Source organism: Streptomyces cyaneus (assembly GCF_004028635.1).
Classification (GTDB): domain Bacteria; phylum Actinomycetota; class Actinomycetes; order Streptomycetales; family Streptomycetaceae; genus Streptomyces; species Streptomyces cyaneus.
The window spans coordinates 862,586-1,093,271 of record NZ_RQJW01000003.1 but is presented as its reverse complement, the minus strand read 5'-3'; the positions used below and the strand labels follow the sequence as shown (position 1 = coordinate 1,093,271).

Annotated in this window: 187 protein-coding genes (1 of these 187 only partly in view); 113 read left to right on the top strand and 74 right to left on the bottom strand. The window is 71.3% G+C overall.

The genetic code is table 11. From position 1 onward, the window contains the following. Nucleotides 1-150 precede the first annotated feature (150 nt). Nucleotides 151-354 (top strand): cold-shock protein, encoded by a 204-nt coding sequence (locus EHO50_RS13735; protein ID WP_062705208.1) that lies wholly within the window; start codon nt 151-153, stop codon nt 352-354. 171 nt (nt 355-525) lie between these two features. Beyond that, nucleotides 526-1,971, top strand: coding sequence for a DEAD/DEAH box helicase (locus EHO50_RS13730; protein ID WP_128430230.1), 1,446 nt, complete (start codon nt 526-528; stop codon nt 1,969-1,971). Between the two features lie 143 nt (nt 1,972-2,114). On the opposite strand, the gene EHO50_RS13725 is transcribed toward EHO50_RS13730, so the two are convergent. Further along, nucleotides 2,115-2,330: a DUF4177 domain-containing protein gene (locus EHO50_RS13725; protein WP_128430227.1), complete on the bottom strand. Its 216-nt coding sequence runs from the start codon at nt 2,328-2,330 to the stop codon at nt 2,115-2,117. Between the two features lie 250 nt (nt 2,331-2,580). Continuing rightward, a complete protein-coding gene (locus tag EHO50_RS43985) occupies nt 2,581-3,129 on the bottom strand; it encodes a hypothetical protein (protein WP_246101139.1) in 549 nt (182 codons plus the stop codon). A 356-nt stretch (nt 3,130-3,485) separates the two neighbouring features. Here EHO50_RS43985 and EHO50_RS13710 point away from each other — a divergent pair, with 356 nt between their 5' ends. Further along, entirely contained in the window at nt 3,486-4,748 is a 1,263-nt protein-coding gene (locus EHO50_RS13710) for a PP2C family protein-serine/threonine phosphatase (protein ID WP_128430224.1), read from the top strand. Between the two features lie 83 nt (nt 4,749-4,831). Here EHO50_RS13710 and EHO50_RS13705 read toward each other — a convergent pair whose 3' ends face one another. Further along, nucleotides 4,832-5,014, bottom strand: a complete 183-nt coding sequence (locus EHO50_RS13705) for a hypothetical protein (RefSeq protein WP_128430221.1) — start codon at nt 5,012-5,014, stop codon at nt 4,832-4,834. Between the two features lie 141 nt (nt 5,015-5,155). Here EHO50_RS13705 and EHO50_RS13700 point away from each other — a divergent pair, with 141 nt between their 5' ends. Beyond that, nucleotides 5,156-5,560, top strand: a complete 405-nt coding sequence (locus EHO50_RS13700; protein ID WP_128430219.1) for a hypothetical protein — start codon at nt 5,156-5,158, stop codon at nt 5,558-5,560. Here the strand turns inward: EHO50_RS13700 and EHO50_RS13695 are convergent. Then, nucleotides 5,547-6,005: a bifunctional DNA primase/polymerase gene (locus tag EHO50_RS13695; protein ID WP_246101138.1), complete on the bottom strand. Its 459-nt coding sequence runs from the start codon at nt 6,003-6,005 to the stop codon at nt 5,547-5,549. The genes EHO50_RS13700 and EHO50_RS13695 overlap by 14 nt on opposite strands. A 261-nt stretch (nt 6,006-6,266) precedes the next feature. Here EHO50_RS13695 and EHO50_RS13690 point away from each other — a divergent pair, with 261 nt between their 5' ends. The 15 genes from EHO50_RS13690 to EHO50_RS13620 all read left to right on the top strand — a co-directional run bounded on the left by EHO50_RS13690 (nt 6,267) and on the right by EHO50_RS13620 (nt 21,859). After that, nucleotides 6,267-6,866: a DUF998 domain-containing protein gene (locus EHO50_RS13690; protein WP_128430214.1), complete on the top strand. Its 600-nt coding sequence runs from the start codon at nt 6,267-6,269 to the stop codon at nt 6,864-6,866. A 55-nt stretch (nt 6,867-6,921) separates the two neighbouring features. Next, complete coding sequence (locus tag EHO50_RS13685; protein WP_128430211.1) at nt 6,922-7,677, top strand: DUF1775 domain-containing protein; 756 nt, start codon at nt 6,922-6,924, stop codon at nt 7,675-7,677. A gap of 102 nt (nt 7,678-7,779) precedes the next feature. Beyond that, nucleotides 7,780-8,001, top strand: a complete 222-nt coding sequence (locus EHO50_RS13680) for a hypothetical protein (RefSeq protein WP_128430208.1) — start codon at nt 7,780-7,782, stop codon at nt 7,999-8,001. Continuing rightward, the gene (locus EHO50_RS13675; protein ID WP_246101137.1) at nt 8,001-10,517 is read left to right on the top strand and encodes a heavy metal translocating P-type ATPase; all 2,517 of its coding nucleotides are present in this window, start codon (nt 8,001-8,003) and stop codon (nt 10,515-10,517) included. Before EHO50_RS13680 ends, EHO50_RS13675 begins: the two co-directional genes overlap by 1 nt. Further along, on the top strand, nt 10,514-11,056 hold the full coding sequence (locus EHO50_RS13670; protein ID WP_128430206.1) for a copper chaperone PCu(A)C: 543 nt from the start codon (nt 10,514-10,516) through the stop codon (nt 11,054-11,056). Before EHO50_RS13675 ends, EHO50_RS13670 begins: the two co-directional genes overlap by 4 nt. A 157-nt stretch (nt 11,057-11,213) precedes the next feature. After that, entirely contained in the window at nt 11,214-11,909 is a 696-nt protein-coding gene (locus EHO50_RS13665) for a hypothetical protein (protein ID WP_128430204.1), read from the top strand. A gap of 204 nt (nt 11,910-12,113) precedes the next feature. Then, a complete protein-coding gene (locus EHO50_RS13660) occupies nt 12,114-12,824 on the top strand; it encodes a sigma-70 family RNA polymerase sigma factor (RefSeq protein WP_181449611.1) in 711 nt (236 codons plus the stop codon). Between the two features lie 113 nt (nt 12,825-12,937). Further along, nucleotides 12,938-14,008, top strand: coding sequence for an ABC transporter substrate-binding protein (locus tag EHO50_RS13655; RefSeq protein ID WP_128430202.1), 1,071 nt, complete (start codon nt 12,938-12,940; stop codon nt 14,006-14,008). Between the two features lie 2 nt (nt 14,009-14,010). Beyond that, nucleotides 14,011-15,102, top strand: coding sequence for a FecCD family ABC transporter permease (locus tag EHO50_RS13650; RefSeq protein WP_425472169.1), 1,092 nt, complete (start codon nt 14,011-14,013; stop codon nt 15,100-15,102). Further along, entirely contained in the window at nt 15,099-15,971 is an 873-nt protein-coding gene (locus EHO50_RS13645; RefSeq protein ID WP_128430199.1) for an ABC transporter ATP-binding protein, read from the top strand. The genes EHO50_RS13650 and EHO50_RS13645 overlap by 4 nt, the downstream gene beginning before the upstream one ends. Nucleotides 15,972-15,999: 28 nt before the next feature. Beyond that, nucleotides 16,000-16,215, top strand: a complete 216-nt coding sequence (locus EHO50_RS13640; RefSeq protein ID WP_128430697.1) for a hypothetical protein — start codon at nt 16,000-16,002, stop codon at nt 16,213-16,215. A 131-nt stretch (nt 16,216-16,346) separates the two neighbouring features. Continuing rightward, a complete protein-coding gene (locus tag EHO50_RS13635) occupies nt 16,347-17,708 on the top strand; it encodes an MFS transporter (protein ID WP_246101136.1) in 1,362 nt (453 codons plus the stop codon). 13 nt (nt 17,709-17,721) lie between these two features. Continuing rightward, nucleotides 17,722-19,548, top strand: a complete 1,827-nt coding sequence (gene asnB / locus EHO50_RS13630; protein ID WP_128430197.1) for an asparagine synthase (glutamine-hydrolyzing) — start codon at nt 17,722-17,724, stop codon at nt 19,546-19,548. A gap of 12 nt (nt 19,549-19,560) precedes the next feature. Continuing rightward, on the top strand, nt 19,561-20,832 hold the full coding sequence (locus tag EHO50_RS13625) for a cytochrome P450 family protein (RefSeq protein ID WP_128430195.1): 1,272 nt from the start codon (nt 19,561-19,563) through the stop codon (nt 20,830-20,832). Between the two features lie 97 nt (nt 20,833-20,929). After that, nucleotides 20,930-21,859 (top strand): L-tyrosine/L-tryptophan isonitrile synthase family protein, encoded by a 930-nt coding sequence (locus EHO50_RS13620; protein ID WP_128430193.1) that lies wholly within the window; start codon nt 20,930-20,932, stop codon nt 21,857-21,859. 12 nt (nt 21,860-21,871) lie between these two features. Here EHO50_RS13620 and EHO50_RS13615 read toward each other — a convergent pair whose 3' ends face one another. The 3 genes from EHO50_RS13615 to EHO50_RS13605 are packed head-to-tail and all read right to left on the bottom strand — an operon-like array spanning nt 21,872 to nt 24,692. Beyond that, on the bottom strand, nt 21,872-22,870 hold the full coding sequence (locus EHO50_RS13615) for an ABC transporter substrate-binding protein (protein WP_128430191.1): 999 nt from the start codon (nt 22,868-22,870) through the stop codon (nt 21,872-21,874). An 8-nt stretch (nt 22,871-22,878) separates the two neighbouring features. Further along, entirely contained in the window at nt 22,879-23,643 is a 765-nt protein-coding gene (locus EHO50_RS13610) for an ABC transporter ATP-binding protein (protein ID WP_128430188.1), read from the bottom strand. A 2-nt stretch (nt 23,644-23,645) separates the two neighbouring features. Continuing rightward, on the bottom strand, nt 23,646-24,692 hold the full coding sequence (locus tag EHO50_RS13605; protein WP_128430695.1) for a FecCD family ABC transporter permease: 1,047 nt from the start codon (nt 24,690-24,692) through the stop codon (nt 23,646-23,648). 393 nt (nt 24,693-25,085) lie between these two features. Here EHO50_RS13605 and EHO50_RS13600 point away from each other — a divergent pair, with 393 nt between their 5' ends. From EHO50_RS13600 to EHO50_RS13580, 5 genes are all read left to right on the top strand, one after another. Continuing rightward, a complete protein-coding gene (locus EHO50_RS13600) occupies nt 25,086-25,811 on the top strand; it encodes an ankyrin repeat domain-containing protein (protein WP_128430186.1) in 726 nt (241 codons plus the stop codon). 184 nt (nt 25,812-25,995) lie between these two features. Beyond that, nucleotides 25,996-27,432, top strand: coding sequence for a cytochrome P450 (locus tag EHO50_RS13595; protein WP_128430184.1), 1,437 nt, complete (start codon nt 25,996-25,998; stop codon nt 27,430-27,432). 227 nt (nt 27,433-27,659) lie between these two features. Beyond that, nucleotides 27,660-29,138 carry an MFS transporter gene (locus EHO50_RS13590; RefSeq protein ID WP_128430694.1) on the top strand — a complete coding sequence of 493 codons (1,479 nt, stop codon included), beginning with the start codon at nt 27,660-27,662 and terminating at the stop codon, nt 29,136-29,138. A gap of 53 nt (nt 29,139-29,191) precedes the next feature. Then, nucleotides 29,192-30,385 (top strand): esterase-like activity of phytase family protein, encoded by a 1,194-nt coding sequence (locus tag EHO50_RS13585; protein WP_246101134.1) that lies wholly within the window; start codon nt 29,192-29,194, stop codon nt 30,383-30,385. A 55-nt stretch (nt 30,386-30,440) separates the two neighbouring features. Then, nucleotides 30,441-30,866, top strand: coding sequence for a hypothetical protein (locus EHO50_RS13580; protein WP_128430182.1), 426 nt, complete (start codon nt 30,441-30,443; stop codon nt 30,864-30,866). 18 nt (nt 30,867-30,884) lie between these two features. Here EHO50_RS13580 and EHO50_RS13575 read toward each other — a convergent pair whose 3' ends face one another. Then, complete coding sequence (locus EHO50_RS13575) at nt 30,885-32,879, bottom strand: GDSL-type esterase/lipase family protein (RefSeq protein WP_128430180.1); 1,995 nt, start codon at nt 32,877-32,879, stop codon at nt 30,885-30,887. A 227-nt stretch (nt 32,880-33,106) separates the two neighbouring features. On the opposite strand from EHO50_RS13575, the gene tgmA reads away from it, so the two are divergent. Beyond that, nucleotides 33,107-33,298: a putative ATP-grasp-modified RiPP gene (tgmA, locus tag EHO50_RS13570; protein WP_062705175.1), complete on the top strand. Its 192-nt coding sequence runs from the start codon at nt 33,107-33,109 to the stop codon at nt 33,296-33,298. A 14-nt stretch (nt 33,299-33,312) separates the two neighbouring features. Next, entirely contained in the window at nt 33,313-34,269 is a 957-nt protein-coding gene (tgmB, locus tag EHO50_RS13565; protein ID WP_128430178.1) for an ATP-grasp ribosomal peptide maturase, read from the top strand. Between the two features lies 1 nt (nt 34,270). On the opposite strand, the gene EHO50_RS45615 is transcribed toward tgmB, so the two are convergent. Then, the gene (locus tag EHO50_RS45615; RefSeq protein WP_128430175.1) at nt 34,271-36,352 is read right to left on the bottom strand and encodes a 2-oxo acid dehydrogenase subunit E2; all 2,082 of its coding nucleotides are present in this window, start codon (nt 36,350-36,352) and stop codon (nt 34,271-34,273) included. A gap of 1 nt (nt 36,353) precedes the next feature. After that, nucleotides 36,354-37,451 (bottom strand): pyruvate dehydrogenase (acetyl-transferring) E1 component subunit alpha, encoded by a 1,098-nt coding sequence (gene pdhA, locus EHO50_RS13555; RefSeq protein WP_128430173.1) that lies wholly within the window; start codon nt 37,449-37,451, stop codon nt 36,354-36,356. Between the two features lie 267 nt (nt 37,452-37,718). Between pdhA and EHO50_RS13550 the strand changes: the two genes are divergently transcribed. The 6 genes from EHO50_RS13550 to EHO50_RS13525 are packed head-to-tail and all read left to right on the top strand — an operon-like array spanning nt 37,719 to nt 59,731. After that, a complete protein-coding gene (locus tag EHO50_RS13550; protein ID WP_128430170.1) occupies nt 37,719-39,020 on the top strand; it encodes a cysteate synthase in 1,302 nt (433 codons plus the stop codon). After that, entirely contained in the window at nt 39,017-46,657 is a 7,641-nt protein-coding gene (locus EHO50_RS13545) for a non-ribosomal peptide synthetase (RefSeq protein WP_128430168.1), read from the top strand. Before EHO50_RS13550 ends, EHO50_RS13545 begins: the two co-directional genes overlap by 4 nt. Nucleotides 46,658-46,663: 6 nt before the next feature. Continuing rightward, nucleotides 46,664-54,325, top strand: a complete 7,662-nt coding sequence (locus EHO50_RS13540; RefSeq protein WP_128430166.1) for a non-ribosomal peptide synthetase — start codon at nt 46,664-46,666, stop codon at nt 54,323-54,325. Between the two features lie 20 nt (nt 54,326-54,345). Then, nucleotides 54,346-58,266 carry a non-ribosomal peptide synthetase gene (locus EHO50_RS13535; RefSeq protein WP_128430164.1) on the top strand — a complete coding sequence of 1,307 codons (3,921 nt, stop codon included), beginning with the start codon at nt 54,346-54,348 and terminating at the stop codon, nt 58,264-58,266. Then, a complete protein-coding gene (locus tag EHO50_RS13530; protein WP_128430162.1) occupies nt 58,263-58,475 on the top strand; it encodes an MbtH family protein in 213 nt (70 codons plus the stop codon). Before EHO50_RS13535 ends, EHO50_RS13530 begins: the two co-directional genes overlap by 4 nt. A 29-nt stretch (nt 58,476-58,504) precedes the next feature. After that, nucleotides 58,505-59,731 (top strand): cytochrome P450, encoded by a 1,227-nt coding sequence (locus EHO50_RS13525; protein ID WP_128430159.1) that lies wholly within the window; start codon nt 58,505-58,507, stop codon nt 59,729-59,731. A gap of 39 nt (nt 59,732-59,770) precedes the next feature. Here EHO50_RS13525 and EHO50_RS13520 read toward each other — a convergent pair whose 3' ends face one another. From EHO50_RS13520 to EHO50_RS13505, 4 genes are read right to left on the bottom strand one after another with little or no spacing between them, the layout of a single operon-like run. Further along, entirely contained in the window at nt 59,771-60,637 is an 867-nt protein-coding gene (locus tag EHO50_RS13520) for a sugar phosphate isomerase/epimerase family protein (protein WP_128430157.1), read from the bottom strand. Then, the gene (locus EHO50_RS13515) at nt 60,634-61,650 is read right to left on the bottom strand and encodes a Gfo/Idh/MocA family protein (RefSeq protein ID WP_128430154.1); all 1,017 of its coding nucleotides are present in this window, start codon (nt 61,648-61,650) and stop codon (nt 60,634-60,636) included. The genes EHO50_RS13520 and EHO50_RS13515 overlap by 4 nt, the downstream gene beginning before the upstream one ends. Nucleotides 61,651-61,676: 26 nt before the next feature. Further along, complete coding sequence (locus EHO50_RS13510) at nt 61,677-63,101, bottom strand: sugar porter family MFS transporter (RefSeq protein ID WP_128430151.1); 1,425 nt, start codon at nt 63,099-63,101, stop codon at nt 61,677-61,679. Between the two features lie 11 nt (nt 63,102-63,112). Next, a complete protein-coding gene (locus tag EHO50_RS13505; RefSeq protein WP_128430149.1) occupies nt 63,113-64,072 on the bottom strand; it encodes a TIM barrel protein in 960 nt (319 codons plus the stop codon). A gap of 211 nt (nt 64,073-64,283) precedes the next feature. Between EHO50_RS13505 and EHO50_RS13500 the strand changes: the two genes are divergently transcribed. Continuing rightward, nucleotides 64,284-65,288, top strand: coding sequence for a LacI family DNA-binding transcriptional regulator (locus tag EHO50_RS13500; RefSeq protein WP_128430147.1), 1,005 nt, complete (start codon nt 64,284-64,286; stop codon nt 65,286-65,288). A 67-nt stretch (nt 65,289-65,355) separates the two neighbouring features. Here the strand turns inward: EHO50_RS13500 and EHO50_RS13495 are convergent, their stop codons facing one another. The 4 genes from EHO50_RS13495 to EHO50_RS13480 form a co-directional block, all read right to left on the bottom strand. Next, nucleotides 65,356-66,360 (bottom strand): sugar ABC transporter substrate-binding protein, encoded by a 1,005-nt coding sequence (locus tag EHO50_RS13495; protein ID WP_128430144.1) that lies wholly within the window; start codon nt 66,358-66,360, stop codon nt 65,356-65,358. A gap of 283 nt (nt 66,361-66,643) precedes the next feature. Next, a complete protein-coding gene (locus EHO50_RS13490) occupies nt 66,644-68,080 on the bottom strand; it encodes a C40 family peptidase (protein ID WP_246101132.1) in 1,437 nt (478 codons plus the stop codon). A gap of 407 nt (nt 68,081-68,487) precedes the next feature. Then, nucleotides 68,488-69,540, bottom strand: a complete 1,053-nt coding sequence (locus EHO50_RS13485) for an NAD-dependent epimerase/dehydratase family protein (protein ID WP_128430142.1) — start codon at nt 69,538-69,540, stop codon at nt 68,488-68,490. Nucleotides 69,541-69,622: 82 nt separating this feature from the next. Continuing rightward, on the bottom strand, nt 69,623-70,216 hold the full coding sequence (locus EHO50_RS13480; RefSeq protein ID WP_128430140.1) for a TetR/AcrR family transcriptional regulator: 594 nt from the start codon (nt 70,214-70,216) through the stop codon (nt 69,623-69,625). A gap of 127 nt (nt 70,217-70,343) precedes the next feature. On the opposite strand from EHO50_RS13480, the gene EHO50_RS13475 reads away from it, so the two are divergent. Together EHO50_RS13475 and EHO50_RS13470 are read left to right on the top strand one after the other, a co-directional pair. Beyond that, complete coding sequence (locus EHO50_RS13475) at nt 70,344-71,063, top strand: NADPH-dependent F420 reductase (protein WP_128430137.1); 720 nt, start codon at nt 70,344-70,346, stop codon at nt 71,061-71,063. Then, nucleotides 71,041-71,826: a dienelactone hydrolase family protein gene (locus EHO50_RS13470; protein WP_128430135.1), complete on the top strand. Its 786-nt coding sequence runs from the start codon at nt 71,041-71,043 to the stop codon at nt 71,824-71,826. Before EHO50_RS13475 ends, EHO50_RS13470 begins: the two co-directional genes overlap by 23 nt. Before the next feature lie 11 nt (nt 71,827-71,837). On the opposite strand, the gene EHO50_RS13465 is transcribed toward EHO50_RS13470, so the two are convergent. Genes EHO50_RS13465 through EHO50_RS13445 form a run of 5 tightly spaced genes read right to left on the bottom strand, consistent with a single transcriptional unit; the run spans nt 71,838 to nt 77,242 of the window. After that, nucleotides 71,838-73,097: a glucarate dehydratase family protein gene (locus tag EHO50_RS13465; RefSeq protein ID WP_128430133.1), complete on the bottom strand. Its 1,260-nt coding sequence runs from the start codon at nt 73,095-73,097 to the stop codon at nt 71,838-71,840. Then, nucleotides 73,094-74,002, bottom strand: coding sequence for a 5-dehydro-4-deoxyglucarate dehydratase (locus EHO50_RS13460; protein ID WP_128430132.1), 909 nt, complete (start codon nt 74,000-74,002; stop codon nt 73,094-73,096). Before EHO50_RS13460 ends, EHO50_RS13465 begins: the two co-directional genes overlap by 4 nt. A 26-nt stretch (nt 74,003-74,028) precedes the next feature. Continuing rightward, nucleotides 74,029-74,973, bottom strand: coding sequence for a carbohydrate ABC transporter permease (locus EHO50_RS13455; RefSeq protein WP_128430131.1), 945 nt, complete (start codon nt 74,971-74,973; stop codon nt 74,029-74,031). Continuing rightward, nucleotides 74,970-75,911, bottom strand: coding sequence for a carbohydrate ABC transporter permease (locus EHO50_RS13450; protein ID WP_128430130.1), 942 nt, complete (start codon nt 75,909-75,911; stop codon nt 74,970-74,972). The genes EHO50_RS13455 and EHO50_RS13450 overlap by 4 nt, the downstream gene beginning before the upstream one ends. Next, nucleotides 75,908-77,242 carry an ABC transporter substrate-binding protein gene (locus EHO50_RS13445; RefSeq protein ID WP_128430129.1) on the bottom strand — a complete coding sequence of 445 codons (1,335 nt, stop codon included), beginning with the start codon at nt 77,240-77,242 and terminating at the stop codon, nt 75,908-75,910. The genes EHO50_RS13450 and EHO50_RS13445 overlap by 4 nt, the downstream gene beginning before the upstream one ends. Before the next feature lie 639 nt (nt 77,243-77,881). On the opposite strand from EHO50_RS13445, the gene EHO50_RS13440 reads away from it, so the two are divergent. The 25 genes from EHO50_RS13440 (at nt 77,882) to paaE (ending at nt 112,044) form a co-directional block, all read left to right on the top strand. Continuing rightward, nucleotides 77,882-79,747, top strand: a complete 1,866-nt coding sequence (locus tag EHO50_RS13440; protein WP_128430128.1) for a phage tail sheath subtilisin-like domain-containing protein — start codon at nt 77,882-77,884, stop codon at nt 79,745-79,747. 33 nt (nt 79,748-79,780) lie between these two features. Continuing rightward, complete coding sequence (locus EHO50_RS13435; protein WP_004003113.1) at nt 79,781-80,305, top strand: phage tail protein; 525 nt, start codon at nt 79,781-79,783, stop codon at nt 80,303-80,305. Between the two features lie 50 nt (nt 80,306-80,355). Next, a complete protein-coding gene (locus EHO50_RS13430) occupies nt 80,356-81,114 on the top strand; it encodes a T4 family baseplate hub assembly chaperone (RefSeq protein WP_128430127.1) in 759 nt (252 codons plus the stop codon). Beyond that, on the top strand, nt 81,107-81,856 hold the full coding sequence (locus EHO50_RS13425; protein WP_128430126.1) for a hypothetical protein: 750 nt from the start codon (nt 81,107-81,109) through the stop codon (nt 81,854-81,856). The genes EHO50_RS13430 and EHO50_RS13425 overlap by 8 nt, the downstream gene beginning before the upstream one ends. A gap of 33 nt (nt 81,857-81,889) precedes the next feature. Further along, nucleotides 81,890-82,834, top strand: a complete 945-nt coding sequence (locus tag EHO50_RS13420) for a Pvc16 family protein (protein WP_128430125.1) — start codon at nt 81,890-81,892, stop codon at nt 82,832-82,834. 33 nt (nt 82,835-82,867) lie between these two features. Continuing rightward, nucleotides 82,868-84,868 (top strand): ATP-binding protein, encoded by a 2,001-nt coding sequence (locus EHO50_RS13415; RefSeq protein ID WP_128430124.1) that lies wholly within the window; start codon nt 82,868-82,870, stop codon nt 84,866-84,868. Continuing rightward, entirely contained in the window at nt 84,859-85,182 is a 324-nt protein-coding gene (locus EHO50_RS13410) for a DUF4424 domain-containing protein (RefSeq protein ID WP_246101131.1), read from the top strand. The genes EHO50_RS13415 and EHO50_RS13410 overlap by 10 nt, the downstream gene beginning before the upstream one ends. Then, nucleotides 85,179-92,141, top strand: a complete 6,963-nt coding sequence (locus tag EHO50_RS13405) for an eCIS core domain-containing protein (protein WP_246101130.1) — start codon at nt 85,179-85,181, stop codon at nt 92,139-92,141. The genes EHO50_RS13410 and EHO50_RS13405 overlap by 4 nt, the downstream gene beginning before the upstream one ends. A 13-nt stretch (nt 92,142-92,154) precedes the next feature. Further along, on the top strand, nt 92,155-92,721 hold the full coding sequence (locus EHO50_RS13400) for a HEAT repeat domain-containing protein (RefSeq protein ID WP_128430123.1): 567 nt from the start codon (nt 92,155-92,157) through the stop codon (nt 92,719-92,721). A gap of 34 nt (nt 92,722-92,755) precedes the next feature. Beyond that, nucleotides 92,756-93,442, top strand: a complete 687-nt coding sequence (locus EHO50_RS13395) for a hypothetical protein (protein ID WP_128430122.1) — start codon at nt 92,756-92,758, stop codon at nt 93,440-93,442. A 10-nt stretch (nt 93,443-93,452) separates the two neighbouring features. Then, nucleotides 93,453-93,839, top strand: a complete 387-nt coding sequence (locus tag EHO50_RS13390) for a LysM peptidoglycan-binding domain-containing protein (protein ID WP_128430121.1) — start codon at nt 93,453-93,455, stop codon at nt 93,837-93,839. Beyond that, on the top strand, nt 93,832-94,971 hold the full coding sequence (locus EHO50_RS13385; RefSeq protein ID WP_128430120.1) for a hypothetical protein: 1,140 nt from the start codon (nt 93,832-93,834) through the stop codon (nt 94,969-94,971). The genes EHO50_RS13390 and EHO50_RS13385 overlap by 8 nt, the downstream gene beginning before the upstream one ends. Before the next feature lie 44 nt (nt 94,972-95,015). Next, nucleotides 95,016-95,552: a phage baseplate assembly protein V gene (locus EHO50_RS13380; RefSeq protein WP_128430119.1), complete on the top strand. Its 537-nt coding sequence runs from the start codon at nt 95,016-95,018 to the stop codon at nt 95,550-95,552. A gap of 23 nt (nt 95,553-95,575) precedes the next feature. Then, entirely contained in the window at nt 95,576-95,911 is a 336-nt protein-coding gene (locus EHO50_RS13375) for a hypothetical protein (protein ID WP_128430118.1), read from the top strand. Further along, the gene (locus EHO50_RS13370) at nt 95,908-96,303 is read left to right on the top strand and encodes a GPW/gp25 family protein (RefSeq protein ID WP_128430117.1); all 396 of its coding nucleotides are present in this window, start codon (nt 95,908-95,910) and stop codon (nt 96,301-96,303) included. The genes EHO50_RS13375 and EHO50_RS13370 overlap by 4 nt, the downstream gene beginning before the upstream one ends. Further along, a complete protein-coding gene (locus tag EHO50_RS13365; protein WP_128430116.1) occupies nt 96,300-99,419 on the top strand; it encodes a putative baseplate assembly protein in 3,120 nt (1,039 codons plus the stop codon). The genes EHO50_RS13370 and EHO50_RS13365 overlap by 4 nt, the downstream gene beginning before the upstream one ends. Beyond that, a complete protein-coding gene (locus tag EHO50_RS13360; RefSeq protein ID WP_128430115.1) occupies nt 99,416-103,237 on the top strand; it encodes a putative baseplate assembly protein in 3,822 nt (1,273 codons plus the stop codon). Before EHO50_RS13365 ends, EHO50_RS13360 begins: the two co-directional genes overlap by 4 nt. Next, the gene (locus EHO50_RS13355; protein WP_128430114.1) at nt 103,237-105,432 is read left to right on the top strand and encodes a hypothetical protein; all 2,196 of its coding nucleotides are present in this window, start codon (nt 103,237-103,239) and stop codon (nt 105,430-105,432) included. Before EHO50_RS13360 ends, EHO50_RS13355 begins: the two co-directional genes overlap by 1 nt. A 57-nt stretch (nt 105,433-105,489) precedes the next feature. Further along, nucleotides 105,490-107,043: a DUF6519 domain-containing protein gene (locus EHO50_RS13350; protein WP_128430113.1), complete on the top strand. Its 1,554-nt coding sequence runs from the start codon at nt 105,490-105,492 to the stop codon at nt 107,041-107,043. Further along, nucleotides 107,043-107,942: a peptidoglycan-binding protein gene (locus EHO50_RS13345; RefSeq protein WP_128430112.1), complete on the top strand. Its 900-nt coding sequence runs from the start codon at nt 107,043-107,045 to the stop codon at nt 107,940-107,942. Before EHO50_RS13350 ends, EHO50_RS13345 begins: the two co-directional genes overlap by 1 nt. Nucleotides 107,943-108,055: 113 nt before the next feature. Beyond that, the gene (paaA, locus tag EHO50_RS13340) at nt 108,056-109,042 is read left to right on the top strand and encodes a 1,2-phenylacetyl-CoA epoxidase subunit PaaA (protein ID WP_128430111.1); all 987 of its coding nucleotides are present in this window, start codon (nt 108,056-108,058) and stop codon (nt 109,040-109,042) included. A 20-nt stretch (nt 109,043-109,062) separates the two neighbouring features. Further along, on the top strand, nt 109,063-109,356 hold the full coding sequence (gene paaB, locus EHO50_RS13335) for a 1,2-phenylacetyl-CoA epoxidase subunit PaaB (protein WP_164904847.1): 294 nt from the start codon (nt 109,063-109,065) through the stop codon (nt 109,354-109,356). Nucleotides 109,357-109,366: 10 nt separating this feature from the next. Beyond that, a complete protein-coding gene (gene paaC / locus EHO50_RS13330; RefSeq protein ID WP_128430109.1) occupies nt 109,367-110,194 on the top strand; it encodes a 1,2-phenylacetyl-CoA epoxidase subunit PaaC in 828 nt (275 codons plus the stop codon). Further along, complete coding sequence (gene paaD, locus EHO50_RS13325; RefSeq protein WP_128430108.1) at nt 110,188-110,700, top strand: 1,2-phenylacetyl-CoA epoxidase subunit PaaD; 513 nt, start codon at nt 110,188-110,190, stop codon at nt 110,698-110,700. The genes paaC and paaD overlap by 7 nt, the downstream gene beginning before the upstream one ends. After that, complete coding sequence (gene paaE, locus EHO50_RS13320) at nt 110,701-112,044, top strand: 1,2-phenylacetyl-CoA epoxidase subunit PaaE (RefSeq protein WP_246101128.1); 1,344 nt, start codon at nt 110,701-110,703, stop codon at nt 112,042-112,044. It abuts the gene before it with no gap. A 122-nt stretch (nt 112,045-112,166) separates the two neighbouring features. Here paaE and EHO50_RS13315 read toward each other — a convergent pair whose 3' ends face one another. Beyond that, nucleotides 112,167-114,332, bottom strand: a complete 2,166-nt coding sequence (locus EHO50_RS13315; protein ID WP_128430107.1) for a TerD family protein — start codon at nt 114,330-114,332, stop codon at nt 112,167-112,169. A 167-nt stretch (nt 114,333-114,499) separates the two neighbouring features. Here EHO50_RS13315 and EHO50_RS13310 point away from each other — a divergent pair, with 167 nt between their 5' ends. Beyond that, complete coding sequence (locus EHO50_RS13310; RefSeq protein ID WP_128430106.1) at nt 114,500-115,453, top strand: Dyp-type peroxidase; 954 nt, start codon at nt 114,500-114,502, stop codon at nt 115,451-115,453. An 89-nt stretch (nt 115,454-115,542) separates the two neighbouring features. Here the strand turns inward: EHO50_RS13310 and EHO50_RS13305 are convergent, their stop codons facing one another. After that, a complete protein-coding gene (locus tag EHO50_RS13305) occupies nt 115,543-115,935 on the bottom strand; it encodes a DUF5997 family protein (RefSeq protein WP_128430105.1) in 393 nt (130 codons plus the stop codon). 58 nt (nt 115,936-115,993) lie between these two features. On the opposite strand from EHO50_RS13305, the gene EHO50_RS13300 reads away from it, so the two are divergent. Then, entirely contained in the window at nt 115,994-116,800 is an 807-nt protein-coding gene (locus EHO50_RS13300) for a LysR family substrate-binding domain-containing protein (RefSeq protein WP_128430104.1), read from the top strand. A gap of 26 nt (nt 116,801-116,826) precedes the next feature. Here EHO50_RS13300 and EHO50_RS13295 read toward each other — a convergent pair whose 3' ends face one another. The 6 genes from EHO50_RS13295 to EHO50_RS13270 all read right to left on the bottom strand — a co-directional run bounded on the left by EHO50_RS13295 (nt 116,827) and on the right by EHO50_RS13270 (nt 124,336). After that, on the bottom strand, nt 116,827-117,279 hold the full coding sequence (locus EHO50_RS13295; protein ID WP_128430103.1) for an SRPBCC family protein: 453 nt from the start codon (nt 117,277-117,279) through the stop codon (nt 116,827-116,829). 93 nt (nt 117,280-117,372) lie between these two features. Then, nucleotides 117,373-120,195 (bottom strand): beta-L-arabinofuranosidase domain-containing protein, encoded by a 2,823-nt coding sequence (locus tag EHO50_RS13290; RefSeq protein ID WP_128430102.1) that lies wholly within the window; start codon nt 120,193-120,195, stop codon nt 117,373-117,375. 120 nt (nt 120,196-120,315) lie between these two features. Next, nucleotides 120,316-121,233, bottom strand: a complete 918-nt coding sequence (locus EHO50_RS13285; RefSeq protein WP_425472165.1) for a hypothetical protein — start codon at nt 121,231-121,233, stop codon at nt 120,316-120,318. 181 nt (nt 121,234-121,414) lie between these two features. Next, nucleotides 121,415-122,875, bottom strand: coding sequence for a S8 family serine peptidase (locus EHO50_RS13280; RefSeq protein WP_128430100.1), 1,461 nt, complete (start codon nt 122,873-122,875; stop codon nt 121,415-121,417). Between the two features lie 263 nt (nt 122,876-123,138). Beyond that, entirely contained in the window at nt 123,139-123,837 is a 699-nt protein-coding gene (locus EHO50_RS13275) for an HAD family hydrolase (RefSeq protein ID WP_128430099.1), read from the bottom strand. 19 nt (nt 123,838-123,856) lie between these two features. Beyond that, entirely contained in the window at nt 123,857-124,336 is a 480-nt protein-coding gene (locus EHO50_RS13270) for an Lrp/AsnC family transcriptional regulator (RefSeq protein WP_128430098.1), read from the bottom strand. Between the two features lie 194 nt (nt 124,337-124,530). On the opposite strand from EHO50_RS13270, the gene EHO50_RS13265 reads away from it, so the two are divergent. Both EHO50_RS13265 and EHO50_RS13260 read left to right on the top strand, forming a co-directional pair. Continuing rightward, a complete protein-coding gene (locus tag EHO50_RS13265) occupies nt 124,531-126,030 on the top strand; it encodes an FUSC family protein (RefSeq protein ID WP_128430097.1) in 1,500 nt (499 codons plus the stop codon). 274 nt (nt 126,031-126,304) lie between these two features. Then, nucleotides 126,305-127,366: a lactonase family protein gene (locus tag EHO50_RS13260; RefSeq protein ID WP_128430096.1), complete on the top strand. Its 1,062-nt coding sequence runs from the start codon at nt 126,305-126,307 to the stop codon at nt 127,364-127,366. Between the two features lie 141 nt (nt 127,367-127,507). On the opposite strand, the gene EHO50_RS13255 is transcribed toward EHO50_RS13260, so the two are convergent. The 4 genes from EHO50_RS13255 to EHO50_RS13240 form a co-directional block, all read right to left on the bottom strand. Further along, complete coding sequence (locus EHO50_RS13255; protein ID WP_128430095.1) at nt 127,508-128,431, bottom strand: sirohydrochlorin chelatase; 924 nt, start codon at nt 128,429-128,431, stop codon at nt 127,508-127,510. Between the two features lie 120 nt (nt 128,432-128,551). After that, on the bottom strand, nt 128,552-129,529 hold the full coding sequence (locus tag EHO50_RS13250) for an N-acetylglucosamine kinase (RefSeq protein ID WP_128430094.1): 978 nt from the start codon (nt 129,527-129,529) through the stop codon (nt 128,552-128,554). Continuing rightward, nucleotides 129,526-130,203 carry a uracil-DNA glycosylase gene (locus EHO50_RS13245; protein ID WP_128430093.1) on the bottom strand — a complete coding sequence of 226 codons (678 nt, stop codon included), beginning with the start codon at nt 130,201-130,203 and terminating at the stop codon, nt 129,526-129,528. Before EHO50_RS13245 ends, EHO50_RS13250 begins: the two co-directional genes overlap by 4 nt. A gap of 82 nt (nt 130,204-130,285) precedes the next feature. Continuing rightward, on the bottom strand, nt 130,286-131,371 hold the full coding sequence (locus tag EHO50_RS13240) for a WD40/YVTN/BNR-like repeat-containing protein (RefSeq protein WP_164904831.1): 1,086 nt from the start codon (nt 131,369-131,371) through the stop codon (nt 130,286-130,288). 276 nt (nt 131,372-131,647) lie between these two features. Between EHO50_RS13240 and EHO50_RS13235 the strand changes: the two genes are divergently transcribed. After that, nucleotides 131,648-132,235: an Rv1733c family protein gene (locus EHO50_RS13235; RefSeq protein WP_128430091.1), complete on the top strand. Its 588-nt coding sequence runs from the start codon at nt 131,648-131,650 to the stop codon at nt 132,233-132,235. A gap of 1,287 nt (nt 132,236-133,522) precedes the next feature. Here EHO50_RS13235 and EHO50_RS13225 read toward each other — a convergent pair. Continuing rightward, entirely contained in the window at nt 133,523-135,217 is a 1,695-nt protein-coding gene (locus EHO50_RS13225) for an acyl-CoA dehydrogenase family protein (RefSeq protein ID WP_128430089.1), read from the bottom strand. Nucleotides 135,218-135,297: 80 nt separating this feature from the next. Here EHO50_RS13225 and EHO50_RS13220 point away from each other — a divergent pair, with 80 nt between their 5' ends. Continuing rightward, nucleotides 135,298-136,062 (top strand): PaaX family transcriptional regulator C-terminal domain-containing protein, encoded by a 765-nt coding sequence (locus EHO50_RS13220; RefSeq protein WP_128430088.1) that lies wholly within the window; start codon nt 135,298-135,300, stop codon nt 136,060-136,062. Between the two features lie 190 nt (nt 136,063-136,252). Here EHO50_RS13220 and EHO50_RS13215 read toward each other — a convergent pair whose 3' ends face one another. Both EHO50_RS13215 and EHO50_RS13210 read right to left on the bottom strand, forming a co-directional pair. Then, a complete protein-coding gene (locus EHO50_RS13215) occupies nt 136,253-137,035 on the bottom strand; it encodes a pectate lyase (protein ID WP_128430087.1) in 783 nt (260 codons plus the stop codon). 32 nt (nt 137,036-137,067) lie between these two features. Then, entirely contained in the window at nt 137,068-138,048 is a 981-nt protein-coding gene (locus tag EHO50_RS13210; protein WP_128430086.1) for a pectate lyase family protein, read from the bottom strand. A 334-nt stretch (nt 138,049-138,382) separates the two neighbouring features. Between EHO50_RS13210 and EHO50_RS13205 the strand changes: the two genes are divergently transcribed. From EHO50_RS13205 to EHO50_RS13195, 3 genes are all read left to right on the top strand, one after another. Next, nucleotides 138,383-139,465 (top strand): glycoside hydrolase family 62 protein, encoded by a 1,083-nt coding sequence (locus tag EHO50_RS13205; RefSeq protein WP_128430085.1) that lies wholly within the window; start codon nt 138,383-138,385, stop codon nt 139,463-139,465. Nucleotides 139,466-139,497: 32 nt separating this feature from the next. Then, complete coding sequence (locus EHO50_RS13200; RefSeq protein ID WP_128430084.1) at nt 139,498-140,823, top strand: extracellular catalytic domain type 1 short-chain-length polyhydroxyalkanoate depolymerase; 1,326 nt, start codon at nt 139,498-139,500, stop codon at nt 140,821-140,823. Between the two features lie 196 nt (nt 140,824-141,019). Further along, nucleotides 141,020-145,387: a cation-translocating P-type ATPase gene (locus tag EHO50_RS13195; protein ID WP_128430083.1), complete on the top strand. Its 4,368-nt coding sequence runs from the start codon at nt 141,020-141,022 to the stop codon at nt 145,385-145,387. 131 nt (nt 145,388-145,518) lie between these two features. On the opposite strand, the gene EHO50_RS13190 is transcribed toward EHO50_RS13195, so the two are convergent. Then, the gene (locus EHO50_RS13190) at nt 145,519-146,598 is read right to left on the bottom strand and encodes an NADH:flavin oxidoreductase/NADH oxidase (RefSeq protein ID WP_128430082.1); all 1,080 of its coding nucleotides are present in this window, start codon (nt 146,596-146,598) and stop codon (nt 145,519-145,521) included. A gap of 127 nt (nt 146,599-146,725) precedes the next feature. Here EHO50_RS13190 and EHO50_RS13185 point away from each other — a divergent pair, with 127 nt between their 5' ends. After that, on the top strand, nt 146,726-147,079 hold the full coding sequence (locus EHO50_RS13185) for an ArsR/SmtB family transcription factor (protein ID WP_128430081.1): 354 nt from the start codon (nt 146,726-146,728) through the stop codon (nt 147,077-147,079). Here the strand turns inward: EHO50_RS13185 and EHO50_RS13180 are convergent. Beyond that, nucleotides 146,999-148,387: a nucleobase:cation symporter-2 family protein gene (locus EHO50_RS13180; RefSeq protein ID WP_128430080.1), complete on the bottom strand. Its 1,389-nt coding sequence runs from the start codon at nt 148,385-148,387 to the stop codon at nt 146,999-147,001. The genes EHO50_RS13185 and EHO50_RS13180 overlap by 81 nt on opposite strands. Before the next feature lie 106 nt (nt 148,388-148,493). Continuing rightward, nucleotides 148,494-149,837, bottom strand: coding sequence for an FAD-dependent oxidoreductase (locus tag EHO50_RS13175; RefSeq protein WP_128430079.1), 1,344 nt, complete (start codon nt 149,835-149,837; stop codon nt 148,494-148,496). A gap of 218 nt (nt 149,838-150,055) precedes the next feature. Here EHO50_RS13175 and EHO50_RS13170 point away from each other — a divergent pair, with 218 nt between their 5' ends. Then, on the top strand, nt 150,056-150,517 hold the full coding sequence (locus EHO50_RS13170; RefSeq protein WP_128430078.1) for a DUF6214 family protein: 462 nt from the start codon (nt 150,056-150,058) through the stop codon (nt 150,515-150,517). A gap of 37 nt (nt 150,518-150,554) precedes the next feature. Here EHO50_RS13170 and EHO50_RS13165 read toward each other — a convergent pair whose 3' ends face one another. Continuing rightward, complete coding sequence (locus EHO50_RS13165) at nt 150,555-151,247, bottom strand: DUF305 domain-containing protein (RefSeq protein ID WP_128430077.1); 693 nt, start codon at nt 151,245-151,247, stop codon at nt 150,555-150,557. 64 nt (nt 151,248-151,311) lie between these two features. Here EHO50_RS13165 and EHO50_RS13160 point away from each other — a divergent pair, with 64 nt between their 5' ends. Next, entirely contained in the window at nt 151,312-152,814 is a 1,503-nt protein-coding gene (locus tag EHO50_RS13160; RefSeq protein WP_128430076.1) for an LVIVD repeat-containing protein, read from the top strand. Here the strand turns inward: EHO50_RS13160 and EHO50_RS13155 are convergent. The 4 genes from EHO50_RS13155 to EHO50_RS13140 all read right to left on the bottom strand — a co-directional run bounded on the left by EHO50_RS13155 (nt 152,802) and on the right by EHO50_RS13140 (nt 155,891). Further along, entirely contained in the window at nt 152,802-153,488 is a 687-nt protein-coding gene (locus tag EHO50_RS13155) for a TetR/AcrR family transcriptional regulator (protein WP_128430075.1), read from the bottom strand. The two genes, EHO50_RS13160 and EHO50_RS13155, sit on opposite strands and share 13 nt — an antisense overlap. Before the next feature lie 207 nt (nt 153,489-153,695). Beyond that, complete coding sequence (locus tag EHO50_RS13150) at nt 153,696-154,427, bottom strand: HAD family hydrolase (RefSeq protein ID WP_128430074.1); 732 nt, start codon at nt 154,425-154,427, stop codon at nt 153,696-153,698. A 67-nt stretch (nt 154,428-154,494) separates the two neighbouring features. Continuing rightward, nucleotides 154,495-155,166 carry a phosphatase PAP2 family protein gene (locus EHO50_RS13145; RefSeq protein ID WP_128430073.1) on the bottom strand — a complete coding sequence of 224 codons (672 nt, stop codon included), beginning with the start codon at nt 155,164-155,166 and terminating at the stop codon, nt 154,495-154,497. 185 nt (nt 155,167-155,351) lie between these two features. Further along, nucleotides 155,352-155,891 (bottom strand): DUF5134 domain-containing protein, encoded by a 540-nt coding sequence (locus EHO50_RS13140; RefSeq protein ID WP_128430072.1) that lies wholly within the window; start codon nt 155,889-155,891, stop codon nt 155,352-155,354. A gap of 156 nt (nt 155,892-156,047) precedes the next feature. Here EHO50_RS13140 and EHO50_RS13135 point away from each other — a divergent pair, with 156 nt between their 5' ends. Together EHO50_RS13135 and EHO50_RS13130 are read left to right on the top strand one after the other, a co-directional pair. Then, nucleotides 156,048-157,514, top strand: a complete 1,467-nt coding sequence (locus EHO50_RS13135) for an FUSC family protein (RefSeq protein ID WP_246101126.1) — start codon at nt 156,048-156,050, stop codon at nt 157,512-157,514. Beyond that, nucleotides 157,511-158,047: a MarR family winged helix-turn-helix transcriptional regulator gene (locus EHO50_RS13130; protein ID WP_128430070.1), complete on the top strand. Its 537-nt coding sequence runs from the start codon at nt 157,511-157,513 to the stop codon at nt 158,045-158,047. The genes EHO50_RS13135 and EHO50_RS13130 overlap by 4 nt, the downstream gene beginning before the upstream one ends. Nucleotides 158,048-158,062: 15 nt before the next feature. On the opposite strand, the gene EHO50_RS13125 is transcribed toward EHO50_RS13130, so the two are convergent. Next, complete coding sequence (locus tag EHO50_RS13125; protein WP_128430069.1) at nt 158,063-158,827, bottom strand: VOC family protein; 765 nt, start codon at nt 158,825-158,827, stop codon at nt 158,063-158,065. Nucleotides 158,828-158,993: 166 nt separating this feature from the next. Here EHO50_RS13125 and EHO50_RS13120 point away from each other — a divergent pair, with 166 nt between their 5' ends. Next, nucleotides 158,994-159,908, top strand: a complete 915-nt coding sequence (locus EHO50_RS13120; protein WP_128430068.1) for a GNAT family N-acetyltransferase — start codon at nt 158,994-158,996, stop codon at nt 159,906-159,908. 1 nt (nt 159,909) lies between these two features. Here the strand turns inward: EHO50_RS13120 and EHO50_RS13115 are convergent, their stop codons facing one another. Beyond that, nucleotides 159,910-160,302: a VOC family protein gene (locus tag EHO50_RS13115; protein WP_128430067.1), complete on the bottom strand. Its 393-nt coding sequence runs from the start codon at nt 160,300-160,302 to the stop codon at nt 159,910-159,912. A 70-nt stretch (nt 160,303-160,372) separates the two neighbouring features. Between EHO50_RS13115 and EHO50_RS13110 the strand changes: the two genes are divergently transcribed. Beyond that, a complete protein-coding gene (locus EHO50_RS13110) occupies nt 160,373-160,924 on the top strand; it encodes a GNAT family N-acetyltransferase (protein WP_128430689.1) in 552 nt (183 codons plus the stop codon). A gap of 15 nt (nt 160,925-160,939) precedes the next feature. On the opposite strand, the gene EHO50_RS13105 is transcribed toward EHO50_RS13110, so the two are convergent. Further along, nucleotides 160,940-161,623 carry a glycerophosphodiester phosphodiesterase gene (locus EHO50_RS13105; protein ID WP_128430066.1) on the bottom strand — a complete coding sequence of 228 codons (684 nt, stop codon included), beginning with the start codon at nt 161,621-161,623 and terminating at the stop codon, nt 160,940-160,942. A gap of 401 nt (nt 161,624-162,024) precedes the next feature. Between EHO50_RS13105 and EHO50_RS13100 the strand changes: the two genes are divergently transcribed. Genes EHO50_RS13100 through EHO50_RS13090 form a run of 3 tightly spaced genes read left to right on the top strand, consistent with a single transcriptional unit; the run spans nt 162,025 to nt 165,289 of the window. Then, nucleotides 162,025-163,422 (top strand): DUF6421 family protein, encoded by a 1,398-nt coding sequence (locus EHO50_RS13100; protein WP_128430065.1) that lies wholly within the window; start codon nt 162,025-162,027, stop codon nt 163,420-163,422. Nucleotides 163,423-163,472: 50 nt separating this feature from the next. Beyond that, on the top strand, nt 163,473-164,222 hold the full coding sequence (locus tag EHO50_RS13095; RefSeq protein ID WP_128430064.1) for an SDR family oxidoreductase: 750 nt from the start codon (nt 163,473-163,475) through the stop codon (nt 164,220-164,222). Continuing rightward, nucleotides 164,219-165,289 carry a threonine aldolase family protein gene (locus EHO50_RS13090; protein ID WP_128430063.1) on the top strand — a complete coding sequence of 357 codons (1,071 nt, stop codon included), beginning with the start codon at nt 164,219-164,221 and terminating at the stop codon, nt 165,287-165,289. The genes EHO50_RS13095 and EHO50_RS13090 overlap by 4 nt, the downstream gene beginning before the upstream one ends. A 31-nt stretch (nt 165,290-165,320) precedes the next feature. Here EHO50_RS13090 and EHO50_RS13085 read toward each other — a convergent pair whose 3' ends face one another. Continuing rightward, nucleotides 165,321-166,685: a hypothetical protein gene (locus EHO50_RS13085; protein ID WP_128430062.1), complete on the bottom strand. Its 1,365-nt coding sequence runs from the start codon at nt 166,683-166,685 to the stop codon at nt 165,321-165,323. 198 nt (nt 166,686-166,883) lie between these two features. Between EHO50_RS13085 and EHO50_RS13080 the strand changes: the two genes are divergently transcribed. Then, nucleotides 166,884-167,492, top strand: coding sequence for a transglutaminase-like domain-containing protein (locus EHO50_RS13080; protein ID WP_128430061.1), 609 nt, complete (start codon nt 166,884-166,886; stop codon nt 167,490-167,492). A gap of 143 nt (nt 167,493-167,635) precedes the next feature. Here the strand turns inward: EHO50_RS13080 and EHO50_RS13075 are convergent, their stop codons facing one another. Together EHO50_RS13075 and EHO50_RS13070 are read right to left on the bottom strand one after the other, a co-directional pair. Beyond that, on the bottom strand, nt 167,636-168,376 hold the full coding sequence (locus EHO50_RS13075) for a lysophospholipid acyltransferase family protein (RefSeq protein WP_128430060.1): 741 nt from the start codon (nt 168,374-168,376) through the stop codon (nt 167,636-167,638). Nucleotides 168,377-168,565: 189 nt separating this feature from the next. Then, nucleotides 168,566-168,982 (bottom strand): DUF4395 domain-containing protein, encoded by a 417-nt coding sequence (locus EHO50_RS13070; RefSeq protein WP_128430059.1) that lies wholly within the window; start codon nt 168,980-168,982, stop codon nt 168,566-168,568. A gap of 76 nt (nt 168,983-169,058) precedes the next feature. On the opposite strand from EHO50_RS13070, the gene EHO50_RS13065 reads away from it, so the two are divergent. The 4 genes from EHO50_RS13065 (at nt 169,059) to EHO50_RS13050 (ending at nt 172,258) form a co-directional block, all read left to right on the top strand. Further along, nucleotides 169,059-169,472, top strand: a complete 414-nt coding sequence (locus tag EHO50_RS13065; protein ID WP_128430058.1) for a thioredoxin family protein — start codon at nt 169,059-169,061, stop codon at nt 169,470-169,472. Nucleotides 169,473-169,681: 209 nt separating this feature from the next. Then, complete coding sequence (locus tag EHO50_RS13060; protein ID WP_128430057.1) at nt 169,682-170,191, top strand: flavin reductase family protein; 510 nt, start codon at nt 169,682-169,684, stop codon at nt 170,189-170,191. A gap of 242 nt (nt 170,192-170,433) precedes the next feature. After that, nucleotides 170,434-171,222 carry an electron transfer flavoprotein subunit beta/FixA family protein gene (locus EHO50_RS13055; protein WP_128430056.1) on the top strand — a complete coding sequence of 263 codons (789 nt, stop codon included), beginning with the start codon at nt 170,434-170,436 and terminating at the stop codon, nt 171,220-171,222. 73 nt (nt 171,223-171,295) lie between these two features. Next, complete coding sequence (locus EHO50_RS13050) at nt 171,296-172,258, top strand: electron transfer flavoprotein subunit alpha/FixB family protein (protein WP_128430055.1); 963 nt, start codon at nt 171,296-171,298, stop codon at nt 172,256-172,258. A 71-nt stretch (nt 172,259-172,329) separates the two neighbouring features. On the opposite strand, the gene EHO50_RS13045 is transcribed toward EHO50_RS13050, so the two are convergent. Further along, the gene (locus EHO50_RS13045) at nt 172,330-173,238 is read right to left on the bottom strand and encodes an endonuclease/exonuclease/phosphatase family protein (RefSeq protein ID WP_128430054.1); all 909 of its coding nucleotides are present in this window, start codon (nt 173,236-173,238) and stop codon (nt 172,330-172,332) included. 207 nt (nt 173,239-173,445) lie between these two features. Between EHO50_RS13045 and EHO50_RS13040 the strand changes: the two genes are divergently transcribed. Together EHO50_RS13040 and EHO50_RS13035 are read left to right on the top strand one after the other, a co-directional pair. Further along, nucleotides 173,446-174,750 carry a DUF6986 family protein gene (locus EHO50_RS13040; protein ID WP_128430053.1) on the top strand — a complete coding sequence of 435 codons (1,305 nt, stop codon included), beginning with the start codon at nt 173,446-173,448 and terminating at the stop codon, nt 174,748-174,750. 104 nt (nt 174,751-174,854) lie between these two features. Continuing rightward, complete coding sequence (locus EHO50_RS13035) at nt 174,855-176,963, top strand: serine/threonine-protein kinase (protein ID WP_128430052.1); 2,109 nt, start codon at nt 174,855-174,857, stop codon at nt 176,961-176,963. Here EHO50_RS13035 and EHO50_RS13030 read toward each other — a convergent pair. Beyond that, nucleotides 176,909-177,703: a hypothetical protein gene (locus EHO50_RS13030; RefSeq protein WP_128430051.1), complete on the bottom strand. Its 795-nt coding sequence runs from the start codon at nt 177,701-177,703 to the stop codon at nt 176,909-176,911. The two genes, EHO50_RS13035 and EHO50_RS13030, sit on opposite strands and share 55 nt — an antisense overlap. Nucleotides 177,704-177,710: 7 nt before the next feature. Beyond that, nucleotides 177,711-178,817 (bottom strand): LacI family DNA-binding transcriptional regulator, encoded by a 1,107-nt coding sequence (locus EHO50_RS13025; RefSeq protein WP_181449610.1) that lies wholly within the window; start codon nt 178,815-178,817, stop codon nt 177,711-177,713. Between the two features lie 169 nt (nt 178,818-178,986). On the opposite strand from EHO50_RS13025, the gene EHO50_RS13020 reads away from it, so the two are divergent. Next, nucleotides 178,987-179,940: an ROK family protein gene (locus EHO50_RS13020; RefSeq protein ID WP_128430050.1), complete on the top strand. Its 954-nt coding sequence runs from the start codon at nt 178,987-178,989 to the stop codon at nt 179,938-179,940. 313 nt (nt 179,941-180,253) lie between these two features. On the opposite strand, the gene EHO50_RS13015 is transcribed toward EHO50_RS13020, so the two are convergent. Beyond that, the gene (locus EHO50_RS13015) at nt 180,254-182,293 is read right to left on the bottom strand and encodes an NPCBM/NEW2 domain-containing protein (protein WP_181449609.1); all 2,040 of its coding nucleotides are present in this window, start codon (nt 182,291-182,293) and stop codon (nt 180,254-180,256) included. A 179-nt stretch (nt 182,294-182,472) separates the two neighbouring features. On the opposite strand from EHO50_RS13015, the gene EHO50_RS13010 reads away from it, so the two are divergent. The 3 genes from EHO50_RS13010 to EHO50_RS13000 all read left to right on the top strand — a co-directional run bounded on the left by EHO50_RS13010 (nt 182,473) and on the right by EHO50_RS13000 (nt 185,019). Next, nucleotides 182,473-183,480 (top strand): TIGR01777 family oxidoreductase, encoded by a 1,008-nt coding sequence (locus EHO50_RS13010; protein WP_128430049.1) that lies wholly within the window; start codon nt 182,473-182,475, stop codon nt 183,478-183,480. Between the two features lie 31 nt (nt 183,481-183,511). Beyond that, nucleotides 183,512-183,832, top strand: a complete 321-nt coding sequence (locus tag EHO50_RS13005; protein ID WP_128430048.1) for a hypothetical protein — start codon at nt 183,512-183,514, stop codon at nt 183,830-183,832. Nucleotides 183,833-183,978: 146 nt separating this feature from the next. Further along, nucleotides 183,979-185,019: an NUDIX hydrolase gene (locus EHO50_RS13000; protein WP_128430047.1), complete on the top strand. Its 1,041-nt coding sequence runs from the start codon at nt 183,979-183,981 to the stop codon at nt 185,017-185,019. On the opposite strand, the gene EHO50_RS12995 is transcribed toward EHO50_RS13000, so the two are convergent. After that, nucleotides 184,989-186,047: a serine/threonine-protein kinase gene (locus EHO50_RS12995; protein ID WP_128430046.1), complete on the bottom strand. Its 1,059-nt coding sequence runs from the start codon at nt 186,045-186,047 to the stop codon at nt 184,989-184,991. The two genes, EHO50_RS13000 and EHO50_RS12995, sit on opposite strands and share 31 nt — an antisense overlap. 25 nt (nt 186,048-186,072) lie before the next feature. Further along, a complete protein-coding gene (locus tag EHO50_RS12990) occupies nt 186,073-187,428 on the bottom strand; it encodes a dipeptidase (RefSeq protein WP_128430045.1) in 1,356 nt (451 codons plus the stop codon). 133 nt (nt 187,429-187,561) lie between these two features. Here EHO50_RS12990 and EHO50_RS12985 point away from each other — a divergent pair, with 133 nt between their 5' ends. Then, on the top strand, nt 187,562-188,800 hold the full coding sequence (locus tag EHO50_RS12985) for a geranylgeranyl reductase family protein (RefSeq protein WP_128430044.1): 1,239 nt from the start codon (nt 187,562-187,564) through the stop codon (nt 188,798-188,800). A gap of 12 nt (nt 188,801-188,812) precedes the next feature. Here the strand turns inward: EHO50_RS12985 and EHO50_RS12980 are convergent, their stop codons facing one another. Next, the gene (locus tag EHO50_RS12980; RefSeq protein WP_128430043.1) at nt 188,813-189,262 is read right to left on the bottom strand and encodes a nitroreductase family deazaflavin-dependent oxidoreductase; all 450 of its coding nucleotides are present in this window, start codon (nt 189,260-189,262) and stop codon (nt 188,813-188,815) included. 129 nt (nt 189,263-189,391) lie between these two features. Between EHO50_RS12980 and EHO50_RS12975 the strand changes: the two genes are divergently transcribed. The 3 genes from EHO50_RS12975 (at nt 189,392) to EHO50_RS12965 (ending at nt 192,175) form a co-directional block, all read left to right on the top strand. Further along, nucleotides 189,392-190,141, top strand: a complete 750-nt coding sequence (locus EHO50_RS12975) for a TetR/AcrR family transcriptional regulator (protein ID WP_128430042.1) — start codon at nt 189,392-189,394, stop codon at nt 190,139-190,141. Between the two features lie 124 nt (nt 190,142-190,265). Continuing rightward, nucleotides 190,266-191,513: a sensor histidine kinase gene (locus tag EHO50_RS12970; protein ID WP_128430041.1), complete on the top strand. Its 1,248-nt coding sequence runs from the start codon at nt 190,266-190,268 to the stop codon at nt 191,511-191,513. After that, complete coding sequence (locus EHO50_RS12965; protein ID WP_128430040.1) at nt 191,510-192,175, top strand: response regulator transcription factor; 666 nt, start codon at nt 191,510-191,512, stop codon at nt 192,173-192,175. The genes EHO50_RS12970 and EHO50_RS12965 overlap by 4 nt, the downstream gene beginning before the upstream one ends. On the opposite strand, the gene EHO50_RS12960 is transcribed toward EHO50_RS12965, so the two are convergent. Then, nucleotides 192,136-192,438 carry a DUF6332 family protein gene (locus EHO50_RS12960; protein ID WP_128430039.1) on the bottom strand — a complete coding sequence of 101 codons (303 nt, stop codon included), beginning with the start codon at nt 192,436-192,438 and terminating at the stop codon, nt 192,136-192,138. The two genes, EHO50_RS12965 and EHO50_RS12960, sit on opposite strands and share 40 nt — an antisense overlap. Before the next feature lie 73 nt (nt 192,439-192,511). Beyond that, complete coding sequence (locus tag EHO50_RS12955) at nt 192,512-193,993, bottom strand: MFS transporter (protein WP_128430038.1); 1,482 nt, start codon at nt 193,991-193,993, stop codon at nt 192,512-192,514. 85 nt (nt 193,994-194,078) lie between these two features. Here EHO50_RS12955 and EHO50_RS12950 point away from each other — a divergent pair, with 85 nt between their 5' ends. Continuing rightward, nucleotides 194,079-194,498 (top strand): MarR family winged helix-turn-helix transcriptional regulator, encoded by a 420-nt coding sequence (locus tag EHO50_RS12950; protein ID WP_128430037.1) that lies wholly within the window; start codon nt 194,079-194,081, stop codon nt 194,496-194,498. A gap of 18 nt (nt 194,499-194,516) precedes the next feature. Here the strand turns inward: EHO50_RS12950 and EHO50_RS12945 are convergent, their stop codons facing one another. Beyond that, on the bottom strand, nt 194,517-195,257 hold the full coding sequence (locus tag EHO50_RS12945; protein WP_128430036.1) for a maleylpyruvate isomerase family mycothiol-dependent enzyme: 741 nt from the start codon (nt 195,255-195,257) through the stop codon (nt 194,517-194,519). A gap of 181 nt (nt 195,258-195,438) precedes the next feature. Between EHO50_RS12945 and EHO50_RS12940 the strand changes: the two genes are divergently transcribed. Next, nucleotides 195,439-196,002 carry a DM13 domain-containing protein gene (locus EHO50_RS12940; protein WP_128430035.1) on the top strand — a complete coding sequence of 188 codons (564 nt, stop codon included), beginning with the start codon at nt 195,439-195,441 and terminating at the stop codon, nt 196,000-196,002. 7 nt (nt 196,003-196,009) lie between these two features. On the opposite strand, the gene EHO50_RS12935 is transcribed toward EHO50_RS12940, so the two are convergent. The 5 genes from EHO50_RS12935 to EHO50_RS12915 all read right to left on the bottom strand — a co-directional run bounded on the left by EHO50_RS12935 (nt 196,010) and on the right by EHO50_RS12915 (nt 201,058). Beyond that, the gene (locus tag EHO50_RS12935; protein WP_128430034.1) at nt 196,010-196,399 is read right to left on the bottom strand and encodes a VOC family protein; all 390 of its coding nucleotides are present in this window, start codon (nt 196,397-196,399) and stop codon (nt 196,010-196,012) included. Between the two features lie 119 nt (nt 196,400-196,518). Beyond that, on the bottom strand, nt 196,519-197,733 hold the full coding sequence (locus EHO50_RS12930; RefSeq protein ID WP_164904829.1) for an MFS transporter: 1,215 nt from the start codon (nt 197,731-197,733) through the stop codon (nt 196,519-196,521). Between the two features lie 120 nt (nt 197,734-197,853). After that, the gene (locus EHO50_RS12925; RefSeq protein ID WP_128430033.1) at nt 197,854-199,113 is read right to left on the bottom strand and encodes a sugar ABC transporter permease; all 1,260 of its coding nucleotides are present in this window, start codon (nt 199,111-199,113) and stop codon (nt 197,854-197,856) included. A 5-nt stretch (nt 199,114-199,118) separates the two neighbouring features. Beyond that, nucleotides 199,119-199,892 carry an ATP-binding cassette domain-containing protein gene (locus tag EHO50_RS12920; protein ID WP_128430032.1) on the bottom strand — a complete coding sequence of 258 codons (774 nt, stop codon included), beginning with the start codon at nt 199,890-199,892 and terminating at the stop codon, nt 199,119-199,121. A gap of 62 nt (nt 199,893-199,954) precedes the next feature. Then, nucleotides 199,955-201,058 carry a substrate-binding domain-containing protein gene (locus EHO50_RS12915; RefSeq protein ID WP_128430031.1) on the bottom strand — a complete coding sequence of 368 codons (1,104 nt, stop codon included), beginning with the start codon at nt 201,056-201,058 and terminating at the stop codon, nt 199,955-199,957. A 320-nt stretch (nt 201,059-201,378) separates the two neighbouring features. Between EHO50_RS12915 and EHO50_RS12910 the strand changes: the two genes are divergently transcribed. The 3 genes from EHO50_RS12910 (at nt 201,379) to EHO50_RS12900 (ending at nt 206,573) form a co-directional block, all read left to right on the top strand. Continuing rightward, nucleotides 201,379-203,913 (top strand): SpoIIE family protein phosphatase, encoded by a 2,535-nt coding sequence (locus EHO50_RS12910; RefSeq protein WP_128430030.1) that lies wholly within the window; start codon nt 201,379-201,381, stop codon nt 203,911-203,913. Further along, nucleotides 203,910-205,001: a sugar ABC transporter substrate-binding protein gene (locus tag EHO50_RS12905; RefSeq protein WP_128430029.1), complete on the top strand. Its 1,092-nt coding sequence runs from the start codon at nt 203,910-203,912 to the stop codon at nt 204,999-205,001. Before EHO50_RS12910 ends, EHO50_RS12905 begins: the two co-directional genes overlap by 4 nt. 93 nt (nt 205,002-205,094) lie before the next feature. Next, nucleotides 205,095-206,573: a glutamate-cysteine ligase family protein gene (locus EHO50_RS12900; RefSeq protein ID WP_128430028.1), complete on the top strand. Its 1,479-nt coding sequence runs from the start codon at nt 205,095-205,097 to the stop codon at nt 206,571-206,573. A 40-nt stretch (nt 206,574-206,613) separates the two neighbouring features. On the opposite strand, the gene EHO50_RS12895 is transcribed toward EHO50_RS12900, so the two are convergent. The 3 genes from EHO50_RS12895 to EHO50_RS12885 all read right to left on the bottom strand — a co-directional run bounded on the left by EHO50_RS12895 (nt 206,614) and on the right by EHO50_RS12885 (nt 209,347). After that, on the bottom strand, nt 206,614-207,726 hold the full coding sequence (locus EHO50_RS12895; protein ID WP_128430027.1) for a Gfo/Idh/MocA family protein: 1,113 nt from the start codon (nt 207,724-207,726) through the stop codon (nt 206,614-206,616). Beyond that, entirely contained in the window at nt 207,696-208,406 is a 711-nt protein-coding gene (locus tag EHO50_RS12890) for a ThuA domain-containing protein (RefSeq protein WP_128430026.1), read from the bottom strand. Before EHO50_RS12890 ends, EHO50_RS12895 begins: the two co-directional genes overlap by 31 nt. Before the next feature lie 89 nt (nt 208,407-208,495). Further along, nucleotides 208,496-209,347 carry a class I SAM-dependent methyltransferase gene (locus EHO50_RS12885; protein ID WP_128430025.1) on the bottom strand — a complete coding sequence of 284 codons (852 nt, stop codon included), beginning with the start codon at nt 209,345-209,347 and terminating at the stop codon, nt 208,496-208,498. A gap of 74 nt (nt 209,348-209,421) precedes the next feature. Between EHO50_RS12885 and EHO50_RS12880 the strand changes: the two genes are divergently transcribed. Beyond that, entirely contained in the window at nt 209,422-209,853 is a 432-nt protein-coding gene (locus EHO50_RS12880) for a helix-turn-helix domain-containing protein (protein WP_128430024.1), read from the top strand. Nucleotides 209,854-209,940: 87 nt separating this feature from the next. Here the strand turns inward: EHO50_RS12880 and EHO50_RS12875 are convergent, their stop codons facing one another. Together EHO50_RS12875 and EHO50_RS12870 are read right to left on the bottom strand one after the other, a co-directional pair. Further along, nucleotides 209,941-210,543: a response regulator transcription factor gene (locus EHO50_RS12875; RefSeq protein WP_128430023.1), complete on the bottom strand. Its 603-nt coding sequence runs from the start codon at nt 210,541-210,543 to the stop codon at nt 209,941-209,943. Beyond that, the gene (locus EHO50_RS12870) at nt 210,540-211,778 is read right to left on the bottom strand and encodes a sensor histidine kinase (protein ID WP_128430022.1); all 1,239 of its coding nucleotides are present in this window, start codon (nt 211,776-211,778) and stop codon (nt 210,540-210,542) included. Before EHO50_RS12870 ends, EHO50_RS12875 begins: the two co-directional genes overlap by 4 nt. Nucleotides 211,779-211,934: 156 nt before the next feature. Between EHO50_RS12870 and EHO50_RS12865 the strand changes: the two genes are divergently transcribed. The 4 genes from EHO50_RS12865 (at nt 211,935) to lpdA (ending at nt 218,454) form a co-directional block, all read left to right on the top strand. Then, complete coding sequence (locus EHO50_RS12865) at nt 211,935-212,525, top strand: hypothetical protein (protein ID WP_128430021.1); 591 nt, start codon at nt 211,935-211,937, stop codon at nt 212,523-212,525. Between the two features lie 119 nt (nt 212,526-212,644). After that, the gene (locus tag EHO50_RS12860) at nt 212,645-215,869 is read left to right on the top strand and encodes an amidohydrolase family protein (protein ID WP_128430020.1); all 3,225 of its coding nucleotides are present in this window, start codon (nt 212,645-212,647) and stop codon (nt 215,867-215,869) included. A 129-nt stretch (nt 215,870-215,998) separates the two neighbouring features. Continuing rightward, nucleotides 215,999-216,886: an SCO2400 family protein gene (locus EHO50_RS43980; protein WP_425472164.1), complete on the top strand. Its 888-nt coding sequence runs from the start codon at nt 215,999-216,001 to the stop codon at nt 216,884-216,886. A gap of 155 nt (nt 216,887-217,041) precedes the next feature. Beyond that, nucleotides 217,042-218,454: a dihydrolipoyl dehydrogenase gene (gene lpdA, locus EHO50_RS12850; RefSeq protein WP_128430019.1), complete on the top strand. Its 1,413-nt coding sequence runs from the start codon at nt 217,042-217,044 to the stop codon at nt 218,452-218,454. 4 nt (nt 218,455-218,458) lie between these two features. Here lpdA and EHO50_RS12845 read toward each other — a convergent pair whose 3' ends face one another. After that, nucleotides 218,459-219,160: a CPBP family intramembrane glutamic endopeptidase gene (locus EHO50_RS12845; RefSeq protein WP_128430018.1), complete on the bottom strand. Its 702-nt coding sequence runs from the start codon at nt 219,158-219,160 to the stop codon at nt 218,459-218,461. 165 nt (nt 219,161-219,325) lie between these two features. On the opposite strand from EHO50_RS12845, the gene EHO50_RS12840 reads away from it, so the two are divergent. From EHO50_RS12840 to EHO50_RS12830, 3 genes are all read left to right on the top strand, one after another. Further along, the gene (locus EHO50_RS12840; protein WP_128430017.1) at nt 219,326-220,102 is read left to right on the top strand and encodes a class I SAM-dependent methyltransferase; all 777 of its coding nucleotides are present in this window, start codon (nt 219,326-219,328) and stop codon (nt 220,100-220,102) included. A 154-nt stretch (nt 220,103-220,256) separates the two neighbouring features. Next, nucleotides 220,257-222,320: a galactose-binding domain-containing protein gene (locus EHO50_RS12835; RefSeq protein WP_128430016.1), complete on the top strand. Its 2,064-nt coding sequence runs from the start codon at nt 220,257-220,259 to the stop codon at nt 222,318-222,320. A 19-nt stretch (nt 222,321-222,339) separates the two neighbouring features. Next, nucleotides 222,340-222,936: a TetR/AcrR family transcriptional regulator gene (locus EHO50_RS12830; RefSeq protein ID WP_128430015.1), complete on the top strand. Its 597-nt coding sequence runs from the start codon at nt 222,340-222,342 to the stop codon at nt 222,934-222,936. Between the two features lie 8 nt (nt 222,937-222,944). Here the strand turns inward: EHO50_RS12830 and EHO50_RS12825 are convergent, their stop codons facing one another. Next, nucleotides 222,945-224,057 (bottom strand): acyltransferase family protein, encoded by a 1,113-nt coding sequence (locus EHO50_RS12825; protein ID WP_128430014.1) that lies wholly within the window; start codon nt 224,055-224,057, stop codon nt 222,945-222,947. Between the two features lie 225 nt (nt 224,058-224,282). Here EHO50_RS12825 and EHO50_RS12820 point away from each other — a divergent pair, with 225 nt between their 5' ends. The 6 genes from EHO50_RS12820 to EHO50_RS12795 form a co-directional block, all read left to right on the top strand. Continuing rightward, a complete protein-coding gene (locus EHO50_RS12820) occupies nt 224,283-225,137 on the top strand; it encodes a hypothetical protein (RefSeq protein ID WP_128430013.1) in 855 nt (284 codons plus the stop codon). A 116-nt stretch (nt 225,138-225,253) separates the two neighbouring features. Beyond that, the gene (locus tag EHO50_RS12815) at nt 225,254-225,970 is read left to right on the top strand and encodes a class F sortase (RefSeq protein WP_128430012.1); all 717 of its coding nucleotides are present in this window, start codon (nt 225,254-225,256) and stop codon (nt 225,968-225,970) included. A gap of 98 nt (nt 225,971-226,068) precedes the next feature. Then, complete coding sequence (gene htpG, locus EHO50_RS12810; protein WP_128430011.1) at nt 226,069-227,979, top strand: molecular chaperone HtpG; 1,911 nt, start codon at nt 226,069-226,071, stop codon at nt 227,977-227,979. A gap of 99 nt (nt 227,980-228,078) precedes the next feature. Continuing rightward, entirely contained in the window at nt 228,079-228,489 is a 411-nt protein-coding gene (locus tag EHO50_RS12805; RefSeq protein WP_128430010.1) for a VOC family protein, read from the top strand. Nucleotides 228,490-228,776: 287 nt separating this feature from the next. After that, entirely contained in the window at nt 228,777-230,309 is a 1,533-nt protein-coding gene (locus tag EHO50_RS12800; protein ID WP_128430009.1) for an alanine racemase, read from the top strand. Then, nucleotides 230,306-230,686, top strand: the 5' portion of a protein-coding gene (locus EHO50_RS12795) for a pyridoxal-phosphate dependent enzyme (RefSeq protein ID WP_128430008.1). It continues 981 nt past the right edge of the window; 381 of the gene's 1,362 nt are visible here — the first part of the coding sequence; it begins with the start codon at nt 230,306-230,308; its stop codon lies off the right edge, out of view. The genes EHO50_RS12800 and EHO50_RS12795 overlap by 4 nt, the downstream gene beginning before the upstream one ends.

The following is a 230,686-nucleotide window of genomic DNA, read 5'->3' as shown; positions in this document are numbered from 1 at the left end:
TGTGGTTCCCGAAACTTCAAATGTCTTGGCGGCTGTATGGCGTCGGACATTTCTGTAATCTCCGGTGCTTATCCGGACGGGGCGCATTGTGGCAACGCAGGGGTTCGCACGGCGCGGGTCCCCCGGGTACTGCCCCCAAGGAGATGTGACATGGCTACTGGCACCGTCAAGTGGTTCAACGCGGAAAAGGGCTTCGGCTTCATCGAGCAGGACGGCGGCGGCCCGGACGTCTTCGCCCACTACTCGAACATCGCCGCCCAGGGCTTCCGTGAGCTGCAGGAAGGTCAGAAGGTGAACTTTGACGTCACACAGGGCCAGAAGGGCCCGCAGGCGGAGAACATCACTCCCGCCTGACGTCGAAGGTATGAGGTAGCTGAGGCCACGCCTTGCGGTGGGCCTCAGCTTACTGTTTTTTTGTATTCCGCTGGAATTCTTTTGGATTCGCATTCGGCTCGTTCTTGCAATTTACCCGGCTCACTCCTGTCGGGAATTCCTCGATGCGCGCCCTGTTGAGGAAGGTCCCCCTTGAGCCGTTCAGCCAGCACGAACGACCGTTTCCGTCCACGAGGTCAGAGCCGCCCCGGCGCCCAGGGAGAGTTCGCGCCGCCGGTCACCGTCACCCCGGCCCTCCCCGCCGCTGCGACCTTCGACGAACTGGACATGCCCGTCGAGTTGCTGAAGATGCTCACCAGTCGCGGCCTGAACGAGCCGTTCCCGATCCAGGCCGCCACGTTGCCGAACTCCCTCGCAGGGCGCGACGTACTGGGCCGCGGGCGCACCGGGTCGGGCAAGACACTCGCTTTCGGCCTGCCGCTCCTCGTGCGCACGGCCGGGCAGCGTGCCGAGTCGCGCAAGCCGCTGGCCCTGATCCTCGTCCCCACGCGCGAGCTGGCCCAGCAGGTCACCGATGCCCTCGCCCCGTACGCCGCGTTGCTGAAGCTGCGGCTGGCCACTGTGGTCGGCGGCATGTCGATCGGCAGGCAGGCCGGCGCGCTGCGTGCCGGGGCCGATGTGGTCGTCGCGACTCCTGGTCGCCTCGCGGATCTCATCGAGCGCAAGGACTGCCGCCTGGACCGAGTGAACATCACCGTCCTGGACGAGGCCGACCAGATGGCGGACATGGGCTTCATGCCGCAGGTCACCGAACTGCTGGACCAGGTACGTCCCGACGGCCAGCGCATGCTGTTCTCGGCCACGCTGGACCACAACATCGACCTCCTGGTCCGTCGTTACCTCCATGACCCGGTGGTTCACTCGGTCGACCCGTCGGCGGGCGCGGTCACCACGATGGAGCATCACGTGCTGCACGTGCACGGCGCCGACAAGTACGCCACCGCCACCGAAATCGCTGCTCGCGACGGGCGCGTGATCATGTTCTTGGACACCAAGCATGCTGTCGACCAGTTCACCAAGCACCTGCTGAGCAGCGGCGTAAAGGCCGCGGCGCTGCACGGCGGCAAGTCGCAGCCCCAGCGCACCCGCACCCTGGCACAGTTCAAGACCGGTGATGTCACGACGCTGGTGGCCACCAACGTCGCGGCCCGGGGTATTCACATCGACGACCTCGAGCTCGTCGTCAACGTCGATCCGCCCAGCGACCACAAGGACTACCTGCACCGCGGCGGCCGTACCGCCCGCGCCGGCGAGTCCGGCAGTGTCGTCACGCTGGTCCTCCCCAATCAGCGCCGGGACATGGCCCGTCTCATGTCCGACGCGGGCATCAGGCCGCAGATCACGCAGGTCCGCTCCGGCGAGGCCGAGCTGAGCCGCATCACCGGCGCCCAGGCTCCCTCGGGTGTCCCCGTCGGCGGCAGCGGGCCGGTCGCGGAGCGCCCGAAGCGTGGCGGTGCCCCCTTCCGCGGCCTGGGCACTCGTCCGGGGAGGGCTGGCGGCGGCGAGTCTCGCCGGTCTGCCGAGGCCCGCCAGATCGCCGAAGCCCGCAAGGCCGCCCGGGTCCGGCGTGGTTCATAAGTCGAAGCAGAGATGCCGCTCGAAGACGTCGAACGGCACCTAGACCCTCCCGGGCGGCGGGAACCGCAGCGGCGGTACGCCCACGCCTCCGGTGCCGATGGCGAACTCCAGTGCCTGGCCGTGCCGTCCAGGACCCGCGGCCGTCAGCGGCGCGGACGCTCGAAAGTGAGAAGCAGGCCCTCGACCGCACCGGGCCCTATGCGGCCCTTGACATCGGCGGACGTGATCGCCTTGAGGGCCCAGCCGTCCTCGGCGTGCTTGTTCAGAACCTTCTCCAGCTTGTCGCTGTCCAGTGCATCTCCGATCAGTGACTCGCGAAAGGTGACGACCTTGTATTCGAGTGCGTAGGGGTTGCTCATGGCTGGGGCCTTCCCGTGGATGGACTGGCTGAGGGAACCGGGACAGCCAATCACCGTTCGGTGTTGCCGCACATGGCGGGGTGGGAGTCAGGCGGGCAAGGTGGGCGCCCAGACAGAAGTGCGGCCCGTGCGCGAAGGCCGACTGCAGGCGGGAGTTGCCCCGTCGCGGGTCGAAACGGTCGGGGTCCTGGAAGACCTCGGGGGCGTGGTCAGCCTCAGACCGGGCCGGCCACGGTCGCACGTAGTCCCCTCATGCGCCCTGGCGGACCAACAGCGGGCCGTTGTCCTGCCCTTCGTCCGGTTCCGTCAGGCCGAGCGGGGTGGGCGCGGGGCGGCCCGGGTGGCCCTGGAGGCGGGACAGTTCGCTCGCGCAGCGCTGCAGGGCGACTTCCAGGACCTCGGGCATGGTCAGCCTGCCGGTGCCGTCCGGTGGGACGAGCCAGCGCAGGGCGCCCCAGCGGCAGTGCGGGGCGGGAGCGGCGATCCACGTGCCCGCGCCCAGGAGACGCACACCGGTACCGATCCATACCGTCTGCGGCTCCGGGGGCAGCAGGAAGCCGACGTGACGGCGTCGGGTGTCCAACAGGCACGGACCCGAGTCGAGCAGCGGCAGCTCCTCCAAGAGGTCGGCGACGCGCAGCCCTAGTTCTTCCGGCACGATCAGCACATCCCAGAACCGTCCGGCCGCCAGGAGCGTGACCCCGGTACTGCCGTTCTGCCACTCCTGCTTGCAGGCGCCGGGATCCTCCGACGCCGCGGCCAGCCATTCCATTGACTTCGTCCACTCCGTGAGTGCCAACAAAAGCCTCCTCAGTGGTGCGCCGATGCCCGAGACGGCCGTGACCGGGCGATGCCTTAGTGCACCGGGTGACCGGTGCCGCGGCCATACGCCCGGAGCCCAATTCCCCGTATGGGGCGAGCGCCCGCGCGCCAAACAGGCAGATGGCAGGGTGCGCGCCCCCACGACAGCGGAACGCGCCGGAGCTGACCGGGGCGCCAGGCCTGCCCGACTCCGCCCTGTCACCACCCGCACGCTGTCTGTGCTCGCGTTCTGCCGGGCGGGGACGAGATTGGGTGCGTGCCAGGGGGTGGGTATTCTGTGCGTTACCCGTGAGTGGTTTTCACCCTTTTGTGGTGTTTGGCGTGGTGCGTTGGATGCAGCCGTTCCATAGGCCGGCGACGGTGGAGCCCGTCGCGCCGGGCGGCGTACCCGAGAAGGACCCCGGCGTCCCGTCCCGGCTGACCGCGCTGCGGGAGGCGGCGGCCCGGATCGGCACCACGCTGGACGAGGGCACCACCTGCGCCGAGCTGACCCGGGAGGCCGCCGGGCAGGTGGGCGGTACGGCAGCGGTGCTGCGGGACAGGGGGAGGGGCAGGCGCAGGGGTGGAGCCGGGGCGGAGTACGAGGCCGTCCACGGCGACCCCACGGTGCTGCCCGACGCCCGGTGGGCCCTGGCCGCGGCACAGGAAACGGCCGGTACGGGGGAGGACGGGGGGTCGCACCCGGCGCCCGGCGACGCCCGACCGGCGCTCTGCGTCCCACTGGCCACCAGCGGGGACCGTTACGGCGTGCTGGTCTGCGCCCGCGACCCAGCACCGTTCACCCGCGAGGAGGCCGAGCTTCTCGCCCTCCTCGCCGAGCGCGCCGCCTCCCACATCCGGCACGCCCGGGAGCACGGCCGGGTCAGGGGCATCATCGGCAAGCTCCAGCGGGCGCTGCTCGCCGAACCCGGCCGCCCGCACCCGAACCTCGATGTCGCCATCCGCTACATGCCCGTCGGCCAGAGCACCCTGGTCGGCGGCGACTGGTGCGAGACCGTCCGCCTGCACTTCGGCCGGACGCTGCTCGTCGTCGGCGACGTCATGGGGCATGGCCTGGAGGCCGCCGTGGACATGACCGCCTACCGCTCCGCCCTGCGCTACATCGCCGCCGCCGACCTTCCGCCGCACCGGGTGCTGCGCCAGCTCGACGACATCGCCTCCGCGGAGCCGGAGCGCCGCCCGGCCACCTGCCTGATCGCACGCCTCGACCCCAACCGGGGGCAGGTGACCCTGGCCAGCGCCGGCCATCTGCCCCCGGCCGTGATCGACGGAGAGGGACACACCTCACTGCTGCCGGTGCCGGTCGGCCCGCCCCTGGGCACCGGCCTCGGCGGCTACGAGCCCGCCACCTACCGGCTCGACCCGACCCAGACGCTGCTGCTGTTCACCGACGGGCTCGTAGAGCACCGCGGCGAGGACATCGACCAGTCCCTGGACCGGCTGGCCGACGTCGCCTTCGCGTCCGCCTCGGGCGTCGACGACGTCATCGACAAGGTGCTCGCCCGCCTCGACGCCCGGCACGCCGAGGACGACGTCGCCGTACTCGCCGCCCAGTTGCACCAGCGCACCCCGCGCACCGATGACGCGCGGCCCTGACCTGCCCTGTGCCTCGCCGGTTCGTCACCGTGCCTCACGACCAGCCGTCATCTCTCCTCACCAGTCGTCGTACTCACTTCTCCTCACCAGTCGTCGTACTGGGCCCCTGAGACATACGGGTCATGCCGTCGTCCCGGTGACTGGGACGGCTCTGCCGTCGGCGGCTGGCTCGCCTCGCGCAACGCGGCGCACCACGGGCAGTCGGGGGTTTCGTCGGCGTCGTTGCGGATGCCGAAGAGGGAGGGAACGCGGTGTCGTCGGTCCATGGAAGCGGCTCCTGTCTCGATCGAGGGCGGACCATGTGTGTCGAGCGGACCATGGCTCCATCCGGGGGAGGGGCCTCACTCGACTGGGTGGCAGCAGGGGCGGCGGGCGTACCACCGGCGCACGCTTGGCGTTTGCCCGGCATGGACAGCACTGAGACGGCGCGGCGTGTCCTCGGAAGCGATGACGCACCCATGTCGTACGTCGTACCGGCCACCGGTGTTCCGGGCCGGTCGTCGATCTACGCGGCGCTGGTCGCCGAGTGGCGCGCCAACGGCCGCGCGATTCCGGGGCGTCGCGACACATGGTGGGACTCCGTTGCCGCCGCGGATGGTCAAGGACAGGCCGTCACCTCCTGGGCGGTCGGCCGGTGGACCGGACCGGCCCGGGCCGTCGACGCCGAACCGCCAGGTGAGCGGCGCGTCGAGGCGACCGAGCGCGTACCGGCCGTTGTCGTCCCCCGGGGTCTTCCCGGGCCGGCGGTCGTGTGGGAGTGGGACGGGAGCAGCGGACGCGTCAGTGTCACCGCTCCGCTTACGGCCGACTGACGCGCGCCAGTACGGCCAGCGTGCCGCCGGCCTCGCGCAGCGCCAGTTCCACGACGGCCGGGTCGTACAGGGCGCCGGTGCCGTCGGGTGGCAGCAGCCACTCCAGTCGCCATCCGGAGGACCGGTACGGCGGCGGTGCGGCAACCCATGATCCCCTGCCGGCATGCCGTACGCCGGGCCCGACCCACTCGGTGGCCGGATCGGGCGGGAGGAAGAATCCCACCCTGCGCGCCCCGCAGTTCACGAGTACGGGGCCGGACGCCCGCAACTGCGCGCGTCTCAGAAGGTCCAGGGCGCTCAAGCCGAGGTGCTCGGGGACGGTCAGCACGTCCCAGAGCCGTCCGGCCTCCAGCAGGACCGCGTCCGCGCCGTCGTCCCACTGCTGTTTGCACGCCCGAGGATCCGCGGCAGCCGCGGCCAGCCACTCGACGGCATGCTTCCCCATGATGCGCTGCATCTCGTACCCCCAGCACTCTCTGCCCTGCCGGCCCGTCAGGGCCCTTCATGCTGGTGGATATTTCTATGGGCCGGAAGGGGTGGCGCGGCCTGGCGTTTACGGTCGATCTGTTCGACGATCGCCCGACCGTTCGCCGCGTACCAGCACCGCACCTCGTGCGACCTGAGCCGGTGCCCCTTGTACTCACGGCGGTCCGAAGGCGCGGCGTGTGCACGGCCGGTGACTGAAGGGACGTTTTACGGTGGCTCGATGCCACCTGTCCCAAGATGGACCTTGCTTTCGTCGGGATGTGCGCCAGTCGTGCTGATCGGAGGATGGGCGATCGCGGCGCTGCTCGAAGGGCCCGCCTACGACCCTGTCACACAGACGATCAGCGTCCTCGCGGCCTACGGCGCCGCAGGATTCTGGGTGATGACCGGGGCGCTGGCCGTCCTTGGCGTCTGCCACCTCCTCACCGCCTGGGGGCTGCGTCCGGCCGCGATTGCCGGACGTGTGGCTCTGGGCGCCGGGGGTGTGGCGTCGCTCGCGGTGGCTCTGCTCCCGCCGCCGAGCAGCGGGGGATCGCTGCGGCACGGCTCGGCTGTCGCGGTCGGCTTCGCCCTGCTGGCGGTGTGGCCGGTGCTGGCCGCCGACCGCCGTGGCGCAGCACCGTGGGGACTCAGGCCCGTACCCTCCCTCACGGCGACCGCCCTGATGGTCGTCAGCGCGGCCTGGTTCATGATCGAAATGCATCAGGACGGTGCCGACGGTGTCGCCGAACGACTTGTGACGGCCCTTCAGTCCTTGTGGCCCTTCGTGGTCGTCGCCTCCTGTCTGCGCCACCCTCGGCCCGAGGGTCCCTCGCTTTGAGGCGACCCCTGCGCTTGAATGCAGCGACCACATCACCGGTACGAGGGAGTCACACGTGCCCCGCCCCACCCTGACCCGCAGCCTGCGCCGCACCGGCGCCCTCACCGTGGCCGCGTTCGCGGTCACCGTAGCCGTCGCGGGACCGGGCGCGGCGCACACCGAGGTCGAGGCGGACGGCGCCCGGGCGCTGGACCAGAACGTCGCGCTGACCTTCACCGCGGAGTCGGAGTCCGGATCGGCCGGGATCAGCAAGCTGGAGGTGATCCTGCCCGAGGGCATCACCCCGGCGGACATCTCCTACAAGGAAGGTCCCAAGGGCTGGAAGCTCGCCCCCACCAGTCGCGGTTACACCGTGTCCGGGCCGAAGCTCGCGGTCGGGGAGGACGCCGAGTACGTCGTCGCCGTACGGCAGTTGCCCGACGCCAAGACGCTGGTCTTCAAGACCCTGCAGACCTACAGCGACGGCAGCGTGGACCGCTGGATCGAACTGGAGGAGGGGAACGCCGGCGACGACCACGGCCACGGCCATCCCGCGCCGCAACTGGAGCTGAAGGCCGCCGCCCCCGGCGCGAAGGCCGTGAGCCCCACGCCCACCGAGGAGCCGACGACCGCATCGCCGTCGACCGGCGCCGCCACGGGCGAGCCGACGACCGACGCACCCTCGACCCCCTCGACGCAGGCCGCGGCGGACGACACGGAAGGCGACGACGGCATGCCGGTGGCCGTGCCGCTCGGCATCGGCGCCGCCGTCGTGGTCGTACTCGGCGCCGGGGCGTGGTGGTTCAGGAGGCGTGGCGGCGGGGCTTCCTGAGGCGAGCCGTCACCGGGGGGGGGCTTCCTGACACGGGCAGCCGGGAACTCCCTCTCCTCCGCGCCCGACTCCTGTAGCGGTACGTGCGTCAGGAGGCCGTCGATGAAACAACGCCAACTTGTGCCGCCCGCCCTCTGCGGGTTTCTGCTGCTGCTCGCCCTGATCTTCACGGCGTCGTACGCCGTCGGCGCGGTCGCCGGACCCGTCGCGCCCGGCATGCACCGCTCCGGAACGAGCGGCGACGGTGGCGGCACGGACATGGGTGGCACAGGGGACATGGGGGATATGGGGGACATGGACATGCGGCACGGGAGCGGCGGCTGATGGCCATCGAACCGGCACCCCCGATGACGACCACGGACCTGACTGTCGGCGGGATGACCTGCGCGGCCTGTGTGCGACGGGTGGAGAAGAAGCTCGCGAAGCTGGACGGCGTGACCGCGACGGTCAACCTGGCCACCGGACGCGCCCGGGTGAGCCACCCGCCCGACGTCCACCCCGAGGAACTCGTGGCGACCGTCGAACAGGCCGGTTACACGGCCGCGTTGCCCGAGCCGCCGAGGAAGCGTGAGCGCAGGGGCGAGCAGGAGCAGGAGCACGAGTCCGACGACGTCCGTCAGGAGCGGGACCGGCTGCTGGTCACCGCGCTCCTCGCGGTGCCGGTGCTCGTGCTGTCGATGGTGCCCGCCTGGCAGTTCCGCAACTGGCAGTGGCTGTGCTTCGTGCTGGCCGCGCCGGTCGCCGTGTGGAGTGCGTGGCCGTTCCATGTGCGGGCGCTGCGCGGGCTGCGCCACTCGACGGCGACCATGGACACGCTGGTCTCACTGGGCGTGGTGGCGTCCTTCTCCTGGTCGGCGTACGCCCTGTTCCTCGGCGGTGCGGGAGTGCCCGGGATGCGGATGCCGTTCACTCTGCTGACCTCCGCCGCGGACGCCCGCGGCGGAGCCGCTGATGGATTCAGCGCGCACCTGTACCTCGAAGCGGCCGTCGGTGTCCCGCTGTTCGTGCTGGCCGGCCGGTTCTTCGAGGCGCGAGCGCGCCACGGCACCGGGGCGGCACTGCGCTCGCTCGCCCGGCTCGCCGCCAAGGAAGTGTCGGTACGCGGGGACGACGGCACCGAACACGTCCTCTCCATCGAGGAGTTGACGGTCGGGCAGATCTTCGTCGTACGGCCCGGAGAGCGGGTCGCCACCGATGGTGAGGTGGTGGAGGGCAACTCCGCCGTGGACCTGTCGCTCGTCACCGGGGAGAGCGAGCCCGTCGAGGCCGGGCCCGGGTCGGCGGTGGTGGGCGGTGCCGTCAACGCGGGCGGGCTGCTGCTCGTACGGGCCACGGCGGTGGGCGCGGACACGCAACTCGCCCGCATCGCACGGCTGGTGACGGATGCCCAGGCCGGGAAGGCGCGGGCGCAGCGGCTGGCCGACGCCGTGGCCGGGGTGTTCGTGCCCGTGGTGCTGGCGCTGGCCGTCACCGTGCTCGGGTTCTGGCTCGGGGCCGGGGCCGATCTACAGGCGGCGATCACCGCGTGCGTGGCCGTCCTGGTCGTGGCGTGTCCCTGCGCACTGGGCCTGGCGACCCCGACCGCGTTGATGGCCGCCACCGGACGCGGGGCCCAACTGGGCGTCCTGGTCCGGGGCCCGCAGGCCCTGGAGGGGCTCCAGCACATCGACACCGTCGTCCTCGACAAGACCGGCACCCTCACGTCCGGGCACATGAGCGTCACCCGCGTCACGGCCGTGCCCGGCGGGCTCGGCAAGGAAGCCGTACTGCGGCTGGCCGGGGCGGTCGAGCAGGGCTCGGAACACCCGCTGGGCCGAGCGATCGCCGCGCACGCCCGCCGGACGCTGCCCGAACAGGCGGCATTGCCGGAGCAGGCGGCATTGCCCGAGGTGCGCGACTTCTGCGCGGAGGCGGGCCGGGGTGTGTACGGCCGGGTCGAGGGCCGATTGGTCGAAGTCCTCGCCCCCGACGACGAGTTGCCCGCGGCATTGGCAGACGCGCTCCCGGCGGCGGAGGCGGCGGCGCACACTCCGGTCGTCGTCCGCGTCGACGGGACGACGGAGGCGCTGATCGAGATCGGGGACGTCGTACGCCCCGGCAGCTACCGTGCCGTGGACCGGCTGCGACGCCTCGGCGTGCACCCGGTGCTCGCCACCGGTGACCGCGAGGCACCGGCCCGCGCGGTCGCCTCCGCGCTCGGCATCGACGAGGTGCACGCACGCTGCACACCCGACGACAAGGCCGACCTCGTACGGGAGTTGAGGGCACAGGGCCGCCGGGTCGCGGTCGTCGGCGACGGCGTCAACGACGCGGCGGCGCTGGCCGGAGCCGACCTCGGCATCGCCATGGGCACGGGCACGGACGTCGCCATCGGGGCCGCCGATGTGACCCTGGTGCGCGGCGACATCGAGGCCCTGGGGGACGCGGTACGGCTCGCCCGGCGAACCCTGGGCACGATCCGCGTCAACCTGCTGTGGGCCTTCGGCTACAACGTCGTGACCGTGCCGCTCGCCATGGTCGGCCTGCTCAATCCGATGGTCGCCGCGGTGGCCATGTCGGCGAGCTCACTGCTCGTGGTGGGCAACAGCCTGCGACTGCGGGCTTGGCAGCCGGCTTCGGCTCCGGCCCCGGCCCTGGCTCGGGAACGTGTGCGGGGCGCATATGGGGGCCGGGGACGTGTGCCCGTGGCACATGAGGGCCTGGGCCATGTGCGCGTGGCACATGGAGGCCAGGGCCATGTGCGCGGCACACATGAGGGCCAGAGCCATGTGCGTGGCACACATGAGGGTCAAGGCCGTGTGCGAGGCACACATGAAGGCCGGGGAGGTCGTACCCGATGACCATACCCACGGCCGAGCGAACGGCCGATCCCCGAGCCTCGCGCCCGACCCGCCGCCGCATCGCCGACGGCCTGCTCGCCGCGCTCGCCCCGATCACCGCGTGCGGTGTCGCTCTGGGTGGCCTGACCACCTGGGTGGGCTCAGGCAACGCGGGCAGCCCCGCCCGGATCGCGGTCACCGACGGGCGGGTCTTCCTGCCGTACGGCGATGTCCGGGACACTGCCGCGTTCTTCCGGATCACCAATTCCGGGGGCACGGACGACCGGCTGCTGAAGGTGACGTCGTCGACCGGCCGAGGCGACGCGACGCTCAGCCGCCACCGCATGACCAGCGGCCGGATGGCGTACGCGGAGACGGTCGACTCGGCTCGCGTACCGGCCGGCGGGATTCTCGCCATGTCGCCGTACGGCCTGGATGTGACGCTGCGCGCTCAGCCGGGGTGGCAGACGGGCACGTATGTGCCGTTCACGCTCCACTTCGAGTACGGCGGGCGGATCGAGGTGCAGGCGGTGGTGGTCCGTCCCGGCCAGGGCGAGTGAGGGCAGCCCCACACCTCCACTTGTCGGCCGGCACGCGCGCCCGGTTCCCTCTTGCTGATGTGCCCTGTATCACTCTTATGGGCTTGAGTGCGGGATGGGGGTGTTGTGCGTACCCACCCGTGACGAGTGGGCCCATGATGCGAAGATGAGGGCCGTCATGACTGCTGGGTGGGGTGTGCGCACGATACGGGCCGCGGTGTTCGCGTCCGTCTGTGTGCTGCTCGCTGCCCTCGGCCACGTACTGATGTCGGGCGCGACCGTCCCCTGGTGGACGCTGGCGGCCGGTGCGGTCCTCACGGGCGGCGCGGGCTGGTGCCTGGCAGGGCGGGAGCGCGGACTGCCGCTGGTCGTGTCCGTCGTGGTCGTCGCCCAGGGTGGGCTGCACGCGGCCTTCGAGTTCGCACAGTCCTCCACCATTACCGGGCGCGACATGGGCTCCACCGCCATGGACGCGGGCTCCATGGATCCCATGTCCATGGATTCGGTGGGCTCTATGTCCATGGGGCACATGGGTATGAGCCACATGGACGTGGGCCACATGGGCATGGGAACCATGGGGATGGGTCACGACATGGCCGGCACGTCCTCGTTCGGCATGTTCGCCGCTCACACCCTCGCCGCGCTGCTGTGCGGCCTGTGGCTGGGCCACGGCGAGCGCGCCGCGTTCCGCATTCTGCGGGCCGTCGCCGGATGGCTGGCCGCCCCGCTGCGGCTGTCGCTCGCCCTGCCCGTACCACCGCACCGCCCGCGCCTCAGGCCGCGTCGCGGCCGTTCCGACCGGGCGCCGCGGCTGCTTCCGCTCGTTCACACGATCACTTCTCGGGGGCCTCCGGCGGGGATCGCTGTCGTCTGAGACAGCTGGTTCCCCGAGGCCGTACGGACACGGACGTCGACTCGTCGACGGCCGCACAGGTGTCTCGTCGTAGACACGGACCGTGCCTCGGGCCCCGGCCGTACCTGCCGTACGGCCGATCCCTTGCCTCCCCCGGACACGCACGCGGCGACGCCGTAGTGCCCGCCGCCGTGCCGGAGTCCGGGCTACCCGAGAAGGACTCAGGTGATCACTCCTGCCCTGCCTTCCTCACGCGCGACCCGCGTGAGTTGCACGAAGGCGGACCACACATCCAAAACGGCCTCCTGCGACGAGTCCACGACCGCGTGGGCGCTGGCCGCCCGCGGTGGTGACCCGGATGCAACCGACCGTTTTGTCCGCTCCCTGCACCGCGACGTCGTGCGGTACGTGGCGCACCTCTCCGCCGATCCGCAGGCCGCCGACGATCTGGCGCAGGACACGTTCCTGCGGGCGCTCGGCAGCCTGCACCGGTTCGAGGGCCGTTCTTCGGCGCGCGCGTGGCTGCTGTCCATCGCGCGCCGCGCGGTGATCGACAGTCACCGGTACGCCGCCGCCCGGCCCCGGCTGAGCGACTCCGACGACTGGACGCTGATGGCGGAACGCGCTCAGCCGACCGGTCTGCCCGGCTTCGACGACGGCATCGCGCTGCTCGACCTGCTGGACGCGCTGCCCGACGAGCGCCGCGAGGCGTTCGTCCTGACCCAGCTGGTGGGCCTGCCCTACGCGGAGGCGGCCGAGATGAGCGACTGCCCGGTCGGGACGGTCCGCTCGCGCGTCGCCCGCGCCCGGGCGACCCTCGTCGAGCTGCTGACCGAGGCGGAGGCCGACATCGTGGTCGTAGCCGATGCGGTGGCCGATGCAGTGGCCGTGGCTGAACCGGCGGCTATGACTGAACCGGCGGCTGTGGCCGCCTGACCGGGAGCGCCGGTGTCGGTTCCCCTGCCGGGAACTGACACCGGCCTCGCCCCGACTACTGGAACGGGCGGCGGAGATCCGCCCGTGCATCCAGTGGATCGTGGGGAGTTTTGATGCGTTCTCGTGTGTGGCGGGGTACGACGGCAGCCGTACTCGGAGGCCTGCTGGCGGCGGGCTGCGGCAGCGGGGACAGTGGGGACAGCGGGGAGGCGAGCGGCGCCGCCGGCAAGGGCGTTGCGGGCTACCCGGTCACCGTCACCGACTGCATGGGCGCCAAGACCACCTTCACCGACGCCCCGAAGCGCATCGTCACCAGCAACGCCTCCAGCCTGGAACTGCTGCTCCGCCTCGGTGCCGGGGACAAGGTGATCGGCACCGGCTTCCCACCCGGCAAGGGCACGCTGCCGGGCGAACTCGACGCACAGGCACAGCAGGTCAAGGTGCTCGGCGCGACCGTGATCCCCAAGGAGAAGCTCCTCGGCTCCGGTGCCGACCTCTACATCGACACCTTCGCCTCGATGAACATGGGCGGCGGGATGGGCGACGCGCCGACTGAGGAGGAGTTCAAGGCGGCCGGCATCAAGCACACCTACCTCAAGTCCACGGCCTGCGCCGCCACGAGCGAGAGCCCGGTCACCGACCTGTCCGCCGTCGAGGACGACATCACCTCCCTCGGCGCCGTCACGGGCACGAGTGCGAAGGCGAAGGAACTCGTCGACGGCATGAAGGAGACGGTGGGCGCCGTCCGGAAGGCGGTGGGCGGCACGCCGGAGAACGAGCGGCCCACGTACTTCTTCTTCGACTACGACGCCGGCACCAAGCAGCCCATGGCCGTCTGCAACCGGCAGGTCGCCAACGCGGTCATCACCCTCGCCGGGGCCCGCAACGTCTTCGCCGACTGCGACGGTGACTACAAGCAGGTCGGCTGGGAGGACGTGATCGCGAAGAACCCGGACTGGATCCAGCTCGGCGTGCGCAACCGGGGCAACGAGACCGCGAACAAGAAGGCGTTCGACGAGGCGCGGGACTGGCTGGAGTCGAACTCCGCCACCAAGGGACTGAAGGCCGTCAAGGAGGGCCGCTTCCTGCGTATCGGTTCCGAGCAGACCACCATCGCCGGCGTCACCAACGCCGACACCGTCGAGGAGATCGCGAAGACCCTCTACCCGGGCAAGGTCGGCTGACCGTGATCGACACTCTGGTGCGCCGAAAGGGCACGGAGGAGCGGCATCCGGAGGAGCCCGCGCGGACGCGCTCCGTGCCCGCCGGGCCGCTCGCGTCGGCACTCGCCCTGGCCCTGCTCGTCGCCCTCACCGCGGCCGTGTCCTGGGGCTCGACGTCCATCCCGGCCGGCGAGGTGTGGAACGTGGTCTGGCGCCGCCTCTGCGGCGAGCCACCGCGCCCCGGCACCAACGACCTGATCGTCTGGCAACTCCGCGTCCCCCGCGCCCTGTTGGCGGCCCTCGTCGGGGCGGGCCTGGGCCTCGTCGGTACGGCGATGCAGGCACTGGTGCGCAACCCGCTGGCCGACCCGTACTTCCTGGGCATCTCCAACGGCGCCTCCCTCGGGGCGGTCGCCGCGATCGTGCTGGGCCTCGGTACGGGCGGCGCGCTCGGGCTCGGACTGTCCGGGGCGGCCTTCGTGGGCGCCCTGGCCACCTTCGCGCTGGTGTGGACAGTGGCCCGGCGCCGTGGGGGATTCGCGCCGCTGCGGCTGGTGCTGGCCGGGGTGGCGATCGGGCAGTTCCTGTCCGGGTTCACCAGCTACCTCGTGCTCCAGGCCGGCGACGAGCAGCAGACCCACAGCGTGCTGTTCTGGCTCATGGGCAGCCTGAGCGGCGCGAGTTGGCCGCTGCTCGCCGCTCCCGCCGTCGCCGTGCCCGTCACCTTGCTGTGGCTCCAGGCGCGGGCCCGGGCGCTGAACGCCCTGATCATGGGCGACGAGACAGCCGCCGGGCTCGGCGTCGACGCCATCCGCCTGCGTCGGGAACTGTTCACGCTCACCAGCCTGCTGACCGGCGTCCTCGTCGCCGTCTCCGGTGCGATCGCCTTCGTCGCGCTCATGGTGCCGCACGCCTGCCGCCTGGTCGTGGGCGGCGACCACCGCCGCCTCCTGCCCGTCTCGGCACTGTTCGGGGCGCTGCTGCTGGTCGTGGTCGACATCGTGTGTCGTACGGCCATGGAGACGCAGGAGCTGCCGGTCGGCGTCGTCACCTCACTGATCGGTGCTCCGGCACTGCTGTATCTGCTGGACCGGCGCTTGGGGAGCGGAAGTTGAGGATCGGCATCGAGGACCTGCACGTCGCCTACGCCGGCCGTACGGTCGTCGCGGGCGCCCATCTCGTCGCGGCCGAAGGCGAGATCACCGGCCTCGTCGGCCCGAACGGCAGCGGCAAGTCCACGCTCCTGCGCACCGTCTACCGGCATCTGAAGCCGGCCTCCGGTCGGGTCCTGCTGTCCGGTACCGACCTGCGCCGGTTGAGCCCCGCCGAGGCGGCCCGGCATGTCGCGGCCCTCCCGCAGGAGCGGGGCGGCGACTTCGAGCTGACCGTCCGAGAGGTCGTCGCCATGGGCCGTACGCCCTACAAGCGGGCCTTCGCCGGGGAGGACGCCACCGACCGGGACCTCGTCGCCCGCGCCCTCGCGGACGTCGGCATGGAGCGGCACACAGGGCGCCGGTTCACCGAACTGTCCGGGGGCGAACGCCAACGCGTCCTGCTGGCCCGCGCCTTCGCCCAGCAGCCGGACGTCCTGGTCCTGGACGAGCCCACCAACCACCTCGACATCCGCCACCAGGTCGAACTGCTCGCCCTGCTCCGGGCACAGCGCCGTACGACCCTGGTGTCGCTGCACGACCTCAACGCCGCCGCCTCCGTCTGCGACCGGCTGCACGTCCTGCACGACGGCCAAGTGGTCGCCTCCGGCCCGCCACGCGACGTCCTGCAACCCGCCCTGCTGGCCGAGGTGTTCGGCGTACGGGCGACGGTGGTGGACCATCCGCTGACCGGCGATCCACTGATCGCCTTCGATCACCGAGCACCGGCGGATGCCCCGGACGTGCGGCCGGTGGAGCCGGCCGGTGCGGGTATCCCTATGTCGGCCCTGAGCGGTGGCTCGGGGGCTGGTCCCGGGCGGTCACGCCGGTGAGCGCCCACGAACCGAGAGGTTGTGAACCATGAGCGACATCGAAGGCCTGGCCCCGGTGGCGACTTTCTGCGGCAACTGCGACTGCGGCTGTCCGCAACTGTTCGTCGACCCCGCCGCCCCGGCCGAGCGCCGGGTGATCCTCACGGACGACTTCGGGCAGCGGGTGCAGATGAGCGCCGACCAGTTCTCGTCGCTGGTCGCGGACGCCAAGTCCGGCAAGTTGGACGGCATCTCCACGGCCTGACGCCGTACCGGGGCGCCGACTCCAGATCGATCAAATTTTCGACCACGCCCGGGAACTCAGCCCCCGGTGGCCCCGACCTCTGGAACGAGGCTGCTGTCCGGCGGCCGACCGTGAGGGGGAGGGGCGCGAGAGTGAGGGACCGCTGGGTTCTCGTGGCGGTGGCGGGTGCGCTGTCGTTCGTGGCGATGCTCGACATGAACATCGTGAACGTGGCACTGGCCGACATCGCCGAGGGCCTGCACGTCTCGGCCGCTACCGCGCAGTGGGCGGTGCTGGGGTACCAACTCCCGGTCGTCGCCCTGCTGTTGCCCATCGGGCGGTGGCTGGACGGCGCGGGGACGCGGTACGCGCTCCTGGCGGCGACCGCAGGCTTCGCGCTGTGCAGCGCTCTGGTCGCACTCTCTCCCTGGGCGGCCTGGCTGATCGCGGCCCGCGTAGGGCAGGGTGCGTGCGCGGCAGTGCTGTTCGTGCTGATGCCGGTGCTGGCGATCCGTGCCGTACGACCCGAAGCGCGCGGCCGGGCGATGAGCGTGCCCGCGACGCTCGGCCCGCTGGGCGCGGTGACCGGCCCGGCGGTGGGCGGGCTGCTGCTGGACCAGCTGGGCTGGCGCTGGGTCTTCCTGGTCAAGATCCCGTTCTGTCTGGCGGCGCTGGCCGTCGCCTGGAAAGCGATGCCCAGGGACGGTGCGTTGCGCGTCCCCGACCGGCGGTCACTGGCCGACGCGCTGTCGGTGGCCGGGGGCTTGGCCGTGCTGCTGCTCGCCCTGACTCTGGGATCCGAGCAGCCGCCCTGGTTCCTGCTCGCGGCCGCCGCCGTTCCGCCGTTGTGGTGGTGGCTGCGCGGGCCGGGTGGCCGTCCGGTGGCCGGGGTCCTGCGTGCGGCGGGACTGTTCCGGGCGCACGGCGCGGTGCTGGCGTCGGCGGCCGGTTTCGCCGCCATGCACTATGTCGTCGCCCTCCACCTCCAGCAGGACGAGGGCGTCAGTGCCACCGCGACCGGGTTGACCGTGCTCGCCTTCCCGCTCGGCATGGGGCTGGCCGGGCCGCTCGGCGGGCGGCTCGCCGACCGGTACGGCTTCCGGCGGGTCGCGGTCACCGGTGCCGCCCTCACCGCAGCCGGCCTGCTCCTGCTGGTCCCGCTGGGCGACGGCTGGTCCCCGTCCGACGTGGCCTGGCGGCTGGCGCTGGCCGGCATCGGCATGGGCCTCAACGGCGGCCCGACCCAGGCCCTGGTGATGGGCGCCGCCCCACCGGAGCGGACCGCGACCGTCGGTTCGACGGTGCAGGTGGCCCGCAGTCTCGGCTTCACCCTGGGCCCCGCTCTGGCCACCGCCGCCTGGGCCCTGGCCGGGTCCGGGCACGGCGCACGGGCCGGGCTGGCCCTCGCCGCAGCGGCGGCCGCCTGTCCGGCCGTACCCCTGCTCGCCCTGCCCGGCCGACGGACCGCCGTGGCCACGGTGCCTGAGCGGACCACCGACACCGTCTCGACCTGATCCAGGAGTTCCCATGTGCGGAATCACCGGCTGGGTGTCCTTCCATCGCGACGCCCGCACCCAGGCCCCGGTCATCGAGGCCATGACCGCCACCCTCGCCCCTCGTGGCCCCGACGCGGGCGGCGTGTGGCTAGGTGAGCGCGCCGCGATCGGCCACCGTCGCCTGGCCGTCATCGACGTCGCGGGCGGCGTCCAGCCGATGACCGACCGACCCGACACGCCGACACTGGTCCTCAGTTACAGCGGCGAGGTCTACAACCACCACGAGCTGCGCGCCGAACTAGTGGGCCGCGGACATGTGTTCCGCACACGTAGCGACACCGAGGTCGTGTTGCGCGCCTACATTGAGTGGGGCGAGGCAGCGGCCGACCACCTGGACGGGATGTTCGCGTTCGCCGTCTGGGACGAGCGCGCCCAGCGGCTGCTCCTCGTCCGCGACCGGCTCGGCGTCAAACCGCTGTTCTGGGCGGCCGTCGACGGAGGCCTGGCCTTCGCCTCCGAGCCCAAGGCGCTCTTCGCGCACCCCGAGATACGGCCCCGGGTGGACGCGGACGGGCTCCGGGAGGCGTACGGCCTGCTGTTCAACACCGGGCCGACGGTGTGGTCCGGAGTGCGGGAGGTCGAGCCGGGCGGCCTGCTCGTCCTGGACCGGGACGGCATCCGCGAGCGCCGCTACTGGCAGTTGGAGGCCGGTGCGCACGAGGACGACCTGGACGCCACCGTGGACCGCATCGGCACCTTGGTCGGTACGGCCGCCCGCAGTCGGCTGGAGGCCGATGTCCCGCTGTGCAGCCTGCTGTCCGGCGGCATCGACTCCACCGTCCTGACCGCCCTGCTCGCCGACGAACTCCGCCTGCGCGAAGGCCCGGACGCCCGGATCCGCTCGTACGCCGTCGACTACAGCGACCAGGCCGAGCGGTTCACCGGCGACATCCTGCGCACCGGCCACGACACCCCGTACGCCACCGAGGCCGGCGCCTTCATCGGCACCGACCACAGCACGGTCGTACTGGATCCGCGTGCGCTGCTGGACCCCGAGCACCGCAAGGCCGTCGTCGTGGCCCGGGACTCGCCGATCGGGGTCGGCGACATGGACACCTCGCTGTACCTGCTGTTCGGCGAGATACGGCGGCACTCCACGGTCGCCCTGTCCGGCGAGGCCGCCGACGAGGTCTTCGGCGGCTACCCGTGGTTCCACAACCCCAAGGCTCTGGCCGCCGGCACCTTCCCCTGGCTGCTGGTCACCGGCGACGAGGCCGCGATGCCGCTCAACCCCGAACTCGACCTGTGCATCGGCGAGTTCCGCGACGACACCTACCGCAGCGCGCTTGCCGCCGTACCCCACCTCGACGGCGAAACGTCCGCCGAGCACCGGCAGCGGGAGATGCAGCACCTGTCCCTGACCCGATGGCTGCGCCAACTCCTGCACCGCAAAGACCGGTTGAGCATGGCGCAGGGCCTGGAGGTTCGCGTCCCGTACTGCGACCACCGGCTGGTCCAGTACGCCTTCGATGCGCCCTGGGCGCTGAAGAGCTTCGACGGCCGGGAGAAGAGCCTGCTGCGCGCGGTCGGAACGGGGCTGGCCCCCGAATCGGTGCTGCACCGCCCCAAGAACCACTACCCGGCCACCCACCACCCCGACTACAACCGCGGCCTGCAGGACATGGCCCGAGACGCCCTGTCCTTCGAACAGGTCCGGGCACTGGCCGACGAGACCCGTATCAAGCCCTGTCTCGACGCCCCGCCCGAGCACCTGGAGTGGGGCCACCGACTCCGCCTCGAACGCGTCGTCGACCTCGCCCTGTGGCTGGACCACCACCGGCCGGAACTCGCCCTCTGAGGAGCACCACCCATGACCATCCAGGACCAGGAACCCCTCCCGGCCGTGGACCCGCAGCAGCCGCTCCCCGACCCGGTCCCGCTGATGGGCTGCCCGTACAAGAGCAACCCCTACCCCCTCTACGAGCAGATGCGCGAGGCCGGACCGGTCCACCGTGTCCTCTTCCCCAGCGGCGTTCAGGCCTGGCTGGTGACCGGTTACGAGGCCGCCCACGCCGCCCTGAACGACGATCGCCTCGGCAAGAACCACGACCGGGGCAACGACCGCTGGCGGGCCCGCGCCTCGATCATGCCCGAGCCGCAGCACTCCCAGCTCCAGGCCCATCTCCTCCACCAGGACCCGCCGGTCCACACCCACATGCGGCGCTTCGTGACGGACGCCTTCACGCCGCGCCGCGTCGAGCAACTCAGGGCCCGGTTCCAGGAGTTGGCCGACGCGCTCGTCGATGCCCTTCCGGAGACCGGGCCCGCCGACCTGGTCGCCGGGTTTGCCGCCCGGTTTCCCTTCCAGGTCCTGGCTGAAGTCATCGGCCTGCCAGGGGAGTTGGCCGCCCGCTTCGACCGCGACTGGGGCAAGGTCGTCCAACCGGTCGGGCCGACGGATCCGGGGCGGCCGTTGTACGAGGCGCGGCTACAGGGTCTGCAGAACTACATCGCCGAGGTCGTCGCCCACAAGCGGGAGCACGGGGACGACGACCTGCTCAGCTGCCTCGTCGTCGCCCGCGACCGGGGCGAACTGTCCCAGGAGCAGCTGGACTCCATGATCTTCCAGCTGCTCGTCGCGGGCCAGGAACCGGTCACGAACCAGCTCACCACAGCCCTGATCGCCCTGTTCCGCCACCCCGCTCAGCTCGCCCGACTGCGCGACGACCCCGGCCTCCTGCCCCGCGCGGTCGAGGAACTCCTGCGCCACGACAGCGCCTTCGAGCTGACCACCTGGCGCTTCTTCGCCGAGGACAGCGACCTGCACGGCACCGAGGTCCCGGCCGGCGACTCGGTGATCGTCTCCCTATGTGCGGCCAACCGGGACCCACGTCGCTTCGAGGACCCCGACAGACTCGATCTGGACCGCTCGCCCAACCCCCACCTCGCCTTCGGCCACGGCATCCACTTCTGCCCCGGCGCCGCCCTCGCCCGCGCCGAACTCCAGATCGCCCTCGGCACTCTGCTCGCGCGCCTCCCCGGCCTGCACCTGGCCATCAGGGACGAGGACATCGAGTGGATCCCGGCCGTCCTGGGCCGCGGCACGAACCACCTGCCCGTCGGCTACGACCGACGGCTCTAGGCCGGCCGCCGACCGAGCCCTCGGCCCCCGTCTCGCCCCCACCGACAGCGCCTGCCCCGCCAAGGCGCCATGCCCGCACGCCCCCTGGAGGAACGACATGCTGCTGACCACCGCACCGGACACGCTCCCCAAGACCACCGGCGTGGAGATCCTCGACCTGCTCCTGCCGCACCACCGCACGACCGACCAGGCCCGCGCCTCGGCGGAGGCGTTCCCGCATCAACTGCACCGGATCACGGACTTCGTCCGCAAGGGCGCCCCCATCGTCTTCACCCTGCCCGGATTCCCCTGCAAGTCCCCCAACCCGGCCAAGACCCTGGGCCACCTCCCCGACATGGGCGAACGCCTCTCCCTCACCTTCCTCGACGCACTCTGCGCGCAGATCGAGCGGATCCACTCGCCCGGCGCCCGCGTCGTCATCTGCTCGGACGGCCATGTCTTCGGCGACCTGATCGGCGTCCCCGACCACGACGTCGACGCCTACTCCGACGAACTGCGCGCGCTCATAAGGCAGTCGGACCTACGCCACCTCTCCGTCTTCGACCTGCGCGACGTCCTCGGCGACCTCCCCCAGGACGCCAAACGCGCCCACGTCCACGACCGCTACGCCCCCACCCTGGAGGCCCTGCGCACCGAGGTCCGCACCGACGCCGCCACCCTCGCGCTGTACCGGGGCATCACCCGCTTCCTCGTCGAGGACGCCGCCGACTTCACCGGCACCCGCTCGGCCCTCCAACGCGAGTGCCGCAGGCGGGCGTACGGCGTGATCCAGCGCAGCCGCGCCTGGGGCGATCTGATCGCCGACCACCACCCGCACGCCGTACGTTTGTCGATCCACCCCCAGCCGGTCGGCGCCGCCAAGTTCGGCATCCGCCTTCTCGACGCCCCCGACGCCTGGACCACGCCCTGGCACTCCGCCGCCCTGCGCGAGCCCGACGGCAGTTGGAGCCTCATGCCCCGCGCCAGGGCGCAACGCCTCGGCCGCCTGGTCCATCGCGACGGCAGACCGAGCCACTTCGAGCGGTGACGTCCCCCGCGATCACCGCTCCTCGGTCACCGTCCGCAGATAGGTGCCGAGTCGGGCGACGGCCGACGGGTTGCGGGGGCTCTCGACCAGGTCGACGTAGTCGAGGACGAAGATCCGCTTGTGCTTGACGGCGGAGACGTTGCGCAGGGGCGCATAGGAGAGGAGGAACTTCTTCTTCTGCTCGGCGCTCACGTCCCCGTAGTCGCAGATCACGATGACGTCGGGGTCGCGCTGTACGACGCTCTCCCAGCCCACGGTGGTCCAGGAGTCCTGCACGTCGTGCATGACGTTGGTCCCGCCCGCCTCGCTGATGATCTGCTCGGGGGCGGCGTAGCGGCCGGAGGTGAAGGGCTGGTCCTGCCCGCTGTCGTACAGGAACACCTTCGGCCGGTCGGCCGCCTCGGGGGCCTGTGCCCGTACCTCCGCGACCTGCTTCTTGAAGTCGGCGATCAGCGCGGCGGCCCGCTTCTCGACGCCGAACAGCTTCCCGAGGTTGGTGAGGTCGGCGTACAGGGCGTCCAGGGGCGGCATGATGCCGCGCGAGGTCTCGGTGCGGCCGTTGTGGCAGGACTCGGTGAGGACGTACGAGGGGATGCCGAGCTTTTTCAGGGCGTCGGGGGTGAAGCCGCTGTCCTCGCGGAAGCCGTAGTTCCAGCCGGCGAAGACGAGGTCGGCGCGGGCGTCGAGGACGTTTTCCTTGGTGAGTTGGTCCTTGGACAGCCACTTCACCCTGTCGTAGCCGTCCTTCCACGGCACGCCGGTCAGATCGCCCTTGTCGTCGGGCATGGCGAACCCGGCCATACGGTCCTCCAGGCCGAGGGCGAACATCAGCTCGGTGATGCCGACGTCGTTGGTGACCACGCGCTCGGGGACCTTGTCGAAGGTGACCTTGCGGCCGCAGTTGGTGAGGGTGACGGCGGCGGACTTCGCGTCCGTGGCCGGCTCGACACTCGCACCGCAACCGGTGGCGGTGACGGCGACGCAGAGGGCGGCGACGAGCAACTTGCGCATGGGGGTCCTTACTTCGCGGGCAGCAGGTCGAACAGGAGCTGGGTCGCGCCGGTCTCCGGATGCCGCACGGGATGCGCACGGACGCCGAAGACGTCGGCGAGCAGGGCTGGTTGCAGGACGTCGTGCGGCGGCCCCGAGGCGACGACCCGGCCCTCGGCGATGACGTACAGGACGTCGCAGTGCGCGGCGGCCAGGTTGAGGTCGTGCAGGGCGGCCAGCACGGTCAGGCCGCTGCCCCGCACCAGGGACAGCACGTCCAACTGGTGGGCGATGTCGAGGTGGTTGGTGGGTTCGTCCAGGACGAGGACCCGCGGTTGCTGGGCGAGTGCGCGGGCGATGAGAACGCGCTGCTTCTCGCCGCCGGACAGGGCGAGGAACCCGCGGTCGGCGAGGTGGGCGACGCCGGTGCGGTCCATGGCCGCGGTGCAGATCTCCCGGTCGGACGCGGCCGTGCGGTCCCGGTGCGGCAGCCGCCCCATGGCCACGACCTCCGCGACCGTGAAGTCGAACTCGGCCGACGACTCCTGCGGCAGCGCGGCCAGCACCCGCGCCGTGGCCTGCGGCGCCATGGCGTGCACGTCGTCCCCGTCGAGCCGCACCACGCCCCCGGACGGACGCAGCGCCCGGTACACGCACCGCAGCAGCGTCGACTTGCCGCTGCCGTTCGGGCCGACGAGCCCCACGAACGCCCCACTGCCCACAGTGAGTTGAATGTCGTCCACCAGCCGCGCCCCGGCGACCTCGACCGTGACGCCCTCGATGTCCAGCCGCATGCTCACCGACCTCCGAACGCATAGCCGCCGCGCCGCATCAGCAGCAGGAACGCCGGAACCCCGACGACAGCGGTGATCACCCCGACGGGCAGTTCGGCGGGCGCGAGGAGGAGCCGGGAGAGCAGGTCCGCCCACACCAGCAGCACCGCCCCGGCGAGCGGCGCCACGGCCAGCACTCGCCGGTGATCGGCGCCGACCAGCATCCGTACGACATGCGGCACCATCAGCCCGACGAACCCGATGGCCCCGCTGACCGCGACCACCGTCCCGGTCACGGCGGCCGTGACGACGAACAACTCCCTGCGCAACCGCGCCGGTTGGACGCCGAGCGCGGCGGACGTCTCGTCCCCCATCGCGAGGGCGTTCAGCGCCTCGGCCCGCCACCGCAGCCACACCCACCCGGCGGCCACGGTCACCGCGGCGAGCGGCACTTGGGCCCAGGTCCCCCCGCCCAGACTCCCCAGCAGCCACATCATCGCCGACCGGGCCGCCTCACCCCGGGCCGCGCCGAACACCATGACGGTGGTGACGGCCTCGAAGCCGTACGCCAGTGCCGTCCCGGTCAGGATCAGCCGCAGCGGGGTGAGCCCGTGCGCAGACCGCGCCACGGCATACACGAGCGCCGTCGCCGCGAGCGCCGACCCGAAGGCGGACAGGGACAGCGCCCAGACCCCCAGCCCCGCGAACGCCCCCAGCAGGATCACGGCGTTGGCGCCCACCGCGGCGCCCGAGGAGATGCCGAGCACGAACGGATCGGCGAGCGCGTTGCGCACCATCGCCTGCACGGCCACCCCGACCGCCGCGAGCCCGGCCCCGACCACGGCACCGAGCACGACGCGCGGCAGCCGGATCTCCCAGACGATGGCGTACGCGGCGACGTCCCGAGCGTCGATCGTCCCGCCGGTCACCCCGGCCCAGAGCAGCCGGAGGACATCTCCCCACCCGATCCCGGCGGCTCCGAGCCCGACGCCGCACACGAGTGAGACGAGCAGCAGGATCCCCAACCCGAGGACGAGCGACGGCACGGGTACGCGTGACGCGCCGGGCAGTCGGGATGTACCGGATTTCGGTGTCGGTCTCGATATCCGGGTCGGACTTCGGTGCACGGGCGGGCGGTCCTTCGCCTGGGGCCGCCTGTGAACATCGATCAGGGAGACAGCCCGTACGACCGTGCCGGCCGCGCGGTCCCCTCTCGCAGTCCTCGGCGAGCAGTCAACGGGTCGCACCCACCACGGGCGATCGGGCTCGCACGACGGACCACATGGTCCCCGCGCACACCGTTGCGGGTCAGCGCCGGACTCTCACCGGACTTCCCCCGCGGGAGGCCCGGGGAGCGTAACAGAAGGGACTTCGGGGGCGGCGGGACAGGGGCGCCGCGTCCTGGGGGGAGGGGGCGTTGTCAGTGGGCCGTGTTATCCAGGTGGGGACCTGGGAGGTGCCCGATGCTCATCGATACGACCGCTCCGCTGGCCCGTGCCGTCGTCGAGGCGATCCGGACCGGCGACGTGGGCGCGTTGCAGGATCTGCTCATCGCATATCCGGGGCTGGCAACGGCCCGGGTGGGCAACATGAAGACCACGCGGACTCTGCTGCATCTCGCCACCGACTGGCCCGGCCACTTGCCCAACGGCCCCCGGACGGTGACCGTGCTGGTCGCCGCCGGCGCGGACGTGAACGCCCGGTTCACCGGCGCGCACCGCGAGACCCCGCTGCACTGGGCGGCCAGCAACGACGACGTGCCCCTCCTGGACGCCCTGCTCGACCTGGGCGCGGACATCGAGGCAGACGGTGCGGTCATCGGCAACGGCACGCCGCTGGCGGACGCGGTGGCCTTCGGGCAGTGGCAGAGCGCGCGGCGGCTGCTGGAGCGCGGTGCTCGCACCACCCTGTGGCAGGCCGCCGCCCTCGGCGAGGCCGACCGGGTCGCCGCCTGCTGCACGTCCGAGTCCGACCCGCCCACCGAGGAGGACATCACCGCCGCGCTGTGGTGCGCCTGCCACGGCGGGCAACGCCAAACGGCCGGTTACCTGCTGCGACGGGGCGGTGACGTGAACTGGGTCGGCTACGACCGGCTGACCCCGCTCGATGCCGCCCACCGCTCGGGCCACCCCACGCTGGTCGCGTGGCTGCGTGAGCAGGGAGCCAAGTCCGCCGAGCAGTTGGCCTGACGTCGGGTGGGGCGGCGGACGGCCTCGGCCGACGTGCGGTGTGGCCGACGGAGGGGGGACCCCCGACTGACAGCCGCCGAACCCCTCGTTCACCGCAAGTGCCCCCTGGGGTAGGGTCACCGGCGTTGTCGGCTACTGACTGGTAGTACGCCGGTGCGGGGAGTGTCGGAGGGGCGGCAGACAGATGGAATCCCAGTGGGGTGAGAGCGGTTCCGTGGACGCGGACGGCACCCGGTTGGAGGAGATGGTTCCCGAACCGCTGCTGACCCGCGACTACGAGACGCGTCCCTCGCTCGTGTACGAGCGGCTGAGGCAGGAACACGGGCCCGTCGCACCGGTCGACCTGCTGGGTGTGCCCGCCTGGCTGGTCCTCGGCTACCGGGAGGCGCTGCAAGTCCTCCAGGACGACGACGGCTGGCCCAAGGGGCTGGAGAACTGGCGGGCCCGCTCGGCGGGCGAAGTACCCGCCGACTGGCCGCTCGGGCCGTCCCTGGAGGTCAACCACGTACTGATCCAGGGCGGTCCCGGATACGGGACGCTGCGGACGGCGTGGGACGCGGCGCTCAAACCGTTCCAGGATCCCGGCCACCCCCAGGCGAAGCGGCTGAAGGCGGCCGTCACCGCCTACGCCGACGAACTGATCACCTTGGTGGGGCAGGGCGGCGGCACTGGCGTGGCGGACCTGTCCGCGCAGTTCTCCCGGCCGCTGCCGCTGATGGTGGCCAGTCATCTGCTCGGCTTCCCCGGTTCCCAGGGCGACGACGCGCTGATGGACATGTGGCGGGTCCTGGACGCGGGCCCGGACGCGGAGCCCGCCCTGGAGCGGCTGCTGGCGACGCTGGCGGAACTGGCGGCCGTGAAGCTGAAGGAGCCGGGGGACGACTTCCCCTCCTACCTGCTGGCCGCGCACCCCGATCTCTCGCTGGACGAGCTGGCCCGTGAGCTGTTCATGCTGCTCGGCATGACCTCCGACCACGTCGGCATCCTCATGTCCAACACCGTCGTCGAGGTCATCTCCGGTGACAGCGGTGTGCGCGCCAGCCTGTCCGCCGGGATGATCAGGGAGACCATGAACCGGGTGGTCATGCGCAAGCCGCCGCTGGTGAACTTCGTACCGCGCTTCGCCGCCGAGGACACCGAGCTCGGCAACTACACGATCCGCGCGGGCGACCCGGTGTGGGTGTCCTCCGCCGCCGCGCACGCCGACCCGCTCTTCGCCGACCACGTGGCATCGAGCAGCACCATCAGCACCCGGGCCCATCTGTCCTGGGGCGCGGGCCGCCGCCAGTGCCCGGCACGCGAGCTCGCGTCCACGGTCGCGGCGGTCGGCGTGGGCCGGCTCTTCGAGCGGTTCTCCCATCTGGACCTCGCGCTCCCGGCCGACCAACTGCCGTGGCGCTCCTCGCCGTTCATGCGCGGCCTGCGCTCACTGCCCGTACGGTACGAACTCGCCTCCGTGCCCGAGCGCCCCTCGGCGTCCGCGCGGACGTCGGGACCGGAGCTGGGATCAGCGCCGGAGTCGGAGCCGGAGACGGCGGAGCCGGTGCTGCCGGACCAGTCCGCCCGGCAGCGCTCGTCGCTGTGGCGCTATCTCACGGGCCTGATCCGCGCCGGTCGCTGATCCGAGCCAGCCGCTGACCTGGGGCCCGACAGGGCCCCACCAGGGGCGCCATGGCCGACTCCGTGATCGACTGGAGGCCCGTCCCGCAGCGGCGTACGGTCGAATGGTGGCGGGAACCAGCCACCGAATCTCCGCCACGGCGTGATGCCATGAGCAACCCCGAGCCGACACCCGAAGCACGGACCACCCCGCAGGAGACGGAGCGGGGCGACGGCCGTGGCAGCGGTATGGCGCTGCTGGTCATCGCGTCCTGTCAGCTGATGGTGGTGCTCGACATCACCATCGTGAACATCGCCCTGCCGGACATCCAGCGCTCGCTCGACTTCTCCACGACGAGCCTGTCCTGGGTGATCAACGCCTACACGCTCACCTTCGGCGGACTGCTGCTGCTCGGCGGCAGGATGGGCGACATCCTCGGCAGACGGCGCGTCTTCATCTTCGGTGTGCTGCTCTTCGTACTCGCCTCGTTGCTCGGCGGCATGTCCCAGAACGAGTGGCAACTCCTCGCCGCGCGTGCCCTCCAGGGTGTCGGCGGCGCCATCGCCTCCCCGACCTCGCTCGCCCTGATCAGTACGACCTTCCGCGAAGGGCCCGAACGCAACAGGGCGTTCGGCGTCTTCGCCGCGGTCTCGGCGGGCGGCGGCGCGATCGGGCTGCTGGCGGGCGGAATCCTGGTCGAGTGGCTGAACTGGCGCTGGGTGCTGTTCGTCAACGTGCCCATCGGGCTGCTCATCGCGCTCGCCACCCCGCGCTGGATCCGGGAGTCCGAACGCCATCCCGGGCACTTCGATCTGGCGGGCGCGCTGGCCTCCACCATCGGCATGGTGCTGCTGGTGTACGGGTTCATCCGGGCCGCGCAGGACGGCTGGCGAGATCCGCTCACCCTGGCCGCGTTCGGGGCGGCCGTCGTCATACTGCTGGGGTTCATCCTGATCGAACGGCGCTCCCGGCAGCCGATCACGCCCCTGCACATGTTCGCGGACCGCAACCGGGCGGGCACCTACGGCATGATGCTGAGCCTCGCCGCCGCGATCTTCGGCATGTTCTTCTTCCTCACCCTCTTCGTCCAGAACGTGCTGGACTTCAGCCCGCTCCAGGCCGGACTGGCCTTCCTCCCGGTGAGCGCCGTCATCGCGGTGGGCGCCGGGCTCGCCTCCCAACTCCTGCCGAAGTACGGACCCAAGCCCTTCATGGTGACCGGCGCGATCCTGGCCGCCGCCGGCCTCGCCTGGCTGACCCTGACCGACGTCCACTCCACCTACGCCGGCAGCATCCTCGGCCCGATCCTCGTCTTCAGCCTCGGTATGGGCATGGAGTTCGTGTCCCTGACCCTGATGGCGCTGTCCAACGTGGCCACGCGGGAGACGGGAGCCGCCTCAGGACTGCTCAATGCCACGCAGCAGGTCGGCGGTTCCCTCGGGCTGTCCATCCTGGTCACGGTGTTCGGTACGGCCAGCAACAACGAGGCCGACAAACAGATCCCCGCATTCATGTCCCAGGCGACGCCCGTGGAGCGGCTGCGCTTCGAGCGCACGGGGCAGCTCCCGGCGCCCTATGCCGACGAGATCCTCACCGCGGGAGTCTCGGCCGCCTTCATCACGGCCGCGATCTTCACCGCGATCGCCGCGGTGATCGCCCTCCTCGTCATCCAGGTCCGCCCCTCCGACCTGGAACGGCTTCAGGGCGGAGGAATGCCGACGCCCTGAGATGACGCCTGTCGTTGGCGCGTCCGTCACCCGCCGCTCCTACTGTGCGCGCCATGAGAAGAATTTCGATCATGGTCAGCGCGGCGGTGCTGACCGTCTCACTCGCGTCCCCCGCGGTGGCCGACCGGGGCGCACAGGACTTCGGCCGGGCCACGCTGACCGGCTTCGCCTCGCTGCAGGCCGAGACGTTCGTGCCGGACAGCGAGCCGTCCGGCTCGGCCATCGGGGCGGGCCCCTTCAACGGGATCGCGGCGCCCTTCGCCCACCAGCCCGTGCAGGGTTTCAGCGGTGTCGTGAACCGGCGCGACGGCACCTTCGACGTGCTGTCGGACAACGGCTACGGCACCAAGGCCAACAGCGCCGACTTCCTGCTCCGCGTCCACCGCGTCAAGCCGGACACGCGGACCGGCAAGGTCACCGTGCTGGGCGGATTCAACCTGAGCGACCCCGACCGCCATGTGCCCTTCCCGCTCACCCGGGCCGACCGTGTGCTCACCGGCGCCGACTTCGACGTCGAGTCCATCGTGCGGATGCCGGACGGGACGTACTGGCTGGGTGACGAGTTCGGCCCCTGGCTGCTGCACTTCTCCGCGCACGGCCGCCTCCTCGAGGCCCCCATCGCGCTCGACGGGGTGAAGGCGCCGGAGAACCCGTACCTGAACGGCGCCCAGCCGAACATCGCCGGCAGCAAGGGCTTCGAGGGCCTCGTCCGCTCCGTGGACGGCCGCCACCTCTACCCGCTCCTCGAAGGCACGGTGAACGGCGACACCCCCGGCGATCTGCGGTTCAGCGAGTTCGACCTGCGCAAGCGCACCTACACCGGGAAGCGCTTCGTCTACCGTCTGGAGTCGACCTCGAACGCCATCGGCGACGCCACCGCCGTCGACCGGCACCGCTTCCTCGTCATCGAGCGCGACGGGGGACAGGGCGACACCGCCAAGTTCAAGCGGATCTACCTGGCCGACACCCGTGACCGCGACGGCGACGGACTGATGGACAAGACCCTGGTCGCCGACCTGCTGGACATCGCCGACCCCAAGGGGCTCGGAGGCTCCGGGGAGACCTTCCGCTTCCCGTTCCAGACCATCGAGGACGTGAACCTCGTCGACGACCGGACCCTGGCCGTCCTGAACGACAACAACTTCCCGTTCTCCTCCGGCCGTATGCCGGGCAAGGCGGACAACAACGAGTTCATCACCATCCGGCTCACCGCCGCGCTCCACGCGGACAAGCGGACGTTGCGCTGACAGCCGGAAGCATTGCCCGGGTCACACCGAGAACGACAGGTCCTATGATCGGCGCGTGGACGCAGCCGACCGGGACGCCCAGCGCCTGCCCATCGCCCTGTGGAGTGCCGCCGGGCGGCTCAGGGCCATGGCGTACGAACTGTTCCTGGAGCACCAACCGGCCATCAGCTGGAGGGAGTCCGCCCTGTTCGGCGCGACGCCCGGCATGCAGGTCCTCGGTGTGACCCTAGATCTCCCGGACGGCCGCGCCATGTCGTGCGGCCTGACCGTCCGCATGTCACCCGAGGCCTTCTCCGTCGAGGCGGACATCGCGGTGGATGCCCCGGAGGACGAGGAGAACGGCGGGTACCGCTATCCCTTCGAGATCCCGGAGACGTTCGTCGGCTCCCTCGACGAGTGCCTCCGGGTGATCGAAAGCCAGGTGGATCAACTGACCGAGGCGGCACCGCGCTTGCTCCGCGAGCTGCGCTCGGGCGCCTGACAGGGAAGACCGGCGCGGTCAGCCGCCGATTCGCGCCGCGATGATCGGTGCCAGACGGTCGGCGATGACGCGGTGGCCCTGGTCGTTCGGGTGGACGGAGTCCGTCAGATCGCCGGAGCCCAGCCAGCCCGTCGTGTCGACGAAGGAGACCCTGCTGTCGCCGCCGTCGACGGCCGCCTTGACGGCCGCTTCGGTCTGCGGGACGTAGCGGCCGCGGAAGGTCTCCAGCGCGAAGATCCAGGCCCGTGGGTAGGCGGCGCGGACCTTGCGCAGCAGACTGCCGTACGCCGACTGGAACTGCGTCGAGCTGACGCCATGGCCCACGTCGTTGGTGCCGAGGTTGATGACGACGGCGTCCGCCTGGTAGCGGGTGAAGTCCCAGTCGGGCGTGGGGGAGTTGGGATTGAGCCTGGTGAACTGCTGCTCCAGGCCGACGCATCCGTCCGCCGTGGCGACCAGACAGGCGCCGCCCTGGGCGATCTGGGTGTGCTCCACCCCGAGCCGTTCGCCGATCAGCCAGCCGTACGCGGTACGGGCGTTCTGCGAGGTGGTGGTGCCCACCGTGATCGAGTCGCCGACGAACTCGATCACCTGGGCCGGAGCCGACGGCGCGAAAGTGGTCGCCCCACTGTCGAGGACCAGCCCCTGGAACACGGCGTCGCCGCGGTACGACCCGGCGACCACCTGGTAGTTGACCTGGAGGGTGTGGTTGCCGGAGGCCAGCGCCGTCGGCGTCAGGTCCACGGTGCCCTTGACGTCGTCGTAGAACTTCACCGGCCCGTTGTCGATGCGCGCCCAGAAGTCGATGGTGTTGCGCTGCTTGAGCTTGACCGTCCGGCCGGTGAACCCGACCCGGTAGTACGCGCCGGCCCAGTACGGGGTGTAGAGGGTGCTGGAACTCCGGGTGTCCCAACGGCCGACGAACTTGATGTTGGGGTCGCCGGGCTGGCCGGGAGCGGCCGCCCGGGTGGACACACCGGTGGCACTGCCCAGCCGGGCGGCGATGACGGGCCCAAGGCGCGCTGCGAACCTGGTGTGCCCCGCCTCGTTGGGATGGCCGTTGCCGTCCTCGTAGTCGGTGCCGTCGGTGAGCCAGCCCGTGGTGTCGACGTAGTGCACCTTGGCGTCACCGGAGCCGTTGCGGGCGCTCACGGCGGCCCTGGTCTCCGTCACATAGCGCTTCTTGAGGGTCTGCACGGCGAAGAGGTGCGCAGCGGGGTACTTCGCGCGCAGGTCGCTCAGGAACTTGGTGTACGCCGCCTGGAAGGCGGAGCCGGACACGCCGTGGCCGATGTCGTTGGTGCCCAGGTTGACGACGACCGCGCTCGCCCCGTACCGGGAGAAGTCCCAGTTCTGCTCGCCGGTGCTGCCGGTCCTGAAGTACTGGCTGCTCAGGCCCGTACAACCGGACTGGGCGACCAGGCAGTAGCCCGCGCGGGCGATCCGGGTGTGCCGCATCCCCAGCCGCTCGCCGGTCTTCCAGGCGTACGAGTCGAGCGCCAGCCGGTCGGTGAGGGCGCCGGCGGTGATGGAGTCCCCGACGAACTCGACCAGCCCTGACGGCATGGCCGGAGCGACCGTGTGCGCGCCGGGGTCCAGCACCAGGCCCTGGAAGACGGTGTCGCCGGAGCGGTAGGAGATCCGCAGGGTGTGGGTGCCGGAGGACAGGGGTTGGGGAGTGAGGTTCACCGTCCCGCGCACGGCCGCGTGGAAGACGTCGGGTCCGCCGTCGACGCTCGCGTAGAAGTTGACCGCGTCCCGCGCCCTGACCTTCACCGTGGTGCCGGTGAAAGCCGTCTGGAGGTACGCGCCGGACCAGTGGGGCACGGCGGCGGTGCCCGAACTCGTGTCCCAGCGGCCCACGTAGACGATGTTGGGGTCGGACACCGAGCCGTCGCCCGCCGCCGCCCGCGCCGGAGAGCCGCCCGCCCAGGACAGCGACAGAAGGCAGGCGACGAGTGCCGCGGTGAGGAGGGCCGAAAGGATGCGTCTGGGGTGAGGGGGTGTCTGCACGGGGATCCCTTTCACGTGGGGGTTGGGAGCGCTCCCATGAAGAACTGTGTTTCGAGAGAAGCAATGAAACGGTTCAGCGTCAAGGACCCCTGTGATGACTCAGGAAATCCTGTGAAGGGTGTGACGACCTTCACTCCTATGTGGCGGAAAGTGATGAATTCCTTACGGATGTAGTGCGTAAGTGACGGTAAATCATGCGCACTGCATCGTGCATCGGAGGTACCACCATGCGACCGTTCACCCTCAACTACGCCTTTCCCAGGGGGCTTCCGAACGCGGTGACGCCCTATCACTTCGACCCGGCCCGCCAACTGAACGTGCTGCCCGACGGTCGCCCCGCCGTCAGTGACCCGGACCTCCTGCTCGCGGTCGGCACGACGACGTCGACCGCCGGATCCGCGACCCACTTCGACGACTGACGATCCGCGCGCGAATGACCGTACTGATCCTGACGTCCGAAGAGGACGTGACCGCCGACATGGTGGTGGCCAGGCTGCACGGGACGGGGACGCCCGTGCTGCGACTGGACCCCGCCGACCTGCCGGGCAAGGCCGTGCTGTCCGCCGACTACGCCCACGGCGACTTCGACGGGCACCTGTCCGTCAACGGACATGTGCTCAGCATGGGAGGCCTGCGCTCGGTCTGGGTGCGCAGGCCCGGCGAACCGGCCGCGCATGCGGCCGACCCCTCACCGTGGCTGACCGCCGAGACCCGACAGGCGCTGTACGGGATGCTCCACTCCGCCGCCGCACGGTGGATGAACCATCCGCGCAACGCCGACCAGGCCCGGCTGAAACCCTGGCAGTTGAGGGTCGCCCACCTCAGCGGCTTCGCCGTACCGCCGACGGTCTTCACCACGTCACCCCGGCTGGCGCGGGAGTTCGCCGAGGAGTACCGGGACGTGGTGGTGAAGTCCGCCTCGGGGCCGCCGCCCGGAGATCCCGGACTGGCCCTGCCCACCGCCCTCGTCGGCCGTGACACGGACTTCGCCGCGGTCGCGGCCGGGCCCGCGCTGCTGCAGCGGTACGTGCCCAAGCGGGCCGACATCCGGCTTACCTGCGTCGGCACCCGGCTGTTCGCCGCGCGCAAGACCGCCGAACCCGGCCAGGTCGACGGACGCTACGGCGACACCGGGCACGCCTGGGAGCCGGTCCCGGTTCCCGAACGCATCGGCAAGTCGGTGCACGAGTACGTCACCCTCGCCGGACTGGCGTACGCCGCCTTCGACTTCGCCGAGGACGAGGACGGCATCTGGTGGTTCCTGGAGTGCAACCAGGGCGGCCAGTTCGGCTTCGTCGAACTGGAGACCGGGCAGCCGATCTCGGAGGAGGTCGCCCTGTGGCTGGCGCAGCGCAGGGCGGACCGGCGCCCTCCTGAGAGCCGCCGGTGAGTCAGCCGCCGTCAGCCGCCGGGCCGGTGATGAGGCGGTCGGTGACGACGCGGTCGGTGACATGGCGCAGGAATGCGGCCGCGGTGCCCCCGTCGCACACCCGGTGGTCGAAGGTGAGCGAGATGGTGACGACCTTGCGCACCTCCACGCCGCCGTCCACCGCCCAGGGGCGGTCCGTGATGCGGCCGACGCCGAGCATCGCGGACTGGGGGTGGTTGAGGATCGGTGTGGCGCCGTCGACTGCGAGGGGGCCGTAGTTGTTCAGGGTGAAGGTGCCGCCGGTCCGGTGTTCCAGGGGGAGGGCGTCCTCGCGGGCGAGGCCGGTCAGGCGGCGCAGTTCGGCCGCGAGGTCGTCCAGGGTGAGCCGGTGCGCGTTCCGGACCACGGGGACGACCAGGCCGTGGGTGGTCTGCGCGGCGAAGCCGAGGTGCACGTCGGGAAGGCGGACGATCTCCCCGCGGCCGGTGTCGACACGGGCGTTGAGGTCGGGGAAGGCGGCGAGCCCGGCCAGACACGCCTGCGCGAGCAGCGGCAGCAGGCCTGTGCTGTGGGTGGCCCGGGCGGCGAGGAGGTTCGTGGCGTCGGCGTCCGCCCAGATGGTGACGGCGGGCGTGTCGCGGTGACTGCGGAGGTATTTGTCGGCAGTGGCGTCGAGCTGCGTGCGGGTGTCCGTGCCCGACGGGCGGATCGGCGTGTCCGCGGTGCCCGTGGCCGTGGCCCTGGCGGGGGTCCTGGCCGTGGCGGTGGATGCCGGTGCGGACCACCGCGCCCCGTTCGTCCCGTAGCCGGTGAGGACGGCCCCTGAACCGGGTTCCTCCGACGCGGGGTGAGTCACCGTCAGCAACGGATCCCCCACCCGCACCACCTCGCCCGCCCCGCAGTGCAGGGCCGTCACCGTCCCCGCGTACGGACTCGGCAGCGTCACCACCGACTTGGCCGTCTCCACCTCGGCCACGACCTGGTCCTGCCGGACCGCGTCGCCCACCGCGACCATCCACTCCAGCATTTCGGCGTCCGCCAACCCCTCGCCCAGATCGGGCAGATGGAAGGTCCGGCCGGTCGAGTCGGAGGTAGTGAGCGCGACTTGACGGGGCCGTTGCTCGATACCGCCCGGCAGCAGTCGGCGCAGCGCCTCCAACACCCGCCCAGCGCCCGGCAGATGAGCGTCCTCCAGCAGCGGGGGCGGATACGGTATGTCGAAGCCGGTGACCCGCAGCACCGGCGCGACCAGCGCGTCGAAGCACCGCTCCTGCACCCGGGCCGCGATCTCGGCGCCGACCCCGGCGAAGCCCTGTGCCTCGTGCACGACGAGACAGCGGCCGGTGCGGCGTACCGACGCGGTGAGCGTACGGTCGTCCAGCGGGACGAGGGTGCGCAGGTCCAGCACCTCCACGTCGAGGCCCTCGGCCTCGGCCGCCCGGGCCGCCTCCAGGGCGACGGCGACAGAGGGGCCGTACGCGACCAGCGTCGCGTCGCTCCCAGGCCGGCGTATCGCGGCGGTGCCGAACGGCTCGGTGCGGGACGGGAGTCGGAGCGTCTCCTTGGTCCAGTAGTGGCGCTTGGGCTCCAGGAAGATCACCGGGTCCGGGTCGTCGATCGCCTCCCGCAGCAGGGAGTAGGCGTCGGCGGCCGTCGCCGGCGTCACCACCTTCAGACCGGCCGTGTGCGCGTAGTACGCCTCACTGGAGTCGCTGTGGTGCTCCACACCGCCGATGCCGCCGCCGTACGGGATCCGGACGACCAGCGGCAGGGGAAGCGCACCTCGGGTGCGGTTGCGCATCTTGGCCATGTGGGAGGCGATCTGCTCGAACGCGGGGTAGGCGAACGCGTCGAACTGCATCTCCACCACCGGTCGGAACCCGGCCATCGCCATGCCGACCGCGAGGCCCGTGATGCCGGCCTCGCTGACGGGGGTGTCGAAGCAGCGCCGGTCGCCGAACTCCTCGGTGAGCCCGTCGGTGACCCGGAAGACACCGCCGAGGCGGCCGACGTCCTCGCCGAAGACCACGACGCGCTCGTCGGCGCCGAGCGCGTCCCGCAGGGCGGCGTTGAGCGCCTGCGCCATCGCCACGGTCGTCGTCATGTCAGCGTCCCTCCAACTCGGCACGCAGCGCGGCGCGTTGTTCGGTCAGGTGCGGGGGTGGCGAGGCAAAGACGTGGTCGAACAGGGCCAGGGGGGTGAGGTCGGGGTCCTCGGCGAACCGTGCGCGCAGGTCGGCGGCGTACGCCTCCGCCTCGGCGGTCGCGGACTCGGCGGCCTCGGGGGTCAGCACGCCGCGCTCGCGCAGGGCGGACTCCAGGCGGGTGATCGGGTCGCGCCGGCGCCAGTGCTCGGCCTCCTCGGCCGGGCGGTAGCGGGAGGGGTCGTCGGCGCTGGTGTGCGGGCCCAGGCGGTAGGTGTGCGCCTCGACCAGCCACGGTCCGCCGCCCGCCCGCGCGTCCTCGATCGCCGTAGTCAGCACGGCGAGGACGGCCGCGGCGTCGTTGCCGTCCACCTGTTCCGCGCGGACGCCGTAGCCGACGCCCTTGTAGGCCAGGCCCGGTGCCGCGCACTGGGCGGACAGCGGGACGGAGATGGCGTACCGGTTGTTCTGCACGAGGAAGACCACCGGCGCGCGCAGCACGCCCGCCAGATTGAGCGCCTCGTGGAAGTCGCCCTCGCTGGTGGCGCCGTCGCCGACGAGCGCCAGGGCGACCGTGTCGGCGCCCTTGAGGCGCTCGGCGTGGGCCAGTCCGGTGGCGTGCGCGGCGTGGGTGGCGAGCGGGGTGCACTGCGGTGCGGTGCGGTGGCGCAGTGGGTCGTAGCCGCAGTGGGCGTCGCCGCGCAGCAGCGTCAGCGCCTCGACCGGGTCGATCCCTCGGCTGACAAGTGCGACGCAGTCCCGGTAGGTGGGGAACAGCCAGTCCGCGGCGCGCAGCGCGAGCGCGGCACCGACCTGACAGGCCTCCTGGCCGAGGCTCGACGGGTGCACCGCGAGCCTGCCCTGCCGGGCGAGCGCGGTCGCCTGCTCGTCGAAGCGGCGCCCGAGGACCATCTTTCGATACGCCGTCAGCAGCGACTCGGGCGACGGCTCCCCGTACGTGCCGTTCGCCGCCCTGTCATGCGGCGACAGAAGGGAAACCGGAACCTGGGACGGGAGCCAGGGGGAGAGCTCTACCCCTTTCCCCGCAGTCGTATGCATCGGCGTATGACCCATGTTTCCGCCACCCTTTCCTCACGACTTGCGGCGCCTCGGATGATCTCCACGGCATGTGCTTTCCCGACTGTCCGGCAGATAAGGGCAGATGAAGCGGAACTGAACAGTCCGACGTTCCGGGTAAGAAATGAGTAAGCGCTTCCCATCCGTCAACCCGGCGTTGTGAAAAGGTAATTCGCCCGTCGCCCGCCCTTCCTGAAGAGCACGGTCAAATTGATCAGCGAAATGCGGAACTGCGGAAGGCGAGCGAAGATGTCCGGAGTACGTCCGGGAACACGTCACTACACACTCGTCTGTTCCTCGTGCGGAACCCGTTACGCGGACGACGGTCTCCTCCTCGACTGCCCCCGTGGCCACGAACCGGCATTTCTGCGCACCGAGTACGACGGAACCGGAACCCGCGTCGGTGAAGGCACCGGGCTGTTCCGGTACGCCCCGCTGCTGCCGGTGGCGCGTTCCTTCCCCGACGTGCCCGGCCCGGTCGTCCTCCCCGCCGAACGGCTCGGCCGCCGGATCGGCCTCGACCGGCTGTGGGTCGCCTTCAACGGCCACTGGCCCGAACGCGGGGCACAGCTGCCCACCTGCACGTTCAAGGACCTCGAGGCGTACACCGTGCTCGGCAGGCTGCCCGCCGACCCGCCGGTCCTGGTGATCCCGTCGGCGGGCAACACCGCCGCCGCCTTCGCCTGGGCCGCCGGCCGGCACCGGGTGCCCTGTCTGCTCGTCGTGCCCGCCCCCGCCCTGGAGCGGATGCGGTTCCCCGCCCCGCTCGACCCCTGTGTCCGGCTCGTCGTCCTCGAGGGCACCGCCACCTACAGCGACGCCATCGCCTGCGCCGACCTTCTCGCCCAACTCCCGGGCCATCACGCGGAGGGCGGCGCGCGCAACGTCGGCCGCCGGGACGGCCTCGGGACCGTCATACCGGCCGCCGCCGAGGAGCTGGGGCGGCTGCCGGAGACGTACGTACAGGCCGTCGGCAGCGGTACCGGGGCCATCGGCGCGCACGAGACGGCACGTCGCCTCCGCACGGGCGACGAGGCACTGCCCCGCCTGCTGATGTGCCAGAACACGCCCTTCACGCCGCTGTACGACGCCTGGCGGGAGACCGGCCCCGCCCCGGCCCACCGCGAACACGAGCCGCTCGCCCGCGAACTGACCAACCGCCGCCCGCCGTTCACCGTCCGCGGCGGAGTCCGGGACGTGCTCGGCGAGAGCGGCGGCGCCGTGCGATGTACCGACAACGAGTCCGCGCTCGCCGCCATGGCGCTCTTCGAGGAGGTCGAGGGCATCGACATCGAGCCGGGCGCCGGAGTCGCCCTCGCCGCGCTGGCCGACGCGGTGCGGGCCGGGCAGGTCCGCCGCGACGAACTCGTGCTCCTCAACATCACCGGCGGCGGCCGCGCCCGCCAGGCCCACGACCTCACGCTGATCCCCGCCGAGCCCTGGCTGCGCGTCCCCTGGCCGGGCCGCGACACGGGTCCCCTGTACGTCGCCGAGCAGGTGCAACGGCTGCTGACCGGCGCCGGATCCGTCGTCGTGGCGGAGGGCCGATGACCGACGCACTGGACCTGGACCTGTCCGCCGCCCAGCGCTCGATGTGGTTCGGTCAGCGGCTCGATCCGGCCGGCCCCGCCTGCAACGTGGGCGAGTACACCGAGATCCACGGGCCCGTCGACCCACAGCACTTCCGGGCCGTGATACGCCAGGTCGTGGACGCCACCGAGACGCTGCGGGTGCGGTTCGCCGCCGCCGACGACACCGTGCGCCAGACCGTCGAGGCCGACCCCGACTGGGACCTGCCCGTCCTCGACCTCACGGACGAGCCCGACGCCCGCTCCGCCGCCGAGGCATGGATGGCCGCCGACTTCGCCACACCGTTCGACCTCGACCGGGCCCCGCTCTTCCGGTACGCGCTGCTGAAGCTCGCGGACGCCCACTGGATCTGGTACCAGCGCTACCACCACATCGCCGTCGACGGCTACAGCTGCTCCCTCATCGCGAGCCGGGTCGCCGACGCCTACACCGCCCGCATCGCCGGCACCCCGCACACCTCACTGTCCGCGCCGCTCGCCCCACTGGTCGCCGCCGACGAGGCATACCGGTCCGGCGAACGGCACACGGCCGACCAGGTGTACTGGACCCGCGCCCTCGCCGACCGCCCCGACCCCGTCGGCCTGTCCACGCACCCGCCCCAGGTCGCCTCCCGCTTCCTGCGCCGCACCGGTCATCTCCCCGCGGCAGCAGGGGACTTGGTCCACGCGGCCGCCGAGCGCGCCGGGACCCGCTGGTCGCGTGTCGTCCTCGCCGCGACGGCCGCCTATCTGCACCGGCTCACCGGAGCCCGGGACATCGTGCTGGGTCTCGCCGTCACCGCCCGCGAGAGCGAGACGGAACTCGCCACGCCGGGCATGGCGTCGAACGTGCTCCCGCTGCGCCTGTCCGTACGGCCCGACACGGCCGCGTTCCACCTCGTACGCCAGACCGCGACCGCCACCCGCGAACTGTTGGCCCACCAGCGCCTGCGGGGCGAGGACCTGCGCCGGGAGTTGGACTGGCCGCAGGACGGGCGGCGGTTCTTCGGGCCCGTCGTCAACATCATGGCGTTCGGGCCGGAGTTGCGTTTCGCCGGGCACCCGACCACCCGGCACAACCTCTCCACCGGTCCGGTCGAGGACCTCGCCGTCAACGTGTACGACCGCGCGGACGGCCACGGCATCCGCGTCGACCTCGACGCGAGCCCCGCGCACTACTCGGAGGCCGAACTCGCCGCGCATCACCGGCGGTTCGCGCACTTCCTGGAGCAGTTCGCGGCGGCCGTGCTCGGCCCCGGCACCCCGGTCGGCCGGGTCGGGACGGCCCTTGCCGGGGAACACTCACGGCTCGTCGGCGCCGATGCGCGCCCGGGCGGCCAGACCGTGCCCGCACTGTTCGCGGCTCAGGTCACCGCCGACCTGACCGGTACGGCGCTCGTCCACGGCGAACAAGCCGTCAGCTACCGGGAGTTGGACGCCCGCGCCAACCGGCTCGCCCATCGGCTGATCGGCCTCGGCGTCCGCTCCGAGGACCGCGTGGCGGTCCTGATGCGCCGCTCCGACCACCTCGTCGTCGCGCTGCTGGCCGTCCTCAAGGCGGGCGGCGCGTACGTCGGCCTCGACCCACGTGCCCCGCGGGCCCGCACCCGGCGGATCCTGGCCGAGACACGGGCGGCGGTCCTGCTGACCGACGCCGAGCCCACCGATGAGGCCTACGGCGGCCCGCTCGTCGTCACGGCCACCGACCCCACGCTCGTCTCTGAAACGGACACCGACCCCGGCATACAGGTGCACCCCGCCCAACTGGCCTACGTCAGCTACACATCCGGCTCCACCGGCACCCCGAAGGGCGTCGCCGTCACCCACCGCGACCTCACCGCCCTGGCCACCGACTCGGCGTTCGACGAGGGCGCGCACGCGCGCGTGCTGGTCCACTCGCCGACTGCCTTCGACGCCTCCACCTACGAGATGTGGGTGCCGCTGCTGAACGGCGGCACCGCCGTGGTCGCCGACCCGGACGAGGACGTGGACGCGGCAGCCGTGGCACGCCTGACGGAGCGACACGGGCTCACCGCGCTGTGGCTCACCGCCGGGCTCTTCCGGCTGGTTGCCGAGGAGGACCCCGGCTGCTTCGCGGGCCTGCGCCAGGTGTGGACCGGCGGCGAGGCCGTCCCCGTCGCCGCCGTGCGCCGGGTCCGGACCGCCTGCCCGGGCCTGACCGTCACCGACGGCTACGGCCCGACCGAGACGACCACCTTCGCCACGTACCGCCCCTGCCCGCCCGGCGCCGACGTGCCGGACCCGCTGCCCATCGGCCGCCCGCTGGACGGCATGCGCGCCCACGTGCTCGACGGCGCCCTCCAGCCGGTCCCGACGGGCACGGTGGGGGACCTGTACGTCGCCGGCCCCGGTGTGGCCCGCGGCTACCTGAACCGCCCGGACGCGACCGCCGAGCGTTTCGTCGCCGATCCCTTCGGCCCGCCCGGCGCCCGCATGTACCGCACCGGTGACCGCGTCCGCGTGACGCCGGACGGCGAACTCGAGTTCCACGGCCGGGCCGACGGCCAGATCAAGCTGCGCGGCTTCCGTATCGAGCCCGGCGAGATCGAGGCGGCCCTCGCCGGCCGGGCCGGGGTCGCCCAGGCGGTCGCCGTCGTCCGCGAGGACCGACCCGGCGACCGTCGCCTGGTGGCCTACGCCGTCTCCGCCGTGGGCGCGTCACCGGCACCGGACGACCTGCGCGACCATCTCGCGGCCCATCTGCCCGACTACATGGTGCCGTCGGCCGTCGTGGTCCTGGACCACCTGCCGCTCACGGCCAACGGCAAGCTCGACCGGGCCGCGCTGCCGTCGCCGCCGAGCGGGACGGCACCCGCGCCCCTCACCGCCCGGACTCCGTACGAAGAGGTCCTGTGCGGCCTGTTCGCCGATGTCCTGGGCCTGAACGAGGTGGGTCCCGGTGACGGCTTCTTCGCCCTCGGCGGCCACTCGCTGCTCGCGCTGCGGCTCCTGGGCCGTATCCGCGGCGCGCTCGGCACCGAGCTGACCCTGCGCGACGTGTTCCGGGCACCCACGCCGGCCGGGCTCGCCCAGCTGCTCGGCACGGGGACGGCCGTACGACCGCGCCCCGCTCGCAGGCCGACGGCGCAGGCAGCACAGACCGCACAGGCGGCGCAGGGTGAGCCCCCGGTGTCGTCGGCCCAGCGCCGGCTGTGGTTCCTGCATCGACTGGAAGGGCCCGGCGCCGCCTACAACATCCCGCTCGCCGTACGGCTGACCGGCGGGACGCTCGACGCGGAGGCGCTACGCGCCGCACTGGCCGACCTCGTCAGCCGGCACGAGATCCTGCGCACCGTGTACCCGGACGCGGACGGGATTCCCTGCCAGCGGGTACTGGACGCCGTACGGCCCGACCTGCGGATCGACACCGTCGGCGACGAGGCCGAACTCGCGCGGAAGCTGGGTGAGTTGGCGTCCGTCGGCTTCAGGATCGACGAGGAAATCCCGCTCCGTGCCCATCTGATCGGCCTCGGGCCCGATGACAGTGTGCTTCTGCTCGTCCTGCACCACATCGCCGCCGACGGCTGGTCGTTGCACCCGCTCGTCCGGGACCTGGCGACCGCGTACCGGGCCCGGCTGGCGGGGAGTGCGCTGGACTGGGCGCCGCTGCCCCTCCAGTACGCCGACTACGGCGCCTGGCAGCAGGACGTCCTCGGTCACGACCAGGACCGTCAACTCGCCCAGTGGCGTGAGGTGCTCGACGGACTCCCCGCGGAACTCCCGCTCCCCGCCGACCGCCCGCGCCCGGCCCACGCCACCCACCGGGGCGGTGACATCCAGGTCCGGCTCGACGCCGATCTGCACCGGAGGCTGCGTTCGCTGGCCACCGAGACCGGCACGACCGTGTTCATGGCCGTGCAGGCAGGGCTCGCCGCCCTGCTCACCCGCCTTGGCGCGGGCACCGACATCCCGATCGGCACCCCGGTCGCGGGACGGGCCGACGAGGTGCTCGACGACCTGGTCGGCTGCTTCCTCAACAACCTGGTGCTGCGCACCGACACCTCCGGCGACCCGACCTTCCGGGACCTGCTGGACCGGGTCAGGGAGATCGATCTGGCGGCCTACGCCCACCAGGATCTGCCGTTCGAGCGCCTGGTCGAGGCCCTCAACCCGCCGCGCTCGCCGGCCCGGCACCCGCTCTTCCAGGTGATGCTCGCCTTCCGGCCCACCGCCGACCCGAGCCTCGACCTCCCCGGACTCCAGGCCCGGACGCTGCCCGTCGAGACCGGTGCGACGAAGATCGACCTGACCTTCAACCTGGGTGAGCAGCGCGCCGCGGACGGCTCGCCCGACGGCATCGAGGGTGTGCTCCAGTACAGCGCCGACCTCTTCGACCGCTGTACGGCCGAGGAGCTGGCCGCCCGGCTGGTACGGCTGCTGCGGGCTGCCGCAGACGATCCAGGCCGGGCGATCGGGGCGCTCGACATCCTCGCGGACGGCGAACGGCACCGCCTGGTCGTGGAGTTCAACGACACGGCACGGGAGGTTCCGGACACCACCTTCCCCCGGATGTTCGAGGCGCGGGCGGCGCGCTCGCCGGACGCCGTGGCGGTCGAAGACGCCTCGATCAGACTGACGTATCGTCAACTCGACGAGGGCGCTGACCGGTTGGCGCGGGTGCTGACGTCGTACGGTGCCGGGCCGGGCCGTGTCGTCGCCTTCTCGCTGCCCCGTTCGGTCGACCTCGCGGTCGCCGTGCTGGCCGTGCTCAAGGCGGGCGCCGCCTATCTGCCGCTGGACCCCGAGCATCCGGCCGAGCGCACCGCCCACCTGCTCTCCGACGCGGCCCCGGTGTGCCTGATCACCCGCGACCGGCATCCCGTTGCCTGTCCCGTCGTGTCCCCGGACACCGCACCGGAGGACCCCGACGCGCCGCTCGCCGAGGCCCGGCCCGCCGATCCCGCCTACCTGATCTACACCTCCGGCACCACGGGCCGTCCCAAGGGCGTCGTCGTCGAGCACCGCAACCTCACCACCTACGTGGCCCGTTGCGTGGAGGCGTACCCGAGCCTGCGGGGCACCTCGCTGCTGCACGCCACCATGTCCTTCGACGCCACGGTGACCACCCTGCACGGGGCGCTCGCCGCCGGTGGGCGCGTGCACATCGCCGCGTTCCACGAGGCGGGCGCCGCCCCGCTGCGCAGCGGCTACACCTTCCTCAAGGCCACCCCCAGCCACCTCCCGCTGCTGCCCGCGCTCCCGCACGACCTGTCCCCCGACAAGGAGTTCATGCTCGGCGGCGAGGCACTCGTGGGCGAGGCCCTGCGCCAGTGGCGCCGCGCGCACCCGCACGTACGGCTGATCAACCACTACGGCCCGACCGAACTCACCGTCGGCTGCACCGACCACCGCATCGAACCCGGCGACGACCTCCCGACGGGGCCCGTGCCCATCGGCCGGCCCATGTGGAACACCCGCGCCTATGTGCTGGACACACGCCTGAACCCCGTACCGGTCGGCGTCGAGGGCGAGTTGTATGTGGCCGGCGACCATGTGGCCCGCGGCTACTGGAACCGTCCGGGCCTGACCGCCGAGCGGTTCGTCGCCGACCCCTTCGGCCCGGCCGGTGAGCGCATGTACCGCACCGGTGACCTCGCCGTTCGCCGTGCCGACGGCACCCTGGAGCTGCGCGGGCGGGCCGACGGCCAGCTCAAGATCCGGGGACTGCGGATCGAGCCCGGTGAGATCGAGGGTGTGCTGACCGCCCATCCGGTCGTCGCGCGGGCCGCGGTGGTCGTGCGGGAGGACGGGGGCGGTGTCCGGCGTCTCGTCGGGTACGTCGTCGGCGCCGGTGAGGCCGACCTTGTGGCCGTGAGCGCCCACTGCGCCCGGCAGTTGCCCGCCCACATGGTGCCCGAGGCCCTCGTGCCGCTGGACGCCCTGCCGATGACGGGCAACGGCAAGCTGGACCGTGCGGCCCTGCCCGAGCCGGCTCGGGTGTCGGCAGGTGCGGGCCGGGCGCCCCGCACCTCCGAGGAGCGGGTCCTCCAGGAGCTCTTCGCCGAGGTCCTCGGCGTGGCTGACGTGAGCGTCGACGACGGCTTCTTCGACCTCGGCGGCGACAGCATCACCTCGATCCATCTGGTGAGCCGAGCGATCGCCGCGGGCGTGCGGCTGACCCCACGCGATGTGTTCGAGCAGCGGACCGTGGCCGCGCTCGCCGCGCTTGCGGCGGCCCGCCCGGCTCCCAACACACCGTCCCGGGACCAGGAACCGGCGGTCGGCGAGCTACCCCTCACCCCAGCCCTGCACCGGCTGCGCGAACGCGGCGGCCCCATCGGCTCGTTCAGCCAGTCCGTCCTGCTCGTCACGCCGGCCGACGCCGACGAGAAGCGTCTGACGCGCGCGCTCCAGGCCCTCGTGGACCGTCACGACGTCCTGCGGATGCGGCTGAGTACCGACGACTGGACGGCCGAGATCCTGCCGCCGGGAAGCGTCGACGCGGGCGGGCTGCTGGAGCGAGTGGCTGTGTCCGACGTGGCTACCGCGACCGAGCGACGGGGGTGGCCACCTCAACTCGCCCCGGAAAATGGCAGGTTGCTGAGGGCGGCGTGGTTCGACGCCGGACCGGATCGTCCCGGGCGTCTCCTGCTGACGGCCCATCACCTCGCAGTGGACGGCGTCTCCTGGAACCTCCTGTGCACCGACCTGGCCGCCGCCTGGCGCGAGACGGAGCTGTCCGCTGCGGGCACCTCATTCCGGCACTGGGCCCTGCTGCTGGAGCGGGAGGCGCTGGAGCGGGCCGACGAACTCGACGTATGGCAGTGGATGCTGGAGCAGCCCGCCCCCCTCTTCGGCGCCCGGCGCCCCGACCCGGAACGGGACGTGACCGGCGCGATGCGCCACCTCACCCGCGAACTCCCGGCCGAGGTCACCGACGAACTGCTCACCGCCGTCCCGGCCGCCTTCCACGCCGGTCCCGAGGACGTGCTGCTCGCCGCCCTGGCCACCGCCTTCGCGCGCCGCTTCGGCCACCGGGCCCTCCTGATCGACATCGAGCGGCACGGCCGCGAGGAGATCGCCGAGGGAGTCGACCTGTCGCGCACGGTCGGCTGGTTCACCAGCGTCGCGCCCGCCCGGCTCGACCTCACCGGCATCGACCTCGGCGACCGTGCGCACGTGCTGAAGAGCGTCAAGGAACAGCTGCGGTCCGTACCCGACCACGGCATCGGCCACGGCCTGCTCCGGTATCTCAACCCCGAGACCGGACCCGCCCTCGCCGCCCTCCCGGTCCCGGAGGTCGGCTTCAACTACCTGGGCCGTACGGCCCGTTCGGCGGACGGCGACTTCTCGCCCGCGCCGGAGCCGCTGCGGAACCTTGGCGCGGCCCATGACGCCGCCATGCCCGTCGCGCACGGTCTGGAGATCACCGCGGTGAGCACCGCCGACGGCCGGCTCGACACCACCTGGTCCTGGGCCCCCGGCATCTGGTCCGAGGGCGACGTCCATGCCCTCGCCGACCTGTGGTGCGAGGAGCTGACCGCCCAGGCCGCAGGCACCCCGGGAGGCGGACACACGCCGTCCGACCTGCCCCTGGTGTCCCTGTCCCAAGCAGAGATCGACGAACTCGAAGCCGAGTTCGGAAGCGAGTGGAGGTAACCGACGGTGACTCGGTCCGGAATTGCCGACATCCTGCCCCTGTCGCCGTTGCAGGAAGGCCTGCTCTTCCACGCCCTGTACGACGACGAACACGCCCCCGACGTCTACGCCGCCCAGCAGATCCTGGAGCTGACGGGCTCGGTCGACCCGGCCGCCGTACGCGCCGCCGGGCAGGCCCTGCTCGACCGGCACCCCAACCTGCGCGCCTGCTTCCGGCGCCGGCAGACCGGGGCGCCCGTGCAGATCGTGCCCACGGACGTCGAACTGCCGTGGACCGAGGCGGACTTGTCGGCTCTCGGCGAGGAGGAGCGGGACAAGGAGTGGGAGCGGCTGCTCGACGAGGAGCGCACCCGCCGCTTCGACCTCGCGAAGCCGCCGCTGATCAGGTACCTGCTGGTGCGCCGGGCCGCGGACCGGTACTGCCTCGTCATCACCAACCATCACATCCTGCTCGACGGGTGGTCGAAGCAGTTGCTGGTGCGTGAGTTCAGCGCCCTGTACGTGGGCGAGCACCCGACGTCCCTGCCTCCGGCGCCCGCCTACCGTGACTACCTTGCCTGGCTGGCCCGGCAGGACCGGGACGCGGCGGAGACGGCCTGGCGTGACGCGCTGGACGGTGTGGCCGAGCCGACTCTCCTCAGTCCTGCCCCGAACGCTGTGCACGCCGTGAACGGCCCGAACGCCGCGAACACGGCGAACCCCACGACCGTCCTCCCGGCCGAACTCGTCGTCGAACTCCCCGAAGAGCTGACCCGGGCCGCCGAGACCACCGCCCGCTCCCTCGGCATCACCCTCAACACCCTCGTCCAGGGCGCCTGGGGCGTACTGCTGGGCCGCCTCACCGGCCGCACCGACGTCGTCTTCGGCCAGACCGTGTCCGTCCGCCCGCCCGAGCTGCGGAACATCGCCTCGATGGTCGGCTTCTGCATCAACACCGTCGCCACCCGGGTGAGCTGGGACGACAACGCAGCCGTCGCCGACCTCCTCACCGGCCTCCAGCACCGGCAGACGGGCCTGCTCGCCCACCAGCACCTGGGCCTCGCCGACATCCGGCGGGCAACCGGCACCGGCGGCGACCTCTTCGACACCCTGCTCGCCTTCGAGAACCATCCCGGCTCCGCGGGCCCCGGCGCCTCCCGGGTCACCGAGCTCCCCGGCCGCGACGCCACGCACTACCCGCTGACCCTCGCCGTCCTGCCCGCCCACCGCCTGGCACTGCGGCTGTCGTACCGCCCCGACCTGTACGACGGGACCGGCGCCCGCGCCCTCCTCGACCGGTTCGCCCTCGTCCTCGAAGCCCTGGCCACGGCCCCGTCGCGACGCCTCGGCGAGGTGGAGATCCTGCTGCCGGGGGAGCGGGAGCGCCTGCTCGGCGAGGCTCCGGCCCAGGGCGTGGGGGAGGCCACCCTGCCGGAGCTGTTCGCTCGCCAGGCCGCCCGCACCCCCGACGCGACCGCCGTGGTGCATGACGGCACCCGCCTCACCTATGCCGAACTCGACGCCCGCGCGGAGCGGCTGGCCCGGGTGCTCGCGGCACACGGCGCGGGCCCGGAACGACTGGTCGCCCTCGCGCTGCCCCGCTCCGCCGAGCTGGTGGTGGCCGTACTGGCGGTACTCAGGACCGGCGCCGCCTACCTGCCGATGGACCCGGAGTATCCCGCGGACCGGCTCGCCTTCATGCTGGCGGACTCGAACCCGGTCCTGCTCCTGACGACCGGAGAGAAGGCCGCGGACCTGCCTGCCTCGGAGGTCCCGGTGCTGACGCTCGACGGGCCGCTCCCCGAAGCACCTGCGGCTTCACCGAAGGTGACGGCCGATCACCTTGCCTACGTCATCTACACCTCCGGCTCCACGGGCCGGCCCAAGGGCGTCGCCGTACCGCACCGGAACGTGATCCGGCTCTTCGAGTCGATCCCGCACTGGTTCGACTTCGGCCCCGACGACGTGTGGACCCTGTTCCACTCCTACGCCTTCGACTTCTCGGTCTGGGAGCTGTGGGGAGCGCTGCTGCACGGCGGCACGCTCGTGATCGTGCCGTTCGAGGTGAGCCGCGAACCGGAGGCGTTCCTGCGTCTGCTCGCCCGCGAACGGGTCACGGTACTGAACCAGACCCCGTCGGCGTTCGGAGAACTGCTGCGCGTCGGCGTCCCCGACGACCTGCCGCTGCGGTACGTCGTCTTCGGCGGCGAGGCACTCGACCCCGCGCTGGTGGCCGACTGGTACACGCGCCACCCGCAGGACACGCCCGCCCTGGTCAACATGTACGGAATCACAGAAACCACCGTCCACGTCACCGGACTCCCACTGAGCCAGGGCCGGTTGAGCGGTATCGGCCGGACCATCCCCGACCTGCGCGCCTACGTACTGGACGCCGGCCTGCGGCTCGTTCCTCCGGGTGTGACCGGTGAGCTCTACGTGGCCGGCGCGGGTCTCGCGCGCGGTTATCTGGGCCGGCCGGGGCTGACGGCCGGGCGGTTCGTGGCGGACCCGTTCGGGGAGCCGGGCCAACGCATGTACCGTACGGGCGACTTGGCGCGCTGGTCGGCCGACGGTGAGCTGGAGTACGCGGGCCGCGCCGACGACCAGGTCAAGATCCGCGGCTTCCGTATCGAGCTGGGCGAGGTCGAGGCAGCGTTGGCCGACCACCCCGAGGTGGCGCAGGCGGCCGCGCTCGTCCGGGACGGACGCCTCGTCGCGTACGCCGTGTCCGCCGACACCGCACCCGACCCGGCGGCACTGCGCCGGCACGCGGCCCGGACACTGCCGGACCACATGGTGCCCTCGGCCGTCGTCGTCCTGGACCGGCTGCCGCTGACCGCCAACGGCAAGCTGGACCGTGCCGCCCTGCCCGCCCCCGCCGCGGCACCGGGCGCCGGGCGCGCCCCACGCACCCCGCACGAGGAGATCCTCTGCGGCCTGTTCGGCGACGTCCTCGGCCTCGACGCCCACCAAGTCGGCCCCGACGACGGCTTCTTCACGCTGGGCGGCGACTCCCTGCTCGCCATGCGGCTCGCCGACCGGATCAGGGCGGCGCTCGGCACGGCACTGCCCGTACGGGCAGTCTTCGAGACACCGACGCCCGCCGGACTCGCGGCCCGCGCGAGCGAGATCGAGGACGAGCGCCGCCCCGAGCTCGCCCCCCGGGACCGTCGTACGGAGCCGCTCCCGCTGTCGTACGCCCAGCAGCGCCTGTGGTTCATGAGCCGCCTCGACGGCGGCCACACCACCTACACCGTGCCGTGGGCGCTGCGGCTGACCGGCCCGCTCGATCACGAGGCGCTGGAGGCCGCCCTCGGCGACGTCGTGGCCCGCCACGAACCGCTGCGCACGCTCTACCCGGATGTCCAGGGCACCCCGCACCAGCGGATCCTGCCCCCGGACGAGGCACGGCCGTCCCTGCCGGTCGCCCCGGCCACGGAGGCCGAACTGCCCGCCCTGCTCACCGAGGCGGCCGGACACCGCTTCGACCTCGCGACGGACCTCCCGCTGCACGCGACCCTGTACCGCCTCGCGCCCCACACCCACGTCCTGCTGCTCCTCGCCCATCACATCGCGGTGGACGGCTGGTCCATGGCACCGCTGATGCGCGACCTGGAGACGGCGTACGAGGCACGGTCGGCAGGGCGCGCACCGCAATGGCCGCAACTGCCCGTCACCTACGCCGACTTCGCCTGCTGGCAGCGCGAGCTGCTCGGACCAGAGGATGCGACGGGCAGTCTGATGTCACGTCAGACGCGCTACTGGAAGGAGGCGTTGAGCGGCGCCCCCGAGGAGCTGACTCTCCCCGCCGACCGCCCCAGGCCCGCCGAACCCAGTGGCCGAGGGGACCGGGTCGCCCTCGCCCTCGACGGCGATCTGCACGCCGGGCTGGCCGACCTCGCCGCCTCCTCGCGCGTCACGCTGTTCATGGTGCTCCAGGCGGGGCTGGCCGCGCTGCTGACCCGGCTCGGTTCCGGCACCGACATCCCCATCGGCACGCCCGTCGCGGGGCGGACCGACGGCAGGCTCGACGACCTCGTCGGCTTCTTCGTCAACACCCTCACCCTGCGCACCGACACCTCGGGCAACCCCACCTTTCGCGAACTCCTCGACCGCACCAGGGACTTCGACCTGGCCGCCTACGCCCACCAGGACGTGCCGTTCGACCTCCTCGTGGACGCCATCAGCCCCGAGCGGTCCCTCGCCCGCCACCCCCTCTTCCAGGTCATGCTGGCCTTCACCGGCCACACCACCGAGCCCGCCCTCTCCCTGCCCGGCCTGCGCGTCACCCGCGAGCCCGTCGAGACCGGCGCCGCCCGCTTCGACCTGTCCCTGTACCTCACCGAGCACCGCCGTGCCGACGGCTCGACCGCGGGCATCGACGGCGTCGCCGAGTACAGCACCGACCTGTTCGACCCCGACACGGCTCAGCACCTCGTCCGCCGGCTCGTGCGCCTGCTGGCCGCCGTCGCCGACGACCCAGACCGGCGCATCGGTGACCTCGACCTTCTCGACGACACCGAACTCCGGCGGATCGCCCAGTGGAACACCACGTCGGACGAGGTGCGACCGACGTCCCTCGCCGAGCTCTTCCGGGACCAGGCACGGCGAACTCCGCACGCCCCGGCGCTCAACGACCTGTCGTACGCCGAACTCAACGCCCGCGCCGAGGGGTTGGCGCGGGTCCTGGCCGGACGCGGGGTCGGTCCCGGCGACGTCGTCGCCGTACTGATGCCGCGCTCCGTGGACCGGATCGTCGCGATCCTCGCGGTGGCCCTGACCGGGGCGGCCTTCCTGCCGGTGGACCCGGGTCTACCGCGTGAGCGGATCGACTTCATGCTCGGAGACGCCCGACCGGCCCATGTCCTGCGGGACCTGGCGCCGACCGGCGTACCCGGCGACCTCCCGACGGCCCACGACCCGCAGCAAGCCGCCTACGTCATCTACACCTCGGGCTCGACCGGCGTGCCGAAGGGCGTCGTCGTCGAGAACCGAGGGCTGGCGGCACTGGCACAGACCCAGATCGAGCGCTTCGGCCTCGACCGGCGCTCCAGGGTGCTCCAGTTCTCCGCGCCCGGGTTCGACGCGTCGGTGATGGAACTGCTCATGGCGTTCGCCGCGGGCGGGACGCTGGTGGTCCCGACCGAGACCGGACCCCTCGTCGGCGAGCTGCTGGGGCGGACGCTGACGGACGAGTCCATCACTCACGCCCTCATCCCGCCCGCAGCGCTCGCGACACTCCCCACCAGGGACCTCCCCGAGCTGCGCACCCTGGTCGTCGGTGCCGAAGCGTGCCCGGGGGAGCTGGTCGCCCGCTGGGCGCCGGGCCGCCGCATGGCCAACGCCTACGGTCCGACCGAGTCGACGGTGTGCGCGACGATCAGCGTGCCGCTCTCCGGGGACCAGGCGCCACCCATCGGACGCTCGGTCACCGGGACGCGAGCCCATGTGCTGGACGCCTGGCTGCGGCCGGTCCCGCCCGGTGTGGTGGGCGAGTTGTACCTCGCCGGTGCCGGTGTGGCGCGCTGCTATCTGGGGCGGCCCGGTCTGACGGCCGGGCGGTTCGTGGCGGACCCGTTCGGGGAGCCGGGCCAACGGATGTACCGTACGGGCGACTTGGCGCGCTGGACGGCCGACGGTGAGCTGGAGTACGCGGGCCGGGCCGACGACCAGGTCAAGATCCGCGGCTTCCGCGTCGAGCCCGGAGAGATCGAGGCGGCGCTCGCGTCCCACCCGGAGGTGGCGCAGGCGGTCGTCGTCGTGCGCGACGAGCGGCTGGTGGCGTACGTCGTACCGGGCGCCCCGGGCTCCCCCGACCCGGCAGAGCTGCGCGGGCACGCCGAGCGGTCGCTGCCCGACTACATGGTGCCGTCGGTCGTCGTCGTCCTCGACGTCCTGCCGCTGACCCCCAACGGCAAGCTCGACCGCAAGGCCCTGCCCGCCCCCACCGCCACCGGGACGCCCACGGAGCGGGAGCCCGCGACGCCCGCCGAGCAGATCCTCGCCGACCTCTTCCGCGATCTGCTCAAGCTGTCGGGCGTTCCGCTCGACCAGGGCTTCTTCGCCCTCGGCGGGGACAGCATCTCCTCGATCCGGCTGGTGAGCCGGGCGGCCGAGGCCGGCGTCGTGATCACTCCCCGGGACGTGTTCGAGCACCAGACCGTCAGTGGCCTCGCCGCGGTGGCCCGCGGCCCGGTGGGTGCGGGCCGCACCCAGGACGACGGAGTCGGCGCGCTGCCGCTCACCCCCGTGATGCGGTGGCTGCTGGAGCGCGGCGGGCCGATCGACCGGCTCAGCCAGTCCGTCCTCCTGACCGTCCCGGCGGGCGCCCGACTGCCGCGCCTGACCGAGGCGCTGCAGGTCCTGATCGACCACCACGACATGCTCCGGGCCCGGCTCACCCCGTCCGGCGAACTCGACGTCGGTCCGGTCGGCCGGGTGCGCGCCGCAGCCCTGCTCGACCGGAGGGACGCCGGTGAGGATCTCCCTGCGGTGGTGATCGAGGAGTTCGAGCGGGCCGTCGGGCTGCTCGACCCGGCCGCCGGGGCGATGGTCCGGGCGGTGTGGTTCGACGCCGGGCCGGAACGCCCCGGACGGCTGCTCCTCGTCGTCCACCATCTGGCCGTGGACGGGGTGTCCTGGCGGATCCTCGTGCCCGACCTGGAGTCCGCCTGGTCGGCGCTCACCGAGGGGCGCGCTGCGAAGCTCCCGCCGGTCGGCACGTCGTTCCGCCGCTGGTCCGGGCTCCTCGGTGAGGAGGCGCGCAGGCCCGCCCGGGTCGCCGAGGCCGCCCTGTGGCGCCGTATGCTCGCCGCCCCGCGCACCGCACTGGGCGCCCGCCCGCTCGACCCCGCCCGGGACACCGCCGCGACCACGCGCTCGCTGCGCCGCACCCTGCCCCCCGAGGCCACCGGCCCGCTCCTGACCAGCGTCCCGTCCGCCTTCGGCACCGGTACACAGGACGTCCTGCTCACCGGCCTCGCCCTGGCCGTCGCGGACCGGCAGGGCACCGAGCACGTCCTCGTCGACGTCGAGGGACACGGCCGCGAGGAACTGGCGCCCGGCCTGGACCTGTCCCGCACGGTCGGCTGGTTCACCTCCCTCTACCCGGTCCACCTCGACCTGACCGGACTCGACCTCACCGACGCGCTGACCGCCGGCCCCGCCGCCGAGGTCGCTGCCCGGCGCGTGGGCGAGCGCCTGCGCGAACTGCCCGACCGCGGCGCCGGCTTCGGCCTCCTGCGCCACCTCAACCCCGAGACGGCGCCCGGCCTGGCCGAGCACCCCGCCCCCGAGATCGGCTTCAACTACCTGGGCCGGTTCACCGCACCCGACAGCACGGGCGAGTGGACCTTCGCGCCCGAGTCCTCCGCCCTCGGCAGCGGTGTCGACCCCGGTCTCGGCGCCGCGCACGTGCTCGACCTCAACGCCGTCGTCCAGGACTCCGACGACGGGCCCCGGCTGGTGGCCGACTGGTCGTGGGTGGACGGGGTGGTGACCGAGACGGAGGTACGGGACCTGGCCGACGCCTGGTTCGTGGCGCTGAGCGCCCTCACCGAGCGGGCATCGGGGGCCGCGGCCCTCCCGGAGACCGCGCCTGCCGAGGACGACCTCTCCGCGGAGGCCCTCTCCGCGGACGTCCTCTCCCAGGACGAACTCGACGAACTCGCCGCGGGCCTCGACGGCTGACCCGACCCGAAAGAGAGCACATGACCACGCAGCCCGCCGCACAGATCGACGTACTGCCCCTGACCCCGCTCCAGGAAGGCCTGCTCTTCCACGCCCTGTACGAGCACGAGCGGGCCGCCCGGGACGTCTATCTGGTCCAGCTGGTCTTCGAACTCGACGGCGCCGTGGACCCCGACCGGCTGCGCGCCGCAGCCCAGGCGCTGCTGGACCGGCATCCCACGCTCAGGGCGGCGTTCCGGCGTCGGCGCGGCGGGCAGCCGGTGCAGGTAGTGCCGCGCAGGGCCACGCTGCCGTGGACCGAGGCCGAACTGACCGGCCCCGGCATCGACACCGAGCAGGAGTGGGCCCACCTGCTGGACGAGGACCTGGCCCGCGGCTTCGACCCGGCCACGCCCCCGCTGCTCCGCTGCACCTTGGCCCGCACCGGCGAGCGACGGTACCGGCTGCTCATCACCCACCACCACATCCTGCTCGACGGCTGGTCGGTCTCCGTCCTGCTGCGCGAACTCCTCGCCCTGTACGAGGCCGACGGCGCCCCCGCCGCCCTGCCGCCCGCCCCGCCCTACCGCACCTTCCTGGACTGGCTGGGCCGCCGGGACCGTACGGCTGCCGAGGCCGCCTGGCGGCAGGCGCTGGCCGGAGTGACGCAGCCGACCCGGCTCGCCCCGCACGCCCCGGACGGCCGCGGTTCCGGCGACCTGGCGCAGGCCCGCACGGAGCTCGCACCGGAGACCGGCACCGCCCTCGCCGCACTGGCCGCCCGCCTCGGCGTCACCGTGAACACCCTGGTCCAGAGCGCCTGGGCGATCCTGCTGAGCCGCACGACAGGCCACGACGACATCGTCTTCGGCGCCACCGTCTCCGGCCGCCCCGCCGAACTGCCGGGCGTCGAGTCGATGGTCGGCCTGTTCATCAACACCATCCCCACTCGCATCCGACTGCGCCCCGACGAGCCGCTCAGCGCCCTGCTGCGGCGGGTCCAGGAGGCATACGTCCGCCTGCTCGACCACCAGCACCTGGGCCTCGCCGACATCCAGCGGGCAGCCCGGGTGCCCGAACTCTTCGACACGCTGGTCGTGTTCGAGAACTACCCGATGGACCGGCGCGAGGCAGACGACGACCGCATGCGGGTCGTGGGCACGGGCGGGCGCGACGCGACCCACTATCCGGTGACCCTGGTGGCAGTACCGGGGCCCCGGCCGCGCTTCCGCCTCGCCTACCGACCCGACCTCTTCGACGCCGACTGGGCCGAGGCCACCCTCGACCGTCTCGTACGGCTCCTTGAGACCATGGCGGCCGACCCGGAACTCCCGCTGGGCCGCGTCGCACTCGCCCGGCACCAGGAGGACCCGCGTCCGGAACCGGCCCCGGCGACCCGCACCCTCACCGACCTGTGGGCGGCCCAGGTCGCGGCCACCCCGGACGCGGAAGCCGTGCTGGATGGCGGCGTCCGGCTGACGTACCGCGAACTCGACGACCGGGCCGCGCAGTTGGCCCGGCGGCTGCTGGCCCTGGGCGCCGGGCCCGAGCGGGTCGTCGGCATCGCGCTGCCCCGGACGGCGGAGCTGGTCGTCGCCGTTCTCGGCGTGCTGAAGTCCGGCGCCGCCTATCTGCCGCTCGACCCGGCGTACCCGCGCGAGCGCCTCGCGTACATGGTCGAGGACGCCCGGCCGGTCGTCGTGCTCGCCACGGACGAGACGGCCAAGGTGCTGCCCGGGGAAACGCCGGTCTTCACGGGCGATGTGATGGCACGTCAGGAGGACATGTCAGCAACGCCCTCGTACCCCGACAGCATCGCGTGCGTCATCTACACCTCCGGCTCCACCGGCCGACCCAAAGGCGTCGCGGAGACCCACGGCAGCATCGTCGAGTTCGTCGAGTGGACGCACACCGCGCTCGGCCCCGAGCGGCTGGCCAAGGTGGTCTTCTCCACCTCGCTCAACTTCGACGTGTCGGTGTTCGAGATCTTCTCCCCGCTGCTGTGCGGAGGCCGTATCGAGATCGTCGAGAACCTGCTGGCACTCACGACGTCGGGCGGCCGGGACGCGACCCTGGTCAGCGGGGTGCCCTCGGTGACGGCTACCGTCGTCGCCGACCGACCCGAGATCTCCCCTCGGGTCATCGCGCTGGGCGGGGAGCCCATTCCCGAACAGCTCCTCACCGACCTTCAAGCCGCCTTCCCCGAGGCCGTGATCGTCAACTTCTACGGGCCCACCGAAGCCACCATCTACGCGACCGCCTGGCAGTCCGACGTCGACCCCCACCCCAAGGAGGGCTCGCCGCCCCTGGGCGGCCCCCTCGCACGCAATCGCATCCGCCTCCTCGACCAGGCCCTGCAGCCTGTGCCCGACGGGGTGACGGGCGAGGTGTACATCGCGGGCGGCGGACCGGCCCGCGGCTACCTCGGCCGACCCGGGCTGACCGGGCAGCGCTTCGTCGCGGACCCGTACGGCGGGCCGGGGGAGCGCATGTACCGGACCGGCGATCTCGCGGTGCGCGACCGCGACGGACAGCTGCGCTTCCTGGGCCGGGCCGACCACCAGGTGAAGATCCGCGGCTTCCGCGTCGAACTCGGCGAGATCGAGGCCGTGTTGGCCACTCATCCGTCCGTGACCAAGGCGGCGGCCACCGTACGTGAGGACGCACGGGGCGAGCAGCAGCTGATCGCCTATGCCGTACCGGCCGCGCAAGGAGCCGCCGAAGCCGACGTACTGCGCGCGCACCTGGCCCGCACTCTGCCCGCCCACATGGTCCCCTCGGCGATCGTCGCCCTCGACGCCCTGCCGCTCACCGCCAGCGGCAAACTGGACCGCACGGCCCTGCCCGCCCCCGGCGCCCCGACCCCGACCCGCAGTGCTCCGCGCACCGAGCCGGAGGAGAAGCTACGCGCGCTCGTCGCCGAAGTCCTCGGACTCGACCCTGCCCGCATCGGCGTCCACGACAGCTTCTTCGACCTCGGCGGACACTCCCTCCTGGTCCCCAGGCTGACCACCCGGATCCGGACCGAACTCGCCGCCGAACTCCCCGTGCTCGCGGTCTTCGAGACACCGACCGTGGCCGCGCTCGCCCGCCGGACGACCGGTGGCACGGACCCGGACATGGGCACGGACACCGGTACGGCAGCCCTCGCCACCGTCCTCCCGCTGCGCACCCGCGGCGACCGCGAGCCGCTCTTCTGCCTCCCGCCGGCCTCCGGTCTGGCCTGGGGCTTCGCCGGGCTGACCCGGCATCTGGACGCCGACCGCCCGCTGTACGGACTGCAGTCCTGTGGACTGGAGCCGGGGGAGAAGCGGCAGGACAGCCTCGCCGAGACGGTCGCCGAACACACGGCGCGCATCCGCGAGATCCAGCCCGAGGGCCCGTACCACCTCCTCGGCTACTCCATGGGCGGCCTAGTCGCCCACGCCGTCGCCACGACGCTCCAGGCGGCCGGGGAACGGGTGGCGCTGCTGGTGATGCTGGACTCCTTCCCGGGTGCATGGACGAGTCAGGGCCCCCGCCCCACCGACCGCCCGGCGGTGCTGCGCAGCCTGCTCGCCATCCTGGGGCGGGAACTGCCGCCGCGGGATGTGGAACTGACAGACAGTGGGTTCGCCGAGCTCGTGCGCCGCGTCCCCGACCTCCCCGGCAGCCTCGACGACGCCGAACTCGCGGCCCTGGTCGAGGTGACGGCGAACAACCGGCGACTGCTGGAGGAGTTCGCCCCCCTGCTGTACGACGGCGACCTGCTGTTCTTCAGCGCCGCCCAGGATCCCGACGCGCACCCGGAACGCCATACGTCCTGGCAGCCGTACGTGCGAGGCCGCGTCGACAACCACGACATCCCCTGCGCCCACGGCGAGATGACCCGACCCGGACCACTGGACCGGATCGGACCCTTGCTCGCCCGGCGACTGAGCACAGCCCCACCCCACCCCACCCACAGGAGGAACTCCGCATGACCACCAACCCCTTCGACGACGACGCCCTCGAGCACTACGTCCTGGTGAACGACGAGGGCCAGCACTCACTGTGGCCCGCCTTCGCCGAGGTGCCGGCCGGCTGGACCGTCGTCCACGGTGGCGCCGGCCGCCAGTCGTGCCTGGACTACGTTGAGGAGCACTGGACCGACATGCGTCCGAAGAGCCTCATCCGGGCCATGGGCGCATAGGGAACAGCGGAAACACGGGAGGAAACGCGATGACCACGCGGCGGACGATCGCACCGGAAGAGTTCGACACGCTGAACCTGGCCGATCCGCGGCTGCACGCCGAGAGCGACCTGTCCGCCGTGTGGCGCCACTTGAGGGAACACCGGCCGGTCCACTGGAACCCGGCCACCGACACGGCCCCCGGCTTCTGGGTGGTGACCCGGCACGCCGATGTCACCTCCGTGTACCGGGACAGCGCACGCTTCACCTCCGAGGGCGGCAACGTCCTGGAGACCCTGCTCGCCGGCGGTGACTCCGCGGCCGGCCGGATGCTTGCCATCACCGACGGGGCCAAGCACGCCGGGCTGCGCCGCGTCCTGATGTCCGCGTTCTCGCCGCGGGCCTTGGAACCGATCGTCGAGAGCGTGCGGCGGACGGTGACCCGGCTGCTGCGGGACGCGCTGGAGAGGGGCACCTGCGACTTCGCCGCCGATGTGGCGGCCGACATACCCCTCGGCGCCATCTGCGACCTGCTCGGCGTACCCGACCGCGACCGGGCCTACGTGCTGAGCCTGACGTCCTCCGCGCTGGGCTCGCACGAGGCGGACAGCACGGCCGCCGATGCCTGGATCGCCAAGAACGAGATCCTGCTCTACTTCGCCAACCTGGCCCGCGACCGGCGTGACAGCGGCCACGCGGACGTCATCGCCCTGCTCGCGGGCAGCGAGGTGAACGGGCTGCCGCTGGACGACGACGAGATCATGCTCAACTGCTACAGCCTGATCCTCGGCGGCGACGAGACGGCCCGCCTTTCCATGGTGGGCGCCGCCCTCGCCCTGCTGGAGCACCCCGACCAGTGGCAGGCCCTCAAGCGGGGCGACGCCGGGATCGACACCGCCGTCGAGGAGATCCTGCGCTGGACGACCCCCGCCCTGCACTCGGGACGCACCGCCACGACCGACACCGAGATCGGCGGCCAAGCCGTCAGGGCGGGGGAGATCGTCACCGTCTGGAACGCCTCCGCCAACCACGACGAGAGGATCTTCGACGCTCCCGGCGAACTGCGCCTGGACCGCACGCCCAACAAGCACGTCACCTTCGCCTACGGGCCTCACTTCTGCCTCGGCGCCTACCTGGCCCGGGCCGAGATCGGGGCCGTACTGACAGGGCTGCGTGACCTGGTGGCGGAGATGGAGCAGACGGGCCCGGCGAAGCCCGTCTACTCCAACTTCCTCAGCGGCCTGAGCGCACTGCCACTCGCCCTGAAGGCCGCCTGAACGTACGTACGCGGCAGGCTACTTGCTACTTGTTACTCGCTACGCGGCCAGCTCCTTGCGGATGCGGTCCAACATGAATGCCGAGGACTCCCTGGCCCGTTCCTCCCAGGCGAAGACGCAGGCCGTTGCGACGCCGTCGAAGTTCAGCTCGCGCAGGGTGCCGAAGAAGGCGTCCCAGTCGACCTCGCCCTGCCCGATGTCCAGGTGCTGGTGGATACGGGCCGGGGTGCCGGGCGGGTTGAGGATGTAGCGCAGGCCGGAGGAGCCCTTGTGGTTGAAGGAGTCCGCGATGTGCACGTGCTGGAGCTTGTCGCCGGCGTAGCGCATCATCGCCGCGATGTCCGCCTTCGGGTCCGCGCCCGACAGGTGGAAGGAGTGCGGCGCGCAGTAGAGGTAGTTCACCCACGGCTTGTTGATCGCACGGACCAGGTCGACCGCGGGGGTGTTCTCCTCGCAGAAGTCGTCCGGGTGCGCCTCCAGGTTCAGAGCGATGCCTTCGCGCTCGAACACCGGGAGCAATTCCTCCAGCGAGCGCCAGAAGGCCGCCTCGCTCTCGGCGGCACGCTCGGGGCGGCCGTTGAACTCCGAGTTCATCAGCGGACATTCGAGGTCGGCGGCGATCTCGATCATCCGCTTCCAGTAGCGGACGGCTGACTGCCGCTCGGTCTCGTCCGGTGAGGACCACTTGTACAGCGGCAGTACCGAAGACAGCTGAACGCCGTGCGTGCGCAGCGAGTTCTTCAGCTCCGCGATCCGCTCGTCGTCGGCGCGCGGGTGCAGGAAGAACGGCATGAAGTCGTCGCGGGGCGACAACTCGATGTATTCGTAGCCGAGTTCGGCGACCGTGCGCACCATCTCGTCGATGGGGAGCGCGCGGAACATGTACGGGTCGAGGGCGATCTTCACGCGGCACCTCCGTAGAGCGCGGGGCGGGGCTTGAGGTCGGTGGCGACGACGCGGCCCGACTCCAGGGCCTCGACGGTCGCGCTGGTGATGACGGTGGCGGCATAGCCGTCCCACGCCGAGGGACCGGTGGGTTCGCTGCCGGCGGCGACGCCCGCGATCCACTCGCGGAACTCGGTGTCGAAAGCGTCCGCGAAGCGGCCCACCCAGTCCGTGGGCACCTCCGTGCTGTGCCGCCCCGCGCTGCGCAGGCCGACCGAGGCCGGGTCGGGCAGCCGGACCAGCCCCTCCTCGCCGACCGCCTCGCACTGGATGTCGTAGCCGTACTGGCAGTTGACGAAGACCTCCAGGTCGATACGCACGCCCTTGGCGGTCTCGAAGAGCATGATCTGCGGATCCTTGAGATGGGCGAACCGCTTGCTCGTGGCGCGCGGGGTGACCACCTGGGTGGAGACGATCTCGTCGTCGAGCAGCCAGCGCAGCACGTCCACCTCGTGCACCGCCGTGTCCAGGGCGGCCATGGAGGACGTGTAGGACTCCGGGACGGTCGGGTTGCGGTGGGCGCAGTGCACGATCAGCGGCTCACCGATGCGACCGGAGTCGATGACCTGCTTCATCTTCCGGTAGCCGGCGTCGTAGCGGCGCATGAAGCCGACCTGGACCAGGCGGCGGCCGTGCGCCATTTCGGCCTCGACGATCCTCAGACAGTCCTCGGCCGTCGTGGCGAGCGGCTTCTCGCAGAAGACGGGCTTGCCGGCGGCGACGGCGTTCAGCACGTGTTCGGCGTGGGTGGGGCCCCAGGAGGTCACGAGGACGGCATCGACGTCGTCCGCCGCGATCAGCTCGGCACCGTTCGCGACCGCTCGGGCGCCGACCCTGCTCGCCGCCTCCTCGGCACGCGCGGCGTCGATGTCGGTGACCGCGGTGACCTCGGCTCCGGTCACGACCTCGGTGAGGCGCCGTATGTGTTCCTGGCCGATCCAGCCGACGCCTATGACACCTACACGCACAGTCATGGGACTTCCTTTCGAGAACGTGCGGTTCAGGAGAAGCGGGCCTTGAGCTCCGCCTCGAGGGTTTCCAGCGAGCGGCCCTTCGTCTCAGGGACGTAGCGCCTCACGAAAGCGAGCGAGAAGACACCCGCCACCACGAACAGGAAGAAGGTGTTGGAGATCCCGATGCCGGAGACCAGCGACGGGAAGACCAGCCCGATCACGAAGTTGGTCAGCCACAGCACCACGGCCGCGACACCCATGCCGAAGCCGCGCATCCGCATCGGGAAGATCTCCGACAGCATCAGCCAGGTCACCGGCGAGATCGCGCCCTGCTGGAAGGCGAGGAAGGTGACGGTCATGGCGAGCACGGCGTAAGCCCGGCCGTCACCGGACGGCAGCACCAGGGAGAAGACGCCGATCAGCAACAGGGCGACGGTGGTGCCGAGTTGGCCGACCATCAGCATCGGGCGGCGGTTGACGCGGCCGAGCAGCCAGATGCCGACGAAGGTGGCCAGCACCGAGATCACGCCGTTGGCGATGTTCGCCGTGAGCGCGCTGTCCGAGGCGAAGCCGGCGTCGGTGAGGATCTGGGTGCCGTAGTACATGATCGTGTTGACGCCGGTGATCTGCTGCACGATGGCGATGCCGAAGCCGATGAACATGAGCTTGCGTATCCACGGGGTGGACTTCATGTCCTGCCAGCCGCCGAGCTTCTCCTGCTCCTCCTTGACGGCGAGCGCGGACACCTCCGCGAGTTCGGCCTCGGCGCGTTGCCGGGACCTGACCTGCTTGAGCACGTCCAGGGCCTCGGTGAAGCGGGTCTGGGAGGCCAGCCAGCGCGGGCTCTCCGGCATGACGAGCATGCCGAACCAGAGCACGACCGCCGGAACGGTGGCGATCACCAGCATCCAGCGCCACACCCCGCCGGACTCCCCGCCCACCTGCGCGATGATCGCGTTGGAGGTGAACGCCAGCAACTGGCCGCTGACGATCATGAGTTCGTTACGGGTGACCAGCGCGCCGCGCCGCTCGGCGGGGGAGACCTCCGCGAGATAGACCGGCACGGTCACCGAGGCGCCACCGACCGCGAGGCCGAGCACGAACCGGGCGACGACCATGACCGCGGTCGTCGGCGCCAGCGTGCAGCCGAGCGCGCCGACGAAGAAGAGCACCGCGAGGGTGAGGATCGTACGGCGCCGTCCGCGCGCGTCCGACAGCCGGCCGCCGACCACCGCGCCCAGCGCGGCACCGAGGAGGAGCGAGCTGGTGACCATGCCCTCGGTGACCGCGGTCAGGCCCAGATCGTCGGTCATGTAGGGCAGGGCGCCGTTGATGACGCCGGTGTCGTAGCCGAAGAGCAGTCCGCCGAAGGTGGCGATGACGGTGATGAGCCGCAGCCTGCGGGAGACCGCCGGCGGGGCGTCGTCCGTGACGGGGGCGGGGGTCTGTGCCGCGTCTTCCTTGACGTCCATGGGCCGTCTCCTCACCGGTCGAGAGTCGTGAACGTCGGGCGCCGGGTACCCGTCAGGCCGCAGCCCGCCAGGTGCTCACGGGTACTCACGGCGATCGGGAGCGGTACGTCCGGTGCGCAGGGGTACAGGTCCTGCTCGACGATCACGAACAACTCGGCGTCCAGCTGGGCGAGCTCGGCCACCACATCGGCCGGCTTGGGCACGCCGGCCGGGGGCGAGACGCACACGCCGCGCTTGACGGCCTCGCCGAACGACAGGTCCTCCGCGGCGACCTGGGCGAGGATCCGCGGGTCCATCTGCTTGATGTGCACGTACCCGACGCGCTCGCCGAAGCGCCGGATCAGATCGATGTTGTCGCCGCCGCCGTAGGCGACGTGCCCGGTGTCCAGGCACAGGTTGGTGTAGCGGGAGTCGGACTCGTTGAGGAGGCGCTCGATCTCCGGCTGGGTCTGGATGTGGCTGTCGGCGTGCGGGTGCACGACGAGGCGTACGTCGTACTCGTCGAGGAGCAGTTTGCCGAGCCGGTCGGCGGCCTTGCCGAAGCCCGCCCACTGCTCGGCGGTCAGCTCCGGCGACTCGGTGAACGCGCCGGTCTTCTCGTCCCGGTACATGGGCGGGATGAGGACGAGGTGACGGGCGCCCGCGGCGGCGGTCAGCTCCGCGACCTGGCGGACATGGGCGAGCATCCCGTCCCATGCCTCGGGCCGGTGCAGAGCGCCGAAGGCGGTGCCACCGGAGACCTTGAGATCGCGCACGGCGAGTTCCTCGGCGAGGACGGCAGGGTCGGTGGGGAGGTAGCCGTACGGCCCGAGCTCCAGCCACCGGTAACCCGCCCGGGCCAGCTCGTCGAGGAAGCGGGTGTACGGGACCTGCTGGTCGTCCTCGGGGAACCAGACACCCCAGGAGTCGGGGGCCGAGCCCAGGCACAGGTTGCCCGCGGTGGTGCGGAGCGAGGTTGGCGCCGTTGCCATGACATGTCCTTCGGGGAGGGGACGGGCGTCAGGGGACGTATCCACAGATCATCTGTCGCGCTCTACTAGCGCGCTCTAGTGCGAGTACGATGACCCTGGTCCAAATGTCATGTCAATAGCTTGTTGCCAGGAGATTTCGGGACCCGGCTAAGGTGATCCGCGTCGAAGGGTGGGTTCACAGGTGGATGCATCGGGCAGGCAACGGCCCACGATGGCGGACGTCGCCGGGAAGGCGGGCGTGTCCCGAGCGCTCGTCTCGATCATCTTCCGCAACCAGCCGGGTGCGAGCCAGGAGACCCGTGAGCGGGTCCTGCGGGTCGCCGACGAGATCGGCTACCGACCCGACAGCGCGGCGCGACTGCTCGCGCGTGGCCGCAGCCGCACGCTCGGCGTGATGTTCATCGTGCACCAGATCTTCCACACGGACCTCATCGAGGGCATCTACCCGGAGGCCGAACGGCTCGGCTACGACGTGCTGCTCTCCGGAACCACCCCGGGCCGCGGCGAGGCCAAGGCGATCGAGGCTCTGCTCAGCCACCGGTGCGAGGGGCTGATCCTGCTCGCCCCCGACGCCGAGCCGGCCTACCTCGACGAACTCGGGCACCGTGCGGCGACCGTCTCGGTGGCCCGTCGCGCCCCAGGTGCCCGCGTGGACTTCGTGCACAGCGCCGAGGGCAAGGGCGTGCGTCAGGCCATGGACCATCTCGTGGAACTGGGCCACCGCCGCATCGTGCACATCGACGGCGGGCGCGGCCCCGGCTCGGCCGAGCGGCGGCGCGCGTACCGGGCCGCGATGCGCAGGCACAGGCTGGAGGCCGAGCAGCGGGTCATCCCCGGCGCGCACACCGAGGAGTCGGGCATCGAGACAGGTCGCCTGCTGCTGGCCGAGCGCGACCGGGGGCTGCCCCTGCCGACGGCGGTCCTCGCGGGCAACGACCGCTGTGCGATGGGCCTGTTGATGACCCTGACCCGGGCGGGAGTCGAGGTCCCGCGCGACATGTCCGTGGTCGGCTACGACGACAGTCATCTCTCCCACCTGATGCCGATCGGCCTCACCACCGTCCGCCAGGACGCGGTCCTCATGGCCGAGAACGCGGTCCGCTTCGCGGTGGACCGGCTGGAGAACCCGGAACTGGAGCCCCGCGAGGCCGTCCTGGACCCCAAGCTCGTCATCCGGGGCACAAGCGGGCCGGCCCCGCAGGAACCGGCCCGATGACGAACAGCGGCGAGGTCGGCCGCGCCCCGTCGCGGCCACGGCCGACCCCGCCTGTCCAGGTGCGCGCCTAGCGCGTGCCCTTGGCCGCGAACTCCGCGACCGCGTCGACGTTGTCCTTGGTGATGAACGCGGGCCCGGTCAGCACCGGAGCGGTGCCGCCGCCGCTGAAGTTTCCGTTGGTCTTGTACAGCCACAGCGAGTCGACCGCCAAGTAGCCCTGAAGGTAGGGCTGTTGGTCGACGGCGAACTCGACCTTGCCGTCCTGGACGGCCGTGACCAGCTCCTTGTTGAGGTCGAAGGTAGCGACCTTGGCCTTGCCGCCCGTGTCGGCCACCGACTGCACCGCGGTCAGCGCGAACGGCGCTCCTAGGGTGACCACCTGGTCGATGGAGGAGTCCTGCTGGAGCTTGGCGGTGATCGTCGACTTCACGGACGGCATGTCGGTGCCGTTGACGTAGAGGATGTCCGTCTTGCCCTTGAACCCCTTCTTCAGACCGGCACAGCGGGCCTCCAGTGCGACATGGCCCTGCTCCTGGATGACGCAGAGGGCGTGCTTGGCGCCCGTGTCGTTGAGCCGCTCACCGAAGGCCTCACCGGCGATGTTCTCGTCCTGCCCGAAGTACTCGAGCATGCCGAGGTCCTTCCAGTTGTCCAGGCCGGAGTTGAAGCCGACGACCGGGATGCCGGCCGACGTGGCCTTGGCCACCACCGCCTTCATGGCGCTCGGCTTGGCCGCGGTGAGGGCGATGCCGTCGACCTTCTGGTCGATGGCGTTCTGCACCAGGTTGGCCTGGTTGCCCGCGCTGGGGTCGCTGGAGTAGACGAGCTTGACGTTGTCCTTCGCGGCGGCGGCTTCGGCCCCCTTGCGGATCAGGTCCCAGAAGGTGTCACCGGGGGCCGCGTGGGTGATCATGGCCACGGTCATCCGGGGCGTGGTGGCCTTGCCCGCCGAAGCGTCCCCGGAGCCCTCCTCGGACGCCTTCCCGCCGGAGCTGCTGGAGCAACCCGCGGCGAAGAGGCCGGCGGCCAGAGCGGCAGCGGTCAGTGTCGCGGCTCGATGGTGTCTGCGCATGTCCCATGCACCTCGCTGTGCTGGTCGGGGCGGGTTCTCAGGTGGGGGGAGGTTCACGGGTACCGCCCGTTGGATACCGACTGGAGCGCTTCACTAGCGCGCTCTAGTGGCAGGTACTATGCGGCTGCTCGCAGGTGATGTCAATGGGTTTGTCAGGACGTATCGACAAAGCCGAGGTGCAAGGGGGCATCAAGACGGGTGCGTCAAAAACGGGTGCGCCAAAACGGGTGCGCCAAAAACCCCGCCTCGCGGGAGACGGGGTCGTTGGCGGCGAACGGACGGCTCAGGCAGGTCGTATCGCGCTGTGGATCGCCGACTCCCCCGCGTAGTGGATCGACTCCTCGCGGATGGCTGCCCCGGGCCCAGGGGCGTGGATCATCATGCCGTTTCCGGAGTAGATACCGACGTGACCGATGTGGAAGAGGACCAGGTCGCCGGGTTCGAGGTAGGGGAGGGCGATTCCCTGGCCGGCGGTCGCCTGCTCCTGTGCAGTGCGGGGGAGTGTGATGCCGGCGGCCTTCCAGGCGGCCTGGGTGAGGCCGGGACCGTCGTAGGCGCCCGGGCCCGTCGTGCCCCAGACGCAGGGCTTGCCCAACTGGGCGCGGGCGAAGTCCAGGGCCCGCACGGCTCGCGTGTCCTGCGGCGCCGTCGAGGTGAGGGCGGTGCCCAGGTCGAGGGCCTGGCCGGTGGCGCCGGCCGCGGGGGTGTCGAGGCCCGTGAAGGTGTGGACGCTCGCGAGGGCGTCGACGGCGGGGCCCGTCGTGGTGGGCCGGGCCGCCGTGCCGGGCGGGACCGTGGTGAGGTCGGCTGCGGATTGCGCTTGCAGTGCCTGCCACTGCGCCTCGGCCGAGGGCTGGACCTCGGTCGGCGGAGCACTCCACGTGTCCGCGGTGGGCAGGGTCCCGATCGCCGCGAGCGGCGTGCTCTGCCGCGCGGTGTACGGGGACAGCAACTCCCGTGCCTTGGTGAGCTTGCGCTGGTTCTGCTCCTTGGCGGCCCGAAGGGAGGCCCGCTGCTGCGGATCGGCCTCCGGTTCGAGCGCCGCTACGGTCGCCGGTTCGAGTGCCGGTGCGGTGGTCGGGGCGGGCAGGGCGAGGGCCGACTGGGTGCTCCAGTCGGTCCGCGTGGTCTCCTGCGGTGCCTCCGAGGCAGCCGGCAGGGCGGCGATCGGGCCTGCGGTCAGCTCCGCCACGGGAGCCGCCCCCGTGGCCGGGCCGGACGTCAGCTCGGCGACCGGCGCGGCGGGCAACTCCAGCGCGGTGCGGCCGGACGCCTCCCGTCCACGGTCGGCGAGACCTTCCCCCGCACGCTCGGCCGGGCGGGCGCGCCGCGTCTCAGCTGGGCGCTCCGGCATTCTGGCGGCGGGCAGCGCTGCCGGAACAGTCGGGCCCAGCTTCGAGCGGGCCATGTCGAACCACTGCCGGGCGACGTCGTCGAGAGCGGGGTCGCTGCGCCTGCCCTCGTCGCCCGGGGCCGCGGCGGCCGCAGCGCGTCCGGCGTCCGTCGGCCGGTCGGCACGCTTGCGTGGTCCCGTCGTCGCGGCGCGGGTGGCGTTGAAGGTTCCCGTGTCGGACTCGGCCCGGTCGTAGAGGGAGTTGACCCGTCGGCTGACCTCCTCGCGGCTCGGTGTCTCGTCCCCGAGGGAGGGGGCGGCGTTGGCTGTCTGGGCGAGCAGTGCCACCGAGGTGAGGGCCGCCGACGCGAGTGCGGAATTGCGCATGCCGGGGAGGCTCAAAGCCCCCGGACGTGCGGTGCGTTCCGGCGCCATGGGCGACGTACTCCTTCCGTAATCCGCCTACCGAGTTAGCGGTGGGGGTCCCCCCAGGCCGTTCATGCTCTGGGGGAGGGTTCGGGCGGACGGTTCCGGAAGGTGTGCCCTACGGCCCTGGCCCCGAAGGGCAGTTGGGCCGATTCACCCCGATTTTCGGTTGGGTCCCCGGCTCCGGTGAACCCCTACGGGCGTACCGGACTCGGCGGAGGCCGCGCGTCCCGGCGGGGTTCGCCGGAGGTCGTCGTGCGGCCTGAGGCGTAACCTAGCCAACTTGTGTGCCTCGCGTGAAGGTTGACATGTGAAATGTCCGATACGTTTTTGTGACCTTCGACGCTTCGGGGGCGGGGACACCGGTTTCACTTCGCGCTGCGCTGACTCCGCCACGCCTCGTAGTGGTCCAGGACCGTCTGCTCGATCGGGCGGTAGGTGACGCCCAGTTCGTTCACGCTCCGGCTGTTGTCCACCCGGAAGCGGATGCCGAGGTGCTTGCGGATGTAGTCCTGGGTCAGCCCGAAGGCCGGGCCCAGGACGCGTACCGGCCAGTGCGGGAGCGCGGTGCGCGGGAGGCGGAGGTCGCGTGGGTACCGGGTCCGGATGATGCGGGACATCTCGTGGAAGGACGTCATGGTTCGGGCGGCGACGATGTAACGGCCCTTCGCGTCCGGGTTCTCCGCGGCCGCGATGTGCGCGTCGGCCACCTCGCGCACATCCGCCGTGGTGAAGCTGAAGTCCGGCGCGCCGTAGAAGAAGTAACCCTTGAAGAGCTCTTCCAGCAGAAACAGGCTGCCGGACTCCGAGGCGGGGGTGAGGGAAGGGCCCAGGATCAGCCCGGGGTTGATCGACACCATCCGCCAGCGGCCCTGGGCGGCCTCCGCGTCCCAGGCCGCGCGTTCCGCGACCGTCTTGGCGTAGTGGTACGGGTTGCTCTCGACCGTGCTGGTGGTGTTGAAGTACCGCTCCGACAGCACCGTGTCGTCCATGGCCAGGACGTCCGTGTAGTCCCCGAAGATCGCGCCCACGGTGGAGGTGAGTACGAGCTTCTCGACCGTGGGCGTCCGCTCGATGGCCGCCAGCACGTTGCGCGTGCCGAGCAGGGCCGGGTCGACCATGTCCCGGCGGCCGTCCTTGATCTTCTCCGGCATGCGGAACGGCGACGCCACATGGAACACCACCCGGCAGCCGGTCATCGCCTCGTCGAAGGAGCCCTCCTTCAGCAAGTCCGCCTCGAACAAGGACAGTTGGCCGGGGTGTGCCTCCTGCATCTCCCGCAGGGGCCGTGCCTTCGCCGTGTCGGCCGTGCTGCGCACGGTGGCATGGACCCGGTACCCGCGCTCCAGAAGCCGCTTGACCAGATGGCTTCCGACGAACCCGCTGCCGCCGGTCACCAACACGCCTGTCGAGCCGTCCATGCCCACGCCCTCACCCCTCCTGTCGTGCGGTCGGGGGTCACCTTATGGGGCGTCGAACGCCCTTGGGCGTCCTTCGGTGCCGCTACCGGTGTTCCAGTGCCGCGAAGGCCTCGTCCAGGAGCTCCACGAGGTCGAGGGCGCCCTCGGAGGCGGTCCAGTGGTCCAGCGCGACGTTCAGGCAGTCCAGGGCGGCGGCGGCCCGTACGGTCTGGGCGAGTGTCGCCGGCTCCGTGGAACCGGCGCGTTCCGCGAGGGCCCGGGCCAGAGCGGGGCGCCAGCCGTGCTGCTTCTCCAGTTGCCGCGCGCAGAGGGCGGGGGTCTCCCGCACGAGCCGGGTCGTCGCGAGGGCACGCGCCGGATCCTCGCGGTAGCGCTCGATGACGGTGTCCAGCGCGCGCCGCAGCGCCGTCCAGTCGTCCTCGTCGGCGGGCCGGGCCCGAAGGGCGTCCGCGGCCTGGTCGCCGTGGGCGTCGAAGGCGCCGAGGACGGCGTCCTCCTTGGTGCCGAAGTAACGCAGGAACGTACTGCGGGACACTCCGGCCGCCGCGGCCAGGTCGTCGAGGGTGACCTTCTCGAAGCCCTCGCGCCGGAACAACTCGAAGGCCACCTGGGCCAGTTCGGCCCGTACGGCGGCCCGGGCGATGTCTCTCGTATGTGTACGTGCTGCTGCGCTCACCTCGTGACCCTATCCGGTCGCCCACCCTCACTTGCAGTTCCGGCACTCGATCACTAACGTGACACTGAGTTTCACATACGAAACTCCACTTCACCGGCTCTTTTGCAGTGACGGAGGCACGTACACCGTGACCAAGATCCTCGGACTCATCGGCAGCGGCATGATCGGCAGCGCGGTGGCCCGCCTCGCCGTCGCCGCCGGACTCGACGTCGTCCTGAGCAACTCGCGCGGCCCCGAGACCCTCGCCGACCTCGTCGCCGAACTCGGCGAGCACGGACGGGCAGCCACGCCCGAGGAGGCCGCGCAGGCCGGCGATCTCGTGGTGGCGACCGTCCCGCTGAAGGCCTACGACCTCCTCCCGGTCGCCGCCCTTGCCGGAAAGACCGTGATCGACACGATGAACTACTACCCGGACCGCGACGGCCGGGTCGCCGCGCTGGACTCGGGTGAGCTGACCTCCAGCGCCCTGGTCCAGCGGCAGCTGCCCGGCTCACGCGTGGTGAAGGCGTTCAACAACATCGACTTCCGACGGCTGGCGACCTCCGCCCGGCCCTCCGGCGCCCCCGACCGGAGTGCCCTGCCCATCGCGGGCGACGACCCCGGGGCCAAGGCCGAGGTGGCCCGGCTGCTGGACACCCTCGGCTACGACGCCGTGGACATAGGGACGCTCGCCGACAGCCGGCGCAGCGAGCCCGGCACGCCGGTCTACGTGCAGCCGTACATGGCGGCGCGGCCCGAGGGGCTGAGCCAGGAGCAGGCGCAGCGCTGGTTCTTCGAGACGCCGGGTGTCCCGGTCTCCGCGGACCGCGTCAAGGAACTGATCGATGCCACGACCATCGAGAACTGAGGCCACCGTGCAGGGAACACTCGTCGCCGTCCCCACCCCGGACGGAATTACCGACGCCTACCTGGCGCATCCGGACGGCAAGTCCCCGTACCCCGCCGTCCTGATGTACATGGACGCCTTCGGCCTCCGCCCGCATCTGAAGAAGATGGCGGACCGGCTCGCCTCCGCCGGGTACACCGTCCTGGTCCCCAATGTCTTCTACCGCCACGGCCCGGCGCCCGTCGTGGAGTTGCCCGAGTTCATCAACCCGGCCGAGCGACCGGAGATCATCCAGAGCCTGCGCCCGGCCGCGCAAACCCTCACCCCCGAGGCTGCCGTGCGGGACGCCGGGGTCTACCTCGACTGGCTCGCTGACTCTCCGCTCACGGTCGACGGCCCCGTGGGCGTCACCGGTTACTGCATGGGCGCCGCCCTGGCCCTGCGCACCGCCGGGACCCATCCGGACCGAGTGGCGGCCGCGGCCTGCTTCCACGGGGCGTACCTCGCGACGGATGCCCCGGACAGCCCGCACCTGCTCGCCGACCGCATCACCGCCGAGCTCTACTTCGGCCACGCCGACCGGGACTCGACCAACCCGGCCGAGCAGATCGACCGCCTCGACAAGGCCCTCACCGCGGCCGGCGTCCGCCATCGCGGCGAGGTCTACCCCGGCGCCCACCACGGCTTCACCCAGGCGGACACCGCGATGTACGACGCCGAGGCGACGGAACGGCACTGGGCGGCCCTGCTGGATCTGCTGGGCCGCACCCTGCCGTCGCCGTAAGCCTCCGGCCGTCACCAGCGCGGCAGCCGCGGTTCGTAGTCCGGGTGGATCCGACGCATGTACCCGGTGTCGTCGCGGGAGCGCACCCCCGAGTCGATGTACAGCCGGTGCAGCCGCTCCAGGGCATCTTGGTCGAGCTGCACGCCGAGGCCCGGGCCGGTGGGGACCTCGACCGCCCCGTCGCGCAGCCGAAGCGCACCGGGGACGATCACGTCGTCGGCCGAGTTCCACGGGCAGTGCGTGTCGCAGGAGTGGTCGAGGTGGGGGATGGCCGCACCCACGTGGGTCATGGCGGCGAGGCTGATGCCCAGGTGTGAGTTGGAATGCATGGACAGGGCGATGCCGAACGCCTCGCCGACCGCGGCCAGTTCACGGGTGCGGCGCAGTCCGCCCCAGTAGTGGTGGTCGGTGAGGAGCACCTGGATCGCGTTCTGCTCGATCGCGGGCTTCAGGTGCTCCCAGGCGATCACGCACATGTTGGTGGCGAGGGGGAGCGGCGAGTCCTTCGCCACCTCCGCCATGCCGGGGATCGTCGCGGTCGGGTCCTCCAGGTACTCCAGTACGCCGTCCAGCTCGCGGGCGACGTACCGCGAAGTCTCCACCGTCCAGGCGGTGTTGGGGTCAAGGCGCAACGGTTGCCCGGGGAAGGCCTCCGCCAGCGCCCTGATCGCGGCGATCTCCTCGTCGGGCGGGAAGACACCGCCCTTGAGCTTGAACGAGCGGAAACCGTACCGCTGTTGCATCAGCCGGGCCTGCTCGACGATCCCGGCCGGGTCGAGCGCCTCGCCCCAGTCGTCGCCGATCGCCGGGCGGCCGTCGAGGGCGGGGTGTTCGGCCCACTTGTAGAAGAGGTACGCGGCGAAGGGCACCGAGTCGCGGACCTTCCCGCCGAGCAGATCGCTCACCGGACGGCCGAGCAGCTTGCCCTGCGCGTCGAGGCAGGCCACCTCCACCGCCGAGGTGGTCCAGCCGCGTTCGTGGGAGCTGGGCACCGTGGGCAGCAGGTCGGCGTCGATCGCGGCCGCGACGGCGGTCGTGTCGAAGACGTCCATGCCGACGACTACCTTCGCGGCCGCCTGAAGTCGCTCCAGGCGGGCGGTGCCGCCCGGCGACTCGCCGAGGCCGACCGTGCCGTCCTCCAGGACGAGTTGGAGGATGACACGCAGGGCGAGCGGCTCGTGGACGCCGCCCGAGTTGAGCAGGGGCGGGTCGCGAAAGGCGATCGGGGTGACGATCAGCTCGCGGATCCGGGTGCCGACGGTGGGGCTCATGCGCGGACCGCCTCCAGGCCGTGGTCGATGAGTTTCGCCAGCCGGGCGACATGCTCCGGCGCGAGGTCGAGCAGCGGCGCACGTACGCCGCCGACGTCCAGGCCGCGCAGCGTCACCCCGGCCTTGACCAGCGCCACGGCGTATCCGGGAACTTCGTCGCGGAGTTCGACGAGGGGGCCGTAGAACTCGTCGAGGAGCGTGCCGACCGTCGCCTCGTCGCCTTCGGCCAGTGCCCGGTGGAAGGCCAGCGCGATCTCCGGGGCGAAGGCGAACACGGCCGAGGAGTAGAGGTCGACGCCGATGCCGCGATAGGCGGGCGCGGTCATCTCGGCGGTGGGCAGGCCGTTGAAGAACTGGAAGTCCTCGGCGCCCGGTACGGCGCGCACGGCCCGGACGATGCGGTGCATCCGCTCGATGTCGCCGAGGCCGTCCTTGAGGCCGACGACCTTGGGCAGGGCGGCGATCTCGGCCGCCGTGGTCTCGGTGAGGCGGGCGGTGCCGCGTTGGTAGAAGATCACCGGCAGGTCGGTCGTGGCGGTGACCTCCTCGACGTACCGCACCAGACCCCGTTGCGGCGCCGTCACCAGGTACGGCGGCAGCAGCAGGATGCCGTCGGCGCCGGCGCGCTCGACGCGGACGGCATGGTCGCGGGCGATCGGGGGCGGGCCGCCCGCCGCGGCCAGGACGGGGACGCGTCCGGCGGTCGTCTCGACGGCGACCCGCGTGGCCCGTTCGATCTCGTCGGGCGTCAGCGCGTGGAACTCGCCGGTGCCGCAGGCGACGAACACGCCGCCCGCGCCGGCCGCGACACCGCTGTCGATGTGCTGGGCGAGCCGTTCCTCGTCCAGTGACCCGTCCGCGGCGAACGGCGTCACCGGGAAGAACAGCACTCCTTGGAACTTCATGTCTCCCTCAAACGTGGGGGGTTGGTTCAGCCCTTGGTGGCCCCGGCGGCGATGCCGGTGACCAGCGAGCGCTGGAGGAGCAGATAGACGATCAGACTGGGGATCAGGGCGATGACCGCACCGGCCAGCACCACCCCGGAGCCGACCTCGGGGTCGGTGCGCAGGATGGACAGGGCGACGGTGACCGTGTAATCGGTGGGGTCCTTGGCGGCGATCAGGGGCAGCAGGTACTGGTCCCAGATCATGATGAACCCGAGCACACCGGCCACGCCGAGCGCGGGCTTGCACAGCGGCAGGATGACCTGCCCCAGCATCCTCAGCTCACCGACGCCGTCGAGGCGGGCGGCCTCCTCGATCTCGGTGGGGATGTCCCGCATGAACTCGGTCAGCATCATCACCGAGAAGCCCCAGGCGCCCAGCGGCAGGATGACGCCCCAGACCGTGCCCTTGAGGTCCAGGTGGACCACCGGCACGTCACCGAGGACCAGCGACAGCGGGATCGCGATGACCTCCTCGGGGAGCATCATCGTCAGCATGAACAGGGTCAGGATCAGCGCCTGGCCGCGGAACCGGTGCCGGGCCAGCGCGTACGCGGCGAGCGTGCAGACCACGAGCTGGAGCAGCAGACCGCCGCCCGCGATGACGAGCGAGTTGGTGAAGTAGTCCCAGATGCCGCGCTCGCCGGCCACCTTGAAGTTCAGCAGTGTGCTGTCGTGCGGCAGGAACGACAGCGAGGAGCCGCTGGCGTCCGTGGTGAAGGCACCCGAGAGGATCGTCAGGAACGGCGCCGCGAAGATACCGATGGCCATCGCGCAGAGCAGGATCCGGAAGGTCCAGGCCAGGCCCGGCCGGTCACTCCAGCCGAGGGCGGTGTCGAAGCGGGCCGGCGTGGTCCGCCCGGCCCGGGTGCTCCGCCCGGCCCGGGTGCCGGGTGCCGCCGGCCGGACGGGTTCGATGACGGGGGCGCTCATCGCACGTCTCCCCTCTTGCGGAAGTAGTTGACCGTGACGGTGAGCAGCAGCGTCACGCAGAGCAGCACGACCGAGGCAGCGGAGGCGCCGCCGATGTCGTTGCGGGTGAAGCCCAGGGTGTAGGCGCGGGTCATCCAGACCTCGGTGGACCCGGCCGGGCCGCCGCCGGTGAGGACGTAGACCTCGGTGAACACCCGAAGTCCGCGGATCGCGGCGAGAGTCAACACGATGCCCAGGGCGGGGCGGATCGCGGGCAGGGTCACATACCGCAGCCGCTGCCACAGCGAGACGCCGTCCATCGCCGCCGCCTCGTACAGCGTGCGGTCCACGCCCGCCAGACCGGCGAGGATGATCACCATGTTGTACGGGGCCCAGATCCAGATGCCCATGGCCATCGTCGAGTACAGCGCGATGCCGGGGTTGTCGAGGAACTGCACCGGCCCGAATCCGAGCAGGTGCAGGCCGCTGTTGAGGAGGCCGTCGGAGGTCGGGTAGTACATCAGCCGCCACAGCTCACCGACGACCGCGGTCGCGGTGACCGCGGGCAGGAAGACGGCGGTCCGGATGATCTTCAGCGAGCGGGCCTGGCCTTCCAGGAGCAGGGCGAGGACGAAGCCGAGCAGGATGGCGCCGAGCGACTGGCCGAGGCCAAGGATCAGGGTGTGCCCGATGGCGTCCTGGAAGCGGTGGTCGGTCAGGACCCGGGTGTAGTTGTCGAGGCCGATCCACTGGTCGCCGAGGAAGGGCCGTACGTCGAAGAAGCTCAGCCAGATGCCCTTGGCCATCGGCCAGAACTTGAAGACGAGAGCGAGCAGCAGCCCCGGCGCCAGGAAGAGCCAGGGGACGACGGCCTTCTTGCTGAAGACGTTGAAGGCGCTGAAGACGCTGAAGACGCCGGAGGCCCTGCGCGCCGCGGGGGTGGTCACGGGAGCGGTCATTTCAACAGGTCCTGGTCCTTGAGGTCACCGGCGAGGGTCTCGTTCAGCTCCCCCAGCTGGGAGCGGACGTCGCCGCCGCAGTAGGTGAAGATCGAGTTGAGCGCGTCGGCGGTGTCCTGCTTGATCGGCGCGAAGTCCGGCGCGTTCGGGAACTGCTGGGAGGCGTCCTCGTACGCCTTCTGTACGACGCTCCAGCGGGCGTCGCCACGGACCTTCGCCGCGTCCAGCGTGGAGTTCACGGGGATGCGCACGACGGGCTGGTGGCCGTCGACGCTGGTCATGGCGATCTTCTGGCCCTCGGGCGAGATCAGGAACGCGGCCAGCGCCTGCTCCTGCTTCGTCTTCCCGGTCTTGGCGCCGAAGTAGACGTTCTCGCCGTCGGCCAGCACATCGCCGCCGGCCGGGCCCGCGGGCGCCGGGGTCACTTCGTACTTGTCCTTGCCGAGGGTCTGGTCGAAGGTGACGATGTTGTAGGGGCCGGTCATGTACATCCCGGCGTTGCCGTCCTGGAAGTTGGTGGCCGTCGAGGTGATGGCGGTCAGGGCGCCGGGCTGGGTGACACCGTTGTCACCGCAGAAGAGGTTGTTCTTCATCCAGGTCACGGTGTTCACGGCCGCCGCCGAATCCATGGCGGGCCGGTAGGTGCCCCTGCCGTCCGGCTCGATGATCTCCGCGCCGCCCTGCCACAGGAAGCTCGCGCCCCACCAGGCGGCATAGCCGTTCTGGGCGCTGCCCGGCGCGACCATGCCGTAGGTGTCGGCCTTGCCGTCGCCGTCCGGGTCCTCGGTGGCGAAGGCCTTGGCGACGGAGAGCATCTCCTGCCAGGTCGTGGGCGCCTTCAGGCCCAGCTTCTTCAGCCAGTCCGTGCGGATCATCAAGGTCTGGGCCTGACGGGAGTACGGGATGCCGTAGTGCTTGCCGTCGATGCCCACGGTGGAGGACCAGGACTTGTCGGTGATCTGGTGGCCGCCCGCCATCGTCGCGGGGTCGATGGGCTCGAGCAGGCCCTGGCTCTGGTAACTGCCCATCAGCGCCGTGTCGTTGATCATGACGTCCGGGAGGTCCTTGGTGGACGCCCGGCTCTGGAGCTGCTGGTCGAAGTTGATGACCGGCTGGTAGTCGATCTTGATCCCGGTCTTCTTGGTGAACGCGGCGAACACGCGGTCGTAGGTGGCGGCGGCGTCCGGGTTGCTCCGGGTCCACACCTCCAGCGTGTTCGGGTCGTCGCTGCCCGCGCTGCCGGAACCGGAGCCACATGCGGCCGTTCCGAATGCGAGAGTCGCGGCGACGAGCAGGGCGGCCGGGCGGCGACTTCGTCGGCGATCCCGCATGGGCACACTCCGTGGTTGTTCCATGGAATTCACATACGTGAACTCTCTTCATGCATCTAAATGATCGGCCAAGTTACGAATCGTTTCGGCCGTATGTCAAGACATGGCGGTGAGATTTCACCGGCCCTATGCGGGTAGACGTCGGTGCGGCGGGTTCGCGTCACCCCCGGAAAACCAGCCATGGCACGTTGTGCGCAACTCGCGGAGGTCGCACGAACGTACGACCAGTCGAACGGTGCGAGAAAGGGCTTTCCGTCGAGGGGTCGGGCTTGCCGGGTGCTTCGCCTCGGCACCCCCTGTGTAGGAAATGTGAACCAGCTGGCCGGGGCGCGCAGGTGCGATGTGCGGATGCAGGGAAGGCGCCTTCACCAAACCCCCTGCCTGGCTGGCCTGAAGCCGCCTTGCTCGGTCAACTTCGAACACACCAAGGTGGGTTGAGCACTTGAGCATCAGGAGTCACAAGCGCGCTGCTTGAGCCGTGCGGTCGATCGCCCACGGTGATGACGGGGGAAACTGGTGCGGTGCACGTGTTGACGTCGCCCTTGTGGGTGGCGTTTTCGTGCGCCGGGTCGGGAATGCCTCCCTCTGCCATCTCTTGGTGCCTTTGTCCGGTACCCGAGACAGGGAGTAGGAGGGGGAATGCCGATGAGCGCTCTCAGCGCCGCCAAGCCGACGTATCCCGGCGTCTACGTCGAAGAACTTCCCAGCAGCACCCGCACGATCTCGACCTTGACCACGTCCGTGACGGCCTTTGTGGGCCACACCCGACGGGGTCCGCTCAACGAGCCGGTACGCGTCACCAGCTTCACGGAGTTCGAGCGCCGCTTCGGCGGCCTGAGCGCGCAGAGCGCCGTCGGCTACGCGGTCCACCAGTTCTTCGGCAACGGCGGCACCGTCGCGGTGATCGTCCGTGTCGCCAAGGCCGGCAGCGGCAAGGCCGCCTGCGTCACCCTCAAGTCCACCGAGGGCCACAGCGAGGGCCCGGTCCTCGAGGTGCACGCCAAGGAGCCCGGCGTCTGGGGCAACGGCCTGCGGGTCGCCGTCGACCACGACACGCCGTGCCCCGACGAGACGTTCAACCTGCGCGTCTACGACGCCAAGGGCGACGCCCGGGAGAGCTTCACGGGCCTGTCCATGGACCCGGCGAACGGCCGCTACGCGCAGACCGTGATCAACGCGGGCTCGAAACTGATCCGCGTCGAAGTCGTCGGCGAGGGCCGCCCCGACCCGTCCGGCACCGTCTCCAAGCCCTTCGGCGACGAACTGCCGAACCTGGAAGTCGACCTGACCGTCAAGATCGGCGAGGTCGAGCGCGAGTTCAAGCTCTACGACCCCGACTGCGACGGCGAAGCCCCGTGCTCCGTGGCCGAGTTGGCGCTGCTCCTGGAGCGCAAGCTGCGCGCCCTGCCCGACGCGCCCGGCAAGCACGCCTTCGCGGGCGCCGAGGTCACCGCCTTCGGCCGCCGTATCCAGGTCGTCGCCGGCTCCACCGACCCCGAGGACGTCGTCCGCTTCCTCGGCGAGTGCGCCAACGACCTGGGCCTGGAAGCCTCCGTCAACCCGCCCGTCTTCCCGCTGGAGGGCGGCGAGGACGGCGCGGCACCCGGCCCGCGCGACCTCATCGGCTCCGAGGGCGACAAGACCGGCATCCAGGCGCTGCGCGGCGTCGCCGACGTCAACCTGCTGGCGCTGCCCGAGCTCGCGGCGTACGAGAAGACCGAGGACGCGCTCACCGTTATCTCCGCCGCCCAGCGGCTGTGTGCCGAGCGCCGGATCTTCCTGCTGGTCGACGCGCCGAGCACCTGGGTCAGCGTCGACTCCGCACGCGCCGGGCTCGCCGCCTTCGACGCCGTACGCGGAAACCACGCCGGCCTGTACTTCCCGCACCTCCAGCTCACCGACCCGCTCACGGGCCGGCTGCGCTCCTTCCCGCCGTCCGGCGCGGTCGCCGGCGTCATCGCCCGCACCGACTCCGAGCGCGGCGTGTGGAAGGCACCGGCCGGCACCGAGGCACGGCTCGCGGGCGTGCACTCGCTCACCGTCAACCTCACCGACCGTGAGACGGGCCTGCTCAACCCGCTGGGCGTCAACTGCCTGCGCACCTTCCCGGTCACCGGCCCGGTCGTCTGGGGTGCGCGCACGCTGGAGGGCTCGGACGCGCTCGACAGCGAGTGGAAGTACGTCCCCGTACGGCGGCTCGCGCTGCACGTCGAGGAGAGCCTCCAGCGCGGCCTGCAGTGGGTGGTGTTCGAGCCCAACGACGAGAACCTGTGGCAGCAGATCCGGCTCGCCGCCTCCTCGTACCTGCACACGCTCTTCCGCCAGGGCGCCTTCAAGGGCGGTACCCCGCGCGAGGCGTACTTCGTCAAGTGCGACAGCGACACGACGACCGCCGAGGACATCGAGAACGGCATCGTCAACGTCCTCGTCGGCATCGCACCGGTGCGGCCGGCGGAGTTCGTGATCGTCAAAATCCAGCAGACGTCCGGGCAGTTCGCGCTCTGAGCGCCGGGAATCGTGGAGAACTGAAGGAATCCGATGGCTGAGTTCACGGTCAACGCGCATCGCTTCGACCCCTACAAGAACTTCAAGTTCCTGGTCCTGTGGGACGGTCGCACGGTCGCCGGCATCAGCAAGATCAGTCCGCTCAAGCGGACCACCGAGGTCGTCAAGCACCGCCACGGTGGCGACCCGTCGTCCCCGCGCAAGTCGCCGGGCCGCTCCGAGTTCGAGGGCATCACCCTGGAGCGCGGGGTCACCCACGACCCCGAGTTCGACCGCTGGGCCAACAAGGTCTGGCAGGTCGGCGCGGGCCTCGGCTCCGAGGTGTCCCTCGCCGACTTCCGCAAGGACATAGTCATCCAGGTCCTCAACGAGGCCGGCCAGGTCGCCGTCTCGCACAAGCTGTACCGGACCTGGCCCAGCGAGTACCAGGTCCTCGGCGAGCTGGACGCCAACGCCAACGCGGTGGCCATCCAGTCGCTGAAGCTCGAGTGCGAGGGCTGGGAGCGGGACTACGAGGTGCCCGAGCCGGAGGAGCCCTCCTTCCTCAACCCCGCCTGATACGGCGGTAGTCGGGGGGAGCTCGGGACTCGTGGGAAGCGGGGGAGGAGATGGCGATCACCGGGGCGGCTGAACTGCTGGCCACCTGGGAAGCGGGCCTCGCCGAGGCACCGAACGGGCGCGCCCTGCTGCTGCACCGCACGGCCCGCCCGGACGTCGACGCCGCGCGCCTGCCGGTACTGCCGGTGGGCGAGCGCGAGGCCGACCTGTTCGCACTGCGCCGGGCCCTGTTCGGGGAGCGGATGCAGGTGCGACTGGCGTGCTCGGCGTGCCGGGAGGACATGGAGTTCGACCTGGACGCCGGGGAGTTCGCTCGGTCGTTGGGCGGGCGGGGCGGTTCGGGGGACGGGGGCGACTCGTCCGCCGGGACTGTCGTGCGGGTGCGGCAGGACGGCTGGGACGTCGAGTTCCGGCTGCCCGGTGTCGCCGACCTGACGGCGGCGGCCCGGGCGGCCGACCCGCGCGCGGCCCTGCTCGCACGGTGCCTGGTCTCGGCGGTGCGCGACGGGGCGGCCGTGGGCGCCGGTGACCTGCCGGTCCCGGTCCAGCGCCGGATCGCCGAGGCCGTCGAGGCCGCCGACCCCGGGGCCGACGTGACGCTCAACGTCGCCTGCCCCGAGTGCGGCGAGGCCACCCGGGCCGAACTCGACATCGCCTCCTACCTGTGGACCGAACTGGACGCCTGGGCACGGGACCTGCTGCTCGACGTCCATCTGCTCGCCACCTCCTACGGCTGGAGCGAGCCGGAGATCCTGGCGCTCAGCCCGCTGCGGCGCCGTTACTACCTGGAGCTGTGTGCGGATGTCTGACGCCGAAGGGGCGCCCGTGCCCGACTTCCTCGACCGGCTGATCGCCCGGCACACTCCGGTCGCCGCCGCCGGTGCGCGCACGGATGTGGTGCGGGTACGGCCCCGGCTGCCGGGCCCGTTCGAGCGGGTGGAGGCGGTCCGCAGCACCGCGCCCGAGCCGGACGACGGCTCCGACCTGCTGTGGCCCGCCACCACGCCGTCCGCCGTACACCCGGAGCAGGCACCGCGTCCGGCGGCGGCCGCGCCCCGGACGCACACGGAACGGGAGCGGACCGTCGTACACACCGAACGCGCCCCCGCCGACCCGGCGCCGCGGCCCGCCACGAGGGCCCTGCCCGAGGCGCCGCTGCTGCGCCCCGTCGCGCCCGTCGCCGCGCAGCCGCGCCCCACACCCGACGCCGCGCACCGGGGGGCGGGCCGTGGGCGCACGGAGCGGGGCGCACCCCAGAGCACGGCGTCCGTGCCCATCCCCCCGGGCACGGACGCCGTTTCCCCCACTGCCGTCTCGGCTGCGCTGCGGCCCAGCGCCGCGGACACCGCGGCGGCACGGGACGCCGTACGACAGGCGGCGGCGCGCCGGCCCTCGCGGGCACCCGAGCAGGTGGTGCAGGTGCAGATCGGGCGGCTGGAGGTGACGGCCGGACCGTCGCCGTCCGGCGGCACCCGGCAGCGGACGCCCTCGACGGGGCGGCCGGCGACGACCTTGAGCCTGGCCGAGTACCTGACGCAGGGGCGGGAGTGACATGACGGACCGAGGAACCGAGGAACCGACTTCATGAGCAACGCACTCGCCATCGCCCATGTCACCCAGGCCCTCGCCCTGCTGCTCGAGTCCAACCTGGGCCCGGAGTTCGACGAGGCCGTGAAGGTGGAGCCGCGCAAGCCGCCGGCGGATCCGCCGGACCAGCCCACCATCAACGTGTTCCTCTACCAGGTCACGCCCAACACCTCGATGCGAGGCAACGACCTGCCGACCCGTGCCTCCGACGGCACGCTGATCAAGCGGCCGGCCGCCGCGCTGGATCTGCACTATCTGATCAGCGCGTACGGGGACGAGACGGAGCTGGTCGGGCAGCGGCTGATCGGCTCCGTGGTGCGCACCCTGCACGAGATACCGATCCTGCCGAAGGACGTCATCGAACAGGCCGGTGAACGCCCCTACTTGGTGGGCAGCGATCTCGCGGAAGCCGTCCAGCGGGTGCGGTTCACACCGACGGTGATGGACATCGACGAGACGTCGAAGCTGTGGGGGATGCTCTACCAGACGCCGTACTCGCTGTCGGTGGTCTACCAGGCGACCCTCATCTTCATCGACGGCCGCGAGACACCGGTACCGGCGAAGCCCGTCGAGCGGCCCGAGGTACGGGTGCTGCCGTTCGGGGCTCCGGGAGCTCCGGTGCCGCCGGTGATCGGTGACGGCGCGTCAAGCAGCAGGTCGGGTGGTGACGTCGAGTCGGCCGGCAGGTCCGGAGGTGACGTCGAGGTCGCCAACAGGGCCGAGAAGGCCGAGACACCTGAGAAGCCTGCCGCCCGGACACCCGTGAAGGCCCCCTCCAAGGCGCCGGTGAAGGCGCCTGCCAAGGCGGCGGCGAAATCGCCTGCGAAAGCGCCTGCCAAGGCTCCGCCGCGAGGCCGCAAGGCGGCACAGCCGAGCAAGTCGACGGGCGGTGCCGCGCGCGGCACGGAGACGGACAGCACGGCCGAAGGCGCCGAGAACTGAGACGGCATGGGAACGACGGGGGCAGGTGAGGACATGGGGACGAACGAGCGGGACACGCCGGGTACTTCGGCGACGGCGGACGGACACGACGCCGGCATGACGCTGACCGCGGAGATGCGACGTGTCCTGTCCCGCATCGACGCCCACGCGGCAGGCGCCGGGCGGGCCGACGCCGAGCCCGGCGCGGCGAACGCCACCGGCTCCGCGAGCCCGGCCCCCCTGGCCGCCCCGGGCAGCGCCCCCCTCGACGCCCTCCTCACCTGCTTCGGCCTCACCCCCTTCGAACGCGACCTGATCCTCCTCACCGCCGCCGACGAGCTGGACCCCACGACGGCGGCCCGCTGCGCCGCGGCCAGCGGTGATCCGCAGCGCGCGTACCCGACCTTCTCGCTCGCGCTGGCCGCCCTCGCCGAACCGCACTGGAGCGCGCTCACCCCCGTCGCGCCGCTGCGCCGCTGGCGGATCGTCGAACTGGACGACGAGTCCCGGTTGACGACCTCCCGACTGCGCCTGGACGAGCGCATCCTGCACTTCCTGTTGGGCTCGCCCTACCTGGACGCCCGCCTCCACGGTCGTCTGCGCCGCACCCCGGTGCCCGAGCAGCTGACACCGTCGTACGACGTGGCCGCGAGCCGTGTCGCCGAGGGCTGGACGACGGGGGTGGGCCCGGACGCGCCGCCCCTCGTCGAGGTGACCGGCGGTGACCTGCGCAGCCGCGCCGACATCGCCGCCGCGGCGGCCGCGAGGTCCGGGCTGGGGCTGTACGCGATGGGCGCCGAGGACGTACCGACCGACCCCGCCGAACGCGACCGGCTCGCCCGGCTCTGGCAGCGCGAGGCGATCCTGCTGCCTGCCGCGCTGCTCGTCGAGGTCGGGGACCTGGACCGCGACCAGCGGGCGGCGACCGAGGCCTTCCTGGCCGGGGCCGCCGTACCGGTCGTCGTGTCGAGCGAGGACCCGCTGCGGTCGGACCGCCCGCACGGCGCACGCGTGGCGGTCCCGCGCCTCGACGACGAGGAGCAGGTCGACCTGTGGGCGCAGGCCTTCCAGCCCGTCGCCGACCTCGACGAGGGCGAACTCCGTTCCCTGGTCGCCCAGTTCCAACTGCCTCCGCACGTCGTACGGTCCGCCGCCGCGACCGTACGCCGCCGCCTGCCGTACGAGGACCAACTCGACGCCGCCGAACTCGCCTGGCGCGCGGGCCTGGAAGAGGCCCGGATCGGCATGGACGAGCTGGGACGCCGTATCGAACCACAGGCCGGCTGGGACGACCTCGTCCTGCACGAGCGCCAGACCGGCGTGCTGCGCGAGATCGTCGCGCATGTGCGGCAGCGGGCGACCGTCCACCAGGAGTGGGGATTCGCCGGCACCCTGCGCCGCGGCCTGGGCGTCACCGCGATGTTCGCCGGCGGCTCCGGCACCGGCAAGACGCTCGCCGCCGAGGTGATGGCGAAGGAACTCGGCCTCGACCTGTTCATCGTCGACCTCTCCCAGGTCGTCAGCAAGTACATCGGCGAGACCGAGAAGAACCTCCGCCGGGTCTTCGACGCGGCCGAACGCGGCGGCGCCCTGCTGCTGTTCGACGAGGCCGACGCCCTGTTCGGCAAGCGCAGCGAGGTCAAGGACAGCCACGACCGGTACGCCAACCTCGAGGTCAGCTATCTGCTGATGAGGATGGAGGCCTACCGGGGCCTCGCCATCCTCACCACCAACATGAAGAAGGCCCTCGACACCGCCTTCATGCGCCGCATCCGCTTCGTCGTCGACTTCCCGTTCCCGGCCGAGCACGAACGCGCCGAGATCTGGCGCCGGGTGCTGCCGTCGCGGGCGCCCGTCAAGGACATCGACCCGGCCCTCCTCGCCCAACTCACCGTCGCGGGCGGCTCGATCCGCAACATCGCGCTGTCCGGTGCCTTCCTCGCGGCCGAGGAGGGCGACCGGCTGCAGATGCGGCACATGCTGGCGGCGGCCCGCACGGAGTATCTGAAGCTGGAGCGTTCCCTGACGCCGACGGAGGTCCGCGGATGGGTCTGAACAGGGAGCCGGCGGCCCGGACGGTCGCGAGCGGCGCGTCCGAGCAGCCCCGCGAGATCCGGGTGGAGATCGGCGAACTCTCCCTCCAGGGTTTCCGGGTCGACCCCGAGCGGGTCTCCGCCGCGTTCGAACAGGAACTGAGCCGTCTGGTCCGCGCGCACGGCGTCCCGCTGGCCGCCGACGGCGCCCTGACCCTCGATGCGCTCAAGGGCCTCCCGCCGCTGCCCGCCGGCCTGTCCGCTCGCCGCCTCGGCCAGGAACTGGCCCGAGTCGTGCACGAGGGGCTCAGCGGCCACGGGGAGGTGACCCGGTGAGCAACTCCCAGTCCCAGGACGCCCGTTCGGAGCAGTCGGCCGAACAGCGCCGCCGCAAGCGCAAGGAACGCGCCGCCCAGTCCCGCACACCGGAACCCAAAGACATCGTCAGCGGCGCCGGCCAGCCCCTCGATCCCGGCGTACGACGGGAGCTGGAGGAACAGCTCGGCCACGACCTCAGCCGCGTCCGTCTGCACACCGACCGCGACGCCGGGCAGCTGACCGAGCTGCTCGGCGCGGACGCGGTCGCCGTCGGCCAGGACATCTTCTTCCGCGAGGGCGCCTTCAAGCCCGGCACCGACGAGGGCCGCCGCCTGCTCGCCCACGAGCTCCTGCACACCGTCCAGAACCCGCACGGCCTCGGCACCCTGCGCGCCGGGCGTGAGCTGGGCGCGGTGAGTCTGCCTCAGCAGGCGATCGAGCGGGAGGCGGAGGCGGGGGCGCAGGATGTCGTACGTCCTTCGGCCACCGGGCTGGAGGAGTCCACGGCTGACGTGGCGGAGGACCAGGCCACACCCGGTTGGCTGCGCTATGCCACCGTCGATGCCGATCGCAATCGCGCCGAGGCCATCGACCCCGCCACCCTCGTCGACCGCCTCGCGAACTCCGTCGTACGCTCCCTGCGCGGCGACCCCGAGGACCTGTCCCAGCGCACCCGCAAGCAACTCGCCCGGCTGCCCGAGGAGTTGCTCGACGGCGTCCTCGTCCGCCTGGAGAGCCGACTGCTCGGCTCGGAGCAGGACCGGGTCCTCGACCTCGTCGACGAGATCGAGGCCTACGACGACTACGCCGAGGACGGCCTCGAACGGGACGCGCACGACGCCCCCGAGGTCGAGCCGGACACGGCGCAGGAGGTGCGGACCGAGCGCGAGAACGCGCTGCGGGCGGTCGAGGAGCGGCGGGTCGAGGAGGAGCGGCCGGGTCTCGCGCCCGGGCCGGAGAAGGAACAGGCCGTCGAGGAGGGCGCGGCCGGGAGTACTCCGCAGAACGGCGGCACGCAGGAGCACGGGACCACTCCGCAGGGCGGGGGTGCACCTGGTGGGGCGGGGCAGGAGGCGCCGGGGGCTCAGGGAACCGGATCGGGCGGGGGCTCGGCGTCCGGTGGGGCCGCCTCGCGGGAGGAGCAGGCCTCGTCCGCCTCGTCGGGTTCCGGTGGCGGAAAGCAGCAGGGGGAGGACAAGTCCGCCGGCTCGGCGTCGGGCTCGGGCTCCGCGGAGTCGGGCGGCAAGGAGAAGTCCGGGGGCGCGGCCGGCAAGGAGAAGGACAAGGGCGGCCAGGAGCAGACCGAACGGCAGGACGCGGCCGCCGCGAGCAAGGAGGAGTCCGCGGCGCAGAACCGGCCGGGCGCGGCCGAGGCCGCCGTGGCCGGACGACAGCTGAAGCAGCAGGACAAGCGGGGGCAGCAGAAGCCGACCGGTTCGCCGACGGCGGCGGGCAAGGACACGCAGCTGCCCGGCAAGTCCAGCACGTTGGACGGCAAGCGCAACCAGGACCTCGTCGGCGAGGAGGAGACCGACGAGGATCCGTTCGGCTCAGGCAGTGAGTCGGAGGTCGAGGTCGGGGGCGAGGAGCCCAGCGCCTGGGACGTCAAGCTGCAGCCGGAGGACTTCGTACCGCAGCAGGACCTCGACGTGTCCGCCGTACCGACCGCGGACCAGCAGGACCGGTCCTCGTCCGCCGGCGCGCAGACGGCCCCGTCCTTTCCAGCCCCGCCGCCCACGAAGGCCGAACAGATCCAGGCCGAACGGGAGGCGGAGGACGCCGAGGACGACACGGCCGAGCCCGAGGAGGAGCCGGCCGACTCCGCCATGGAGCCGGAGTCGTCGGCCCCGGAGACCGAGGGCGGGCCCGACAGCGGTCTCGGGGCGGGAGGCCTGGCGCTGGAGCAAGCCGCCGCCGCGCGGCCCGCACCGGGCACCCGGGACCCCAAGAGCGGCGACGACCCCAAGGCCGGGCCGGTCGCCGCGCAGACCACGGTGCAGGAGGCGCCGGGCAAGCAGGAGGGGAAGTCCGAGGGCGGCAGTGCGGCCAAGGAGTCGGCCGACAAGGAGGAGAAGGGCACGGCCGCGGCGGGCGACAAGGGTGGCGCCGCGCCGGAGAAGGAGTCACCGCAGGCAAAGGGCGGCCAGTCGGCGCAGGGTGACGCCGGGGCGAAGGAAGCGGCCGGTGGTGGCGGCGCCGGTGGTGGCTCGGCCGAGGCCGGCGCTCAGGGCGAGCAGAGTGCGGGGGCCGGTGCCGGGCAGGACGCGTCCGCCGTCGGAAACGCGGCCACGGCGCCTGGGACGTCCGGCGGCGCGGGTGGCGGCGGCACGGCGAACTCGTCCGGGGCGTCCGGGACTTCCGGGGCATCCGGTGCCGACACGGCGAGTGCGGCGCCGGCGCAGGAGAGCCGTACGGAAGCGCCTACGAAGTCGGAGACGTCATCGGCGGCAGCGCGGCCCACGGCTGCGCCCGCCCCGGCCGCGAAGTCGGAGCCGGCGTCGGCGAAGGCGGCCCCGGAAGCGAAGGCCGAGCCGGAGAGCGCACCGGCGCCGAAGGCTGCGCGCGGCGGCGGCTCCGCAGGTGGTGGCTCCGCAGGTGGAGGCGGCGGAGGTGGAGGCGGCGGAGGCGGTGGCGGTGGGGCCGCACCGGCCCGCGGCAAGGGCAAGAAGGACTCGGGGGCGGTCCCGAACCTCTCCGGGGTCGCCCCTGAGGCCGGTCTGGCGACGGCCTCGAAGCTCAAGCCGCACAAGGCCCTTCAGGCCATGGGCGGGGTCGGCGGCGCGGTGGACCGCACGGTCGGCGACGAACACAAGACGCTGGCCTCCGCACCCCCCTCGATGCAGCGCCCGGCGGGCGCGCCGCAGACGCTGCAGGGCAAGCCGAAGACGGACGCCCCGGCCGAGTACTCGCAGGACAAGCCCCAAGAGGCCCAGGCTCCCGAGCAGGAGAACGCCGAGGTCGAGGGCGCCAAGGAGCCCGAGGGCCAGATCGAGGCGGAGAAGGCCGAGGAGCCCAGCGGCTGGGACACCTTCAAGATGGCCCTCGGCTTCGGCATCGGCAAGGTGGCGAGCTGGCTCGGCTTCGAGGTGGACCCGCAGGAGCTGGCCGCCAAGTTCGCCGGGCTGCCCACGAAGGACGAGGCGCTCAAGCAGGCCCAGGCGGGCAACGCACCGGGAGTGGAGCTCAAGGGCGACGCGGAGCAGAGCGCCGGTGAGCAGGGCGGCCATGTGGACGCCAAGGGCCAGGAGACCGTCGCGACGGCCCGCGACGACTCCGGCCGGGGCATGGGCGAGGACCAGGTCTACCCCAACGCCCCCAAGGAGGAACTGAGCGCTCAGGTACCCGGGGCGCAGGGCGGCGAGGGCGTGGCGGTCGAGGGCGGCGGCACGACCGGCGCCGTACCGCCGGAGGCGGCCTCCGAGGTGGCCGAGCACGAGCAGGGGCCGCAGTTCCAGGCCGCGTTCAGCGACGGCCAGAAGGGCATCTCCGAGGGCCGGCAGGCCAAGGACCGGGACTTCCGCGACTCGCAGGCCAAGCACAAGCAGCAGGTCGACGCCGAGATCGCGAAGAACACCGACACACAGGCCGGTGAGCGCGAGAAGGCGATGGGCGAGGTCACCGCCCAGCGCGAGGACTGGCGTACGGAGCAGGACGAGGAGCTCAAGAGCCTCGGCGACAAGAAGACCGAGCGGCACGACAAGGTCCGCAAGGACGTCGAGGACAAGGAAAAGAAGACCGACGACGACGTCGAGAAGGAGAAGGACGGCAGCGACAAGAAGATCCAGGACGAGAGCGAGAAGGCGGAGCGCGACGCGGAGAAGCAACGCGACGGCGCCGTCGAGGACTCGGGAAACTGGATCACCAAGGCCTTCGACTGGATCAAGCAGAAGGTCATCGAGATCAAGAACGCGATCGTCCGGGTCATCCGGGCGGCGCGTGACGCGGTCGTCGGCTTCATCAAGAACTTCAAGGACACGGTCGAGCGCTGGATCAACGAGGCCCGCAAGAACATCGTCGAAGCGATCAAGAACCTCATCAAGGAACTGATCGAGTTCGCGGTGGCGATGGTGAAGGCCGTCATCGAACTCGCGGCTCGCATCCGCAAGTTCATCACGGACCTGATCGCAGCGGCGATCGCCCTGGTCCAGCGCCTGGCCGAGGCGCTGAAGCAGGCGATCAGCGACCTCCTGAACGCCATCGGCAAGCTCCTGAGCAGCATCTTGGACGTCCTGAAGAAGGCGCTCCTGGATGTGGTCAAGGCGATCGTCGACGCGGTGAAGGCCGTGCTGGACTTCGCCTCCAAGCTGCTGGGCGCGCTCGGCGAGTTCATGCTGATCGCGGTCGATTTCCTCTCCGACCCCGGTGGCTGGCTGGGCGGCGCCAAGAACTCCGCGGTGGACGGCGCGAAGAACCACCTGTTCCGCGAGGTCAAGGCGGCCGTCAAGGGCTGGTTCCAGTCCAAGATCGAAGAGATCATCGGCATCCCGAAGGCCATCCTGGACAAGCTGATCAAGGGCGGCATCGCCCTCGACCAGATCGTCAAGGAGACCTGGGACGCGATCGTCCCCCAACTCCCCTTCATCATCGGCGAGATCGTCATCACCAAGGTCATCGCCAAGCTGATCCCGGGCGCTGGCTGGGTCATGGCGGTCATCGACGCGATCCGCACCGCCATCGGCGCCCTCGGCGAAATCCTGCGCGCGATGGGCGCGGTCCTCGACTGGCTGAAGGCCGTCCGCCAGGGCGGCGCCGGCGTCCTCTTCGCGAAGGCGGTCGCGGCGGGCATCGTGGCCCTCCTGGAACTCGCCTACGAGGCGCTGCTGAGCGGCATCGGCAAGTACGTGGCGAAGGTGGGCCGCCGCTTCAAGGACATCGCGGCGAGGCTCGGCAAGGGCAAGGGGGACAAGCCGGGCGGAGGTAAGGGCGCGGGGGCCGACGGGTCGGACGACAAGGGCGGAGACAAGAAGCCCCCGGTCGATACGACGAAGAAGCCGGGCGCGGACGGGAAGCCTTCGACGGCTACGACGCCGAAGCCGGGGCAGGGCAAGGACGGCGCGCCTGGGAAGCCGAAGACGCAGGGCGCCGACACCAAGAAGCCCACGCCTGCGACGAGCAAGGACAAGAACGGCCGGCCCAAGGACAAGGACGAGAAGCCGGACACCAAGCCGACTCCGCCACCAAAGCCCAAGCCGAAGGCGGAACCGCCGGCCAAGCCGAAGCCCGAGCCGGACACGAAGCCGAAGGACAGCGGCGGCAAGGGCTCGGACAAGCCCAAGGACGACAAGGACACCACGGGCAAGCCCAAGGACGCCGACGGCAAGACGCCGGACAAGCCGAAGGACCAGGACCCGAGCAAGCCGAAGGGCGACGGCAAGGACACTCCGGGCAAGCGCAAGCCCGACTCGGATCAGGACAAGGGCAAGGACAAGGATGGCGATAGGCCCGGCAAGCCGAAGAAGAAGGAAGACGGCAAGCAGCCGAAGCCCAAGCACGAGACCAAGACCCCGAAGAAGCCGAAGCGCGACAAGCACACGGACGGGAAGCCGAAGGACAAGGACCCGAAGAAGGAGAAGCAGCAGCGGAAGGACCAGAGGAAGAAGGAAGAGGATTCGAAAGATGCGAAGGATGCACGGCTGGAGAAGATCCTGGCGCGCATCAGGCCCCGGCTTCAGAGAATGCTCGGTGACGGCACCACAGGCGTACCGCTGCGCCTGACCCTCGCCGGGATGAAGGCCTGGTACCGGCTGAACGAACTCGCGGCCCAGGGGTCCGGAACCACTCGGGACATACGCGCCAAGCTCAACCCTGAGGGATCGGCCGCGCGCCCGTACACGCCGAATCCGGAGGAATTGCGCTCCATAGTCCAGGATGCCGTCGTCGCGTTCCTTCAGGATGATCGCATCACCGGCGCCGCCGAGCAGTTCAGATCGGAGGAAGCGGGGTCCTATCGAGACAACAACTCGGACCTGGAAACCGAGGACATCCAGAACGTTCCACACGCGGGTGGTGGAGCTGGAATTCCAGGTGCGGCGCTGCACATGCTGAACCGAGGTTCGGACATTCCGCGCAGCCGTATGGACTACACGATCGGCGATTCCCAGCAGCGCATCACGGAGCGTCATTTCCGGCCGAAGGCGCGCGAGGGTGAAGAACCTCGACCCTTCGATCCCCGTAACGCGTTCGTCATGGATGCCGCCTCCTATCCGGAGATAAACCAGCACACGAAGGACATCAACCAGCGTCTGCAGAAGAACCCCGAGGGCGTCGGCCTGAACTCGGAGACAATTTCCGCACTCAACGCCACACAGATAGGTGACGCGCAACTCGCGCGCACCATCCGAAACTTCCTGCGCACCGGCCGGTGGCCCGACGTGCTCAGCGAGGCGGAGCAGGAGACGCTGGGGCGCGTCGCATGGCTCATGTATGTGCGGGAAACCGCCCGTGACCCGGAGAACGCCGCACTCGCACCCATGACGATGGATCTGATCGCAGAAGGCAAGATGTCGTTCGAGGAGGCATTCGCCGAGTTCGAACCCGATCCCTCGCAACAACCGCCGCCGGCCCCGCCTGCGCAGCCGGCCAAGACGAAGAACGGCAAGCCCAGAAGGCGGCGCAAGCCGAAACTCAAACCGCGCAGGACCGGCGGTCGCGGTAGGTATCCCGCCTCGATGGAGGGAGCGACACGGGCAACTCGCGGACTCGAGGCAGAAGACAGGGCGGAAACACTTCCGACCGCTGAGGAAGAGGCCCGAATCCTGACAGAACGCGTGCGCGGTACGGTAGGACCACTTCGCGCTTCTCAGCGACAATACGGAAGTGCCGAGGAACGCGGCGAGTTGAGCTTCAGGAAGATCGACGTGATGACGCGATGGGTCGTCATGAAGCTTGATGGCTCCGGAAGTGTATGGGGAGCGAGTCGGCAGGACATCGTAGACTACATCGTCGAGTTCATCAGACGGCATCACGGCATCAATTGAGAGGAACACTGAAATGTCACCGGTAGTTCGCGTGGTCCTGAAGCGTGAAGTGACGCTGGACGACGTCGGTGTTCTCTCCTGGCGCGAGGACTGGAACACCGTCTCCTTCAGCCGTAAGGGTGAGCTCCCGGAGCGCGAGGTCTGGGAGACGATGAACGGTGACACGGTCATCACGTTTCTCGGCGACCACATCACCGGGCTTCGTTATCTCGTCATCGACGGTGCGGGCGAGGAGAACATCCGTCATCTCGTCACCAGCCGACTTCCGTGCTGGACACACGAGGAGGCGCTTGAATTCCTGTCCCGGGCGCGTGACCGGGACGAGAAGGTCCACGGCATCTACCTGTCGGCGGTGAGTGCGCCTCTCCAGGAGAACGGTCCCCTTGCGGCCAAGTTCCGGGAAGTCGCCGCCGATCCGGATCCTGATGTCCGGCATGCGGTTCTGGTGGGAATCGGCTACCTGGGCGCCTGGCCGTCCTTGCGCAGCCTGGCCACGGACATGAAGAACAACGATGCCGACGAGGGCGTACGGCGCGACGCCGGCGTCTTGATCGAAGGACTCGACCTCTCCGAGAACTGAGCGTCCCACCTCAACCAGACCAGGTGAAAACAACGTGACCCGCTACGCCGACATCCCCAAACCCATCCGCTCCGGAATAGTCGTAGTCAACCCCGACACCGGCACCCCCCAGCGGATCATCGTCCTGCAGTTCAACCCGGACACCCTGGAGCGCAGTGTCGCCCCCCAGTCCGCCGGCGACAGTGGCGACTCCGGAGGTGGCGGCACCGGTAGCGGTGACCGCAACGAAGCTCTGCGCCTCAAGGGCCCCGCCCAGGAGACCTGGAAGTTCACCGCCGAGATCGACGCCACCGACCAGTTCGAGGTCGCCGCTCCCGACGGCATCCACCCGCAACTCGCGACCCTCGAAATGCTGGTGCAGCCGACCGTCGCCCAACTCCGGGCCGCGAGCAAGCTGTCGCAGAAGGGTGCCATCGAGATCAGCCCGATCGAGATGCCGCTCACCCTCTTCACCTGGGGCAGCAAGCGCGTCATGCCGGTCCGGCTCACCGAGCTCTCCGTCAACGAGTCCGCCTTCGACGTGAACCTCAACCCCATCCGGGCCTCCCTCAGCATCGGCATGAAGATCCTCACCGTCAGCGACCTCCCCGCGGGCCACCGAGGCGCCGACCTCTACCTGGCGCACCTCGCCCAGAAGGAACGCCTCGCCGCAGCCGCGCGCGGCGGCAGCCTCGGCGGGCTCGGGCTCGCCGGAACCAACGCCGTGATCGGAAGGGGCTGAGGAGCAGACCATGGCTGAGATCGAGCCGTACGAGAACGCCCTGGACGCCATCCCGGGGGCGCATCCCTATCCCCGCACCAGCCGGTACCACGACGCCGAGATCGGTATCCATCGCCGAGCCGACGGCACCGAAGTCCGTTACACCAAGCGCCGCTTGCTCCCCCCGCTCGACGAGACCGCCCCGGACAGCGACGTCACCCAGCCCCACACCGTCGGCGCAGGCGAGCGCCCCGACCTCCTCGCCCAGCGCTACTTCGGCGACCCCGGCCAGTGGTGGCAGATAGCCGACGCCAACCCCGTCCTCGATCCACGCGAGTTGACCGACGAGGCCGGGCGCGTCATCGACATCCCGCTCGCCGGCGGGTTCCCGGGCGGCAGGGGAGACCGGCGTGTTTGATCTGCCCGTGGGGCAGGGCCCCGTCCACATCACGCTCCTCATGGGGCCCAAGCTCGCCCGGCCCGTCCCGGCCGAGGTGACCGAGGCCCTGCTGTCCGCCCAGATCACGGCCACGGCGGGGGAGCGCAGTGGCTTCCAGCTCGCCTTCGATCTCACCAAGAACGGGATCATCAGCCGGCGGCTGTTGCCCGAGGGGTTCTTCGATCCCAAGACCCGGCTCATCGTCACCGTGGCCGTCAAGGGCACCCCGGACGTCCTCTTCGACGGGCTCATCGTCCGGCACGAGGTCGGCGCCAGCAACCAGCCCGGCCACTCCACCCTCACCGTCACCGGCGAGGACCTCACCCTCCTCATGGACCTGGAGGAGCGCACCGCCCGGTACCCCAACCTGCCGCCGTCCGAGCGGGTGCTCGCCATCCTTCGCCGGTACTCCGACTACGGCATCCGTCCCGATGTCTACAACGAGAAGATTTCCCAGCCCCCGCACCAGGACCTGCGGGTGCACTACCAGACGCAGACCGACCTGCAGTACGTCACCGAGCTCGCCCGCGCCAACGGCTACACGTTCTATCTGGAGCCCGGCCCCAACCCGGGTCAGTCCTCCGCCCGTTGGGGGCCGGAGGTCCGACTCGGTATCCGTCAGCACGCCCTCAACGTCAACATGGACGCCAACTCCACGGTCGATCAGCTGACGTTCGCGTACGACGGCACCGCGCGCGAAGAGCCGCAGGCCCGGTGGCAGAACCCCGAGACCCGGCAGTCCGCCCTGCTCCCACAGCCGTCCATCAGCCCGTTGCGCCCGCCCCTCGGCAAGCGGCCCACCCCGGCCCTCAAGCGCAGGACCCTCTCCGGCACCGCCAAGCAGCAACGCGAGCAGGCCGAGGCGGAACTCCTCGCCCGTGCCGCGGTGTCCGCCGACGTCGTCTCCGGCTCCGGCTCGCTCGACGTGATCCGGCACGGCTACATCCTCCAGCCCCGCCAGCTCGTCGGCGTACGCGGCTCGGGACGGGCCTACGACGGCGACTACTTCGTCAAGTCCGTCACGCACAACCTGCGCCCGGGCTCGTACCAGCAGAACTTCACCCTCTCCAGGGAGGGCTTGGAAGCGCGCAGCGACTACGTCCGGCCCTGACACCCACGGAACCCCACGACCCATCAACCAGGAGCAACCCCACCATGGCGGCACCCAGCAATCGCTACCTCGGCAAGTTCCGCGGCCGGGTCGTCAGCAACGACGACCCGTTGCGCATCGGCCGCATCACCGTCGAGGTCCCGGACGTCCTCGGCGACGAGCCGTCCACCTGGGCGCTGCCCTGTCTGCCGTTCACCGGACCTGAGTCGGGGCTGTTCGTGGTGCCGCCGCCGGGCGCCGGCGTGTGGGTGGAGTTCGAGCAGGGGGATCCCAGCTTCCCGGTGTGGACCGGGTGCTGGTACGGGGCGGCCGACGAGCTTCCGCCCGACGCGCGCCGCGAACTCCAAGCCAACTCGCCCGACAAGCCCGTCGTCGTGCAGACGCCGCAGGCGCACAAGCTCGTCATGAACGACACGCCCGGTGCCGAGCAGGGGATTCTCCTCCAGGCCCAGGGCGGCGCGTACATCCGTATCACCAAGGAGGCCGTGGTCATCGCGACCGGCGCGGGGGCGGAAGTCATTCTGCGCGGCCGTGAAGTGACCATCAACGAGGGCCAGTTGACCGTGCTCTCCAAGCGATGAGAAAGACGGGGGAACCGAAGAAAATGCCTGGGAGTCTGCTCGACGCCGACGCCGTGATCGGCTGCCCGCACGGCGGTCGGGTCACCGCCGCCACCACACCCTCCGGCGGCGTACGAGCCGGTGGCGCCGCCGTCGCCACGGCCGCCCACAGCTACGTCGTCACCGGCTGCCCGCACACCGTGGACGGGGTGCCCGCACCCTGCGTCACGGTCCGCTGGACCGCCGACGGCACCGGCATCACCGCCGACGGTGCGCCCGTGCTGCTGGACACCTCCGCGGCCGAGTGCTTCACCGCGGCGTTCGTGCCGCAGGGGCCGCCCGTCGTCCAGGCCGCGCAGCGAAAGGTCACCGTCCGATGAGTCCCACCAGCCGGGGAACCAGGCCCCGTTCCGACATCGCGTTCCCCTTCCGCGCCGACCGCCGGGGCCGCACCGCGCACGCCACCCACGGCGAGCACGTCCACGACCTCATCGAACAGCTGCTGTTCACCAGCCCCGGCGAACGCGTGATGCGCCCCGACTTCGGCTGCGGACTACTCGACCTGGTCTTCGCACCGACGAGCCCGGAACTCATCAGCACCCTCGAACTCTCCGTCCAGGCCTCGCTCCAGCGCTGGCTCGGCGATCTCATCGACGTGGAGGCCCTCGACGTGATCAGCGAGGACAACGTCGTCCGCGTGTACGTGTCGTACGCCATACGCGCCGACGGCACCCGGCGCGACGACGTGTTCGAAGGGAGGGCCACGGCATGACCGGTACGACCGCCACCTCCCGCCGGACCAAGGTGCGCGCCGCCCAGCTCAACGGAGTGGACTCCGTCGAGGTCGATGACGACGGGCTGTTGCTCACCGTCACCTTCCTCGGCAAGGCGCCCCACGGCCTCGGCCCGGAGAACGTCCGCGTCGACGGCGGCCGCCGCATCACGGGCATCACCGCAGTCGATGTCAGCGTCGAGCGCGAGGAGGATCCCGAGCTCGACGACCGGCTCTACGTCACCCTCGACAAGGCCGGCGACACCTCCCGCTACCGGCTCTCCCTCGTGGAGACCGACCCGTACGGCCGCCCCGGCACCGAGCCCTTCCGCGGCTTCGACCAGCGCTACCACAGCGCTACCTTCGCCTTCCGGCCCGACTGCCCAACTCCCTTCGACTGCAAGGAAGATGAGCAGGCCGGTCCGGACTACCCCACCGTGCCCGTCGTCGACTACACGGCCCGCGACTACGACACCATCCGCAAGCTGCTCCTGGACCGGCTCGCGCTCACCACCCCCGACTGGGTCGAGCGCAACCCCGCCGACCTCGGCATGACCCTGGTCGAGCTGCTCGCCTACACCGGCGACCAGATCAGCTATCAGCAGGACGCCGTCGCCACCGAGGCCTACCTCGACACCGCGCGCCGCCGCGTCTCCGTACGGCGTCACGTCCGGCTCATCGACTACGCGATGCACGACGGCTGCACGGCCCGCGCCTACGTCGCCGTACAGACCGCCGGCGACCACACGCTCGCCCCGGGCACCTACCGCTTCGCCTCCGTCGACGTCCGCACCCTCGACCCGCACGACCGGCCCGAACCCGGCACCGTCATCGTCGAGGCCGACCTCGGCGACCTCGACGAGCGCGGCTCGGTGGAGGTCTTCGAACCGGTCGTCACCGTCGACCCGCTGGAGCTGCGGGTCGCGCACAACGCGATCGGGCTGTGGACCTGGGGCGGCGAGGTGTGCACCCTGCCCAAGGGCGCCACCTCCGCGACCCTGCGCGACGAGTGGGTCGACGCGGAGACCTGCCGCGAACGGCAACTCGACCTGAAGCCCGGCGACTTGCTCGTCCTGGAGGAGGTCAAGGGCCCGCGCACCGGCACCCCTGGCGATGCCGACCCGAGCCACCGCCAGGCCGTACGCCTGACCTCCGTCACCCCTGCCGTCGACCGCATCGAGGACCAGCCCGTCCTCGAGGTCACGTGGGCGGCCGAGGACGCCCTGCGCTTCCCGCTCTGCCTGGCCACGCGCGGCGGCCGTGATTGCCTGCCCGTCGAGGGCGTGACCCTCGCGCGCGGCAACGTCGTCCTCGTCGACCACGGCCGCACCCTGCACGGGCTCCCCGAGACGTTCACCGTCCCGCAGTTCCCCGCCGTCGTCGCCCCCTGCGACCCTCCCTCCGCCGGCTGCTACGACCGCGACGAGGGCAACGCGCCCGCCCGGCTCATCAACTCCCTTACGGACCAGGCGGAATCCGGCGAGGCGCTGACCCCCGACGACATCCGTGAGCTCTTCGAAGTCGTCGGCGAATCCGCCACCAACCGCGCCGGACTCGGCCTGGAACGAGCCGGCCAGCGCCACGAGCATGTCGTACCCGGCACCGCATACGCCCAGGCGGCCGCCCTGCGCACGTTGCTGGCCCAGTCCGTCTACCCGGGCATCCTGCCCCGCTTCCGTCCCGTCCTCGGCCGCGCGCCCGTGGCGCAGGCGGTGCCCTTCCCCGACCTCGGCACCGTCGCCGCCGGGCAGGCCGAGCGGATCGCCGCGATTCCGGGCCGGGTGCGGCAGCGGCTCGTCGAGCTGTGGCGCAGCGCCCGCGACCGGGACGGCCTCGGCGCGGAGGAGATCGCCGAACTCACGGTGATCTACGGCCTGAGGATCCTGGAGCGGATCGAGCTGCGCCGCCATCCCGTCCGAGCCCTGCGTGAACTCCTGCACCGCAGCGACCAGTTGCTCGACGCCAAGCTGCGCCGGATCGAGGTCCTGACGGCACGCGCCCGCGCGGGCACCGTCCTCGACGGGCACATCGCCTGGGAGATCGCCCACAGCTGGGGCCCGGCGTACGCGGCCGGACTGCACCCCGACGAGCCGGTGCTGCGCGGCTCCGCGACCGCCGCGCTCGACCTCGACCCGCGCCGCGCCCTGCCCGCCGTACGCCTTCATGGGGAGGACGACGACAAGGTCTGGGAGCCGCGCCGCGACCTGCTCGACAGCGGCCCCCGCGACCGGCACTTCGTCGGCGAGCTGGAGGACGACGGGCGCCTCGCCCTGCGTTTCGGTGACGGGCGGCACGGCGCGAGGCCGACGCCCGGATCCCGCCTCGCCCTGCACTACCGTCTCGGCGGCGGAACGGCCGGCAACGTCGGCGCGGAGGCCATCAACCACCTCGTCGTCCAGTCCGACTGCGCGCCGCCGCCCGCCGCCGTGGTCCGCAACCCGCTGCCCGCCAAGGGTGGCATCGAGCCCGAACCCGTGGAGCAGGTACGCCAGTTGGCCCCGCTCGACCTGCGCCGCACCCGGCTGCGCGCGATCACCGCCGAGGACTACGCGGCCCTCGCCACCGCCCTGCCCGGCGTGCAGCGCGCGGCCGCCGACCTGCGCTGGACCGGCAGTGTCCAGGAGGCGCACGTCGCGATCGACGCGTACGGCGCCGGCGCCCCCTCGGCCGAGCTGCTGGCCCGGGTCGCCCAGTCCCTGGAGCCGTACCGGCGCATCGGCCACGACCTAGTCGTCGGCGCCGCGCGGCTCGTCCCGCTGGACATCGCGCTGACCGTGTGCGCCAAGCCGGGGCACCAGCACGGGCAGATCCTGGCCGAGCTGTACCGCGTCCTGGGCAACGGCCGCCTCGCCGACGGACGCCTCGGCTTCTTCCACCCGGATGCGCTGACCTTCGGCGAACCGGTACGGCTCAGCCGGCTCGTCGCCGTCGCGGCCGCGGTCCCCGGCGTGGAGAGCGTCCAAGTCACCCGACTGCAAAGGCTGTACGAGCCGGACCGAGGAGAGAGGGAGGACGGCGTGCTGCGGCTCGGCCCGCTGGAGATCGCCACCTGCGACAACGACCCGGACCGGCCGGAGAACGGCCGGCTGGCGATTTCCCTGGGAGGTGCCCGATGACGGAGGGCACGATCACCGACGAGTGCACCTGCGGCGGCGCCTGCCGCGGCGGCGACGACGAGCGCCTCGCCCCGGCCCCCGTGCACAACCCGCCCGGCCGCACCGCCCTCGACTACCGTGTCGGCGAGTACGGCTCCTTCCTGTCCGCTCTCCTCGACCGGCTCGCCTCACCGGCGTACCCGGCACTGGGCGGCCTCACCGTCCGCACCCCGGACGACCCGGCGATCGGCCTCCTCGACGCCACCGCCGTCCTCGGCGACCTGCTCACCTTCCACTCCGAGCGCATCGCCGACGAGGCCTACATCCGCACGGCCAACGAGCACCGCTCCCTGGTCCTGCTCGGCCGCCTCGTCGGCCACCGTCCGCGCCCCGGCGTCGCCGCCGCCACGCATCTCGCGTACACCCTGGAACGCGACCCGCGCGCCGAGGCGCTGCCCGTGCTGATCCCGCGCGGCGCCCGCAGCCACAGCGTGCCGGCGTCGGCCGACGAGCAGTCGCTGACCTTCGAGACAAGCCGTGACCTGACGGCCCGCTGGGACTGGAACGAGCTGAAGGTACGCCGTCGGCGCCCCTCCCTGGTCACGCCCGAAGACTTGGAGCGCCGCTCGGAGCTCTTCGTCGAGGGAACGGCGAACTCCCTCCAGACCGGCGACCAGTTGCTCTTCGTCTTCGGCGAACGGGCGGGCGGCGAGCGCACGTTGTTGCCGGTCGCCAAGACGCGCGTCGACCGGGAGGACGAGATCACCGCGATCTCCCTGCCGAAGTCGGCCCCGCCGACCCTGAAGGAGCTCGTCGACGAGGTACGGCGCTGGACCGCCGCTCCCGCGGCCCCGGGGGAGCCCGGCGACGAGCCCCCGACGCCTCAGGTCCCGAACCCGCGCCCGGTCAGCCGGCTGATCGAGGACTTCGAGGACCAGGTCCTGGCGCCCCTGCGGGACGACCTGGACGGCATCAAGACGCCCGAGCGGCTCGCGGCGCGGCTTGCGGAGCCCGTGGCGCGGCTCGGGGAGGCGCAGGTGCTGGCCGAGCCGTATGAGGACGTCGCGGCGTGGTTCGAGCAGTTGGAGGCGGTGCTGGCGGAACTGGCGGAGCGAGCCTTGGAGTTGGCGCCCGCGCAGACGGCCGAAGAGGGTGCCGCGGAGGGTCGTCGAGCGTCTGCCGCGCCGTTGGGGCTGGTCGCGCAGTTCCCCGCGCCCCTTGGGGGTGATGCGCGCGCCGCGGCTTTCCAAGCCCTGGGCGCGGTCCTCCCCGCCCTGCGCGCCTCAACGCCCGCCCCCTCCGGCGGCACCGGCCACCAGCGCCCCGGCAGCGACACCGCCCGCCTGCTGGCCGCCCTGAACCCCGGCCTCGGCAGCCTCTACCCGGCCTGGCGCAAAGCGGCGTCCGCCGCCCCCGGCGCCCAGCAGCTCTTGCGCGAACTGCTCGCCATGCGCGTCACCGCCGCCCCCTTCGGCGCCACGGCCCCGCTCAAGCCCGTCCAGGACGACCGCGGCCGGGTCATCCGCACCGCCGACTGGCCGCTCACGGGGGCCGTGCTGGCGAGCATGCGGGTCGTGTACGACACGTCGGGCAGGACGCCGGTCCGGGCCGAGTTCCAGTACGTCGAGGGCAGCAGCTCCGACCAGCGCGCCGAGAACCTGCCCGTCGTCCAGCCGGTGAACTTCCCCCTCGGCACGGGCCAGGTCGAGCTGTCGGTGCGCTCCGGCCAGGACCGCGACCTCAGCTGGCTCAACCGCCGCCCCACCGACTCCCAGGAGCCCGGCGTCACGGCCCGCCTCCACTCGGGCCTGCCGGAGCGCACCCTCTTCGTGTCCCGGCCCGACGACGAGGGCCTGGTCCACGTCGGCATCCACAACGGCACCTCGGAGCAGATCTCCCTGCGCCCGAACGGCAGCGAGCAGTTCACGCACGGCGAGTACGAGGTCAGCCTCAAGTACGCGGTCGGGACCACCGAGCCCAACGTCGAGGTCGTGATCGCCAGCAAGCCGGAGCCCCTCAACCGCCGCATCCTCCAGCTGGACTCGGTCCACACGGGCATCACCGTCGGCAGCTGGGTCGCGATCCAGCGCCCCGCCAAGGGCGCCCAGGACGGCATTCCCGGCGACGCCAGGCTCGCCTTCGTCACCACCCAGGTCGTCGCGGCGCGTACGGCGGCGTACACCAACTACGGCATCACCGGCCGCGGCACCGAACTCACCCTCGCCGACCCGTGGTTGGACGAGTTCGACGTCCTGCTCTCGCACATCCGCGACACCACCGTGCACGCGGCCGGCGAGCCGCTCCGCCTCGCCGACGAACCGCTCGGCGAGGACGTCCACGGCAACGAGATCGAACTCGCCGAGCTGTACGACGGGTTGCGGCCCGGACGCACGCTCATGGTGAGCGGCGAGCGAAGTGACATCCCCGGCACGACGGGCGTCCGGGCCACCGAGGTCGTCACGATCGCCGCCGCCGACCCGGCCGTCGATCTCCGACTCCCCGGCGACCACGTCCACACCCGCCTGACCCTGACGTCCGACCTCGCCCACCGCTACCGCCGCGAGACGGTGAAGGTCCTCGGCAACGTCGTCGAGGCCACCCATGGCGAGAGCCGCGAGGAGGCCATCGGCAGCGGTGACTCGGACCGTGTGAACCAGACGTTCGCGCTGTGGCAGTCCCCGCTCACCTGGCTCGCCGACGACAATCCGCTCGGCGCCACTCCCGTGCTGGAGCTCCGGGTCGACGGTGTGCTGTGGCACGAGGTCGACAGCCTCGCCGGACGCGGCCCGGGCGAGCGGGTCTACATCACCGGCTCCACCGCCGACGGCCGCACGACGGTCACCTTCGGGGACGGCGTCAACGGCGCCCGACTGCCGAGCGGACACGAGAACATCCGGGCCCGCTACCGCTTCGGCACCGGCAAGGCCGCCAATGTCGCCGCCGACCGCATCACCCAGCCCCTCACCCGGCCGCTCGGCGTCACCCAGGTGACCAACCCGCGCCCGGCCAAGGGCGGCGCGGACGCGGACGGCCCCGGCCTGACCCGCCGTACGATCCCGCTCGCCGTCTCGGCGCTGGACCGCCTGGTCTCCGCGTCCGACTACGAGGACTTCGCCCGCTCCCGCGCCGGCATCGGCCGGGCGTCGGCTCGCGAACTCTTCGACGGGCGGCGGCGCGTGCTGCACGTGACGGTCGCGGGCACGGACGACGTGCCGATCGACGGCGACTCGGACACGCTGAGGGCCCTGCGCGGTGCGCTGACCGAGTACGGGGACCTCAACCTCCCCGTCCGGGTGGACGTACGCGAGCTGGTCCTGCTGCTCGTCGCCGCCAAGGTGAAGGTCGCCCGCGACCACGCCTGGGAAGTCGTGGAGCCGCGTCTGCGTCAGGCCCTGCTCCGCCGACTCGGCTACGACGGAAGGGAGTTGGGCCGACCTGCCCGCCTCTCCGACGTCCTGGCCACGGCCCACTCCGTGCCCGGCGTCGACTACATCGACGTCGACGTCTTCACCGGCGTGCCCGCGTCCGCCACGCCCGAGGAACTCACCGGGCTCCTCACCGACCCCGGCCCGCCGAAGTCGTCGGTCCCGGCGCACCCGGCGACGTACGACGAGAAGATCCACACGGTTCGCGCCGCCAACGGCGAGACGCTGTCGGAGATCTGCGCCAAGTACGGCGTCCCGCTCGCCGAACTGCTGCGCCTGAACCCCGACATCACCGACACCCGGCGCCTGGCCAAGGGCCGGTCGGTGTTCGTCTTCCGCGGTATCCGCCCGGCCCAGCTCGCACTGCTGTCGCCGAAGGCCGCGGACACCCTGATTCTGACGGAGGTCAAGTGATGGCCGCGTACTCGGCGGATGTCCAGTTGGAGACCGCGACCCCGACGACGACGTCCAGGGAACCCGACGGGCTCGCCGAGCTGCTGCCCCGCTGGCATCTGCTGCGCGACGCCGAGGAGGGAGAGCCGCTGCGCGCGCTGCTCGCGGTGATCGCCGAGCAGCTCGACCGGGTCCGCGACGGCGTTCAGCAGGGCTACGAGGACCTGTTCGTGGAGACGGCGGCGCCCTGGGTGCTGCCGTACCTCGGCGATCTGGTCGGCTACCGCACCCTGCCGGGCTACGAGCGTGTCCTCACGACCGGCCTGCACGAGGGTGGCCGAGCCGCCCTCGCTGAGGCCGTCGCCCCGCGCGCCGATGTCGCCGCCACGGTCGCGGGCCGCCGGCGCAAGGGCACCCTCCACCTCCTGGAGGAACTCTCCGACCAGGTCACCGGCTGGCCCGCCCGCGCCGTCGAGCTGTCCCGGCAGGTCGCCCACACCCAGCCCGTGAAGCTGTACGGCGACACAGGCGTCCACCGCGGCGAGCGCGGCCGGCTGGTCGACCTGCGCGACAACTCCGCCCTCGACCTCGCGGGCGGCCCCTTCGGCGCGACGGCCCGCACGGTCGACGTGCGCCGGGCGAACTCCCGTCACCGGCAAGGGGGTTGGACGCCGGCCGGAGTCGCGCTCTTCGTCTGGCGGCTGAAGGCGCACTCGCTCACCCAGTCCCCGGCGTACTGCATCGACCGCGCCCGCAACCTCTACACCTTCTCGATCCTGGGCAACGACACCCCGCTGGTCACCAAGCCGTTCCCGGAGCCGTCGCCCACGCACATCGCGACCATCGACAACGTCCCGGCGTTCATCACCCGCCGTCAGCTCCACGACCGGCTCACCGACTACTACGGCCCCGGCAAGAGCCTCGTCATCCGGCGCGACGGCGAGGACCAGCCCGTGCCGCCGTCGGACATTGTGGTCGCCAACCTCTCCGACTGGCGCTACCGGCCGAGGCGCGGCCAGGTCGCCGTCGACCCGGAGCTCGGGCGGATCGCGTTCGGGGCGCGGTCCGCGCCCAGGCAGGGTGTGTGGGTGGACTACCAGTACGCGTCCCCGGCCGACATGGGCGGCGGCGAGTACGACCGCCTCGACCGCGAGCCGCGCCCCGACGCCGAGGTCTACCGCGTCGGTCCGGGGCAGCCGTACCGCCAGATCATGGACGCCTACCGGGCCTGGCAGCACGACCGGCGCGCGGACCGGACCGGCCCCGCCGGCATCATCGAGATCACGCACAGCGGCGCCTACCAGGAGCAGCTGGACTTCGACCTCGACCCCGGCGACCACCTGGAAGTGCGAGCGGCCGAGGGCACCCGGCCGGTGATACGCCTGCTCGACTGGTACAGCAACCGTCCCGACGCCCTCAACATCCGTGCGGTGTCCGAGGACTGCGCCCCGCACGAGCGCCCACGCATCGTCCTCGACGGTCTGCTGGTCGCCGGGCGCGGCATCAACGTCACCGGGCCGGTGGGCGCTGTCGTCGTACGGCACTCCACGCTCGTCCCGGGCTGGTCCCTGGAGCCCGAGTGCGAGCCGCACTCGCCCGAGGAACCCAGCATCGTCCTGGAGCGCACCACCGCGTGCCTCCAGGTCGAGCACAGCATCCTCGGCACCATCGAGGTCATCGGCGACGAGGTGAGCGAGGAACCGCTCGACATCCACCTGCGCGACAGCATCCTCGACGCGACGGGCAGTGACCGCGAGGCCCTGTCCGCACCGGACTGCCGTCACGCCCACGCCGTACTGCATCTGCACCGCACCACCGTCATCGGCGAGATCCACACGCACGCCGTGAAGATCGCCGAGAACTCGATCTTCACCGGGCGGCTCCACGTGGCCCGGCGCGGCATCGGCTGTCTGCGGTACTCGTACGTTCCGGCCGGGTCGCGCACCCCGCGCCGGTTCCGGTGCCGGCCCGACCTGGCCGGGCCCGAACAGGCGGGTCGCGTACGGCCGTTGTTCACCTCCGAGCGCTACGGGACGCCCTGGTACGGACTGCTCGCCGACCGGTGCGCGGAGGAGATCCGGCGCGGCTCGGACGACGGCGCCGAAATGGGCGCCTTCCACGACCTGTACCGGCCGCAGCGCGAGGACGGCCTCAGGGCACGGCTCGCGGAGTACACCCCGGCGGGCACGGACGCCGGGATCTTCTTCGTGACGTGAGCGGCACCCAACCGACTTTGCGAACCCGCACTTTTCTGAACCAGGGGGACCCCCTTCATGCACGCTGACCTCTCCCGCCTCACGTTCCGCCCGGAACGGCGCTACTCGGCGGTCATCGCCCAGCAGGGGCGCGTCCAGCTCGACGCCGACCTCAACGAGCAGACCGCGATCCAGCTCCACCAGGCCCGCACCATCGCCGCCGACCTGATCGGCCGGCACGGCGGGCCGCGCGACGCGGCGGGCTTCAAGATCGACTACGTGGGCGGCAAGCACGACATCGACACCCTGCACATCCAGGGCGGCCGCTACTACGTCGACGGCATCCTTCTCGACGCGACCCGCCCGGCGCCCGGTGTGCCCGTCCCGGACGACGACGCCGAGGAGCAGGAGCAGGACACCGCCGCCCCGCCCGCCCACTGGACCTACTGGGACCAGCCCGACGGCTTCCGCGACCCGGAGAAGCCCGGCGACCGGCTGCCCTCGCCGGCCACGTCGCCGTTCGTGGTCTACCTGAGCGTCTGGGAGCGAGCCGTCTCCGCCGCCGAGGACCCGGCGCTGCGCGAGGTCGCGCTCGGCGCGGCGATGCCGGACACAGCCGCCCGTGTGAAGGTCGTCTGGCAGGTGCTGCCGCTGTCGCTGGCCGCGCTGGACATCGAGGAGACCGACCCGTCCAAGGAGGTCGTCCGGGCCGCCTTCGACAAGTGGGCCCGCAAGCAGGCCACGCCCACCGCGCGCCTGGCCGCCCGCAGCGAGCGGCCCGACCACGCCGACGAGGACCCGTGCCTCGTGAAGCCGGACGCCCGCTACCGCGGCCAGGAGAACCAGCTGTACCGCGTCGAGGTGCACGCGGGCGGCGAGGCGAAGGACGCCACCTTCAAGTGGTCCCGCGAGAACGGCTCGGTGGTCTTCCCGGTCGACGAACTCGACGGCACCTGGGTGCAGTTGGCGTCCCTCGGACACGACGACAAGCTGGACCTGGACGTCGGCGACCACGTGGAGCTCACCGACACCGCCTACGCCTCCCGCCTCGAACCCCTGCCCCTGCTGCGGATCGAGGAACTCGACCTGCCGGGCCGCCGGGTGCGCCTGTCAGCCGAGCCCGACCCGTCCGTCGGCCGGCTGCCCCACCTCAACCCGTTCCTGCGGCGCTGGGACCACCACGAGGGACCGAGGCGCAAGGGCCGTACGACCGCTCTGAAGGGCGGTGCGGTCCCCGTCGTGGAGGGGGAGTGGCTGCCGCTGGAGGACGGGGTCGAGGTGTACTTCGCCAAGGGCGCCGCCTACCGCACCGGCGACCACTGGATCATCCCCGCCCGCACCGCCACCGGCAGCGTCGAGTGGCCCACGAACGCGGCACGCCGCCCGCTGCTGCGAGGCCCCTTCGGCATCGTCCGCAGCTTCGCGCCGCTCGCCCTGGTCAAGGGCGAGGGCGGCACCGTCGACCTGCGCCTCGCCTTCAACCCGCTGGCCAGCAGCATCCCGGCCGCCGACGAGGCAACGCTCGCAGCGGAGGAACAGGCGCGCCGCGAGGAGCAGTTGGCGGAGGACCCGTCCCGCGGGAGGTCGCAGACCACGGCGGATGCGGAGGCGGCGGCGGAGGGAGACGAGTAATGGCCAAGCCCCTGAACGCGTCCAAGATGGTGGAGATCCTCCGCGCGGAGGGTCTGACGGTCCACGAGGTGCGCAGCTGGCGCACCCACAACCGCAACAGCAAGGGCGCCTGGGGCCCGGTGAACGGTGTGATGATCCACCACACCGTCACCAAGGGCACCGAGGCGTCGGTGAACATCTGCTACAACGGCTACTCCGGCCTGCCGGGGCCGCTCTGCCACGGCGTCATAGACAAGAAGGGCGAGATCCATCTCGTCGGCAACGGCCGCGCCAACCACGCCGGCCTCGGCGACAGCGACGTCCTGCGCGCCGTGATCAACGAGTCGAAGCTGCCGCACGACAACGAGGCCGACACCGACGGCAACGCGCGCTTCTACGGCTTCGAGTGCATCAACCTCGGCGACGGCAAGGACCCCTGGCCCGAGGCGCAGAAGGAGGCCATCGAGAAGGTCTCGGCCGCGATCTGCCGCCACCACGGCTGGAGCGAGCGCTCGGTCATCGGCCACAAGGAGTGGCAGCCGGGCAAGACCGACCCGCGCGGCTTCACCATGGACGGCATGCGGGGGCGCATCGCGCAGCGACTGAAGGGCGGCGGTGGCGGTGGCGATGAGCCCACCCCCGACCCGAAGCCCGTGCCCAAGCCGAAGCACGTGCCGTTCCCCGGCAGCGGCTTCTTCCACATCGGTCAGAAGTCCCCGATCATCACGGCCATGGGCCACCGCCTGGTCGCCGAGGGCTGCGGCCGTTACGAGGACGGCCCGAGCCCCGAGTGGACCGAGGCCGACCGCCGCTCCTACGCCGCCTGGCAGCAGAAGCTCCACTTCAAGGGCAAGGACGCGGACGGCATCCCCGGCAAGGTCAGCTGGGACAAGCTGAAGGTGCCCGACGGGGGCAAGTGAACGGTCCCTCCCGGAGCCGCCCTGGATACCCACCCGAGGTATCCAGGGCGGCTCCGGCTTGTGTGACGGGTCTTGCTCGGCACCGGAAAACAAGTCACACTGGTACCGAACGAATGGTCGGTTGGGAAGCCGGAAGTCGGAAGCTGGTATCGATGACGGAGCAGCTGCAGGAGCACTTCGACGCGACGATCTCGCGCGACCAGCGGATCGAGCCGCGTGACTGGATGCCGGACGGCTACCGCAGGACGCTGATCCGCCAGATCGCGCAGCACGCCCACTCGGAGATCATCGGCATGCAGCCGGAGGGCGAGTGGATCACGCGCGCACCGTCGCTGCGACGCAAGGCGATCCTCTTTGCCAAGGTGCAGGACGAGGCCGGACACGGCTTGTACTTGTACTCGGCGGCGGAGACCCTCGGCGCCGACCGCGCGGACCTCACGAACCGGCTGATCGAGGGCCGCCAGAAGTACTCGTCGATCTTCAACTACCCGACCATGAGCTTCGCCGACGTCGGTGTGATCGGCTGGTTCGTGGACGGCGCCGCGATCTGCAACCAGGTGCCGCTGTGCCGGAGCTCGTACGGGCCGTACGCGCGCGCGATGGTGCGGATCTGCAAGGAGGAGTCGTTCCATCAGCGGCAGGGCTACGAGCTGCTGATGACGATGATGCGCGGCACCGAGGCCCAGCGCGAGATGGTGCAGGACGCCGTGAACCGCTGGTGGTGGCCGTCGCTGATGATGTTCGGCCCGCCCGACGACTCCTCGCCCAACTCCGCGCAGTCGATGGCCTGGAAGATCAAGCGGCACAGCAACGACGAGCTGCGTCAGCGGTTCGTGGACATGACCGTCCCGCAGGCCGACAAGCTCGGCGTCACCCTGCCCGACCCGGAGCTGCGCTGGAACGCCGAGCGCGGTCGCCACGACTTCGGCACCCCTGACTGGGACGAGCTGATGCGGGTCATCAAGGGCGACGGGCCGTGCAACGACCAGCGGATGGAGCGGCGCAGGAGCGCCCACGAGGAGGGCGCCTGGGTGCGGGAGGCGGCCACCGCCCACGCGGCCAAGCAGGCCGCCCGCGCGGAGAAAGGAGCGGTGGCATGACCCCCGAGAAGCCGGCCGGAATGCCGTCCGAGAAGCGGGACTGGCCGCTGTACGAGGTGTTCGTGCGCGGCAAGCGCGGACTCAACCACGTGCACGTCGGCTCGCTGCACGCCGCCGACGACCGGATGGCGCTCACCCACGCACGCGACCTGTACACGCGGCGCAACGAGGGCGTCAGCATCTGGGTGGTGCGCAGCGAGCACATCGCCGCCTCCACCCGCGACGAGAAGGACCCCTTCTTCGCGCCCAGCGCCGACAAGGTCTACCGCCATCCGACGTTCTACGACATCCCCGACGACGTCCCGCACATCTGAAGGAGAGGGCATGAGTGACGACCACGTCTATCTGACCCTCGCCGAGGGACACGAGGACGACGCCCGCTGGGCCTACGGCACCGGCTTCGAGGACCCGCTGCACGGCGTGGACACCACGGTGCCGGAGGGCATCGACGCCCGCGAACTGGCGGCCCTGTGCGTCGCGCTGGCCGATGACGCCCTGGTCTCGGCGCAGCGGCTGGCCGAGTGGATCACCCGCGCACCGGAGTTGGAGGAGGAGGTGGCGCTGGCCAACATCGGCCTCGACCTCCTCGGCCAGGCCCGCCTGCTCTACTCCCGCGCCGGCCAGGCCGACGGCACCGGCCGCGACGAGGACGCCTACGCCTACTTCCGCGACGCCGGCGACTTCCGCAACGTACGCCTGGCCGAAGTGCCGAACGGCGACTTCGCGTTCTCGATCGTGCGGCTGCTGATGCTGTCCAGCTGGCGCCTGGCGCACTTCGAGCAGCTGGCGTCGCACCCGGACCCCGTGCTGGCGGCGATCGCCGCGAAGGGCGTCAAGGAGCTGGCCTACCACCGGCAGTACGCCGCCGAGTGGGCCGTGCGCCTGGGTGACGGCACCGACGAGTCGCACCGCCGGACCCGCCGGGCCCTGGAGCAAGTGGCCCCGTACGTGGGCGAGTTGTTCACGGCGTGCGACGTCCGTGACGAGGTCGTCGCCGTGCTGCGCCAGGTCACCGAGGCCGCCGGACTGCCCATGCCGGTGTACCGGCCGCTGCCCGGATCCGGCCGCCACGGCGAGCACACCGAGCATCTCGCGCCGCTGCTGGCCGAGTTGCAGGGCGTGGCCCGCGCCCACCCGGAGGCGACATGGTGACCACCCTCCTCGACGCACGGCGCGCCCGGCACATCGCCGCACAGGTGCCGGACCCCGAGCTGCCCATGCTCACCCTGGCCGACCTGGGCGTCCTGCGAGGCGTCGAGCTGGCCGAGGACGGCACGGTGGTCGCGAGCCTGACGCCGACCTACTCGGGCTGCCCGGCCATGGCCGAGATGCGGGCGGACGTCGCGGCGCGGCTGCGTGACGAGGGGTACACGCGCGTGGAGATCCGCACGGTCCTCGACCCGCCCTGGACCAGCGACTGGATCACCCCGGCCGGCCGCCGCAAGCTCGCCGAGCACGGCATCGCCCCGCCCGGCCCCGCCGCACCGCGCAGCGGTCCCGTCCCGCTGGTGCTGTCACCCACCCGGCAGGCGGTGTCCTGCCCGCGCTGCGGGTCGGCGGACACCGAGGAGACCTCCCGCTTCGCCGCCACCTCCTGCAAGGCGCTGTGGCGCTGCCGCGCCTGCCGCGAGCCGTTCGAGTACGTCAAGGAGATCTGAATGGAAGGCCTGAGGGAAGAGCCGACGGCCCGGACAGATGCGGCTCCGGGCACCCCGGCCCCGACCGGCCCGGTCGCGGGCGTCGCGGGGTCGGCGGGCCCGGCGGCGGGCGTCCCGGCCGCCGCCGCTCCGACTCCGGCCGCCCCCACCCCTGACGCCCCGGCTTCGGCCGCCCAGGCCGCTCCGGGCCCGGGCGCGGCGGCTGCGCCGGCTCCGGGCACCCCTGGGTTGCAGGCCGAGGGTGGGATCGGCCCCGCCCCGGCGGTACGCCCGCGCCCCCGCCGCCGTCCGGCCTTCCACGCCCTGCGCGTCGCCGCCGTGACGCCCCTGTGCGCGGACGCGGTCGCCGTCGGCTTCGACATCCCGGCGGAGCTGGCCGAGGAGTTCGCCTTCGAGCCGGGGCAGTCGCTGACGTTGCGGCGCGAGATCGAGGGGCGGGACGAGCGGCGGTCTTACTCGATCTGCTCGCCGGTCGGGTCGAGGCCGCGGATCGGCGTACGGGTCGTGCCCGGGGGCCTTTTCTCGTCCTGGCTCGTCGACGACGTACGCCCCGGTGACACTGTCGAGGTGATGGCCCCCACCGGCGCCTTCACGCCCGACCTCACCACCCCCGGCCACCACGTGCTGATCGCGGCGGGCTCCGGCATCACGCCGATGATGTCCATCGCCGAGTCCGTCCTGGCCGCCGACCCCCGCTCGACGGTCACCCTCTTCTACGGCAACCGCCGCACCGAGACAGTGATGTTCGCCGACGAGCTGGCGGACCTGAAGGACCTCTATCCGGCCCGGTTCCAGCTGGCGCACGTGCTCTCCCGCGAGCCGCGCGAGGCCGAGGTGCTCTCCGGCCGTATCGACGCCGACCGGCTGTCGACGCTCATCGACGCGCTGGTCGACGTGACGACCGCCGACCACTGGTGGCTGTGCGGCCCGCACGGCATGGTTCGGGACGCGCAGCGGGTGCTGGAGGGACTCGGCGTGCCGGCGGAGCGCGTGCACCAGGAGCTGTTCTACGCCGACGACGAGCCCGTCCGAGAAGTGCACCACGAGGAAGGCGGCCCGCAGGGGCCCGTCAGCCAGGTCACCATCACCCTCGACGGCCGTTCCACCACCGCGGCCCTGTCGAGGGAGCGGACCGTCCTCGACGGTGCCCAACGCAGCCGCCCCGACCTGCCGTTCGCCTGCAAGGGCGGCGTCTGCGGCACCTGCCGGGCCCTGGTCACCGACGGCAAGGCCGACATGCGGCGCAACTTCGCCCTGGAGGAGGCCGAGGTGGCCGCCGGATACGTCCTGACCTGCCAGTCGTACCCGGTGTCCGAGACGTTGACGGTGGACTACGACAGCTGACCGGCGGTAAGCGCCGATCGGCAGCGGCCGGAAGACTTGAGTGGCGAGGAAAGCGAAGGGACTAGTTAAAGGAGGTTGAGAAGGAAGCCCCTTCATGGCCTCGCCACGACGAACGCTACCAGTCAGGCCGGGATCAGGTCGCGCAGATTTTCGGGAGTGAGGATCCGCGAGGCCGGGTGCAGCCCGTCGGGGCGCTGCAGACCGATGTAGGTGACGGGACCCTCCGGGAGCGTCTTGCCGTCCCACAGGGTCGTCGTCGTGGCCTCCATCAAGTCCGTCAGGTAGCGCACCGTCAGCTGCTCCCGCTCCACGACACCGCGCAGCAGCGTCGCCACCGACACCCGGTTGCCCTCGACACGGTTGGACGCCGGGTTGCCCTTCAGATACAGGTGCAGCCACTTGGCGCGCCACCGCCCGTCCTCCCCACGCTGGAACGCCAGCGGCAGAGCCACCCGGCCGGGACCGCGCAGCTCCGACTTCATACGCACGGTGCGCGGCTCGAAGGGACGCCCCTGCTGTTCGCCCTCGCGCACCATGAACCCGAAGAACGACTCCTCGACCTCCTCGAAGCCCTCTCCGGAGAAGAGGTTGACCTGCGGCACGACGAAGGTGCCACGTACGGCGTCCAGCCGCAGGTTGATGAACTCCGAGGCCCCGTCGGGCGCTGCGGTGATGTCGCCGGAATGCTCGCCCTCGACTTCACGGAGGTTGGTGTACGACAGCCAGGAGACGGTGTTGTAGCCGGCGTCCAGCATCAACGCCGACAGGTCGTAGTCCGTGGTCCGGCTCGCCTCCTTCCAGTACACGAAGAAGCGCAGCAGCTCGCCGTCGACCCGCGTCACCGAACCGCGCGGCAGCACGCCGAGGCCGGACGCCGTCGCCCTGCCGCTGAGCGGCAGCGCGACGTCGAGGACGTCCGGGTCGATCAACAGATGGACCGGAGCCGGCAGACGGCGCCGCAACTCCGCGTCGAGCGCGGCGATCAGGCGCTGCCGCTCCGGCGGCAGCACGGGCGGACGGTCGTCCTCGGCGACCCAGGCACGGCCGAGCCGGTTCACGAACACGCGGCGCTCGCCGGTCTCCCGTGCGCGGTTGGCGAGGTGTTCACGAACCGACAGCACGACCCGCCCGGCGACCTGCGGGGCGACCTCCTCGGCAGCGGCCACCACCGCGTCGCGCTCCTCCTGCGTGAGGGCCATGCGCAGCAGCCGGTCCAGGGCGCGGAACAGCTTGCCCGGCGCGGGCTTCAGCAGCTTCACGGCGCCGGTGACGTCGTTCATGCCGAGCAGTTCCTCGACCCGGCTGTCGAACGAGCGGGCCTCCTTCTCGCCCCGCGCGACGGCGAACACATCGGCGGCGTGCGGCCACTGCGGGTACTCGTGCGGGTGCAGCCGCTCACCCAGCCGCTTCCAGGCCTCCCGATGCGCGTGGACGTCCGCCAGCTTGGCGGGCGCGGCCGCGACCACCGAGTCGAGACCCGCCAGCAGAGCACGGCGCACCGGTCGGGAAAGCCCCCGCAGCCGCGTCGGCTCCAGCAGCGTCACATCACCGCCCGACAACGCACAGGCCAGCCGCAGCACATCGGTGACCGTGTCCAGCAGCAGCGCCGAACCGGCCCGCAGCCGAGCCCGGTTGACCACGGCTCGGTTCTCCCGGACCGGGATCTCCTCGGGCTGCGGCCCATCGACGCACACCTCGGCGAGCACCTCGAGATCCCGCCGGTCGTCCTCGCCGAGCGGGGTGCTGCTGCCCGCCAACGCCAGGTACAGGGCGGTGACTTCGGCGTCCGCGTCGCCGCCCAGGTGCAGCACCGTCATACGGTCGCCCGCCGCCGCGATCAGCTCCTCGTGGTGGCCGAGCATCTCGGCGTACGTGTGCTGGTAGCGGCCGTACGACGGAAGGGTGAGCAGGTCGACGACACCATCGCTCAACTGCTCCAGAACGCTCGCGCGCGTCGCGTCGTCGGCGAGGGCCTCGGCGATGCAGCCCATCCAGAAGTCGTAGGTGTCCGGCACGTTGGCCGGGAAGTCGATGAAGTACGTGTTGTGCCGCACATGGTCTCCGACCATTTCGCGGACCGTGCCCAGCGTCCGCACCGCGGCGTCGACGACCGTCCCCTCGGACAGCCCCGACAGACGGGCCAGCAGCTCCGCCGAGAGCTTGAAGCCGACGGACATCAACGCGGCATCGAACTGCCGTGCCGCGACGGCGCCTTCCCCGGCGGGACCCGCAGGGGAGGGGAGACGGTGGGTGTGCCGGACGACCAGGGGTTCGAGACGGTGGACCATTCCCGGATGATCCCGCATGCGTACGCGCGTTCGCATGCGGGTTTTCTATATCGAACACGGTTTTCCTCACGCGTCGCACTAGTCATATGTGCGGAGTTTTGACGGGTATCGCACGCGGTTCGGCCGGGCATCGTTAGTTGGCGGGGTTTGAGGGTGAGAGGGGAACAATGCCGTCGTCGTCGATGCGGTTGGCCGATGCACAGTCACAGCCGGTGCTCAGTCCGCCGGCGCCTGTCGCCGTCTTCCTGGTGGTCACGGTCGAGCCGGGCGGCGAGCCCGAGGTGCGCGATCTGCTCGCCGGGCTCGCGGGGCTGGTACGGGCCGTCGGATTCCCCAGTCCCGACGGCGGCCTGTGCTGCGTCGCCGGAGTGGGTTCCACGGCCTGGGACCGGCTGTTCGGTGATCCGCGCCCCCAGGAGCTGCACCCCTTCAAGGAGCTGGAGGGGGCACGGCACCGCGCCGTGTCGACCCCCGGCGACCTGCTCTTCCACATCCGTGCCGCCCGCCCGGACCTGTGCTTCGCCCTGGCCGCCGAGATCATGAAGCGGCTGCGCGACGCGGTCACCGTCCAGGACGAGGTCCAGGCCTTCGCCTACTTCGACTCGCGCAACGTCCTCGGCTTCGTCGACGGCACCGAGAACCCGGTCGGCCAGGCGGCGGCCGAGGCGGCGGTCGTCGGTGACGAGGATCCCGCGTTCCGTGGCGGAAGCTACGCCATCGTCCAGAAGTACCTGCACGACGTGGACGCCTGGGAGGCCCTGGCGGTCGAGGCCCAGGAGAAGGTGATCGGCCGCTCCAAGCTGACCAACATCGAACTCGACGTGCCCGGCTCCCACAAGGACGTGAACACGGTCACCGGCCCGGACGGGGAGGAGCTGGAGATACTGCGCGGCGCCATGCCGTTCGGCAGGCCCGGCCACGGCGAGTTCGGCACGTACTTCATCGCCTACGCCCGTACGCCCGAGATACCGGAGGCCATGATGAGGAAGATGTTCCTCGGCGGCCCGGAATCCGGCCCCGACCCCATCCTCGACTACTCGCGGGCCGTCACCGGGACGCTCTTCTTCATCCCGTCGGTGACCTTCCTGGAGGCGATCCCGGAGCGGTCCGTCACGGACTGAGCCGGAATGAGACGTGGGCGGGTTCCGTTCCGGGCCGGGCTTCGGCGGACGGAACGGAACCCGCCCACGGCGAGAGGGTGTGGGTGAGGTCAGGAGCCCTCTGCCGAGCGCTCCGCGTTGCGCTCCTTCAGACGGGCCGCCTCCTTGCGGACCTCGGCCTGCGTGGCGCGCTCCTTGAGCAGCCACTCGGGCTGCTCCTGCTTCAGCGCCTCGATCTGCTCGGTGGTGAGGGGCTCCGTGACGCCGCCGCGGGCCAGGCCCGCGATGGACACGCCGAGCTTCTGCGCGACCACCGGGCGGGGGTGCGGGCCGTCGCGTCGCAGGTCGCTCAGCCACTGCGGCGGGTCCGCCTGCAGCGCGTTCAGTTCCGCGCGCGTGACGACACCCTCCCGGAATTCGGCGGGGGTGGCTTCGAGGTACACACCCAGCTTCTTGGCCGCGGTCGCAGGCTTCATGGTCTGGGTGCTTTGGTGCGACGTCATGGTCCCAAGGGTATCGACCGGTGGAACCGCCGCCGACCACGGCCGGTAACCTGGCCAGGTGACAGGCTCGGAAGTACCCCCTTCGTCCGCGGAAGCAGCCGCTTCCTTCCGGCTCGCGTACGTCCCGGGAGTGACACCCTCGAAGTGGGTGCGGATCTGGAACGAGCGCTTCCCGGACGTCCCCCTGACCCTGCACGCGGTCACCGCCGCCGAGGCGTCCGACCTGCTGCGGAACGGCGCCGCCGACGCCGGGTTCGTACGGCTGCCGGTCGACCGTACGTTCTTCAGCGCGATCCCCCTCTACACCGAGACCACGGTCGTCGTCGTCCCCAAGGACCACGTCATCGCCGCCGTGGACGAGGTGAGCACGGACGACCTGGCCGACGAGGTCCTCTTCCACCCCCTCGACGACGTCCTCGACTGGGAGCGGCCACCGGGGCAGCCTGCCTTCGAACGCCCCGCGACCACCGCGGACGCCGTCGAGCTCGTCGCGGCGGGCGTCGGCCTGCTCGTCGTACCCCAGTCGCTGGCCCGTCTGCACCACCGCAAGGACCTCACCTACCGGCCGCTCGTGGACGCCCCCCAGTCGGGCATCGCCCTGTCCTGGCCGGAGGAGGCGACCACCGACCTGGTCGAGGACTTCATCGGCGTCGTCCGCGGCCGCACGGTCAACAGCACCCGGGGCCGCACCACGTCCCAGACCCCGGCCGCCACGGAGCAGCCGAAGCGCAACCGCCCGGACACCGGCGGCAGCCCACGACGCCAGCCCGGCACCGGCACCGGCCGGCGCGGCGGCTCCGGCGGTGCCAAGGGAGCCAAGGGAGCCAAGGGCACCCGGCGAGGCAAGCCCGGCCGCCGGTCGTAGCGGACGGCAGTGAGCCACCGGCACCCTCATCCGGTGGACCCCGTGAGCCTGCGCCCGAGGTCGCGCAGGTCCTTGCCGATGTTGGAGCGGACCTGGCGGGCCATGAGCGGGGCCGCCAACCGGGCGAGGCTGCCGGGGCCGCCCCGGACGCGGATGCGTGCGAGGGTGCCGTCCGGGTGCGGGTCGAAGGCGTAGGTGACGTGCATCGGCATCGGTCCGGCCACGGACACCATGTCCAGCAGCCGCGGGAACTCGTACGCCGCCACGCGCAGCACGTAGTCGATGCGCCGGCCGAGAAAGTACGCGGTCCGGGTGACCTCGGCGCCGACCCCGAAGCCGCCCCCGTCGGCCTCGCGGGTCAGCTCCGCGGTGCGGATGCCCTGGGTCCAGTCGGCGTCGTGGCGCCAGTCCATGGCGTACTCGGCCACCCGCTCGGGCGGGAACGGGATCACTCGCTCCGCCGATACGTCGATCGTCATCGTGCCGCCGCCCTGTCAGGCTTGTGACCACTGACTCCAGGATCCCCGCACCGGGCGCCGAGCGCGCGGCGGCGCGGGGATCCGGGCGTCGGATCAGGGGGCGTACGTCGCCTGTTCCGCCGTGGTCACGACCTTCTGCCCGTCGGCCTGGCTCAGCAGACCCGCCGTCACCCACGCGTTCACGGTGGACCGCACACGTGTGACCAGCGCATTCTTGCCGCTGAACGGCGCCCCGGCCCAGATCTCGTCCAGGAGCGTGGTGCCGTCGGACTTCGCGGGATTGGCGACACCGGAGTCGGTGCTGCCGAGGATCACCCGGGGTTCCGAGCGCCGGAAGTAGGCGTGGGTCGGGTCCTCGGTGCCCTCGAAGAAGGGAGCGAACTCGGTGCCGCCCAGGGTGTAGTGGAGGGGTTTGCCGGACACCGGGGTGAGGGACGGCAGCAGGTCGCCGGAGAGCCCGGCGTTGCGGTACAGGCCCAACTGGAGGTAGTCGGTCGAGGAGCTGCGGCCGACCAGGTTGACCGGGCCGTAGAACAGGGTCTGCAGGGACGGGTCGTCGAGGGCCTTCTCGACTCGGAGCCGGAACGGGAGGGTGACGCGCACGGTGTCGCCGCTGCGCCAGGTCCGGGACATGGTGAAGTAGCTGCCCGCGGCCGGAGTGCCGCTGACCGCACTGCCGTTGACCGTCACCTTGAAGCCGCCGGTCGCCCAGGACGGCACGCGCAGCTTCAGCTCGAACGACGCGCTGCCCCCGCCGATGGTGATCGTGGAGCCCTGCTCCCTGGGGTAGTCCGTCGCCTGTGTGACCGTGACGCCCTTCTCCGACCAGGTGAGAGTCGAGGGGCTGTAGAGGTTCACGTACAGGGCGGAGCCGTCCGCCTTCTTGAAGTACACCGAGTCCTGGTACTTCGTGGCGCTCTCCATGCCCGTGCCCTCGCAGCAGGTCGTGCCCTGCTTGGGGGTGTAGTCGCGCACGTGACCGGGCTTCAGGCCGATGAAGTACGTGACGAGCGGCTTCTCCGCGTCGGCCTTGTCCTGCTTGGAGCCGAGCACCTGGTTGTACAGGGCCCGCTCGTAGTACTCCATGTACTTCGGGTCCTGCTCGTGGAAGAACAGCGTCCGGCTCAGCTTGAGCAGGTTGTGCGCGCAGCAGGTCTCGGCGTTGGTGTCGCTGATCGTGCCGGCGACGACCCCGCGGGCTTTCCAGAACTCGCCCGTGCTCGTCCCGCCGATGCCGTACATGCGGGGCGGGACGACCATGCCCCAGAAGTTCTTCGCGGCGGTGAGGTAGCGGGCCTCGCCCGTCGCGTCGTACAGCCGGACGTAACCGGTGAAGATCGGGATGTGCTGGTTGGCGTGCAGGCCGTCCAGGATGTCGGTGTTCGCGGCGCAGGCGTCTATGAGCCGGTCGAGGTCGAACAGCTTGGCCAGGGCGAGGTGTTCGGCCTTGCCGGTGATCGAGTGCAGGTCGACGATCGTCTCGACGATGCCGCCGAACTCGCCGCTGGAGAAGATGCCCCACATCCGCTGGAGGGTGGCGTCGGGCAGCTTGGACAGCCGGGAGTACATCCAGTCGCACATGCCCGACGCGAGGTCGAGGGCACGGGCGTCGGCGGTGGCGAGGTGGGCGTCCAGCAGGCTCTTGAGGATCTTGTGCGCGGTGTAGTACGGCGCCCACACCTTGGTGTAGTCCCCGCTGGTCATCGACTCCAGCTCGATGAACTGCGTCTCCGGATACGCGGCGAGGAACCCGGGGTGGCTCGGTCCGCCCCAGGTGCGGCGCAAGGTGGCGGTCAGGGCTCGGCCGGAGGCGTCCGCGAAGGTGCCGCCGGTCGTCTCGAAGAAGTCGTACGACGCCAGGTTGCCCCGGCCGGCCGCCGTCGCCGAGGCACGGTTGCTCTGCAGCGCCGTGATCTCGGCGGCGGTCAGCGCCCGCGACCAGACGTTGAACTCGTCGTAGGCGCCGGCGAACACCGGGTCGCCGGAGAAGTTCGAGCGGCCGAGCCAGTTGTTCGCCAGGGTGCCCAGCGCCGCCGGGTTGAGCGTCATCGACGTGTTCGTGGCGACGGCCGTTCCGTTGACGTAGAGCGTGCCGGTGCCGCCGCCGATCGTCACCGCCAGGTGGCTCCACTGGTTCAGCGGCAGCGCGGCGTTGCCGTTGAGGCCCTGCTCGCCGCCGGGTCCGTTGGTGGTGATGGCGAACCGCGGGACGCCGCTCGCATTGCGCCCGGCCAGGTACATGTACCGGGTGTTGTTGTTGCCGAAGTCGAAGACCCGGGCCCAGTTGGCGTTGTGGGTGGGCTTCACCCAGGCCGACAGGGTGATCGCGGAGGCACCGCCGAGCACGGCGGCCGGCAGGTCCACGTACTGGTACGAGCCACGCACGTTCTCCTGGGCGGTGCCGAACTTTCCGGCGACGCTGAGCATCCGCGGGTCGCGGCGCAGCGCCTCGCGCACCTCGCTCAGCGCCCCGACCATGGTCCCGATCTTGTCGGCGTACGCCTGGTCCCCGGTGCTCGCGTACGCCTGCGACAGCATGCTCAGGAAGTGACCGGTGTAGTGGCCGCGGAGATTGCCGTTGGCCTCGCCGTCCAGCCCCTCCCAACCGCCCGGGGCGACCGCGCCGCCCGTGGAGAGCCCGGCGTTGGCGCGGAAGACCTGCAGGAGCCGGTTCACGTCGTAGCCCCGGCCGTGATCGAGCATCAACTGCCGCTTGCCGGCGAAGATGCCTGGTCTGAGGGCCACGTCGCCCAGGCCGAAGGGCTGGACGGTCCAGGCGGACGGAGCGGCAGCCACGGCCTGCACCTCCGGAACGGCGGCCGAGGCTCGGCCTGTTGCGGCGAACGAGACTGCGGGGGTCGCTGCCGCCAGCGCCGCGGCCTGGAGAAGGGATCTTCTGGAGAGGGGCGGTGCCATGTGTGCTCCTCCACGGTCAACGCATGTTGGGGGGTTCGATATTACGAACGCTGTGCGAATGGTCGACCAGACGCTATGCGGGGGTCGAGAAGGCGTCAACGGTGCTGACGGGATTGACGCTCAGGAATGGGGAGGGCGGGGCACGCGGGCCAGGGCGGCTCTGATGGTGTCGGCGGGGTCGGGGACGGGGATGCCGAGTTGGTTCAGGAGGGAGGTGATGTGGCGGATGCTGGTGTGTTTGCGGAGGGCTGTCTTGTGCAGGTACTGGAGCGGCTGAAGGAGAGGCCTTTCGGGAGGCTGTCGTGTGACGTCGCAATGTTGCAGGCGTGCAGGCGTGCAGGCGTGCAGGCGTGCAGGCGCTTCGCGATCGTGGCGGGTCGGTCTCCCAATTGCCGTGAGGCCAGAAGGACTTGGCTGAAGGGAACCACCTCGTCCCTGTTGGTGAACCGGATGGCCAGGTGCGCCGCCCAACTCACTTGCGGGCTCGCCCAGTTCGGCCTCCGGCTCCCGCAGGGCGCGCTGGACGAGCGCGTCACTCTCCTCCACGAAGAGCTCGTACGCCTCCCTGAGGGGCCCGGCGTTCGGGTCGGGGTGCAGGGACCAGGGGCGGACCTCCGCCAGCCGTGCCACGCGCCGCAGGTAGTGGACCCGGTGGGGGAACGGGAACAGGACGAGGAGGGCCGCCTCGGCCGGGTAGAGGTCCAGGCCGGCCGATGGGAGCTGACCTGTGGGCGGAGCTTGGGGTGGCTCGCCGAGCAGCCACTCGACGCTGTCCAGGAACACGGTCGCGATCCGCGCGTCGCACCAGGGGTCCTGCTCCAGTAACCGTTCCAACTCGTCCCGCATGCCAGCCAGTCGGGTCGCGACAGGCTGCCACCTGTCGGCGGTGGTGGCCCGTGTCGCGGCCGGCCGACACGTGCTGCCAGACGCAGGACTCGAGGGCCTCGTGCACCCAACGGTCCGACGTGACGGGTTCGGCCTCCGACGACGGAGCAGCCGTATGAAAGTGAACCTTCCCGATCGACTGGGCCTGGACAACGGCTCTCGCCACTGTGTCGCCGCCCACGACGTTACGGGTGCCGCCCTCCGTCAACCTGCCGCTCCCTTGTGGCATTTCCCCAGAATCCAGAGGAGCGTCGCCCGGGCGTGGCTGGTTTCGGAGGATGAGCAACTGCAGGTCAGCCGTCGAAGAACGGCTCGGCATCATGAGGCCCGCGCATCACGGGTGGTGATGCGTGAGGACGAAGTCCAGCGCCGCGCTCACGTTCACCAGTCCCGCTCCGGTGGCCTCGTCCGGGCCGCGGCGGGCCGGGATGTCGAAGGCGTTCGTGCCGGTGGTGACGTCGGTGGCGGTTCTGGCGAGGGCGTCGGCGACCTCGTCGGGCGTGAGGCCGGGGCGGGCCTCCAGGAGCAGTGCCGCCGCTCCCGCGATCTGCGGTGCCGCCGCCGACGAGCCCGAGAACAGTGCCCAGCCGTCGTTGTGTGTCGTCCCGTCGTCCGCGTCGCTCTCCTCCACGTCGATCTTGCAGCCGGGCGGGATCGGGAGCATGAGGTACTGGGCCAGCGGCGCCAGACCGACCAGTCCGGAAACCGTGGGGACGACGACGCCGTCGAACCAGGGGCTGGCGTAACCGCTCGTGTAGTCCGACGCCCGCAGCTCGCCCTGCGGACCGGAGAACACCCCGCCGACCGAGAGCACTCCGGGAACCTGCGGCTCGATCGAGAAGTGACCGTTGCCCGCGGCGAAGACGACGACGATGCCCTCCTCCAACGCGTCCCGGATCTCCAGCGCCCACAGCCGGTCGAGCTCGGGCAGTGGCCCGTCCTCGGGGAAGCGGGCCCGCGTGCCCCAGGAGTTCGTCAGTACCTGCGGCCCTCGCGCCTTCGCACGCAGAAAGGCCCCCATGGCGGCGACGAGAACGCCTTCCCGGTTGCTCGCCCGATACGGGCGCAGGCGCACGCCGGGCGCCACGGCGAAGATGTTCGCCGACTCACCCGTGCCGTGCCCGACGGGATCCTCCGCCGCATCGGTACCCGACACCACCGACACGGTATGGGCGACGTCGTAGTCGTGCGCGGTGAAGTACGCGTGAGGGGCCTGTCCCGTGTCCACCATGGCTACCTTCACGCCCCGCCCCACGCGCCCCTGCTCGTGTGCGGGCGTGGCGTTGAGGAGTCGGGCGACGTCGTCGGGAAGGCTGAGGTGGAAGTTCGCGACCATGGGCGGATCGGCCGTTGCCGGGTGCAGCCGCATGGGCACGCGCGGCTCCTCCAGCGCGACGGCCTCGATGGCGTCCTCACCGGGCGCGGCGCCGATGCCGAGGGCTCGGGGCTGACGGTCACCGATGATGTCCAGGTGCGTCACGGAGCGCTCTCGGCTCATCTCTACCCGCTGGCGCACCTCGTAGCTGACGATCCTGCCGGTGGTCAGCTGTTCGTACGCCGCCGGCGAGCCGGCCACGGCGAATCCCAGGCGGCTCTCGGCGGTCACCGTCAGCCCGGCCTGGCGGGCGTACTCCTTGGCCCGTTCCCGGACACGCTCCTCGGCCCGAAACGGCGCGGTCGACTCGAAGCGCCCCGCCTGGGTCATCGGTACCCCGCCCTGCGACCGCGCGGCCACATAGCCGTAGACGGTGTCCGGAACGTTCTGCTCGTAACTGGGCGTCTTCGCAGCAGCCATCGGTCCCTCCGGGAAGATGGAGCTCGGACGCATGCGTCACGGCAGCCGACCACGCGCGCCGAGCATGAGTGTCGGCAAGGAGGTGACGGACCTCGCTGTGTTCGCGAGTGCCTGTGGAACGGCTCGTTCGGGAGCGCGTACCAGCCTCAATCCTCCCATTGGTTGCCTGTCGCCGCAAAAGGTGCTAATCCGAACCCCAGTTGACCAGTTGACCAGTTGACCAGTTGGTCGCTCGGCTCGGTCGGCCCAGGTGCCGGTGGTGGTCAGGAGGAGGCTGCCACCGACCGTACGAGCCAGTCGTACGCTCCCCGCGCCGTGAACTCCCTCTGTCCGCCCCGCAGTAGCAGGCCGGCCGTCGCGAACTCCGGGGCGTCCGCCTGGGCGGCCACGTACGGGATCGCGATGCAGCGCATCCCGGCCGCGTGCGCGGCGGCGACGCCGGGGGCCGCGTCCTCCAGCACCACGCAGTCGCCAGGGGCCGCACCGAGCCGGCGGGCCGCCTCCAGGAAGACGTCGGGGGCGGGCTTGCCGCGCTCGACCTCGTCGGCCGAGACGACGGTGCGCAGATGGGCGGCCAGGCCCGTGCCGGCGAGGATCGCCGTGATGGCCCGGTGCGACGAACCGGAGGCCACGGCCATCGGGACCTTCTCGGTCGCCAGCAACTCCACCAACTCGCGCATCTCGGGGTACGCGCGCGTGGCGTTGCGGGCGAGTTCCAGATAGCGGCGGTTCTTGGCCGCGAGCAGCTCGTCGACGGAGGCCCGCAGACCGTACTCCCGCTTCCAGAGCGTGACCGTCTCCAGCGTGCTGATACCGACGTACCGCTCGTGATCCGTCCAGGTGAAGTCGGGAACCCCGTGCTCGGCGAGGACTTGGCGGCCCGCCTCGAAGTAGTTGGGCTCGCTGTCCACGAGCGTTCCGTCGAGATCGAAGATGACCGAGGTGCCGCTGAGACCGCTCATGGCCCCAGGATGCCAAAGGTCATTTCCGGGCCGACGCCCGCCCGATCGACTCCACCAGCGGCAGCAGCCGGTGCGGGACGCGCTCGCGCAGGGCCACCTCGGTACGGGTGCGGACCACGCCGGGCAGACTGATCAGCTTCTGGATCACGTCCTCCAGGTGGGCGTTGTCGCGGGCGACCACCCGGGTCAGCAGATCCCCGCCGCCCGTGATCGAGAAGGCCTCGACGATCTCCGGTACGGCGGCGAGCGCATCGCCCACGTCGTCGAGATGGCCCTGGGTGACCTCGATGTGCACGAAGGCCAGCACCGGGTGGCCGAGGGCGGCGGGGGACAGTGCCGGCCCCGTGCCGGTGATCACACCGTCCCGCTCCAGCCGGTCGAGCCGGGCCTGCAGCGTGCCCCGCGCGACGCCGAGGATGCGGGCGTACTCGCGCACGCTCGTGCGGGGCTGGTCCAGCAGCAGCCGCAGGATGCGGGTGTCGAGCTCGTCCACGGCCATGACGCGCGGCCCCTCCTCGTACGTGGTCCGTTGGCTCGCTGGTGGACGGTCCGGGACCGAAATGTCTGTGCCAATGGCCCAGCATATTCGATGACACTTGAGCCAGCCGCCCCGGCAATGCTGCAATGGGACCGTCGATGGCGCTGCGGACCCCGCGGCGCCTTTTTCATGCCGGTGCAAAGGGGCGGAAAGCAGTGCTGAAGAGGGTGTTCGTGGCGCCGGACCCGGGCCGGGTGCGCCTGCGCTTCGCCGTGCGGGCCGTCCTCGGCATCGGGCTCGCGGTCGTCGTCTGCGCATTGGCCGGCCACTCCCTCGTCGGCACCGTCACCGGCGGTCTCGCCGCACTGCTGGCCCTTTTCACCGTCACCGATGCCACGATCCGCGGACAGGCGGTCACCACCGCGCTGCTGCCGCTCGTCGGCCTTCCCGTCCTCGCGGCGGCAGCCGAACTGCACGACCACCCGGTCGCTCGCGACCTCACCTTCCTCGCCGTCGTCGGTGCGGGCGTGTACGCCCGCCGTTGGGGGCCGCGCGGGCACAGCCTCGGCGTGTTCGCATTCATGACCTTCTTCGTCGCCCAATTCCTGCACGCCGGCCCGGGGCAGCTGCCCGAGCTCTACGCCGCCGTACTGCTGTCCCTGCTGACCGCGGCGGCGGTGCGCTTCGGCCTCTGGTGCTACGAGCGCCGCCTGCCCCCGGCCCCCGCGCCGGCCCCGCCTGGCGGCACCGGCCTGGCCCGCGTGACCACGCGCCAGGCGATCCAGGCCACCGCCGGCGCGGGCTTCGCCCTTGTGGTGGGCCAGCTGGTGTCCGGACAACGCTGGTACTGGGCCGTCGGCGCCACCTGGTGGATCTTCGTCAACACCACCTCGCGCGGCGAGACCCTGGTCCGCGGCTTCCGCCGGGTCCTCGGCACCGTGATCGGCATCGGCCTCGGCCTGCTCGTCGCCGTCCCGCTGAACGGCGCGGGAATCCCGACGGCCGCGCTCCTCGCCGTCTGCGTCTTCGGCATCTTCTACAGCGCCGCCGTCTCCTATACCTGGATGATGCTCTGCGTCACGGTGCTCGCCGAGCTCCTCTACGGCCTCCTGGGCGTCCTCGACCCCGCCCTGCTGGCGCTGCGGCTCGCCGAGACCGGCGTCGGGGCGCTGGGCGCCGTGCTGGCCGTGCTGCTCGTCCTGCCCATCACCACCCACACCGTCACCGACGCCTGGATCCAGCGGGCCCTGCGCTGTGTCCACGCGGCCACCGCCGAGGCCGCCGCCCGCCTCGCCGGTGACGAGACCGCCGACCCGGCCTCGCGGGTGGCCGAACTGGAACAGCTGCTCGGCCGGGTACGGCTCTCGGTCGCTCCGCTCGTGCACCCGCTGAACCCGATGCCGGCCCGCAAGCGGCGCGCCCGCCGCGTCCTGGCCCTCCTCGACGACTGCGCCCGGGAGATCCGCGGCCTGGCCGCCGTCGCCGCCGACCCGGAGGCCTCGCACGACGCCCGTCTGGCCGCCGCGTGCTGGCGCGTCGAGGCCGCGGTCGAGGCGCTCACCGGCGGCACGGACATCACCGCCCCCACCGAGCAGCCGGTGGCGTCGGACCCCGCGCTGGCCCATCTGCACGGCCTGGAGCGAGCCCTGGCCGAGCTGGCCCAGCCGCTGCGCACACCGTCCGGTTCGTCCGGTTCGCGGCTCGTCGGAGCCTGAGGGCGCCGCCGGTGGGAGGCTCGCGGGTGAGTAGTCGGAGCAGTTAAGTCGCTTTATCGACCACCTAGAGGGTGGATCAGGCCATCCGCCGGGTAACTTCGCGCCATCGGATGCACGGAACCCGCGAGCCGCGCGGGAGCGGCCCGCGGGTGAGTCTCAACCTCAACCTCGCGGACGTCGACCGCATCGCCGACGATTCGGCGACTTGGTCTAGACCGATAGTGATCCACTGCTACCGTCACCCCGGACGGCACCCGACCGGAAGGGGACAGCGGTGGCAGACGTCGGCAGGCGGGAAAGAGGGGGAAGGCGGGCCTATATCGGGTCGTTCACGGCGGCCGGAGGCCATGGCATCACCACGGCGTCCGTGGCCGCGGGCAGCGGCGCGCTGACCGTCCTGAGCGGCGTGGACGACGTGCCCGACCCCGCGTACCTGGCCCTGTCGCCCGACGGCGACACGCTGTACGCGGTCAGCGAGACGGCCGACGGCGCGGTGGTCGCCTACCGCCTCACCGGGGGCAAGCCGGAGCTCATCGGATCACCGGTGCCTGTGGGCGGCAGCGGACCCACCTACCTCAGCCTGTTCGCCGGCCACGTCCTGACCGCCAACTACGGCTCCGGCAGCGTCACCATCGTGCCCGTCCACCCTGACGGTGCCCTCGCGGACGCCCCCTCCGCCGTCCTCCAGCACACCGGCTCGGGCCCGCACACGCCACGTCAGCAGGGCCCGCACGCCCACCAGGTGCAGCCCGACCCGAGCGGCCGCTGGGTCGTCAGCGTCGACCTCGGTACCGACTCGGTCCGGGTGTGCACGCTGGCCGACGGCACACTCGACGTACACCGGGAGATCGCCCTGCGGCCCGGCTCGGGCCCCCGCCACCTGGCCTTCCATCCGGGCGGCACCTACGCGTACGTCCTCAACGAACTCACCCCCACCGTCACCGTCTGCCACTGGGACGCCGACGACGGCAGCCTGAAGCCGCTGGCCGAGACTCAGGTGCTGCCGGCCGCCCCGGCCGGGAACGCCTATCCGTCGGGGATCGTCGCCTCACCCGACGGCCGCTTCGTGTGGACCGCGACGCGCGGCGAGGACGTGCTGTCGACGTTCGCAGTGGAAGGGGAGGAGCTGCGGCTGGTGGGGGCGGTGACCTGCGCCGGGCACTGGCCACGCGCGATCACCGAGGCGGGAGGCTTCCTGTACGTCGCGAACGAGCGCTCCGGTGACGTGTCCTGGTTCGCCGTCGACCCGGCCACCGGGCTCCCGCGCTACGAGGGCTCGATCGAGGCGCCTGCGGCGTCCTGCGTGGTGATCGGCCAGGCCATCGACGAGGCATGACCGGACGCCGCCAGGGATGCCCATGGGTATTCGAGGGGTGGCCGACGGGCGCCCATGAGTGTCCAGGGGCGCTCAAGGGACGCCGAAGGCCCGCTCCCGGGTGAGGAGCGGGCCTTCGGCGTCAAGGCTGTGACGTGCGCGTCAGCGGACCGGCGTGCCCTGCGGCTGCTGCGGGGCGATGCCCAGCGCCGTCGTGTACTTCGACAGGGCGAGCTTCCCGATCGCCGGGTACGGGCCGAGCGCCTCGGCGGCGGAGCAGCCCGCCTCCTGGGCGGCCTGAGCGACCAGGCTCGGGTCGATCTCCGGCCCTATCAGGTACGGCGCCAACGCCAGCTGCTGCGAGCCCGAGGACCGCAGCTGCTCGGCAACGGCCGTGATCGAGCCGTCCTGGTCCAGGGCCGCCGCCATCACCGGCACGGCCAGGCGCGCGGCGAGCAGCATGCCGGTGATCCCGGCCGCCTGCACGGCCTCCTCGCCACCGACGGAGGCCAGGATGATGCCGTCCGCGGCCGTGGCCACGGTGAACAGTCGGGCACGGTCGGCGCGGGCCAGACCGGCCTCCGACAGACGCACGTGCAGCGCCTCGGCGAGCAGCGGGTGCGGGCCGAGCACATCGGTGAGGTCGGCCGCGACCCGGCTGTCCATCACGGCCTGGCGGATGACGCGCAGCAGCGCGCTGTCCGGGCCGGCCAGCAGCGGCACGACGACGGCGACGGGGCCCTCCGGCTCCTTGACCTCCACACCAGCGGCGAGCGCCTGCTCATAGCGGGCGGTGCGCTCCTCCGCGGCGTGCACGAGCACGGACTGGATCGTGAGGAACTCCACGTCATCGCCGTCGACGTACCCGATCCGGGCGTCGAGACCGGGGAGCTCGGAGCGGGCGATGCTCACGACCTCCTCGGCGAGGCCGCGGGTGGCGGCGCTAGGCGTGCCCGGCACCGCGAGGACGAGCGCGGGCGCGCCCTCGGGAGCCGCCAGGGGCTCGGGTCGGCGGTGCCGCCCGGGCTGACGAGGTCGCGGCATTCGTACTGGCAGGCCGGACGCGGGCCCAGTGGGGGAGCTCATGGCGACGCATGTTACTGGCTTCCTGGGCTCCCCTGTTCGGGGAGGGTGCAGGTGAGCGGTATCCGTCCATATTTGTCTGATTGAGTTACGTGCGGTGTGGAAGCGGACGGCGTAGGTGGATCAGTCCCTCTTTCCGGTCACCACGTGGAGCATCGCATCGTCACTCGGCAGAGTGAGCGCGCCCGCCGCCAGATCGGTCGCGATGCGCACCGCCCCCTGCAACGGATCCCCGGCGGCCGGTACCCGCCGAGCGTGCGGCAGCCGCTTCGCCAACTCCTCCTCCAGCGGTACGAGAAGAGGGGCGCCCAGCTTGAACAGGCCACCGGTGAGCGCGACTTGGGGCTCTCCGGTGGTGGGGCAGACGGCGGCCGCCGATTCGGCCATGTGCCGTGCGGCAGCCCGCAGGATGTCCGCGGCGACCGGGTCGACGTCGGCGCAGGCCGCCACGTGGGGGGCGAAGGAGGCGAGGACGGCCGGCCGGTCCGGGCGCGGATAGAGCTTGCCGGGCAGCCTTCGCACCGGGCCGAACAGTTCCTCGGCGCGGGCCAGCAGCCCGGCCGAGCCGCCGGGCCGCCCGTCGTGCGCGCGCAGCGCCGCCTCCAGCCCGGCCCGCCCGATCCAGGCACCGCTGCCACAGTCACCGAGCAGATGCCCCCAGCCGTCCGCGCGGCGCCAGCGCGTCAGATCCGTGCCCATCGCGATCAGCCCCGTACCGGCGGCGACCACGGCACCGGGCCGGGGTCCGAGGGCGCCGACATAGGCGGTGACGGCATCGGCGACGAGGGCGACCCGCCCGACACCGAACTCCCGCTCCAGCGCGGCGGGCAGTTCGGCGCGCAGTCCGTCGCCCAGGCTGGCGAGCCCGGCGGCACCGACCACGGCCGCCCCAAGCCGAACGACGCCGGATTCGGCCACCAACGCCCGCACCATGGGCACCAGTTGCTCCATCAGGTGCCCGGCGTCGATACCCCGGTCCCCGGTGCGCACAGGGACGCGGGACTCCCGCCGGGCCGCCACCCCCTGTTCTACGGTGCCGACGACGACGCGCATCCCCGACCCTCCGGAGTCGACGGCGAGGAACCCGGAGGCGTCGGTCACGGCAGGCGCCAGTCCACCGGCTGTCCTCCCTGTCGGATCAGCAGGTCGTTGGCCCGGCTGAACGGGCGGGAGCCGAAGAAGCCGCGGTCGGCGGACATGGGGGAGGGGTGGGCGGACTCCACCGACGGGAGGTTTCCGAGGAGGGGCCGCAGGTTGCGGGCGTCGCGGCCCCAGAGGATGGACACCAGCGGCTTGCCGCGGCCGGCCAGCGCACGTATGGCCTGCTCGGTGACCTCCTCCCAGCCCTTGCCGCGGTGGGCGGCCGGCTTGCGCGGGGCCGTCGTGAGCGCCCTGTTGAGCAGCAGCACGCCCTGCTGGGTCCACGGCGTCAGATCGCCGTTGGACGGCTGCGGCAGCCCCAGATCGGTGTTGAGCTCCCGGTAGATGTTGATGAGGCTGCCGGGCAGCGGACGCACGTCGGGCGCCACCGAGAACGACAACCCCACGGCATGTCCCGGGGTCGGATACGGGTCCTGTCCGACGATCAGGACCCGTACGTCGTCGAAGGGCTGCTGAAAGGCCCGCAGGACGTTCGGCCCGGCCGGTAGATAGGTGCGTCCCGCGGCGATCTCCGCACGCAGGAAGTCGCCCATCCCGGCGATCCGTTCGGCAACGGGTTCCAGGGCGTTCGCCCAGCCCGGTTCGAGGATTTCATGCAAGGGTCGTGGTGCCACGGGCGTCACCCTACTGCCGTACCGGCAGCGGTGATCAACCAGTGGCCAAGGCCGGCCCGTAAGCCCCGGCGACGCGGACGACTCATGCGATCACCGCGGCCCGCACGCACAGCACGTCCGGCAGATGCGACGCCAACTGCTGCCAGCTGTCGCCGTCGTCGGCCGATGCGAACACCTCGCCGTTGCGGTTGCCGAAGTACACGCCCGCCGGGTCCGCGTCGTCCGTGCAAAGCGCGTCGCGCAGCACCGTGCCGTAGTGGTCCTCCTGCGGCAGTCCCGCCGACAGCGGCTCCCACGTCTTGCCCGCGTCCGCCGTACGGAAGACACGACATCGGTGGTCGGCGGGCACGCGGTCGGCGTCGGCGTTGATCGGGAACACGTACGCCGTCTCGCCGCGGTGGGGGTGTGCGGCCGCCGCGAAGCCGAACGTGGACGGCAGGCCCTCGCCGATGTCCGTCCAGTGTGCGCCCGCGTCGTCGCTGCGGTACACGCCCCAGTGGTTCTGCAGATAGAGGCGGTCCGAAGTCGCCGCGTCCTGCGCGATCTTGTGGACGCACTGGCCGAACTCCGGGTTCGGATCCGGCAGGAACACCGCGGAGACGCCGTAGTTGGAGGGCGTCCAGCTCGCGCCGCCGTCGGCGGTCTTGAACACCCCGGCCGTCGAGACGGCGACCGTCACGGCCTGGGGGTCGCGCTTGTCGGTGATCACGGTGTGCAGGCCCTCACCGCCGCCCCCTGGCACCCACTTCGACCGGGTCGGGTGCTCCCACAGCGGGCGGACCAGCTCGAAGGTCTCGCCGCGGTCCTCCGAGCGGTACAGCGCGGCCGGTTCCGTGCCCGCGTACACCACGTCCGGCTCCGCGGCCGCCGGGTGCAGCTGCCACACCCGCTCCAGGGAAGCCTCCGTGTCCTTCGGGAACTTGACGGCCGGCTGGGCCGGTTCGGTCCACGTACGGCCCAGGTCGTCGGAGTGGAAGACCGACGGGCCCCAGTGCGCGCTGTCGCCGCCCGCCAGCAGCCGCGGACGCTCGCCCCGCGTGTCGATGGCGACGGAGTACATCGCCTGAGCGTTGAAGTACGGACTCTCGTCGAACTCCCAGGTGCCACCTCGCCTCCGCCCGATGAACAGGCCTTTGCGCGTGCCCACGGCGAGCAGTACCTCGGTCATGCCGATCACCTCCGCGACGTCTTTGTCCCAGACACCGGCCAGTCTGCACCCCGGCACTGACAGTCACCTCTGGAATGGACTGCGTCGCAGGTCAGGGCGGCGAGGATAGCTCGGCGTCGCGGGCCGCGGGGCGCTTTCACGAAGACGCCCGCGGCGGCCGCGTGACCCGTGCCACGGTCGACTCCCGGTACGTGCCGTGAGCATCCGCCTGTCGTCTCCCGTATGGGAGGGCGGTCGGTCCGGCTGGTTCGTGCGCTCATGAGGAGGAAGCCTTCGATGGCGTTCCGTGGTCCGAAGGTGTGGCTGTGGCGTTGGCGGCGCAATCCGCTCAAGCGCCGGGCCGATGCGGTGGAGGCCTGGGTACTGCTCGCCGCCTGGGCGCTCACCGCCCTCGCCGGAGTGCTCGCCGGCCTGACGACGGCCGGCACGGTGGAGCAGGGAATGGCCCGGGAGCGCGTCGAGTGGCGCCCCGCCGTCGCCCTGCTCACCGAGCAGGCGCCGGGCACGACCGACTCGCGCACCGGCACCTCGACCGGCGCGAGTGTGTGGGCGAAGGTCCGCTGGAGCGCGCGGGACGGTTCCGCGCACACCGGCCAGGCCCGCGTCCGGCCCGGCAGCGGCGTCGGCACGCCGGTCACCGTCTGGACGGACCCCCAGGGCCGCCTGGTGACCAAGCCCGCCACGCCGTCCGAGGCCCGCTCACGGGCCGCACTGGTCGGCGGCCTCGCAGGCATGTGCGCCGCGTCCGTCCCCTTCATCGCCGGCCGCGCCCTCCGCAACCGCCTGGAGAGCCGGCGCATCGACCAGTGGGGCTACGAGTGGGCACGGTTCGGCCCCCTGTGGGGCGGCCGGACGACGGGCTGACGACTGCACGAGCGCTCAGCGAAGCGTCGCGGCTGCCGTGCCCGTGCCATCTCGCCGCTGCCCGGCCCGCGGATCGCGCCGTACGGCGTCTCGGGGCCGCCGGGCAAGGCCCCGGGGGCGGCCGCGGCGCGCGAAGGGCGCGGTGGCCCTTGGTCGTGAAGGGGGCGGGGCGGTGGCGCCGAGGCGGGGGTGGCCACGGTCCGGGCGGGGTCCTTCCGCGGGGTGTTTACTTCTCGCGCTTTTCGGATCGGTGCGCGTAGCGCGGCGCGCCGCCGCCCTGATCGCGGTGGACGGTGGCGCGCCGGTGGATCCCTGCGCTCGGCGAGGGAGTTGTGGCGTGTGAAGGGCGCGGTGGTCTTGATCGCGAAGGGGCCGGGGCGGTGGCGCCGAGGTAGGGGTGGCCGCGGCCCGGGTGGGGTCCTTCCGCGGGGTGTTTACTTCTCGCGCTTTTCGGATCGGTGCGCGGTTGCGCTCGGCGAGGGAGTTGTGGCGTGTGAAGGGCGCGGTGGCCTTGGTCGCGAAGGGGCCGGGGCGGTGGCGCCGAGGTAGGGGTGGCCGCGGCCCGGGTGGGGTCCTGCCGCGGGGTGTTTACTTCTCGCGCTTTTCGGATCGGTGCGCGGTTGCGCTCGGCGAGGGAGTTGTGGCGTGTGAAGGGCGCGGTGGCCTTGGTCGCGAAGCGGGCGGGGCGGCGGCACCGAGGCAGGGTGGCCACGGCTCGGGCGAGCTGTTCCCGCAGGGCGTTCACCTCTCGCGCCCGTCGGGTCCGCGCGCGGCAGGGGAGTCGCGCCAGAACGCCGGGAAGTCCGGGCCCAGGGTGGTCAGGGCCCTACACAGGGCCGGTTGCAGCCCACGACCACCTCCTGACGACCGAGGCGCGGCGACATCGCGGGCCTACGTCCGCCCAGACGGCAGCCCCGGTCGCGCACCCGGCCACCTGGCTGTGCGAACCCGGGACGAGTCCGGCGACGCCCGCACCCGATCAGTGTTGCCCGACCCCGCGCTGTGGCGGTGTCCGCCGCCGGATCAGCCTTGCCCGATTCCGCGCCCTGCGGTGTCCGTCGCTCGACCAACCCTGCCCCGCTTCACCTCCTGAGGTTGCCCCTGCCCGAGCCCCCGGACCGCACCTCACGCCCCGAGCACCGGACCGCACCCCAAGCCAACGAGCACCCGGGCCCCACCCCACACCCCGAGCGCCGGAACCGCACCTCACGTCCCGAGCACCCGGACCTCACCCCCCCATCCCGAGCCCCCGGACCACACCCCAAGCCCCGAGCACCCAGCCCCACCTCACGCCCCGCCCGGCAGCGCCCGTCCCAGGATCGTGTCCACGTCGGCGGCATCCGGCAGCGTCCCGAACGCGTGCCCCCAGTCGCCGTCGAGTCGGCTCGCGCAGAAGGCGTCGGCGATCGCCGTGGGGGCGTGTCGGACCAGCAGGGAGGCCTGGAGGGTGAGGGCCATCTGCTCGACCAGGCGGCGGGCACCGGCCTCGGAGGCTGTGGTCAGCAGGCCCTTCAGGCGGGTGACGGCCGCGTCCAGCCGGGCGTCCGCCCCCTGCGCCAGGGCGAGTTCGGCGAAGAGCGCCTCTGCGGTGCCCGGCTCCCTGCTCAACGCCCGCAGCACGTCGAGGGCGTTGACGTTCCCCGAGCCCTCCCAGATCGACAGCAGCGGCGCCTCGCGGTAGTGGCGGGGCATGCCCGACTCCTCGACGTAGCCGTTGCCGCCCAGGCACTCCAGGGCCTCCGCCGTGAAGGCCGGGCCCCGCTTGGTGACCCAGTACTTGCCGACGGCGGTGGCGATCCGGCGGAACGCCGCCTCGGCCCCGTCCACGTCGTCTCCGCGCACCGCACGGTCGGCCGCGCCGGCCAGCCGTAGCGTGAGCGTCGTGGCGGCCTCGGACTCCAGCGCCAGGTCGGCCAGCACGTGGCGCATCAGTGGCTGGTCGATCAGCCGGGCGCCGAACGCGCTGCGGTACCGCACATGGTGCCCCGCCTCGACGAGCGTCTTGCGCATCAGTGTCGCCGACGACATCACGCAGTCCAGTCGGGTGCAGTTGACCATCTCGATGATCGTCTTGACGCCCCGTCCCTCGGGCCCCACCAGCCAGGCCACGGTCCCGTCGAACTCGGGCTCGGAGGAGGCGTTGGAGCGGTTGCCCAGCTTGTCCTTCAGGCGCTGGATGCGGAAGGCGTTGCGGCTGCCGTCGGGCAGGATGCGCGGCACGAGGAAGCAGGACAGGCCGCCGGGCGCCTGGGCCAGCACCAGGAAGACGTCGCACATGGGCGCCGAGGTGAACCACTTGTGCCCACGCAGCGTGTACACGCCGGGCTCCGCGGTCGGCGTCGCCGTGGTGGTGTTCGTACGGACGTCGGAGCCGCCCTGCTTCTCGGTCATCCCCATGCCCGCGAGCAGCCCGCGCTTCTCCGTCGGCACGCGCAGCTCCGGGTCGTACTCCCTGCTGGTCAGCAGGGGTTCGTAGACCTTCGCCAACTCCGGCTGCCGACGCAGCACGGGGACGGCGGCGTACGTCATCGACGTCGGACAGCCGTGCCCCGCCTCGGTGTGCCCCCACACCAGCCCGCCCGCGGTCCTGGCGACATGGGCGCCGGGCCGCTCGTCCGCCCAGGGCGCCGCCGCCAGCCCCTCGGCGACCGCGACCCGCATCAGGTGGTGCCAGCTCGGGTGGAACTCGACCTCGTCGACGCGATGGCCGTACCGGTCGTGCGTACGCAGTTCCGGCTCGTGCCGGTTGGCCTGCTCACCCCACTCCTGCGCCTGCGCGCTCCCGGCCCGCATGCCGAGCCGCCGGATGTCCTCCTCGGCCCACCCGGCACCCTCGCGGCGCACCCCTTCGAGCAGAGCCGCGTCCTCGGAGGCGTCGTACGGGGACAGGGGAGGGGGCTGGTTGGTGACGTCGTGGGTGGCGTACTGCCCGGACAGCTCCTGCGTCACTCCGGGCTGCTCCTGCGCGGGTGTCGAGACCATGCCGTCAGTGTTGCACTGCTGCTGCGGTTGCAGCAATCCTGTAATACGACACCGTCGCCCTGCCACGTACAGTCGTCGCCATGCGGAACAACGCGTCACTGCAGGCCGACGAGGTGGAACTGCGCCCGCTGTCCGCCCGGTCGGTCGTCCTGAGCCTGCTGCTGGGCCTGCATCCGCCCGAGCTGCCGGTGAAGGACCTGGTGCGCAGTGTGGAGCCGTTCGGGATCGCGGGATCCACCCTGCGGGCCGCGCTCAGCCGGATGGTGGCGGCCGGCGACCTGCGGCGCGCGGACACGGTCTACCGGCTGAGCGACCGCCTGCTGGAACGCCAGCGGCGCCAGGACGACGCCGTCCACCCCGAGACCGTGCCCTGGGGCGGCGACTGGGAGATGGTCCTGGTCACGGCGACAGGCCGCGGCCCCGCCGAACGCGCGGAACTGCGCAACGAGCTGACCCGGCTCCGGCTCGCGGAGCTGCGTGAGGGCGTATGGCTGCGGCCGGCCAACCTGCTCCGCCCCCTGCCGGACGAGCTCGGCCGGGTCGCCGAGCGCTGCACGGCCCGCCCCGACCGCCCCGCGCGCGAACTGGCCGCGAGCCTGTGGCCGCTGGACACGTGGGCCGGCACGGGACGCGCCCTGCTCGACCATGCGGCCCGTGCGCGGCACCCGTCCGATCGCTTCACCGCCTTCGCGGCCGTCGTACGACACCTGCTGGCCGACCCGGTGCTGCCTCCCGAGCTCCTGCCGGCCGACTGGCCGGGTGAGCGGCTGCGGGCCGTGTACGCGGACTACCGGCGGGAGTTGGCAGAGGATGCACACACGCGTGACGGCCGGAGCTCGGCATAGGACGCTCGCACGCGTGACGGCCGGGAGGTCGCCGAGGACGTACGCGCGCGTGGCCGTCGGTAGCTGATCGAGGACCCACGCACCAGGGACGCGTGACCGCGGGGAAACACGCGGCGGCCGTACGGAGCGCCGTGCGGGGGACGCTCCGTACGGCCGCATTCACCGTGGGGGGACTACATGTGTGCGGGGCCTACCTGTAGGTGATGTCCGATGTGGAGTACAGACAGTTCGTGCTGTCCGGCCCCGTACCCACGGCAGTGTTGTTGTTGTACTTCTGGCAGGGGACGACCTTGCGGCTCGCGTCGTTGAGGATCGTGATGCCGCGCAGCGTCGCCACGTCGCCCCGGTTGACGTTGATGCCGACGAGGCGAGCCGTGGACCCCGTGCCGGTCACCTCGATGTTGCTGAGGTTGACCTTGCGCGTGTACTGCGTGGAGCAGTCGCCGCACGAGCGGTACAGCGTCTTGAACTCGCTGACGGCGAAGTTGGAGATGTTCACCGTGCCGGGCCCGTTGTGCTGGAAGACCTTGTCGGCTGCCTTCTTCGCACCGCCGCCGATCACGTTGTAGGTGGAGCCGCCCCGGAAGGTCGCCGCGTCCTCGCCGACGTCCTCCCACCACACGTTCTGCAGCGTGCAGTTGCCCTCGCAGTGGATGCCGTCGGCGCCGGGCGCGCCGATGATGACGTTCTTCAGCGTCGCGCCGGCCGCGAGCTTGAAGATCGGGTCCTGGCCCTCCTCCTGGCCGTCACCGGCCAGGTCCCCGGTGCCGTAGAACCGCTTCATGCCGTAGTCCTTGGTGCCGGACACGGAGATGGTGGAGGAGGTCCCCTGGCTGCCGTTGGGCGTAGGCCAGGTGGCGGCGCTCGCCGGCGGTGCGCCTACTGTCGTGATCATGACAGACGAGAGCCCGAGGGCGGCCAGACCGCCGGTCAGTGCGCGCCGACGGGCGCGGGGCTTTGCGGTTGAAGTCATGTCCCGTATGCCTTCTTCCGGTTGGGGGGTGGTCAGATCTTTCCGGCGCCCGCGCTTGACGTCACCGAGGCGACGACCGTGGACGCGGACTCGGCGGTGTAGCTGTAGGGCGGCGTGGTGAAGGTGCCGACCCGGGAGATCTCGGTCGCGGCCCCGCCGAGATCGTTGCCGCGCAGATTGGCGTAGCCGTCCACGTCGCTGCTGCGGTTGGTGGTGACGGCGACCTTGGTGTCGCGGAAGACGTTGTTCTCCACGAGCATCTGGGCGCCCATGCGCGAATGGCAGGCGGTGTCCGCGCCGGCCACGTAGTTGTTGTAGAAGTGCCCGGTGCCGAAGCGCAGGCTGGGGATGCGCGAGTAGACGTTGCTGAAGTAGTTGTGGTGGTACGTCACCTTCAGGTGTCCGGTGTCCTCGCTCGCGTTGTTGTCGCTGTGCCCGACGAGCGAGCCCTTGAAGTGGTCCTTGAAGGTGTTCCAGGACACCGTGACGTTGTCCGAGCCGTGGTTGATGTCCAGCAGCCCGTCGTAGTAGTCCTTGTCGTGATCGCGGTCGGCCGAGAAGGAGTTGTGGTCGATCCACACCTTCGTCGATGCCTGGACCGTGATGCCGTCGGACGGCGCCACCGGCTTGCTGACGTTGAGGTTGCGGACGACGACGTTGGTGACGTTCTTCAGCCGGAGCCCGCCCCCGGTGAGCCCGGACGAGGAACCCACGCCCAGCACCGTGGTGTTGGAGCCGACGTCGATCTGACCGCTCAGCGAGATCAGGCCGTTGACCCGGACGACCTTGGTCGCGTTTCCGGTCACCGCCGACTTGAAGGCGGCCGACGTCGAGACGGTCACCGCCGAGGCGCTGCCGCCGCCGGTCGTCCCGGCACCGAATCCGACCGGCGAGGTCTCGGCAGCCCCGGCCGACTGCGGCAGGACGAGGACGGCCGCGGTGGCGAGGGCGGCTGCGGCGGCCGTCACCAGCGCGGCTCTTTGCCGGTGTGCATGTGGGGGGAGTGTGCGCATGCGGATGCGTCCCTTCAGAAGGACTTGCTCGATCATGTAGCTGAACGATGTGCGTCATGTTGAACGCCGCGCGCGGGCAGGGTGACCATGTGGGGGTGCGGCAGTGCGGCTCGGTCAGCCTGCTGAACGGAACGTAGAGGGCAAGCGCTTTCTGGTCAACGCTTTGCGCAGAAGAATCCAGTCAGCCCTGGTGGAGTAAGGGCTCTCTCTCAGGGCTCCCTCAGCGCTCGCCTTGCGCCCGCGTGGGAGCGCTTCCATGATGAGCGTGTCCATGCCACGATGCCCCTTCCGGACGCTTTCCCTGCGAGAGGGCGAGTCAATGCCGACTCCACATATGCGTACGTTGATCAGCGGGCTGGTGCTCATCCTGCTGGCCTTCGGCGCCGTGGCCGTATCCCCGGACCGCGCGGTTGCCGGCGGCTCGGGGGCGGACCGGGCCGACTCGTTACCCGGCTCCTTCACCTGGTCGTCCAGCGGCCCGCTGATCGCGCCGAAGCCGGACGCCGGTCACCCGATCGTCTCCGTCAAGGACCCGACGGTCTTCCGGTACGACAACCGGTGGCACGTCTACATGACGACGGCCGACACCTCCGGCCGGTGGAGCCTTGCCCGCACCAGCTTCGCCGACTGGTCCCAGGCGGCCGCCGCACCGCAGACGTTCCTCGACACCAACCCGAACATCGGCAACCGGTACGTGGCCGCTCCGCAGGTGTTCTACTTCGCGCCGCAGAAGAAGTGGTACATGGTGTACCAGACCGGGCCGCCGTCCTTCTCCACGACGGACGATCCCGCGAATCCGGCCAGTTGGAGCGCCCCCCGGAACTTCTTCGACGCCGAGCCGCCGATCGTCACCGAGAACAAGGGCCAGGGCGGCTGGCTCGACTTCTGGGTCATCTGCGACGACACCGACTGCTATCTGTTCTCCTCCGACGGCAACGGCCACCAGTACCGCTCGCGCACCACCGTCGCCGAGTTCCCGAACGGCTTCGGCGACACGACCATCGTGCTGTCTGAACCCAACCGCTTCGACCTCTTCGAGGCGAGCAACGTCTACCGGCTCGGCGCCGGCGGCACTTACCTCATGCTCGTCGAGGCGCTGGCGACCCGCTCCGACTGGCGGCGCTACTTCCGGGCCTGGACGGCGGACAGCCTGGGCGGCGCGTGGCAGCCGCTGGCGGAGACCGAGGCCAACCCCTTCATCCGGTCCGCCAACGTGACCTTCGGGCCGGGACAGTCCGCGTGGACCACGGACTTCAGCCACGGCGAGATGATCCGCGACGGCGTCGACCAGACCCTCACGATCAACCCCTGCCGCCTTCAGTACCTGTACCAGGGGATGGACCCCGCCGCCGGCGGCGACTACTCCCAACTCCCCTGGAGGCTCGGCCTGCTGACACAGACGAACAGCTCCTGCTGACCCGTATCGACAGCGCCAGAAGGGACAAGGACGTGCCCACCCCCACCGGCACCACCGTCAGAAGACCGCTCCACGCGCTACTCGTAGCCCTCGTCGGAGGCCTTCTGCCACTGCTCGCGGCACTGCTCGTCACCGCCCCCGCGGCCGCCGCCCGCACCGAGGCCGCCGACGTCGTCCCCACCGCGACGCTCACCGAGGTCACCGACTTCGGCACCAACCCCAGCAACCTGCGGATGTACCTGTACGTGCCGGACCGCGTCACCGCCAACCCGGCGGTCCTGGTGGCCGTGCACTGGTGCACCGGCTCCGGCCCCGACATGTACAACGGCACCGAGTACGACACGCTGGCCGACCAGTACGGCTTCATCGTGCTCTACCCGTCCGTCACCCGCAGCAGCAAGTGCTTCGACGTCTCCTCGCCGCAGGCGCTCAAACGTAACGGCGGCAGCGACCCGGTCGGCATCAAGTCCATGATCGACTGGGTCACCCGCACCTACGACGCCGACACCAGCCGCGTCTACGCCACCGGTATCTCCTCCGGCGCGATGATGACCAACGTCCTGCTCGGCGACTACCCCGACGTGTTCGCCGCGGGCGCCGCCTTCTCGGGCGTCCCCTTCGGCTGCTTCGCCACCACCGACGGCTCCGAGTGGAACAGCGCCTGCGCGAACGGCACGGTGACGCACACCCCGCAGGAGTGGGGCAACCTGGTGCGCGGCGCCTACCCCGGCTACACCGGCCCCCGCCCGCGCATGCAGCTGTGGCACGGCACAGAGGACGACGTCCTGCGCTACCCCAACTTCGGGGAGATGATCAAGCAGTGGACGAACGTCCAGGGCGTCAGCCAGACCCCGGCCGCCACGGACACGCCCCAGTCCGGCTGGACCCGCACCCGCTACGGCGGCACCGGTGACCGGGCCCCCGTCGAGGCGATCAGCCTCCAGGGCGTCGGCCACAACCTGTACGGCTACGGCATGGCGGCCCGGGTCCTCACCTTCTTCGGCCTCGACAGCGGCGGCCCCGCACCCCAGCCCCAGCCCGGCGCCTGCAAGGTGAGCGCCACCACCAACGCCTGGAACACGGGCCTGACCGCCTCCGTGACGATCACCAACACCAGCTCGACGGCGATCAACGGCTGGCAGCTCGGCTTCACCCTGCCCGCCGGCCAGACGATCACCAACGGCTGGGGGGCCACGTACACCCCGGCCTCCGGCGCGGTGACGGCGACCAGCGCCTCGTACAACGCGGCGCTCGCACCAGGAGCGAGCGTCAGCATCGGCTACCAGGCGAACCACACCGGCAACAGCGCGGCGCCGGGCGCCTTCACGCTCAACGGGACGGCCTGCACGACAGGTTGACGTCCGCGGACCGCTGGATGGCCGGGGGAGCGAGTGCCTGTGACCACCCAGCGGTCCCCCCGCCCCACCCGATCAGCCTCCGCCGCGGGCGCCCGGCCCGGCATGCCGGGCGCCCGTAGGCGGATGACATGCCGTTTTGCGGGAACCCGGGCCCCACGAAAGGCGATGTCACAGCACGACCGGCTGAGGGCGAGCGATGGTTCTGGGACTCCTCACACGCACAGTCACACGTCCGGCGGCCGCCGCGGCCGGACTGGTCGCGGCCGGGCCCCGGCTGCTCGTCAAGGGAGCCGCCCCGGTGGCGGGAGCCGCAGCGGGGGCCGTGGCAGGGACGGCCCGGGCCGGCGTGCGGGGCGCCGACTCCGCGGCGCGTGTCGTGCGGGTCGCCCGCAACACGCTGCCCGGCCGCCCGCACCCCTGGCGGTCCGGCACCCGCACCCACCTCGCACTGCGGCCCGAGTCACCGGACCGCGTACGGCGGGCGGGCGGGACGGAGCACGCGGCGCGCCGCGTCGCCGCGGCGCTGGCGGAGCGGCCCGACGTGGCCCTCGCCTACTGGGACGGCGGACTGCAAAGGCTGGTGGTGACCGCCGTCGAGGACGCGGTCAGCGATCGCGTGGTGGAGAAGGCCTCCGAGATCGCGGCCCGGCACGGTCTGGCGCAGACGGACGAGGCGGTGGACGACATCGTCCACCCGGCCGACCCCGCCGGAGTACGGGCCGCCGCCGCGACGCTCGCCGCCGACGGCATCGGCATCGCGACCGCCTTCCTCGGATACGGCCTGCGCCTGCCGGCCTCACCCCGGGCGGTGACCGCGCTGGTGACGCTGGCGCGGGAGAATCCGCGCTTCCGCGGCTGGCTGCGCGCCAGGATCGGCCGCTCCCGCATGGACATGGTGCTGGCCGCCGCGAACGCGGCCGCCCACGGTGCCGGCCGGACCCCGACCGCCCTGGTGCTCGACGGTGCGCTGCGCGCGCTCCAGCTGGCGGAGACGGTGGCTCGTGCGGCGGCGTTCGACAGGGTCCACGACGAGGTGTGCGTGCCGGAGCGGGGCAGCGTGACCGGGGACCACCTCGCGCGCCCGCCGCTGCGCACCTCCCCGGCCCAGGAGTACGCCGCGCACGCCGAGACCGGCAGTCTGGTGGGTGCGCTGGCCACGCTGCTGGTCAAGCACGACGGCACCGAGGCGGCGGAGGCGGTGCTCGCGGGCTCTCCCAAGGCCGCGCGCTACGGACCCGCCGCCTTCCACGCCGTACTGAGTGGTGCGCTGTCCCGCACCGGCGTCCTGGTTCGGGACACGGAGCGGCTGCGGCAGCTGGAGATGGCCGACACGGTCGTCCTGCATCCGAGCGCGCTGCGCACTCCCGGCGCGGGCGCGGACCCGTGGACCGAGGAGGTGCTGGACGCGGCGCGGCGGGCGGGCCTGCGGGTCGTGATGGTGGACGACCCCGCCTTGGCCGACTTCACCAGCCTCGCCGACCAGGTCGTACGCGACGAGCGGTCGCTGAGCGATGTCGTGAACGCGTTGCGCACCGAGGACGACGGCGGCGTCGTCGTCACGGTCGCCCGGCCAGGACCGGACGACGAGGACGTACTCACCGGACTGCTCGCCGGCGATGTGGCCGTCGCCCTCACCGACCGGGACGGGGCCGTCGTCTGGGGCGCGGACGTACTCGCCCTGCACGGTCTGGCCGATGTGTGGCGGCTGCTGCGGGCGGTACCGGCCGCGCGCGGCGTCGGCCGCAGGTCGCAGACCCTGGCCCGGTCCGGTGCCGCCCTGTCCGGGCTCCTGGTGGCCATCGGCAAGTCCCGGCGTGGCCGCCCCACGCCGTGGCCCGGCCTGCGGCACACCCCGGTCGACGCGGGCGCGGCCTGGGCCCTGCTGACCGGCGTGCGCACCGCCCTCGGCGTGGCGGTGGCCCGCGCCCCGCATCCGCGTCCGCGCGTGGCCTGGCACGAACTGGAGCACACCGAGGTACGCGACCGGCTGGAACACGAACAGGGCCCGGAAGAGACCCTGCCCGAGCAGGCCACCGGCCGCGCGCGCGAGACGATCCGCACGATGGGCCGGCAGCGCGTGTTCGCGCCGGTGAGCGGACCGCTGCGGCTCGCCCGGGCCGTACGCGGCGAACTCGACGACCCGCTCACCCCGGTGCTGGCCGTCGGCTCGGCCGCCGAGGCGATCCTCGGCTCCGTCGTGGACGCCCTGCTGGTCATCGGCGCGCTCGACCTGAACGCGCTGGTCGGCGGTGTTCAGCGGATGCGGGCCGAGCGGGCCCTGTCCGGGCTGGTGGCGAAGCAGAAGCGGCAGGCACGCGTCACGACCGAGGAGCCGGAGCCCGAGCCGCACCTCGTGGACGCCGCCAAGCTCAGTCCGGGCGACCTGATCGAGCTCCGGGCGGACGATGTGGTGCCCGCCGATGCCCGCCTGGTGTGGGAGGACGGCCTGGAGGTCGACGAGTCCGCGCTGACCGGGGAGTCCTTGGCGGCCGACAAGGCGACCGAACCGACCCCGGACGCGGCCGTGCCGGACCGCAGCTGCATGGTGTTCGAGGGCACGACCGTGGTGGCCGGGCACGCCCGGGCCGTCGTGGTGGACACCGGGGACCGGACGGAGGCCGCCCGGGCGGTGGCCCTCGCCTCCCGCAAGCCACCGTCCGCCGGAGTTCAGGCCAGGCTGCGGGAACTCACCGACAAAGCCCTGCCGTTGACCCTGGCGGGTGGCGCCGGGGTGACCGCTCTGTCGCTGCTGCGCGGCACGCCGATCCGCCGAGCGGTGAGCGGTGGCGTGGCGGTGGCCGTGGCCGCCGTCCCCGAGGGACTGCCGCTGGTGGCGACCGTGGCGCAGCTGGCCGCCGCTCGTCGGCTGAGCCGCGGCGGAGTCCTCGTCCGGGCGCCGCGCACCCTGGAGGCGCTCGGCCGGATGGACACCATCTGCTTCGACAAGACCGGCACCCTCACCGAGAACCGGCTGCGCCTGGTGCGCGTGACCGACGCCGACGGCACGGTCGGCAAGCCGGACGAGGGCCATGCCACCCTGCGGGTCGCGGCCCGCGCCTGCCCGCAGCTCAACGGCGGCTCCGACCGGCCTGTGCACGCCACCGACGAGGCCGTCCTCGACGCCGCAGGCCCCGACCCGCAGTGGACCCAGACCGAGGGCCTGCCCTTCGAGGCCGGCCGCGGTTATGCCGCAGCCGTAGGCCGGGCCGAGGACGACACCCCGGTACTCGTGGTCAAGGGCGCCCCCGAGACGGTGCTGCCCGCCTGTGCCGACCTGCCGTCGTCGGCCTCGGAGACGGCACAGCGGCTGGCCGGCGACGGACTGCGTGTCCTGGCGGTGGCCCGGCGCCCCCTGGACGCGGCGGACGAGGCGGCGGACGTCCTGGAACAGCCCCTGGAGAAGCTGGAGTTCACCGGACTGCTCGCCCTCGCCGACGTCCCGCGCGACACGTCCACGGCCCTCGTCGAGGGCCTGCGCAAGGCGGGCGTACGACCCGTCATGCTGACCGGCGACCACCCGCAGACCGCCCGCGCGATCGCCGCGGAACTGGGCTGGCCCGAGGACACCGGCGTGGTCACGGGCGACGAGCTGGCGTCCGCGGGCCGGGAGGAACGCGCCCGGCTGCTGCGTGACATGGGCGTCGTGGCCAGGGTCGCACCCGAGCAGAAACTGCAGGTCATCGAGGCGCTGCGGGACGCCGGCCGGGTGGTCGGCATGGTCGGCGACGGGGCCAACGACGCCGCGGCCATCCGCGCCGCCGACATCGGCGTCGGCATCAGCGCCCGAGGCTCGGCGGCCGCACGCAACGCGGCCGACCTCGTCCTCACCGACGGCGACCTCACGGTCCTCATCGAGGCCGTTGCCGAGGGCCGGGCCCTGTGGCACAGCGTCGCCGACGCCATCGCCATCCTGATCGGCGGCAACGCGGGCGAGGTCGGCTTCGGCCTCCTCGGCACCCTCCTGTCGGGCGCCTCGCCCCTGTCCACCCGCCAGATGCTGCTGGTCAACCTGTTCACGGACCTGTTCCCGGCCATGGCGGTCGCGGTGACGCCGAAGGAGACGGAGAACGGGGAGACGGAACCGGCGGAGCGGGACGGCCGTCACGGCCCTGCCACCGAACACGGCGAGCCGGCCTCTCCCACCCCCGAAGGCACCGAACCCCTCGGCACCTCACTCCTCGGCGCCCCCCTGATCCGCAAGATCCGGTACCGCGCCCTGACCACCACGCTCGGCGCGACGTCCGCCTGGCTGTTCGGCCGCTTCACCCCGGGCACGGCCCGCCGCTCCACCACGATGGCCCTGTGCGCGGTCGTCGGCACCCAGCTCGCCCAGACCCTGGCCGACCGCCGGGGCAGCCCGCTGGTCCAAGCCACCGCCCTGGGCTCCGCAGCCGCCCTCTTCGTCCTGGTCGAGACCCCCGGCCTCAGCCACCTCTTCGGCTGCACACCGCTGGGCCCGATCGCCTGGACGGGCGTAGCCGCGTCGATCGCGCTCGCGGTGGCCGGCCAGCGCGCTGTGCCGTACCTGGAACGGGCCGTGATGCGCCGTGTACCGACCGGATGATCTCGACCGAGGTGAGCGTGCCGACCCAAGGGGCGCGGGGCTGTGTCCATATGCGGCTCCGCCGCGTGGGCGCGATCAACCCCCACGAACCCGCAGCCGCAACACGAGACAAGCCACAGACGAGTAGGCGATCAAACGGACCGATGGTACTGGTCCGGCACATGCACCTCCCCGCCCAGCTCCCGCGCAGCGCCCCGCGCCCACGAAGGGCTGCGCAGCAACTCCCGGCCGAGCAGCACCGCATCCGCCTCGCCGTTCGCGATGATCTTCTCGGCCTGCTCTGCCTCGGTGATCAGCCCCACCGCGGCGACCGGCAGCGAGGTCTCGGCCTTCACCCGCGCAGCGAACGGCACCTGGTAACCCGGGCCGACGGGGATGCGGGCACCGGAGGCGTTGCCGCCGGTGGAGACGTCGAGCAGGTCGATGCCGTGGGCCTGGAGATCGGCGGCGAAACGGACCGTGTCGTCGGCGGTCCAGCCGTCCCCCTCCAGCCAGTCCGTCGCCGAGATACGGAAGAACAGCGGCTTGTCGTCCGGCCACACCTCCCGTACGGCGTCCACGACCTGGAGCGCGAAACGGGTGCGGTTCTCGTACGAGCCGCCGTACTCGTCGGTGCGGTGGTTGGAGTACGGGGAGAGGAACTCGTTGATCAGATAGCCGTGGGCGCCGTGGATCTCGGCGACCTCGAAGCCGGCGGCGAGGGCACGGCGCGCGGCGTCCGCGAACTGCCCCACGATCTCCTGGATCTCGGCGACCGTCAGCTCACTCGGCACCGGGTGCCCGTCGGCGAACGCGACGGCGCTCGGCGCCACCGGCTGCCATCCGTGCGCGTCCGGCCCCACCGGCGCACCGCCCCGCCAGGGCTGGTCGGTCGATGCCTTGCGCCCGGCGTGTGCCAGCTGGATCGCCGGCACAGTGCCCTGCGACACCAGGAAGCGGGTGATCCGGCGGAACGCCTCGACCTGGGTGTCGTTCCAGATGCCCAGGTCGTACGGGGAGATCCGGCCCTCGGGGCTGACGCCCGTGGCCTCGACGATGATCAGCCCCGTGCCGCCGGCTGCACGGGCCGCGTAGTGCGCGAAGTGCCAGTCGTTGGGGACGCCCATGTCGGGGCCGTCCGGCGCGGCCGAGTACTGGCACATCGGGGGCATCCACACCCGGTTCGGGATCGTCACATCGCGCAGGGTGTAGGTCTCGAAGAGCGCACTCACGGCTCACTCCATTCGGTGTGGGGACCAGCGGTCGACTCGTACGATAGGCATCGTAGTACGGGAAGTGTCAAACTACGAGGGTTCTCGTACAATGGAGGAAGCCGAGTGAAAGTGAAGGGGTGCCGCAGTGACCAGCCCCGCTGTCAGCAGCCGAGACCTCCCGCACCCCGCGCGCGAGGAGATCCGTCTGGAAGGCGTGCTGCACGCGCTCTCCGACCCGATGCGGCTGCAGATCGTGCGAGAGCTCGCCGCCGTCGGCGACGAGCTCTCCTGTTCGCACTTCGACCTGCCCGTGACCAAGTCCACCACCACGCATCACTTCCGGGTGCTGCGCGAGAGCGGTGTGATCCAGCAGGTCTACCGGGGCACGGCCAAGATGAACGGCCTGCGCAAGGACGACCTAGACGGCCTCTTCCCGGGACTTCTCGACTGCCTTCTCGACGCCGCCGCCCGGCAGGCCGCCCGCCTCGGCGGCGCCTGAACCGCCCCTCGCGGGCAGGTGGTTGAAGAGCAGGTTCAGCACGATCGCCGTCAGACAGCCCGCGCTGATCCCGCTGTTCATCACCGTCTGGAACCAGTCCGGGAACTTCTCGTAGACCGTCGGCACGCCGACCGGCAGCACACCCATGGCCACGGAAACGGCCACCACCGTCAGGTTGTTGTTGCCCTTGAAGTCCACCTGGGCGAGGGTCCTCAGGCCGCTCGCCGCCACCGTCCCGAACATCACCAGACCCGCACCGCCCAGCACCGGCGCCGGGATCGCCGCCACCACCGCGCCCAGCTTCGGCAGCAGGCCGAGCAGTACGAGGATGCCGCCCGCGGTCGCGACCACCCAGCGGCTGCGCACGCGGGTCATGCCGACGAGGCCCACGTTCTGCGCGTACGCCGTGTACGGGAAGGTGTTGAAGACGCCGCCCAGCACGGTCGACAGCCCGTCGGCGCGCAGGCCGTCCGAGAGGGAGCGCGGCGAGATCTTGCGGTCCGTCATCTCGCCGACCGCGATGAAGTCGCCGGTCGTCTCGGTCATGGTCACCAAAGCCACTACCAACATCGAGAGGATCGCTGAGAACTCGAAGGTGGGCGCCCCGAAGTGGAACGGCGTGCTGATCCCGACCCAGTCCGCGTCCCCGACCCCGCCGAAGTCGGTGAACCCGAACGGCACCGCCACCGCGAGCCCGACCGCGATGCCGATCAGCACGGCGATCCGGCTCAGGAACACGGGCGCGAACCGCTGCACACCGAGCACCACCGCGAGCACGAACGCGGCCAGCGCGAGGTTCTTCGGCTCCCCGAAGTCGGGTGAACCGACGCCGCCGGCGGCCCAGTTGCCCGCGACCGGCAGCAGCGAGAGGCCGATGATCAGGATCACGGTGCCCGTGACGAGGGGTGGGAAGAAGCGCAGCAGCTTGCCGAAGACCGGCGCCAGCAGCACGATCGCGAGCCCCGCGACGATCACCGAGCCGTAGATCGCGGGGAGTCCGCCGCCCGTCGTGCCGATCAGCACCATGGGCGACACGGCGGCGAAGGTGCAGCCCTGCATGATCGGCAGTCGCACGCCGAAGCGCCAGAAGCCGATGCACTGGATCAGTGTCGCGATGCCGCACACCAGCAGGTCGGCGGTGATCAGGTACGCCAGATCCGCGGGCGGCAGTTTCATCGCGCCGCCGACGATGAGCGGAACGGCCACGGCGCCGGCGTACATCGCGAGTACGTGTTGTAGGCCGAAGGCGGCGAGTTGGCGGGCCGGGGGTACTTCATCGACGGGGTGCACAGGGGTGGTTTTGGCCATGTCCGAAACCGTAGGCGTGTTGAACAGTTTGTTGATTTCGAGGGTGTTGCTGCTTCGTTTCTCGCTGCGAGTTGTATGTGGTTGCTCGCGCAGTTCCCCGCGCCCCTTACGGGGCGCTGCGGTGCGCGGCGCTCAACAGTGACTCCCAGTCGGGGAGCTTCACCACGCCCCGGCCAAGCTGCGCCCCGAGCTCCGCCTCCGCCCGCTCAATAGCGCACCAACCCGTCCACTCGACCGGCTCGATCCCGTCGGCGCGCAGTGCCGTGAGCGGATCCCCGGGCAGTTCCCTTTGTGCGAGCACGGAGGCGTCCTCCAGCAGTGACGTCACCGTCTCCTTCGCGCACGGACGGTTGGTGCCGATGACCCCCGTCGGGCCCCGCTTGATCCAGCCCGCCACGTACTCGCCCGGCGCTACGAGGCCCGCGCGCAGTACGCGGCCGGCGAGATGGGGCACCGTGCCGGTTGCCGGGTCGAACGGCAGGCCCTCCAGCGGTACTCCGCGATAGCCCACCGAACGCAGCACCAGCTGGGCCTCGATCTCCTCGTACCGGCCCGTGCCCGTCACCCCGCCCTGGCCGTCCGGTGCCGTCCGCTCGAAGCGCACCGCGCCCACGCGCCCCGCGTCGGCGAGGAGTTCGACGGGGCGGAGGAAGAAGCGCAGCCGAATGCGGTGGCGGGCCTCGCTCGACGGGGACTCGGCCCAGCCGCGCAGCACCTCGACGTTGCGGCGTTGCGGCGCGGGCAGCCCGGAAGGGTCGTCGTAGGCCGGGTCGAGCGCCAGCTCTCGCGGGTCCACGGTGACTTCCGTGTCGGGCAGGGTGCCCAGCTCCCGCAGCTCCTTTGTGGTGAAGCGGGCCTGCGAGGGGCCGCGCCGCCCCACCATGCTGATGTCCGTCACCCGGCTAGCGGCGAGGGCGGTGAGCGCCGCCTGCGGCATGTCGGTGGGGCTCAGCTCGGCCGTGCCCCGCGCCAGCATCCGCGTGACGTCCACCGCGACGTTCCCGACACCGATGACCACCGCCGAGCGCGCACCGAGCACGAAACCGTCGTCGACGGCGTCCGGATGGGCGCTGTACCAGGACACGAACTCGGTCGCCGACCAGCTGCCCGGCAGGTCCTCGCCGGGAATCCCGAGGTGCCGGTCGGTGGCGGCGCCCACGCAGTACACGACCGCGTGGTACAGCTCCCGCAGCCGGTCGATCGACGTCCCGTCCGGTCCGACCTGGATGCCGCCGAGGAAGCGCACCCGCTCGTGCTCCAGGACCGTGCGCAGGTTGTTCTGGAGGGACTTGATCTTCTCGTGGTCCGGTGCCACCCCGTACCGCACCAGGCCGTAGGGGCACGGCAGCCGGTCCAGGACGTCGACGAGCACGTCCGGATCCTGCTGTACGAGGCCTTGAGCGGTGTAGCACCCGCTCGGGCCGGAACCGACGACGGCGACACGCAGCACGGCGGAACTCCTTGTCCGAGGGCCTGCGGGGATCTTCGGGGATCTTCAGGAGTCGCTCTCGCATCCAGCATCGCACCGCTGCCGCTCCGCTGACAGGGTGCTGTGCGCCGTACGGGAAGCGTGTTCGTTCGTATGGAATGTGATCATGAGGTTACGTTGCGTGTGTGCTGGAAGCATCCTTTCTTAATCTTTCCGATCGTTCCGCGACGGACGGTGCCGTGTCCGTATGGCCCGCGTGGGAAGTGCGGGACGGTGCCGGTGCCACGGCGTGGTTCTGGGTCCGGCTGGAGTTCGGCGACGGCGCCCACGTCGACACGCTCGCCGTGGTGTCCGAGGGGTGCGTCTCCATCGAGGACGTACGGGCCGAGCCGGCGCTGTCCCTCGATGACCTGACGGCGCTCGCCGACTGGATCGAGGCTCCGCTCTTCGACGCGTGCGGGATCGGGGCGGAGCCCGCCGACAGCGAGGACCTCGGGCCGAACGCGGATCGGACGGTCTGGCCGGGGGGTGTCGAGGGGCAGTGGCTCGTCGCGCAGAAATATCGCGCGGCGCAGGAGGAGGGGGCCGACCCCGTCCTCGCGGTGATGAGCGCGACGGGGCACGGTCGCCGCAAGTCGCTCCGGCTGATCGGCCAGGCGCGCGACGCGGGCTTCCTGACACGGCGCCGAGCCCGCCGCTGAGCACGGCCTCGGCGGCGGACCGTACCGGCCGGGTCCGTCAGAGCATGTCCCGCATCCGCGTGATCTCGCTCGTCTGCTGCGCCACCACCTCGTCGGCCATCTCCTCGATCTGGATGTTGTTGCCCTGCCCCTTCACCGTCGCGGCCATGGTGATCGCCCCCTCGTGATGGGTGATCATCAGTGTGAGGAAGAGCTGGTCGAACGCGGTCCCTCGCGCGGCGCGCAGCTTCGCCAGCTGTGCCTCGCTCGCCATGCCGGGCATCGAGGCATGCTCGTGGCCGTCGCTCTTGTCGGCCTTCGCGGCCTTGCCGTGGGTCTTCAGCCAGCCCTTCATAGCGGAGATCTCCGGGCCCTGCGCGGCGGCGATCCGCTCGGCGAGTCTTCTGACCTTCGCCGACTCGGCCCGGTCCGGGACGAGTTCGGTCATCTCCAGGGCCTGCGTGTGATGCTCGATCATCATCCGCGCGTAGTCGACGTCCGCGGAGTTGGGGGAGTCGTCCTCGGCACGCTCCCGTGCGGCCTCCTCGGCGGACAGCATCCGGTTCGACTCACCGGGCTTGCCCGGCGCGATCACCGAAGGCCCGCTCTCCGCAGCCGACTTGGGGTCGGAGTCGGAGTCGCAGCCGCCCAGCACGAGCACGGCCAGGACGGCCAGTGAGGCCGTAACGCAACGCGCCCGGTAAAGGGGCTCCTTCGTTACATGTTCATGGCCAGCCCTTGAAATGTGCATGGTGAAGACCATACTCGGGCGTGCGTGAGCCGTTCCAGTGCGAACGGCACAAGGGAGGAAAACAGTGATCCTGTTCAGCAATCCCCGAACACGGCGCAGACGCCTGGCAGTTGCCACTGCAGCCGCCGGACTCCTGGCCGCGCTGCTCACCGCGCAGCCGGCTGCCGCCACACCCGACCCGGGGGACGGCCCCGTCAAGGAGCAGGAGGTCTCCGAGAGCACCAGAGCCGAGGTGCGGGAGGCTCTCGCGGACGGCGAGATACCCGGCCAGGACGAGATCGTCCACTCCGACAACATCAAGCACCTGGCCAACGTCCCCAAGGACGTGCTGCCGGGCACCAATTCGGACCTCGCCTTCCAGGGGAGGTATGCCTTCGCGGGCAACTACGACGGCTTCCGTATCTTCGACATCAGCAACCCGACGGCGCCGAAGACGGTCGCGCAGGTCCTGTGCCCCGGCTCGCAGAACGACGTCTCCGTCTCCGGCAACCTGCTGTTCCTGTCCACCGACTCCTCGCGCAGCGACAGCAGTTGCAACAGCACCACACAGCCCGCGACCGAGAAGTCCTCGTGGGAGGGCATGAAGGTCTTCGACATCAGCGACAAGACGAACCCCAAGTACGTCGCCGCAGTCGAGACCGCCTGCGGCTCGCACACGCACACCATCCTGCCCGAACGCAGGAACGTCTACATCTACGTCTCCTCGTACTCGCCGAACGCCACCTACCCGGACTGCCAGCCGCCGCACGACGGCATCTCCGTCATCAAGGTGCCGCGAGGCGCCCCGGAGAAGGCCGCGGTCGTGGGCTTCCCGGTGCTCTTCCCCGGCGAGGGCCCGGACGGTGGCGGCAACCCCGGCGGGCCCACGAACCCGGGCGTCTCCAAGACCACCGGTTGCCACGACATCACGGTCCTTCCGGCGAAGGATCTGGCCGCCGGTGCCTGCATGGGTGACGGCATCCTGTTCTCCATCGAGGATCCGGAGCGCCCGACGGTCATCGACCGGGTACAGGACAACGTGAACTTCGCGTTCTGGCACTCGGCGACCTTCAACCAGAAGGCGAACAAAGTCGTCTTCACCGACGAGTTGGGCGGCGGCAGCGCGGCCACCTGCAACGCGCGGATCGGCCCGGACCGCGGTGCCGACGGCATCTACGACATCGTCGGCAAGGGCGACAAGCGAAAGCTGGTCTTCCGCAGCTACTTCAAGATTCCCCGGCACCAGGCGGACACCGAGAACTGCGTCGCCCACAACGGCTCGCTGATCCCGGTCAAGGGCAAGGACATCATGGTCCAGGCCTGGTATCAGGGCGGCATCTCCGTCTGGGACTTCACCGACTCGGCCAAGCCGACGGAGATCGCCTACTTCGACCGCGGCCCGGTGTCCACGGACACGCTCAGGTCGGGCGGTTCATGGTCGGCGTACTACTACAACGGCTACATCTACTCGAACGAGATCGCCAGGGGCTTCGACGTCCTGAAGATCGACGACCGGCGCACCGCCCCGGCCCGCTGGGTCCAGCTGCGCGAACTCAACGTCCAGACACAGCCGGACTACTTCGACTGACCCTCCGGACAGCCGGGTGAGGACCCGGTCGCGAAGAACCGCGACAGATCCGTGTCGCACGTCCCGCCGGGCACGGCCCCCGAGTCCGGCGGGACCCCCATCTCCCACTCCAGCCCGTAGCGCTTGAACAGCTCGGCCCGCAGTACCGGCACGGGCATCGGCACACCGGGCACCAGTGCGGCGAAGACCGCGCCCATGAGCAGGGCGCGCAGCATCGGGTAGTCGGCGTCGACGTCCAGCGAACCGTGCCGTACGCAGACGTCCCGCAGCAGCTCGGCCAGGCGCCGCTGCTCCGGGCACTGCACGAAGCCCTCGGCCTGGAGGATCCCCGCCATGTGCTGGCGCATCAGCACGGGCCGGTCCCGGGCCAGGCCCAGGATCGCGTCGATCGCCCGGGCCATCCGCTCCCGGCCGTCGTCGGTACGCGGCTCGCGCTCCAGCGCCTCCTCCAGGGTGCGGTGCATCAGCCGGTGCACGGCGGACTGCACCAGCTGGCGCTTGCCGGGGAAGTAGTACGACACCAGGCCGCGCGCCGAGCCCGCTCTGTCCGCGATGTCGCCCAGCGTGGTGGCCTCGTAGCCGCACTCGCCGACCAGCTCCACCGCCGCCTGCAAAAGCCGCTCCCGGGAACGCCGCCGCAACTCTTCATTGACCGAGGCGCTGCGCGGGGACATGCTGAAACTCCTGCGTTGACTGGCTATCAGCCAACTATACTCAGCGGGTCCGGTCCGGCCTCGATACGGCCTGGTCCGGATTGCCGTCTGCCCTGGGCGACACGGGGGATCGTCCAGGGCGGGCCCGGCCCCTGGATCGGGATGGTGGCCGGAGGCTACTTGTTCACCCGTGGTCCGGAAGCTGCTTCTTCACCTGCGGTCCGGAAGTTACTTCTTCACCCGCGGGTCGGAACCGTTCGCCCGAGGAACAGCGCTCACGAGATCCAGCACCGGCCGCAACCCGTCCGGCCGCTGTGCCGCCGGCAGATGCTCCACGAAGTGCACCGCGCAGCCCAGGGCCGCCGCACCACCGTCCGCCCGCCGGTTGTCACCGACCATCACGACGTCGCGCGGATCGGCGCCGAGTTCCGCGCAGGCAGCCGCGAAGAGCCGGGGGTCGGGCTTCTGGATGCCGTGCTCGTACGACAGCACATACGCGTCCACGTACGGATCGAGCCCGTGCTCCCGGAAGACCGGCCGCAGATCCCAGCCGATGTTGCTGACCACCCCGACGCCGATGCCCCGCTCACGCAGCGCACCCAGCACTTCGGCCGCATCCGGGTACGGCACCCACGCGGCCGGTGCCATGTGGCGCTCGTAGAGCATGTCGTGCAACCGGTCGTCGGGCAGCGGCACATGCCGGGACAGCCCGGTGTAGGCGGCCCGGTGCAGTTCCGCGCTCTTGTCCCGCACGCCCCACACGCTCGCGACGTCCTCGGGCAGCCAGGTGGGATCGACTCCGCCCGGCAACGCCCCCATCGCCTCCAGCGCCTGCGCCGCCTCGACCAACTCGGCCTCGGCGAACTCCAGCCGGGCCTCGGCGAGCGCTCCGCGCAGCCAGGACTCGGTGGACTCGACACGGAAAAGGGTTCCGGAGAAATCGAACAGGACTGCGGTCATGGCGCGGATCCTACGGGGCCGTGCGCCACCGCGCGGGAAGATCGCCCCAACGGCACACGCGGACGGTTCAACTCCGCCAACGGGCGTGCACCCGTACCGCCAACGCCACGACGAGGGCGCCCAGCAACCAACCGCCGACGACGTCCGTGGCCCAGTGGACCCCGAGCCACACCCGGGTCAGACCGACGCCGGCCACGGAGATCACGGCCACGACGGCGGCCGTACGCCACAGGACGCGTGCGGCGCCGTAATGGTGCAGGAGCCACAGCATGAGGCCGCACACGACCGTGGCCGTCATGGCGTGGCCGGAGGGGAAGGCGGCGTAGTGGGCGGAGTCGACGGGGTCGGGCCAGACGGGGCGTGGGCGGTCGACCACGGTCTTCAGGGTCTGCTGGACCAGTGTGGCGAGCGCACATGTGGCCGCCAGCCATAGGGCCGTCCAGCGCGCGGCTCTGCGCCACACCAGCCAGATGGCGACCGCCGCGGTCAGGATGCGCATGGTCCATGGATCCCAGACCCAGTCCGTCAGGATGCGGAACGCGTGTGTCACGCCGGCCTCGTCGACCGCCCATCTGTGCGTGGTCTCGGCGATGTCGCCGTCGAGGGTCATCAGCGGATACCAGCGGACCGCGACCAGGGCGAGCAGCAGCGCGGAGCACAGGGCCAGGACACCGGCCCAGCGGGCGGTGCCGCGCTCGGCCGGCGGGCTGGGCGGGGACTCGACGGACTGGGTGTGCATACTGCGATCCTCGCCGACCGATGGGGCGAGAGGCCAATGCAGGGGTGGGTTTGCGACGCCCGCCACAGGAGATGCCGCCCCTTCAGGCGGCGCGGCGCGGGCGGGGAGTTCGGTGCGTCGCTGCCGACGTCGGGCGCGGGCGCGTACGGACCACGGCTGTGCAACAGCCCCCGTGGAGCCCTGTTTCAGAGGGTCAGCAGCATCGCCACCATGGCGATCCCCATCGACAGCCGGCAGGCCCGGGCCAGCTCCGGCCGGTCACCCCATCCCACGCCCCCGCCCCCGGCGGCGACGGGCATCAGCCGGACGCCGGACAGCAACACGTACCCCATGAAGTACAGGAGCAGGGCGCCCGTCACGAGCGGGACCCCGGAACCGCTGTGCCCGCTCCCGTGGCCGGGTGAGGCGGCCATCGCGACCGCCATGTAGACCATGGCCGAGGCTCCCACCAGGTGGTGCAGGTGGTGTGCGCCGGCCCGCGTCGACCACAGGGCGTGCAGGGCGGCCGCGCCGAACACGGCCGCGTAGGCGGGCCAGGCCCACGACGGCGGCGTGAACACGGCGGCGGGCACCGCCATCGCGGCCATGCCGAAGCCCATCAGTGCCTCGCCGCCCGCGGCCCGGCGCTGCTCCTCGACGCGGCTGCGCATCCGCAGCAGACAGTAGACCCCGGTCGCCGCACACAGCGCGACCAGCAGCCAGCCGTGCGAAACCGGTCCGTGCACGCGCACCCTCCCCGCTCGACGGTCTCGGACAGTCCGTCGATGCCCGGGCCACGCGGCGCGCACGCAAGCGCAAAGGCGTACACGGGGAGCATTCGGCGGAGCGCGGCAGGTCACCGTATATGCTTTACGAGTAAAACACTTGCTAAGGTGATGGGTATGAAACTGGTGATGGGTACGAGCACTCGCCTTCCGCTCGCCGGAGTGCTGCGCCTCGGCCGACCCCCGGAGATCTGGTTCAAGCCCGCTCTGAGCGTGGTCGTCGCCGTCGCTCCGCCCAACCTCGCCCTGCTGATGCTCGGCCGGCTGGACCTGGCGCTCTACACGATGGCCGGGTCCCTGTGCGCGCTCTACGCCCACAACCGCCCCTACGCCGCCCGGGCCCGCGCCCTTGCGTGCGTGGTGCTCGGCATGCTCGGCGGTCTCGCCACCGCACTCGTCGCGGCCTCCCTCACCGCCGATGCCGTCGTACTGGTCGCCGTCGGCTCGGTGCTGGCCGCCGTACAGAAGGTCCTGTGCGACGCGACCCGCATCGGCCCGCCCGGCAATGTGGTCCTCACCTTCATCAGCTCCGCAGCCCTGTTCGCCCCGCAGTCCCTCGACCAGGTCCCCGGCCACCTCGCGCCGGCCGTCGCTGCCGGCGCCTGGGCCTGGCTCGTCGGCATGGCACCCGGCCTGCTGCGACCGCACGGCCCGGAGCGCCGTGCCACCGCGGCCGCCCTGGACGCGGTCGCCACGCACGCCGGGACGAGCGGCCCGGGCAGCGCAGGCGAGGACCGCGCCCGCACCCACGCCACCGCTGCCGCCGCAGTGCAGGCCGCCCGGCAGTCGCTGTACTCCGCGGGCCGCCCCTCCGAAGCCCGCCTCGCCCTCGAACGCCTCGTCGTCCGCGCCGAGGTCGCCCTCGCCGCCCCGGCCGACGCCGACCCCGGGCTGCTGCGCACCTGGGCACGGCAGGTGCGCGGCAACCGACCGGTGCCGGAGGTCGACGACCTCGCGGTCCTCGGCGCCGAACTTGCCCCCCGGTCCCGCCCGTTGTGGCGCCGCCTCGGCCCCCTGGCCCCCCTCGCCGTACGCACCGCCCTCGGCTGTGCCCTCGCCGGTTACGTCTCCCTCGCCCTGGGGATCGGCCGCCCTTACTGGGCCCTGGTCACCGCGGCATCCCTCTACCAGGCCAACCTCACCCTGACCTGGGGCCGTGGCGTCCAGCGGGTCGTCGGCAACCTGCTCGGCGTGCTCCTGTTCGCCGCGCTGGTCCCCCTCGCCCACACCGGCGAGGTCGCCCTCGTCCTGTGCTGCCTGGCGCTCAACTTCGGCGCCGAGGCACTGATCGGACGCAACTACTGGCTCGGCAGCGTCTGCGTGACCCCGATGGCGCTGCTCATCACCGAGTTCACCGGCTTCCAGGAACCCGGGCGGCTGATCACCGAGCGGGTCGTGGACACCCTGGTCGGCGCGCTGGTCGGTCTGATCGCCGCCGTGGCCGTACCGGATCGGGCGTGGCAGCGGGTCGTGCGGACCGAGCGAACCGCACCCCGTACGCTCGCGGCTACGGGGCGGAGCCAGGGTCGTCCGCACCCGGACCAGCGCACAGACAGCGACACGACGGAGGGCGTACGGCCATGACGGCGACCAACGGCGGGCCGACCGGGACGAGACAGGACACGGTGGCCGCCGTGGTCCGGCAGTGGCAGACCGTCCACCCCGACCTCGACACCGCCCCCATGGAGATCATCGGCCGCATCAACCGCTGCGCCGCCCTCCTCCAGCAGGCCGAGGACGCCCCTCTGCGCCGGGCCGGCCTCAGCCGCCCCGAGTTCGACCTGCTCGGCGCGCTACGCCGCACCGGCCATGAGCTGACCCCCAGTGAACTCGCCCGCGAGACCTTCTCCTCGGGCGCCGCCGTCACCAAACGCCTCAAGCAGCTGACCGAACGCGGCCTGGTGGAGCGCCGCGGCGACACCCGCGACCGCCGCGTCGCCCACGTCCGCCTCACGGACGCCGGCCGGGACCTCGTCGACGGCATCCTGCCCGAGCAACTCGCGTACGAGACGGGCGTACTGTCCGGGCTCGACCCGCAGAGGCAGGGCGAACTGGCCTCCCTGCTCGGCGAGTTGCTCGCCCAGCTGGAAGGGCGGCTGGGGGCGCCGCGCGGCTGACCCGACCGGACCGCGTCACTTCTCGTCGGCCGCCCGGTACACCCCGAACACCGCCCCCTGCGGGTCCCGCAGCACGGCGATGCGCGGTCCGTCGGGGACTGAGGTGGGCTCCATGAGGATGGTGCCGCCTGCCTCCGTGGCGTCCGCTGCCGTCATGTCCACGTCCAGCACCGCGAAGTACGGCAGCCAGTGCGCAGGCACCTCGTGCGGGAACTTGTCGTCCATCGTCACCATGCCGCCGAAGTCGGCGCCCTCGATGCCCCACTGCGTGTAGTGCTCCGAGGCGTTGACGCTCCAGCCGAACACCGTCGTGTAGAACTCCACGGCCCGCTCGGGCGCCCTGGTCAGCAACTCCACCCAGCCGAGCGAGCCGGGCGCACTGAGCAGCCCCGCCCCCGGGAAGGCTCGCGCCTGCCAGAGCTGGAAGGCCGCGCCCGTCGGGTCCACGGCCACCGCGAAGCGGCCCACGTCGAACACGTCCATCGGACCGACCAGCACCGAGCCGCCGGCCTCGGTCACCCGCGCGGCGGCGGCGTCCGCGTCCGGCACCGCGAACGACACGTTCCACGCCACCGGCTGCCCCTCCTGGTACAGCGGCGTCAGCGCGGCCACCGCCGCGTCCCCGAGGTGCGCGATCGTGTAGCCGCCCGCCTCCTGGCGGGGGTCGGTCTCGGCGCGCCAGCCGAACAACCCCTCGTAGAACCGCTTGGCCGCGGCCAGATCGTCGGTCCCGAGCTCGGTCCAGCAGGGCCCGCCGGTCACCGGCTTGTCGAGCTTCATGGCGTTCCTCCCGCAGGGAAATCCCCTCCAGCACGCTAAGCCCCGCCCAAGGCCCCGGCCATCCGGGGAAACCCACTGGAGCCGGGCGCCGCCACCGCCGTACGCTCGACCCCGTACCGCACCGCATGGCGGCCTTCCGACACCGTTCTCCGACCGGAGGTCCCGCATGCCCGCACTCCAGGTGCGCCCCTTGCGTCGCGCCGACCGCGACCAGCTCACCGAGCTGATCAACATGCACGTCGCCGCCGTCGTCCCCGGCGTCACCGTCTCCGTGAACACGGTCCTCAGCGAGCTGGAGCGGCAGCCGGGTGAGTTCATCACGGACCCCTGGGTGAGCGAGCGCGTCACCCTCGTCGCCGAGCAGCACGACCACGTCGTGGCCGCCGCCCACCTGCTGCGCTACCGCGCGGACGACGAGGTCGGCCCGGGCTACCGGGACATCGGCGAGATCGACTGGTTCGTCTGCCATCCGCCGGCCTCCTTCTGGCCGGACTCCGACGAGGCCGCCGACCTGCTGATGAGCGCCTGCCTGGCCCAGCTGGCCCGCTGGAACGTACGCGCCCGGTACGCGAGCGGCGAGCTCCCCGCCCCGGCCGTCCATGGCCTGCCCCGCAACTGGCCGCACATCCGCGCCGTCTACGAGCGGGCCGGATTCCGGCACGTCGGCGACACCGAGGTCATCCTGATCGCGCGGGTGGCCGACCTGCCGTCCCGCGAGCCGCGGCCGGGTGTCACCGTCGACCGCACGCTGGGGGAGTGCGGGACGCGCCTCACGGCGTACGCCGACGGTCGCGCCCTCGGCTTCGTCGAGGTCGACACGGCCCTGTCCCGCCCCGAACGCCACGCCCGGGGCACCGGCCTCGCCGACATCGGCAACCTGCACACAGACCCGTCGGTGTACGGCGAGGCCCTGGAGCACTGGCTGCTGGGGCAGGCCGCCGACTGGCTGGGCCTGTGCGGCGTCGACCGCCTGCTCGCCTACGAGACGGCAACCGACCGCACCATGATCGACCACCTGACCTCGGCCGGCTTCCGGGAACTGACCCGCACTGACCGTCGCTGGGAACACCGCCCGCAGTGAGTCAGATCCCCGGCCGGTACCGCAGCGGATGATCTGCCGGCACCTCCACCAGCACGATCCGCGTTCCGTCCGGATCCGCGATCCACATCTCCACCAGCCCCCACGGCTCCTTCACCGGCGGCCGCACGATCTCGACGTCCTTGCCCCGCAGCTCGTCGTGCGCCGCCGCCACGTCCTCGACCTGCAGCCACAGCCGGACGGCCGGGGACGGCGGGGTCTCGGAGCGGCCGGAGACCTCCAGGAATCCACCGCCGAGGAAGTAGACGGTGCCGCGCTCCGGCCCCGTACCGAACTCGCGGTAGACGGCGAGCCCCAACTGCTCGCCGTAGAAAGCACGGGAACGCTCGGGGTCGGTGGGTTGGAGGAGGGTCCGTCCGCTCAGTACGTGCACCATGCAGGCGGAGCCTAGTCGCGCGTTACGCTCAGCGGTGCCCGAGCCGCGCCCGAGAGTGGAGATGCGCACCATGGAAACCGCCGCGACGCCCGCCGCCAACGGACTCACCTTTCGCGACGCCACCGACGCCGACGTGGACACGCTGGTCGCGCTGATCGAGTCCGCCTACCGCGGGGACGACAGCCGGGCCGGCTGGACGACGGAGGCGGACATCCTTCAAGGGCAGCGGACCGACCCGGAGGGCGTGCTGGAGGTCATCAAGTCGCCCGACAGCCGACTGCTGACGGTCGAGCAGGAGGGACAGGTCGTCGCCTGCTGCCAGCTCGAACACCGAGGCGACCACGCCTACTTCGGGATGTTCGCGGTCAGCCCCGCACTCCAGGGCGCCGGCCTCGGCAAGGTGATCATCACGGAGGCGGAGCGGCGGGCCCGCGAGACCTGGGGCGCGACCGAGATGCACATGACCGTGATCTCCGTACGGAACGACCTGATCGCCTGGTACGAGCGGCGCGGCTACCGCCGTACGGGACGGATGACCCCGTTCCCGTACGGCGACGAGCGCTTCGGCATTCCGCAGCGCGACGACCTGCAGTTCGAACTGCTGGTCAAGGAGCTGGCGTGACGTTCATGCGGCTCCTCACGCCGTGAAGCGGGCGGTGCGCTTGATCTCCGGGTAGTCGGTGGTCGCGCCGTCCAGTTGCAGGGCCCGTACGAGACGCAGGTGGTCCTGGGTGTTGACCACCCAGCCGATGATCCTCAGGTCCGCCTTGCGGGCGTGCTCCACGACCTCCAGGGTGAGCCGGCGGATGTTCAGGCAGACGGTCGCGGCACCGACCGCGACGGCGCGGTCCACGATGTCGGTGCCGTAGCGGCTGGCGATCAGCGCGGTCCGTACCCCCGGCACCAGACGGGCGATCTCGGCGACCGCGTCGTCGTGGAACGAGGACACCTCGACCCGGGAGACGAGGTCACGTGCGGTCATCACCTCGGCGAGCGCCCGTGCCGCCGCGACGTCCTTGATCTCGGCCTGGAGCGGCGACCGCACGGCGTCCAGGACCTCTTCGAAGACCGGGACGCGCTCGCCACGGCCCGCGTCCAGGGCGCGCAGCTCGGCGAGGGTCTTGTCGGCGATCAGGCCGGTTCCGTCGGTCGTGCGGTCCACGTCGGTGTCGTGCATGACGACGAGGGCGCCGTCCTTGCTCAGGTGGAGATCGAGTTCGATGACGTCGAGGCCGGCCAGTTGGGCGGCGACGAAGGAACGGAGGGTGTTCTCGGGTTCGACACCCATCACTCCGCGGTGACCGATGGTAAGGAAGTTCAAGGTTCAACTCGCTTCCGTCGACGGCGGCTCGGCGTGCGCGCAAACCGGAGCGGACTGTTCGCGCGGCAGTGCCGCAGCCTAGTGGCCAGGGCGCGTGATGAACCCCACGTGTACACAGGGTTTGCGGCGGTGGACATGGCGTGCCTGGCCCGCAGCCTCCCGCGTGGTCACCCTGGCGTGGGCGAGTCCCGCAGGGATTGACCGGTCGCGGCGGGCTCCCGTGCTGCCCGGCCTCCCGTATGCCCACGCGGGGCCGGAGTATGCGCCGTCACGATGACCAACAGGAAAAAGTGCGGTGACCATGGGGATGCGCAGGATAATTTCCTGAGGCTCCTCTTGCTGGGAGGAACCTCGTATGTATACGGTCTGCTTACGCGAGGTTCTCCCGTGGAGGATGGGACATGACGGAAATTCTTGTGCAGGCGGCTTCGGGGGAGCGGGTTCCTCCGGCGACCAGGGTGGTGGAGCACCCGGCGTGGCCGGTGCTCAAGGATGCCGTGGAGCTGATCCGGCCCTGGCAGTCCAAGGACGGATCGATCGACTTCGAGGCCGAGGGCGCGCCCGAGCGCGCGGACGCCGAGGCTGCCGTACGGCGTGTCGTGGAGGCCGTAGATGAGCTCTCCGCGCTGCTGCCGCACGACGCCGCGTACCACCAGGCCCTGGTGAAGGACCTGAGCCGCTGGGCCGACGGTGGCTTCGAGGTGCCGGACTTCCTCGACTCGCTGCTGGCCTTCCAGCCCGCCGCGAACCGTGCGGACGGCCTGCAGCACCTGGTCGTCTTCCCGATGTACACGCAGAACGGCAACCCCGACCGCAACCTCGAGGCGGTCGTGCTGCGCATGGTGTGGCCGGACTGGCTGGCCGAGCTGGAGCGCACCCGCTACGACAACCCGCTGTTCTGCGGCATCAAGTTCGAGGACTTCACGGCGGGCTACGACACCAACTCCGCGGTCCTCTTCCCCGAGACGATCGCCGTGCGCGAGGCGCCCGAGCGGTTCAGCTGGGGCGGCATCTTCTGCGACCGCGAGGCCGCCCGCTTCCGCCGCGTCACCGACGCCGCCGTCGACATCCTGGGCCTGGAGCTGCCCGAGGACATTGCCGCGATGGTCCACGACCAGAAGCGCTGCGAAGAGGCGTTCGTGCTGTGGGACATGGTCCACGACCGCACCCACAGCCACGGCGACCTGCCGTTCGACCCGTTCATGATCAAGCAGCGCCAGCCGTTCTGGATGTACGGCCTCGAAGAGCTGCGCTGCGACCTCACCGCCTTCAAGGAGGCCGTGAAGCTGGAGGCGGAAGGCGTCTCGCAGGCTCGTGACGTGCAGTTCGCGGTGCTCTTCGACCGCATGTTCCGCTTCCCGGTCACCGGTGAGCGCGTCCGCAACTACGACGGCCTCGGCGGTCAGCTCCTCTTCGCCTACCTGCACAAGCACGACGTCGTCCGCTGGACCGACAACAAGCTGTTCATCGACTGGCAGCGCGCCCCGCAGGTCACCAACCAGCTGTGCGCCGACATCGAGCAGCTCTACCGCGACGGCATCGACCGCCCGAAGCTCGTCCACTGGTTCGCGGGCTACGAGCTCGTCTCCAGCTACCTCGCCCCGCACCCGGGATCCCGCTGGGCCAAGGGCCCGGACGCCCTGGACCTGACACAGCCGCCGCGCAAACTCGTCGATGACGTGCTTCCGGACGAGTTTCCGCTGAGCATGTTCTATGAGGCCCTGTCCAAGAAGCTGAAGAACGTGATCGCCTCCACCAAGGGCATCACGGCGGACAGCGCCGAGCGGGTCGCCGCGTGAGCGACAGCGACACCCGGAACACTGCTCAGACTGCTCAGGAGGCGAAGAAAATGGCGGGGAACGGAGCTCTCAGCGGTGCGGTGATCGCGGTGGCCGGTGCGGGCGGGCCCGCAGGCCGGGCGGCGCTGCTGCGGCTGGCCGAGGCGGGCGCGACCGTCATCGGCTCGGACAACGACCCGGAGCGGCTCGCCGAAGCCGTGGACGCGGCGAGCTACGCGCACGGCGGTGCCACCGTCGTCGGTGACACGGTCGACCTGCTCGACCGCGAGGCGACCCGCGACTGGGCCACCCGGATCGAGAAGGACTTCGGCCGCGTCGACGGCCTGGTCCACCTGGTGGGCGGCTGGCGCGGCAGCGAGACCTTCGTCAAGACGAGTCTCGACGACTGGGACTTCCTGGAGCTGCTGCTGATCCGCACCGTGCAGCACACCTCGCTGGCCTTCTTCGAGGGCCTGCAGCGCAGCGACCGCGGACGGTATGTGCTGATCAGTGCCGCCGGCGCCTCGAACCCGACCGCGGGCAACGCCTCGTACGCCGCCGCCAAGGCCGCCGCCGAGGCCTGGACGCTCGCGCTGGCCGACGCCTTCCGCAAGGCCGGGGGCCCGGAGGGGCCGACGTCCGCGGCTGCCATCCTGGTGGTGAAGGCGTTGGTGCACGACGCGATGCGCGCCGAGCGACCCCACGCGAAGTTCGCGGGCTTCACGGACGTCAAGGACCTGGCCGATGCCGTCGTCGGCGTCTGGGACAAGCCCGCCGCCGAAGTGAACGGAAACCGTCTGTGGCTGACCGAGAAGCCGTGAACCCTCCGAAGACCGACGCCCGTCGCCATCACGACCCGGACGTCCGCGGTTTCGCCAGTGACAACTACGCCGGCGCCCACCCCGAGGTGCTCGCCGCCCTGGCCCTGGCCAACGGCGGGCACCAGGTCGCCTACGGCGAGGACGACTACACCGAGAACCTCCAGCGGATCATCCGCAGCCACTTCGGCGCCACGGCCGAGGCGTTCCCGGTGTTCAACGGCACCGGCGCCAACGTCGTCGCGCTCCAGGCGGTCACCGACCGCTGGGGCGCGGTGATCTGCGCCGAGAGCGCGCACATCCACGTCGACGAGGGCGGCGCCCCGGAGCGGATGGGCGGCCTCAAGCTGCTCACCGTGCCCACGCCCGACGGCAAGCTCACTCCCGAGCTGATCGACCGGCAGGCGTACGGCTGGGAGGACGAGCACCGGGCGATGCCGCAGGTCGTCTCGATCACCCAGAGCACCGAGCTGGGCACCCTCTACACGCCGGACGAGATCCGCGCGATCTGCGAGCACGCTCACGCGCACGGCATGAAGGTGCACCTGGACGGCTCCCGGATAGCCAACGCGGCCGCCTCCCTGAACGTCCCCATGCGGACGTTCACCAACGCGGTCGGCGTCGACATCCTCTCCCTCGGCGGCACCAAGAACGGCGCGCTGTTCGGCGAGGCGGTCGTCGTCCTCAACCAGGACGCCGTCAGCCACATGAAGCATCTGCGCAAGCTGTCCATGCAGCTCGCCTCCAAGATGCGCTTCGTGTCGGTGCAGTTGGAGGCCCTGCTCGCCAAGGACCTGTGGCTGCGCAACGCCCGCCACGCCAACGAGATGGCCCAGCGCCTCGCCGAGGGCGTCCGCGCCATGCACGGCGTCGAGATCCTCTACCCCGTGCAGGCCAACGGCGTCTTCGCCAAGCTCCCGCACGACGTGAGCGAGCGCCTGCAGAAGCGGTTCCGGTTCTACTTCTGGGACGAGGCGGCAGGCGTCGTGCGCTGGATGTGCTCCTTCGACACGACCGAGGAGGACGTGGACGCGTTCGTGGCGGCGCTGAAGGAGGAGATGGCGCGCTAGGCCGTCTCCTCCCCAGCACCCTCAGCGCTGCTCAGCCGTTCACGACGATCGCGGCGCTGTTGTTCCGCAGGTTCGGGTCGAACTTCCTGATCTCCAGCTCGCTCAGGTCGTTGACGGTGCTGACGGTCGCCCGTGCGCCGCGCACCAACCGCTCGATCTGCAGCGGGATCTCGAAGATGTGGGACGCCCCGTCGTGCAGCCAGATGGGCGTCCCGCAGTAGTAGTAGGTCGAGGGGTTCGGGTCGTCCGGGTCCGACGACCAGCAGTTGTCCATGTCGAGGACCTTGGTGCCCTCCGGCGCCTGGAACCGCACCACGGCGACCGGCGCGCCCGCGCCCAGGGACGCCACCCACGCCGGGCCGCGGTTGCGGACCGTGACCTGGGCGGTCACCGTGTCGCCGACGGCCCCGCGCACCTTGCTGCCGGTGAGCTTCAGGTCGGCGGTGTTCCTGGCGTCGAGGACGACGGCCCGGTAGTTGTCCGACAGATCGAGGTCGTCCTCCCCGGCGGCGGCCGGCTGCGCCGCCATGGGCCGCAGGTTCAGCTCGGGGCCCGTTCCCGGGGTCCACGTCCCATCGCCGCGGGCCTCTTCCAGCGCCTCGTCGGAATACGGCAGTACGGAGTGGTCGAACCGTTCGTACAGCGCCTTGCGCCCCACACGAAGCCCGGTCACCAGCTCGTACTGCTCGCCCGGAGCCACCGCCTCGTCCAGCACGCACAGCGCGGACGTACCGGTGGCGTGCTCCCGGTACTCGCAGTTGGAGTGCCGCTCCTTGAACCGCAGCCCGTACGACGCGTTGACCCACAGCAGCGTGCGATCCACGGCGCGGTTGCCGGTGTTGCCGACCGTCGCCCGAACCTGGGTGTCCGTGCCGGGCTTGAGGTCGCGCTGGTCCTCGGCCTGGCTGAGCCCGAGGTCCGGGCCGGAGCCCAGGGTGATCCGGGTCTCCGCCGGATACGCCGTCAGCTCTCCCGCGGTGGCCGAGTAGCGCACGTACCCGGACGCGCTGAGGTCGGCGTCCGGCAGGGCGCGGAGTCCGAGCCGGGCCGCCGCCACGCCGCCGTCCTTCCCGGCCGGCATCTCCGGGAAGTCGCAGACCGCCTTGACCGCCGACTCGGGCACGCAGTTCGCGGGCCATGACACTCGCGCGAAGGACGCGAGCTCGCTCGCGTCCACGGTCAGTTGGCCGGCCGGCACACTGTTCTCGATGTTGTCGTGGGTGACCCGCACATCAAGGGTGCGCTCCCACGTCCCGCCCTCCGCGTCCGGCCCAGGCACTACCGTCTCGGACGGCACGCTGATCCCCAGCTGGTCGGACGCGGCATACACGGGTCCGGCCCCGACCGCGGCCAGGGCACAGCCGGCCACCGCGGCTCCGAGCAGATGATGCTTCATGACTTCCCCCTTGTCGACGCTCCGTCGGACGCCAGACCCACGGCACGGGGGAGGGGTTGTAGCCGGACGTCGGGTTGCGGCGATGTTCAGCCGTTCTCGAGGCGGCATGGCCGCACGAGGCCCGAGTCGATGCATACCTATACGTTGAGCGGAAAGTAAATTGACCGGAGTTCGGGCTGGCATCTACGCTCGGCCACCATGCAGATGATCCAGCAAACCGCTGACCTGTCCGCGTACTTGGCTGCCGACGAGGTGATCGACCATCACCATCCGCTCGTCCGTGAGACGGCTGCCAGGCTCGCCGATGACGTGGCGGACTCGTATGAATATGCGCGGGCCGCGTTCGAGTTCGTGCGGGACACCGTTCCGCACTCACAGGACTCCGGCGATCTCCGCGTCACCTGGCGCGCCTCCGACGTCCTGGAACAGGGCACCGGCATCTGCTACGCCAAGGCCCACGCGCTCACCGCGCTGCTGCGGGCCGAGGACATCCCTACGGCACTGTGCTACCAGCGCCTCCTGCACGACGACGGCAGCGGGTACGCCGTGCACGGCCTGGTCGCCGTACGGTTCAACGGGGCCTGGCATCGCCAGGATCCGCGCGGCAACAAGCCGGGTGTGGACGCCCAGTTCTCACTCGACGGCGAGCGGCTGGCCTTCGAGCCCGATCCGGCGTCCGACGAGATGGACTATCCGATCCTGTACGCCGCACCCCACCCGGTCGTACTCGACACCCTCAAGTCCGCCACCGACCGCCCCCATCTGTGGCAGACACTCCCCGCCGCACTCACGGATGCCATCAGATGACATCGAGCAGGGGGTCGCAGCCCACGGTCCGCCGCTGGCCGGCGGTCGAGCAGCGCGCCCCAAAGGGGCGCGGGGAACTGCGCGACAAGCCACGACGGCGCCGCAGACGACGGGAGACAATTCGCGGCACTACCCAACGCGCTCTACTCGGCGGAGCGCCCGGCCTCGGCCTCGCGCACCTGCTCCGGCGTCGGTGCCGTGCCGCCGAGGTGGGCCGGCATCCACCAGGTGTCGTTGGCGTCCTTCGGGCGCACCGGGTAGGCGCGCTGCGCGGCCTCCAGGAGCTCCTGGACGCGTTCGCGCAGCTGGCGGGTGATCGCGCCCGCGTACTTGTCCTTGGAGGCCTCGATCGCCTCGCCGACCCGGATCGTGATCGGGATGTGGCTGCGCTTGAAGTTGCGCGGCTGGCCCTTGGTCCACAGTCGCTGGGTGCCCCACACGGCCATCGGGATCAGCGGCACGCCGGCTTCCTGGGCCAGCCGCGCGGCGCCCGACTTGAAGCTCTTCAGGGTGAACGACTGTGAGATCGTGGCCTCCGGGAAGACCCCGACGATCTCGCCGGACCGCAGCGAGTCCAGCGCGTGCGCGTACGCCGCCTCACCCTGCTTGCGGTCCACGGGGATGTGCTTCATGCCGCGCATCAGCGGACCGGAAATCCGGTGCCGGAAGACGGACTCCTTCGCCATGAAACGGACGAGTCGTTTCTGCGGGAGGGCGGCCAGGCCGTTGAAGACGAAGTCCAGGTAGCTGATGTGGTTGCTCACCAGCACAGCGCCGCCCGAGCGCGGAATGTTCTCCGATCCCTTGCAGTCGATCTTGAGGTCCCACGCCTTGAACAACGTCTGGGCGAAACCGACGACGGGACGGTAGACAAGCTCTGCCATGGACGGGGTGGACCCTTCCTTCTGTGCCTGGGAAGGAAGCTCCCAGTGGGAAAAGTTACGCAGCCGTAGGTTTACGGCATCTCGCAGATCGTGCCCCAAGAACGGCCGGGGAGCCAGTCCCAGTGCCCGTGAACGGCGAGATCCTCGTCACTTCGGCCCCATGATCCACCTCGGATTTTGAAGCCGCCTTTACTCTGCGCGCACCGTCACCCGCCGTACGAGCAGGTACATCTCGCAGCCCAGGCAGTACCCGAAGACGGCGTTCAGGAAGGCGGCCGCGAGCGCGGCCCCGGTCGCGGCCAGTCCCAGCCAGTCCGGCCCCAGCGTGTACCCGACCAGCCCGACGCCCGCGAAGACCAGCCCCACCGCCTGTGCGAACCGCGGCGGTTCCGGCGCCTCGAACTCGGTCGGCGGCCCGATCCGGGGACGTACGGCCTTACGGAACAGCCAGCCGTACGGCGAACGGCCCACCCCGCCCGCCGCGCCCAGCGCGAACGCCAGCGTCTGCCAGGCCAGCAGCCAGGCGCTCCCGGTGACCAGAACGACCGCCAGCAGCACGGTCGTCACGGCCGCCCCGAAGCGCGGCCCCCTCACATCGATGTCCATGAATCAAGCATTCCGCACCGGACAGGCTTCGGGGAGTCGGGAATCTTTGCAGTCTCGTGAAGGGTTGAGCAGGGTGATGACCGGACTTGTGGTGTGCGTGGTGGTGCTCGTCGCGGCGAGCGCGTACGGAGTGCTGCATCGGCGGCGGAGCGGGAGAGTAAGGGTGCGCGGGCGGGACGACGGAAAGCGGCTCGGGGCGGCCGAGTTGGGCCAGACGCTGGGCGAGCGCGCCACCCTCGTGCAGTTCTCCAGCGCCTTCTGCGCGCCCTGCCGGGCCACTCGGCGCGTGCTCGGCGAGGTGGCCGGCATGGTCCCGGGCGTGACCCACGTCGAGATCGACGCGGAGGACCATCTGGACCTCGTACGCCGGTTCGACATCCTCAAGACGCCGACCGTGCTGGTCCTCGACGCCGACGGCAACGTCGTACGGCGGGCCACCGGTCAGCCGCGCAAGGCGGACGTCATCGCCGCGCTCGGTGAAGCGGTCTGAGGGGCTGTGATGCCGAGGGTGAGTCATCTCCCACATCGCGGAACCCACTTGACTGTGTGCACCACCTATCGTCAGCCTGACCGTATGCCTGAGGAACTCCTTCTCTTCGGCCGGGCCCATGTCGACCTGGCCCGCACCGCGAGCGCGCGCTGTCCGGGCTGTTGAACGGCCACGGACCCGCACACCTCCCCTCGCAGAAGGACAACTCCATGACGGCCACGTCCGGCCTCGGCACCACCCGGCTCGCCTCTCCCGACCTGCTCCGCTCCGTCTTCCGGCGCCATGCGGCGGGTGTGGCGGTGATCACCGCCCGCGGTGAGACGGGCCCGGTCGGCTTCACCGCCACCTCCCTCACCTCCGTCTCCGCCGAGCCCCCGATGCTCTCCTTCGGCATCGGCACCGGTGCCTCCAGCTGGCCGGCGATAGCCGCGACGGAGCACGTCGGCGTCCACATACTCGGCGAGCACCAGCAGTCGCTGGCGGCCACCTTCGCCCGCAGCGGCGCCGACCGCTTCGGCCCGTCCACGGCCTGGCGCGAGGGTCCCGAAGGCGTCCCCGTCCTCGACGACGTCCTGGCCTGGATGGTGTGCCGGATCGTGGGGCGTGTGCCCGCGGGCGATCACCGCATCGTGCTGGCCGAGGTCCTCCTCGGTGACCCCACCGGCCCCGGGCGTCCGCTCGTGTATCACCAGGGCCGGTTCAACGGCCTGCGTGACTGACGTCACCGCACCGATGTGACAGGACCGGCCTTCCATCGTTCTGCGAAGCCGTCGAATTCCGATTACGCTGCGTTGCAAAGGTCACAGTTCAAAGCGCTTGCTTAGCGGGAACGAACTGGGTGTACTGACGAGTAATATTTCGCTCGGAGCGCGGGTCGCCCCGAGCGGGAACGGCCACTTGGGGCGCCTATGCTGCCTGCAAGTAGGCAGCAGAGAAATGTCGACGCAGTAGGAGAGCCGGCGTGAGCTTGAGGATCGTTGTCACCGTGAAGTACGTGCCCGACGCCACTGGCGACCGGCACTTCGCCGATGACCTGACCGTCGACCGGGACGACGTGGACGGTCTGCTCTCCGAGCTCGACGAGTACGCGGTCGAGCAGGCGCTGCAGATCTCCGAGAACTCCGACGACGACGTGGAGATCACCGTTTTGACGGTGGGCCCCGAGGACGCCAAGGACGCGCTGCGCAAGGCGCTGTCCATGGGCGCCGACAAGGCGATCCACGTCGAGGACGACGATCTGCACGGCACCGACGCGCTGGGCACCTCGCTGGTGCTGGCCAAGGCGATCGAGAAGGCCGGCTACGACCTGGTGATCTCCGGTATGGCCTCCACCGACGGCACCATGGGTGTCGTGCCGGCCCTGCTGGCCGAGCGTCTGGGTGTCCCGCAGGTCACCCTGCTGTCCGAGGTCTCCGTGGAGGACGGCACGGTCAAGGGCCGCCGGGACGGCGACGCCGCTTCCGAGCAGCTCGAGGCGTCGCTGCCGGCCGTCGTGTCGGTCACCGACCAGTCGGGTGAGGCGCGCTACCCGTCCTTCAAGGGCATCATGGCCGCCAAGAAGAAGCCGGTTCAGTCCTGGGACCTGTCCGACCTGGACATCGAGGCCGAGGAGGTCGGTCTCGAGGGTGCCTACACCGTCGTGGACGCCGCGGCCGAGCGCCCGGCCCGCACCGCCGGCACGATCGTCAAGGACGAGGGCGAGGGCGGCAAGCAGCTCGCTGAGTTCCTCGCGAGCCAGAAGTTCATCTAAGGGTCGCTGGCCCGCTTGAGGCTCAACTCCCTTACCGCCCCTCAGACTTCGTAATCCGCAGGAGTGCATTCCCATGGCTGAAGTTCTCGTCTACGTCGACCACGTGGACGGCGCCGTCCGCAAGCCCACGCTGGAGCTGCTGACCCTGGCCCGCCGCGTCGGCGAGCCGGTCGCCGTCGCGCTGGGCAACGGCGCCGCCGACACCGCCGCCACGCTCGCCGAGCACGGCGCGGTCAAGGTCCTCACCCACGACGCGTCCGAGTACGCCGACTACCTGGTCGTGCCGAAGGTCGACGCCCTGCAGGCCGCCGTCGAGGCCGTCTCCCCGGCCGCCGTCCTCGTCCCCTCCTCCGCGGAGGGCAAGGAGATCGCCGCGCGTCTGGCGCTGCGTATCGGCTCCGGCATCATCACCGACGCCGTCGACCTGGAGGCCGGCGACGAGGGCCCGGTGGCCACCCAGTCGGTGTTCGCCGCGTCCTTCACCACCAAGTCCCGGGTCTCCAAGGGCACCCCGGTCATCACGGTCAAGCCCAACAGCGCGGCCGTGGAGGCCGCCCCGGCCGCCGGTGCGGTCGAGGCCCTCGCCGTGTCCTTCTCCGCCGCCGCGACCGGCACCAAGGTCACCGGCCGCACGCCGCGTGAGTCGACCGGTCGTCCGGAGCTGACCGAGGCCGCGATCGTGGTCTCCGGTGGCCGTGGCGTCAACGGCGCGGAGAACTTCGCGATCATCGAGGCGCTCGCCGACTCCCTCGGCGCGGCCGTGGGTGCCTCGCGTGCCGCGGTGGACGCCGGCTGGTACCCGCACACCAACCAGGTCGGCCAGACCGGCAAGAGCGTCTCGCCGCAGCTGTACATCGCCTCCGGCATCTCCGGCGCGATCCAGCACCGCGCCGGTATGCAGACCTCGAAGACGATCGTGGCGATCAACAAGGACGCCGAGGCCCCGATCTTCGACCTGGTCGACTACGGCGTCGTCGGCGACCTCTTCGACGTCGTCCCGGCCCTGACCGAGGAGATCAAGACCCGCAAGGGCTGATCCCGCCCCGGGCTGAACCCCCGGCTGAACGAGGCCCCCGTGACCGTGCCGACGGTCACGGGGGCCTCGTCTCATTCCAGGCTCAGGAACGCCTGCACGGGCAGGTGGTCGCTCGGGAACTGGCCGCCGTCGGAGAACGTGTTGATCGCCGCCCGGTGGGCCGTGACACCGGGCGTGGCCAGGATCCAGTCGATACGGTCGCCGTTCGGCGTCAGCGGCTTGTAGCCGTGGAAGGTCGCGTACAGCGCACTGCGCTCGCGCGCGGTGTCCCAGGTGTCGACGAGACCGGCTCCGAGCAGCGTGTCGTACACGGCGTTCTTGTGGGCGGCGACATTGAAGTCCCCGGTCACCACGACCGGCAGGGCGCGGTCGAACCCGGCGATCCGCTCGGCGATGAGCGAGGCGCTGCGCTCGCGCGCGTACTGGCTCACATGGTCGAAGTGGGTGTTGAGGACGTAGAACTCCCGTCCGCCGTCGGCCAGATCGCGGAAGCGGACCCAGGTGACCATGCGGGCGAAGGCCGCGCCCCAGGTGTTGGAGCCGATCACGTCCGGGGCGTCGGAGAGCCAGAAGTGTTCGAACACGGTAGGGCGCAGGCGGCGGGAGTCGTAGAAGATCGCCATGGACTCGTCGCTGCTGCCGTGCAGCCGGCCGGTGCCCACCCAGTCGTAGTGCGGGCCGAGGTCGGAGTCGATGTCGAGCAGTTGCGAGAAGACGCCCTCCTGGGTGCCTATGACGTGCGGGGCCTCCTCACGCAGCAGCTCGCGCATCACCGGTCTGCGCACCGCCCAGCTGTTGGGCTCGGTGGTGCTCGCGAAGCGCAGGTTGAAGGACATGGCCCGCAGGTGCCGGCGGGGCGGGTGTTCGCCCGCCGAGGCGGATGACGTGGGCAGTGCTGTACTGGAGAGGGGCGCGGTGACCGCCGCGGCCAGCGCGGCCTTCAGGCCCAGGCGGCGCGTGACTCGGCTGTGGTTCGGCACTTCGGGCTCCTTCGGTGGGAACTGCCGGACGAGTCGTGCGAGGCGTGACGTATGGAAGTGTGATACCGCGCCCTGAGATGAACGTGAACATGACGAGATGGTGGAGTGACTCCCCGTGGACACGGTGTTGACCAGTCGGAAGGTCCCCGGATAACTTCGTTCTACGGATTGTTGATTCCGTATGGCGGAAAACAGGAGGGTGTGGGAATGGGTCAGGGCCAGCAGGAGAAGGTGGCGACGAGCCTCGCGGGCGCCGTCAGCGAGGAGATCAGCGCCTCCCTCGCTCCGGTCGACGCCGAGTTGGAGCGCCGCTACCCCGGAGACCCCGGCGGCCGCCAGCCCGTCCACACCGTCTACGTCCCCGGCGACGTCTTCGCCGCCGACACCATCCGCTCCTGGGGCGACCGGGCACTCGCCGCCCTCGACGAACACGCCCCGGACGCCGCGTCCTTCGCCGCCGTCCTCGGTCTGTCCGACGAGCTCGCCGAGCCCGTCCACGCGCGCGTGCGCGCCAAGCTGGAGCGCGAGCCCATCGAGGACCTGCGCGTCGACTTCGAGGACGGCTACGGCCCCCGCCCGGAGGCCGAGGAGGACGAGGCGGCCGCCCGCGCGGCACGGCTGATCGCCGAGGCGTACGAGAACGGCACGGCGGCGCCGTACATGGGCATCCGCATGAAGTGCATGGAGGCGCCCGTACGCGACCGGGGCATCCGCACCCTCGACATCTTCCTCACCGGTCTGATGGAGGCCGGCGGCCTGCCCGACGGGCTGGTGCTCACCCTGCCGAAGGTGACGTACGCCGAGCAGGTCAGTGCCATGGTCCGGCTTCTGGAGGAGTTCGAGAAGGCGCGCGGTCTGGAGCCCGGCCGGATCGGCTTCGAGATCCAGATCGAGACCAGCCAGTCCATCCTCGCCACCGACGGCACCGCCACCGTCGCCCGGATGATCCAGGCCGCTGAGGGCCGCGCCACGGGCCTGCACTACGGCACCTTCGACTACAGCGCCTGCCTCGGCGTCTCCGCCGCCTACCAGGCCAGCGACCACCCGGCCGCCGACCACGCCAAGGCGATCATGCAGGTCGCGGCGGCCGGCACCGGCGTACGCGTCTCGGACGGCTCGACGAACGTCCTGCCGGTCGGCCCGACCGCGAAGGTCCACGACGCCTGGCGACTGCACTACGGCCTCACCCGCCGCGCCCTGGCCCGCGCCTACTACCAGGGCTGGGACATGCACCCCGGCCACATCCCGACCCGGTACGCGGCCGTCTTCGCCTTCTACCGCGAGGGCTTCGAGCAGGCGGCGGCGCGTCTCGCCCGCTACGCCAACCGCGCCGGCGGCGACGTCATGGACGAGCCCGCCACCGCCAAGGCTCTCAGCGGCTATCTGCTGCGCGGACTCGACTGCGGCGCCCTCGACATCGCCGAGGTCGCCCGGCTGACCGGTCTGACCCGTGCCGATCTGGAGGGATTCGCGGCACCCCGGCGCGGCGACCTGACGGTCTCCGCCAAGTAGCGGGCCGGTCACAGCCGTAACCACCGGTCGGCGTTGTCACTCCTGCCCCGTAGTCTGTACGCCACGCATTGACCAGTCACAGGTGTCACAGGAACGGGGCAGCGGTGTCTTCGGGGGAGTACGGACAGACGGACGAGGCCGGTCGGCTGCTGGCCGGGCGCTATCGCGTCGTGGCGCAGCTCGGGCGTGGCGGCATGGGTGTGGTCTGGCGGGCCCTCGACGAGGTCCTCGGCCGCGAGGTCGCCGTCAAGGAGCTGCGCACCTACACCGATGCCGGCGGCCCCGAGCTCGCGGATCTGCGGCTGCGCATGCAGCGCGAGGCCCGTGCGGCGGCCCGGGTGCGGCACCCCGGCGTCGTGGCGGTGCACGACGTCGCCGAGGTCGACGGACGCCCGCTGATCGTCATGGAGCTGGTCGACGGCCCGTCGCTGGACGACGTGCTGCGCGAGCGCGGTCCCCTCGACCCACGCGAGGCGGCCGGCATCGGCGCCAAGGTCATGGAGGCGCTGGCAGCCGCCCACGCGGTCGGCGTCCTGCACCGTGACGTGAAGCCGGGCAACATCCTGCTCGAGCGTTCCGGCCGAGTGGTCCTGACCGACTTCGGCATCGCCGCGATGGACGACCCGGGCGACGGCGAGGCCACCAACCTCACCCGCACCGGTGCACTCGTCGGTTCCCTCGACTACCTGGCCCCCGAGCGCGCCCAAGGCGTCGAACCGGGCCCCTCCTCCGACGTATGGGCCCTGGGCGCCACGCTGTACGCGGCCGTCGAGGGCTCCGCGCCGTTCCGCCGTACGTCGACGTTCTCCACCCTCACCGCCATCGTCTCCGAACCGCTGCCGGAGCCCCGCCGCGCCGGGCCGCTCGGCCCCGTCCTGCAGCGGCTGCTGGACAAACGACCCGAGGCCCGCCCCGAGGCCGACGCGGCGCGGGCACTCCTCCAGGCGGTGGCGGAGTCGGCCGACACCGACTCACAGACGGCCGCGCTGCGGGGGCCGACGGGCGACGCCGGGCCCGCACGGGAGGACACGGAACTCAGTGCTCCGTCGGTGCCGCTGGTTGGCGGGCCACCGGAGGCGGCAGGTCCGAACGGGCCGGGATTCGGAGCACCGGGGACGACAGAGCCCGCCGGGCAGCCGTACGGGGGCCAGGGACAGGGTGCGCCCGCTCAGGGCTTGGACACGCCGGGTCAGGGCGTGCCCGCGTCGGACCTGCCGGGGGCCCCGCGCTTCGGGACTGCCGGACAGGGTGCGCAAGGACCGCACGGCACCGCGACTCCTGGGCAAGGCGCGCCGCCGGCACAGGGCTTCGGCGCCGTCGGCCATCCCGGCTCGGCCGCACACGGACACGGCACCCCGGGGCAGCCGGCCGCATCGCCGTACGGCAGCACGCCGACGCCGTCCGCCCCGCACGCCTTCGGCAGCCCCACCGCGTCGCCGCAGGGTCCGGACGCCACCGGCCCCATGGCCACGTCCTCGGCCACCCCGAGCCGACGCAAGGGCCGGGCCCTGCTCGCCGCCGTCGCCGTGACCGTCGTCCTCGCGGCAGCCGGGGGCGCGGTCGCCCTGCTGAACAACAAGGGCGACACCAAGGCCGAGGCGCAGGCCACGTCGTCCGCCACCTCCGGGGGCGCGTCCGCACCGGCGAGCGGCAGCCCCGACGCCGATCGGTCGGGCGCGTCCGGTCTCACCGACAAGGACGACGAGAAGAACCCCGCCGCGTCCAAGTCCCCGAGCCGCACGACGGAGGCCGAGCCCACCGATCAGCCCACTACCTCGTCCCCGACGAAGGGCTCGGGCGGCGGCACCAACGGCGGTACCACGGGCGGCGGTTCCGGCGACGGCGGTACGACGGGTGGCGGCGGGACCACGGGCGGCGCAGGCACCACGGGTGGCGGCGGCAGCACGGGCGGGGGCAGCACCACACCGACCGCGTCCTGCTCCTCCATCGGCGGCGGCAAGTACAACTGCCAGGTCTGGAGGACTGCGGACTCCTACACCGCCTCCGGCACCAAGGTCGGCACCCTCAACCAGGGCACCAACTACTTCTACTGCCAGCAGAATCTGGGCCGCCGCGAGACATACGGCGAGTGGACCAACGTCTGGTGGGCCAAGACGGACGACGACAGCGGCAACACCGGCGTCTTCGTCAGCGACGTCTACATCGAGGGCGGCAACAACGACGAGCCGGTGCCCGGACTCCCGGTCTGCTGAACCCGTACGTACTTCTCCAGGCCGGAGGCCGTCACCAGCTTCTCCTCCGCCAACAGCCGGGTGCCTCGCGCGCACAACAGCGCGTCGGTACGTGCGTGCGCGACGAACTCCTCGGGAGTTGCACCGAACAGCTCTCTCAAACGGGCCGACGCCCCGAGAAGTTCGGTGAGCAGGGCCCGTTGACCCGGGTGGGTGCGAGGCGCGCCGTTCCCGTTGTGCAGCACCCCGTGGCGGTTTACGTACATGAAGGCACCCGGGAGTGCCGTGCCGTCCGCCAGGAGGATCCGGACCTCGGGCGCGGCCAGCCAGGCGCGGCGGTAGTTGCCGTTCGGCAGGGGCACTCCCTCACTCGCGTCGATCACCGCGAGCTGCTGGGCATCGAGCCAGGTGAGGAACAACTCCCGTACGTCGGCCGGTGCCTCGAAGGGGGAGGCGGACACGTATCCCATGTGGCTCACATGCGCGGAGACGCCGACCCCGATGCCCGTCACCCGCGCCTTCACCATCGGGATGGGAGCCGTGATCCCGAACTCGGCCATCTTGTGCCGAAGCTGGCCCGGACAGGCGTTGGAACCGACCGCGAGAACCGGCGCTCGGTCGTCGTACACCAGGTGGTCGAGGGGCAGCAGCCGATTGCCGTCGAGGAGGCCGGACTCCTCGGGCCACGCGCCCGGGTAGAGCAGGGGATGCTCGCGCGGCGCCTCGGCCAGGCCCTGCGCCTCGAGTGTGCGGTCCTCCACGGGCCGCTCAGTCCGCCGGCGGCAGCTCGCCCGAGCCGCGGGTGATCAGCCGCGTCGGCAGCTCGATGCGTTCCGGGGTGACGAGGGTGCCGTCCAGCTGCCGGAACAGCCGCTCGGCTGCGTTTCGGCCGATCGCGGCCGCGTCCTGCGCGACGACGGTGACGCCCGGCTGCAGCAGGTCGGCGAGTTCGATGTCGTCGAAGCCGACGAGGGCGACGGCGCGGGTCTGCTCGGCGAGGACCCGGATCACGGTGACCGTCACCCGGTTGTTGCCCGCGAAGATCGCGGTGACGGGGGAGGGGCCGGTGAGCATCTCCTCGGCCGCCCGGCGCACCCGCTCCGGGTCGGTGACGCCCAGGGACATCCAGGAGTCCTCCACCGGTATGCCCGCGTCCTCCATGGCGGCCCGATAGCCGCGCAGCCGCTCGGCGGCCGTGTGGATGCGGGGCATGTCGCCGATGAAGCCGATCCGGCGGTGGCCGTGGGCGATGAGGTGGGCGACACCGTCGCGGGCGCCGCCGTAGTTGTCGGACAGGACGCAGTCGGCGTCGATCTTCCCGGCGGGGCGGTCGACGAACACGGTGGCGACGCCCGCCTTGAGCTCGGGCTCCAGGTACCGGTGGTCGTCACCGGCGGGAATGATCACCAGCCCGTCCACCCGCCGCGCGCACAGCGCGAGGGCCAGCTCCTGCTCGCGGTCCGGGTCCTCGGCGCTGGAGCCGTTGATGAGCAGCGCGCCGTGCGCCCGGGCGACCTCCTCGACCGCACGGCTGAGCGGGCCGTAGAAAGGGTCCGCGAGATCCTCCAGGACCAGGCCGATGCTCGCGGTACGGCCCTTGCGCAGCACCCGCGCGCTGTCGTTGCGGCGAAAGCCCAGGGCGTCGATGGCCTCCTGGACGCGGCGCTCCGTCTCCGGTGTGACCCCCGGCTCTCCGTTCACCACACGCGAGACGGTCTTCAGGCCGACTCCGGCACGCGCGGCGACGTCCTTCATGGTCGGACGGTTGCCGTAGCGGGACCCGGGATGGCCGTCTGCGGGGCGGTCGGATCGGCGGATGGTCTCGGGCACGATGCGGATTCCTGTCCTGTCGTCCACGGGGATGCGTCGGTCCATGGGTTTGTATGAGGATGTGGCGTCGAGCATAGAGCCTGGACAACGTTGTCAGATCCGGGGGACACTGTCCACCGCAATCTCCGGCCTGCGCCCCCACCGCGAGACCGGCTCGCCCATTTCCCGTGGTTGACGGGGAGATCCGAATGGTTGACGGGGAGAACTGACACTGATGCACACCGACCTCGTGGCTGCGCTCGACATCGGCGGCACCAAGATCGCCGGAGCGCTGGTGGACGGCCACGGCACGATCGCGGTCCGGGCCCAGCGCGCGACGCCGGCGCGGGAGGACGGCGAGACGGTGATGCGGGCCGTCGAGGAGGTCGTCGGCGAGCTCACCGCATCGCCGCTGTGGGGCCGCGCCACGGCCCTCGGTATCGGCAGCGCGGGACCGGTGGATGCCTCCGCGGGCACGGTGAGTCCGGTGAACGTGCCCGGCTGGCGCGACTTTCCGCTGGTCCGGCGGGTCCGGGAAGCGGCCGGCGGCCTGCCCGTGGAGCTGATCGGCGACGGCGTGGCCATCACGGCGGCCGAGCACTGGCAGGGAGCGGCCCGGGGGCACGACAACGCGCTCTGCATGGTCGTCTCCACCGGCGTCGGCGGCGGCCTGGTGCTGAACGGCCGACTGCACCCCGGCCCGACCGGTAACGCCGGCCACATCGGCCACATCAGCGTCGACCTGGACGGCGACCCGTGCCCGTGCGGTTCACGGGGCTGTGTGGAGCGCATCGCCAGCGGCCCGAACATCGCCCGGCGGGCACTGGAGAACGGCTGGCGGCCCGGCCCGGACGGCGACACGTCCGCCGCCGCGGTGGCCGCCGCCGCGCGCGACGGTGACCCGGTCGCCGTGGCCTCCTTCGAACGCGCCGCACAGGCCCTGGCCGCCGGGATCGCGGCCACCGCGACCCTGGTCGAGATCGACATCGCCGTGATCGGCGGGGGAGTGGGCAAGGCGGGCGACGTCCTCTTCACACCGCTCCGCAAGGCGCTCCACGACTACGCCACCCTGTCCTTCGTCCAGCGCCTGACGATCACGCCGGCCCAGATGGGAACGGACGCCGGGCTGGTGGGCGCCGCCGCGGCCGCCCTCGCGGGGAAGGCGGACGCGGCTGCGGCGGGGGTGTGAGGGCGCGCGGGTCTGGCAGGAACGTTCACTCGGTAGGAGTGGGAGCGGGAGTGGGGGCGGCTGGGCCCCGCCGACCAGGAGGTTGCGCATCGGATCGGGTGGGCCGCTGAAGGCTGGGAGCTGGGAGCCGAGCGACCGCAGGGGCTGGTGGCTCGTGGCTGGCGGCGGGTGCGGGTCGAGGCGGTCGAGCTGAGCTGAGCCGAGTGGGCCGCGTGTCATTACGCCGGCCTCCACCTCGGCTGACCAGCTGCGGCACTCAGCAACTCATCCGCCGCAGCAACTCATCCGCCACAGCGGCCCATTGAACTGCCGGTCAGCAGCTCACCCGCGCCTGCGCCCAGTCCGCGTGGTCCGAGTCGATGCCGTCGCCGCCGTCGGTCACCACGAGCCGGACCACCTCGGCGCCGGTCACGTCGGCCGTGAGCGGCTGGGCCGGCATCGCGTTGGTGAGGACGCCGGTGGAGGCGGCTCTGGTGCCGTCGGCCCAGATCTCGAAGGCGACGGTGCCGCCCGTGCCCTCCTCGTCGTCGACACCGACCTCCGCCGTGACCGTTTCGCACGCGCCGCCGGTGTAGTAATCGACGGTGCTCTCGGCGTGGACACCGAGTCCCTTGCCGTACGTCGCGCCGCCGATGGTGATCGGATGCCCGTCGCCCGCGGCACTCTCGCCGTTGCTGGTGTCGCGCTCGACGGGCCCCCATCCGTTGGTGGCCGACAGCCACGGAAGGCCGCCGAGCCCGGACGTCCCCGAGGGCGGCGGCGCCACCACGGTCGCGGTCACTGGCAGTGCACTGTCGACGCGGACGCCGGTCGGTGAGCGGTAACTCGCCTTGAGGGTGAGGTCGTACGACCCGGTGGGGGTCCCCTCCGGCGCGGTGACCGCCCATTTCGTGCGCAACGAGCTGCCCGTCGGCAGTGCGGGCGAGTTGGTCGGTGACGTCGCCCTGACGGACCACCCCGCGGGGCCGGTCAGCGCCACGGACACGCGCTTGGCCGTCGTACGCCCGAGGTCGGTGACCGTCGACGTCAGATCGGCCGAGCCGCCCGGCTCGACCAACGGGCTGCCGCCCAGGCCGAGTTCGAGGGCAGGCGGGTGCTCGGCCCACTTGGAGTCGGCGAAGACGCGTACGAGGAACGTGCCGTGGGCGGGGACGGTCGCGGAGATGGTGCCCGCGGTGTTGTAGCTCCGGTGCTGCCACAGGTCGCGCAAGGTGTACGCGTCGGCGGCGGGCAGGCCGACCGCTGCGGCGGTCGTGGTGATGCGCTGGGCGGTGCCGGACTCGTTGAAGAGGGCGACCGCGCGGCTGCCGTCCCGCATCTCCTTGGCGACGATCCAGCGCCCGCCCGCCGAGGAGACCACCGTGCCCTGTCTGCCCAGCGGGTCCTGGTCGACCGCGATGACCTCGCGGTTGCCGAGGATGTCCAAGGTCTCTTCGGAAGCCGAGCGAAGGTCGGAGCCGATGAGGAGCGGGGCGGCCATGATCGCCCACATCGAGAAGTGCGAGCGGTACTCGGTGGCCGTCATGCCGCCGTTGCCGACTTCCAGCATGTCGGGGTCGTTCCAGCGGCCGGGGCCGGCGTACTGCGCGAGCGGCAGGTTCCGCTTCAGGATCGACAGCATCGAGCCCCAGTTGTCGCTGATGTCACCGGTCGTGCGCCACAGATGGCCGACGTCGGCCGCCCATTCCCAGGGCTTGTTCTCGCCCCATTCGCAGATGCTGTACACGATGGGCCGGCCGGTGGCCTTGAGCGCGTCGCGCATGGTCGTGTAGCGCAGCTTGGCGTCCACGCCCTGGTTGTTGCAGTTGTCGTACTTGAGGTAGTCCACGCCCCAGTCCGCGAACTGCTGGGCGTCGCTGTACTCATGGCCGAGCGAGCCCGGGAAACCGGCGCTGTTGCAGGTCTTCGTGCCCGCGCTGGTGTAGATGCCGAACTTGAGGCCCTTGGCGTGGACGTAGTCCGCGACCGCCTTGATCCCGTTCGGGAAGCGCACCGGGTCGGGCACGAGCTTTCCGTTCGCGTCCCTGGAGGGCAGGGCCCAGCAGTCGTCGAGGTTGACGTACTGGTATCCGGCGTCCTTGAGGCCCTTCTCGACGAAGATGTCCGCGATGCCCTTGACCATGGACTCGTTGAACTCGGCACGGCAGTGGGTGGAGTTCCAGTTGTTGAAGCCCATGGGCGGGGTGAGGGCCAGACCGTCGTCCAGGGCCGGTGCGACGGGCGCGGCGATGGCCGCGGGGGCAGCGAGTGCCGAGGCGCACAGTAGCCCCGCGACGAGTGCTCCGACCAGTCTCCTGCGGGTTATGCGGGTTATGCGGGCTGTGCGGGTTGTGCGGGTGTGAAGGTGACGCATCGTTACGTTCCTCCGTACCTGCGAGAGCGATATGGCGACATGTGCGCGTCATGTGGGGCTCACGGTAGAACCTGTTGGAGTCTGTTGGAAGGTGGTCTGTACTTGAACCCATGCCGCGGCACGCTTTTGAACATGTTCAAGTGTGCGCTAGGCTCGCTCCCACACCCGAGGGGGAGCCGATGAAGATAGTGATTCCCGGGGGAACCGGGCAGGTGGGCGCGATCCTGAACCGCGCCCTGAGCCGTGCGGGCCACGAGGTCGTCGTCCTGACCAGGCGGCCTACGCGCGACGGCGAGGTTCAGTGGGACGGCGAGACGTGGGGCCCGTGGGTCGAGGAGATCGACGGCAGCGACATCGTGATCAACCTGGCCGGCCGCAGCGTCAGCTGCCGCTACACCGCACCCAATCTCCAGGCCATGATGGATTCGCGGGTGCACTCCACCCAGGTCGTGGGCGAGGCGATCGCGCACGCCGCCCGGCCGCCCCGGGTCTGGCTCCAGATGAGCACGGCCACCATCTACGCCCACCGCTTCGACGCGCCCAACGACGAGGGGACGGGGGTCATCGGAGGCAGCGAGCCCGACGTGCCGGACTACTGGGGCTACAGCGTGCGGATCGCCAGGGCCTGGGAGCGGGCACAGGAGGAGGCCGACACGCCGCACACCCGGAAGGTCGCCCTGCGCTCCGCCATGGTGATGAGCCCCGACCGCGGCGGCGTGTTCGACGTCCTGCTGGGGCTGACGCGGCTGGGCCTCGGCGGCCCCGTCGCGGGCGGTGCGCAGTACGTCTCCTGGATCCACGACCGCGACTTCGTCCGCGCGGTCGACTTCCTGGTCGACCGGGAGGATCTCACCGGCCCGGTGAACCTCGCGGCCCCCGAACCGCTGCCGCAGCGGGCGTTCATGCGGGCGCTGCGCTCCTCGTGGGGCGCCCCGCTGGGCCTGCCCGCCACGAAATGGATGGCGGAACTCGGCGCGTTCGCGCTGCGCTCCGACACCGAGCTCCTGCTCAAAAGCCGCCGTGTCGTCCCCGGCCGGCTGCTCGACGAGGGGTTCACCTTCGACTATGCCCGATGGCCGGAAGCGGCCGACGATCTCGCGCAGCGTGTGCGGCTGCGCCGGGTCGACCGGCGGCGGAGCGGCCCCGAGGCTCCCGCGCTGTCCCGATTGTCCGGAGGCGGGGCGTGACTCCACGGTCCGTTTCACAGTTGAACCGGCCATGAAGAAGCGCAGCATGCTTGCCATCGCCTCCCTGGCCACCGGATTCGTCGTCGCGGCGGTCACGCCGTCCCATTCGGCCGAGTCCTCGGGTAACTCCGGCACCGGGTCCCCGGCCGCCGGGCTGCCCGACACCGGCGGTCAGATGAAGGCCGCCGGCCTGGACATGGGTGGTCAGAGCAAGCTCGGCGGCCTCCCCACGAGCGGTCAGACCAAGGTCGCCGGGATCAGCGTGGACCGGGCCCTGGACACCGTCGGCAAGGCCATCAACCGCGAAACGGACCGGGCCGTGAACAACGCCCCGCACGGAAAGAAGCGCTGACGAGCACGACCGACCCCTTCACACGGCGCCGTACCCCCGCATCCGAGCGGGTGTCGGCGCCGTCGTCATGCGCTCTCTACGGGAGCTGGTTTCCGTGGCAGGGTGGAGCGGGCAAGCCACAGGGGGCCAACAGAAGAGGGGGAAACGTGATCGTCTGGATCAACGGCGCGTTCGGTGCGGGGAAGACCACCACCGCCCGCGAACTGATCGAGCTGATCCCGAACAGCACGCTCTTCGACCCCGAGGTCATCGGCGGAGCACTGACCCACCTGCTTCCGCCCAAACACCTCACCGAGGTCGGTGACTTCCAGGACCTGCCGATCTGGCGACGTCTCGTGATCGACACGGCGGCCGCGCTGCTCGCCGAGCTCGGCGGGACCCTCGTGGTTCCGATGACGCTGCTGCGCCAGGAGTACCGCGACGAGATCTTCGGCGGCCTCGCCGCCCGCCGCATCACCGTCCAGCATGTGCTCCTCGCCCCGGCGGAAACGATCCTGCGGGAGCGGATAGCCGAGCGGGACATCCCGCTCGACCTGCCCGACGGCGAGATACGGATCCGGCAGTGGTCGTACGACCACATAGAGCCGTATCGCGCCGCACTCGCTTCCTGGCTCACCGCCGACGCGTATCCCGTCGACAACGGTGGTCTGACTCCGTACGAGACCGCCGCCCGGATCGCCGAGGCCGTCGGCAGCGGTACGGTCCCCGTCTGCGACATCGTGCAGACGCCCGAGCCCACCGCCGAGACCGTCGCCTCGGGCGTCCTCCTCTTCGACGAGCAGGACCGGGTGCTGCTCGTCGACCCCACCTACAAGGCGGGCTGGGAGTTTCCCGGCGGTGTCGTCGAGCGGGGTGAGGCCCCCGCGCGGGCGGGCATACGCGAGGTCGCCGAGGAGACGGGGATACGGCTGGACGACGTACCGCGGCTGCTCGTCATCGACTGGGAGCGGCCCTTGCCCCCCGGATACGGAGGTCTGCGGCTCCTCTTCGACGGCGGCCGCCTCGACTCGGCGGAGGCCGAACGACTCCTGCTGCCGGGGCCCGAGCTGCGCGAGTGGCGCTTCGTCACCGAGGACGAGGCCGCCGATCTGCTGCCGCCGGTGCGTTTTGAGCGACTGCGCTGGGCGCTTCGGGCGCGGGAACGTGGGGCGGCGCTCTATCTGGAGGCCGGGATTCCCGTGTCCTGAACCACGGCGCGCAGTTCGTCGTGCGGGTACGGAGTCAGTCTGCTCTCGTGCACCAGCCGTCGGCTGAAGTCACCCACGGCGGCGGCGAGGGGCGCGTACTGGACGATGATGTCGGCGGCGGCCCGTGGGATTCCCTCGGGCCGCATGCCGTCGGCGCAGTCCCGCACGAAGGTCTCGCGCTCCTCCAGGCCGTACCCGTACAGCGCGGTGGCCAGCCAGTTGACGAGGCGGGTGGCGGTGTAACAGCGGTCGTAGAGGCGGTGCCGGTCGAAGAACTCGCGCTCCTGAGGCGTGAGCCGGAAGCGGGCCGACAGCGCGAGGCCGTAGTCGGCGAGGTAGAGCTGCTGCCCGTCGGTGAGGATGTTGTCGAAGTGGGCGTCGAAATGCAGGAGTTCGCGCCCGTGGAGGAAGTCCGTAGTGGCCCTGAGTCGCTGCTCCACCCAAGCGCACGCGGCCTCGGCGCCGTCGGTGCGCAGCTGGGCGCCGAACCAGTCGTGCAGGGTGTGGGGCACGTACTCCAGGAACAGCGCCAGGCTCGTGGACGCCGTCCGCAGCTGCTCGATGCGGTCGCGCACCTGCGGGCTGCCGCCCCAGTAGGCGACGGCCCGCTCCACGTCGGCCAGTGGTTCCGGGAGTGGCTGAGGCGCGTCGGGCAGGACCCGCCAGTGGTGCGTCAGCGGGAACCCTTCGAACCGGCCGGCCAGCACCCAGTTCGTGGTCATCGTGTGCACGGCGAGCTCCCGCCAGGCACCGAACCCCGGACTGCCGATGCCGTAGTGGAAGCAGGCAGGCAGGCCGAGGAGGTTCGCCGTGGAGCGGACGTTCTCCGGCCGCAACTCGACGTCGGTGAGGGGGACTCGCTTCACGAACACCCGTCTGCCGTCCATCTCGATCAGCGTCGACCGTCCGCCGATCCCGGTGCCGAGCGGTGCGCCCGACTCCACGAGGTCCACGAGTGCGTGGTCGGAGAGCAGTGCCAGGGACGTGGCGATGTCGGTGTGGGCGGTGAGGCGTTCGGTGCGGGTCACTGACCCATCTTCAGCCCGAAGTCCCTCACCCCGCCGAGTAGTTGCGCAGGAACAGGGCCTCGGCGACCGACAGGCGCTCCAGTTCCTCGGGCGACACGCTCTCGTTCACGGCGTGGATCTGGGCCTCCGGCTCGCTCAGGCCGATGAGGAGGATCTCCGCGTGCGGGTAGAGGGCGGCGAGGGTGTTGCACAGCGGGATCGAGCCGCCCTGGCCGGCGTACTGCATCTCCTGACCCGGGTACGCCACCGCCATCGCGTCCGCCATCGCCTGGTACGCCGGGCTGCTCGTGTCGGCGCGGAACGCCTGGCCCTGGCCTATCTGCTCGGTGCGCACCCGGGCACCCCACGGCGTGTGCGTCTCCAGGTGGGCCTGGAGCAGCTTGGTCGCCTGGGCAGCGTCCACGCCCGGCGGCACCCGCAGGCTGATCAGCGCACGCGCGCTCGCCTGCACGGACGGGGTGGCGCCGACGACCGGCGGGCAGTCGATGCCGAGGACCGTGACGGCGGGGCGCGCCCAGATACGGTCGGCGACCGTGCCGGAGCCGATCAGCTGGACGTCGTCCAGGACCTTGGCGTCCCGGCGGAACTGCTCCTCCTCGTACTGCAGCCCCTGCCACGACGACTCGCCGGTCAGCCCGTCCACCGTCGTCGATCCGTCCTCGGCGCGCAGCGAGTCCAGTACGCGGATCAGCGCGCCGAGCGCGTCGGGCGCGGCCCCGCCGAACTGGCCGGAGTGCAGGTTGCCTTCGAGCGTGTCGATCTGTACGCGGACGAGGGTCATGCCGCGCAGGGTCGAGGTGACCGTCGGCAGGCCGACCCGGAAGTTGCCCGCGTCGCCGATCACGATGGTGTCGGCCGCCAGCAGGTCGGGGTGCTGCTCGGCGTACCGCTCCAGGCCGCCCGTGCCCATTTCCTCCGAACCCTCGGCGATCACCTTCACATGCACCGGCACGCCGCCGTTCGCCTTGAGCGCGCGCAGCGCCAGCAGGTGCATGATCAGGCCGCCCTTGCAGTCGGCGGACCCGCGCCCGTACCAGCGGCCGTCGCGCTCGGTCAGCTCGAAGGGCGGGGTGCTCCAGGCGGCCTCGTCCAGCGGGGGCTGCACGTCGTAGTGGGCGTACAGCAGAACCGTCTTCGCGCCCTCGGGGCCGGGCAGATACCCGTACACCGACTGGGTGCCGTCGGGGGTGTCCAGCAGGGCCACGTCCTCGAAGCCCTCCGCGGTGAGCGCGTCGGCGACCCAGCGGGCGGCGCCCTCGCTCTCGCTCTTCGGGAACTGGTCGAAGTCCGCCACCGATTTGAATGCCACCAGCTCGGTGAGTTCCGCCTTCGCCCTGGGCATGAGCGAGGCGACGGTCTCGGCGACCGGATTCGACGACATGGGCACGCTCCTTGTGGGTGCGACGTTGTACGTATGAGTGCTGTGATCCTCCCACAGCAGCCTGCGACGATGCCCGCCGTAGGATGCGGGGGACAGCAGGCGTAGGCGGCTTGATCGGGAGCAGTAGACCATCGTGAGCAGCGAGAACTCTTCGGCGGACGACGTGCGGCAGGTGTGGGACGTCGTCGTGGTGGGCGCGGGACCCGCGGGCGCTTCGGCAGCCTATGCGGCAGCGGTCGCCGGGCGGCGCGTGCTGTTGCTGGAGAAAGCGGAGCTGCCGCGCTACAAGACGTGCGGCGGCGGCATCATCGGTCCCTCGCGCGACTCGCTCCCGCCCGGCTTCGAGCTGCCCTTCCGGGACCGGGTGCACGCGGTCACGTTCTCGAACAACGGCCGTTTCACCCGCACCCGCCGCTCCAAGCAGATGCTGTTCGGGCTGATCAACCGGCCCGAGTTCGACCAGCAACTCGTGGAGCACGCGCAGAAGGCGGGCGCCGAGCTGCGTACGGGTGTCACCGTGCAGCGCGTCGAGCAGCACGGCTCGGCGGTGCCGGACCGGCGCAGCGTCGCCGTCGTCCTGCAGGGCGGCGAGACGCTGCTCGCGCGGGCCGTCGTCGGCGCGGACGGCAGCGCCAGCCGGATAGGAGCACACGTCGGGGTGAAGCTCGACCAGGTGGATCTCGGCCTGGAGGCGGAGATCCCGGTGCCGGAGACGGTCGCCGAGGACTGGAAGGGGCGGGTCCTCATCGACTGGGGGCCGATTCCCGGCAGCTACGGCTGGGTGTTCCCCAAGGGCGACACACTCACGGTGGGTGTGATCTCGGCGCGCGGCGAAGGCGCCGCCACCAAGCGGTACTTGGAGGAGTTCATCGGGCGGCTCGGGCTCGCCGGGTTCGAACCGAGCATCTCCTCCGGCCACTTGACACGCTGCCGTGCCGACGACTCGCCGCTGTCGCGCGGGCGCGTGCTGGTGTGCGGTGACGCGGCGGGCCTGCTGGAGCCGTGGACGCGCGAGGGGATCTCGTTCGCGCTGCGGTCGGGGCGGCTCGCGGGGGAGTGGGCGGTACGGATCGCCGAGGCGCACGACGCGGTGGACACCCGGCGCCAGGCCCTGAACTATGCCTTCGCGGTCAAGGCGGGCCTCGGCGTCGAGATGAGCATCGGCAAGCGGCTGCTGATGGTGTTCGAGCGCCGTCCCGGCCTCTTCCACGCGGCGATCACCGGTTTCCGGCCGGCCTGGAAGGCGTTCATGGACATCACCCGCGGCTCGACGTCGCTGGGCGAGATCGTGCGCACCCATCCCATGGCCCAGCGCGCCCTGACCGCGCTGGACCGCCGCCAGGCGCCGACCGGCGACGAAGCCACTTCTTGACGGCGACCCGAGTCACTTCTTGACGGTGATCCGGAACACCGGGTGGTCCGCGGCGGCCGCGATGATCTCCTCGTCGGAGGACTTCGCGGTGACTCCCTGGAAGTACTGGTTGACCTCCCAGCCCCACTTCTCCAGGTAGGTCCGCAGGATCGGGAGCTTCTCCCCGTCGGGAAGCTCCACCGCGGCGAACTCACGCACCTTGCGCCCGACGCGCAGCTCCCCGCCGCCGGCTGCGCGCATGTTGCGCACCCACTGGGAGTGGCCGCGGGCCGATACGAGGTACTGCGCGCCGTCGTACGTGTGCGGGTTGACCGGGATGCGCTGCATCTTGCCGCTCTTGCGGCCGCGCACCGACATCTCCGCCGTGCCCGCGATGCTGAGCCCGCGCCGGGCCAGCCAGCCGATGACACTGTTGAGGCGGACGTTCAGCGGGCTTCCCTTGAGGTAGTACGGCGACGTCATGGTGACCCCCAGAGTTTGAGAGAGCGGTGCTCTCGCTTGAGAGCAGTGTGCACGAGATTGCCGATCCAAAGCAAGAGCAGTGCTCTCGAATGTGTGCGCTGCTCTGCTTCTCGTGGGAGACTGCGTCGCATGAGCAGCACCGCACAGGGCGCACGTGCCCGCGCCAGGATGGAAGTCACCGCGGCCATCAAGGACGAGGCGCGCAGACAGCTCGCGGCCGAGGGCGCCGCCAAGCTCTCGCTGCGGGCCGTGGCCCGGGAACTCGGGATGGTCTCGTCCGCCCTCTACCGGTACTTCCCCAGCCGGGACGACCTGCTGACCGCGCTCATCATCGACGCCTACGACTCCCTCGGGGAGAGCGCCGAGGCCGCGCACGACAAGGCCGCCGACGCCGGGCCCGTACAGCGCTGGACGGCGGTCGCGCAGGCCGTACGGGACTGGGCGCTGCGGCATCCGCACGAGTACGCGCTGATCTACGGCTCACCCGTCCCCGGATACACCGCGCCCGACACCACGGTCCCGCCCGCCTCCCGCGTCGGCCTTGTCTTCATCGGCATCCTCCGCGACGCCCACCACGGCTCCGGCTCCGGCTCCGGCTCTGGCTCCGAGCCCGGTTCCGGCCCTGGCTCCGGCCTCTCCGAACCGCCCCTGCCCGCCGAACTGCGTCCCGAGGCCGAGCGCATGGCCGCCGACTTGGCCCCCGACCTCCCCCCGGCCAACGTCGCGGCCCTCATCGCTTCCTGGGCCGAGCTCTTCGGGCTCGTCGGGTTCGAGCTGTTCGGGCAGTTCAACCGGGTCGTGGAGGACAGGGAGACGTTCTTCCGGCATGCGGTGACCCGGCTCGCCCACGGGGTGGGCCTGGTAGGGGGCCGGCAGTAGGTCGACGCGAACCGTCAGGCCGAGGCTGCGCCACCTGGGCGGCGGACGTACTTCGCGGGGAGTACGTGTGATCACCACGCCCGGGTGACGCCGCCCGGCGGGCATCGCGTCTAGCGTGGCGGACATGGACGAGCAGCAGGTGCGCCGGGGCGGCGGTCCGCCGGTGTGGTGGCGGCACGGGCCGCCGTGGCGGAACCGGTGGGAGGACGGCGAGGAGCACGCTCCTCGCTGGCCTTGGCGCTCCACCGTGCTGATCACGGTCTTCGTCTTGGCAGGCTCGAACTTCGCGGCACGGGGCCAGCTGGACGACCGGGAGGAACTCGACCTCTTCGCACGAGTCCTGCTGTTCGTCGCGTCGGGGCTGCTGCTGTGGCGCAGGCGGTATCCGGTGGCCGTCGCCTTCGGGACGTCGGTCGCCGCCACGGTCTACCTGGGCGCCGGGTACCCGTACGGGCCCGTCTTCCTGGCCGTCGCCGTGGCCTGCTTCAACGCCATCGTCATGGGACACCGCAAGGCCGCCTGGACGGCGGTAGGGGTGTTCTGGGTGGGACACGCACTGGTGGCGCACTGGCTGTACCAGTGGCTGCCGCCGTCCGACGACCCGGCCGCCCCCTGGGGGCAGGAGGGAGTGATCGCCGCCTGGGTCGCGGCGATCTTGGCGGTGTCGGAGCTGGCCAAGACCCGGCGCGAGCAGTGGGCGCGGGAGCGGGCCGAGCGGGTGCAGGCGGCGCGACGGCGTGCCGACGAGGAGCGGCTGCGGATCGCCCGCGAGCTGCACGACGTCCTCGCGCACAGCATCAGCGTGATCAATGTGCAGGCGGGCGTGGGCCTGGCGTTGCTCGACACCGACCCCGAGCAGGCGCGCTCGGCGCTCACCACCATCAAGGCCAAGAGCAAGGAGGCGCTCGGCGAGGTCCGCCAGGTCCTCGACACGCTGCGCACGCCCGGCGACGCGCCCCGGGCACCGGTGCCCGGCCTCGACCGGCTGCCCGAACTGGTGCGGCAGGCGGCGAGCGCGGGCCTCACCGTCGAGGTCGAGGGCGAGCCGCCCCGCCTGGCGCCGGGCACGGACCTCGCCGCCTTCCGGATCATCCAGGAGGCCCTCACCAATGTCGTACGGCACTCGCAGTCGCGGCACGCACGCGTGCAGCTCGATCACGACGACGGGACGACGCTACGGCTGTGTATCGACGACGACGGCCCCGCGACCGGCGTCGACGAGGGCGGCAGCGGCAACGGACTCGCCGGAATGCGGGAGCGGGCGGCCGCGCTGGGTGGCACGATCGAGGCGGGCCCGCGTGCCGACGGCGGGTTCCGGGTGCTCGCCGTGCTGCCGTTGAGGGCTGCCAACGAGGTGAAGGAGGACCGGTGATCCGCGTACTGCTCGCCGACGACCAGTCACTGGTGCGGGCCGGCTTCCGGGCGCTGCTCGACGCGCAGGCGGACATCGAGGTGGCCGGGGAGGCCTCCGACGGCGAGGAGGCGCTGCGCAAGGTGCGCGAACTGCGGCCCGACGTCGTCCTGATGGACATCCGCATGCCCCTCCTCGACGGTCTCGCCGCGACCCGCCGGATCACCGACGACGGCGACCTGAAGGGCGTCAAGGTGGTCATGCTCACCACCTTCGAACTCGACGAGTACGTCTTCGAGGCCATCCGCTCGGGCGCCTCCGGCTTCCTGGTCAAGGACACCGAGCCCGACGAACTCCTGCGCGCCGTACGGGCGGTGGTCGAGGGCGATGCCCTGCTCTCGCCCGGGGTCACCCGCCGCCTCATCGCCGAGTTCGCCGCCCGCTCCAAGGAGCCCGCGGCAGCCGACGCCCTCACCGAACTCACCGAGCGCGAGCGGGAGGTGATGGCGCTGGTCGGTATCGGACTGTCCAACGAGGAGATCGCCCGTCGCCTGGTGGTCAGCCCCCTCACCGCGAAGACCCACGTCAGCCGCACCATGGTGAAGCTGGGCGCCCGGGACCGAGCCCAACTCGTCGTGCTGGCCTACGAGTCGGGGTTGGTGCGGCCGGGCTGGCTGGGCTGAGACCCTCCGCCGGGCTGAGACTCTCCCTTGAAGCGGACCAGGACGCTGACGACACGGGCGACGAACACGACCGCCGCGAGTGTGGCGCCCGTGCCGACGAGTGTGGTGCGGGCACCGCCCGACAGGTCGAAGGCGAACGCCGGTCCGGCCACCGCTGCGAACAGCAGGGCCGCCGCGAACGCCGCACTGCACAGCGCGTAACCGATCTCGACAGTCATCGCGTCCCGCCGCGCCTGATCGCGCCGTCCCCCGTATTCGCTCATACGGCGAGTCTCACAGGCGTGTGCCCGACGGGGCAAGCAGACCCCGCCGGGCACACGGTGTGGAGGCGTCCCCCTAGTCGCGGACCGGCACGCGGTCCGCTTCGGCCTCCTTCAGGATGGACTTCGCGACAACCACGGACTGCGGTCGGCGCCGCGCGCGCAGCCCGGGCAGGGTGATCAGGAGCCCGATGACCGCAATGCCGGTCACGACGGTCAGCCCGGGCCGGTAGCTGTCGAGGACGGCCTGCGGGGTGGGATTCTCCGGGGCGTTCGCGGTGACCACCGCAGTCACGACGGCCAGGAAGATCGCGCCGCCGACCTGCACCGAGGTGTTGAGCAGACCGGAGACCATGCCCTGCTCGTGGTCGTCGACCCCGTTGGTGGCCTGGATGTTGAGCGAGGGGAAGACCAACGCGCAGGCGGCGCCGATGAGCAGCATGCTCGGCAGGATCACCGCCGCGTAGACAGGGTCGAGGTCGACCCGCAGGAAGAGCGCGTAGCCGACGACCATCAGGGCGAAGCCCACGGGGATCAGACGGGGTGTGCCGAACCGGTCGACGACCGCGCCCATCTTGGTCGCGGACAGCGCCACCAACAGGCCCGCGGGCAGGAAGGCGAGCGCCGTCTGCAGCGCCGACCAGCCGAGCAGCGTCTGGAGGTACAGCGTGGCCAGGAACTGGAAGCCGATGTACGAGCCGAAGAAGGTCATGGCGCCGAGCTGGGCGCGGATCTGGTTGCCGGAGCGCAGCACGCCCAGGCGGACCAGCGGGCCCGGCGAGCGCCGTTCGACCAGGACGAACGCGGTCAGGAGCGCGGCGACGGCCAGGAAGGACAGCAGCGTGCGGGCGGAGGCCCAGCCGACCTCGGGGGCCTGTACGACGGTGAAGACCAGCAGCAGCATCGACGCGGTGCCGATGACGGCGCCGGGGATGTCGTAGCCCCTGTGGTTCGTCTCGCGCTCGCTGCGCGGCAGCATCTTCAAGCCGGCGACGAGCGCGATCACGGCGATGGGCGCGGGCAGCAGCATCGTCAGGCGCCAACTGGCCTCGGTGAGCAGGCCGGACAGGACGAGGCCCATGGAGAAACCGGTGGCCGCGCAGGTGGTGTAGATGGAGAGCGCCCGGTTGCGCAGCGGGCCCTCCGGGAACGTCGTGGTGATGATCGACAGGCCGGCCGGAGCCGTGAACGCCGCGCTCAGGCCCTTGATGAAGCGGCTGGCGATCAGCAGCGGGCCCGAGTCGACGAGGCCGCCGAGCAGTGAGGCGAGCGCGAAGACGGCGAGGGCCACCAGGAAGACCTGGCGTCGGCCCAGCAGGTCGGCGGTCCGGCCGCCGAGGAGGAGCAGGCCGCCGTAGCCCAGGATGTAGCCGCTGACGATCCATTGCAGGGTCGAGGTGGACAGGCCCAGGTCGGCGCCGATGGACGGCAGGGCGACGCCGACCATCGACACGTCCAGCGCGTCCAGGAACATCGCGGCGCAGAGCACCAGCAGGGTGCCCCACAGCCGGGGGGTCCAACGCCCTTCGGACGCCGGGTGGGTGAGCGGAGAGGTCATACCGAGGACACTACATGCGTATGCATGAGATGCAAACGCATTAAATTCTGATGCAACAAACTCTGTGTTCTGCTACGGTGCGCGCATGGCGGCGAAGAAGGCCGAGCAGGCGCTCGTGGACCAGTGGCGGGACATCCTGGCGCTGCACGCGCGCACGCAGTGTGAACTGGACCGCGCGTTGCACCAACACGGCCTGTGTGCCAGCGACTTCGAGGTCCTGGACGTACTGGCCGCGGGTTCGGCGCGGGGCGGCTCGGGGGGCTCGGGAAGCTCGGGGAGTGACCCCGCATTGCGCGTGCAGGAGATCTCCGAGCGGGTGCATCTCAGTCAGAGTGCGCTGTCGCGGCTCATCGCCCGGCTGGAGAAGGACGGTCTCGTCGAGCGCTGCATGTGCGCCGAGGACCGACGGGGCGTGCGCGTGGCCCTCACGGCGAAGGGGCGCACGCTGCACGGCGAGGTGCTGCCGGTCCAGCGTGCGGTGCTGACGAGGATGCTGGCGAACTGAGCGGCGTACGCCCTGGGTTCAGCTCATGACGATGGCCGAGTTCTCGCGCCACAGCGCGGCCAACGAGGCGTCTCCCGTCACGCTCGGCAAGGGCAGCCGGTTCCACAGCGACAGATACAGCCCCGCGACCGGCCCGGTGATCTCGCAGTCGGCCCGGCCGGCATCGCCCCGCTCGGTCAAGGGCGGGTCCTGAGACAGTCGTACGGTCCACACCGCGTCGTCCGTGTCCGTCGCCCGCACCCGCAGCACCCGGGGCTCGGCGCTGCGGACCCGGCTCTTGGGCCGGGCGTGGAAGCCGCACAGCAGCTCGTCGATGCCGTTCGCCGCGAAGCGGGCGTCGATCTCGCTCGGCGTGCCACCGCGTGCCGCCTCCGCGTCGAAGCGGTGCACGGCCGTCTCGTGGGCCTGTCTGCGTGCCCAGAACGCGAGCGGCGAGGGGGCGGGCAGGAAGTGAAAGCACTGGACGTCGGGGGAGGCGCAGGAGAGGGTGTCGACGAGGTGGCGGTGGCCTTCCCGGAACCAGGCCAGCAGGTCGGCGCCGTCGAGGTCGGGCGGCCCCTCGGGGGGGTGGGCGGAGGTGCGGCCGTCGGCGACGAAGGACGCCGCCCAGCGATGCACCATGCCCGTGTGCCGCACCAGATCCCGCACCTGCCAGTCCGGACAGGTCGGCACCTTGGCATCGACCCCCGCCTTCTCGGCGGCCGCGGCGAGCAGCAGACCCTCGCGGTCCAGGAATCGAACGAACTCGGCTGTCTCCATGGGCTGAGTGTGCACGATGGAGCGCGGTCGAAGGGAAGGGCCGGGGCAGGGGTGAGGGCGGGCCGGTCGACGTAAGGGTTTCGTCATCGCCGTCGAGGTACCGGGGCGGTCTCGCGTTCCGTTGGAATGGGTGGGCGGCGCAATGAGCGTCGACAGGCAACTCTCAGGAAGCGGGACGGATATGGGGCGCGTGCGGAAAGCGCTGGGCAGGCGGTGGTTCGTCGGAGTGCTGGTTCTGGCCGTCGTCGCGGGCGGCTTCGGGCTGTACTGGTTCCAGCCGTGGAAGCTGTGGCAGGACAAAACGGTCGAGGAGGCCCTGCCCCAGGCCGCGAAGAACTCCGCCCCGCCCGCGGCGGCACCCTCGGCCGACGCGGACGCCCCCGCGCCCGGACCGCAGACGCTGGCCGACGGCGAGCTGATCAGCCATGAGCACACGACATCGGGCTCGGTGAAACTCGTGCGTCTGGCGGACGGCTCCCACGTCGTACGCCTGGAGGATCTCGACACCAGCAACGGGCCGGACCTCCGGGTGTGGCTCACCGACGCGCCGGTGAAGGAGGGGCGGGCGGGATGGCACGTCTTCGACGACGGCGAGTACGTGAGCCTCGGCCGGCTCAAGGGCAACAAGGGAAGCCAGAACTACGTCGTGCCCGAGGATGTCGACCTGTCCCGCTACAGCAGCGTCACCATCTGGTGCGACCGCTTCGACGTGTCGTTCGGCGCAGCTGAACTCGCCCGCGCCTGAGGGCGGTTCACGGGCGCAGGGCGAAGAGGCAGAACTCGTTGCCCTCGGGGTCGGCCAGGACGTCGTGGTCCTCGTGACGGGCCAGGACGCTCGCGCCGAGGACCACGAGCCGGCCGATCTCGGTCTCCGGGGCGGCGGAGACGAGGTCCAGGTGCAGCCGGTTCTTGACGCGCTTGGGCTCCGGGACGAGCTGGCACCACAGACGGGGGCCGCCGCCGCGAGGCTCGACGAGCACGGTCGGGTCGTCCTCCGGGTCGGCGATCCCCTGGGCGCGCAGCCGGGCGAGCTCCGCGTCGTCGTAGGGGGCGACGGCGTAACCGTCGAGGGCGGCGGCCCAGAAGCGGGCCGTGGCGGCCGGGCGGGCACAGTCGATGACGATGTCGTGGAGTCGTGCCATCGGGCCATGGTGTGCGGGGATGGCGAAAGCGGCAATGGGTGGGGTCGGGCCAGGGGGGCAATGGGGGAGCCGGGGCAGGGCGGCGGCCGTCCCGCTGAGACGGGCCGCTCGTCCGTTGCTCAGTCGGCTGCCGCGTGTCGCGTGACGAAGCCGATCAGCGCTGCTGCGGCCGCCAGTGCGGCGACACTGGTCAGGGCGGTGGACAGGGAGAACCAGTCGGCCATGAACCCGATCGCGGGCGGCCCGAGCAGCATGCCTCCGTAGCCGAGCGTGGAGGCGGTCGCGACGCCGCTGGGCCCGGCGAGCGTACCGGCGCGTTCGACGGCGACCGGGAAGAGGTTGGCGAGGCCGAGCCCGGTCACGGCGAAGCCGATCAGCGCCGCCCACACGGAGGGCGTGAGTGAGCCGAGCAGCATCCCGGCGGCCGCGGTGGCACCGCCCGCGACCACGGTCCTGGTACGGCCCAGGCGTTCGAGCAGGACCGTCCCCGTCAGGCGCCCGACGGTCATGGCCAGCGCGAAGCACGAGTACCCGACGGCAGCGAGACCCGGCGAGGCACCGAGGTCCTGTTCGAGGTGCAGGGCTCCCCAGTCGGCCATGGCTCCTTCGCCGTATGCCGTGCACAGCGCGATCATGCCGAAGACGATCACGAGCCCTCTGGTGCGGCGGTCGAGGCGCCGAGGGGTGCCCTCGCCGGAGCCGTGCCGTGGGGCGTCGGGCGGCCGCGGTGGGTCGTGCCGTAGGAGGGTGGGTCCGGTGAGGGCGGTCACGATCAGCCCGATGACGGTCAGGCCGAGCAGGTGCCGCGTGGGGGAGAGGTGGCCGGCGACCAGTCCGCCCAGGCCCGCTCCGATCATGCCGCCCAGGCTGAAGGCCGCGTGGAAGCTCGGCATGATCGGCCGCCGGAGTGCGGCGACCAGGTGGATGGCGGCGCTGTTGAAGGCCACGTTGATGCCGCCGTAGGCCGCTCCGAAGATCAGCAGGACGGCGCCGAGTGCCGGTGCGGAGTGGGTGAGTGGGGGGAGGGCGACGCTGAGGGAGAGCAGGACGGCGCAGACGACGGTGACCTGGTGGCTGCCGTAGCGGCGGCACAGGCGTCCGGTGAGCATCATCGTGACCACGGCACCGGCGGAGACGCCGAGGAGGGCCAGGCCGAGGGTGCTGGCGGAGGCGCCGGTCTGCTGCTTGATGGCCGGGATGCGCACGACCCAGCCGGCGAAGACGAAGCCGTCGAGGGCGAAGAAGACGGTGAGGGCGATACGGAGTCGGGTGAGTGCGCTGTGTGCGCTGTCCGGCACGGCGTTGTGCGAACGGAGTTTGTTTATGAGCGGCACAAAGTCAGGCTAGGTGACTCGTGTAGGCGGGGCAAGGGAGAGGGGCCGGCCTCCTTGCTCGGTACACGACACCAAGGGAGCGGCGCGTTACGCGCACCGGGGCGACCTCGAAGTGAGGGGTCAAGCCCGGCCGTGTGCCTCCTGCGTGCGGCGCGACAACGAGTCGATGACCACCGCGGCGAACAGCACCCCGCCCGTGATCATGAACTGGACCGCGGTGGGCGTGTCCGTGATCGCCATGCCCGAGGCGATCGACTGGATGACCAGCATGCCGAGCACCGCGGACCAGGTCGTACCCCGCCCGCCGAACAGGCTGGTGCCGCCGATGACGGCCGCCGCGATGGCGTTGAGCAACAGGACGCCCGCCCCGGAGCTCTGGCTCACCGAGGTGATCCGCGAGGCCAGGAACAGGCCGCCGATCGCGGCCATGGTGCCCGAGACGGCGAGCACCGCGGTCTGCACGCCCGTCACATTGAGACTGGCGCGGCGGGCGGCCTCGACACCGCCGCCGAGAGCGTAGACCTGACGGCCGTAGTGCGTGCGGCGGAGCAGGATGTCGAGGCCCGCCACCACCACGAGGAAGATCAGCAGGGCCAGCGGCAGACCCTGGAAGCGGTTGAGCAGATACGCCGCCGCGAACGCGATCACCGCCAGTGCGCCCGTGCGGACGACGATCGCCTGGAGCGAGCGGTGCGGCATGCCGACGGACCTGCGGCGCAGTGCGTCCTGGTACGACACGAGGAAGACCACGCCCGCGGCGACGGCCGCCAGACCGTAGGCGACGGCGTCCTCGGTGAAGTAGTAGTTGGTCAGTTTGGCGACCAGCCCGTTCTCGTCGAGGTTGATCGTGCCGCTGGTGCCGAGGATGTACAGCATCAGGCCGTTCCAGGTGAGCAGCCCCGCCAGCGTGACGACGAACGCCGGCACCCGGGTTCTGGCGAAGGAGAACCCCTGCACGGTTCCCGCCGCGGTGCCCGCGAGCACCGCGATGACGAGGGCGAGCCATTCCGGCACGCCGTTGTTGACGTTCAGTACGGCGAAGACGGCCGCCGCGAGACCGCTGATCGAACCGACCGACAGATCGAGTTCGCCGAGCAGCAGCACGAAGACGATGCCCACCGCGATCAGACCCGTGCCCACGATGTCGACGCTGAGATTGGACAGGTTCCGAGGGGAGAGGAAGTTGTCGTTGAGGGACTGGAAGATGATCCAGACGGTGGCGAGGACCAGGACGACGGGGAGCGAGCCCAGCTCACCGGCGCGCACCTTGCGCCGGAACATGTCGACCGAGCTTTCCACGGCCCGGGCGACGGCCCGCTCGCGCTGCGGCCGCCGGGCCTCGGCGCGTTCGGTCCGTGCGGTGTCCGCCTTGCTGCGCATCTCCTTCACCACCCCGCCTCCCGGTGGCTCATCTGACGGGGCACGTTCTCCGTCGCGCCGGTGACGGAGGCGATGATCTGTTCCTGGGAGGCGGTGTTCACGTCGAAGAAGCCGTTGTTGCGGCCGAGCCGCAGTACGGCGGCGCGGTCCGCCAGAGCCTTGACGTCGCCCATGTTGTGGCTGATGAGGACGATTCCCATGCCGCGGTCACGCAGCTCGTCGACGAGGTCCAGGACCTCGGTGGTCTGCTCGAATCCCAGGGCCGCGGTCGGTTCGTCCAGGAGGAGTACCCGCGGCTCGCCGAGCAGCGAGCGGGCGATGGCGACCGTCTGCCGCTGGCCGCTGGACAGCGAGACGACAGGGGCGCGCAGATCGGGGACGCCCCTGGTCAGACGATCCAGCAGGTGTCTGGAGCGGCGCTCCATCTCCATCTCGTCGAGGAAGCCGAACCTGCGGATCTCCCGTCCGAGGAACAGATTGCCGACGACATCGAGGTTCCCGCAGAGCGCGAGGTCCTGGTAGACGGTGGCGATGCCGAGCTCCCGTGCGTCATGGGGACGCCTGATATGGACCGCCCGCCCCTCCCACTCGATGACGCCCTTGTCGGCCGGGATGACGCCGGAGATCACCTTGACCAGGGTGGACTTGCCGGCCCCGTTGTCGCCCAGCAGGGCGACGACCTGGCCGGCGTGAATCTCCAGCTCGACGTCGCTGAGCACCTCGACGACGCCGAATCTCTTGCACACGCCGCGCAGCGCCAGCAAGGGGGGAGCCGGCACGGGACACCATCTCCTTCCCGGGGCCCGACGAGGGCCGGACCTGGTCTCGGGGCACGGGCCGGTCAGGTCAGACCGGCTTCGTCGCAGGCGGCTCTCAGTTCGGGAGTGCAGATCTGCTCGATCGTGTACACGCCGTCCTTCACCACGGTGTCCTTGATGTTGTCGACGGTCACGGACACGGGGGTGAGCATGACGGCCGGAACCGCGTCGGCGCCGCGGGTGCTCACCTCGTCCGTGGCGACGCGGTCGAGGCTCTCACCGCGGGCCGCGGCAACCGCCATGGTGGCGGCCGCGGAAGCCTCGGGCGCGAAGGGCTTGTAGACGGTCATGTACTGGTCGCCGCGCAGGATGCGGTGCAGGGCCCCGAGTTCGGCGTCCTGCCCGGTGACGGGGGGAAGCGGGTCGACCTTGTTCGACTTGAGGGCGGAGATGCTGCCGGCGGCGAGGCCGTCGTTGGCCGCGTAGACCCCGTCGATGTTGCCGACGCCGAGGGCGGAGATGGCGCCGGACATGTTCATGTGCGCGTTCTCCGGCCTCCACTGGAGGGTGTCGTACTCCTTGCCGATCTCCACCCGGCCCTCGAGCACGAACAGCGCGCCCTTCTTGAACGACACCGCGTTGGGGTCGCTGGGATCGCCGTTCATCATCACGATCTGGCGGTCGGCCGCGTCCCCCATGGCCTTGAGCAGCGCCCGGCCCTGGAGTCTGCCGACCTCCTCACCGTCGAAGGAGACGTAGCCCGAGATCGGGCCCTCGGCGAGACGGTCGTAGGCGATCACCGGGATGTCTGCTTCGTTCGCGCTCCGGACCCCCGCGGAGAGGGATCTCGCGTCCACGGCCACGAGCAGGATGGCGTCGACGCCCGCGGTGATCATCGAGTCCATCTGTTCCTGCTGGAGGGCCACGTCGGCCTTGGCATTGGCGTGCTCGACCTCGCAGTCGCCGCACAGCTCCTTGATCTTCGTCTCGAGCAAGGGGCCGTCCTGGGTCTCCCAGCGGGCCGTGGTGGAGTCCGGCAGCAGCAGTCCGACGGTCGGCGTGTCTCCACCGTTGGTTTCGCTCCCGTCGCCCGACGGGCTGTCGCCGGACGACCCGCAGGCCGCGAGGGCGACGGCCGTGGAGAGCGCGGCCACGGTCATGGCCACGTCCCGGGTGCGGGTCTTCATGTGGGAGACCTCCCTTGACCTTCGCCGTGCGTGGGGAGGGGCGGTCACAGAGGTCCTGGCGGATCACGGTCGCCGACCTCACACGCGGCTGCTCGCGTGCTGCCGGGCAGAAGTCCGACCACGTCGTCAGTGTGACACCGGCCGCGGTGATCTGCGAATGCGGTGGGCGGGCCCGCGGTCAGGTCCGCCGGAGAAGGTGATGACGCCTATCCATGACGCCCATCTGTCCTGAATGCACACCTATGCGATTCTGGTGTGAGAGTGCCCCTATATCTCCATATGTCGGCACCAGCGGCATGGGCGGGAGGTAGGTAGCGGACATGCCTCATGACGGCCGTTCCTGGGCCGGATTCCCCGAGCTGCGGGCATCCGAGGCCGGCGCCCCGGACATCGGTCCACCCCTTCCGGTACCGGAGGCCGCCGCGACCGACCGGGTCCTCAGGTTCGCCGGAGCGGCGCTGGCGGCCGTCTACGTGCCCGGCGCGGGCGAAGAGGAGCTCCGGCTGACGGAAAAAGTCGGCTGCGCCATCTCCGAGTACGGTCTGCCGGAGCGTCTGCCCGTCTCCGGTGGCTCACCCGCGGCCTACGCCTTCCGCACCGGCCGCCCCCTGTGGCTGAACCCCCCCGAACTCGCCTCCTATCCCGAGGGCGGCCCGATGCCGCCACGGGCGGAGCTGTCGCTCGGCGCGCTGCCGCTCGGGTCGGACGGCACACGGCTGGGCTGCCTAGTCGTCGTGGGCGCCGCCCGAACCGGCTTCGAGGCCGAGCACCAGCGCTTCCTCGAGCGGTACGCCGACGCGGTCGCGGGCCTGCTCCAGGCCGCAACCGGGCGACCCGCGCCGGCGCCGCTGCTCGGTCCCGCCCTGCAGAGCCTGCGAGTCGGCTCCTTCGTCCTGGTGCCGAACACGGGCCTGGTCGAGGCCGACGACACGATGCTCGAACTGGTCGGCATCACGCCCGACGACTTCGACGGCAAGGCGGACACCCTGCTCGCGCACGCCCTTCCCGAGGACATGCACGCGCTGATGTCGGTCCTGGAGCCCGCCACCCCGGCGTTCGGGCGACGGGAGCTGGAGTTCCGTGTCCGCCGCCCCACCGGTGAGATGCGCTGGCTGAACCTGAACTGCCGGCTGGTGCTGGGCACCGACGACCGGCCGGACCAGGTGCTGGGCGTGGTGACGGCGACATCGGTACTGCGCCGGAGCGCCGACGACGTCTCCAGGATCCAGTGGCTGACCGCCGCACTCGACGACGCCACGGAGGTCCGTGACGTCGGCCGCGTGGTGGTGGCCGCGCTGCGTGAACCGCTGGGCGCCGACCGGGTGGCCCTCGCCGAGCTGCGGGAGGACCGGCTCACCGTCACCATGCTCGACCCGCCGCAGCCCTCCGCCTGGCCGGAGTCATGGCGCGCGCAGTGGCGCTCGGAGTGGCCGGACGCACCCGTCAGCGCCCTGCCCACCCTGCAGCTGGCGCTGCGGGACGGCCGTACCGATCTGTGGCCGGCCGGTACGGCCTTCGAACCCGGACTCGTGGGCATCGGCAACGGAGGCCTGGCCGTCCTGCCGCTCCCCGCCAAGGGCCGACCCGCCGGGGTGTGCCTGGTCGGCTGGGACCAGCCGCACGAGTTCGCGCCCGAGGAGCGCTCCCTGCTCACGGCCACCGCCGCACTGGTCGGCCAGGCCCTCAAGCGCGCCCACGCCCACGACGCCGAGCAGGAGCTCGCGACGCTGCTGCAGCGCAGTCTGCTGCCCAGGCGCCTGCCCGAGCTGCCCGGCGGGACGGCCGTCGCCCGCTATCTGCCGGCCCGACGGGGGCTGCAGGTGGGCGGCGACTGGTACGACGTGATCGCGCTCTCCGAGGACCGGGTGGCGCTGGTCATCGGAGACGTACAGGGGCACAGTGCCGGAGCCGCGACGATCATGGGGCAGATGCGTACCGCGGTCCGGGCGTACGCGGTGGAGGGCCACCCGCCCGACGTGGTCATGTCACACGCCAATCGCCTCCTCGTCGGCATGGAGACCGATCTCTTCGCCACCTGCTGCTATGCCGAACTGGACATGGACGGCGGCACCACCCTGTTCGTCCGGGCCGGTCACCTCGCGCCGCTGGTACGCCACCCCGACGGCAGGACCGAGGAGGTCCAGGTCGAGGGCGGGCTCCCGCTCGGCGTGCTCGCGGAGGCGGAGTTCCCCATGACCTCGGTCGTCCTGGCCCCCGGCACGGTGCTCGCCCTGGTCACCGACGGCCTGGTCGAGTCCGCCGACCTGCCCCTGGACGAGGGGATGCGCCGCACCGCCACCGCTCTGGCCGAGGCCGACCCCGCCGATCCGGGCCGGATGGCCGACGCCCTGCTGGGCGACGCAGGCCGCCGTGAGGACGACGTCGCCGTGTTGCTGCTGCGCTACGACGGGATGAAGACCCGCCCGACCAGGGCGGGTTGGGCGGTGTGGCGGCTGCCCGACGCCGTGATGCACGCCCGCCGCTTCACCGCGCGCACCCTGCGCCGGTGGAAGGTCGAAGAAGCGACCGATGCCGTGCTGCTCGTCGTGTCCGAACTGGTCACCAACGCCCTGGTGCACACCCAGGGCCCGGTCAGCGTCGATCTGACGCTCCGGGCCGGCCGGGTACGGGTCAGCGTGAGCGACTCCTCGCCGCGCGCACCCGCCAAACCCGTGATCGTGGACTGGGAGGCGACCGGCGGCCGAGGGCTGCTGCTGGTCGAGGCGATGTCCGAGTCCTTCGGCTCCGTGCCGGTGGCCGGCGGCAAGCAGGTGTGGAGCGAGATCGCCGTACCACGGCGCGAGCCCGCTCCCGGGGACGCGGAGCCCCCGCCCGAGGGAGGGAGTCCGCCATGAGAATCCTGCCGACCCGTGTGCGGCGCGTCATCGGGGTACTCGTCGCGGGACTCCTGACGGTGTCCCTGACAGCCTGCGGGAGCGACGGCGAGGGCGGTGCGGACAGTTTCACCGTCGGCCTGCTGCTCCCGAGTCGTACGGTGCCCCGCTGGGAGCACTCCGACAAGCCGCTGATCGAGGAGCGGCTGAAGGAGCTGTGCCCCGGCTGCACCATGCTGTACGCCAATGCCGAGAACGACGCGACGAGACAGCGGCAACAGATGATCTCCATGATCACCAAGGGGGTCGGGGTACTGATCCTCGACGCCGCCGACACCAGGGCGTTGCGCTCCTCGATCCAGGAGGCCCGCAAGGCGGGCGTGCCGGTCCTCGCCTACGACCGGCTCGCCGAAGGCCCGATCTCCGGCTATGTCAGCTTCGACGGCGGACGGGTCGGCAGACTCCAGGGCGAGGCGCTCCTCCAGGCCATGGGCGACCAGGCGCAGGCCCGGAGCGTCGTCATGATGAACGGCGACCCCACCAGCCCCAACGCGGCGTGGTACCGCAGCGGCGCGCTGTCCGTCCTCACGGGCAAGGTGAAGATCGGCAGGTCGTACGAGACCCTCGGCTGGAGCACGGAGAACGCCCACGCCAACATGTCCGCGGCCATAGCGGCCCTGGGCCCGGAGCGGATCGGCGGTGTCCTGGCGGCCAACGACGCCATAGCCGCGGGCGTCATCGCCGCTCTCAAGAGCGCCGGTGTCCGGCGGCTGCCCCCGATCACCGGTCAGGACGCCGACCTCGAAGCCGTACGGCGCATCGTCAAGGGCGAGCAGTACATGACGGTGTACAAACCGTTCCGGCTGGAAGCCGCCGCGGCCGCCGCCATGGCCGTCGCCCTGGGGCGTGGCGAGGACGCCCGGAGCGTCGCCACCACGAGCACCGACAGCCCCACCACCAAGCACATCCCCTCCGTCCTGCTCACCCCGACGGCGGTCACGGTCGACACCATCGAGCGGACACTCGTCAAGGACGGCGTGTACACCGTCGACCAGATCTGCGTCCCGAAGCTGCGGGCCGCCTGCCAGAAGGCCGGACTCCTCCCGTGAGCGGGGCCACGGCCGTACGCCGACTGTTCGGGTGCCGTCCGAGGTGCGACGCTGGGACGAGAGGTATCCGCCGAGGGAACTCGGGAGGGCACGATGGGACGTGACGTGCCGGCCCTGGTGTTCACGCGGGAGGATCGCCGCCGGTACCGGGAGAAGATGCACACCTGCCTCGATGTGCTGGCGCAGATGCTGCGCGAGTCGACGTTCGAGAGCGAGCGCCCCCAGGTCGGGCTGGAGATCGAGCTCAATCTGGTGGACGCCGACGGGCTGCCGGCGATGCGCAACACCGACGTTCTCCGGGCGATCGCCGATCCCGCCTGGTCGAGCGAGCTGGGCCGCTTCAACCTGGAGATCAACATTCCGCCCCGGCAACTGACGGCGGGTGGCCCCGGCGCCTGGGAGCAGGCGATCCGCGACGCACTCAACCACGCCGAGGAACGCGCCTCGGCCGTGGGCGCGCACCTGATCATGGTCGGCATCCTGCCGACCCTGGGGGAGGCGGACGTGGGCGAGACCGCCCTGTCCGGCGATCCGCGCTACCGGCTGCTCAACGAGCAGATCTTCGCGGCCCGGGGCGAGGACCTGCGGATCACGGTGGACGGCGTGGAGCGCCTGTCGACCTACGCCGACACCATCACCCCCGAGGCCGCGTGCACCAGTACCCAGTTCCACCTCCAGGTCTCACCGAAGGAGTTCGCGGACTACTGGAACGCGGCACAGGCCGTCGTGGGCGTACAGATCGCCCTGGCCGCGAACTCGCCCTTCCTCTTCGGCAAGGAGCTGTGGCGCGAGACCCGTATCCCGCTGTTCGAGCAGGCCACCGACACCCGCCCGCAGGAGATCAAGGCCCAGGGCGTACGGCCTCGGGTGTGGTTCGGAGAGCGGTGGATCACCAGCGTCTTCGACCTGTTCGAGGAGAACGTGCGCTACTACCCGGCGCTGCTGCCACTGTGCGAGGACGAGGACCCGCAGGAGATGCTCGACCACGGGGGCATTCCGCAACTGGGCGAACTGACGCTGCACAACGGCACGATCTACCGCTGGAACCGCCCCATCTATGCCGTCACCGGCAGCGGGCCGCATCTGCGCATCGAGAACCGGGTCCTGCCCGCCGGCCCCACGGTGGCCGACATCATCGCCAACGGCGCCTTCTACTACGGCCTGACCCGCGCCCTGGTCGACGAGGACCGGCCGGTGTGGACGCGGATGTCCTTCTCGGTCGCCGAGGAGAACCTCCACACCGCCGCCCGCGACGGCATCGACGCCCGCCTGTACTGGCCCGGCATGGGCGAAGTGCCGGTCACGGAACTGGTGTTGCGGCGACTGCTGCCCCTGGCCCATCGGGGTCTGGAGCTGGCCGGCATCGACGCGGCCTGGCGCGAACCCCTGCTGGGCATCATCGAGCAGCGCTGTGTCACCGCTCGCAACGGCGCCCTGTGGCAGGCGGAGATGGTCCACCACCTGGAGAAGGGCGGTACCACGGACCGGCGTGAGGCACTGCGGCAGATGACCACGACGTACATGGACTACATGCACCTGAACGCACCCGCGCACACCTGGCCCGTGGACTGACCTGGGCGCACTGCACGCACTGCATGCACTGCGGCGCGCGTCAGTCGGCGTCGGGCCCCCTCCAGTCCTGCGCAGCCGTGAGCGGAACGGGAACGGGCGGCTGTGCCGAGGTGGTCAGCTCGACGCGCCGTCCCTCGGCCGACGAGCGGAGCAGGGCACTCATCGTCTCCAGCACATGCAGGGCGAGTTCGCCGTTCGCACGCGGCGCCCGCTGTCCGTCGGCGGAAACGAAGTCGAGCAGACCGACGCCCCGCGCGCCGTCGACGTAGCCAGCCGAGGGCGGGAGCGCGCGCCACTGCGGGGCGCCGAGTTCGAAGAGCCGTACCTCACCGTCGAAGCGGTTCGGATCCGGGACCGCGAGGGTGCCCGCGTCGCCGTGGACCTCGATCGGCGCGGCTGTGGTGGCCACGCCGTCGAAGCTCGTCGTGATCGTGGTCAGCGTCCCACCCACGTGCTCGAGCACACCGGAGACATGAGTGTCGACCTCGACCGGTATCCGCTCGCCCGCACGCGGCCCGGAACCGATGACGCGCTCGCCGCGCAGCCGCCCGCCCGCCCCGATCACGGCACGCACCGGACCGAGCAGGTGGATCAGGGACGCGAGATAGTACGGCCCCATGTCCAGCAGCGGGCCACCCCCGGCGGTGTAGTAGAAGTCGGGGTGGGGATGCCAGCGTTCGTGCCCCGGCGTGACCATCACCGCCGACGCGAACTGGGGGCGTCCGATGCTCCCCGCCTCCACGGCCGCCCGAGCCGTCTGGATGCCGGTGCCCAGGACGGTGTCCGGCGCGCATCCCACCCCGACCCCGGCCTTCGCGGCGGCCTCCAGCACGGCGTGCGCGTCGGCGAAGTCGGCGGCCAGCGGCTTCTCGCCGTAGACGTTCTTGCCGTGGCCGATGGCGCCGAGGGCGATCTCCGCGTGGGCCGCAGGGACGGTCAGGTTCAGCACCGTGTCCACGTCGGGGCTGCTCAGCAACTCCTCGACGGTCAGCGCCCGGACGCCGGGCAGTTCGGCGGCGACCGCGGCCGACCGGGAGGCGTCGAGGTCGGCGACCGCGGTGACGCGCACGGTGGGATGTCCGACGAGCGTGTCCAGGTACGCGCGGGAGATGACCCCGAGCCCTACGACGCCGATGCGGTGCGCGTCGCCCACAGCATGCCCCTCTCGATGACGGTGCGTACGTTCGGGTTCTCCAGCACGTCCAGGCTGTGTCCCGGTGTCGACACCACGACGCGCCCGGCACCCCAGCGCCGGGTCCAGACCGCCGGTGACGTGACCGGCCGGTGCCAGGGCTGCCACGGCCGGGCGGGGTGGGTGGTGGTGGCCAGCACGTCGATCAGGTCGTCGTGGAGCACCCAGTACTGCTCGGTGTGCAGCTCGAAGTCCTCGATGCCCGCCGTGATCGGGTGCTCGCGGCCCAGCTCCGTGATGTTGACGACGTGCGGCAGGTAGTTGTCCTCCTGGACCCCCTGGCGTTCACACGGCTCCTTGCCCGGGTGGGTCGCGAACTGCCCTCCCACCAGGTGCAGATAGTCGGAGGAGGCGCGGAAGGAGTCGGCGATGCCGCCGTGCCAGCCGGTGAAGCCGGTGCCGGCCACGACCGCCGCGCTCAGTCCCGCCAGCTGTTCGGCGGTGATCTGCGACATCGTGACGCACTGCACCACGAGATCGGTGCCGGCCATCTCGGCGCTGTCGGCGTAGACCTCGGTCGACTCCTCGATCCGGACGGCGTATCCGTGGCCGCGCAGGAAGGGCAGGAACAGCTCCGTGGCCGCGACCGGCTGATGCCCCTCCCATCCACCTCGGACCACCAAGGCGTTCTTCCGCGTCATCTCGTTGAATCACCGTTCCCGTGGCCGACCCCTAGAACCGCTCCCTCACTATGCGCCGGGCGCCCCGCGCACAGGAAGGGGCGCCGAGATCACGAAAGTTTCGCCTTGGCGCCGACCGTCCAACAGGCCGCGGTGAAGCGGACTTCCGAGCCCCGCACATACGGTTCGAACGCGGCGCGCACCGTTTCGACGACCTTTGCGCGGGTCTGCTCGTCCGCGTCGGGCAGCACCTGACCGACGGGGCCGAGCCGGGTGAAGTAGCCGACCAGCTCCCGCTCGGGCAGCGTGCAGGTCACGTCGATCGGCCGGATGTCGATCCCGGACCACCCGCTCTCCTCCAGGATGCGGCGGACCCGGTCCGAGTCCGCGAGCCCGAACTGTCCCGGCCCGTCCGACCGGCGCGCGGGGAGGTTCGGCAGGATCGGTGCCGCGGCGCGCTCGGCGGTCGTCATGAACGGATTCTCCTCGGGGCTTCGCCAGGCGACGAACCGGAGCCCGGCCCCGTCCCTGGCGGCCCGCCGAAGGTTCGCGAAGGCCCGGACGGGATCGTTGAAGAACATGACGCCGAAGCGCGAGATGACGAGGTCGAAGGCGGCGGGTTCGAAGACGTGCTCCTGTGCGTCGGCGCGGATGAAGGACACCGGGGTGCCCTCCCGCTCGGCGCGCGCCCGGGCGGCGGTGATCATCGGTTCGGAAATGTCCACGCCCACGCAGCGACCCGCCGGACCAAGCCGTCGCGCGACGGCCACCGTGGTGCCGCCGCTGCCACAGCCGACATCGAGCACGTGTTCCGCGTGCTCGGCGGCCACCGCTTCGACGAGGAGATCCTCGAAGGGCCTGAGCACCTCGTCCAACACGGCCTGTGCATCGACCCAGGCATGTCCGCCGGGGCCGTTCCAACGGGCCGCCTGCTCGTCGTCGATCCTGCGCTCAATGTCCATGATCGTCTCCCGTGCTTGCGTTCCTCGGGCCTTGATGACAGCGTGCTACTTCAAGTCGACTTGAGGTCAAGCGGATGACGCAACTGGACATCGCCGAGGTGGCGCGCCGTGCCGGGGTACCCGCCTCGACGCTGCGGTACTACGAGGAAAAAGGGCTGATCGCCGCCACCGGCAGACGGGGGCTGCGCCGCCAGTACGATCCGGGCGTGCTGGAGCGCCTGGCGCTGATCGCGATGGGCCGGACCGCCGGCTTCTCGCTCGACGAGATCGCGCACATGTTCGCTCCGGACGGGCGGCCGCGCATCGACCGGGAGATGCTCTCGACCAAGGCGGAGGAGCTGGACCGAAGGATCCGCGAACTGGGCGTCCTGCGGGACTCCCTGCGCCACGCCGCGGCCTGCCCGGCGCCGAGCCACATGGAATGCCCCACCTTCCGCCGCCTCCTCGCGGCCGCCGCGGCCGGCGCTGTAGCGGTGCCGAGGAAGCGGGCTCCGGGGCCGCCGTGAAACCTCCGGTGGGGGAGAGGCGTTAGATCTGGCCTGGTTCCGGCTTGGTTCTGGCCTGGTTCCTGCCTGGATCTGGTCAGGAGCGGCTCAGATCCAGCCCTGCTCCCAGGCCCGGTGCGCGGCCGCATGGCGGGTCGGGGTGCCCAGCTTGGACATGGCCGCGGAGAGGTAGTTGCGGACTGTGCCGGGGGCGAGGTGGACCTCGGTGGCGATCTCGGCGATCGACGCGCCGGTGCGGGCGGCACGCAGGACCTCCAGCTCACGGTCGGTGAGGGGGCAGTCGTCCTCGGTCAGTGCGGAGGCCGCGATGTCCGGGTCGACGTAGCGGCGCCCGTCGGCGATATCGCGGATGATCTCGGCCAGTCGGGCCGCTTGGGTCGTCTTGGGGACGAAGCCGCGTACGCCTGCGGCCAGCGCCCGGCGCAGCACCGCGGGCCGGGCGTGCCGCGTCACCATGACGATCTGCGTGGGCAGTTCGGCCCGGATCTCCTCGGCGGCGCGCAGCCCGTCGGTGGGCGGCATCTCCAGATCGAGGACGGCGATGTCGGGGCGGTGCTCACGGGCCAGCCGTACCGCCTCGGTGGAGGTGGCCGCCTCGGCGACGACGGTGAGGTCCGGCTCCAGCGCGAGCAGGGCGGCCAGCGCGCTTCTGAGCAGGTCCTCGTCGTCGGCGATCAGCAGGCGGATCATCGGGATGCTCCGTCCTCGGGGTTCGGCGATTGCGATGGGTTCGCCGAGTTGGTGGGCAGCGCGGCCGCGACCTCGAAGCGGTCACCGTCGCGATTCCAGGTCAGCTCGCCGCCGGCCGCCTCCAGCCGTTCGGCGAGGGTGCGCAGGCCCGTGCCCTCCAGGGCGGCGGGATGCTCCTCGGCGCCGTCGTTGCTCACCCGCAGGTGGGCGAAACCGCCCGCGATCCGGTAGTCGACCTCGGCGTGCCCGGCCCGGCTGTGCCGGAGCGCGTTGGTGGTGGCCTCCCGCATCACCAGACCGAGGAGGTGGCGGGCGGAGTCCGTGAGGCGGGTGGCCGCGGCACCGGGGTCGACGGCCATCCGCGCGTCGATGTCGGCGGCGGCCAGCACCCGCGTCGCGTTGGTGATCTCGTCCTCCAGCGTCGTTCGACGGTACCCCTGCACCACGGCCCGGGTGTCGCTGAGGGCGTCCGCCGCCAGCCGCCGTATCTCCTTCAACTCCGCGGCGGCACGCGCCGGGTCCAGCTCGACGAGCCGAGCCGCCAACTCGCCCTTCAGCGCGATCACTTGGAGGTGATGGCCTTGGATGTCGTGCAGGTCGGCGGCGAACCGCAGCCGCTCCTCCTTGACCGCCAGCTCCGCCTCCAGTCGCCGCGCCTCGTCAAGTCGCCGTGCCGTGTCCCAGGCCCACAGAGGGCCGAGCGTCACCCAAGCCGTGAAGGCGACCAGCCCGGCGGGGAACAGCGCGGCGTACGCCAACTCACCGTCCTTCTCGACCAGGCTGACCAGGCCCCCGGGCAGCGGTGCGAGGGCCACGGCGCCCGCGATCAGCAGGCGTCTGCGGTGCGGTGGGAGGTACGTCGCGAGGATCGCGACCACCAGGGCGGGCGCGACCGGCCACAGCCCGTAGTCGCGCAGGGCGAGGGGGAGTGCCGCCAGCACAACTCCGGCCCCTGCGGCGGGGATCAGCAGGCCCGCGGGCGGTCCGCCGGGGTGCGTGTCGGTCACCGGCAGGAGCGCCAGTCGCCGGCTCAGCAGTACGACGCTCGCCCACACCTCGACCGTCAGCGCGGCGGCGGCCGGGACGCGGGCCCACAGCGGGACGTCGCCGTCGAGGACCCACTCGCCGACGAAGACGGCCAGGACACACGCGGTCATGCCCGGCACGGTCCACCACGTGTAGCGACGCAGACTCGTCAGCCCCGCCGCCCCGTGATCGATCGATCCGTCCCCCATCCGGTCATTGTGGCCCAGGCCGCATGACAAATGTCATGCGAGGACGTGACAACTCCACGCCTGCGCATGGGGGTTCGGCACTACTGGCGGACTTCGCCACGGCCCAGTCTGGAGGTGTCGGCGGATACCCCGCCCCGGTACCGAAGGAGAGCCGTCATGCAGGCACCCCACACTCACCCGACGGCGGGCCGCCCGCACCCGGCCGCCGTGCTCAGGCGGCGCTGGCCCACGGCCCTCGCTCTCGTGGTCGTCACCCTCAACGTGATCGCGTCCGGCTCCGAGGACGTGGCCGACGCGGTCGGCGGCTTCGGCGAGACCCTGCCGTTGCTGCCCCTGATCTATCTGCTCGTCAACCAGATCGGGAAGCCGCAGGCCACCTGGCCGGTGCTCGGGGCCGGCCTGGTGGCCGTGTTCGCCCTCCCCTTCCAGGACGTGATCGCCCCCTCGACGGTCCTCATCGCCCTGTCGTTCGTCCTCCTGGCCTGGGGAGCCGTCCGCGGAACGCCGCACGGACGGGCCGCGTTCGGGGTGCAGGCCGTGGGCGCGCTCCTCTTCTGCGGGCTCGCGCTGGCCGGCCTGACGGCGGATCCGGACCTGGGCCGCTATCTGCTGGCAGCCGGCTGGTTCTGCCACGGCATATGGGACTTCGTGCACCTGAGGCTCGACAAGGTCGTCTCCCGTACGTTCGCCGAGTGGTGCGGCGTCATCGACGTACTCGTCGCCGTCCAACTGCTCTTTCTGGTCTAGCCGGCACGAAGAACGGCCGAGAAACGCCGGGACGGGAGCCGTAACCGGGCTTCGCCCCGTACGTTGCCACCAGTGGTCTCTCCCGTCCGACCCGCCAACTCCGCGCACTGGGAGCCCTCTTGGACACCGAAGACACCGCCGCCCCCTTCCCTCTCGGCCCGCTCTCCCGCCGCAGATTCCTCCGGGCCACCGCCACCGCAACCGTCTCCACCACTGCTCTCGCCACCGCCGGTACGCCGCTCGCGACCGCCGCCTCCGGTGCGGCCACCACCCTCTCCTTCACCGCCGCCACCGGCGGTTCCGCGACCCTCGCCCCGTCCGGTGACCGGCTGGTCGCCGAGATCCAGAACGTGCTCTGGTCCGTCCCGCGCAAGGGCGGCACCGCCGTCCCGCTCACCCCGCCCGGACTCGAACCCACGCGCCCGCAGTTCTCGCCCGACGGCAGCCGTCTCGTCGTGTGCGCCTACCGCGGCGGAGGCTTCCACCTCTGGACACTGCGGCCCGACGGGTCCGGCCTGCGGCAGCTCACCGACGGACCGTGGGACGACCGGGGCCCCGCCTGGTCGCCCGACGGTACCCGCATCGCGTTCGCCTCCGAGCGCGGCGGCGACACCGTGACCGGCGCCCCGTACCGCATCTGGGTCGTGGACGTGCGCACCGGCGCGCTGACCCGGCTCACCGGGCGCCCCGGACAGCAGAGCCCCGGACAGCAGGGCGCGGAACAGCAGGGCCCCGAGCGGGATGCCCGATGGGAGGACTTCGACCCGGCGTGGTCGCCCGACGGGGAGCGGGTGCTTTTCGTGCGGGCCGCCGTCACCGCGACGGGCACTCTGCGCGCGACCACCATCGCGTCGGTGGCCGCCGACGGTACGGGCCCGGTCACCACCGAGCACACCGACGACTCCGGCGCCCAACTCATGACCCCCGCCGTCTCACCGGCGGGGCGCCTCGCCCACCTGCGCACCACGGCCTCACCCGCGGCCTCCTGCACGCTTGTGGTGGACGGGAAACAGGTCGCCGTAGAGGGCGATCTCCTCCCCGCGCCGCCCCGCTGGGCGGACGGTGAGCGGCTGCTCCTCACGGTCGACGGACACTTCCGCCTGGTCGATCCGGACGCGCCGGGCAGCGCCGAGGAGATCCCGTTCACGGCCGCGCTCCCCGTGAACCGCCCTCGCTACCGCGCAAAGGCGTACGACTTCGACGGCGCCGGCATCCGCCCCGTCCGCGCGCTGCACCTGCCCGCCCTGTCACCGGACGGCCGCAGTGTCGCCTTCGCCGCGCTCAACGCGCTGTGGACCGCCGGCACGACAGGAGGCCGCACACCCCGCAAGATCCTGCAAGTCCCCACCACCCGCTATGTGTTGGCCCCGACCTGGACGCCCGACGGTACGGCGCTGGTGTACGCCGACGACCGCGACGGACTGTTCGCCGTACGACGCCGTGACCTCGGCTCCGGCGAGGAGACCGTGCTCGCCGAGGGCGGCCGGGTCTTCCCCTCCCTGTCGCCCGACGGGACGCGACTGGCCTGCCTCGACATGTCCGGCAACCTCGTGGTGCGTGACCTGCCCGACGGAACCGAACGCGTCCTCGCAGCACCGCTCGGCGCGGGCGGGCTGCCCGGCCGCCCCAGCTGGTCGCCCGACGGCCGCTACCTGGCACTGTGCGACCGCAACCGCCTCAACCAGCGCTTCCGCGAGGGCTACAACCTCATCCGCGTCGTCGACACGACCACCGCGACAGCCACCCTGCACGCCCTCGCCCCCCACACCTCGCTCTCCGACCGCTACGACTCCGGCCCCGTCTGGTCCCCGGACGGCCGCTGGATGGCCGTAATCGCCGAGTCGGCGCTGTGGCTGCTGCCCGTACGGGCCGACGGCACCCCGGACGGCGAGCCCCGCCGGCTCACCACCGAACCCGCCGACCACCCGTCCTGGTCCGCCGACGCCCGCACCCTGCTCTACCTCTCCGCGGGCACCCTGCGTCTGATCGACGTCGGCAGTGCCAAAACCCGTACCGTCCGCGTCCCGCTGGACTACCGCAGACCGCGCCCGGCGGACACGGTCGTGCACGCGGGCCGCTTCTGGGACGGAACCGGTCCGGACGTCCGCGAGGACATCGACGTCGTGATCCGCGACGGGCGTGTCGCGGAGGTGTCCCCGCACCGCACCGGTCGCGCCGTCGCACACCGCGTCGACGCGAGCGACCGCACCGTGATCCCGGGCCTGTGGGACGCGCACACCCACCCCTGGCAGACCACGTACGGCGGCCGCCAGAGCGCGCTGCAACTCGCGTACGGCATCACGACGGCCGTCTCGCTGGGCGGCTTCGCCTACGAGCAGGCCCGCATCCGGGAGGCGGTCGCCGCCGGTGCTCTCGCCGGACCCCGGCTGCTGACCACCGGCGAACTCCTCGACGGGGCGCGAGTCGCCTACAGCATGGGCCGTGCCCACCGCACCCGCGAGGGCCTGCACCGCTCGCTGGCGCGCGGGGCCGCGCTGGACTGGGACTTCGTGAAGACGTACGTACGGGCCCCGGGGTGGGTGATGAAGGAGGCCGCGGACTTCGGGCACCAGCGGCTCGGGGTGCGTAGCGGCAGCCATCTGTGCAGCCCGGGTGTGCAACTGGGCCAGGATGTGACGACCCACTTGCAGGCCACGCAGCGCCTGGAGTTCGGGCACGCCACCTCCGCGACGGGGCGCGCCTACCAGGACGTCGAGGAGATCTACACGGCCACCGACTTCCACCTCGTCGCCACCCCGTTCACCGCGCTTGCCCTGCTCGGCGCCGACCCCGCGCTGGCGGACGACCCGCGCGTCACCGCGCTCATGCCGCCGTGGGACACCGCGCTCGTCCGCCAGCAGGCCGGCCAGCCGCCCACCGACGCCCAACTGGCCACGCTGGGGCGGGAGATGGACGTCTACCGGCGGATCCTCGCGGGCGGCGGCCTGGTCGCGCTCGGCACCGACCAGCCGATCGTCCCGGTCGGGCTGCACCTGCACCTGGCCCTGCGCGCCCTGCACCGCGCCGGACTGTCACCGGCCGAGGCACTGCGCACCGCCACAGTGCTGCCCGCGCGTGTCTTCGGTGCCGACGCCGACCTGGGCACGGTGCAGGAGGGCAAGCTCGCCGATCTCACGGTCGTGGACGGCGACCCGTTCACCGACTTCGCCACACTCATCCGCACGGTGGCGGTCCTTCGCGGCGGCGTCCTCTTCGAACAGGCGGACCTGGTCGACGAGTTCGACGCCTCCGACGCCTCCGACGCCGCCACAGAGCGGCGGGCCGCCGAGGAGTGGCTGGAGGTGAGCCGCCGTATGCGCCGCGAGGGGTGCTGTGAACTCTGAGCGGGTCATGGTTCACACACACTTCCTGGGACATCTGCGCAGGAGCATCACTTGGGCTGCACACAGCCTGTCCAAAGCCTCGTTAGCGTTCAGCCCGTTCGATCCCGCGCGCTAACGGAAAGACCGCAGATGGACTACTGCTCCTCGTGCCGACGGCATCTCAACGGGGCCCTCGTGTGCCCCGGGTGCGGCGCCTACGCCCCGGACATCGCTCCCTCCGCGGTAGCGGGTCCCCCCGTGTCGACCCTGCCGGGTGCGGCGGCGACCGGGGCGACGGCGTGGCAGGCCCCCGCCGACGACACCTGGTACGACGGCTATTTCCGGGACGAGGCGGCGCCGGCCGCCGGCATGGACGAGACGGCGCCCATCGCCCCGGCCGCCGACCTGGACGGTGTCCCTGCCGATCTGGACGGCGTCCCCGCCGCCCCGCAGGGCCGGGCGGCGCGGCGTCGCCAGCGGGCCCGCTGGAAGAAGAACCAGCGCCGGGCCGTCGTCGCGACCGCCGTAGCCCTCGTCGGAGGCGGCCTGACCGTCTCGGCGATGGATCGCGGGTCCTCCGACAAGGCCCTGGCGGCCACCGCGCCGGAGAATCCGAACACGGCCGCGGAGCAGCAGGCCACGGAGCTCACCCGTCCGGCGTCCACTCCGCGGGACACCCGCGAAGCCCCGAGCACCTCCGAGTCCACTTCGAAGCCGTCCCCGACCAACGCCGCGCGGGTGCCCGTCACCGCGCCGCACACCACGCGGCAGTTCACCCGACCGGACGTGGCCTCCACTCCGAGCCCCGCGGCGACCGGGGTCCCGCAGACGCAGACCGTCCCCCCGGCCCCCGCAGGAGCCGACTCCGACGACAGCAGCGGTACGGCGGCCGAGCAGCAGCAGACTCCGACGCCCACGGCAACCGAGGGCTCGGGCACCGGCTCGGACACCGGAACGTCCACGTCACCGGCGAGCCCCGCACCTGAGGAGACCTCACCGGCGCAGCTCTGCGTGCTCAACCTCGTGTGCCTCGGCTGACCGCCGGAGCACTCGCCACCTGAGATCGTCGTCACGCTCCCACATCCCCACACAACTTCGTGGATGCGGTCATGCTGGAAGAAGCCGTATGCCAGACCCTGGCAGCGCACGGCACCAGCAGAGCAGGACGTCACCCTCAGGAAGGAACAGTCCCCATGGTCGAGCAGGACGAGCGCTTCGATGTCGTGGTCCTCGGAGCGGGCCCCGGCGGCTATGTCGCCGCCATCCGCGCCGCCCAGCTGGGCAAGCGGGTGGCGGTCGTGGAGGAGAAGTACTGGGGCGGCGTCTGTCTGAACGTGGGCTGTATCCCCAGCAAGGCGCTGCTGCGCAACGCCGAGCTGGCGCACATCTTCACGCGCGAGGCGAAGACCTTCGGCATCAAGGTGGACGGGCAGGTCACCTTCGACTTCGGCGAGGCGTTCCGCCGCAGCCGCAAGGTCGCCGACGGCCGGGTCAAGGGCGTCCACTACCTGATGAAGAAGAACAAGATCACCGAGATCGACGGCCGCGGCACCTTCCTCGACCCGCACACCCTCCAGGTGGCCGGCTACGACGGCGAGACCCGCACCATCGGCTTCGAGCACTGCATCATCGCCACCGGCGCCACGCCCAAGCTGCTTCCGGGCACCCGGCGCAGCGCGCGCGTGGTCACGTTCGAGGAGCAGATCCTGGCCGAGGAACTGCCCGGGTCGATCGTCATCGCAGGCGCCGGCGCGATCGGCGTCGAGTTCGCCTACGTCCTTCACAACTACGGCGTGAAGGTCACCATCGTCGAGTTCCTGGACCGGATGGCCCCGCTGGAGGACGCCGAGGTCTCCGCCGAACTCGCCAAGCAGTACCGCCGGTTGGGCATCGACGTGCTGACCTCCACGCGCGTCGACACCGTCGACGAGTCCGGCGAGCAGGTGCGCGTCACCGTCACCGGCAAGGACGGCGCCCAGCAGGTCCTGGAGGCCGACAAGGTGCTCCAGGCGATCGGCTTCCAGCCGAACGTCGAGGGCTACGGCCTGGACAAGACCGGCGTGACCGTCACCGAGCGCGGCGCGATCGACGTCGACGCCCGCTGCCGCACTTCGGTCCCGCACATCTTCGCCATCGGCGATGTCACGGCGAAGTTGATGCTCGCGCACGCCGCCGAGGCGATGGGCATCATCGCCGCCGAGACCATCGCGGACGCCGAGACGATGGAGCTGGACTATGTGATGATCCCGCGCGCCACCTACTGCCAGCCGCAGATCGCCAGCTTCGGCTACACCGAGGCACAGGCCCGCGAGCTCGGCCACGACGTCAAGGTGGCCAAGTTCCCCTTCACCGCGAACGGCAAGTCGCACGGCCTCGGCGACGCGACCGGCTTCGTCAAGCTGATCAGCGACGCCAAGTACGGCGAACTCCTGGGCGGCCACCTCATCGGCCCCGACGTCACCGAGCTGCTGCCCGAGCTGACCCTGGCCCAGCAGTGGGACCTGACCGTCCACGAGGTCGCCCGCAACGTCCACGCCCACCCGACCCTCGGCGAGGCGGTCAAGGAAGCGGTGCACGGCCTCGCCGGTCACATGATCAATTTCTGACGGTTCAGCTGTCGAGCCACCAGCGGGCCGCCGCCCAGGCGAACGCGTAACCGAGGCTGTTGACGGCCCAGTGCAGGGCCATGGGCGCCAACAGGCTGCCGGAGCGGCGCCGCAGCTCGCACAACACGACCCCGGCGACGGCCGTGGCGGCGATCGCCACGGCCACGGTCGGTGCCACGCCGGCCGGGCCGTCGCCGAAGACGGAGCCGACCGCGGCGTTGGAGCGGTTGATCCCGCGGGACGGCATCAGGTGCCAGAACCCGAACAGCAGCGACGACACGCCGGTGGCCCAGGCCGTGCCGCGCCGCCGCCTGATCATGGCCCACAGCACGCCACGGAAGGCCGTCTCCTCCAGCAGCACGGTCCCGAAGGGCACCCGCACCAGCGCTCCCCACAGCATCCGTCCCAGGGACAGGTCCGCCGCCCTGGCGTCCCGGAACGCCTCGCGCCCGGCCGGCACGGCAAGGAGCAGCAGCAGGACGAGGAGAACGACTCCGACCAGGACGGGAGCCCACCGCAGTCCCCGACGCATCGCCGCCGCGTCGAGCCCCAGTTCGGCGAGGGTGAGACCGTCCCAGCGGGCGATCAGCAGCAGGACCGCCGTCGCGGCCACGCAGATGACCACGTACAGGGCGGGGCTCCGCGCGAGCCAGTTGTTGAGCAGGTTCGCGGCGGCGAGAACGGCGAGAGCACATACGATCGGCATCCGGCTTCCAGCATCCCCCCTCGTGGTCCTGTCGCCCCGGTCGAACCGCACAGCGGACGCGGTAACCGATGACGAACTGTCATGTCCGCCGGCCCCCGTCTGTGGCGCCGCGCCCCCGGGTTGAGCATCCTCGGTGGTACCCGCCCCCAGGGAGGCACGATCCACATGCCGGCCAAGAACCTCACCGCCAACCGCGCGGCCCTCGGCCACCGACTCGCCTACGCCCTGCGTCACCCCGACCGCGTGCCCCGCCATCTGGCCCGCACCGCCCGGGACATGTGGCTGCGCCGCCGGCACCCGGACCACGTCTCCTACTACCGCGCCGTGATGCGCTCCGACACCCGGGCCGACCCGGACGCGGCGGTCGGCAGCCACAGCCGTGAGCGGTGGCTGGCCCTCGGGGCGATGCAGTTCGACTACCTGCTCGGCCACGGGCTGCGCCCCGAGCACCGGATGCTGGAGATCGGGTGCGGCAACCTGCGGGGCGGCTGGCGGTTCATCCGCCACCTCGACCCCGGCAACTACTACGGCATCGACATCTCACCCGACATCCTCTTCGCCGCGCAGGACACCGTCGTGGAGATGGGCCTGCAGCAGCGACTCCCCACGCTGACCCCGGTGCGTGACCTGACGCTGCGGTTCCTGCCCGACGCCCACTTCGACGTGGTGCACGCGCACAGCGTGTTCTCGCACTCGCCGCTGACGGTCATCGAGGAGTGCCTGGCCAACGTCGGCCGGGTACTGGCACCCGGCGGCTGGTTCGACTTCACCTTCGACCGCACCGAGGGCGAGGAACACCACGTCCTGCGGGAGGACTTCTACTACCGCACCGAGACCCTGCTGGCGCTGGCGGAGAAGCACGGCCTGCGGGCCCGCTTCATGGCGGACTGGGAGAAGCTCCCGCACGGCCAGTCCAAGATCCGGGTCACCCACACGGCGTGAACCGACTCCCCGTCAACAGTTCAATCACTACCGCGCAGTAGGTCATCTGTCCCGGACTCTTGACTCGTACAGCGGTAGTGGCCATCCTCGTCGCACATCTTGCGAGGTCATGACAAGCCGACCCCGCCATCCCGCCGACCGAGGGACCAGGGCTGTGACCAGTGCCGGACGCCCGTACCGCAGACGCAAGAACGTCACCGTTGTGTCGCTCCTCCTGCTTGTCCTGTCCATCGCGCTCGGTCCCACACCGAGTTCGGCGGCCGGAACCGACTGGTGGAACCCGACCGCACGGCCCGCGCCGGACTCTCAGATCAATGTCATGGGGGAGCCCTTCACCGGCACCGACGCCAAGGGCGAGGTGCGCGGCTTCGTGGACGCGCACGACCACATCTTCTCCAACGAGGCCTTCGGCGGCCGTCTGATCTGCGGAAAGCCGTTCTCTGAGCAGGGCGTCGCCGACGCCCTCAAGGATTGCCCCGAGCACTACCCCGACGGCTCGCTCGCGGTCTTCGACTTCATCACCAACGGCGGTGACGGCAAGCACGACCCGGTCGGCTGGCCCACCTTCAAGGACTGGCCCGCCCACGACTCGCTGACCCACCAGCAGAACTACTACGCCTGGGTGGAGCGGGCCTGGCGCGGCGGCCAGCGCGTGCTCGTCAACGACCTCGTCACCAACGGCGTCATCTGCTCCGTGTACTTCTTCAAGGACCGCAGCTGCGACGAGATGACGTCCATCCGGCTGCAGGCCAAGCTGACGTACGACATGCAGGCCTTCATCGACAAGATGTACGGCGGCACCGGAAAGGGCTGGTTCCGGATCGTCACCGACAGCGCCCAGGCCCGGCAGGTCATCGAGCAGGGGAAGCTGGCGGTCATCCTCGGGGTCGAGACCTCGGAGCCCTTCGGCTGCAAGCAGATCCTGGACATCGCGCAGTGCAGCAAGGCCGACATCGACAAGGGCCTGGACGAGCTGTACGCGCTGGGCGTGCGCAGCATGTTCCTGTGCCACAAGTTCGACAACGCGCTGTGCGGGGTCCGCTTCGACTCGGGCTCACTCGGAACGGCCATCAACGTCGGGCAGTTCCTGTCGACCGGCACCTACTGGAAGACCGAGAAGTGCACGGGCCCGCAGCACGACAACCCCATCGGCAACGCGACGGCGGCCGCAGCCGAGGAGAAGCTCCCGGCGGGCGAGGAGGTCCCCTCGTACAGCGCCGACGCCCAGTGCAACGTCCGAGGGCTCACCGAGCTCGGCGAGTACGCCGTGCGCGGCATGATGAAACGCAAGATGATGCTGGAGATCGACCACATGAGCGTCAAGGCCACCGGCCGGGTGCTCGACATCTTCGAGTCCGCGTCCTACCCCGGCGTCCTCTCCTCGCACAGCTGGATGGACCTGGACTGGACCGAACGGGTCTATGGCCTCGGCGGCTTCGTCGCCCAGTACATGCACGGCTCCGAGGGCTTCATCGCGGAGGCGAAGCGCACAGAGGCCCTGCGCGACAAGTACGGCGTGGGCTACGGCTACGGCACCGACATGAACGGCGTCGGCGGCTGGCCGGGACCGCGCGGAGCGGACGCCCCGAACAAGGTCACGTACCCCTTCAAGAGCGTCGACGGCGGCTCCGTCATCGACCGTCAGACCACCGGCGAGCGCACCTGGGACCTGAACACCGACGGCGCCGCCCACTACGGCCTCGTCCCGGACTGGATCGAGGACATCCGCCGGGTCGGCGGCCAGGACGTGGTCGACGACCTCTTCCGGGGCGCCGAGTCCTACCTCGACACCTGGGCCGCCTCCGAGACCCACCAGGCCGGCGTGAACCTCGCGAGCGGCACGACCACATCGGCGAGCTCCTCGGAGTGGAGCCTGTTCACGAGCTACCAGCCGAACCGGGCCGTCGACAGCGACGGCGGCACCCGCTGGGCCAGCGACTGGAACGACGACCAGTGGTACAAGGTCGACCTCGGCTCCACGCACCTGGTCAAGCGGATCACCCTCGACTGGGAGCGCGCGTACGGCAAGGCGTACCGCATCGAGCTCTCCACCGACGGCGTGAACTGGCGGACCGCTTGGTCCACGACATCCGGCGACGGCGGCCTGGACACGGCCAGGTTCACCGGCACCCCGGCCAGGTATGTACGCATCCAGGGGCTGGACCGCGGCACCGACTGGGGCTACTCCCTCTACGAGGTCGGCGTCCACAGCAACTGACACCCACGAGAGGGGCTCCATGGCACGGTTGCCGTCCGCCGAGCGGCGGCGACAGCTCACCGAAGCGGCGATCAGGGCGATGACCCGGGACGGCGTCCCCAGGACGACGACCCGGTCCATCGCCGCCGAGGCAGGCGTCTCGCTGAGCGTCTTCCACTACTGCTTCGACTCCAAGCAGGAGCTGATCGAGTCCGTCATCACGACCATCACCGAGCACTACGTGACGGTCGTGAAGGAGGCCATCCGCCCCAGAGCCACCCTGGAGGAAACCGTCCGGGCCGGCTTCCAGGCGTACTGGGACCATGTGCGCGCCCACCCGGACGAGCACATGCTCACCTACGAGCTGACCCAGTACGCCCTGCGCCAGCCCGGCTTCGAGCATCTGGCCCGACGGCAGTACGAGCTCTACGCCGACACCTACGCCGAGCTCATCGACCAGCTGCGCCACACCATGGGCCTCCGGCTCCAGGTGCCCGTCCCCGTCCTGGCCCGCTACCTGGCCGCCATGACCGACGGGCTGACCCTCAACTTCCTCGTGCTCGGCGACGAGGCGGCCTGGAACGACATCCTCGACACGGTCATCGCACACATCGCCGGGCTGGTACACGAGAGCTGACGCGGAGGTCATCCGCGTACGGCGGCCCGATCGCGGCCCGGTTCCGCCGTACCCGGCGCGTCCCGCCGGAAGAGCCACCTCATGTCCGGCTCCACCACGAAGCGCAGGACGCGCCGGACGGGCGGTGTGCACAGCAGGGTCACGACCACGGCGGCGACGACGGTGACGACGACCGCGCCGAGCGGGCGCTGTACCCAGGCGGGGTCGTACCAGCCCCAGAACTTGGCGCCCTGGGCGACGAAGCCGTGCAGCAGATAGCCGTACAGCGTCCCCGCACCCAGCACGGTGCACCACATCCGCCGCCCGGGCACCCAGGCGAGGAAGCAGGCCACCAGGACCAGCGAGCAGACGAACAGGAGCGGTGTCATCACGACCCCGGTCCAGGGGGGCGCGCCCAGTTCCTCGGCGCTGTCACGGTGGTAGAACCAGCCGCCGGTCATCCGTGGCACGGCCCAGTACGCCACGACGAACGCGCACGCGAACACGGGCACCGCCGCGATCCGCACCGAGCGGCGGCGGACCAGCCGGAAGTGCTCCGGCTTCAGGGACAGACCCAGCACGAAGTACGGCAGGAACTGCAGGGCGCGCTGAAGGTCGAGGTCGTTGCCGATGGACGGCGAGAGGGTGGCCAGCATCGCCACGACGAGCGCGAGCGGCACCGGCAGGCGCACCCGCTGCCACAGCGGGGTGGTCAGCCGCCACAGGAACAGCGCCGCCAGGAACCACGTCAGATACAGCGGGTCCAGCAGGCTGATCGGGCGGTCCGGCTCTTGGTCGGTCCACCGGGTGAACAGGGTGTACGCCGTCTCGAAGACGACGTACGGGACGACGAGACCGGTCACCAGGCGTTTGAGACGTTCCGGGCGGCCGTCGAAGCCGCGGGAGAAGTATCCCGAGACGACGATGAAGGCCGGCATGTGGAAGGCGTACACGAGCATGTACAGCGCGCTGACGGTCCGGCTGCCGTCCCGCAGCGGTTCCCACGCATGGCCCACAGCCACCAGCACGATCGCCGCGTATTTGGCGTTGTCGAAGAAGTCGTCCCGCTGCTTCGAAGACGCAGGTGACAGCGGCGTGGCGCGTCTTTCGGGAGTAGCGGCTGCGACGGTGTGCTGAGACATCCCCCGCGTCTCACCACTTCCGGGCGACGTAAACCTCCGCAGGTCAAAGCGGCTTTTCCACTGGGAGGGGGGTGGCGGCATACGGCCGTCGGGGTGTGCTCGTAACCCGTGTGAACGCCCTGAATGGTGCGACCGGAGGGAATGGCTGACGGTGGATCACGTCAAGGTCTGGCTCCAGTGGTGATGAAGCGTCAGCCGCCCAGGCCGTGACGGAAGGATTCACCTATGCGCTCTGTCCGCATGCTGCTCGCCACCGCGACGGCCACGGCCGCACTGGCGATCGCACCCGCAGCCTACGCCGTTACGGCGGGTGACTGGGACCACGAAGACAATTCCTACAGCAAGGAGCACGACAAGAAGGGCAAGCACGACGAGCCTCGCGGCGGGATGCACACGGGTGGCGGAGCGCTGACCGCCGTCACCGACGAGGACCACGACTGGGGCGGGTCCAAGGACCCCAAGCCCGACAAGGAAGGCAAGCACGACGACGGCGGTAAGCACGAGGACGGCGGTAAGCACGACGAGGAGAGCAAGCACGAGGACCCTCGCGGCGGGGTGCACACGGGTGGCGGAGCGCTGGCCGCCGTGACCGACGAGGACCACGACTGGAGCGGGTCCAAGGACCCCAAGCCCGACAAGGAAGGCAAGCACGACGACGGGGGCAAGCACGAGGACGGCGGTAAGCACGACGAGGAGAGCAAGCACGAGGAGCCTCGTGGCGGGGTGCATACCGGGGGTGGAGCACTGGCCGCCGTGAACAACGACGACGACTGGGGCGGCGCCAAGGACCCCAAGCACGACCCGGACAGCTACCGGAGCAAGGACGACGGCGACTCCTGGGGCGGCGACCACGACAAGGGGTCCTGGAAGGAAGACGACCACGAGAAGGACTCGTGGGGCGGTGACCACGGCAAGGACTCCTGGGGTGACGACCACGGCAAGCCGCACGGAGGGATGCACACCGGAGGCGGCGGCCTCGCCTCGCCGGGTGTCACCACCGCTGGGCTCGCCGCGCTGGCGGTCGCCGGCACCGGCCTGTACACGCTGCGTCGCAAGAAGGCATCGGGAACCGTGGCCTGACCCATGCCTGACCACATAACCGCTGTGGCCGCCGCACGTGCGCCGCGCGTCGCGGCGGCCCCGCTCGACCTCCCGCCTGTTGTGTCCGCTGCCGTGCCCGAGTGAGGTGGTGCCCGATGGCCGCCGGCCGTTCCTCTTCCCCCGATGCCGACCCGGCCCTCTGCGATGCCGGTTCCGTGGCCTCACGGCGGATAAGGCGCGCAGCCGCGGTGCTGTTCTGGAGCGCGATCGCCGTCATGGTGCTGATGGTGACCCTGCCGGGCGGCCGGGACGAGGCGCCCGAAGCCCGCTTCGCGCCGCACGCACCACCCGTGGTCGAACCGCACGCCCCACCGGCGGACGAGTCGTCCTCGCCCGCCTCCCGACATGCGGGCAAGCACCTGCCCCGGTCCCGGCCGACCCGGCTGCTCATCCCCAAGATCTCCGTCGACGCCCCCTTCACCGACCTCGCCATCGGCAGTTCGGGCCAGCTCCAGCCCCCACCGGCCCACGACACCAACCTCGTCGGCTGGTACGCCAAGGGCGCGTCCCCCGGTGAGGCGGGCACGTCGATCGTCGCCGGGCACGTGGACACGGCGACGTCCGCCGCGGTGTTCGCGAACCTGAGCGAGCTGGAGAAGGGGGACCGCTTCCAGATCGCGAGGGCCGACGGGCGCAGGGCGTCCTTCGTGATCGACAGCGTGGAGATGTTCGACAAGGACGACTTCCCCAGCCGGCGTGTGTACGGCGACACCCCGCGGGCCCAGGTCCGGCTCATCACCTGCGCCGGGGACTACGACCGGCAGGTCAGGGACTACACCGCGAACCTGGTGGTCTTCGCCCACCTCGTCTGAACAGCCTTGTCCCGCACCGCGGCACTCCGCGCAGACCTCGTGTCTTACAGTGACTGCGACCAGTTCCGGTGACTGAACCTGTGAGGTAGTCGCGAACCATGCCGACCGAGACGTTTGAGTTCCAGGTAGAGGCCCGTCAGTTGCTCCAGCTGATGATCCACTCGGTCTACTCGAACAAGGATGTCTTCCTGCGGGAGCTCGTCTCCAACGCCTCCGACGCGCTCGACAAGCTGCGCCTGGAGAAACTGCGGGACGACTCCCTCGACGCCGATGTGTCCGACCTGCACATCGAGATCGACATCGACAAGGAGGCCCGTACCCTCACGGTGCGGGACAACGGCATCGGGATGTCGTACGAGGAGGTCGGACAGCTCATCGGCACCATCGCCAACTCGGGAACGGCGACGTTCCTGAAGGAGCTGCGGGAGGCCAAGGACGCGGGCGGGGCCGAGGGGCTCATCGGCCAGTTCGGCGTCGGCTTCTACTCCGGCTTCATGGTGGCGGACGAGGTGACGCTGGTGACCCGGCGCGCCGGCGAGAGCCAGGGGACCCGCTGGACGTCGCGCGGTGAGGCCACGTACACGCTTGAGACGGCCGACGACGCACCGCAGGGCACGTCCGTCACACTCCACCTCAAGCCCGCCGACCCCGAGAACCAGCTGCACGACTACACCTCCCCGTGGCAGATCAGGGAGATCGTCAAGCGCTACTCGGATTTCATCACCTGGCCGATCCGGATGGTCCCGGAGGCGGGCGACGGCGACGGCGACGGCGACAGCCCGGCCGAAGCCGAGACGCTGAACTCCATGAAGGCCCTGTGGGCGCGTTCGCGCGACGAGGTGTCCGACGACGAGTACCACGAGCTGTACAAGCACATCAGCCACGACTGGCGCGAGCCGCTGGAGACGATCCGGCTCCAGGCGGAGGGCACCTTCGAGTACCAGTCGCTGCTCTTCATCCCCTCGCACGCCCCGCACGACCTGTTCACGCGGGACTTCAAGCGCGGCGTCCAGCTGTATGTGAAGCGCGTCTTCATCATGGACGACTGCGAGGCGCTGCTGCCGCCCTACCTCCGCTTCGTCAAGGGCGTCGTCGACGCGGCGGACCTCTCGCTCAACGTCTCACGCGAGATCCTCCAGCAGGACCGGCACATCCGGATGATGCAGCGCCGGCTGACGAAGAAGGTCCTGTCCACGGTCAAGGAGTTCATGACCAAGGACGCCGACCGCTACGCCACGTTCTGGCGGGAGTTCGGCACCGTCCTGAAGGAGGGCCTGGTCACCGACTCCGAGAACCGCGACGCAATCCTCGCCGCGTCCTCGTTCGCGACCACGCACTCGGACGACGAGCCGACCACGCTGGCGCAGTACGTGGAGCGGATGAAGGACGGCCAGGACGACATCTACTACATCACCGGCGAGTCCCGGCAGAGCATCGAGAACTCCCCGCACATGGAGGCGTTCCGGGCCAAGGGCATCGAGGTCCTGCTGCTCACGGACGCCGTCGACGAGGTGTGGGTGGACGCCGTCGGCGAGTACGAGGGCAAGCGGCTGCGGTCCGTCGCCAAGGGCGAGATCGACCTGGACGCCAAGGGCGACGAGAACGCCGACGACGAGCGGGAGAAGCAGGCCGAGGAGTACGCCGGTCTGCTCGGCTGGATGGGCGAGCAGCTGGACGAGGACATCAAGGAGGTGCGCCTGTCGACGCGGCTCACCGTCTCCGCGGCCTGCGTCGTCTCCGACGCGCACGATCTGACCCCGGCCCTGGAGAACATGTACCGGGCGATGGGCCAGGAGGTGCCGCGCACCAAGCGGATCCTGGAGCTCAACCCCGGCCACCCGCTGGTGAAGGGCCTGAACCAGGCGTACAAGGAGCGCGAGGACCGCACGGAGCTCGCCGAGTCCGTGGAACTGCTCCACACGCTGGCGGTGCTCGCCGAGGGCGGCCAGTCCAAGGATCCCGCGCGTTTCGTGAAGCTGGTGGCGGACCGCCTGGAGCGCACCCTGTAGTCGGGGGCGTGGGCCATGTGGACGTGTGCGCGGGCCATTGTCAGTGGCCCGCGCTAGCGTCCGTGGAGTCGGACTCTGACCCCATTTCCCGGAGGATTCATGGCCTCGCGTCTCAACCCCTACATCACGTTCGCCGGTGATGCCCGGCAGGCGATGGAGTTCTACAAGGAAGTCCTGGGCGGCACCCTGACGCTCAACACCTACGGTGAGTACGGCCAGCAGGACACCCCCATGGCCGACAAGATCATGCACGGCATGCTGGAGACCCCCAGCGGCTTCACCCTCATGGGTGCCGACACCCCGACGGGCGACCACAAGCCGGGCAACAACTTCTCCGTGAGCCTCAGCGGCGACGACGACGCGGAGCTGCGCGGCTACTGGGAGAAGCTGTCCGCGGGCGCCTCGGTGGCCGTGCCGCTGGAGAAGCAGATGTGGGGCGACGTCTTCGGCATGTGTACGGACCGGTTCGGCATCACCTGGATGGTCAACATCGCCGGGCAGGGAGGCTGAGGGCGTCGATGAGCCGGTCACCAGCTCCTGATCCGGCCCGGCGACGGCGTGGGGGACACCGAGGGGGGTGCGGTGGTCCAGGTGCTGACCGCCGCATCCACCGGCTCGGTCGCGCCTGCGCCCACGGCGCCCGACCGTTTCCGGCCGTCTGTTGACGCAATCGCCCATGCGGGCAGCTACAGGGCGTAAAGCACCGGAGGGAAGGGAAAGGAGCTATACGGCAAATCGCGGGGAGTGTTCGTCAGCGCCCGGAGTGTCGGGCCCGAAGCGCTGGGGAGGGGCTGGGCATGGGTGGGCAGCCCCTGTATCTCGAACCGCGGCTGGAGTCGCGGCTGCGCTCGTTACTGGACGCCCCGGCCCTGCTGCACACGCTCACCGACGCCCTCGGGTCTCCGCTGAACATGCTCGTCCCAGACCAACTCGCCGACAATCTCCAGCAGTTCCGCTCGGTGTACGGCACCCACCACCTGTCCGGCCAGGTGTACTTCGCCCACAAGGCCAACCGGTCCAGCGCCCTGCTGCGGCGGCTCGCCGCCACGGACGCCGGTGTGGACGTCGCCTCGCTGGGTGAGCTGCAGCACGCCCTCGGCGCCGGCCTCACCCCCGATCGGATCATCGCCACCGGGCCGAAGAACCCGGAGTTCCTGTGGCTGGCGGCCCGTACGTCGGTCACCGTCAGCCTCGACACGCGAGGCGAACTGGAGCAACTCGCCACGCTGGTACGCAAACACGCCCTGCCCCGCGCCCGCATCCTGCTCCGGTTGTCGGGCTTCGAGGCGTCCGGCGTACGGGTGCTGAGCCGACGGAGCCGATTCGGTACCGCCGTAAGGGAGTTGGACCCGCTGCTGGAGGCCGTCGAGCGGCACGCCGACGTGGTCGATCCGGTCGGCGTGGCCTACCACCTGGACACGACGAGCCTCACCGAGAAGGCCACGGCGCTGGAGGGCTGTCTGCGGGTACTGGAGGAGTGCCGCAGCCGCGGGCTCAGGCCCCGGGGCGTGGACATCGGCGGCGGGTTCGGCGTCAACTACCTTGCGGACGGCGGGCAATGGGATCGGTACACGACCGAACTCACCGAAGCCGTGCTGGGCACCCGCCCGCCCCTGACGTACGGCGGCCACGGCTACGGGCTGCGCAACGAAGCCGGCACCCTGCGCGGCACGCTCGGCCTGTACCCCGCCCACCGTCCGGTCGCCGGCGCCCGCTACCTCGACGAACTGCTCTCGCACCCGGCCGCGTCCCTGGGCGGCCGCCCACTGGCCGCCCTGCTCCTGGAGCACCTGTACGACCTGCACACCGAACCCGGCCGAGCGCTCCTCGACCAGTGCGGACTGACCCTGACGAAGGTGCTGGAGGTGCGCGACCCGGAGACCGGCGGCCCCCTGCTCGTACGGCTGGCGGCCAAGGCCGACGATGTGGCGCTGGAGGAGCACGGGGTGCTCATGGACCCGGTTGTCGTCCCACGGGATCCGGCAGACACACAGGCAGACACACAGGCAGACGCAGGGGCAGACACAGCGGCAGGCGCCGGCGCCGGCCCTGACCCCGGTACCGGTCCGGTCGCGGTGCATCTCTTCGGCAGTCGCTGCCTGGAGTCCGACCTGATCACCCGTCGCACGGTCTTCCTGCCCCGCCGCCCCGAACCGGGTGACCTGATGGCGTTCGCCAACACGGCCGGCTACTGCATGGACTTCCACGCCACCCGTGCCCAGCACCAGCCCTCCGCGCGCAAGGTCGCCGCCTGGCAGGAGGGCGATACATGGCGCTGGTGCCTGGACGACCAGTACTGGCCGACCACACCCGTGGGGGGAGCGCAGTGAGGTACGACAGCATCACCGACGCCATCGGCAACACACCGCTGGTGCGTATCGACCCGGCCGTGCACGGCCTCAGGAACATCGACCTGTACGCCAAACTGGAGCTGCTCAACCCTTTCGGCTCGGTCAAGGACCGAGCCGCCTGGAACATGGCACGACCGCACCTCGCGGCCACGGCCTCCGCCGCGGGCGAGGGCGGCGGTCAGGTCGTCGAGCTGTCCAGCGGCAACACCGCCAAGGCCCTGGCCGTGCTCGCGGGCATGCACGGCCTGACCTTCAAGAGCGTCACCAACCGGATGCGCATCCCGGAGATCAAGGACCTGCTGCTGTTGCTCGGCGCGCAGATCGAGGAACTCCCCGGCCAGAGCGAGTGCCTGGAC

Excerpts from the sequence above, each read along its gene's own strand:
- EHO50_RS13735 (WP_062705208.1), top strand. The coding sequence starts at position 151 with ATGGCTACTGGCACCGTCAAGTGGTTCAACGCGGAAAAGGGCTTCGGC.
- EHO50_RS13725 (WP_128430227.1), bottom strand. The coding sequence starts at position 2,330 with ATGAGCAACCCCTACGCACTCGAATACAAGGTCGTCACCTTTCGCGAG.
- EHO50_RS13710 (WP_128430224.1), top strand. The coding sequence starts at position 3,486 with ATGCAGCCGTTCCATAGGCCGGCGACGGTGGAGCCCGTCGCGCCGGGC.
- EHO50_RS13705 (WP_128430221.1), bottom strand. The coding sequence starts at position 5,014 with ATGGACCGACGACACCGCGTTCCCTCCCTCTTCGGCATCCGCAACGAC.
- EHO50_RS13700 (WP_128430219.1), top strand. The coding sequence starts at position 5,156 with ATGGACAGCACTGAGACGGCGCGGCGTGTCCTCGGAAGCGATGACGCA.
- EHO50_RS13695 (WP_246101138.1), bottom strand. The coding sequence starts at position 6,005 with ATGGGGAAGCATGCCGTCGAGTGGCTGGCCGCGGCTGCCGCGGATCCT.
- EHO50_RS13690 (WP_128430214.1), top strand. The coding sequence starts at position 6,267 with ATGCCACCTGTCCCAAGATGGACCTTGCTTTCGTCGGGATGTGCGCCA.
- EHO50_RS13680 (WP_128430208.1), top strand. The coding sequence starts at position 7,780 with ATGAAACAACGCCAACTTGTGCCGCCCGCCCTCTGCGGGTTTCTGCTG.
- EHO50_RS13675 (WP_246101137.1), top strand. The coding sequence starts at position 8,001 with ATGGCCATCGAACCGGCACCCCCGATGACGACCACGGACCTGACTGTC.
- EHO50_RS13670 (WP_128430206.1), top strand. The coding sequence starts at position 10,514 with ATGACCATACCCACGGCCGAGCGAACGGCCGATCCCCGAGCCTCGCGC.
- EHO50_RS13665 (WP_128430204.1), top strand. The coding sequence starts at position 11,214 with ATGACTGCTGGGTGGGGTGTGCGCACGATACGGGCCGCGGTGTTCGCG.
- EHO50_RS13655 (WP_128430202.1), top strand. The coding sequence starts at position 12,938 with ATGCGTTCTCGTGTGTGGCGGGGTACGACGGCAGCCGTACTCGGAGGC.
- EHO50_RS13640 (WP_128430697.1), top strand. The coding sequence starts at position 16,000 with ATGAGCGACATCGAAGGCCTGGCCCCGGTGGCGACTTTCTGCGGCAAC.
- asnB (WP_128430197.1), top strand. The coding sequence starts at position 17,722 with ATGTGCGGAATCACCGGCTGGGTGTCCTTCCATCGCGACGCCCGCACC.
- EHO50_RS13625 (WP_128430195.1), top strand. The coding sequence starts at position 19,561 with ATGACCATCCAGGACCAGGAACCCCTCCCGGCCGTGGACCCGCAGCAG.
- EHO50_RS13620 (WP_128430193.1), top strand. The coding sequence starts at position 20,930 with ATGCTGCTGACCACCGCACCGGACACGCTCCCCAAGACCACCGGCGTG.
- EHO50_RS13615 (WP_128430191.1), bottom strand. The coding sequence starts at position 22,870 with ATGCGCAAGTTGCTCGTCGCCGCCCTCTGCGTCGCCGTCACCGCCACC.
- EHO50_RS13610 (WP_128430188.1), bottom strand. The coding sequence starts at position 23,643 with ATGCGGCTGGACATCGAGGGCGTCACGGTCGAGGTCGCCGGGGCGCGG.
- EHO50_RS13600 (WP_128430186.1), top strand. The coding sequence starts at position 25,086 with ATGCTCATCGATACGACCGCTCCGCTGGCCCGTGCCGTCGTCGAGGCG.
- EHO50_RS13595 (WP_128430184.1), top strand. The coding sequence starts at position 25,996 with ATGGAATCCCAGTGGGGTGAGAGCGGTTCCGTGGACGCGGACGGCACC.
- EHO50_RS13590 (WP_128430694.1), top strand. The coding sequence starts at position 27,660 with ATGGCGCTGCTGGTCATCGCGTCCTGTCAGCTGATGGTGGTGCTCGAC.
- EHO50_RS13585 (WP_246101134.1), top strand. The coding sequence starts at position 29,192 with ATGAGAAGAATTTCGATCATGGTCAGCGCGGCGGTGCTGACCGTCTCA.
- tgmA (WP_062705175.1), top strand. The coding sequence starts at position 33,107 with ATGCGACCGTTCACCCTCAACTACGCCTTTCCCAGGGGGCTTCCGAAC.
- tgmB (WP_128430178.1), top strand. The coding sequence starts at position 33,313 with ATGACCGTACTGATCCTGACGTCCGAAGAGGACGTGACCGCCGACATG.
- EHO50_RS45615 (WP_128430175.1), bottom strand. The coding sequence starts at position 36,352 with ATGACGACGACCGTGGCGATGGCGCAGGCGCTCAACGCCGCCCTGCGG.
- pdhA (WP_128430173.1), bottom strand. The coding sequence starts at position 37,451 with ATGCATACGACTGCGGGGAAAGGGGTAGAGCTCTCCCCCTGGCTCCCG.
- EHO50_RS13550 (WP_128430170.1), top strand. The coding sequence starts at position 37,719 with ATGTCCGGAGTACGTCCGGGAACACGTCACTACACACTCGTCTGTTCC.
- EHO50_RS13545 (WP_128430168.1), top strand. The coding sequence starts at position 39,017 with ATGACCGACGCACTGGACCTGGACCTGTCCGCCGCCCAGCGCTCGATG.
- EHO50_RS13535 (WP_128430164.1), top strand. The coding sequence starts at position 54,346 with ATGACCACGCAGCCCGCCGCACAGATCGACGTACTGCCCCTGACCCCG.
- EHO50_RS13530 (WP_128430162.1), top strand. The coding sequence starts at position 58,263 with ATGACCACCAACCCCTTCGACGACGACGCCCTCGAGCACTACGTCCTG.
- EHO50_RS13525 (WP_128430159.1), top strand. The coding sequence starts at position 58,505 with ATGACCACGCGGCGGACGATCGCACCGGAAGAGTTCGACACGCTGAAC.
- EHO50_RS13515 (WP_128430154.1), bottom strand. The coding sequence starts at position 61,650 with ATGACTGTGCGTGTAGGTGTCATAGGCGTCGGCTGGATCGGCCAGGAA.
- EHO50_RS13510 (WP_128430151.1), bottom strand. The coding sequence starts at position 63,101 with ATGGACGTCAAGGAAGACGCGGCACAGACCCCCGCCCCCGTCACGGAC.
- EHO50_RS13505 (WP_128430149.1), bottom strand. The coding sequence starts at position 64,072 with ATGGCAACGGCGCCAACCTCGCTCCGCACCACCGCGGGCAACCTGTGC.
- EHO50_RS13500 (WP_128430147.1), top strand. The coding sequence starts at position 64,284 with ATGGCGGACGTCGCCGGGAAGGCGGGCGTGTCCCGAGCGCTCGTCTCG.
- EHO50_RS13495 (WP_128430144.1), bottom strand. The coding sequence starts at position 66,360 with ATGCGCAGACACCATCGAGCCGCGACACTGACCGCTGCCGCTCTGGCC.
- EHO50_RS13490 (WP_246101132.1), bottom strand. The coding sequence starts at position 68,080 with ATGCGCAATTCCGCACTCGCGTCGGCGGCCCTCACCTCGGTGGCACTG.
- EHO50_RS13485 (WP_128430142.1), bottom strand. The coding sequence starts at position 69,540 with ATGGACGGCTCGACAGGCGTGTTGGTGACCGGCGGCAGCGGGTTCGTC.
- EHO50_RS13470 (WP_128430135.1), top strand. The coding sequence starts at position 71,041 with ATGCCACGACCATCGAGAACTGAGGCCACCGTGCAGGGAACACTCGTC.
- EHO50_RS13465 (WP_128430133.1), bottom strand. The coding sequence starts at position 73,097 with ATGAGCCCCACCGTCGGCACCCGGATCCGCGAGCTGATCGTCACCCCG.
- EHO50_RS13460 (WP_128430132.1), bottom strand. The coding sequence starts at position 74,002 with ATGAAGTTCCAAGGAGTGCTGTTCTTCCCGGTGACGCCGTTCGCCGCG.
- EHO50_RS13455 (WP_128430131.1), bottom strand. The coding sequence starts at position 74,973 with ATGAGCGCCCCCGTCATCGAACCCGTCCGGCCGGCGGCACCCGGCACC.
- EHO50_RS13450 (WP_128430130.1), bottom strand. The coding sequence starts at position 75,911 with ATGACCGCTCCCGTGACCACCCCCGCGGCGCGCAGGGCCTCCGGCGTC.
- EHO50_RS13445 (WP_128430129.1), bottom strand. The coding sequence starts at position 77,242 with ATGCGGGATCGCCGACGAAGTCGCCGCCCGGCCGCCCTGCTCGTCGCC.
- EHO50_RS13440 (WP_128430128.1), top strand. The coding sequence starts at position 77,882 with ATGCCGATGAGCGCTCTCAGCGCCGCCAAGCCGACGTATCCCGGCGTC.
- EHO50_RS13435 (WP_004003113.1), top strand. The coding sequence starts at position 79,781 with ATGGCTGAGTTCACGGTCAACGCGCATCGCTTCGACCCCTACAAGAAC.
- EHO50_RS13430 (WP_128430127.1), top strand. The coding sequence starts at position 80,356 with ATGGCGATCACCGGGGCGGCTGAACTGCTGGCCACCTGGGAAGCGGGC.
- EHO50_RS13425 (WP_128430126.1), top strand. The coding sequence starts at position 81,107 with ATGTCTGACGCCGAAGGGGCGCCCGTGCCCGACTTCCTCGACCGGCTG.
- EHO50_RS13420 (WP_128430125.1), top strand. The coding sequence starts at position 81,890 with ATGAGCAACGCACTCGCCATCGCCCATGTCACCCAGGCCCTCGCCCTG.
- EHO50_RS13415 (WP_128430124.1), top strand. The coding sequence starts at position 82,868 with ATGGGGACGAACGAGCGGGACACGCCGGGTACTTCGGCGACGGCGGAC.
- EHO50_RS13410 (WP_246101131.1), top strand. The coding sequence starts at position 84,859 with ATGGGTCTGAACAGGGAGCCGGCGGCCCGGACGGTCGCGAGCGGCGCG.
- EHO50_RS13400 (WP_128430123.1), top strand. The coding sequence starts at position 92,155 with ATGTCACCGGTAGTTCGCGTGGTCCTGAAGCGTGAAGTGACGCTGGAC.
- EHO50_RS13390 (WP_128430121.1), top strand. The coding sequence starts at position 93,453 with ATGGCTGAGATCGAGCCGTACGAGAACGCCCTGGACGCCATCCCGGGG.
- EHO50_RS13380 (WP_128430119.1), top strand. The coding sequence starts at position 95,016 with ATGGCGGCACCCAGCAATCGCTACCTCGGCAAGTTCCGCGGCCGGGTC.
- EHO50_RS13375 (WP_128430118.1), top strand. The coding sequence starts at position 95,576 with ATGCCTGGGAGTCTGCTCGACGCCGACGCCGTGATCGGCTGCCCGCAC.
- EHO50_RS13370 (WP_128430117.1), top strand. The coding sequence starts at position 95,908 with ATGAGTCCCACCAGCCGGGGAACCAGGCCCCGTTCCGACATCGCGTTC.
- EHO50_RS13365 (WP_128430116.1), top strand. The coding sequence starts at position 96,300 with ATGACCGGTACGACCGCCACCTCCCGCCGGACCAAGGTGCGCGCCGCC.
- EHO50_RS13360 (WP_128430115.1), top strand. The coding sequence starts at position 99,416 with ATGACGGAGGGCACGATCACCGACGAGTGCACCTGCGGCGGCGCCTGC.
- EHO50_RS13355 (WP_128430114.1), top strand. The coding sequence starts at position 103,237 with ATGGCCGCGTACTCGGCGGATGTCCAGTTGGAGACCGCGACCCCGACG.
- EHO50_RS13350 (WP_128430113.1), top strand. The coding sequence starts at position 105,490 with ATGCACGCTGACCTCTCCCGCCTCACGTTCCGCCCGGAACGGCGCTAC.
- EHO50_RS13345 (WP_128430112.1), top strand. The coding sequence starts at position 107,043 with ATGGCCAAGCCCCTGAACGCGTCCAAGATGGTGGAGATCCTCCGCGCG.
- paaA (WP_128430111.1), top strand. The coding sequence starts at position 108,056 with ATGGTCGGTTGGGAAGCCGGAAGTCGGAAGCTGGTATCGATGACGGAG.
- paaB (WP_164904847.1), top strand. The coding sequence starts at position 109,063 with ATGCCGTCCGAGAAGCGGGACTGGCCGCTGTACGAGGTGTTCGTGCGC.
- paaC (WP_128430109.1), top strand. The coding sequence starts at position 109,367 with ATGAGTGACGACCACGTCTATCTGACCCTCGCCGAGGGACACGAGGAC.
- paaD (WP_128430108.1), top strand. The coding sequence starts at position 110,188 with ATGGTGACCACCCTCCTCGACGCACGGCGCGCCCGGCACATCGCCGCA.
- paaE (WP_246101128.1), top strand. The coding sequence starts at position 110,701 with ATGGAAGGCCTGAGGGAAGAGCCGACGGCCCGGACAGATGCGGCTCCG.
- EHO50_RS13315 (WP_128430107.1), bottom strand. The coding sequence starts at position 114,332 with ATGGTCCACCGTCTCGAACCCCTGGTCGTCCGGCACACCCACCGTCTC.
- EHO50_RS13310 (WP_128430106.1), top strand. The coding sequence starts at position 114,500 with ATGCCGTCGTCGTCGATGCGGTTGGCCGATGCACAGTCACAGCCGGTG.
- EHO50_RS13305 (WP_128430105.1), bottom strand. The coding sequence starts at position 115,935 with ATGACGTCGCACCAAAGCACCCAGACCATGAAGCCTGCGACCGCGGCC.
- EHO50_RS13295 (WP_128430103.1), bottom strand. The coding sequence starts at position 117,279 with ATGACGATCGACGTATCGGCGGAGCGAGTGATCCCGTTCCCGCCCGAG.
- EHO50_RS13290 (WP_128430102.1), bottom strand. The coding sequence starts at position 120,195 with ATGGCACCGCCCCTCTCCAGAAGATCCCTTCTCCAGGCCGCGGCGCTG.
- EHO50_RS13280 (WP_128430100.1), bottom strand. The coding sequence starts at position 122,875 with ATGGCTGCTGCGAAGACGCCCAGTTACGAGCAGAACGTTCCGGACACC.
- EHO50_RS13275 (WP_128430099.1), bottom strand. The coding sequence starts at position 123,837 with ATGAGCGGTCTCAGCGGCACCTCGGTCATCTTCGATCTCGACGGAACG.
- EHO50_RS13270 (WP_128430098.1), bottom strand. The coding sequence starts at position 124,336 with ATGGCCGTGGACGAGCTCGACACCCGCATCCTGCGGCTGCTGCTGGAC.
- EHO50_RS13255 (WP_128430095.1), bottom strand. The coding sequence starts at position 128,431 with ATGAGCTCCCCCACTGGGCCCGCGTCCGGCCTGCCAGTACGAATGCCG.
- EHO50_RS13240 (WP_164904831.1), bottom strand. The coding sequence starts at position 131,371 with ATGACCGAGGTACTGCTCGCCGTGGGCACGCGCAAAGGCCTGTTCATC.
- EHO50_RS13235 (WP_128430091.1), top strand. The coding sequence starts at position 131,648 with ATGGCGTTCCGTGGTCCGAAGGTGTGGCTGTGGCGTTGGCGGCGCAAT.
- EHO50_RS13225 (WP_128430089.1), bottom strand. The coding sequence starts at position 135,217 with ATGGTCTCGACACCCGCGCAGGAGCAGCCCGGAGTGACGCAGGAGCTG.
- EHO50_RS13220 (WP_128430088.1), top strand. The coding sequence starts at position 135,298 with ATGCGGAACAACGCGTCACTGCAGGCCGACGAGGTGGAACTGCGCCCG.
- EHO50_RS13215 (WP_128430087.1), bottom strand. The coding sequence starts at position 137,035 with ATGACTTCAACCGCAAAGCCCCGCGCCCGTCGGCGCGCACTGACCGGC.
- EHO50_RS13210 (WP_128430086.1), bottom strand. The coding sequence starts at position 138,048 with ATGCGCACACTCCCCCCACATGCACACCGGCAAAGAGCCGCGCTGGTG.
- EHO50_RS13205 (WP_128430085.1), top strand. The coding sequence starts at position 138,383 with ATGCGTACGTTGATCAGCGGGCTGGTGCTCATCCTGCTGGCCTTCGGC.
- EHO50_RS13195 (WP_128430083.1), top strand. The coding sequence starts at position 141,020 with ATGGTTCTGGGACTCCTCACACGCACAGTCACACGTCCGGCGGCCGCC.
- EHO50_RS13180 (WP_128430080.1), bottom strand. The coding sequence starts at position 148,387 with ATGGCCAAAACCACCCCTGTGCACCCCGTCGATGAAGTACCCCCGGCC.
- EHO50_RS13165 (WP_128430077.1), bottom strand. The coding sequence starts at position 151,247 with ATGCACATTTCAAGGGCTGGCCATGAACATGTAACGAAGGAGCCCCTT.
- EHO50_RS13155 (WP_128430075.1), bottom strand. The coding sequence starts at position 153,488 with ATGTCCCCGCGCAGCGCCTCGGTCAATGAAGAGTTGCGGCGGCGTTCC.
- EHO50_RS13150 (WP_128430074.1), bottom strand. The coding sequence starts at position 154,427 with ATGACCGCAGTCCTGTTCGATTTCTCCGGAACCCTTTTCCGTGTCGAG.
- EHO50_RS13145 (WP_128430073.1), bottom strand. The coding sequence starts at position 155,166 with ATGCACACCCAGTCCGTCGAGTCCCCGCCCAGCCCGCCGGCCGAGCGC.
- EHO50_RS13135 (WP_246101126.1), top strand. The coding sequence starts at position 156,048 with ATGAAACTGGTGATGGGTACGAGCACTCGCCTTCCGCTCGCCGGAGTG.
- EHO50_RS13130 (WP_128430070.1), top strand. The coding sequence starts at position 157,511 with ATGACGGCGACCAACGGCGGGCCGACCGGGACGAGACAGGACACGGTG.
- EHO50_RS13125 (WP_128430069.1), bottom strand. The coding sequence starts at position 158,827 with ATGAAGCTCGACAAGCCGGTGACCGGCGGGCCCTGCTGGACCGAGCTC.
- EHO50_RS13120 (WP_128430068.1), top strand. The coding sequence starts at position 158,994 with ATGCCCGCACTCCAGGTGCGCCCCTTGCGTCGCGCCGACCGCGACCAG.
- EHO50_RS13115 (WP_128430067.1), bottom strand. The coding sequence starts at position 160,302 with ATGGTGCACGTACTGAGCGGACGGACCCTCCTCCAACCCACCGACCCC.
- EHO50_RS13110 (WP_128430689.1), top strand. The coding sequence starts at position 160,373 with ATGGAAACCGCCGCGACGCCCGCCGCCAACGGACTCACCTTTCGCGAC.
- EHO50_RS13100 (WP_128430065.1), top strand. The coding sequence starts at position 162,025 with ATGACGGAAATTCTTGTGCAGGCGGCTTCGGGGGAGCGGGTTCCTCCG.
- EHO50_RS13095 (WP_128430064.1), top strand. The coding sequence starts at position 163,473 with ATGGCGGGGAACGGAGCTCTCAGCGGTGCGGTGATCGCGGTGGCCGGT.
- EHO50_RS13085 (WP_128430062.1), bottom strand. The coding sequence starts at position 166,685 with ATGAAGCATCATCTGCTCGGAGCCGCGGTGGCCGGCTGTGCCCTGGCC.
- EHO50_RS13080 (WP_128430061.1), top strand. The coding sequence starts at position 166,884 with ATGCAGATGATCCAGCAAACCGCTGACCTGTCCGCGTACTTGGCTGCC.
- EHO50_RS13075 (WP_128430060.1), bottom strand. The coding sequence starts at position 168,376 with ATGGCAGAGCTTGTCTACCGTCCCGTCGTCGGTTTCGCCCAGACGTTG.
- EHO50_RS13070 (WP_128430059.1), bottom strand. The coding sequence starts at position 168,982 with ATGGACATCGATGTGAGGGGGCCGCGCTTCGGGGCGGCCGTGACGACC.
- EHO50_RS13065 (WP_128430058.1), top strand. The coding sequence starts at position 169,059 with ATGACCGGACTTGTGGTGTGCGTGGTGGTGCTCGTCGCGGCGAGCGCG.
- EHO50_RS13060 (WP_128430057.1), top strand. The coding sequence starts at position 169,682 with ATGACGGCCACGTCCGGCCTCGGCACCACCCGGCTCGCCTCTCCCGAC.
- EHO50_RS13050 (WP_128430055.1), top strand. The coding sequence starts at position 171,296 with ATGGCTGAAGTTCTCGTCTACGTCGACCACGTGGACGGCGCCGTCCGC.
- EHO50_RS13040 (WP_128430053.1), top strand. The coding sequence starts at position 173,446 with ATGGGTCAGGGCCAGCAGGAGAAGGTGGCGACGAGCCTCGCGGGCGCC.
- EHO50_RS13025 (WP_181449610.1), bottom strand. The coding sequence starts at position 178,817 with ATGGACCGACGCATCCCCGTGGACGACAGGACAGGAATCCGCATCGTG.
- EHO50_RS13020 (WP_128430050.1), top strand. The coding sequence starts at position 178,987 with ATGCACACCGACCTCGTGGCTGCGCTCGACATCGGCGGCACCAAGATC.
- EHO50_RS13015 (WP_181449609.1), bottom strand. The coding sequence starts at position 182,293 with ATGCGTCACCTTCACACCCGCACAACCCGCACAGCCCGCATAACCCGC.
- EHO50_RS13010 (WP_128430049.1), top strand. The coding sequence starts at position 182,473 with ATGAAGATAGTGATTCCCGGGGGAACCGGGCAGGTGGGCGCGATCCTG.
- EHO50_RS13005 (WP_128430048.1), top strand. The coding sequence starts at position 183,512 with ATGAAGAAGCGCAGCATGCTTGCCATCGCCTCCCTGGCCACCGGATTC.
- EHO50_RS12990 (WP_128430045.1), bottom strand. The coding sequence starts at position 187,428 with ATGTCGTCGAATCCGGTCGCCGAGACCGTCGCCTCGCTCATGCCCAGG.
- EHO50_RS12980 (WP_128430043.1), bottom strand. The coding sequence starts at position 189,262 with ATGACGTCGCCGTACTACCTCAAGGGAAGCCCGCTGAACGTCCGCCTC.
- EHO50_RS12975 (WP_128430042.1), top strand. The coding sequence starts at position 189,392 with ATGAGCAGCACCGCACAGGGCGCACGTGCCCGCGCCAGGATGGAAGTC.
- EHO50_RS12970 (WP_128430041.1), top strand. The coding sequence starts at position 190,266 with ATGGACGAGCAGCAGGTGCGCCGGGGCGGCGGTCCGCCGGTGTGGTGG.
- EHO50_RS12960 (WP_128430039.1), bottom strand. The coding sequence starts at position 192,438 with ATGAGCGAATACGGGGGACGGCGCGATCAGGCGCGGCGGGACGCGATG.
- EHO50_RS12955 (WP_128430038.1), bottom strand. The coding sequence starts at position 193,993 with ATGACCTCTCCGCTCACCCACCCGGCGTCCGAAGGGCGTTGGACCCCC.
- EHO50_RS12950 (WP_128430037.1), top strand. The coding sequence starts at position 194,079 with ATGGCGGCGAAGAAGGCCGAGCAGGCGCTCGTGGACCAGTGGCGGGAC.
- EHO50_RS12945 (WP_128430036.1), bottom strand. The coding sequence starts at position 195,257 with ATGGAGACAGCCGAGTTCGTTCGATTCCTGGACCGCGAGGGTCTGCTG.
- EHO50_RS12940 (WP_128430035.1), top strand. The coding sequence starts at position 195,439 with ATGGGGCGCGTGCGGAAAGCGCTGGGCAGGCGGTGGTTCGTCGGAGTG.
- EHO50_RS12935 (WP_128430034.1), bottom strand. The coding sequence starts at position 196,399 with ATGGCACGACTCCACGACATCGTCATCGACTGTGCCCGCCCGGCCGCC.
- EHO50_RS12925 (WP_128430033.1), bottom strand. The coding sequence starts at position 199,113 with ATGCGCAGCAAGGCGGACACCGCACGGACCGAACGCGCCGAGGCCCGG.
- EHO50_RS12915 (WP_128430031.1), bottom strand. The coding sequence starts at position 201,058 with ATGAAGACCCGCACCCGGGACGTGGCCATGACCGTGGCCGCGCTCTCC.
- EHO50_RS12910 (WP_128430030.1), top strand. The coding sequence starts at position 201,379 with ATGCCTCATGACGGCCGTTCCTGGGCCGGATTCCCCGAGCTGCGGGCA.
- EHO50_RS12905 (WP_128430029.1), top strand. The coding sequence starts at position 203,910 with ATGAGAATCCTGCCGACCCGTGTGCGGCGCGTCATCGGGGTACTCGTC.
- EHO50_RS12900 (WP_128430028.1), top strand. The coding sequence starts at position 205,095 with ATGGGACGTGACGTGCCGGCCCTGGTGTTCACGCGGGAGGATCGCCGC.
- EHO50_RS12890 (WP_128430026.1), bottom strand. The coding sequence starts at position 208,406 with ATGACGCGGAAGAACGCCTTGGTGGTCCGAGGTGGATGGGAGGGGCAT.
- EHO50_RS12885 (WP_128430025.1), bottom strand. The coding sequence starts at position 209,347 with ATGGACATTGAGCGCAGGATCGACGACGAGCAGGCGGCCCGTTGGAAC.
- EHO50_RS12880 (WP_128430024.1), top strand. The coding sequence starts at position 209,422 with ATGACGCAACTGGACATCGCCGAGGTGGCGCGCCGTGCCGGGGTACCC.
- EHO50_RS12875 (WP_128430023.1), bottom strand. The coding sequence starts at position 210,543 with ATGATCCGCCTGCTGATCGCCGACGACGAGGACCTGCTCAGAAGCGCG.
- EHO50_RS12870 (WP_128430022.1), bottom strand. The coding sequence starts at position 211,778 with ATGGGGGACGGATCGATCGATCACGGGGCGGCGGGGCTGACGAGTCTG.
- EHO50_RS12865 (WP_128430021.1), top strand. The coding sequence starts at position 211,935 with ATGCAGGCACCCCACACTCACCCGACGGCGGGCCGCCCGCACCCGGCC.
- EHO50_RS43980 (WP_425472164.1), top strand. The coding sequence starts at position 215,999 with ATGGACTACTGCTCCTCGTGCCGACGGCATCTCAACGGGGCCCTCGTG.
- lpdA (WP_128430019.1), top strand. The coding sequence starts at position 217,042 with ATGGTCGAGCAGGACGAGCGCTTCGATGTCGTGGTCCTCGGAGCGGGC.
- EHO50_RS12845 (WP_128430018.1), bottom strand. The coding sequence starts at position 219,160 with ATGCCGATCGTATGTGCTCTCGCCGTTCTCGCCGCCGCGAACCTGCTC.
- EHO50_RS12840 (WP_128430017.1), top strand. The coding sequence starts at position 219,326 with ATGCCGGCCAAGAACCTCACCGCCAACCGCGCGGCCCTCGGCCACCGA.
- EHO50_RS12830 (WP_128430015.1), top strand. The coding sequence starts at position 222,340 with ATGGCACGGTTGCCGTCCGCCGAGCGGCGGCGACAGCTCACCGAAGCG.
- EHO50_RS12825 (WP_128430014.1), bottom strand. The coding sequence starts at position 224,057 with ATGTCTCAGCACACCGTCGCAGCCGCTACTCCCGAAAGACGCGCCACG.
- EHO50_RS12820 (WP_128430013.1), top strand. The coding sequence starts at position 224,283 with ATGCGCTCTGTCCGCATGCTGCTCGCCACCGCGACGGCCACGGCCGCA.
- EHO50_RS12815 (WP_128430012.1), top strand. The coding sequence starts at position 225,254 with ATGGCCGCCGGCCGTTCCTCTTCCCCCGATGCCGACCCGGCCCTCTGC.
- htpG (WP_128430011.1), top strand. The coding sequence starts at position 226,069 with ATGCCGACCGAGACGTTTGAGTTCCAGGTAGAGGCCCGTCAGTTGCTC.
- EHO50_RS12805 (WP_128430010.1), top strand. The coding sequence starts at position 228,079 with ATGGCCTCGCGTCTCAACCCCTACATCACGTTCGCCGGTGATGCCCGG.
- EHO50_RS12800 (WP_128430009.1), top strand. The coding sequence starts at position 228,777 with ATGGGTGGGCAGCCCCTGTATCTCGAACCGCGGCTGGAGTCGCGGCTG.